This is a genomic window from Sphingomonas yabuuchiae (assembly GCF_014199595.1).
Classification (GTDB): Bacteria; Pseudomonadota; Alphaproteobacteria; order Sphingomonadales; family Sphingomonadaceae; genus Sphingomonas; species Sphingomonas yabuuchiae.
Genome location: NZ_JACHNX010000008.1, coordinates 1 through 190,008, shown reverse-complemented (window position 1 = coordinate 190,008; position 190,008 = coordinate 1). Strand labels below are relative to the sequence as shown.

At 66.6% G+C, this 190,008-nt stretch carries 164 protein-coding genes, 2 tRNA genes and 1 pseudogene; 68 read left to right on the top strand and 99 right to left on the bottom strand.

The features are described from left to right. Together GGQ89_RS11890 and GGQ89_RS11885 are read left to right on the top strand one after the other, a co-directional pair. Positions 1–237: hypothetical protein (locus GGQ89_RS11890; RefSeq protein WP_221238933.1), on the top strand; the 237-nt coding region annotated here is incomplete at its 5' end. 4 nt (positions 238–241) lie between these two features. Then, complete coding sequence (locus tag GGQ89_RS11885) at positions 242–586, top strand: hypothetical protein (protein ID WP_184105934.1); 345 nt, start codon at positions 242–244, stop codon at positions 584–586. A gap of 196 nt (positions 587–782) precedes the next feature. On the opposite strand, the gene GGQ89_RS11880 is transcribed toward GGQ89_RS11885, so the two are convergent. The 3 genes from GGQ89_RS11880 to GGQ89_RS11870 form a co-directional block, all read right to left on the bottom strand. Continuing rightward, the gene (locus GGQ89_RS11880) at positions 783–1,931 is read right to left on the bottom strand and encodes a glutathionylspermidine synthase family protein (protein ID WP_184105933.1); all 1,149 of its coding nucleotides are present in this window, start codon (positions 1,929–1,931) and stop codon (positions 783–785) included. After that, positions 1,928–2,305, bottom strand: coding sequence for a DUF1190 domain-containing protein (locus GGQ89_RS11875; protein WP_184105932.1), 378 nt, complete (start codon positions 2,303–2,305; stop codon positions 1,928–1,930). The genes GGQ89_RS11880 and GGQ89_RS11875 overlap by 4 nt, the downstream gene beginning before the upstream one ends. Before the next feature lie 105 nt (positions 2,306–2,410). Then, the gene (locus GGQ89_RS11870) at positions 2,411–2,779 is read right to left on the bottom strand and encodes a glycine zipper 2TM domain-containing protein (RefSeq protein WP_056437916.1); all 369 of its coding nucleotides are present in this window, start codon (positions 2,777–2,779) and stop codon (positions 2,411–2,413) included. A gap of 102 nt (positions 2,780–2,881) precedes the next feature. Here GGQ89_RS11870 and GGQ89_RS11865 point away from each other — a divergent pair, with 102 nt between their 5' ends. Together GGQ89_RS11865 and GGQ89_RS11860 are read left to right on the top strand one after the other, a co-directional pair. Continuing rightward, entirely contained in the window at positions 2,882–3,301 is a 420-nt protein-coding gene (locus tag GGQ89_RS11865; protein ID WP_184105931.1) for a secondary thiamine-phosphate synthase enzyme YjbQ, read from the top strand. A gap of 125 nt (positions 3,302–3,426) precedes the next feature. Beyond that, positions 3,427–4,008, top strand: a complete 582-nt coding sequence (locus GGQ89_RS11860) for a CC0125/CC1285 family lipoprotein (RefSeq protein WP_052811366.1) — start codon at positions 3,427–3,429, stop codon at positions 4,006–4,008. Positions 4,009–4,069: 61 nt separating this feature from the next. Here the strand turns inward: GGQ89_RS11860 and GGQ89_RS11855 are convergent, their stop codons facing one another. From GGQ89_RS11855 to GGQ89_RS11840, 4 genes are all read right to left on the bottom strand, one after another. Continuing rightward, positions 4,070–4,420 carry a hypothetical protein gene (locus tag GGQ89_RS11855; RefSeq protein WP_184105930.1) on the bottom strand — a complete coding sequence of 117 codons (351 nt, stop codon included), beginning with the start codon at positions 4,418–4,420 and terminating at the stop codon, positions 4,070–4,072. A gap of 211 nt (positions 4,421–4,631) precedes the next feature. Beyond that, entirely contained in the window at positions 4,632–7,376 is a 2,745-nt protein-coding gene (secA, locus tag GGQ89_RS11850) for a preprotein translocase subunit SecA (RefSeq protein ID WP_184105929.1), read from the bottom strand. Between the two features lie 108 nt (positions 7,377–7,484). Further along, positions 7,485–7,745 (bottom strand): hypothetical protein, encoded by a 261-nt coding sequence (locus GGQ89_RS11845; protein ID WP_184105946.1) that lies wholly within the window; start codon positions 7,743–7,745, stop codon positions 7,485–7,487. 196 nt (positions 7,746–7,941) lie between these two features. Further along, entirely contained in the window at positions 7,942–8,781 is an 840-nt protein-coding gene (locus GGQ89_RS11840) for an energy transducer TonB (RefSeq protein ID WP_184105928.1), read from the bottom strand. Positions 8,782–8,863: 82 nt separating this feature from the next. Here GGQ89_RS11840 and argJ point away from each other — a divergent pair, with 82 nt between their 5' ends. Together argJ and GGQ89_RS11830 are read left to right on the top strand one after the other, a co-directional pair. After that, positions 8,864–10,090 carry a bifunctional glutamate N-acetyltransferase/amino-acid acetyltransferase ArgJ gene (gene argJ, locus GGQ89_RS11835; protein WP_184105927.1) on the top strand — a complete coding sequence of 409 codons (1,227 nt, stop codon included), beginning with the start codon at positions 8,864–8,866 and terminating at the stop codon, positions 10,088–10,090. A 5-nt stretch (positions 10,091–10,095) separates the two neighbouring features. Further along, positions 10,096–10,707, top strand: coding sequence for a glutathione S-transferase family protein (locus GGQ89_RS11830; protein ID WP_184105926.1), 612 nt, complete (start codon positions 10,096–10,098; stop codon positions 10,705–10,707). A 206-nt stretch (positions 10,708–10,913) separates the two neighbouring features. On the opposite strand, the gene trxA is transcribed toward GGQ89_RS11830, so the two are convergent. The 9 genes from trxA to GGQ89_RS11785 form a co-directional block, all read right to left on the bottom strand. Then, the gene (gene trxA / locus GGQ89_RS11825) at positions 10,914–11,234 is read right to left on the bottom strand and encodes a thioredoxin (protein ID WP_007404159.1); all 321 of its coding nucleotides are present in this window, start codon (positions 11,232–11,234) and stop codon (positions 10,914–10,916) included. A 52-nt stretch (positions 11,235–11,286) separates the two neighbouring features. Then, a complete protein-coding gene (gene addA, locus GGQ89_RS11820; RefSeq protein WP_184105925.1) occupies positions 11,287–14,745 on the bottom strand; it encodes a double-strand break repair helicase AddA in 3,459 nt (1,152 codons plus the stop codon). 105 nt (positions 14,746–14,850) lie between these two features. Next, a complete protein-coding gene (locus tag GGQ89_RS11815) occupies positions 14,851–17,805 on the bottom strand; it encodes a PD-(D/E)XK nuclease family protein (protein ID WP_184105924.1) in 2,955 nt (984 codons plus the stop codon). Further along, the gene (locus GGQ89_RS11810; protein ID WP_184105923.1) at positions 17,798–18,553 is read right to left on the bottom strand and encodes a nucleotidyltransferase family protein; all 756 of its coding nucleotides are present in this window, start codon (positions 18,551–18,553) and stop codon (positions 17,798–17,800) included. The genes GGQ89_RS11815 and GGQ89_RS11810 overlap by 8 nt, the downstream gene beginning before the upstream one ends. Beyond that, positions 18,550–19,518 carry an aminoglycoside phosphotransferase family protein gene (locus GGQ89_RS11805; protein WP_184105945.1) on the bottom strand — a complete coding sequence of 323 codons (969 nt, stop codon included), beginning with the start codon at positions 19,516–19,518 and terminating at the stop codon, positions 18,550–18,552. Before GGQ89_RS11805 ends, GGQ89_RS11810 begins: the two co-directional genes overlap by 4 nt. Beyond that, entirely contained in the window at positions 19,515–19,961 is a 447-nt protein-coding gene (gene tsaE, locus GGQ89_RS11800; protein ID WP_184105922.1) for a tRNA (adenosine(37)-N6)-threonylcarbamoyltransferase complex ATPase subunit type 1 TsaE, read from the bottom strand. Before tsaE ends, GGQ89_RS11805 begins: the two co-directional genes overlap by 4 nt. Further along, complete coding sequence (locus GGQ89_RS11795) at positions 19,958–22,330, bottom strand: sensor histidine kinase (protein WP_184105921.1); 2,373 nt, start codon at positions 22,328–22,330, stop codon at positions 19,958–19,960. The genes tsaE and GGQ89_RS11795 overlap by 4 nt, the downstream gene beginning before the upstream one ends. Positions 22,331–22,488: 158 nt before the next feature. After that, on the bottom strand, positions 22,489–23,907 hold the full coding sequence (ahcY, locus tag GGQ89_RS11790) for an adenosylhomocysteinase (protein WP_056437950.1): 1,419 nt from the start codon (positions 23,905–23,907) through the stop codon (positions 22,489–22,491). 162 nt (positions 23,908–24,069) lie between these two features. After that, positions 24,070–24,633, bottom strand: a complete 564-nt coding sequence (locus tag GGQ89_RS11785) for a YqgE/AlgH family protein (protein WP_338112289.1) — start codon at positions 24,631–24,633, stop codon at positions 24,070–24,072. Positions 24,634–24,756: 123 nt separating this feature from the next. Here GGQ89_RS11785 and GGQ89_RS11780 point away from each other — a divergent pair, with 123 nt between their 5' ends. From GGQ89_RS11780 to GGQ89_RS11765, 4 genes are all read left to right on the top strand, one after another. After that, positions 24,757–25,236, top strand: coding sequence for a peroxiredoxin (locus tag GGQ89_RS11780; RefSeq protein ID WP_184105920.1), 480 nt, complete (start codon positions 24,757–24,759; stop codon positions 25,234–25,236). 115 nt (positions 25,237–25,351) lie between these two features. After that, complete coding sequence (locus GGQ89_RS11775; protein WP_056437961.1) at positions 25,352–25,570, top strand: hypothetical protein; 219 nt, start codon at positions 25,352–25,354, stop codon at positions 25,568–25,570. A 79-nt stretch (positions 25,571–25,649) separates the two neighbouring features. Then, positions 25,650–27,086 (top strand): AMP nucleosidase, encoded by a 1,437-nt coding sequence (locus GGQ89_RS11770; protein WP_184105919.1) that lies wholly within the window; start codon positions 25,650–25,652, stop codon positions 27,084–27,086. A 73-nt stretch (positions 27,087–27,159) separates the two neighbouring features. Continuing rightward, entirely contained in the window at positions 27,160–27,612 is a 453-nt protein-coding gene (locus GGQ89_RS11765) for a hypothetical protein (RefSeq protein ID WP_184105918.1), read from the top strand. A gap of 212 nt (positions 27,613–27,824) precedes the next feature. Here the strand turns inward: GGQ89_RS11765 and GGQ89_RS11760 are convergent, their stop codons facing one another. The 3 genes from GGQ89_RS11760 to GGQ89_RS11750 all read right to left on the bottom strand — a co-directional run bounded on the left by GGQ89_RS11760 (position 27,825) and on the right by GGQ89_RS11750 (position 31,525). Continuing rightward, positions 27,825–29,663: a M2 family metallopeptidase gene (locus GGQ89_RS11760; RefSeq protein WP_184105917.1), complete on the bottom strand. Its 1,839-nt coding sequence runs from the start codon at positions 29,661–29,663 to the stop codon at positions 27,825–27,827. 76 nt (positions 29,664–29,739) lie between these two features. Then, entirely contained in the window at positions 29,740–30,501 is a 762-nt protein-coding gene (locus GGQ89_RS11755; protein WP_076716638.1) for an alpha/beta fold hydrolase, read from the bottom strand. A 250-nt stretch (positions 30,502–30,751) separates the two neighbouring features. Further along, entirely contained in the window at positions 30,752–31,525 is a 774-nt protein-coding gene (locus tag GGQ89_RS11750) for a helix-turn-helix domain-containing protein (RefSeq protein WP_184105916.1), read from the bottom strand. 199 nt (positions 31,526–31,724) lie between these two features. Here GGQ89_RS11750 and GGQ89_RS11745 point away from each other — a divergent pair, with 199 nt between their 5' ends. Both GGQ89_RS11745 and GGQ89_RS11740 read left to right on the top strand, forming a co-directional pair. After that, the gene (locus tag GGQ89_RS11745) at positions 31,725–32,258 is read left to right on the top strand and encodes a hypothetical protein (RefSeq protein ID WP_156361285.1); all 534 of its coding nucleotides are present in this window, start codon (positions 31,725–31,727) and stop codon (positions 32,256–32,258) included. Between the two features lie 105 nt (positions 32,259–32,363). After that, entirely contained in the window at positions 32,364–33,008 is a 645-nt protein-coding gene (locus tag GGQ89_RS11740) for a YitT family protein (RefSeq protein ID WP_056437974.1), read from the top strand. Positions 33,009–33,155: 147 nt separating this feature from the next. Here GGQ89_RS11740 and GGQ89_RS11735 read toward each other — a convergent pair whose 3' ends face one another. The 8 genes from GGQ89_RS11735 to GGQ89_RS11700 form a co-directional block, all read right to left on the bottom strand. After that, entirely contained in the window at positions 33,156–34,184 is a 1,029-nt protein-coding gene (locus tag GGQ89_RS11735; protein ID WP_184105915.1) for an aspartate-semialdehyde dehydrogenase, read from the bottom strand. A gap of 120 nt (positions 34,185–34,304) precedes the next feature. Beyond that, the gene (gene lysA / locus GGQ89_RS11730) at positions 34,305–35,591 is read right to left on the bottom strand and encodes a diaminopimelate decarboxylase (protein ID WP_184105914.1); all 1,287 of its coding nucleotides are present in this window, start codon (positions 35,589–35,591) and stop codon (positions 34,305–34,307) included. Beyond that, complete coding sequence (locus tag GGQ89_RS11725; RefSeq protein WP_184105913.1) at positions 35,588–35,836, bottom strand: hypothetical protein; 249 nt, start codon at positions 35,834–35,836, stop codon at positions 35,588–35,590. The genes lysA and GGQ89_RS11725 overlap by 4 nt, the downstream gene beginning before the upstream one ends. Beyond that, on the bottom strand, positions 35,833–36,243 hold the full coding sequence (locus tag GGQ89_RS11720; RefSeq protein ID WP_184105912.1) for an SAM-dependent methyltransferase: 411 nt from the start codon (positions 36,241–36,243) through the stop codon (positions 35,833–35,835). The genes GGQ89_RS11725 and GGQ89_RS11720 overlap by 4 nt, the downstream gene beginning before the upstream one ends. Before the next feature lie 14 nt (positions 36,244–36,257). Beyond that, positions 36,258–36,521, bottom strand: a complete 264-nt coding sequence (locus GGQ89_RS11715; protein ID WP_184105911.1) for a hypothetical protein — start codon at positions 36,519–36,521, stop codon at positions 36,258–36,260. A gap of 118 nt (positions 36,522–36,639) precedes the next feature. After that, positions 36,640–36,891 (bottom strand): hypothetical protein, encoded by a 252-nt coding sequence (locus tag GGQ89_RS11710; RefSeq protein WP_184105910.1) that lies wholly within the window; start codon positions 36,889–36,891, stop codon positions 36,640–36,642. A 131-nt stretch (positions 36,892–37,022) separates the two neighbouring features. Next, positions 37,023–37,739: an MgtC/SapB family protein gene (locus tag GGQ89_RS11705; RefSeq protein WP_184105909.1), complete on the bottom strand. Its 717-nt coding sequence runs from the start codon at positions 37,737–37,739 to the stop codon at positions 37,023–37,025. Positions 37,740–37,885: 146 nt separating this feature from the next. Then, positions 37,886–40,153, bottom strand: coding sequence for a S9 family peptidase (locus tag GGQ89_RS11700; protein ID WP_184105908.1), 2,268 nt, complete (start codon positions 40,151–40,153; stop codon positions 37,886–37,888). Between the two features lie 267 nt (positions 40,154–40,420). On the opposite strand from GGQ89_RS11700, the gene GGQ89_RS11695 reads away from it, so the two are divergent. After that, a complete protein-coding gene (locus tag GGQ89_RS11695; RefSeq protein WP_184105907.1) occupies positions 40,421–41,071 on the top strand; it encodes a DUF6975 family protein in 651 nt (216 codons plus the stop codon). A gap of 114 nt (positions 41,072–41,185) precedes the next feature. Further along, the gene (locus GGQ89_RS11690) at positions 41,186–41,731 is read left to right on the top strand and encodes a CHAP domain-containing protein (protein ID WP_082442313.1); all 546 of its coding nucleotides are present in this window, start codon (positions 41,186–41,188) and stop codon (positions 41,729–41,731) included. Between the two features lie 197 nt (positions 41,732–41,928). On the opposite strand, the gene GGQ89_RS11685 is transcribed toward GGQ89_RS11690, so the two are convergent. Beyond that, positions 41,929–43,023, bottom strand: a complete 1,095-nt coding sequence (locus GGQ89_RS11685; protein WP_184105906.1) for an anhydro-N-acetylmuramic acid kinase — start codon at positions 43,021–43,023, stop codon at positions 41,929–41,931. 118 nt (positions 43,024–43,141) lie between these two features. On the opposite strand from GGQ89_RS11685, the gene rimO reads away from it, so the two are divergent. Beyond that, the gene (gene rimO, locus GGQ89_RS11680; protein ID WP_184105905.1) at positions 43,142–44,482 is read left to right on the top strand and encodes a 30S ribosomal protein S12 methylthiotransferase RimO; all 1,341 of its coding nucleotides are present in this window, start codon (positions 43,142–43,144) and stop codon (positions 44,480–44,482) included. On the opposite strand, the gene GGQ89_RS11675 is transcribed toward rimO, so the two are convergent. Further along, positions 44,466–44,855 carry an MAPEG family protein gene (locus GGQ89_RS11675; protein WP_184105904.1) on the bottom strand — a complete coding sequence of 130 codons (390 nt, stop codon included), beginning with the start codon at positions 44,853–44,855 and terminating at the stop codon, positions 44,466–44,468. The genes rimO and GGQ89_RS11675 overlap by 17 nt on opposite strands. Before the next feature lie 140 nt (positions 44,856–44,995). Here GGQ89_RS11675 and GGQ89_RS11670 point away from each other — a divergent pair, with 140 nt between their 5' ends. Together GGQ89_RS11670 and GGQ89_RS11665 are read left to right on the top strand one after the other, a co-directional pair. Further along, positions 44,996–46,396: a serine hydrolase domain-containing protein gene (locus GGQ89_RS11670; protein ID WP_184105903.1), complete on the top strand. Its 1,401-nt coding sequence runs from the start codon at positions 44,996–44,998 to the stop codon at positions 46,394–46,396. After that, entirely contained in the window at positions 46,393–47,772 is a 1,380-nt protein-coding gene (locus GGQ89_RS11665) for a leucyl aminopeptidase family protein (protein WP_184105902.1), read from the top strand. The genes GGQ89_RS11670 and GGQ89_RS11665 overlap by 4 nt, the downstream gene beginning before the upstream one ends. Positions 47,773–47,878: 106 nt before the next feature. Here the strand turns inward: GGQ89_RS11665 and tpiA are convergent, their stop codons facing one another. Next, positions 47,879–48,625 carry a triose-phosphate isomerase gene (gene tpiA, locus GGQ89_RS11660; RefSeq protein ID WP_184105901.1) on the bottom strand — a complete coding sequence of 249 codons (747 nt, stop codon included), beginning with the start codon at positions 48,623–48,625 and terminating at the stop codon, positions 47,879–47,881. Positions 48,626–48,760: 135 nt separating this feature from the next. Between tpiA and GGQ89_RS11655 the strand changes: the two genes are divergently transcribed. After that, a complete protein-coding gene (locus GGQ89_RS11655; protein WP_184105900.1) occupies positions 48,761–50,707 on the top strand; it encodes a peptidylprolyl isomerase in 1,947 nt (648 codons plus the stop codon). Continuing rightward, positions 50,694–52,199, top strand: a complete 1,506-nt coding sequence (gene trpE, locus GGQ89_RS11650) for an anthranilate synthase component I (protein ID WP_184105899.1) — start codon at positions 50,694–50,696, stop codon at positions 52,197–52,199. The genes GGQ89_RS11655 and trpE overlap by 14 nt, the downstream gene beginning before the upstream one ends. Positions 52,200–52,475: 276 nt before the next feature. Here trpE and GGQ89_RS11645 read toward each other — a convergent pair whose 3' ends face one another. Continuing rightward, on the bottom strand, positions 52,476–52,916 hold the full coding sequence (locus tag GGQ89_RS11645; protein WP_076716660.1) for a hypothetical protein: 441 nt from the start codon (positions 52,914–52,916) through the stop codon (positions 52,476–52,478). Positions 52,917–53,124: 208 nt separating this feature from the next. Between GGQ89_RS11645 and GGQ89_RS11640 the strand changes: the two genes are divergently transcribed. From GGQ89_RS11640 to lexA, 6 genes are all read left to right on the top strand, one after another. Then, on the top strand, positions 53,125–53,739 hold the full coding sequence (locus tag GGQ89_RS11640) for an anthranilate synthase component II (RefSeq protein ID WP_056438026.1): 615 nt from the start codon (positions 53,125–53,127) through the stop codon (positions 53,737–53,739). Continuing rightward, positions 53,736–54,731: an anthranilate phosphoribosyltransferase gene (trpD, locus tag GGQ89_RS11635; RefSeq protein ID WP_184105898.1), complete on the top strand. Its 996-nt coding sequence runs from the start codon at positions 53,736–53,738 to the stop codon at positions 54,729–54,731. Before GGQ89_RS11640 ends, trpD begins: the two co-directional genes overlap by 4 nt. Continuing rightward, complete coding sequence (gene trpC, locus GGQ89_RS11630; RefSeq protein ID WP_184105897.1) at positions 54,728–55,504, top strand: indole-3-glycerol phosphate synthase TrpC; 777 nt, start codon at positions 54,728–54,730, stop codon at positions 55,502–55,504. The genes trpD and trpC overlap by 4 nt, the downstream gene beginning before the upstream one ends. Further along, positions 55,501–55,968, top strand: coding sequence for a cyclic pyranopterin monophosphate synthase MoaC (gene moaC, locus GGQ89_RS11625; RefSeq protein WP_184105896.1), 468 nt, complete (start codon positions 55,501–55,503; stop codon positions 55,966–55,968). The genes trpC and moaC overlap by 4 nt, the downstream gene beginning before the upstream one ends. A gap of 65 nt (positions 55,969–56,033) precedes the next feature. Then, entirely contained in the window at positions 56,034–57,209 is a 1,176-nt protein-coding gene (locus GGQ89_RS11620; RefSeq protein WP_380772939.1) for a molybdopterin molybdotransferase MoeA, read from the top strand. A gap of 55 nt (positions 57,210–57,264) precedes the next feature. Beyond that, entirely contained in the window at positions 57,265–57,945 is a 681-nt protein-coding gene (lexA, locus tag GGQ89_RS11615; RefSeq protein WP_184105895.1) for a transcriptional repressor LexA, read from the top strand. A 106-nt stretch (positions 57,946–58,051) separates the two neighbouring features. Here lexA and GGQ89_RS11610 read toward each other — a convergent pair whose 3' ends face one another. Further along, the gene (locus GGQ89_RS11610; RefSeq protein WP_244955783.1) at positions 58,052–60,154 is read right to left on the bottom strand and encodes a ComEC/Rec2 family competence protein; all 2,103 of its coding nucleotides are present in this window, start codon (positions 60,152–60,154) and stop codon (positions 58,052–58,054) included. 96 nt (positions 60,155–60,250) lie between these two features. Here GGQ89_RS11610 and gltX point away from each other — a divergent pair, with 96 nt between their 5' ends. The 3 genes from gltX to GGQ89_RS11595 are packed head-to-tail and all read left to right on the top strand — an operon-like array spanning position 60,251 to position 63,150. Further along, positions 60,251–61,651: a glutamate--tRNA ligase gene (gene gltX, locus GGQ89_RS11605; RefSeq protein WP_184105894.1), complete on the top strand. Its 1,401-nt coding sequence runs from the start codon at positions 60,251–60,253 to the stop codon at positions 61,649–61,651. 2 nt (positions 61,652–61,653) lie between these two features. Further along, entirely contained in the window at positions 61,654–62,937 is a 1,284-nt protein-coding gene (locus GGQ89_RS11600) for a citrate synthase (protein WP_056438047.1), read from the top strand. Between the two features lie 3 nt (positions 62,938–62,940). Then, positions 62,941–63,150, top strand: a complete 210-nt coding sequence (locus tag GGQ89_RS11595) for a hypothetical protein (RefSeq protein WP_056438051.1) — start codon at positions 62,941–62,943, stop codon at positions 63,148–63,150. 380 nt (positions 63,151–63,530) lie between these two features. Here the strand turns inward: GGQ89_RS11595 and GGQ89_RS11590 are convergent, their stop codons facing one another. The 4 genes from GGQ89_RS11590 to GGQ89_RS11575 are packed head-to-tail and all read right to left on the bottom strand — an operon-like array spanning position 63,531 to position 67,482. Next, positions 63,531–64,883 carry a sensor histidine kinase gene (locus tag GGQ89_RS11590; RefSeq protein WP_338112290.1) on the bottom strand — a complete coding sequence of 451 codons (1,353 nt, stop codon included), beginning with the start codon at positions 64,881–64,883 and terminating at the stop codon, positions 63,531–63,533. Beyond that, positions 64,880–65,932, bottom strand: coding sequence for a hypothetical protein (locus GGQ89_RS11585; RefSeq protein WP_184105892.1), 1,053 nt, complete (start codon positions 65,930–65,932; stop codon positions 64,880–64,882). The genes GGQ89_RS11590 and GGQ89_RS11585 overlap by 4 nt, the downstream gene beginning before the upstream one ends. 35 nt (positions 65,933–65,967) lie before the next feature. Next, the gene (locus GGQ89_RS11580; RefSeq protein ID WP_184105891.1) at positions 65,968–67,152 is read right to left on the bottom strand and encodes a hypothetical protein; all 1,185 of its coding nucleotides are present in this window, start codon (positions 67,150–67,152) and stop codon (positions 65,968–65,970) included. Positions 67,153–67,206: 54 nt separating this feature from the next. Next, positions 67,207–67,482, bottom strand: a complete 276-nt coding sequence (locus GGQ89_RS11575) for an Hpt domain-containing protein (RefSeq protein WP_240456369.1) — start codon at positions 67,480–67,482, stop codon at positions 67,207–67,209. Positions 67,483–67,602: 120 nt separating this feature from the next. Here GGQ89_RS11575 and GGQ89_RS11570 point away from each other — a divergent pair, with 120 nt between their 5' ends. Next, positions 67,603–69,939 carry a coiled-coil domain-containing protein gene (locus tag GGQ89_RS11570; RefSeq protein ID WP_240456370.1) on the top strand — a complete coding sequence of 779 codons (2,337 nt, stop codon included), beginning with the start codon at positions 67,603–67,605 and terminating at the stop codon, positions 69,937–69,939. Between the two features lie 74 nt (positions 69,940–70,013). Here the strand turns inward: GGQ89_RS11570 and GGQ89_RS11565 are convergent, their stop codons facing one another. The 31 genes from GGQ89_RS11565 to gap form a co-directional block, all read right to left on the bottom strand. Continuing rightward, positions 70,014–70,382, bottom strand: coding sequence for a VOC family protein (locus GGQ89_RS11565; RefSeq protein WP_184105889.1), 369 nt, complete (start codon positions 70,380–70,382; stop codon positions 70,014–70,016). A 32-nt stretch (positions 70,383–70,414) separates the two neighbouring features. Further along, positions 70,415–71,140 (bottom strand): helix-turn-helix transcriptional regulator, encoded by a 726-nt coding sequence (locus tag GGQ89_RS11560; RefSeq protein WP_184105888.1) that lies wholly within the window; start codon positions 71,138–71,140, stop codon positions 70,415–70,417. Between the two features lies 1 nt (position 71,141). Beyond that, positions 71,142–71,417: a DUF1467 family protein gene (locus GGQ89_RS11555; RefSeq protein ID WP_042483165.1), complete on the bottom strand. Its 276-nt coding sequence runs from the start codon at positions 71,415–71,417 to the stop codon at positions 71,142–71,144. A 4-nt stretch (positions 71,418–71,421) separates the two neighbouring features. Next, positions 71,422–73,056 carry a ribonuclease J gene (locus GGQ89_RS11550; protein ID WP_184105887.1) on the bottom strand — a complete coding sequence of 545 codons (1,635 nt, stop codon included), beginning with the start codon at positions 73,054–73,056 and terminating at the stop codon, positions 71,422–71,424. A 136-nt stretch (positions 73,057–73,192) separates the two neighbouring features. Beyond that, positions 73,193–73,972, bottom strand: coding sequence for a type III pantothenate kinase (locus GGQ89_RS11545; RefSeq protein ID WP_184105886.1), 780 nt, complete (start codon positions 73,970–73,972; stop codon positions 73,193–73,195). A 9-nt stretch (positions 73,973–73,981) separates the two neighbouring features. Continuing rightward, positions 73,982–74,698 (bottom strand): biotin--[acetyl-CoA-carboxylase] ligase, encoded by a 717-nt coding sequence (locus GGQ89_RS11540; protein ID WP_184105885.1) that lies wholly within the window; start codon positions 74,696–74,698, stop codon positions 73,982–73,984. 5 nt (positions 74,699–74,703) lie between these two features. After that, positions 74,704–76,167, bottom strand: a complete 1,464-nt coding sequence (gene nuoN / locus GGQ89_RS11535) for an NADH-quinone oxidoreductase subunit NuoN (RefSeq protein ID WP_184105884.1) — start codon at positions 76,165–76,167, stop codon at positions 74,704–74,706. Next, positions 76,167–77,717, bottom strand: coding sequence for an NADH-quinone oxidoreductase subunit M (locus tag GGQ89_RS11530; protein WP_056438088.1), 1,551 nt, complete (start codon positions 77,715–77,717; stop codon positions 76,167–76,169). Before GGQ89_RS11530 ends, nuoN begins: the two co-directional genes overlap by 1 nt. Before the next feature lie 7 nt (positions 77,718–77,724). Then, a complete protein-coding gene (gene nuoL / locus GGQ89_RS11525) occupies positions 77,725–79,839 on the bottom strand; it encodes an NADH-quinone oxidoreductase subunit L (protein ID WP_184105941.1) in 2,115 nt (704 codons plus the stop codon). Continuing rightward, positions 79,839–80,147 carry an NADH-quinone oxidoreductase subunit NuoK gene (gene nuoK, locus GGQ89_RS11520; protein WP_007404079.1) on the bottom strand — a complete coding sequence of 103 codons (309 nt, stop codon included), beginning with the start codon at positions 80,145–80,147 and terminating at the stop codon, positions 79,839–79,841. The genes nuoL and nuoK overlap by 1 nt, the downstream gene beginning before the upstream one ends. Beyond that, complete coding sequence (locus GGQ89_RS11515; RefSeq protein WP_007404217.1) at positions 80,144–80,755, bottom strand: NADH-quinone oxidoreductase subunit J; 612 nt, start codon at positions 80,753–80,755, stop codon at positions 80,144–80,146. Before GGQ89_RS11515 ends, nuoK begins: the two co-directional genes overlap by 4 nt. 49 nt (positions 80,756–80,804) lie before the next feature. Next, positions 80,805–81,290, bottom strand: a complete 486-nt coding sequence (gene nuoI, locus GGQ89_RS11510; protein ID WP_042483186.1) for an NADH-quinone oxidoreductase subunit NuoI — start codon at positions 81,288–81,290, stop codon at positions 80,805–80,807. Further along, positions 81,287–82,342 (bottom strand): NADH-quinone oxidoreductase subunit NuoH, encoded by a 1,056-nt coding sequence (gene nuoH, locus GGQ89_RS11505; RefSeq protein ID WP_184105883.1) that lies wholly within the window; start codon positions 82,340–82,342, stop codon positions 81,287–81,289. The genes nuoI and nuoH overlap by 4 nt, the downstream gene beginning before the upstream one ends. Continuing rightward, positions 82,339–84,357 carry an NADH-quinone oxidoreductase subunit NuoG gene (gene nuoG / locus GGQ89_RS11500; RefSeq protein WP_184105882.1) on the bottom strand — a complete coding sequence of 673 codons (2,019 nt, stop codon included), beginning with the start codon at positions 84,355–84,357 and terminating at the stop codon, positions 82,339–82,341. Before nuoG ends, nuoH begins: the two co-directional genes overlap by 4 nt. Next, entirely contained in the window at positions 84,357–85,667 is a 1,311-nt protein-coding gene (gene nuoF / locus GGQ89_RS11495) for an NADH-quinone oxidoreductase subunit NuoF (protein ID WP_056438101.1), read from the bottom strand. Before nuoF ends, nuoG begins: the two co-directional genes overlap by 1 nt. Next, positions 85,667–86,341, bottom strand: coding sequence for a complex I 24 kDa subunit family protein (locus GGQ89_RS11490; RefSeq protein WP_056438103.1), 675 nt, complete (start codon positions 86,339–86,341; stop codon positions 85,667–85,669). Before GGQ89_RS11490 ends, nuoF begins: the two co-directional genes overlap by 1 nt. Beyond that, a complete protein-coding gene (locus GGQ89_RS11485; RefSeq protein WP_076716689.1) occupies positions 86,341–87,576 on the bottom strand; it encodes an NADH-quinone oxidoreductase subunit D in 1,236 nt (411 codons plus the stop codon). Before GGQ89_RS11485 ends, GGQ89_RS11490 begins: the two co-directional genes overlap by 1 nt. Continuing rightward, the gene (locus GGQ89_RS11480) at positions 87,573–88,409 is read right to left on the bottom strand and encodes an NADH-quinone oxidoreductase subunit C (protein ID WP_184105881.1); all 837 of its coding nucleotides are present in this window, start codon (positions 88,407–88,409) and stop codon (positions 87,573–87,575) included. The genes GGQ89_RS11485 and GGQ89_RS11480 overlap by 4 nt, the downstream gene beginning before the upstream one ends. Further along, positions 88,406–88,990 (bottom strand): NuoB/complex I 20 kDa subunit family protein, encoded by a 585-nt coding sequence (locus GGQ89_RS11475; RefSeq protein WP_206378809.1) that lies wholly within the window; start codon positions 88,988–88,990, stop codon positions 88,406–88,408. The genes GGQ89_RS11480 and GGQ89_RS11475 overlap by 4 nt, the downstream gene beginning before the upstream one ends. Beyond that, positions 88,981–89,355: an NADH-quinone oxidoreductase subunit A gene (ndhC, locus tag GGQ89_RS11470; RefSeq protein ID WP_056438114.1), complete on the bottom strand. Its 375-nt coding sequence runs from the start codon at positions 89,353–89,355 to the stop codon at positions 88,981–88,983. The genes GGQ89_RS11475 and ndhC overlap by 10 nt, the downstream gene beginning before the upstream one ends. Positions 89,356–89,549: 194 nt before the next feature. Continuing rightward, positions 89,550–90,362 (bottom strand): inositol monophosphatase family protein, encoded by an 813-nt coding sequence (locus GGQ89_RS11465; protein WP_056438117.1) that lies wholly within the window; start codon positions 90,360–90,362, stop codon positions 89,550–89,552. Positions 90,363–90,491: 129 nt separating this feature from the next. After that, the gene (gene efp, locus GGQ89_RS11460) at positions 90,492–91,055 is read right to left on the bottom strand and encodes an elongation factor P (protein ID WP_007403968.1); all 564 of its coding nucleotides are present in this window, start codon (positions 91,053–91,055) and stop codon (positions 90,492–90,494) included. A gap of 74 nt (positions 91,056–91,129) precedes the next feature. Then, complete coding sequence (locus GGQ89_RS11455; protein ID WP_244955782.1) at positions 91,130–91,693, bottom strand: M23 family metallopeptidase; 564 nt, start codon at positions 91,691–91,693, stop codon at positions 91,130–91,132. Positions 91,694–91,737: 44 nt separating this feature from the next. Next, on the bottom strand, positions 91,738–91,878 hold the full coding sequence (locus tag GGQ89_RS11450) for a hypothetical protein (RefSeq protein WP_184105879.1): 141 nt from the start codon (positions 91,876–91,878) through the stop codon (positions 91,738–91,740). Between the two features lie 89 nt (positions 91,879–91,967). Then, the gene (gene thiE, locus GGQ89_RS11445; protein ID WP_184105878.1) at positions 91,968–92,651 is read right to left on the bottom strand and encodes a thiamine phosphate synthase; all 684 of its coding nucleotides are present in this window, start codon (positions 92,649–92,651) and stop codon (positions 91,968–91,970) included. Positions 92,652–92,754: 103 nt separating this feature from the next. Beyond that, on the bottom strand, positions 92,755–93,663 hold the full coding sequence (locus tag GGQ89_RS11440; protein WP_056438469.1) for a class I fructose-bisphosphate aldolase: 909 nt from the start codon (positions 93,661–93,663) through the stop codon (positions 92,755–92,757). A 36-nt stretch (positions 93,664–93,699) separates the two neighbouring features. Then, positions 93,700–94,026: a type II toxin-antitoxin system PemK/MazF family toxin gene (locus GGQ89_RS11435; RefSeq protein ID WP_184105877.1), complete on the bottom strand. Its 327-nt coding sequence runs from the start codon at positions 94,024–94,026 to the stop codon at positions 93,700–93,702. Further along, positions 94,023–94,253: a type II toxin-antitoxin system RelB family antitoxin gene (gene relB / locus GGQ89_RS11430; protein WP_056438126.1), complete on the bottom strand. Its 231-nt coding sequence runs from the start codon at positions 94,251–94,253 to the stop codon at positions 94,023–94,025. The genes GGQ89_RS11435 and relB overlap by 4 nt, the downstream gene beginning before the upstream one ends. A 143-nt stretch (positions 94,254–94,396) precedes the next feature. Continuing rightward, positions 94,397–95,596 (bottom strand): phosphoglycerate kinase, encoded by a 1,200-nt coding sequence (locus tag GGQ89_RS11425; RefSeq protein ID WP_184105876.1) that lies wholly within the window; start codon positions 95,594–95,596, stop codon positions 94,397–94,399. Continuing rightward, complete coding sequence (locus tag GGQ89_RS11420) at positions 95,593–96,069, bottom strand: MOSC domain-containing protein (protein WP_240456371.1); 477 nt, start codon at positions 96,067–96,069, stop codon at positions 95,593–95,595. Before GGQ89_RS11420 ends, GGQ89_RS11425 begins: the two co-directional genes overlap by 4 nt. Beyond that, entirely contained in the window at positions 96,069–97,079 is a 1,011-nt protein-coding gene (gap, locus tag GGQ89_RS11415; protein WP_056438132.1) for a type I glyceraldehyde-3-phosphate dehydrogenase, read from the bottom strand. The genes GGQ89_RS11420 and gap overlap by 1 nt, the downstream gene beginning before the upstream one ends. A 191-nt stretch (positions 97,080–97,270) precedes the next feature. Here gap and GGQ89_RS11410 point away from each other — a divergent pair, with 191 nt between their 5' ends. The 4 genes from GGQ89_RS11410 to GGQ89_RS11395 all read left to right on the top strand — a co-directional run bounded on the left by GGQ89_RS11410 (position 97,271) and on the right by GGQ89_RS11395 (position 98,727). After that, the gene (locus tag GGQ89_RS11410) at positions 97,271–97,468 is read left to right on the top strand and encodes a hypothetical protein (RefSeq protein WP_184105875.1); all 198 of its coding nucleotides are present in this window, start codon (positions 97,271–97,273) and stop codon (positions 97,466–97,468) included. Next, positions 97,468–97,773, top strand: coding sequence for a cell division protein ZapA (locus GGQ89_RS11405; RefSeq protein ID WP_056438138.1), 306 nt, complete (start codon positions 97,468–97,470; stop codon positions 97,771–97,773). The genes GGQ89_RS11410 and GGQ89_RS11405 overlap by 1 nt, the downstream gene beginning before the upstream one ends. 220 nt (positions 97,774–97,993) lie before the next feature. Then, the gene (locus GGQ89_RS11400; RefSeq protein WP_184105874.1) at positions 97,994–98,527 is read left to right on the top strand and encodes a 5-formyltetrahydrofolate cyclo-ligase; all 534 of its coding nucleotides are present in this window, start codon (positions 97,994–97,996) and stop codon (positions 98,525–98,527) included. After that, on the top strand, positions 98,524–98,727 hold the full coding sequence (locus GGQ89_RS11395) for a DUF2842 domain-containing protein (protein WP_076716699.1): 204 nt from the start codon (positions 98,524–98,526) through the stop codon (positions 98,725–98,727). Before GGQ89_RS11400 ends, GGQ89_RS11395 begins: the two co-directional genes overlap by 4 nt. 155 nt (positions 98,728–98,882) lie before the next feature. Here the strand turns inward: GGQ89_RS11395 and GGQ89_RS11390 are convergent. From GGQ89_RS11390 to GGQ89_RS11375, 4 genes are all read right to left on the bottom strand, one after another. Beyond that, positions 98,883–98,959: transfer RNA gene (locus GGQ89_RS11390), tRNA-Asp, on the bottom strand. Positions 98,960–99,041: 82 nt separating this feature from the next. Further along, a tRNA-Asp gene (locus GGQ89_RS11385) sits at positions 99,042–99,118 on the bottom strand. Positions 99,119–99,175: 57 nt separating this feature from the next. After that, positions 99,176–100,321, bottom strand: a complete 1,146-nt coding sequence (locus GGQ89_RS11380; protein ID WP_236697135.1) for an AI-2E family transporter — start codon at positions 100,319–100,321, stop codon at positions 99,176–99,178. Between the two features lie 164 nt (positions 100,322–100,485). After that, positions 100,486–100,662: a hypothetical protein gene (locus tag GGQ89_RS11375; protein ID WP_167334663.1), complete on the bottom strand. Its 177-nt coding sequence runs from the start codon at positions 100,660–100,662 to the stop codon at positions 100,486–100,488. A gap of 129 nt (positions 100,663–100,791) precedes the next feature. Here GGQ89_RS11375 and GGQ89_RS11370 point away from each other — a divergent pair, with 129 nt between their 5' ends. The 5 genes from GGQ89_RS11370 (at position 100,792) to GGQ89_RS11350 (ending at position 105,874) form a co-directional block, all read left to right on the top strand. Next, entirely contained in the window at positions 100,792–101,700 is a 909-nt protein-coding gene (locus GGQ89_RS11370) for an acyl-CoA thioesterase (protein ID WP_184105873.1), read from the top strand. A 149-nt stretch (positions 101,701–101,849) separates the two neighbouring features. Then, a complete protein-coding gene (locus GGQ89_RS11365; protein ID WP_184105872.1) occupies positions 101,850–103,091 on the top strand; it encodes a TetR/AcrR family transcriptional regulator in 1,242 nt (413 codons plus the stop codon). 118 nt (positions 103,092–103,209) lie between these two features. Further along, positions 103,210–103,713 carry an EF-hand domain-containing protein gene (locus GGQ89_RS11360; RefSeq protein WP_240456372.1) on the top strand — a complete coding sequence of 168 codons (504 nt, stop codon included), beginning with the start codon at positions 103,210–103,212 and terminating at the stop codon, positions 103,711–103,713. Between the two features lie 95 nt (positions 103,714–103,808). Beyond that, complete coding sequence (locus GGQ89_RS11355) at positions 103,809–104,528, top strand: response regulator (RefSeq protein WP_056438153.1); 720 nt, start codon at positions 103,809–103,811, stop codon at positions 104,526–104,528. Between the two features lie 50 nt (positions 104,529–104,578). Next, a complete protein-coding gene (locus GGQ89_RS11350; RefSeq protein ID WP_083706781.1) occupies positions 104,579–105,874 on the top strand; it encodes a HAMP domain-containing sensor histidine kinase in 1,296 nt (431 codons plus the stop codon). Between the two features lie 129 nt (positions 105,875–106,003). Here the strand turns inward: GGQ89_RS11350 and GGQ89_RS11345 are convergent, their stop codons facing one another. Together GGQ89_RS11345 and GGQ89_RS11340 are read right to left on the bottom strand one after the other, a co-directional pair. Then, positions 106,004–107,485 carry an MFS transporter gene (locus tag GGQ89_RS11345; protein WP_184105871.1) on the bottom strand — a complete coding sequence of 494 codons (1,482 nt, stop codon included), beginning with the start codon at positions 107,483–107,485 and terminating at the stop codon, positions 106,004–106,006. A gap of 31 nt (positions 107,486–107,516) precedes the next feature. Further along, positions 107,517–108,548, bottom strand: a complete 1,032-nt coding sequence (locus GGQ89_RS11340; RefSeq protein WP_184105870.1) for a LacI family DNA-binding transcriptional regulator — start codon at positions 108,546–108,548, stop codon at positions 107,517–107,519. Positions 108,549–108,753: 205 nt separating this feature from the next. On the opposite strand from GGQ89_RS11340, the gene GGQ89_RS11335 reads away from it, so the two are divergent. From GGQ89_RS11335 to GGQ89_RS11315, 5 genes are read left to right on the top strand one after another with little or no spacing between them, the layout of a single operon-like run. Beyond that, complete coding sequence (locus GGQ89_RS11335) at positions 108,754–111,501, top strand: TonB-dependent receptor (protein ID WP_184105869.1); 2,748 nt, start codon at positions 108,754–108,756, stop codon at positions 111,499–111,501. Between the two features lie 54 nt (positions 111,502–111,555). Next, positions 111,556–113,082 carry a tryptophan halogenase family protein gene (locus GGQ89_RS11330; protein ID WP_184105868.1) on the top strand — a complete coding sequence of 509 codons (1,527 nt, stop codon included), beginning with the start codon at positions 111,556–111,558 and terminating at the stop codon, positions 113,080–113,082. Next, positions 113,079–114,872: an alpha-amylase family glycosyl hydrolase gene (locus GGQ89_RS11325; RefSeq protein ID WP_184105867.1), complete on the top strand. Its 1,794-nt coding sequence runs from the start codon at positions 113,079–113,081 to the stop codon at positions 114,870–114,872. The genes GGQ89_RS11330 and GGQ89_RS11325 overlap by 4 nt, the downstream gene beginning before the upstream one ends. Beyond that, the gene (locus tag GGQ89_RS11320; protein WP_184105866.1) at positions 114,872–116,485 is read left to right on the top strand and encodes an alpha-glucosidase; all 1,614 of its coding nucleotides are present in this window, start codon (positions 114,872–114,874) and stop codon (positions 116,483–116,485) included. The genes GGQ89_RS11325 and GGQ89_RS11320 overlap by 1 nt, the downstream gene beginning before the upstream one ends. Further along, complete coding sequence (locus GGQ89_RS11315) at positions 116,482–118,560, top strand: glycoside hydrolase family 97 protein (RefSeq protein ID WP_184105865.1); 2,079 nt, start codon at positions 116,482–116,484, stop codon at positions 118,558–118,560. Before GGQ89_RS11320 ends, GGQ89_RS11315 begins: the two co-directional genes overlap by 4 nt. Before the next feature lie 140 nt (positions 118,561–118,700). On the opposite strand, the gene GGQ89_RS11310 is transcribed toward GGQ89_RS11315, so the two are convergent. The 12 genes from GGQ89_RS11310 to GGQ89_RS11255 all read right to left on the bottom strand — a co-directional run bounded on the left by GGQ89_RS11310 (position 118,701) and on the right by GGQ89_RS11255 (position 134,989). Continuing rightward, complete coding sequence (locus GGQ89_RS11310) at positions 118,701–120,818, bottom strand: M3 family metallopeptidase (protein ID WP_184105864.1); 2,118 nt, start codon at positions 120,816–120,818, stop codon at positions 118,701–118,703. A 70-nt stretch (positions 120,819–120,888) separates the two neighbouring features. Further along, entirely contained in the window at positions 120,889–121,089 is a 201-nt protein-coding gene (locus GGQ89_RS11305) for a hypothetical protein (protein WP_184105863.1), read from the bottom strand. Beyond that, entirely contained in the window at positions 121,086–121,877 is a 792-nt protein-coding gene (locus tag GGQ89_RS11300) for a Crp/Fnr family transcriptional regulator (protein ID WP_184105862.1), read from the bottom strand. The genes GGQ89_RS11305 and GGQ89_RS11300 overlap by 4 nt, the downstream gene beginning before the upstream one ends. A 78-nt stretch (positions 121,878–121,955) precedes the next feature. Beyond that, a complete protein-coding gene (locus GGQ89_RS11295) occupies positions 121,956–123,041 on the bottom strand; it encodes a DUF475 domain-containing protein (RefSeq protein WP_076718250.1) in 1,086 nt (361 codons plus the stop codon). 163 nt (positions 123,042–123,204) lie between these two features. Continuing rightward, complete coding sequence (locus GGQ89_RS11290; protein ID WP_240456373.1) at positions 123,205–123,966, bottom strand: IclR family transcriptional regulator; 762 nt, start codon at positions 123,964–123,966, stop codon at positions 123,205–123,207. A gap of 146 nt (positions 123,967–124,112) precedes the next feature. After that, positions 124,113–125,816: an N-acetylglucosamine-specific PTS transporter subunit IIBC gene (gene nagE / locus GGQ89_RS11285; protein ID WP_184105860.1), complete on the bottom strand. Its 1,704-nt coding sequence runs from the start codon at positions 125,814–125,816 to the stop codon at positions 124,113–124,115. Beyond that, positions 125,813–128,263 (bottom strand): phosphoenolpyruvate--protein phosphotransferase, encoded by a 2,451-nt coding sequence (gene ptsP / locus GGQ89_RS11280; protein ID WP_184105859.1) that lies wholly within the window; start codon positions 128,261–128,263, stop codon positions 125,813–125,815. Before ptsP ends, nagE begins: the two co-directional genes overlap by 4 nt. 56 nt (positions 128,264–128,319) lie before the next feature. Next, positions 128,320–131,223 (bottom strand): beta-galactosidase GalA, encoded by a 2,904-nt coding sequence (gene galA / locus GGQ89_RS11275; RefSeq protein ID WP_184105858.1) that lies wholly within the window; start codon positions 131,221–131,223, stop codon positions 128,320–128,322. After that, on the bottom strand, positions 131,220–132,359 hold the full coding sequence (gene nagA / locus GGQ89_RS11270) for an N-acetylglucosamine-6-phosphate deacetylase (protein ID WP_184105857.1): 1,140 nt from the start codon (positions 132,357–132,359) through the stop codon (positions 131,220–131,222). Before nagA ends, galA begins: the two co-directional genes overlap by 4 nt. Continuing rightward, complete coding sequence (locus GGQ89_RS11265; protein ID WP_076716720.1) at positions 132,356–133,396, bottom strand: SIS domain-containing protein; 1,041 nt, start codon at positions 133,394–133,396, stop codon at positions 132,356–132,358. The genes nagA and GGQ89_RS11265 overlap by 4 nt, the downstream gene beginning before the upstream one ends. Next, positions 133,389–134,126, bottom strand: a complete 738-nt coding sequence (locus GGQ89_RS11260; protein WP_056438491.1) for a GntR family transcriptional regulator — start codon at positions 134,124–134,126, stop codon at positions 133,389–133,391. Before GGQ89_RS11260 ends, GGQ89_RS11265 begins: the two co-directional genes overlap by 8 nt. A 116-nt stretch (positions 134,127–134,242) precedes the next feature. Next, positions 134,243–134,989 carry a copper homeostasis protein CutC gene (locus tag GGQ89_RS11255; RefSeq protein WP_240456374.1) on the bottom strand — a complete coding sequence of 249 codons (747 nt, stop codon included), beginning with the start codon at positions 134,987–134,989 and terminating at the stop codon, positions 134,243–134,245. Between the two features lie 286 nt (positions 134,990–135,275). On the opposite strand from GGQ89_RS11255, the gene GGQ89_RS11250 reads away from it, so the two are divergent. From GGQ89_RS11250 to GGQ89_RS11170, 17 genes are all read left to right on the top strand, one after another. Continuing rightward, positions 135,276–138,041: a TonB-dependent receptor gene (locus tag GGQ89_RS11250; RefSeq protein WP_240456375.1), complete on the top strand. Its 2,766-nt coding sequence runs from the start codon at positions 135,276–135,278 to the stop codon at positions 138,039–138,041. 335 nt (positions 138,042–138,376) lie between these two features. Beyond that, a complete protein-coding gene (locus tag GGQ89_RS11245; protein ID WP_156361293.1) occupies positions 138,377–139,261 on the top strand; it encodes a UDP-2,3-diacylglucosamine diphosphatase in 885 nt (294 codons plus the stop codon). Between the two features lie 19 nt (positions 139,262–139,280). Next, complete coding sequence (locus tag GGQ89_RS11240; RefSeq protein WP_184105856.1) at positions 139,281–140,309, top strand: glycosyltransferase family 4 protein; 1,029 nt, start codon at positions 139,281–139,283, stop codon at positions 140,307–140,309. Positions 140,310–140,612: 303 nt separating this feature from the next. Continuing rightward, positions 140,613–142,244 (top strand): Na+/H+ antiporter, encoded by a 1,632-nt coding sequence (locus GGQ89_RS11235; protein WP_184105855.1) that lies wholly within the window; start codon positions 140,613–140,615, stop codon positions 142,242–142,244. Positions 142,245–142,326: 82 nt separating this feature from the next. After that, complete coding sequence (locus GGQ89_RS11230) at positions 142,327–143,340, top strand: DUF3667 domain-containing protein (protein WP_184105854.1); 1,014 nt, start codon at positions 142,327–142,329, stop codon at positions 143,338–143,340. Positions 143,341–143,684: 344 nt separating this feature from the next. Then, a complete protein-coding gene (locus GGQ89_RS11225) occupies positions 143,685–146,231 on the top strand; it encodes a beta-mannosidase (RefSeq protein WP_184105937.1) in 2,547 nt (848 codons plus the stop codon). After that, positions 146,228–148,744 carry a glycoside hydrolase family 3 C-terminal domain-containing protein gene (locus GGQ89_RS11220; RefSeq protein WP_184105853.1) on the top strand — a complete coding sequence of 839 codons (2,517 nt, stop codon included), beginning with the start codon at positions 146,228–146,230 and terminating at the stop codon, positions 148,742–148,744. The genes GGQ89_RS11225 and GGQ89_RS11220 overlap by 4 nt, the downstream gene beginning before the upstream one ends. After that, complete coding sequence (locus GGQ89_RS11215) at positions 148,741–150,165, top strand: glycoside hydrolase family 125 protein (RefSeq protein WP_184105852.1); 1,425 nt, start codon at positions 148,741–148,743, stop codon at positions 150,163–150,165. Before GGQ89_RS11220 ends, GGQ89_RS11215 begins: the two co-directional genes overlap by 4 nt. Further along, the gene (locus tag GGQ89_RS11210; RefSeq protein WP_184105851.1) at positions 150,162–152,474 is read left to right on the top strand and encodes a GH92 family glycosyl hydrolase; all 2,313 of its coding nucleotides are present in this window, start codon (positions 150,162–150,164) and stop codon (positions 152,472–152,474) included. Before GGQ89_RS11215 ends, GGQ89_RS11210 begins: the two co-directional genes overlap by 4 nt. Before the next feature lie 23 nt (positions 152,475–152,497). After that, on the top strand, positions 152,498–154,408 hold the full coding sequence (locus GGQ89_RS11205; protein ID WP_184105850.1) for an alpha-L-fucosidase: 1,911 nt from the start codon (positions 152,498–152,500) through the stop codon (positions 154,406–154,408). Between the two features lie 129 nt (positions 154,409–154,537). Continuing rightward, the gene (locus GGQ89_RS11200) at positions 154,538–155,590 is read left to right on the top strand and encodes a patatin-like phospholipase family protein (RefSeq protein ID WP_184105849.1); all 1,053 of its coding nucleotides are present in this window, start codon (positions 154,538–154,540) and stop codon (positions 155,588–155,590) included. A 326-nt stretch (positions 155,591–155,916) separates the two neighbouring features. Continuing rightward, positions 155,917–157,932: an HAD-IIB family hydrolase gene (locus GGQ89_RS11195; protein WP_184105848.1), complete on the top strand. Its 2,016-nt coding sequence runs from the start codon at positions 155,917–155,919 to the stop codon at positions 157,930–157,932. Then, positions 157,929–159,071 carry a glycosyltransferase gene (locus GGQ89_RS20340; RefSeq protein WP_184105847.1) on the top strand — a complete coding sequence of 381 codons (1,143 nt, stop codon included), beginning with the start codon at positions 157,929–157,931 and terminating at the stop codon, positions 159,069–159,071. The genes GGQ89_RS11195 and GGQ89_RS20340 overlap by 4 nt, the downstream gene beginning before the upstream one ends. Next, positions 159,068–159,982, top strand: a complete 915-nt coding sequence (locus GGQ89_RS11185) for a galactosyltransferase-related protein (RefSeq protein WP_184105846.1) — start codon at positions 159,068–159,070, stop codon at positions 159,980–159,982. The genes GGQ89_RS20340 and GGQ89_RS11185 overlap by 4 nt, the downstream gene beginning before the upstream one ends. Continuing rightward, the gene (locus GGQ89_RS11180) at positions 159,979–161,055 is read left to right on the top strand and encodes a glycosyltransferase (protein ID WP_184105845.1); all 1,077 of its coding nucleotides are present in this window, start codon (positions 159,979–159,981) and stop codon (positions 161,053–161,055) included. The genes GGQ89_RS11185 and GGQ89_RS11180 overlap by 4 nt, the downstream gene beginning before the upstream one ends. Further along, positions 161,052–161,963 (top strand): polysaccharide pyruvyl transferase family protein, encoded by a 912-nt coding sequence (locus GGQ89_RS11175; RefSeq protein WP_184105844.1) that lies wholly within the window; start codon positions 161,052–161,054, stop codon positions 161,961–161,963. Before GGQ89_RS11180 ends, GGQ89_RS11175 begins: the two co-directional genes overlap by 4 nt. Then, on the top strand, positions 161,960–162,856 hold the full coding sequence (locus tag GGQ89_RS11170) for a glycosyltransferase family 2 protein (protein WP_184105843.1): 897 nt from the start codon (positions 161,960–161,962) through the stop codon (positions 162,854–162,856). Before GGQ89_RS11175 ends, GGQ89_RS11170 begins: the two co-directional genes overlap by 4 nt. On the opposite strand, the gene GGQ89_RS11165 is transcribed toward GGQ89_RS11170, so the two are convergent. Genes GGQ89_RS11165 through GGQ89_RS11145 form a run of 5 tightly spaced genes read right to left on the bottom strand, consistent with a single transcriptional unit; the run spans position 162,834 to position 168,341 of the window. After that, positions 162,834–165,161 carry a TonB-dependent receptor gene (locus GGQ89_RS11165; protein WP_184105842.1) on the bottom strand — a complete coding sequence of 776 codons (2,328 nt, stop codon included), beginning with the start codon at positions 165,159–165,161 and terminating at the stop codon, positions 162,834–162,836. The genes GGQ89_RS11170 and GGQ89_RS11165 overlap by 23 nt on opposite strands. Before the next feature lie 7 nt (positions 165,162–165,168). Next, positions 165,169–166,104 carry a FecR domain-containing protein gene (locus tag GGQ89_RS11160; RefSeq protein ID WP_184105841.1) on the bottom strand — a complete coding sequence of 312 codons (936 nt, stop codon included), beginning with the start codon at positions 166,102–166,104 and terminating at the stop codon, positions 165,169–165,171. After that, the gene (locus GGQ89_RS11155) at positions 166,101–166,652 is read right to left on the bottom strand and encodes an RNA polymerase sigma factor (protein WP_240456376.1); all 552 of its coding nucleotides are present in this window, start codon (positions 166,650–166,652) and stop codon (positions 166,101–166,103) included. The genes GGQ89_RS11160 and GGQ89_RS11155 overlap by 4 nt, the downstream gene beginning before the upstream one ends. A 14-nt stretch (positions 166,653–166,666) precedes the next feature. After that, on the bottom strand, positions 166,667–167,467 hold the full coding sequence (locus GGQ89_RS11150) for a ChbG/HpnK family deacetylase (RefSeq protein ID WP_184105839.1): 801 nt from the start codon (positions 167,465–167,467) through the stop codon (positions 166,667–166,669). Further along, positions 167,442–168,341: a glycosyltransferase family 2 protein gene (locus GGQ89_RS11145; protein WP_221238931.1), complete on the bottom strand. Its 900-nt coding sequence runs from the start codon at positions 168,339–168,341 to the stop codon at positions 167,442–167,444. The genes GGQ89_RS11150 and GGQ89_RS11145 overlap by 26 nt, the downstream gene beginning before the upstream one ends. Positions 168,342–168,647: 306 nt before the next feature. Here GGQ89_RS11145 and GGQ89_RS11140 point away from each other — a divergent pair, with 306 nt between their 5' ends. From GGQ89_RS11140 to GGQ89_RS11130, 3 genes are all read left to right on the top strand, one after another. After that, the gene (locus tag GGQ89_RS11140) at positions 168,648–170,126 is read left to right on the top strand and encodes an ArnT family glycosyltransferase (RefSeq protein ID WP_184105838.1); all 1,479 of its coding nucleotides are present in this window, start codon (positions 168,648–168,650) and stop codon (positions 170,124–170,126) included. Between the two features lie 74 nt (positions 170,127–170,200). Continuing rightward, complete coding sequence (gene yghU, locus GGQ89_RS11135) at positions 170,201–171,064, top strand: glutathione-dependent disulfide-bond oxidoreductase (RefSeq protein WP_184105837.1); 864 nt, start codon at positions 170,201–170,203, stop codon at positions 171,062–171,064. Positions 171,065–171,300: 236 nt separating this feature from the next. After that, entirely contained in the window at positions 171,301–173,661 is a 2,361-nt protein-coding gene (locus GGQ89_RS11130) for a hypothetical protein (protein ID WP_244955781.1), read from the top strand. A 103-nt stretch (positions 173,662–173,764) separates the two neighbouring features. Here GGQ89_RS11130 and GGQ89_RS11125 read toward each other — a convergent pair whose 3' ends face one another. Beyond that, positions 173,765–174,547, bottom strand: a complete 783-nt coding sequence (locus GGQ89_RS11125) for a glutathione S-transferase N-terminal domain-containing protein (RefSeq protein WP_184105835.1) — start codon at positions 174,545–174,547, stop codon at positions 173,765–173,767. Further along, the gene (locus tag GGQ89_RS11120) at positions 174,544–174,990 is read right to left on the bottom strand and encodes a MarR family winged helix-turn-helix transcriptional regulator (protein WP_184105834.1); all 447 of its coding nucleotides are present in this window, start codon (positions 174,988–174,990) and stop codon (positions 174,544–174,546) included. The genes GGQ89_RS11125 and GGQ89_RS11120 overlap by 4 nt, the downstream gene beginning before the upstream one ends. Before the next feature lie 110 nt (positions 174,991–175,100). Between GGQ89_RS11120 and GGQ89_RS11115 the strand changes: the two genes are divergently transcribed. Continuing rightward, on the top strand, positions 175,101–175,526 hold the full coding sequence (locus GGQ89_RS11115; protein WP_076716757.1) for an organic hydroperoxide resistance protein: 426 nt from the start codon (positions 175,101–175,103) through the stop codon (positions 175,524–175,526). Between the two features lie 65 nt (positions 175,527–175,591). Here GGQ89_RS11115 and GGQ89_RS11110 read toward each other — a convergent pair whose 3' ends face one another. Beyond that, positions 175,592–176,614, bottom strand: coding sequence for a LacI family DNA-binding transcriptional regulator (locus GGQ89_RS11110; protein ID WP_184105833.1), 1,023 nt, complete (start codon positions 176,612–176,614; stop codon positions 175,592–175,594). A 63-nt stretch (positions 176,615–176,677) separates the two neighbouring features. Continuing rightward, complete coding sequence (locus GGQ89_RS11105) at positions 176,678–179,203, bottom strand: TonB-dependent receptor domain-containing protein (protein WP_184105832.1); 2,526 nt, start codon at positions 179,201–179,203, stop codon at positions 176,678–176,680. Positions 179,204–179,397: 194 nt separating this feature from the next. Here GGQ89_RS11105 and GGQ89_RS11100 point away from each other — a divergent pair, with 194 nt between their 5' ends. After that, entirely contained in the window at positions 179,398–180,912 is a 1,515-nt protein-coding gene (locus GGQ89_RS11100) for a tryptophan halogenase family protein (protein WP_184105831.1), read from the top strand. A 105-nt stretch (positions 180,913–181,017) separates the two neighbouring features. On the opposite strand, the gene GGQ89_RS11095 is transcribed toward GGQ89_RS11100, so the two are convergent. After that, complete coding sequence (locus GGQ89_RS11095) at positions 181,018–182,379, bottom strand: FAD/NAD(P)-binding protein (RefSeq protein WP_184105830.1); 1,362 nt, start codon at positions 182,377–182,379, stop codon at positions 181,018–181,020. A gap of 191 nt (positions 182,380–182,570) precedes the next feature. Between GGQ89_RS11095 and GGQ89_RS11090 the strand changes: the two genes are divergently transcribed. Beyond that, a complete protein-coding gene (locus GGQ89_RS11090) occupies positions 182,571–184,823 on the top strand; it encodes a S9 family peptidase (protein ID WP_240456378.1) in 2,253 nt (750 codons plus the stop codon). 7 nt (positions 184,824–184,830) lie between these two features. Here the strand turns inward: GGQ89_RS11090 and GGQ89_RS11085 are convergent, their stop codons facing one another. Further along, positions 184,831–185,340, bottom strand: coding sequence for a hypothetical protein (locus GGQ89_RS11085; RefSeq protein ID WP_184105828.1), 510 nt, complete (start codon positions 185,338–185,340; stop codon positions 184,831–184,833). A gap of 120 nt (positions 185,341–185,460) precedes the next feature. Between GGQ89_RS11085 and GGQ89_RS11080 the strand changes: the two genes are divergently transcribed. Both GGQ89_RS11080 and GGQ89_RS11075 read left to right on the top strand, forming a co-directional pair. Next, positions 185,461–186,828, top strand: a complete 1,368-nt coding sequence (locus GGQ89_RS11080) for an MFS transporter (RefSeq protein ID WP_184105827.1) — start codon at positions 185,461–185,463, stop codon at positions 186,826–186,828. A 28-nt stretch (positions 186,829–186,856) separates the two neighbouring features. Then, a complete protein-coding gene (locus GGQ89_RS11075) occupies positions 186,857–187,984 on the top strand; it encodes a glycoside hydrolase family 68 protein (protein WP_184105826.1) in 1,128 nt (375 codons plus the stop codon). 97 nt (positions 187,985–188,081) lie between these two features. Here the strand turns inward: GGQ89_RS11075 and GGQ89_RS11070 are convergent, their stop codons facing one another. The 3 genes and pseudogenes from GGQ89_RS11070 to GGQ89_RS11060 all read right to left on the bottom strand — a co-directional run. Further along, positions 188,082–189,131, bottom strand: coding sequence for a LacI family DNA-binding transcriptional regulator (locus tag GGQ89_RS11070; RefSeq protein ID WP_184105825.1), 1,050 nt, complete (start codon positions 189,129–189,131; stop codon positions 188,082–188,084). 73 nt (positions 189,132–189,204) lie between these two features. After that, on the bottom strand, positions 189,205–189,660 hold the full coding sequence (locus GGQ89_RS11065; protein ID WP_184105824.1) for a hypothetical protein: 456 nt from the start codon (positions 189,658–189,660) through the stop codon (positions 189,205–189,207). Positions 189,661–189,873: 213 nt separating this feature from the next. After that, positions 189,874–190,008, bottom strand: a pseudogene (locus GGQ89_RS11060) (electron transfer flavoprotein subunit alpha/FixB family protein); the annotation flags it as partial.

Below are 190,008 nucleotides of genomic sequence, written 5' to 3'. Positions count from 1 at the left end.
TCGTCGTGGTCGCTGCAAAGCCCTGGAACATCGTGGGTCGCATATTTCGGCGGCTCGCGATCGGCGAGCAGTGACATGGACACGAACGCCAACCGCATCGGCCACACCAACGCGACCTCCGGGTCCGATGCTGGCGGCAATGACACCTACGGCCCCGTCACGACGCTTTCCAATCTGTCGCCAGGCTCTTCCGGCGGCACATTCTGGTATGCGATCGCCGTCGAGCTGAAGGTCTGATCCCGTGGATAGCCACTGCCCCCATTGCGGAGCCGACCAGCCCGATCGCGTCGAGCGGTTCGGCCTGATCGTCCAGCGCGATCCGGGGGCGGTCTATTGGAAGGGAATCCGGTACCACCGGCCGCCCGGCGAGGTGGAAACGCTTTACCACCTCGTCCGGCGCGGCCGGGCCTCGCACCTTACGCTCGCCATGCTGACCGTAGGAGAGGATGCCGAGACCGACGTGGCCAAGGTGCGGATATGCCGACTGCGCCGCTGGCTGCGCAGCCTGGGCGGAGAGGTGACCATCTCTACTGAGCGCGGCTGGGGCTATGTTCTGGAGCGAGCGCTCGACGCTAATCGCCGGTGATTCGCGGGTCCAGAGCCATTATGACAAATCGCTGCCCGCCGCAGATACCCTACCGTGAACAGACGGGGAAAAGGTCAGAAAGCCCCTCAGAAAACTGCCGTTTCCGCTCGACTGTTAATCGAGCGGCCGTAGGTTCGAATCCTACTCAGGGAGCCACCGGCGCTGTCTTCTCCCAGACAGCGCCAGCCATGACGGATCAGCCGTCGATCACATGCGGCACGAACCGCGCCGTGTTCGAGGTGATCAGCCCGTCCTCGCGGATGCCCATCCCCACCGGCGCACCGTCCACGACCCAGCTGCCCAGCACCGGAAAACATCCCGGCGCCGCCTCCGGCAGACGGTAGAGCGACTGGTAGATATAACCTTCCTCGCCATAGTCTCCCGCCGTCTCCGCCACGATGCTCCCGGCCTTGCGGATCGAGACGTTTGCGCCCTCGCGCGACAATAAAGGCTTGGCCACCGCATCGCCGCCCGGCACCGAGAAGCTCGTGGGCAACAAATTGGGATGGCCGGGGAACAGGTCCCACAGTACCGGCAGGATCGCCTTGTTCGACCAGATCATCTTCCAGATCGGCTCGATCCAGGTCAGGTCGCCGCGCTCCAGATTGTCGAGCAGCGGTCCGGCAAACTCCTCATGGACCAGCCATTCCCACGGATAGAGCTTGAACAGCGCCTCGATCCGCATGTCCGCTTCGTCGACGAAGCAATGCGTGTCGTGGTTCCAGCCGATCCGCTCCATCAGGATGGGGATGGTGGTGATACCGGCTGCCTCGGCCGTATCACGCAGATAGGCGGCGGTGACGGCATCCTCGCCCGCCGGGTCTTCGACATGCGCGACGTGCAGCGTGGCGGGCAGAGCGGGCGCGATCTCGGCCCAGCGGGCGACCAGCGCCTCGTGCAGGCTGTTATACTGGTCGAGGGCGGGGAAACGCTCTTCCTTCCACGCCCATTGCACGACGGCCGCCTCCAACAGCGATGTCGGCGTGTCGCAATTGAACTCGAACAGCTTCGGAGCACCCAAACCGTCATAGCCCAGGTCGAACCGTCCGAAATTCAGCGCGGGCGGCTCGGCCTCCCAGGCTTCGCGGATCGGGTCGTGGAAGACGGGCGGGATGGCGAAACGGTTCAGAAGCGCGGGGTCGCTGACCACGGCCTCCCCTGCCGCCAGGAACAGCCGGTAGAGCTCGCCCGTCGCCCCTTCGATCGTGTCGATCTGGGCGCGGGTGAAACGATAGCAGGCGCTTTCGTCCCAATAAGGCCGCTCGCGCCCCTCATGCCAGATCAGGCCCAGTGCCTCGACCTTGGCCTGCCAGTCGGGTCGCGGCGTCAGCGTCTGGCGGATCATGCGTGGATGCTGCCGAAGCGGCGCGCCGAACTGCCGAAGCCGCCACGGCTGACAGCGGCGGACCGGGTCATTGCGCTACCGGGCGGAGCATAGGCATAGCGGGCACCGGTCGCGGCACGGAAACTGCCGCCGGTCGCGCGTTCCCCGAACCAGGGAATGGCGCGGCCGCGACCCAGAAAATACCAGAAAGCCCCGCCACCACCGCCGACACGATGCTGGCGGCAGCGATCGTCGGGCAGACGCACACCCTGCGCGTCGGTGCAGATCGCCGTGTCGCGATCGGTTGTCCAATTGTCATCGGCTTTGGCGCGATTACAGCCGCTTGCCAGCAGCGCCGCCGCCATCGCGGTCGTCAGTCTCAGATCAAATGCCATATCGGCCCTCCCGCGTGCATCATGATGCAGGAGCGTCGTCCTTGGCCAGAAAAATGAAAGGGCGCCGGTGAACCCTGTCACCGACGCCCTTCCTTTCTGCCAAGCTTAGCGGCAGCGGACCTTGCCGCGATCGATCGAGCGGCCGAGCAGCGCACCGCCGCCTGCACCCAGCAGCGTGCCCAGCGTACCGCCGCCGATCACATTGCCCAGCACGCCACCGCCGACCGCGCCGACCACCAGGCCGGTGGTGCCGTCATTGCGCTTGCAATAGGTGCGGCCATCGCGACCACGATAAATCTGGTCTTCGCGGCTCAGGCGACGCTCGCGATGATTGCCGCGGCGGTAATCGCGCGAGGCATCCCAATCGTCACGGTCACCATGCCAGCGATAGTCACGATCCTGGGCGACGGCGGGCGTCGCGGCGATGGGGGCGGCAACGGTAACGACGGCCAGAGCGGCGAGCAGGGCTTTCATGGCAGGTCTCCTTATCCTCAAGCGGGCACAACGCGCTTGCCGCGAACCTGTTCAATTCTCATCCGGCTGGCACCGACGGGGCGGGTCGGGCATTGAGGAACCATGCGCCAAGCCACCACCATCATCACCGTCGACACTTATGGTCAGGGCCTGACCGAGATCACCCGGCCCGTCACGGCCTGGGTGCGCGAACAGGGCATGGGCGAAGGGCTGCTGACCCTGTTCTGTCGGCACACCTCCGCCTCGCTGATCATCCAGGAAAATGCCGCGCCGGAGGTGAAGACTGACATCCTCGATTATTTCGCGCGAATCGCGCCCGAGGATGCCCGCGCCTATGCCCATGACGATGAGGGGCCGGACGACATGCCCGCGCATCTGCGCAGCATCCTGACGGGTGTTCACCTGTCCGTTCCGCTGATCGGCGGGCGGCTGATGCTGGGGACATGGCAGGGCATCTATCTGTTCGAACATCGTCGCGCACCGCATCGACGGCAAATTGCAATCCATATGGCAGGCGTGTGACGCACTATTCATCGCGGGAGCCAAACCGTTCATCGACCGTTCTGCCGGGATAGGTTAGACCGGCGCCAGCTACAGGGCTGTTGCCGTCCGGCCTGGTCGAGCGGCAAGGAAAGGAAGAAGTGTCCATGCAATTCGGTCGGAAGATCGCGCTCGCGCTGCTCGGCGCCAGCACCTTGATGGTCGCGGGATGTGCGACCGAAACCACCTATCGCCCGGCGACGGGTTCGGGCTTCTACCGCACCGGCTATTCGGACCAGCAGCTGGAACCGGGTCGCTTCATCGTCAGCTTCGCGGGTAACACCGTGACGTCGCGCGACACGGTCGAGCGCTATCTGCTGTACCGCGCGGCCGAACTGACGCTGGCCAATGGCTATGACTATTTCGTGATGGCCGACCGCGACACGCAGCTGCGCTCGCGCACCTATTCGACGCCGGGCGCCTTCGGGCCGGGCTTCGGCGGCTGGGGCGGCGGCTGGTGGGGCCCGTCGTGGCGCTATTATGGCCGCGGCTTCGGCTGGCGCAGCTGGGACCCGTTCTGGGGTGATCCCTTCTTCGGCAACAACATGGATATCAACACCATCGACCGCTACGAAGCGACGGCCGAGGTCGTGATGCGCAAGGGTCCGATCCCGCGCGACAATCTCCGCGCCTTCGACGCCCGTGCGATCGTCTCGACGATCGGGCCGACGGTGGTGATGCCGAAGTAATCCGGCCAAGGTATCGGATCATGGGGCGGTCACCTTTGGGGTGGCCGCCCTTTTTCTTGATTTACGGGCGACCGCCACGCACCCGGCGCGCATTGACCATGCCGCGCAATGCCTCGGTGCGGACCTGCAACTCGCGTTCCTCGGACGGTGACAGTCCGTCCTGCCCGAAGCGCTCCCCCAACGCACTGATCGCGGCATCCTCGCGCTTGAAGGATCGAGCCTCGGCACGCGATATGTCGCCGCTGCGCCGTCCCTCACGGATCGCGTGACGGATGTCGCGTCGGTCGGCCGCGACGCTCGGCTGATTGGGCATGGCGAGGATATCGGAGGGTGGCCCGGCGCTGACGAACTGCGCAGACGCGGCAGTGGGTAGTGAGGCTGTTAAGACGGCCAGCATCGCATAGTGCTTCATGGTTGATCCTCCCTGTCGGCGGAGGATCGCCCTCTGTGACTGAACAAGACCTGTCCATTCCTCCCCTGCAAGGGGAGGTGGCAGTCCGACCTCGCCAGCGTTGACACTCCTCCACCAGCTTCGCTGGTCCCTATCTCCTTGCAGGGGAGGAATATAAAAAGGGCGGCGAACCGAAGCCCGCCGCCCTCTTACGCTACCGATCGAAAAACGATCAGGCCGTCACCGCTCCGTGGCAATGCTTGTACTTCAGGCCCGATCCGCACGGGCACGGCGCGTTGCGGTTCACGCGACCTTCCCACTGCGAAGGATCGGTACCCAGGTCCATGCCCTCAGGCTGCGGGATCTGCATCGGCGGCATCTGCGGCTGGAGCAGCCCGCGCGCAGCTGCGTCCCAATCATTCGTATTGTCCTCGCCGGTGAACGGATCGAAGTGCGAGGTGATGAAGTCCGGCAGCTCGGGCAGTTCCGGCGGCGCCTGGAGCTGGAACTGGGCATAGGCGATGGTGCGCGTCACATCCTCGCGGATATTGTCGAGCATCCGCTGGAACAGCGAAAACGCCTCGTGCTTATATTCGTTGATCGGCGTCTTCTGCGCATAGGCGCGCAGGTGGACGACCTGGCGCAGCGCGTCGAGCGTCGCCAGATGCTCCTTCCAGTGATGGTCCAGATTCTGGAGCAGGATCGATTTCTCGACGCTGGTCCAGGTGTCGGGCTCCAGCTCCTTGGCCTTGGCCTCGACCATCGCATCGGCCTCGGCGGAGACGCGCTCCAGCACGATCTCCGGGTCGATCGCTTCCTCGGTCATCCAGTCGTCGATCGGCGGCTCGAGGTTGAGCAGGTCCTTCAGCTGCTGCTTCATGCCCGCGACATCCCACTGCTCGGGATAGCTGTTGGGCGGGCAGGCGGTGCCGACGATCGCATTGACCGTCTCGGCGCGCATGTCGGCGACGACTTCGCCCACCGTCTCGGCATCCATGATGTCGGCGCGCTGTTCGTAGATGACCTTGCGCTGGTCGTTCATAACGTCATCATATTCGACGACCTGCTTGCGGATGTCGTAGTTGCGCGCCTCGACCTTCTTCTGCGCGGTCTCGATCGCCTTGGACAGCCACTTGCTGCCGATCGCCTCGCCATCCTCGATATTGCTGCGCATCATCTTGGCGAAAAGCGTGTCCGGGCCGAAGATTCGGAGCAGATCGTCGTCCAGGCTGAGGTAGAAGCGCGACAGGCCCGGATCGCCCTGACGGCCCGAACGGCCGCGCAGCTGGTTGTCGATGCGGCGGCTTTCATGGCGTTCGGTGCCCAGCACGAACAGACCGCCCGCCTCCAGCACCTTCTGCTTTTCGGCGACGATCTCGGTGCGGATGCGGGCGGCCGCCTCCTCATATTCCGGCGTGCCCTCGACCAGATCGGGATGCTCGTCGAGCATCCGGAATTCCAAGTTGCCGCCCAGCTGGATGTCGGTGCCGCGACCCGCCATGTTGGTCGCAATGGTGACGGCGCCCAGACGGCCCGCCTGCGCGACGATATGCGCCTCCATCTCGTGATAGCGGGCGTTCAGCACCTTATGCGGCACGGCTTCCTGGTTCAGGAATTCGCTGAGCAGTTCCGACTTCTCGATCGACACGGTGCCGACCAGCACCGGCTGCCCCTTGGCGGCGTGGTCGCGGATCTTCTTGGCGATCGCCAGGAACTTGTCTTGCGTGTTCTTGTAGAACTCGTCCTCCTCGTCGACACGCGCGATCGGCACGTTGGTCGGGATGGTGACGACGTTGATCTTGTAGATGTCGTAGAATTCGCCCGCTTCCGTCGCGGCGGTGCCGGTCATGCCCGAGATCTTCGGGTACATGCGGAAATAATTCTGGAAGGTGATCGAGGCCATGGTCTGGTTCTCGGGCTCGATATTGACGCCCTCCTTCGCCTCGACCGCCTGGTGCAGGCCTTCCGACCAGCGACGCCCGTCCATCATGCGGCCGGTAAATTCGTCGATGATGACGACCTTGCCGTCCTTCACGATGTAATCGGTGTCGCGCTTGAACATCATGTTCGCGCGCAGCGCCTGGTTCAGGTGATGGACGACCTGCGTATTCTCGAAATCATACAGATTCTCGCCCTGGAGCAGCCCGGCCGCCTCCAGCAGGCGCTCGGCGCGCTCGGTGCCGTCCTCAGTCAGGATGATCGACTTCTGCTTCTCGTCCTTCTCGTAATCGTCGGCGGTCAGCTGCTTCACGATCGCATCGACGCCGATATACAGTTCCGACTTGTCGTCGGTCGGGCCGGAGATGATCAGCGGCGTGCGCGCCTCGTCGATCAGGATCGAGTCCACCTCGTCGACGATCGCGTAGTTGAAGGGGCGCTGCACCATCGAGGAGCGCTCATACTTCATATTGTCGCGCAGATAGTCGAAGCCGAACTCGTTGTTCGTGCCATAGGTAATGTCGGCGTCATAGGCCGCGCGGCGCTGCGCATCGTCCAGATTGGGGATGATGGTGCCGGTGGTCAGGCCCAGGAAATTATAAACCCGGCCCATGGTCGCGGCGTCGCGGCTGGCCAGATAGTCGTTGACGGTCACGACGTGCACGCCCTTGCCGGGCAGCGCGTTCAGATAGGTGGCGAGCGTAGCGACCAGCGTCTTGCCCTCGCCGGTGCGCATCTCGGCGATCTCGCCCCGGTGGAGCACGATGCCGCCGATCATCTGCACGTCATAGTGACGCTGGCCCAGCACGCGACGCGCAGCCTCGCGCACCGTGGCGAAGGCTTCGGGCAGCAGGCTGTCGAGCGTGGCGCCGTTATCGAGCTGTTCGCGGAATTTCACCGTCTGCGCGGCGAGCTGGGCGTCGGTCATCGCCTCCATCTCGGGCTCGAACGCGGCGATCTTGGCGACCGTCGGCTTGAGCGACTTGACGTAACGGTCGTTGGACGAACCGAACAGGGACTTGGCGAGGCCGCCGAACATAAGCGATTTCCTGACTGAAATATCGTGAGATGGGCGCAGCGCCGGTCGAAGCGGGGCGCGCGCGACTGCAATGTCAAGGGATGGGGTCGGCCATGGCCGACGCCGGGGCTATTCGCGCCGACGGCCCATGAAGATCGCAGCGATCGGCCGGGGCGTGACCGCCCGGAACATACCGAGAGGTCCGGCGCTATCCACCAGCGCGACGAGCGCCTGCACCGGCCGCGTCGCGGCGCGCGCAACGGCGGCCTGCTTGGCGGCGGCCACGATGCAGCGCTCGGCAACGACCCCCCGTGCCTCCTGCCCACGCGCACTCGCACCCACGCCGGTCAGCGCGGACAAAAGAGCGGAAAGGAGCAGAAGCAGGTTCATGCGAGGCTTGTCTTAGGCACATACGCGCGGCGCGTCCATCCGTTGCATGGCATCGCGCGCCGTACGCGGCATCATCATTTGTCGAGCGGCATCTGCCACCGGACGTTGAACGTTCGGTATATGCCGATCACCGCGAGCACGATGTTGCGAAGCCCGACCCCTGCGCCCCAGATGCGCTCCCGCTCCAGCATGCCCCTTATTCTTCGGATGGAAAGCGATAGCCGAGACGGAGCAGCGCATCGACCTGCGACACGGCGACGGCGGGTGTCGCACCGGGGCCCATCTCCGTCTGTCCGTCACAGGGCGATGGAATGGGCATACCCTTTTCCCAGACACGCAGGTCACGCTTGCAATCGATGAAGCGTCCCTGCGACGTCACGCCATATGTGACGTTCATATCGCTGAGAAAGGTCAGGTCCTTTGGCCAAAGCGCGGGATCGTGAGCCGCCGCGTTTGGGGCATAGTCGATCAGGAAGCGCCCTTCGAAGCGGCGTGTGACGGGCTTCCCGGTCTGGCGGGTAATGGCATCGATCAGGCGACGGGCCATCCCGTCGCACATGGGGCCGCTCCTTGCGACCAGCGGTTGCTGCGATGGCCTTCCGCCCTCGCATTTCAGGACGCGCCCATCGGGTTCGGCGACGAGACGCAGCGTTACCGGCATGGTCGTCGGGTCTTCCGACCCACCGCCACCGGGCAATTGCCATCGTATTCTCAGCGAATAGCGGCTCGGCACCGGCTTGCCCCGGGCGTCCTTGGCTGGAGAGAACAATCCAGCGCCAGTTACCGTAAGCCGACAGGTTTGTATGGCAAGGTTCTGAGATGCCGCCTCGACCACCTTGCATTCGGTCACACGCCCGGCCGCGTCGATCTCAAGATCGACGATGACCCGGCCCTGCTCGCCCGCTCGAAGTGCGGAGGGAGGATAATTGTCAGGACCGAAGAGCGTTCGCATCACCTCGCCGGAAATCTGTGCCTTCGGCTCTTGCTGAGCCGAAGCCGGGAGCGTGATCGCCGCCATCGCCATCGCTACGATCATCCTATGAAATCCCCCGAAACCACGACTGTCACCAGATATCACCCGTTGCAGCGCGCGCGCGCAAGCGGCAAAGCACGGGGCCATGAGCATCGCCACCTCTCCCCTCGCCCAGCCCTTTCCCGCTCTGCCCGCGATCGACGGCGTGACGCTGCGCGTTGCCCGCGCGCAGTATAAAAAGTGGGATCGCTGCGACCTGACCTTCGTGACGCTGCCCGAAGGGACGAGCGTGGCGGGCGTGCTGACCACCAGCAAATGTCCGTCGCCGGAGGTGGAATGGTGCCGCAAGGCGCTGGTGCTGGGCCAGGCCCGTGCGCTGGTGGTGAACGCGGGCAATTCCAATGCCTTTACCGGCCACCGGGGCCGCGCCGCCGTCGAGGCCATCGCCGCACGCACCGCCGCCGCGATGGAGTGCCAACCCTCAGACGTGTTTGTCGCCTCGACCGGGGTGATCGGCGTGCCGCTGCCCATCGACAAGGCGGAGGCAGGCCTCGACGCCGCCTTCACCGCCGAGCCCTGTGGCTGGGAAGACGCCGCCGCGACGATCATGACCACCGACACCTTCGCCAAGGGCGCAACGACGACCGCCGTCGTCGATGGCCGCACGGTGACGCTGGCGGGCATCATCAAGGGCTCCGGCATGATCGCGCCCGACATGGCGACGATGCTGGGCTTCATCTTCACCGACGCGGCCGTCGCGCCCGAGTTCCTGCAACGCGCGCTGAGCGCCGCCAATGGCCGCAGCTTTTCGTGCATCACGGTCGATGGCGACACCTCGACCAGCGACACGGTGCTGGCCTTTGCGACGGGCAAGGCGGGCAATGCGCCGCTGATCGATGACGAGAGCGACGGGGCGGATGCCTTCCGCGCGGCGCTGGCCGATCTATGCCATCAACTCGCACTGCTGGTCGTGCGTGACGGCGAGGGTGCGACCAAGCTGATCGAAATCCGAGTCGAAGGCGCGGAGAGCGACCGTTCGGCGCAACGCATCGCCATGTCGATCGCCAACTCGCCGCTGGTGAAGACCGCGATCGCGGGCGAGGACGCCAATTGGGGCCGCGTCGTCATGGCGGTCGGCAAGGCGGGCGAACCGGCCGAGCGCGACAGGCTGTCGATCCGCTTCGGCGAGACGCTGGTCGCTAAGGACGGCTTGGCGGTCGAGGGCTATGACGAAGCGCCCGTCGCCGCACACCTGAAGGGACAGGAGATCGCGGTCGGCGTCGATCTGGGTCTGGGCGAAGGCGTCGCGACGGTTTGGACCTGCGACCTGACCCATGGCTATATCTCGATCAACGCCGATTACCGGAGCTGAAGCCGATGCTGACCATCTGGGGCCGGATCAACTCGCACAATGTCAAGAAGGTCGTCTGGCTGGCCGAGGAGATGGGGCTGGCCTATGACCGGCGTGATGTCGGTGGCCCGTTCGGCATGGATGAAGGCTACCGTGCGCTCAATCCCAACGCGCTGATCCCGACGATCGAGGATGACGGCTTCGTCCTGTGGGAGTCGAACAGCATCCTGCGCTATCTGGCGGCGACGCGGGGTGGAGAGGCTTTCTATCCCGTCGATCCGCAGGCCCGAGCCTCGATCGAGCGGTGGATGGACTGGGGCTTCACCTGGGCGGATGCGATCCGGCCGATCTTTTTCCAGATGGTGCGCACGGCCCCCGAAGCGCGCGACACCGCGCTGATCGAGCGGAGCGTGGCACGGGCGGCGGGGCTGTCCGCGATCCTCGACGATGTGCTGGCGCGGCAGGAATGGCTGTCGGGTGGCTCGTTCGGGATCGGGGATATTCCGGTCGCGGCCTATGCGAATACGTGGTTCCAGCTGCCGGTCGAGCGGCCTTCGCGGCCCAATCTGGAGCGCTGGTATGCGGCATTGCGGGAACGTGCGCCGTTCCGCGACGTGGTGATGATCCCGCTGAGCTGAGCCAGAGGAAAGCCCCGCCCGCAATTGGGAGGGGTTCGGGTGAGGGAGTGCCGCGAAATACGGTCTCGGTGAGACACCTTTCCCTCCCCTCGATCCCCTCCCGCCTGCGGGAGGGGAGGAGCCAATCCTACGGCGCTTGGCACGCCCCTCCCGCAAGCGGGAGGGGATGGGGGAGGGCAGGAGGTCTCACCGAGACCGTCTAAACCTTACAGCGCGCCTTCCAGCCAGGCCTTGATCCGGCCCTTGGGCTCGGCACCAACCTTGGTCGCGGCGGCGGCACCGCCCTTAAACAGGATCATCGTCGGGATGCCGCGCACGCCGTAACGGCCCGGCGCGTCGGGATTGTCGTCGATGTTCAGCTTGGCGATCGTCACCTGCTCGCCCAGTTCTTCCGACAGCTCTTCCAGCGACGGGCCGATCATCTTGCACGGTCCGCACCATTCGGCCCAGAAATCTACCAGCACCGGCTTGTCGGAGTTCAGGACGTCCGCTTCAAAGCTGGCGTCGGTGATCTGCTTGGTTGCCATAGTCTCAATACTCCTTGGATTGTCATCCATCTAGGACGCGCGCGTCGGTCGCTCAACCACCGAGCGCCAAGCTTTGCTCCCGGTCGCGATAGCCGGGCTTGTGCGCGGCCAGCAGCGCATCGGGCACGGTGATCAGGCGAGGCCCCGCCGTGTAGAGCAGCGCCACTGACACCCGCCGACCCGGAAAGATCACCTCCAGCGCGGCGGCATAACCCGCCATCTGCGCCAGATGGAATGCGGGCACATCGTCGATCCCGCCGGGCGCGCGCCGCCCGGTCTTGTAGTCGATCAGGCGTATCTCGTCGGCATCGATCAGCAGACGGTCGACCCGACCCGACACGACGAGACCATTGGCCAGCGTCGCCGCGATCGGCGCTTCGGCCAGCGAACCCGGCCCGAACAGCGGCGCATAGGCCGGATCGTCGAGGATCGCGAAGACCGCCCCCGTCACGTCCGCGCGCATGGCCGGATCCTCAACCCCTGCCGCCTGGGACAGCCAACGCTCGGCCGCCCCGCGCCGCTTTTCCGGTGCCACCGGCGGCAGACGTTCGAGCAGACAGTGGATCAACCGGCCCCGCTCGGCGGCGGCGCGCATCGCGGGCGTGGGGGGCGGATCGGCGACCATGTCCTCGCCCAGCTGCGACGGTGCGAGCGGGCGCGGCGGCCGCGACTCCTGCGGCGCGGGCGCATGAACCCAGTCGGGCAGCCGCGTCTCGTCCCGCGCCGTCGCCACGACCATGATGCCGGGGCGGGCCGCGACCGGCGGCTGTGGCAGGGTGCCGAGGAACTGGCGTGACTGGCCGTCGCCCGGCTCGACCTCGGGCACGCCCAGCGCGGTCATCGCGCGGGCGCAGGTCGCGTACCAGCTGTGCATCGGCGGCACGCCCGCCGCCCGCTTGCCCAGCGCACCCGCGACCACCAGTTGCTCCTCCGCCCGCGTCGCCGCGACGTAAAAGAGCCGCCAATGCTCGGCCAGTTCGCGCGCGGCGATCTCGGCCGCGACGGCATCCAGCGGCCCGCCCCGTTCCTCGGCGCGCGGCGGGAAGACCGGGATCGGCAATGCCCCCGGCTCTGGCGTCCAGCGCAGGATCGAGCGGGGGCTTGCGGTCGGATCGGCGGTCGCGTCGGCCAGGATGACGAGCGGCGCCTGCAACCCCTTGGAACCATGCGCGGTCATCACCCGCACGGCGTCGAGCGGCGCGGACGGATCGCGCACGATCTCGACATCGCCGCGATCGAACCAGTCGAGGAACCGCTGGAGCGAGGGCGTCGTCGTACTCTCGAAGGTCAGCGCGGCGTTGAGCAGTTCCTCGATCGGATCGCGCGCCTCGGTCCCCAGCCGCCGGATCAGCTTGCGCCGCCCGTCGAGCGGCCCGGACAGCAATTCCTCCAGAAACTGGTAGGGCGTCGACACATCGGCACGTGCCAGCATCTGGCGGAGCGGGGCCAAATCTTCGGTGGGCAAGGTTCGCGTCAGATGCGCCCAGAGCGATCCCCGCGCCCGGTGCCCGGCCGCCATCAACCGATCCTGCGACCAGCCGATCAGCGGCGATACCAGCAGCGACGCCAGCGACAGGTCGTCCTCGGGCTGAAGCGCGAACCGCACCGTCGCCAGCAGATCCTGTACCGCCAGCGGCGCGTTCAGCCGCAGTCGGTCGACACCCGCCACCGGCACTCCCTCGGCATAGAGCCGCGCGACGATCAGCGACGCGAGGTCGCCGCGCCGCTTGACCAGGATCATGATGTCCTGCGGCTCCAGACGGCGTCCCTTGCTCTCCAGCATGACACCGTCGTCCAGCCAGCGACGGACGGCGCGCGCGATATCGGTCGCCACTTTGCGCACCGCATCGTCGATCCAGCCTTCCTCATCCTCGTCGCTACCGCCCGCCACGACCGGCGGCCAGAGCATGACGCGGCCGGGGCCCTTCACCTCGCTGGCATGGCGCTCCACTTCGCCCGCCATGCCCATGCCCGGTTCGCCCAGCGCCTCGATGGCGGCATCGACGAACTCCAGGATCGGCGTGGTCGAACGAAAACTGTGGGTCAGCGACAACTGGTTGAACGGCAGGCCGCGCTCTTCGGGCGGCCATTCGTCGTCGCCCGCCACCTCGTCCGCGCGGCGCGAGAAATGCAGCTCGGCCGCCTGGAAGTTGATCGGGTCGGTGCCCTGGAAACCGAAGATCGCCTGTTTGTGATCGCCTACAGTGAACAGCGTCCGAGTGGACGGCGCATAGAGGCCGCGCCCGACGAAGAACTCGTCGGCCAGCGCGCGCACGATCCGCCACTGATGCGCGTTGGTGTCCTGCGCCTCGTCGATCAGGACATGTTCGGTCACCTGGTCGAGCTTGTAGCGGACCCATTCACCGATACCGGGCCGCTCCAGCAGCTCGACGGTGGTGCGGATCAGGTCGTCGAAATCGACCGCCCCGATGGCGCGCTTCGACAAGGTATAGGCGCGCGCATAGTCACGCCCCACGCTCAGCGCGTCGGCGAGCAGATCGGCATGACGCGCCCGCGCCGCCAGACCCAGCAAATGGCGGCAGGTCTCGCCCAGCTCGCGCGCCATGTCCTCATAATCGGGATCGGCGTCGGTCAGCTTCTTGGACGCCTTGCGCGGTTCGCCCTTGGCGGTGAAGACCGTGCCCATCAATTCTTCGAGCAGCGCCACCCGCCCCGCCCGGTCGCTGCCGATCCAGCGTTCCAGCGTCGTCGCCGCCTTGTCGCCGGTCGCGGTGCCCCAGGCGCGGTTCGCCCCAGTCAGACGGACGACCACGTCCTCGTCGATCTCCTCGACACCCTCGGCAATCGCCTCGTCGATATCCCCCGACGGCAGATCGAGCGCGCGGCGGAGCCAGGGCTGGATACCGGTGGGCAGCGCCTCCAGCGCACCCGGCGCGCGGGCGCAGGCAGCGAGGAAGCCCTCCGCCCCGCCCTCGCCCAGCCGCAGCGAGAGTGCGCCGACCGTCTCGACCGGGCCGACACGGCCCTCGCGCTCGGCGGTTTCCAGCATCCGCGCCAAGGCCTCACGCGCCAGCACGGCTTCCTCGCGCGCTTCCAGCGGTCGGAAGCCCGGCGCAAGCCCGGCCTCGACCGGAAAGGCCGCGAGCAGCCCCTGGCAGAAGCCATGAATAGTCTGGATGCGCAGGCCGCCGCCCGGCGCGTCGAGCACGCGGGCGAACAGGGTCCGCGCCCGGTCGCGCAGGTCCGGCGTCGGCGTTTCGCCCAGCGCCTTCAGGTCGCGGAACAGCTCGGTCTCGGGCATCCGCACCCAGGCGGCGAGGCGGCCGTTGATCCGCTGCGCCATTTCGGCGGCCCCGGCCTTGGTGAAGGTCAGGCACAGAATCGCCTCGGGCGCGACGCCGCGCAGCAGCAGGCGGAACACGCGGGCGGCGAGCACCTGCGTCTTGCCCGTGCCCGCCGAAGCGGACAGCCAGACATGCGCGGCGGGGTCGCTCGCGGCGGCCTGATCGCCTTTCAGCGGGGGGAGGTTGGCCATGGGGCGGGCGCTCATGCGGCCGAATCCCGTGCGCTTCGACTTCGCTCTGCGTGAACGGCCGTTGTAGACAATCCCCACACCCCGTTCAGCCTGAGCGAAGTTGAAGGCCAAGGGAAAACATTACCGATCACGGCCATACCATTCATCCCGCCGCATCAGCTGGTCATATTCCGCATAGGGCGCATATTCGGGCACCAGCTTGGCGGTAAACGGCGCATCGCCCGTCAGCCATTGCCCCGCCGCGTCGGCGAAGTTCGCCGCCGCGATGGATACGAACTCGTCGGTCCGGATGCGTTCGCGCTTGCCATCGGGGTCGACCGGGGTGGCGATATAGCCCAGCCCCTCGCGCCCGCGTCCCAGCGACCAATATTCGAACCCGCCCGCCTTGCCGGACACGCCCTCGAACCCGCCCCGCTCGGCGATCAGACCGAGCAGGCCGAGTTGCAGGCTGAACCCTTCGCGCACCGCCGTCGTGGAGGGCGGCTTGCCGGTCTTGTAGTCGATCACCACCAGCGACCCGTCCGCCGCCTTGTCGATCCGGTCGAACCGGCCGGTCAGCGTCACGCCCGCCAGCTTGGCCTCTCCCTTGCCCTCGGCGCTCAGGACATGGCGGCCCTCACCCGCCTTGGCGGCGACCTCGGCGGCGATCCAGTCGATCGCCTCGATCAGTCGGGGCTGCCACAAGGCGCGCATCATCGGATGGGTCCGCTGGTCGCGCAGCATCGCCAGCGCACGGGGGCGCAGCGCCTCGACATCGCAAGCGTCCTCCTTCCACCACATCTCCAATATGTCGTGGACGGCGGTGCCGCGCCACGCCGCGCTGGGGTCGGCATCCACCGGGTCGAGCGGTGACAGGCGCAGCACCCGGCGCGCGTAGAAGGCGTAAGGGTCGGCCTTGAGCCGGTCGACCTCGGTCACCGAGATCGTGGTGGGCCGGAGCGCAGCGGGGGGCTTGGGCGCGGGCCGGTCGACGGGCGCGTAATCGACCGGTCGGTCGAGTTCGACCGCCCAGCGCGCCAGCGAAGGATGCGCCTCGAACCGCTCGCCCGCCATCGCCTGAAGCCGCAACCAGAAGCGCGAGGCCAGGGTCGGTCCGCTCGCATCGCGGCGCGCGCGGGTCAGGATCGCGCGGGGAGCCCCCATCGCCTGTGCCAGATCATGCGCGGCGATGCCGATCCGCTGCTCCAGCCCGACCAGCCCCAAAAGCGAGCGGATACGCGGCGCCAGCCACGGGTCCGGCGCAGGCCGCCCCGGCCAGACTCCTTCGTTCAGGCCGCCCGCAATCATCAAGTCGGCGGTCTGAAGACGCGCCTCGATCGGCCCATAGATGGCGAGGCGGGGATGCTGGCCTTCACGCGGAATGGCGCGGATCGCGATCTCGTCGAACAGGCTGCGAAGCAGCGCGGGCAACTCGGCGGGATCGACCCGGGCGGGGCCGTGATCGGCCTCCTCCTCATAACCCGCCAGGAACTCCGCTGCCGCGCGCCCGGCGGGGCCGGTCCATAGCGCATCGCCGCACAGGGTCTGCCCGCATTCGCGCAGACAGGCGAGCAGGCTGCGCAACCCCTGCGGCCCGTCGCCAAAGGTCCGTCCGACCGCTTCCAGCATCGGCGCGGCCTTGGCCCAGAAGGCGGAAGCCGTGGGCTTGTCGGCGACATGCGCGGCGATGCCGTCGAGCCCCGGCGCCGGGCGCGGCCCCCTGAGCGCCCGGTCGAGCGCACGGACGCCGTCAAGCCACTCCACCCGCTCCATCTCGCCCCGGATCAGCGGGTGCTTGAGCAGAGCGAGCAGCGGCAATGGCGCGAAATGCTGCGCCGCTGCCTCGGCCAGTTGCAGCAGGAAGGTGCCCGGCAACAGGATCGAAAGCGGCCGCCCCGCCGTATCGTCGATCAGGATGTTCCAGCGCCGACAATGCGCCGCCACGCGCCGCGCCAACGCGCGGTCGGGGGTGACGAGCGCGGCGGTACGACCCGGCTCCTCGACCGCCTCGCGCAGCGCCAGCGCGATGGCCTGTGCCTCTTCGGCGGGGGTGGCGAGCTCGATGGTGGAGACACCCGACAGCCGCCGATCCTCGGCGGGCAGATCGGTCCATTTGCCGGTAAAGTCGGCCGGGGCCATGGCATTGGCGATGGCACGGCCTCGCGCGGCCCCCGCGTCATAGTCCCCGCCGCCGCGCCACACCGTCACCTCGCCGCGCCCGACGCCCATCCGGTCGAGCAGCAGTTTCAGCGAATATTGCGGGTGCGTCTCTATCGAGCGGCGGGTGCGGCCCGTCTCGGGATCGGGCTTATGGGGGCCCAGCGCATCCCATTCCGCGTCGGGCATGGTCAGGTCCAGCCCGGCGAACACTACCGAGCCGCCCGGCATCTCCGACACGCAGCGCAGCAGCCGCGCGACCGCAGGCGCGGTATCGGTGACACCCGCCGCACAGACGAACCCGGCGGGCTGCGCCTGCGCCCAGCGCTTGGCCGTCCGGTCGAGCAGCAGGGTGCGGCGCTTCGCCGCATCGATCCGTCCCATCCGCTCCAGCACCGCAGGCCAGCGGTCGAGCACCACCGAAAAAGTCGCCAGCGCCGACTGCCAATGCTCGGTCAGCTCGGGGCCCAGGTCGAGCGCGGCGAGTTCGGCCGGATCGACCTCCTCGACCAGCATCTGGTCCAGCGTACGGGCTAGATCGCCCGCCAGCCGAACGGCCTCGGCCGCCGTCACCGGCTGGCCCGCGCGTTGCCGCTCCTGCTCGACCAGCCGCGCCAGGATCATCCGGCGCGCCGAGGGTGCGATGGCGGGCGGCGGGGGTGCTTCGGCATCGGCGGGGTCGAGCGCGGAGCCCGCCGCTTCGCCCAGTTCGGGGTCGCCCAGCGCGACCATGCGCGGCAGGATCAGGCCGCCGCCGCTCGCGCGGACGAACGCCTCGGTGACCGCGCGGACGCCGCGATTGGTCGGCAGCAGGATCATGCCCTGCGCCAGCGTCAGCGGATCGCCCCCGCTGCGCCGCATCAGCCCGGCGACCAGCGCATCGGCAAATCCACGATGCGCCGGAATGGTGTGCAGCCTCGGGCGGCGTGGCTCACCCATCCGCGAGGATCAGCTCCGTCTGCGGGATGGCGCGCGGGGTGCCGACATCGAACCACAGCCCCTGATGCACCTGCCCGAAAGCGCGCTCCGCCTCGATCGTGCGGTTCCAGAACAGGTTGGTCGAGAAGGGCCCCTCGGGTGCGTCGGCGATCAGGCGCGGGTGCAGGATCTGGAGCCCGGTATAGGAAAAAGGCGCGACCCGGCCGCGCTGACGCCGCGCGGTGATCCGGCCATCGGCGCCAAGGTAAAAGTCGCCCTGCCCGTCATGATTGTGCGCCCGCGCCAGCGGCACCATCAGGAGGAGCGCGTCCATCGTCGCCTCGTCCCAGCGCGAGGCGAGCAGGCGGATCGCGTCGACCGGTCCGTCGATCCACAGATTGTCGCTGTTGACGACCAGGATCGGATCGTCGCCCAGCAGGGGCCTGGCCTTGACCAGCCCGCCGCCGGTTTCGAGCAATTGCTCGCGCTCGTCCGAAATAATGACTTCGATCCCCGGAAAGCGATCCTTCAGATGCGCTTCCAGCTGGTCGGCGAGATAGTGGACATTGACCACCGCCCGCTCGATCCCCGCCGCGACCAGCCGGTCGAAGACATGGTCGATCAACGGCTTGCCCGCCACCGATACCAGCGGTTTGGGGCGCGTGGCGGTCAGCGGACGCATCCGCTTGCCCAGCCCCGCCGCCATCACCATCGCGGTGCGCGGCACCCGGCCCGAAGGCGTGGGACGAAGCGAGAGTTGCCGAGTCATCGGGACAGTACCTTCGGGTCGCCGCGCAGCTCGGGCGGCACATTGTCATCGAACCAGGCGGCCACCGGCGCCAGCACCGGCTGCGACAGATCGCGTTCCAGATAGGCCCAGACGCGCGGGCACAGCGCAGCATAACGTGGCTTGCCGTCGCGCTTCCAGAGGCGGGTGAAAATGCCGACGATCTTGGCATTCCGCTGGGCACCCAGCACGTGATAGGCGTTCAGGAAGGCTTCGCCTTCGCCGGTCGCGGCCAGATAGCGCTTGAGCATCGCCTCTTCGATCGAGGGCTCGACATCGCGCCGCGCATCTTGGAGCAGCGAGACGAGGTCATAGGCCGGATGCCCGGCCAGCGCGTCCTGGAAGTCGAGCAAGCCGAGCGTCCGCCCGGGCCCGACCAGCATCAGGTTCTCGACATGATAATCGCGCAGCACGGTGACGGGCTTGTCTGTCAGCGCATGGGCGAACACCTGGTCCCAGGCGGCGCGATAACCCTCGCCGTCGACATCCAGGCCGACAGCGGGCGTGTACCATTCGGGCAGGAGCGCCGCCTCCCGGTGAAGGACGGCGGTGTCATAGGGCGCCAGCCCCTCGGGCGCATGGTTGCGCAGCGCGGCCAGCAGGTCGACCGCATCGCTGTAGAGTTGCACCGTCGCATCGGGATCGGACTCGATCGCCTCCCGCATCCGGTCGTCGCCGAAATCCTCGATCAGGACGAGGCCGCGTTCCTCGTCCGCACCCAGGATCGTCGGCGCGGCAAAGCCCTTACCGACCAGCCAGCGGGCGATGGCGATGAAGGGACGCGGGTCCTCATGCGGCGGCGGCGCGTCCATCAGGACGGCGCGGCGCCCCCCCTGCGTCACCCGGAAATAACGGCGGAACGAGGCGTCTCCGGCGAGCGGGGCGATCACCGCCCCCTCCCATCCCAGCGTCGTCAGAAAGGCGGGCGCATCCGCCGGAGGGGTCATATCGGCCATCGGTTTTCCCAGCCCGAGGGGACCTGTGCTGTCAAGATACGTCCGCCGCCCGGATCCATCGCGATGGTCAGCGCCAGCGCCTGCGGCCAGGCGCCCTCGCCTGCCCGGTCGGGCCATTCGACGATCAGTGCGGAGTCCCACAGTGCCTCGTCCAGCCCCAGTTCCTCCATCTGCTCCGGCCCGTCGAGGCGATAGAGATCGACATGCAGGATGGGGATCGCGGTTTCGGGCGGGGCATAGGGCTGGACGATGGCAAAGCTCGGGGACGGGGCCTCACCGGGCAGGCCGAGCGCGGCGAGCAGCCCGCGCGCCAGGCTGGTCTTGCCCGCCCCCAGCGTACCGGTCAGCGTCACCACATCGCCGGGGCGGAGATGCGCTGCCAGCCTACGTCCGAATTCCTCGGTGGCGGCGGCATCGGCCAGCCGGATCGTCATGGATTTTCCTTTTCCGCCACGCGCCGGGGCAGTTCGACGGTGACCAGCGTGCCCTCACCCGGTTCGGACAGCAGGGTGACGGTGCCGCCATGCGCCTCGACGAATTTCTTGGCGAGCGGCAGGCCGAGGCCCAGCGCACGCTCGCCGGTCGCCTTGATGCCCGGCTCGGCAAAACGATCGAAGGCGCGCGCGACGGCTTCCTGGTCCATGCCCTGCCCGTCGTCCGATACCACGATCCGCGCCCGCGCCGAATCACCATCGGCGTGGAGCAGGATGCGTCCGCCCTCCGGCGTCTGTTCGACCGCATGGCGCAGCAGATGCTCGATCGTCTCCTGCAACCGGCGGCGGTCGCCGGTGATCCGGCCGAGCGAGCGATGCACCTCGACCGCGAAGTCGAGCTTGCGGCGTCCCGCGATCGGCCGGATCGTATCGGCCGCCGCCCGCGCGACGCGGGCCAGTTCGACATCCTCGCGTGCGATGCCGCCATCCGCCTGGTCGCGGGTCAGGTCGAGCACATCGTCGACCAGCAGGCCCAGCCGCTCCGTGGATTCGAGGATCGCCTCGACATAGCTCGTCGCCGTCTCCGGCAATGGTCCGGCGAAACCGCCATGCAGCATCTCGGCAAAACCGCTGATCGAGGTCAGCGGCGTGCGCAGCTCATAGCTCATATTAGCGACGAAGGCGGTCTTGACCTTGTCCGCCGCCTCCAGCGCATCGGCGCGATCCCGCAAGGCTTGTTCGGCGCGGCGGCTGTCCGTGATGTCGAGCAGCGTGAACAGCGCATTGCCATCGGGCAGCGGCACGCCCGCAAACTCGAAATGTCGCCCATCGGCGAAGGCGACGCGCCCGCCGCGCTGCTGCCGCTCGATCGTCGCGGAGCGGACCAGATCGACGATCAGCGCCGAGCGTCCCGGCGTCGCCAGCCGCTCCGCCACGCGCTCGGCAAAGGCATCGACACGCGGATGGCTGGTCAGGAAATCCTCCTCCAGACCCCAGAGCGCGCGGAAGCGGTTGTTCCACAGCTGCAACCGACCATCGGCGGCGAAGACGCCCAGCGCCTCGAACAGATTGTCGAAGGTCGCGGTCCGCACACGCAACAGCGTGTCGCGCGCGGAGGCCAGCTGCACCTCCTCGGTCCGATCCTCGAAGATCATCAACAGGCCGCCGTCGGGCAACGGCTGCGCCACGACGCGCAAATGCGTGCCGCCCGGCAGATGCCATTGCTCCTCGATCCCGCCGCTCGCCTGGCGAAACCAGCCGACGCGCTCCGCCTTCCAGCCGGGGAAGTCGCGGACTTCGGGGCTGCGATTGGCCTCGCGCATCCGCTCCAGGATACGGTCGAATTCGGGATGGTCGGCCAGCCACTCGGCGCGCATTGCGAACATGCGGCGGAAGGGCTGGTTGCAGAAGACGAGGCCGCGATCCGGCCCGAAATGCGCGACCGCCGCCGACAGCCGGTCGAGCATCGCGCGCTGCGCCTCGGCAAAGCGCTTGGCGCCCGCGCGCGACTGTTCCAGATCCTCGATATCGACGGCGAAGCCCGCGATGCCGCCGGTCGGCAGCGGCACGTCGAAGATGCGTAGCGCCCGGCGCGCGCCGTCGATGGTGGCGGGCAGGACCTGCTCGTGCGGCCGCCCCTGATCACGCGCCGCCGCCGCGCCCGCCAGCGGACCACCGCGCCCCGACCCCTCGACCAGTTCCAGGCCGCGCCCGACGACATCGGCGGCGTCCCGTCCCTCGACCGCTTCGACATAGGCGGTGTTGACCATGGCGAGGCGCAGATCGGCGCCGCGATACCACATGGGCAGCGGGGCGGCCTCGATCAGCCCGGTCAGCGCCTGGAAGGCGTCGCCGAGGCGCTTTGCCTCGCCGTCGAGCCGGACGATCTCGTCCTGCGTCTCGGTCATGTCGAAGACCCAGATGACGACCTCCCCGGCCGCGCCCTGATGCGCGGGCGCGCGGGCACCGTCGAACAGCAGGGTGCGCACCGATCCCTGCGGCCGGACGATCCGGCGGAAACGGCGTCCGGTCTTCTGCGCGGCGTTCAGATCGGCGGCGAGCAGCGCCTTGTCCTCAGGCGTAAGCCCGGCGTCTTCATAGGCCAGTTCCTCGAGGAAGCGCGCCACATCGGCCAGCCCCAGCCAGTCGGCCAGCCGCCGGGGCATTTCGATCCGCCCGTCGCTGCGGATCACCATCGCCTGGGCAGGGCCGGCGCGCAGCATCGCATCGAGCCGGTCCCGCTCCAGCCGCACCGTCGACGCCTCGGCCCGGGCGCGGACGCCCAGATAGAGCAGCACCATGCCGATCACGATCAGGGCACAGGCGCCTGCACCCAACAGGACCGCCTCGGTATCACCGATCGCAATCATCCGAGAAAGGCCGGGCCGAAACGCTGCATCCGCCCATCTCTAGCCCGATCGGCACGCGATACGCCATAACGAAGACGCAGAGCCGTGGGACGCAGCCAAAGAAAAAGGGCCGCCCTTTCGGACGGCCCTTCTCGTTCGGACAAAGCCAGAAGACGGGATCAGTAGCGGTAATGATCCGGCTTGAACGGACCTTCGACCGGCACGCCGATGTAAGCGGCCTGCTTCTCCGACAGCTTCGACAGCTGGACGCCCAGCTTTTCGAGGTGGAGCGCGGCGACCTTCTCGTCGAGGTGCTTGGGCAGGACGTAGACTTCGTTCTTGTAGTTCTCGCCCTTGGTCCACAGCTCGATCTGGGCGAGCGTCTGGTTGGTGAACGAGGCCGACATCACGAAGGACGGGTGGCCGGTCGCGCAGCCCAGGTTCACCAGGCGACCCTTGGCCAGCACGATGATCTGCTTGCCGTCCGGGAACTCGACCAGGTCGGTACCGGGCTTCACTTCGGTCCACTTGTAGTTCGACAGCGCCGCGATCTGGATCTCGCTGTCGAAGTGGCCGATGTTGCAGACGATCGACATGGGCTTCATCGCCTTCATGTGATCGGCGGTGATGACGTCGGCGTTGCCGGTCGCGGTGACGAAGATGTCGGCGCGCTTCACGGCCTCATCCATGGTCACGACCTCGAAGCCTTCCATCGCCGCCTGCAGCGCGCAGATCGGATCGATCTCGGTCACGAGCACGCGCGCGCCGCCATTGCGCAGCGACTGGGCCGAGCCCTTGCCCACGTCGCCGAAACCGGCGACCGCAGCGACCTTGCCAGCCAGCATGACGTCGGTGGCGCGACGGATCGCGTCGACCAGCGATTCCTTGCAGCCATAGAGGTTGTCGAACTTCGACTTGGTGACCGAGTCGTTGACGTTGATCGCCGGGAAAGGCAGCTCGCCCTTCTTCGCGATCTCGTACAGGCGGTGAACGCCGGTGGTCGTCTCTTCCGACACGCCCTTCAGGTTCTTGACGGTCTGCGTCAGATAGCCAGGCTTCTTGGCGATGAACGCCTTGACCGAACGCTGGAACTCGACCTCTTCCTCATTTTCCGGCTCGCCGAAGGTCTGGCCGGCTTCCAGCTTGGCGCCCCAGAGCGCGAACATGGTCGCGTCGCCGCCATCGTCCAGGATGATGTTGGCGGTCTGACCCTCGACGTCGCCGTCCCAGGTGAAGATGTCGCCGACATAGTCCCAATATTCGGCCAGCGTCTCGCCCTTGACGGCGAAGACGGGCACGCCGCTCGCGGCGATCGCGGCGGCGGCATGGTCCTGGGTCGAGTAGATGTTGCAGGTCGCCCAGCGGACGTCGGCGCCGAGCGCGGTCAGCGTCTCGATCAGCACGGCGGTCTGGATCGTCATGTGCAGCGAGCCGGTGATGCGCGCGCCCTTGAGCGGCTGTTGAGCGCCGAATTCGTCGCGCAGGGCCATCAGGCCGGGCATCTCGGTCTCGGCGATCTTGATCTCGGCGCGGCCGAAATCAGCCAGGCTGATGTCCTTGATGACGTAATCGTTCTTGGTGGCGGCAGTCGTGGACACGACGAAACTCCGTGCAAAATGGGGCCGACCAAGACGTAGCGCGCACGCCGATCGGCACGGCGCCCGCCTTAGCGGTGATCGCCTTAGGGATCAAATATAAAGATATCTTTATATCGTTGAGCGTCTTGCATTCCTCCCCTGCAAGGGGAGGAACAGGATCGTTCAGGCCCTGCCGCCGCCCGTCACCAGCTGGCGCGGATCGACACCGGCCGCGCCGTAAGCCGCCTGCCAGCGGTCCTCGGCGGGCACGTCGAACAGGATGCCCGGCTCGCCACCGACGTTGAACCAGGTGCCGGGTTCGCGCAGCTCCTGCTCCAACTGGCCCGCATCCCATCCGGCATAGCCCAGCGCGACGACCCATTGCTTCGGCCCGTTGCCCTCGGCGATGGCGCGCAGCACGTCGACCGTGCTCGACAGCACCCAGCGGCCGCCGACATCAACGCTGTCCTGCCCCTGCCAGTCATGGCTGTGCAGCACGAAGCCGCGCCGCGGCTCGACAGGTCCGCCATAATGGACCGGCGCGTCGGGGATATCGCCATGCGCGATCTCGAACTGGTCGAGCAACGTATGGAAGCCGATGCCGTCGATCGTCGCGCCCAGCCCGATGCCGAGCGCCCCGCCCTCGTCATGGGCGCATACGGCGATGATGGCATGATCGAAACGGGGATCGCCCATGCCGGGCAGGGCCAGCAGGAATTGGCCGGAAAGATAGGTCAGTTGATGCACGCCACCGACTATAGGCATCGTCGCCCCACCTCGCCATGCTTGAAATCTATAAGGTCTCTGCGCCATGAACGCCGCGTGGCCCGGCATGGTGCCGTGGCAAATCCCCCGCGAAGGATCCGCACGATGACGATCAAGGTCGGAGACCGCCTGCCTAGCATCACGCTGGTCAAGGTGACGCCCGAAGGCCCCGAACAGGTCAACACCACCGATTATTTTGCGGGCAAGCGCGTCGCGCTGTTCGCGGTGCCCGGCGCCTTCACCCCCACCTGCTCGGCGCAGCACCTGCCCGGCTTCATCGCCCAGGCGGATGCCGTGAAGGCCAAGGGCGTGGACGAGATTGCCTGCACCTCGGTCAACGACGTGTTCGTCATGAAGGCCTGGCGCCAGACCAACAATGCCAGCGAGATCACCATGCTGGCCGACGGCAATGCCGATCTGGCCAAGGCGGTCGGCCTGACGCTGGACGGGTCGAAGTTCGGCATGGGCACGCGCAGCCAGCGCTACACGATGCTGGTCAACGACGGCGTGGTCGAACAGCTGTTCGTCGAGGCACCGGGCGAGTTCAAGGTCAGCTCGGCCGAGCATCTCCTCTCGGTCCTCTGATCGGCCCTGCTGATCCGGTCGGTCGCACGGCCGGTCGGATCGGGGGTGGAACAGTGCTGGAGGCTTTGGCGTTTTTTGCCCATCGAAGGATCGGCACAATGAGAGGAGCCTTGCCATGACCACCTATGTCCCACCCGAAAAGCAGGCACAGGCCAAGAGCTTCACCGAAAAGGCGCAGGGCGCCGCCAAGGCGGCCGGCGACAAGGTGAAGGAACACCCCTATGCCGCCGCCGGAATCGCGGCGGGCGTCGCGGCGGCCGTCGCCGGTGCGGCGTTCGGCGCGTCGAAGCTGCGCACGCCCGGTGACGACGAGAATTCGGCACTGGGGGCCTGACCCCATGGCGCGGGTGTGGGCGATCCGATGTCGCCCGCACCCGCTTGCCAGCCCGGTAAACAGGGCTTAGCTCTGGACGATGACTCACGCTGTCCAGATCGTCGAAGAACTCGACCGCCTCTATACCGCCTCCGTCACGCGTCTGAAGGATGCGTTGACCCTCTATCTCCGTGACGGCACCGCGCCCACGCTGGAAGACCGTGCGCATGGTTGTTTCGCCTATCCCGAAATCCGCCTGATCTATCGCGGCGAGGGCGGGCGCCCTGCCCCGATGCGGTCGTTCGGCCGATTGGTGTCGCCCGGCGACTATCGGATCAGCGTCACCAAGCCCGCGCTGTTCAAGGATTATCTGGTCGAGCAACTGACGCTGCTGATCGAGGATTACGACGTCTCGGTCGAGGCGGTGCCCGGTCGCCAGGAAATCCCCTTCCCTTATGTCCTCGACCCCGGCCATGCCCTGAGCCTGGACACGGTATCAGCGGCCGAGTTGGCGCGTTTCTTCCCCGCGACCGAACTCGCGCATATCGGTGACGAGATCGCCGACGGCCTGTGGATGAATGCCGACGGCAACCGGCCGCTGGCGCTGTTCGACGGGTTGCGCACCGACTTCTCGCTTGCGCGCCTGCGCCACTATACCGGCACCCCGCCCGAGCATTGCCAGCGCTTCGTGTTGTTCACCAACTATCACCGCTATGTCGATGAATTCGTTCGCTGGGGCGCGTCGCAGCTGGGCGAGGGTTCGCGCTTCACCGCCCTGTCCGGCGCGGGCGGCGTCGTGATCGAACGGCCGGAGGATGTCGACAAGATCGTCACCGACAGCGCGTGGCGGCGGCACCAGATGCCCGCCTATCATCTGGTCGCCAAGGACGGCACCGGCATCACGCTCGTCAATATCGGCGTCGGCCCGTCCAACGCCAAGACAATCTGCGATCACCTCGCGGTCATGCGGCCCGAGGCTTGGCTGATGATCGGCCATTGCGGCGGCCTTCGTCCCAGCCAGCGGATCGGCGACTATGTGCTGGCGCATGCTTATCTGCGCGACGACCATGTGCTGGACGATGTGCTGCCGCCCGAAATCCCGGTGCCCGCCATCGCCGAGGTGCAGGTCGCACTCGCCAAGGCAGCCGAGATCGTCTCGGGCCAATCGGGTGACGAGCTGAAGCGTCGCCTGCGCACCGGTACGATCGTCACCACCGACGACCGCAACTGGGAGCTGCGCTATTCCAAGTCGGCGTTGCGCTTCTCGCTCAGCCGCGCGGTCGGGATCGACATGGAGTCGGCGACGATCGCGGCGCAGGGTTATCGCTTCCGCGTGCCCTATGGGACACTGCTGTGCGTGTCGGACAAGCCGCTACATGGCGAGCTGAAGCTGCCGGGTCAGGCCAACCGTTTCTACGAACGCGCGATCAGCGAGCATATGCGGATCGGCATCGAGACCTGCGAGCAACTGCGTCGGGAAGGCAACAAGCTGCACAGCCGCAAGCTGCGCGCGTTCAACGAGCCGCCCTTCCGCTGACAAGCAACCGGGGGCGGGTGGAAGCGTTACGGTGACGAACCGAAGCTGCTTTGTTTGAATGGGGGATTTCGTCATGGTCGATACCACGGACCCGAAAACGCCACGCCCGCCCCGCCGCCGCGCCACGCCCAAGGCAGCCGGCACGCCCACGCCGCGCAAGCGTCCGGCGCCCAAGCCCGCCCCTGTCGAGGAGGAACCGGTCGACGCGGCTACCTTGGAGGACGCCGAGGATGCGGTGGCCGAGGCCCCCAAGCCCGTGCCCAAGCCCAAGGCGCCCCCCAAGCCCCGTTCGACCAAGCGCACGGCGCCTCGCAAGGCACCCCCGCGCAAACCGGCTGCCATCAAACCGGCCCCCGCGCCTGCCTTGGGCAAGCACGGGCTGGACCGGGTCGGCGGCAAATGGGGCGTGGCCTCGATCCTGGGCAGTCTGGCGGCAGCGGCCGGACTGACGGCGGCGCTGCTGTCGCTCAAGGGCAGCACGCCCAAACGCGACAAGGGCAAAGACAAGGATAGCGAGAAGGACTGATCCCAGGCAGCCGTTCGGCCTGAGCGGACGCTGGTATAAACGCCCCTCCACCACCGCTTTGCGGCGGTCCCCCTCCCCATCGTAGATGGGGAGGATTTGGAGGAATGCCGTCTCAATTCCTCCCCAAGCTGTGCTTGGGGAGGGGGACCGCTCGCGACAGCGAGTGAAGGTGGGGCAGGCAACGCCAGCGGCGGAACATACCCCCCCCAGCCTCACCAACCCTGCGGCTTGCCCTTGTTCTGCTGGTCCAGCCACGTCTTGAGCGGGGCGAAATATTCGACCAGCGCCTTGCCAGACATCTCGCGGCTGCCGGTGAACACCTGAAGCGCGTCCGGCCACGGCTTGGACTGGCCCATGGCCAGCATCGCGTTCAGCTTCTTGCCGACCTCCTTGTTGCCATAGAAGGAGCAGCGGTGGAGCGGCCCCTTCCACCCGGCCTGCTGGCATGCCGCCTTGTAGAACTGGAACTGAAGCACCCGCGCCAGGAAATAGCGCGCATAGGGCACACCCGCTGGGATATGATATTTGGCACCCGGATCGAATTTCGTCTCGTCGCGCGCGACCGGCGGCACTACGCCCTGATATTTCAGGCGCAGCGCGTCCCAGCCCGCCTGATATTGCCCGGCCGGGATCTGGCCCGAGAATACGCCCCAACGCCACTTGTCGATCAGCAGACCGAAGGGCAGGAATGCCACCTTGTCCATCGCCTGACGCAGCAGCAGGCCGATATCCTTGTCTGCGCTGGGCACGCGGGCCGGATCGAGCAGGCCGATCTTCACCAGATAATCGGGCGTGATCGACAGCGCGACGGTATCACCGATCGCCTCGTGGAAACCGTCATTCGCGCCGTTCTTGTAAAGGAACGGCTGATCCTTGTACGCGCGCTGGTAATAATTATGCCCCAGCTCGTGATGAATGGTCACGAAGTCGTCCGCATTGACCTTCGTGCACATCTTGATCCGGATATCGTCCTTGTTGTCGACATCCCAGGCCGAGGCATGACAGATCACTTCGCGGTCGGCGGGCTTCACGATCTGCGACCGCTGCCAGAAGGTCTGCGGCAGGGGCGCGAAGCCGAGCGAGGAATAGAAGCCCTCGCCCGCCTTCACCATCTTGATCGGGTCATATCCCTTGGCCTTCAGCAGATCGCCGGTGTCGTATCCGACATCGCCCGCCCCCTTCGGCGCGACGAGGTCATAGATATTGCCCCATTCCTGCGCCCACATATTGCCGAGCAGGTCGGCGCGGATCGGGCCGGTCTTGGCCTGCACCGTGTCGCCATATTTCTCGTTCAGCTTCCAGCGGACATAAGTGTGGAGCGCCTTGTACAGCGGCTCCAGCTCGCCCCAGATCCGGTCGGTCACCTGCGCGAACTGTTCGGGCGACATGTCATAGCCCGAGCGCCACAGCGACCCGGCATCGACATAGCCCAGCTCCTTGGCGCCCTGGTTCGCCAGCGCGGTCATCTGGGTGTAATCGGCCCGCATCGGCGCGCCGACATTGTCGTGCCAGCTGACCCACATTTCCTTCAGTTTCGCCGGATCGCGCTCGCTGCCCATCGCGGCCTCGATGTCCGATCCGTTGATCGGCTGGCCGTTCAGCACGCCCTTGCCCTTGCCATAGGAGGAGGACATGCGCGTCGTCAGCATCGACAACTGTGCCGAGGCCCCCGGCGTGGTCGGCGCGGGCAAGGTAATGCCACCGCGCAACAGGTCCAGCTTGCGCTTGGTGTCATAGGACAGGCCCGGCAGCGCCTGATAACGCGCCGCCCCCAGGCCGTAACGGACGGCGAGATCGGTCATCTCCGCGCCCGACGCGGCGGCCAGCGCATCGGTGTCGTCGGTGATATAAGTCGCATTGACCCAGGCGACCTGCTGCGCGCCAACGGATTTTTCGGCCAACGTCTTCTCGGCCTCGGCGACAAAGGCATCCGCCCCGGCGGCGGTCGCGGGCGGCTGGGTTGCCGGCGCGGCGGGCGCTGCAGTCTGGGCGTGAGCGGCACCGGCCAGCACAAAGGCGAGTACGGCGCCGGAAGCGGCGGAACGGATCATGCTATCCCCCTAACATTCTGAAACGCCCTCGAAACGGGGCGGATGGCGCGCAGTTGCGCGGCTTTGGTCGCCGCCGTCAAGCGGTGAGGAACTGCACGATCGCCGCGCCCAGCTCGGGCTTGGTGACCGAGGCCATATGGTTGCCCGGAATCTCGACATAGCGCCCGCGCGGCAAGGCCTCGGCCAGTTCGACCGCGGCGCCATTGTCGAAGTCGTCGACGCCCGCCACGACCAAGGTCGGCAGGTCGAACCCCTCGATCGCCGAGAGCGGCGTGTCCGCGAAGGTCTGGAGGATATGGAGTAGCGCCACCGGATCGCCGCCGGTGGTCTTGAGGAAGGCCTCGGCCATCCATTCGGGGGTGCCGCGCTTATGCTCGCCCAGCCGGGTCAGGATATTGGTGAAATGCGCGACCCGGCGGTCGGTGTGGAGCAGCCCCTCCAGCCCCATGCCCGCAAAGATCGCCTTGCCCGGCTCCGCCCCGGTCGCAAGCATCCGGCTGACCGTCCGCGCGCCCAGCGAATAGCCGCCGAGATCGTAATCGGTCAGCCCCAGATGCTCGACCAGCGCATGGCCGTCGCGGGTCAGCGCGTCCTTCGGATAGGCGGCGGGGTCATGCGGCTTGCCGCTCTCCCCATGCGCGCGCAGGTCGGGCATGATGACCCGGTAGCCCTTGGCCGCGATGGCGGCGGCGTGGCCGTAGCGGATCCAGTTGGTATAGGCGTCGGAGAAATAGCCGTGGATCAGCACCACGGGCCGCCCCTCCCCCATTTCGCGCCAGGCGATCGGCGTTCCGTCGAAACTGTCGAAGAAGCGGGTTTCGGGGGCGGTGTCGGCCAAGGGTTCAGTCTCCGGCGGTTAAGCTGTACGCGAACCTCCTAATACGGATCGGCCGGGATGTGGACCTTTCTTGCCGCCATTGCGCCATAGGCAGCGTCGACGTTCAGCGGTTCCGCGCGCATTCCTCGCGTATAGGCGAAGGGGAACCAGCGGGGCTGGTGGAGGAGTATCGCCCTCTCGATGGCGGGATACCCCTCCGTCAGGCCTTTCGGCCTGTCACCTCCCCTTCCAGGGGAGGAATGGAATGGCCCTAGCCCACATAGATACCGGCAACCCGCCACTCGCCATTCTCCCGCTCCAGCGTGACCGTCTCGACGATCGCCGCCGAACTGCCGAAACGCGTATTGAACCGCACCATCCGATAGCCGGCAGGCGGTGCGGGAACATCGTCCTGGCTGAGCAAAGTCCGCGATACCGTCTGGCCCAGCGGCGCCCGCACCTTCTCCGAGGTGGCGGCCCAGACCTGCTCGGTGTTCAACTTGTGAAAGCTCCTCGTGGTCAGGCGGTAGCTGTCGGCCCAGCGACCCTGGTCGATCAGTTGCAGGAAATGCTGGGCGGCTTCGACCACCGCCGGATCGGTGGCTGTCGTCGTAGCCGTCTGGGGCGGCGTGGACGCCATATGGGTCAGGCCGCCAAGGGCGAGCAGGCTGAGGGCGAGGGTCATGAGTATCGCTCCGATGATGATCCGGGGACGGCGGATGCCGGTCTCCACGCCGACGACCGGCGCCGGGCTTTCATCCATCATCGGCTCGGGCCGGTCCTCCCCGATCCTCTTGTCCCCCACATAATCGGGGATCGGCAGCGATGCGTCGCCCTCCACCTCCAGCAGCATCCGTGCCGCCTCGCGACTGCTCGACACGGCCAGCTTGCGGCGGGCGTCGCGCAGCCGTTCGTTGATGGTGTGGACCGACAGGTTCAGTTCGCGGGCGATCGACTTGGCGTCATGCCCCCGAACGATCAGGCGCAGCGTCTGCTTCTCCCGGTCGGTCAGCGCGCCGATACCCGCTTTGGCCTGCATGGTCATGGTGCCGACTATGCCGGAGCGGGGCCCGCCGACCACCCTCAAAGAATTGTACCTTGACCGCGTCGGCACAAGCCAAAACGGCGCCATGAGTCCCATTCTCACCAGTCCGCGACAAAATGGCGGGAATCCGCGCTTTTTTTGTGATTCCGAGCGAGTCGCACGCATGGACAAAAGGGGTACAAGCCGTTAGCCGCCGCCCATGGCAGCATCCCTATTCCTTCTCCTGGCGGTGATCCTGGCGTTCGCCGGTGGAGGGGGCCCGTGGATGCTGATCGCCACGGTCGCGGCGGCGACGGCGGCGGGGACGCGGCTGCCCGATCTCGACACGCCGCTCCAGCTTCAGCATCGCAGCGCGCTGGTGCACAGCGTCTTGCCCTTCTACGTCGCCACGCTCGATCTGCGGACTTGGCCGGTCGCGGCGGGACTGGGCTTCGGCGTCGGCTTTCATCTCGCGGCCGACCTGTTTCCCGGCACGATGCGCGGCTTTGCCACGATCAAGATACCGCTGATCGGGTCGATCGGGGCCTTCCCTTCCTATATCTGGATCGCGGTCAACGCGGCGGCGAACATGGTCGGCGCGTTCGTTATCCTGGAATGGATCGCCGCCGACCGGGTTGCCGCCTGCGCGCTCGCCGCCACGGGCGTATTGGGGGCCAGCTATCTGTTGCGGACCAAGGGCGGCTTCTATGCACTGGTGGTGATGATCGCGCTAGGCTGGCTCTTCCTGAGCTAAGTCAGGCAATTGGCGTTTCGCCGCGATTGCGATATGGGACAATCCTCTGCCGCCAAGAAGCAGGCCAATCGGGAGTGGATGCCGGACCCTTGATCCGGACCCTCGATGACCGCAGCAACTGCTTCCCCTGCCGAAACCCTGCCGCCCAGCCCGATCGGGCGTCCGCACAGCCTGCTTGAAGACGCCTATGCGATCTTCATCGGCGTGACGCTGCTGATCGTCGGGCTGATGTTCCTGAAGGCGGCGGGACTGGTGACGGGCGGCATCGCGGGCGTCGCGCTGCTGCTGTCCTATCTGCTGCCACTACCGGCTGGCGTGCTGTTCACGCTGGTCAACATCCCCTTCTTCCTGTTCGCGCACAAGGTGATGGGCGCGCGGTTCGCGGTGAAGACGGTGCTGGTCAATATCGGCATCGGCGTCGCCTCGGCGATCACGCGCGTGTCGGTGCATGTCGACGGGGTACACCCGGCCTTTGCCGCGCTGGTCGGCGGCACGGTGATCGGCATGGGCATCTTGTCGCTCGCCCGCCATCAGGCGGGGGTCGGCGGCACCGGCGTCATCACCATCTGGCTCTATCGCAAGCGCGGGTGGAATATGGGCATGACCCAGGTCGCGCTCGATATCGTCATCCTGGCGATGGCGATCCCGGTGGTGTCGGGTGTGCAGATGATGTGGTCGGCGATCAGCGCGGCCGCGATCAGCCTGATCCTGTTCGCCTGGCATCGGCCCGGATTGTATATGGGGCGGTAAACCCTTAATCCTCCCCGGTACGAGGAGGTGGCAGCGCGTGAGCGCTGACGGAGGGGGGGCTTCCTCATAGGACACCCGTGTGGACGCCCCCCTCCACCACCGCTTCGCGGCGGTCCCCCTCCCCGTTACCGGGGAGGAATTTCAGGCTCAGTCGCCCTTCTTCAGGTGGCGGCGGCCGAGCAGTTCGGCGATCTGCACCGCGTTCAGTGCGGCACCTTTCCGCAGATTGTCCGACACGCACCACAGCGACAGGCCGTTATCGACCGTCGAGTCCTCACGCACGCGGCTGATGAAGGTCGCATAGTCGCCGACGCACTCGACGGGCGTCACGTATCCACCGTCTTCGCGCTTGTCGATCAGCATGACGCCGGGCGCCTCGCGCAGGATGTCCTGGGCTTCCTGCGCCGAAATCTCGTCCTCGAACTCGATGTTCAGTGCCTCGGAATGGCCGACGAACACCGGCACACGCACGCAGGTCGCCGTAACCTTGACCTTGGGGTCTAGGATCTTCTTGGTCTCGGCGACCATCTTCCACTCTTCCTTGGTCGAGCCGTCGTCGAGGAAGCTGTCGATGTGCGGGATCACGTTGAAAGCGATCTGCTTGGTGAACTTCTTGGGCTCGGCGGGGTCGCCGACGAAGATGTTGCGGCTCTGCTCGAACAGCTCATCCATGCCCGCCTTGCCCGCGCCCGACACCGACTGATAGGTGGCAACGACGACGCGCTTGATCGTCGCCTTATCATGCAGGGGCTTGAGCGCCACGACCATCTGCGCGGTCGAGCAATTGGGGTTGGCGATGATGTTCTTGGCGGTGTAGCCGTCGATCGCGTCGGGGTTCACCTCCGGCACGATCAGCGGCACGTCCGGGTCCATGCGGTAGAGCGACGAATTGTCGATCACGACGCAACCGGCGGCGGCGAATTTGGGCGCATAGACCTTGGTCGCGTCCGATCCGATGGCGAACAAAGCCATGTCCCAGCCGGTGGGATCGAAATGCTCGATATTCTTGATGGTGAGCATCTTGCCCGTCTCACCATATTCGATCTGGTCGCCCTGGCTGCGCGACGAGGCGACGACCGCCAGCTCGTCGATCGGGAATTCCCGCTCCGCCAGAATGTTGATCATTTCCCGGCCGACATTGCCCGTCGCCCCGGCGACCACCACGCGATAACCCATTATATCCTCCACTCGGAAGCGTGAGCCGGTAGCGTCATTGCGTGGACACGTCCACCAACTTTGCGAAAAGTGCGCGTTTCGCCATGACAAGCGGGGGTTTAACGAAACCCCGCTTACGCCTCAGGCGGCATGGTCGAGCGCGTGCGCATCCAGCCAGTCGGGTACGACCTGCGGCCGGATCGCCGCCGCATCGATCCGCGGGGCGATGACGGCAAAGCGATCGCCCTCGACCATGACTTCCGCCGTCAGTGCCCGGCTGTTGTAGCAGGACGCCATGGAGGCGCCATAGGCCCCGGCGTCGCGCAGGACGGCCAGGTCGCCTTCCTTCACCCGGTTGATCAACCGGCCTGCGGCGAAGCGGTCGCTGCTTTCGCAGACGGGTCCCACGACATGCGCGCGCATCGTCGCACCGTTCGGAGCGACCGCCGCGAATTCATGCCAGGCGTCGTAGAGCGCGGGCCGGGCGAGATCGTTCATGCCCGCATCGACGATGACGAACGGACACTCCTCGCCCGGCTTCACCCAAACTACGCGGGTCAGCAGCACCCCGGCATGGGCGGCGATATAGCGCCCCGGCTCGAACATCAGGGTCACGTCCCAATCCTGCGTCACCTTTGCCACCATCGCACCGTACGCGGTGACATCGCCGTCCGAGCCGCCGTGGTAATCGACGCCAAGTCCGCCGCCGAGATCGACATGGGTGATCGCGTGTCCCCGCGCCCGCAGCGCCGCGACCAGCTCGCCGATCCGGCGATAGGCGGACTCCAACGGCCCCAACTCCATAATCTGGCTGCCGATATGCACCGCAACGCCGCGCAATGTCAGGCCCGGCCGTTTCGACAGCCGGTCGAAGATGCCGATCGCATCCGCAAAGGCCACGCCGAACTTGCTGTCTCTGGTGCCGGTGGTGATCTTGGCATGCGTCCCCGCATTGACATCGGGATTGACCCGCAACATCGCGGTGGCCTCGACACCCATCCGGACGGCGGTCGCCGCCAGCACTTCCCCTTCGCGCTCGCCCTCCAGATTGATGTGGCCGACCCCGGCCCGCAGCGCCTGGGCGAGTTCCTCCGGGGTCTTGCCGACGCCCGAATAGACGATATCCCCGGCCTTCATGCCCGCCGCAAGCGCGGCAGTCAGTTCGCCGCCCGACACGATATCCGCGCCGAACCCCTCGTCGCGCAGGACCGAGAGCACCGCCAGCGAGGAGTTGGCCTTGACCGCGAAGGCGAGCGACTTGCGCGGGATCGGGGCCAACGCTTCACGAAACCGCCGGGCGGCGGCGCGCAGGGCGCTTGCCGAGTAGACATAGGTCGGCGTGCCGACCGCCTGCGCGATCCGGCCGAGCGCAACGCCCTCCGCATGGAGCGCACCACTCCGCACCTTAAAGCCCGTGTCGCGGCTCATGACCGCCGTCCCCGGCGAATGCGCGCGGCATGAATGGCCTCGGCGGTATGATAATGCCCGCGACGTTCGGCCCGGAGCGCCTGGATCATGTGCTTGCCATTCAGCATCAGCACGACCCCGCCCAGCGCCACGAAGAACCAGAACAGCGCGAGCAGCGACTCCGACGGCCCGCTCAGCGTCGCCACCACCGCGCCCAACGTCGTCAGGCCGCCCAACGATCGCCATGCCATGTCCCGCCCGCTCATGCCGCCATCTTCTCGCTGGGATCGCCGATCACGCAGGTCGCGGCGGCGTGCATCTGCGTGCCGCACCGATGACAGACCAGAATATCGGCAGGAAAATCACGCTCGTCAGCCAACGCATCGGCCGTGTCGCCGCGCTCGAACACCAATCCCATCGCGGCATGGCGATGACGCCTGGCCGCAGCCCGCGCCCGGCCGATCATCGCGGGCGAGCCGCCCAGTCCGCGTCCCTCGATCGCGGTGAAGCCCATCGCCCGCGCCTGTTCGGCGACCGCGATCAGGAAGCCGCCCGCGCCGCAATCGGCGTCGACGATCCGCACCGCACGGCGATGCCGCTCACGCAGCGAACCCAGCGCCGCCTCGATGGCGGGCCAGCGGGGGTCGTGGCGATATTTGCTGTCGATCTGCATGGTCGGAGCCTCCCTCACGCCGCACGCGACAGGACGGGGGCGTCGGCCGCCACCGGGTCGAACGACACCAGCGGGGTCAGCGCATCTTGCGCGACCGCGACGCTGGCGTGATAGATTTCGGCTTCCTCGACCGCATAGCGCATAGCCGCGCCACGCGAGATGAAGCGCCCTTCCAGCTGGCCTGCGCTATCCTGCACCAGCCAGTGACCCGCACGGTCCTGGCCGACATAGATGAGCCGCGCCTGGCGGGCGGGGTCGATAGGGAAATCGGTACACATGGATACGGGAAACCTCTGCCGATCGGGCGTTCGATCGCCCGCCCGGATCAGCTACGCCTCGCCCCATAGGGTTTCGAGATGGATTTCCTGCTATCGCATAGCGCGCGCATAGTGTCGGTCATATCCGCCGCCAGCGGGCACTGACCTGCACCTCGTCGAACAGATGCTCGCCCATGATCGCCAACACGCTGCCCAGGCTGGCGAAGAGGAAAGCGGCGGTCGCCAGCGCATAGCCCACCAGCCCGGCACGGCCGCCCTGCCCCGCCATGGCCATCAGATACGCGATCGCCCGCCAGGCGAGGATGCAAAGCCCGACGCCCAGCAATCGCAGCGCCAGTCCGTGCCGCCATGTCCGAACCCATACCGCCATACCGCCTCCTCATTTGGTCGGCGGCTAATCGGGACGCGCATAGCAATACGAGAGCGAATGGCCGGTTTCGCATAGCGCCCGCATAATGTTCGCCCCGCATTCCCGTCAGGGGAGCCATGCGCTTCGAGGGCTCAGTCGTGCGTACTGGCGGCCCAGGTGGCGTGCGCGATGCCGTGGACGGACTGGAAATGGTCGGTGATCCGGTCGAGCTCGCCCGCCTCGACGATGGTGCTGGTCAGGGTGGCGGCGACGGTCACCTGATCCTCGCCCAATTCCTCGATATCGAGTTCGGCCACCGGCAGCCCGGCACGCTCCAGATGTTCGACCAGCATGTCGCCGACCGGCCCGGCCTGTGCCGCACTGGTGGTCAGGCTGACCGAGTAGGTCGCCTCGACATGGCGTCCCTCGACCGGGATTCGGTTGATCGCGTCGACCAGCGGACGTAGCGCGGTATTGGCGATCAGGACCATGACGGTCAGCAGCACCGCTTCGGCCACCATGTCGCTGCCCGCGATCGACCCGACCGCCGCCGAGCACCAGAGGGTCGCCGCGGTGTTCAGCCCGCGAACGTTCATCCCCTCCTTCATGATGACGCCCGCACCCAGGAAGCCGATGCCGGAGACGACATAGGCGATGATGCGGATCGACTCGACATCGCCGCCCAGCCGCTGCCCCAGATCGACGAACGCCGCCGCGCCGATCGCGACCAGGGCGTTGGTGCGCAGGCCGGCCGTACGCTGGCGATACTGCCGTTCGGCGCCGATCACGGTGCCCAGCACGAACGCGGTCAGATAGCTGACCAGCGTGTCGAGGAACGGCCAGAGGTGGAAGGTCTTCAGGAATGCCATGTACAGTCCGTAAATCCTCCCCGTTACGGGGAGGTGGCAGCGCGTCAGCGCTGACGGAGGGGGAGCGCCACACGGGTCAACACTCGCGGTACGCCCCCTCCTCCATGCTGCGCATGGTCCCCCTCCCCGTCCCGGGGAGGATCACTTTACTTCGTCGGCTTGTCCTTCACCGTCCGGTCCAGGAAGTTCAGGATCGTATGCCACAGATGCTCCGACACGCCCGGCCCGCCGACACGGTGGGTCTGGCCGGGATAGAGCATCATCTCGAACGGCGTATCGGTCTTCTGCATCTCGGCGGCGAACGCGGTCGCATTGTCGAGGAAGACGTTGTCGTCCGCCATGCCGTGGATCAGCATCAGCGGATCGCGGATCTTGGCCGCATCGGTAATCGCCTGCGATGTCGCATAGCTTTGGGAATCGGTACGCGGATCGCCCAGATAACGCTCGGTGTAGTGCGTATCGTAAAGCTGCCAGTCGGTGACCGGCGCACCCGACACGGCGGCGGCATAGACGCCCGGCGTCTTCTCCAGCATCTTGATCGACATATAGCCGCCGTAGGACCAGCCATAGGTCGCGATGCGCGCGGGATCGACGAAGGGCAGCGTCTTCAGATAGCTCGCGCCCGCCAGCTGATCGGCGACCTCTACCGTGCCCATCGCGTGATAGATGGCGTCCTCGAACGCCTTGCCGCGATTATACGAGCCGCGATTGTCGATCTGGAAGAAGATCCATCCCTGATCGACCAGATATTGCGGCAGCGCCCCCTGCCAGCCGCGCGTAACCTGCTGGCCGGTGCCGGGGCCGCCATAATGCTGGAAGAAGACAGGGTAGCGCTTGCCCGGCTCCAGCTTGGGCGTGATCATCTCCCAATAGAGCGTCGTGCCGTCATCGGCCTTGATCGTGCCGAACTTCGTCTCGCGGTGGCTGGCGAGATAGGGTGCATAGGGATGCCCGGCCCGGATCGCATTCTCGTTGATCCAGCTCAGCCGCTGGCCCGCCGTGTCGGCCAGATAAACCTGGGTCGGCTGGGTCGGACTGGAGCGCGAGACGATGAAGCGGCTGGCGGACGAGTCCATCGTGGCGCTGTTGGTATAGCCGCGCTCGGTCAGGCGGGTGATGACGTTCGGCTGGGCGATGTCGACCGCATAGAGATGCTGTTCGAGCACATCGTCCTTCAGGCCGGTAAAGTACAGGCGCCCCTTAGCCTCGTTGACGCCGACAAGGTTGGTCACGACCCAGGGCCCCTTGGTCAGCTGCGTCCACTGGCCGTTCGCAAAGCGGTAGAGATGGCCATAGCCATCGCGTTCCGAACGCCAGATCAGGCTGCCGTCCTTCATCGGGCGATAGGCGTCGGACAGGTTCAGCCAGCTGCGATCACCCGAACGCTCGGTGAAGAGGACGGTCGACTTGCCGGTCCTGGGATCGACGCGGAGCATGTCGAGCGTCTTCTGGTCGCGACTCTCGCGCTGAACCAGCATCGCCGAGCCGTCCGGCGTCCAGTCGACGCGGGCCAGATAGATGTCGGGATTGGTGCCGAGATCGACCTTCACCCGGCCCGACCCGTCCGCCTTCATGACGTAGAGATCCACCAGCGCGTTGGGCGTGCCTGCCGCCGGATAGCGCTGTTCATAGACCTTGGTGCCCGCCGCGCCGATCGCGGCACGGACGGCGACCTTGACGGGCGCATCATCGAACCGCTCGACCGCGATATAGCGTTCGTCGGGGCTCCACCAATAGCCGGTGAAGCGGTGCATCTCCTCCTGTGCGACGAATTCGGCCTCACCGAAATGAACCGTGCCGCCGCCGTCCTTTGTCAGCGGCCGTGCCTCGCCACCACCCAAAGGCATGGCCCACAAATTCTGGTCACGCACGAAGCTTACAAAGCCGCCTTTGGGGCTGACGATCGGGTTCAACTCGCCGCCGGGCGTGTTGGTCAGGCGACGGACCTGCCCATCAAGGCCGGCGAGATACAGGTCGCCGTCCAGCGGCACCAGGATCGACTTGCCGTCGGGCGCCCAGTCATAGGCGACGATGCCCTTCGACCCGCCGATGCGTGCGCGTTCGCGCTGCATCTTCTCGGCCTCGGACAGTTCCGCGCCCGAGCCGACCTTCTTGGAGTCGACCAGCATCCGCTCCTCGCCGGTGCGGGTGTCGCGGGCCCAGAGGTCCAGCCGCTCGCGCTCGTCGGCGCGCGGGCGCAGCGAGGTCAGCAGCGTGCCGTCGGGCGACAGGCGCAGGCCGCGCGGCTGCGATCCCGACAGGTCGGGGCTGCCGAAAACGCGCTTCAGGGTCAGCTTGCCCTGCTCGGTCCCCTGCCCGGTCGGCGCATCAGCCGACATGGCCGAGGCCCCCGAACCCATGGCGATCGACGCCCCGACCGACGCCAGCGCCAGACCCAGCACCCATTTGCGCATTCATACCACTCCGAACCTTGTCATTGCCGGGTCCCGGCCCGGCCATGGCGCGCGTTATCGCGAGGGCGCTGCCATCCCGCAAGCGCGATCCGGCACAGGGCACAACGACGCCTGTTTTCCTGAAATGAATCAGCGGCGTAACTCATAACGAAAGCGTTCCAGATTTCGTAAACTCGGCATTAACGAATTTCCGTTAGGGCCGTTGTTCGGGTGCGACGGTCGAATGACGGTTCTGTCGCCTGCGCCCGGCCCATTATCGGAACGGACATGGCGACGAGAACCGCTTTGGAATTTCAGAACGATCGGCGCGGCGACATCCGTGCGATCCTGGCGCGATGGGGCAGCGCCGGGCATCCGCACGTGCAAGCGTTGCTGATGCCGCAGGTTCTGCTGCATGACCTGACCGATGCGGTTCATGCGGTTTGTGCGGTCCATGGCAATCATCCCTGCATGATCGATTACGCCATGGCGCGCGGCATCCAGATCGAAACCCTGCCCTGGTTGATCCAGTCCTCCAACGCCTTTGCCCTTGAGCGCGCCTTTCTCGCCAACCTTACCTCGGCGGCGGGTCCGCTGCCGTCCACCCCCGGCCAGGCCCAGACCGATGCCGCGCTGACCCAGCTTCGCCATACGCTAGAAATGCTCGCCAATTCGGATCGGCGGGGCTGCGCGACCGGCGCCGTTTCGGCGCTGATCCTCGACTGGCGCTCGATCCGGCAGGTGCTCGACCAAGCGGCGCGGCGCTTCGGCCTGTCGCTCGCGCCCGGCCAGATGCCCGAGCCGCTGTGTGACGTGGAGGATGACGAATCGGGCATCGGCCTGGCGCGCGCGCGCGGGTTCGGCGCGACGCAGCTGCTCGTCCAGCATCGCGGCCTGTGGGACCTGCTGGAGGCGCGGGCAAGCGCGCGGCGCGGCTGATGCAGTCCATGGAGGCTTCGACTGGTCGCATCCCCGCCTCCGTCGATCTCCCTAGCGGCATGTTAACCATCTTGAACAGTTGGGTATTCACGCAAATCCGATAGCTTGATCGGCATGAGAGGCATGGTGTCCAAGGCAATCGTATCGCTCTGCGCACTGACGGTCATTCCGGCGGCCGACGCACACTCGCTGCTCGACTATGTCGGGCAATGCGTCCCATTCGCGCGCCAGGCCTCGGGCATCGCGATCTATGGCGACGCCTGGACCTGGTGGTCCAAGGCGGAGGGCAAATATCCCCGCGGCCGCACCCCCCGCGTCGGCGCGGTCGTCGTGTTCGAGAAGACCAGCCGCCTGCCGCTGGGCCATGTCGCGGTGGTCAGCCGCGTGGTCGAGGACCGGGTGCTGATGCTGACCCACGCCAACTGGTCGATCCAGAACGGCCAGCGCGGCCATGCCGAGCAGGACGTGACGCTGTTCGACGTTTCGCCGGGCAATGACTGGAGCGAAGTGAAGGTCTGGTTCCGCGACTCCGAAGGTCTGGGTAGCTCGACCTACCCCATTTACGGCTTCATCTATGGCAAGGGCCATGCCGCGCCCGGCCTGACCAGCGAAAAGCCCGATTATGTCGGCGCGCTGATCGACGCCTATGTCGCACGCTGATTGCCAGGTTCGGGGCTGAGCCACGTCTGCCGCCAGCCCAAATCATGGCCCCAATAAAAGCAAAACTGCGCCGACCAATTCCTCCACTGCAAGGGGAGGTGGCAGTCCAAAAGGACTGACGGAGCGGTGTAACGGCCAGCGGTGACGCCCCTCCACCAGCTTCGCTGGTTCCCCTCCCCTTGCAGGGGCGGAATGGGTCACCCCGCCAAGGGCCGATGGACCACGCCGCCGGTCATCGCCTCCGGCACGCCGGTCGTTCCCGGAAAGCTGATCGCCCGCTCCCGCAGCCGCCGTACCGCCATATAGGCGAACCCTTGCGCCTCCAGCGCGTCGCCGTCCCAACCCAGCGCATCGGTCGGCTCGGGCGTCAGGCCCGTCGCGGCCGCGATCATCGCCAGCATGGTGGCGTTGTGCCGCCCGCCACCCGCGACCAGCAATCGCCGGGGCCTCTCGGGCAGATGATCGAGCGCGCGGGCGACGGTCTGCGCGGTGAAGGCAGTCAGCGTAGCCGCCCCGTCCGCCGCCGACAGGCCCCGCGCGGGCTGGATGGTGAAGTCGTTGCGGTCGAGCGACTTGGGCGGCGCCAGGTCGAACCAGCCATTGTCCATCATCGTGTCGAGGACCGTCGGCTCCACTCGCCCGCTCGCCGCCATCTGGCCGTTCGCGTCGTAACGCTGGCCGGTTTCCGCCTCCATCCAACTGTCGATCAGGCCGTTCGCCGGACCGGTATCGAAGGCGACCAGCGCGCCGTCCGTCCCGATAAAGGTGACGTTGGCGACACCGCCGAGGTTCAGGATCGCGACCGGCTTCTCCAGATCGGCGGCGAGTGCGGCGTGATAGACGGGGATCAACGGCGCACCCTGCCCCCCCGCCGCGACATCGGCCGAGCGGAAATCGGACACGGTGACGATCGCGGTCGCGTCCGCCAGCGCCTGCCCGTCACCGATCTGCCAGGTCCAGCCGCGATCGGGGCGATGCGCGACCGTCTGGCCGTGAAATCCGATCACGTCGACCGCCGCCGCCTCGACGCCCGCATCGCGGAGCAGTTTCTGCACGACCATCGCATGGGTGCGCACGATCAGGTCGCCCGCCGCGACGATGGGCGGACTGGCACGCGGCCGGTCGAAGGTCAGGGCAAGCGCGGTCGCCGCGGCCAGTTCGGCGCGGGCGGTGTCGGAATAGGCTTCGGTACGAAAGGCGATGGGCCGGACCAGCGCCTCGCCATCGGTTTCGATCAGCGCCGCGTCCACGCCGTCCAGCGACGTTCCCGACATCAATCCGATCGCCAGCATCGCGCCCTATCCTCTCGCTTCCACGCCCATCCATGCCGGGATCGCGCGCGCCTGTCGACCGGACTTCGCGCACCATCTGGAAAAGCGTCGCGTTTTGGCCTATGTGCGCGCGTATCCCATGGCAACCAAACTCCCTACTCCGCCGCGTGTCGGCATGGTCTCGCTCGGCTGTCCCAAGAATCTGGTCGACAGCGAACGCATCCTGACCCAGCTCCGCGCCGACGGCTATCAGATGTCGCCCGACTATGCCGGGGCCGATGTCGTGCTGGTCAACACCTGCGGCTTTCTCGACTCCGCCAAGGAGGAAAGCCTGGAGGCGATCGGCGAGGCGATCAAGGAGAACGGCCGCGTCATCGTGACCGGCTGCATGGGCAAGGAAGCCGAGGCGATCCGCACCCGCTTCCCGGACGTGCTCGCGATCACCGGCGCGCATGAATATGAGCAAGTGGTGGAGGCCGTGCACGCCGCCGCGCCGGCGAACCTGTCTCCCTATATCGACCTGATTCCCGATGCGGGCCTGAAGCTGACCCCGCGTCATTACAGCTATCTGAAGATTTCGGAGGGCTGCAACCACCGGTGCAGCTTCTGCATCATCCCCAGCTTGCGCGGCGATCTGGTCAGCCGCCGCCCCGACGCGATCCTGCGCGAGGCGGAAAAGCTGGTCGCGGCGGGCACGCGCGAGCTGCTGGTCATCAGCCAGGACACCTCGGCCTACGGCATCGACATCCGCAAGGAACCCCGGATGTGGAAGGGGCAGGAGATAGTGCCGCACATGACCGACCTCGCCCGCGAACTGGGCAAGATCGCGCCCTGGGTTCGCCTGCACTATGTCTATCCCTATCCGCATGTGGATCAGGTGATCCCGCTGATGGCGGAAGGCCTGGTGCTGCCCTATCTGGACATCCCGTTCCAGCATGCCGCCCCCTCTGTGCTGAAGCGCATGAAGCGTCCCGGCAACGATGCCAAGGTGCTGCAACGCATCCATCAGTGGCGCGACATTTGTCCCGACATCGCGATCCGTTCCACCTTCGTCGTCGGCTTCCCCGGCGAGACGGAGGAGGATTTCGAATATCTGCTCGACTGGCTGGATGAAGCCCAGCTCGACCGCGTCGGTGCCTTCCGCTTCGAGCCGGTCGAGGGTGCCGCCGCCAATGCCCTGCCCGATCACGTCCCCGAGGCGGTGAAGGAAGAGCGTTACGCGCGAATCATGGAAAAGACCGCCGCCATCTCTGCCGCCAAGCTCGCCGCCAAGGTCGGCCGCACCCTGCCCGTCATCATCGACGCGGTGGATGAGGAAGGCGGCGCGACCGGCCGATCCCAGGCCGACGCACCCGAGATCGACGGCGAAGTCTTCCTGCGCGACGCCGGGCATCTGTCGGTCGGCGATATCGTGAAGGTCGAGATCGAGGATGCCGACGAGCACGACCTTTACGGCGTTCCCGTCACAGGAAACGCATAAGCATCATCACCAGGCCGACCATCGACACGAGATAGGCCAGCGACCGCACATAGCGGACGCCGAAGATATAGACCGGCACATAGGCGACCCGCGCGAGGAACCACACCCACGCGCCGGTCGCCGCGATCCCGCCGCTCTGTCCTGTGACCGCCAAGCCTAGCGCCAGTGCGATGAATATCGGCCAGGTCTCACGGAAATTGGCGGACGCCCGTTCGGCCCGCCCTGCATAGCGCCCCAGCGGCGCAGGCGTGCCGTCGCGCGGCCCTGCATTCCAGCCGATGCCCCGGTCCAAAGTCGCCAGCTGCGATTGCAACGCGATGTGGACGAACAACAGGATGATCGACCAACCGAGGATGGTCAGTTCGGTGGTCATTCCGGTTCTCCCCTTATGATACCACCCCGGCCTTCGCCGGGGTGGCGCGGAAATTTATGCCCAGGTCCGTTCAGCCTGAGCGTAGTCGAAGTCCCCCACCCCCGTTGCGCCGCCCCCGCAAACCTGCTTCCTTGGCGGGCATGAGATACCCCATTTTGCTGGCGGCGATTGCGTCCATCGCCCCCGCCCCCCTTATCGCCCAGGCTCTGACCCCGGCGGAAACCCAGAAGATCGATGCCTTGGTGACGAAGACGCTGGCCGATACCGGCGTCCCCTCCGCCTCGATCGCGGTGGTGCGCGGCGGCAGGATCGTCCTCGCCAAGGCCTATGGCAAACAGTTTGAGGGCCAGACCGGCCCCGCCGACCCCAAGCTACCCTATCAGATCGCCTCGGTGTCCAAGCAGTTCACCGCCACCGCCGTCCAGCTGCTGGCCGATGACGGCAAGCTATCGCTCGACGATACGGTGTCCAAATATGTGCCGGGCATCACGGACGGCGACACGATCACCATCCGCCAACTGCTGAGCCACACTTCGGGCCTGCGTGACTATTGGCCGCAGGATTACAGCTTCAAGGCGATGGCGACGCCGACCACGCCGCAAGGCATCGTCGACCGCTGGGCCAAGGCGCCGCTCGACTTCCGGCCCGGCACGCAATGGCAATATTCCAACACCGGCTATGTCGTCGCGGGCATGATTGTCGAGAAGGTGTCGGGCCAGCCTCTCCTTCAATTTCTTCAGACCCGCGTCTTCCAGCCGCTGGGCATCCGTGCGCTGGATCAGGACAAGGCGGTCGGCCCGGGCTTCCCGCAGGGCTATCTGCGCCATGCGCTCGGCCCCGTCCGGGTCGAGACGCCCGCCGCCCCCGGCTGGCTCTATGCGGCGGGCGAGTTGTCCATGTCGCCCCAGGACCTCGCCAAATGGGACGTGGCGCGGATGAACCGCACGCTGCTGCCCGCAAAGGACTGGGCGGAGCAGGAAAATCCCGTCAAGCTGACCGACGGCTCGAACACCAATTACGGGCTGGGCGTGGGCGTCGGCACCGCCGATGGCCGCCGCTTCGTCGAGCATAGCGGCGAAGCGGTCGGCTTCCTGACCGAGAATATCGTCTATCCGGACGACAAGGCCGCCGTGGTCGTCGCGGTTAACGCCTGGTTTGCCGATGCGCAGAGCCGGATCGCCAAGGGCATCTCCGACATCGTGCTGCCCGCGCCCCAGGCCAATGCCGAGGACGCCGCCGCGCTCGATCGGACCAAGCGGGTGTACGCACAGCTTCAGGCGGGCCAACTCGACCGTGCGCTGCTGACCGAGGATGCGGCCTATTATTTCACGCCGACGACGCTGGCCGATTACCGAACGAGCCTGTCGCCCCTGGGTGCGCCGACCAAGATCGAACAGGCGGGTCGCACGCGCCTGCGTGGCGGGTTCGTCAACCGCTCCTATCGCGTCACCTATCCCGGTCGTACGCTTCGGATCAGCACCTATGCCGAGCCCGGCACCAACGGAAAGATCGAACAATTCCTCGTGAGCCCCGCCGAATGATGGACTTCGCCCCCCTGCTCCAGCCCGATCGCGGCCAGCCCGCCCGGACGATCACCCTGCTGACTGCCGAGGGCTTTGCCGACTGGCTCGCGCGCCAGCCCGTCGCCACCCGCACGCTGGCGATGGCGCAGCGCTTCGCCGCCAAGCCCGATACGCATCTGCTCGTGCCGCATGACGGCGAGGTGGCGGTGGTCGCGGGCGTCGCAAAGGCAACCGGGCCTTGGGCGCTGGCCAAGCTGGCCGAGGCCCTGCCCGAAGGCCAGTATCGACTGGACGGCGCGGAGGTCGGCGCGAACGCGCTGGGCTGGCTGCTCGGCCAGTATCGCTTCACCCGTTATCGCAAGGGCGATGACAATGGCCCTCGCGTGCTGCTGACCCGCGATGTCGCGCACCGGGACGAAGTGATCCGCCTCGCCGCCGCGACCGCGCAGGTGCGCGATCTGGTCAACACCGGTGCCGGCGATCTCGGTCCTGCCGAACTGGAGGCGGAGGTCGAAGCACTGGCCCGCACCCATCACGCGCAGATCATGGTGACCAGCGGCGAGACGCTGGCCCGCGACTATCCGATGATCCACGCGGTCGGGCAGGCCGCCACGCGCGAGCGTGCGCCTCGGCTCATCGAACTGCACTGGGGCGATCCCGCCCATCCACGCATCGCGATCGTCGGCAAGGGCGTGTGCTTCGACACGGGCGGGCTGGACATCAAGCCCTCTGCGGGCATGCGGCTGATGAAGAAGGACATGGGCGGTGCCGCGCATGCGCTGGCGCTGGCGAGCCTGGTGATGGCGGCGCGCTTGCCGGTGCGGCTGCACCTGTTGATCCCGGCGGTCGAGAATGCGGTATCGGCGGCGTCCTTCCGCCCCGGCGACGTGCTGAAGACCCGCAAGGGCCTGACGGTCGAGAACACCAACACCGATGCGGAGGGCCGGTTGATACTGGGCGACGCGCTGACCCGCGCGGGGGAAGAGAAGCCCGAACTGATCCTCGACTTCGCCACGCTGACCGGCGCGGCGCGCGTGGCGCTCGGCCCCGACCTGCCCCCGCTGTTCACCGATGACGAGGCGCTGGCAGCCGACCTGCTGACGGCGGCGGCGGGCGAGGACGATCCCGTGTGGCGGATGCCGCTATGGGACGGCTATGACGACATGCTGAAGTCCGACATTGCCGACATGGTCAATGCGCCCGATGGCGGCTTTGCGGGAGCGATCACGGCGGCGCTGTTCCTGCGGCGCTTCGTGCCGAAGGACACAGCCTGGGCGCATCTGGACGTTTTCGCGTGGCGGCCCTCTGGTAAGCCGGGACGACCCAAGGGGGGCGATGCCTATGCTTTGCGGGCAGCGTATGCGATGTTGAAGGGGCGGTATTCGGGGCGTTGAGGTTGTAGCGTGGCCTTCGACTACGCTCAGGCTGAACGGGGGTTGGGGACTATACCTGACAGCCGTTCACGCTGAGCGAAGTCGAAGCGCACGCCACGAACCGCCGTTACAATCCCGCCGCCGCCTCGATGATCGGCACGAACTTGGCGGCGGTCAGGCTCGCTCCGCCGACCAGCGCGCCGTCGACATTCTCGACCGCCAGCAGCACGGCGGCATTCTCCCCCGTCACCGAACCGCCGTACAGGATCCGCACCCCGTCCGCCGCATCGCCGATCAGCATGCGAAGCTTGGCACGCGCAATGGCATGGATGCTGGCGATCTCGTCGACTGTCGGCGTCCGCCCCGTCCCGATCGCCCAGCGCGGTTCATAGGCCAGCGTGAACCAGCTGCCGTCCGCATTGTCGGGCACCGACTTCTCGATCTGCGCCTGCACCACCCGCTCGGCGCGGCCCGCATTGCGTTCCGCCTCGGTCTCGCCGCAGCAGAGGATGACGTTCAGCCCCTGGCGATGCGCCGCCGCCGCCTTGGCCCAGGCATCCTGGCTGGTCTCGCCCTGATCGGCGCGACGTTCCGAATGGCCGACGATGGTGAAGCTCGCCCCCGCTTCCTGGACCATGGCTGCCGAGACGCAGCCGGTATGCGCACCCGAATCGCGCTCATGCACATCCTCCGCCCCGATGGCGAGGCCGGGTACGCGCTCGGCTGCGGGAGCTATCAGGGTGAAGGGCACGGCGACCGCCACATCGACATTCGGCGCCGTCTCGGCAGCCTTTGCGATGGCGTCCAGCTCGGCCAGCGCGGCACGCGAACCGTTCATCTTCCAGTTGCCCGCCACCAATTTGCGCCGTGCCATATGAGGCTCCCCGATTGAGTCGCATGTTATACGTGTTCAACACCGATAGCGGATCGTGGATTTCGCACAAGCTTGATGCCGAGCGACCTCGCCCCTAAAGCGGGACACGTTTTTGTCTTTGCCGATCGGTCGTCCATGCTCAGCTTCTTCCGCCGGATCATCAATTCCAAGGCCGGCGTCGTCGTGACCTTCATCGTGCTGGGCGTCATCGCGATCGCGTTCGCGGCCGGTGACGTCACCAATATCGCGGGCATGGCGGGCGGCCTGAACGGCTCCGACGTCGCCAAGGTCGGCGACGCGAAGGTGACCGCCAACGACCTGCGCACCGCTGCGCAGAACGAGGTCGCCGCCTATCGCCAAGAACAGCCGGGCCTCGACATGGCGCAGTTCATCGCGGCGGGCGGGTTCGAGGGCGTGCTCCAGCGCGAGATCGCCGGCCTGGCGCTCGAACAGTTCGGCAAGCAGCAGGGCATGGTCGTCTCGCGCCGCCTGGTCGACGGCCAGATCGCCTCGATCCCGGCCTTTCGCGGCCCCAATGGCCAGTTCGACCCGGCGCTTTATCAGCAGCTTCTGGCACAGCGGAAGATGACCGATGCGCAGGTCCGCACCGATATCGAGCGTTCGACCTTCGCGCAGCAGCTGACCATCCCCACCGTCGGTGCGACCCAGTTCGCGACGCAGATGGCGCTGCCCTATGCCTCGCTGCTGCTCGAAAAGCGGCAGGGCGAGGTCGGCTATATCCCGACCCGTCTGGTCCCCGCGGGGGCCGCGCCGAGCGACGCCGACGTGCAGACCTTCTACACCCGCAACGTCCAGCGCTACACGCTGCCGGAGCGTCGCGTGGTCCGCTATGCGGTCGTGAACCCCGCCGCCGTCGCCGCCAAGGCGACCCCGAGCGATGCGGAGATCGCGCGCTATTACCAGACCAATCAGTCGCGCTATGCCGCGACCCAGAAGCGGGACGTGACCCAGGTCATCGTCGCCGATCAGGCGGGCGCCAATGCGCTGGCCGCCAAGGCCAAGGGCGGCACCTCGCTGGCCGATGCCGCACGCGCCGCCGGGCTGGAGGCTTCGGTGCAGAAGGGCGCCGACAAGGCGGCCTATGCCACCCAGGCCTCGGCCGCGGTCGCCGATGCCGTGTTCGGCGCGCCGCAGGGCGGCGTGATCGGCCCGGTGCGCGGGACGCTCGGCTTCGTCGTCGCCAAGGTCGATGCGATCACCCAGGTTCCCGGCAAGACGCTGGCCCAGGCGCGCCCCGAGATCGTCACCGAACTGACCAAGCAGAAGCAGGCCGCCGCGCTGGGTGAGATGCGCAACGCGATCGAGGATTCGCTGTCGGGCAACGCCACGTTCGACGAGGTGATCGCCGACCGCAAACTTCAGGCACAGACCACGCCCGCCGTCACCGCACAGGGCGCGGCACCGGATGCCCCGGCCTTCCAGCCGACGCCGGAACTGCGCGCGATGATCACCGCCGCCTTCACTGCCGAGGATGGCGACGCGCCGCAGATCGTTCCGATCGGCCAGGACGGCGGCTTCGCGGTCGTCGGCGTCGGCCAGATCCAGCGCTCCGCCCCGCGTCCGCTGGCGCAGGTGCGTAGCCAAGTGCTGGCCGACCTGACCGCCGACCGCGCGCGCACTGCGGCCCGCACGCTCGCCAATGCCGTGCTCGCCAAGGTGAACAAGGGCATGCCGATGGCTCAGGCGCTGAAGGAAACCGGGCTGGCGGTGCCGCCGGTCCGCCCGATCGCCGCGTCGCGCCGCGATCTGGCCGCCGCGCAGAACACGCCCGCCGCCGCCCCGCTCGCGCTGCTGTTCTCGATGCCGCAGAACAAGGCGCGCACGCTGGCCGCCCCGCAGAACGAGGGCTGGTACATCATCCGCGTGACCAAGATCGAACCGGGCAATGCGACCGGCAACGACGCCGCAATCCGCGCCGCGCGCGGCGATATCGGCCGCCTGATCGGTCGCGAATATGTCTCGCAGTTCGCACGCGCGGTTCGTGACGCCGTCGTCGTCAAGACCGACCCCAAGGCGGTCGCCAAGACCCGCTCGGAGCTGCTGAACAATGGGAGCAACTGAGCGCAGCACCGCTGAACGGCTGGCCGATGGCCAGCCGCAGCTGATCTGGCGTCGGCAGATCGCCGATACCGAGACGCCGGTCGCCGCCGCGCTCAAGCTGATCGAGCCGGGTCGCGGCGACTTCCTGCTGGAATCGGTCGAGGGCGGCGCGACGCGCGGACGGTACAGCTTGATCGGCCTCGCCCCCGATCTCGTCTTCCGCGCCGATGGTCATGCCGCCGCAATCAACCGCCATTGGGCGACGAACCGGGACGCGTTCGAGCCGTGCGACACGCCCACGCTGGCCGCGCTGCGCACCCTGGTCGCCGAATGCCGCGCCGACGTGCCCGAGGGGCTGCCCTCGGCATTGGCCTGTCTGGTCGGGTATTTCGGCTATGAGACGGTCGGGCTGGTCGAGACGCTGCCCCAGCCCGAGGCCGATCCGCTCGGCCTGCCCGATATGATCTTCGTGCGGCCGACGGTGATCCTGGTCTTCGACCGGCTGGCCGATGCGCTCTATCTGGTCGCCCCCGTGTGGCCCGATGCGGCGCGCGATGCCGCGCGGATGATCGCGGACGCGGAGGAGCGGCTGGACGCCACCGCCGCGCGCCTTGCGACCGCCACCCTGCCCGCACCGGTGCGCGCCGAACTGCCCGAACCGGCCTATGAACCGGCGCTGCCTCCCGGTCGCTATAGCGAGATGGTCGCGCGGGCGAAGGATTATATCGTCGCGGGTGATATCTTTCAGGTGGTGCTGGCGCAGCGTTTCTCCGCGCCCTTCACGCTGCCTCCGTTCGAGCTGTATCGCAGCCTGCGGCGGATCAACCCCTCGCCTTTCCTCTATCATCTCGACCTGCCGGGCTTTTCGCTGATCGGATCGAGTCCGGAAATCCTGGTTCGCGTCCGCAATGACGAAGTGACGATCCGGCCGATCGCGGGCACACGCCCTCGCGGGCGTACGCGGGCCGAAGATGCCGCCAATCGTGACAGCCTGCTCGCCGATCCCAAGGAACGCGCCGAGCATCTGATGCTGCTGGACCTGGGCCGCAACGATGTCGGCCGCGCGTCCTCGGCGGGCAGCGTGCGCGTGACCGACAGCTATACGGTCGAGTTCTACAGCCACGTCATGCACATCGTCTCGAACGTCGTCGGGCATCTGGCCGATGACAAGGACGCGCTTGACGCGCTGTTCGCGGGCTTCCCGGCGGGCACGGTCAGCGGCGCCCCCAAGGTTCGCGCCTGCCAGGTCATCGCCGAACTGGAGCCCGAGCGGCGCGGCGCCTATGCGGGCGGCGTCGGCTATTTCTCGCCCGACGGCTCGATGGATTCGTGCATCGTGCTGCGGACGGCGGTGGTTAAGGACGGCACCATCCACGTCCAGGCGGGCGCGGGTATCGTCGCCGACAGCGACCCGGCCTATGAGCAGCGCGAATGCGAGGCCAAGGCGGGCGCGATGCTCGCCGCCGCCCGCGATGCGGTGGCGCGTGCCGGCGAAGGCGGCTTCGGGCAGTAAGTATAGTCAGATCGGCAAAGGCGCTGTTCCCCGGCGAAGGCCGGGGCCCAGTTCCTACTGGGTTGAGAGTGTGCAAGATGCTGCATGGGAGGCCATTCTCCAACCGATAAAGCCTGCCACGAACATCATTGCGACTGGACCCCGACCTTCGCAGGGGAAGAGAATTGGGTCAGGCGATCCCTGCCCTGGATCGGGATGACATCGGGGCGTCCTTAGCCGAACCCCTCCCCTAAAGAGGAGGGGTGGATCAACGTGACGTCATCCTGCCCCCGGACATCACTCCCCGTCAGCCGCAGGCGGCGTCGCCTCGGCCCGGCGCGCACGGCGATCGGCCTGATATTGCTGGTTCCACAGGATGCTGCATCCGCTCTGGCCGCCCGTGCCCACCGGCGAGCAGGTGTCCGGGATACCGCCCGCCACGCGACCGACCTGATCCATCGTCGCGGCGCGGTTGACCCAGCTCTGGTTCTGCGCCGGGATCGGCTTGTCGTCGCGCAGGGCCTTGGGGATACGATAGGGTTCGTCGTCACGGCCGCAGACCACGACTTCCTCCGCCGTGCTCTCGGGACATTTCTGATCACCGGTCAGCGTGACGTTGCGCACCCGCTTGGGCGGCTGGCCGGTGCTGGCCTGCGCCTGGTCCGACGTCGCCGCTTGCTGGGCAAAAGCCGTAGCCGGGGTCAGCAACAAGGCGGCAATCAGGGCAGCTCGAACCATGGTGACGAAAACTCCTTATGGTCTGACAACGTCGGACGCCTTTCATGGCTCCATGCTGAACGAAGCCTGGTAGGGGCCGATTTCCGGCGGAATTGCGGCGCTATGTCGCATGATCCGTCATCGCGCCACCGTCATGACGATGCCCTGCCCCGCGAGACCGATGTGAACGGGACGTTGCACCGCCCGCGCGATCGGCTATGGCGGTGCCATGATCCTGGTCGTCGACAATTACGACAGCTTCACCTGGAACCTCGTCCATTATCTTCAGGAATTGGGCAGCGAGGTAGAGGTGGTCCGCAACGACGCGATCTCGGCGGGCCAAGCGCTCTCGTCGGGGGCGCAAGCCTTTCTCATCTCCCCCGGGCCTTGCACGCCGACCGAGGCGGGCGTCAGCCTGGACCTGGTCGCCGCCGCCGCCGATGCGGGTCGGCCGCTGCTGGGCGTGTGCCTGGGCCATCAGGCGATCGGGCAGCATTTCGGTGGTTTGGTCGAGCGGGGTGGCCTGATGCATGGCAAGACCTCGCCGGTGCTGCATGATGGCACCGGGCTGTTTCGGGGCCTGCCCTCGCCCTTCACCGCGACGCGCTATCACTCGCTGATCGTCAACGATGTGCCCGATAGCCTAGTCGTCAATGCGCGTGCCGAGGATGGCACGGTAATGGGCTTTCGCCACGCGACGCTGCCCATTCACGGCGTCCAGTTCCACCCCGAAAGTATCGCCACCGAATATGGCCATGCGATGCTCGCCAACTTCCTGCGCGAAGCAGGCGTGGCGCATGAACTGCCCGAGCGGCTGCGCCCGCCGGTGGAGAGTGCCGCGTGACGACCGTCGCGCTGCTCCCCGATACCGTCAGTCCTTTGTCGCGAGAGACGGCGGCCGCCGCCTTTGCCGACATATTGGACGGCCGGGCCGAGGATGAGGCGATTGCGGCCTTCCTGATCGGCCTGACCGAGCGGGGCGAAACCTCGATCGAGATCGCCGAGGCCGCGCGCGCCATGCGGCAGCGCGTCATCCCGGTCGAAGCGCCCAAGGGTACGGTCGATGTGTGCGGCACCGGCGGCGACGGACATCATACCCTCAACGTCTCGACCGCCGTGTCGCTGGTCGTCGCTGCACTGGGCGTGCCGGTCGCCAAGCACGGCAACCGCGCCGCTTCGTCCAAGGCGGGCGCGGCCGACACGCTGGAAGTGCTGGGCCTCGACATGGAGCGCGCGGGGGCCGTGGCGCAGTCGAGCCTCAACGATATCGGTATCGCCTTCCTGTTCGCCGCCAACCACCATCCCGCGATGGCGCGGATCACCCCGATCCGGCGCAGGATCGGGCGGCGGACGATCTTCAACCTGATGGGTCCGCTCGCCAATCCGGCGCATGTCGGGCGGCAGCTGATCGGTATCGCGCGTCCCGACTATGCGACCGTTTATGCCGAGGCGCTGGAGCAGCTGGGCGCCGAGGCGGCGCTGGTCGTGTCGGGCGAGGAAGGGCTAGACGAGCTGTCGGGTGCAGGTCCCAGCATCGCGGTCTCGGTCGGCGACATCACCGCCCCCGCAACCATTACCCCGGAGGATGCGGGCCTCCCCCGCCATCCCATCACCGCCATTCGTGGCGGCGACGCGCGGCACAATGCCGAGGCACTTCGCCGTCTTCTCGCCGGAGAGCCGGGCGCGTATCGCGACGCGGTTCTCCTCAACGCCGCCGCCGCGCTGCTGGTCGCCGGGCATAGCAACGACCTGGCGCAAGGCGCGGTCGCCGCCGCCCGCGCCATCGACACCGGCGAGGCCGCGGCGCTTCTCGATCGATGGATTGCTTACCGATGACGATGCTCGACCGCATCCTGGAAACCAAGCGCGCCGATGTCGCCGCACGCAAGGCGACCATGTCGCACGCCGATCTGGACGCCAAGATCGCCACCGTCTCGGCACCGCGCGGGTTCCGTGCCGCGCTGGATGCCAAGACCGGCCATGCGCTGATCGCCGAGGTAAAGAAGGCCAGCCCCTCCAAGGGCCTGATCCGCGCCGATTTCGATCCCCCCGCTCATGCCCGCGCCTATGAAGCGGGCGGCGCGGCCTGTCTGTCGGTGCTGACCGACGAGCGTTGGTTCCAGGGGGCGGACGTGTTCCTGGAACAGGCGCGCGAGGCGGTGTCGATCCCGGTGCTGCGCAAGGACTTCATGGTCGATCCCTGGCAGGTGCACGAATCGCGCGCATTGGGGGCCGACGCCATCCTGATCATCGTCGCGGCCCTGGACGACACCCAGATGCAGGAGATCGAGGCCGCCGCGATCGAATGCGGCATGGACGCGCTGGTCGAGGTGCACGACGCCGCCGAGATGGAACGTGCCGCGCGGTTGAAGTCGCGGCTGATCGGGGTGAACAACCGCGATCTCAGGGACTTCACCGTCGATTTTCAGCGGACCTATGAATTGGTCGCGCATGCCCCCGCGGGCAGCACTTTCGTGGCCGAAAGCGGGCTGACTAGCCGCGAGGATCTGGACGCAATGGCTGCGCACGGCATTCATTGCTTCCTGGTCGGTGAAGCGCTGATGCGCCAGCATGACGTCGAGGCGGCGACCCGCGCGCTGATCGGATGACCGGCCTCACCCATCTCGACGAAGAAGGCTCGGCGCGCATGGTCGATGTCGGGGCCAAGGCGGTCACGGCACGACAGGCGGTGGCACAGGGCCGCATCACCATGACTCGAGACGCCGCCGCCGCGATCCGCGCGGGCAGCGTCCAGAAGGGCGATGTGCTGGCGGTCGCGCGGGTGGCCGGCATCATGGCCGCCAAGAAGACCAGCGACCTCATTCCGCTTTGCCACCCCCTGCCGCTGAGCAAGGTGGAGATCGATCTGGTTCTGGACGAGGACGGCGTGACCGCCACCGCCATCGCTGCCATGGCGGGCCGGACCGGTGTTGAGATGGAGGCGCTGACCGCCGTGTCGGTGACGCTGTTGACCGTGTACGACATGGCCAAGGCCCTCGATAAGCGTATGACGATCAGCGATATTCGCCTGATCGCCAAGACCGGCGGCAAATCGGGCGACTGGCACGCCTGACGCCTCCGATCGCAGGGGAACGGACGCTGCGGAAAAGCGTCCTTGGGCCAAAAGGAGCGACCGTCATTCTTCTTCCCGTCCCCGAAGCCCAGGCCCGATTGCTCGCCCTGGCCAGCGAACGCTCCATCGTCGAACTGCCGTTGCGCCAAGCCGCCGGACGCTGGGCCGCGCGTGACGTGACCGCGCGGCGGACCCAGCCGGGGCACGACCTGTCGGCAATGGACGGCTATGCGATCCGCTTTCAGGATATGCCGGGGCCATGGACCGTCATCGGCGAAAGCGCGGCGGGACGGCCGTTTAGCGGTTCGGTCGAGGCCGGACAGGCGACGCGTATCTTTACCGGCGCGGTGCTTCCGGAAGGCGCCGACACCGTCCTGATCCAGGAGGAAGCGGCGCGCGACGGCGCGGTCCTGACGCTGGCAGGCGAAGGCCCCGCCCATCAGGGCCGCAATGTCCGGCGGCGCGGGCTCGATTTTTCCGAAGGTGCAACGCTGATTGCTGCCGGGCAAAGGCTGACCCCCGCGCGCATCGCGGTGGCGGCGACCGGCGGTCACGCCGTCCTGCCCGTCCGTCCGGCCGTTCGTGTCGCGATCGCCGCGACCGGCGACGAACTCGTCCCGCCCGGCAGCACCGATCCCGCCGCCCTGCCCGAATCGAACGGCGTCATGCTGGCGGCGATGCTGGCCGATCTGCCGGCCGAGATCATCGATCTGGGCATCCTGCCCGATGATCTGGGCAAGCTCCGCGACGCCTTTGCCTCGGTTGAGGCCGACCTGCTGGTGACGACCGGCGGCGCCTCGGTCGGCGACCATGACCTTGTCCAGCCTGCGCTCAAGGCGGCGGGCGGGAGCGTCGATTTCTGGCGTATCGCGCTTCGCCCCGGCAAGCCGATGATGGCGGGACGGCTCGGCGAAACGGTGGTGCTCAGCCTGCCCGGCAATCCCGTTTCGGCCTTCGTCACCGCGACGCTGTTCGTCCGGCCGCTGATCGCGCATCTGGCGGGCGCCGCCGATCCCTTGCCCAAGCCCATCCCCGCCGTGCTGGGCGAGGATCTGCCCGCCAACGGCCCGCGCATCGACTATCTGCGTGCCGCGATGATCGACGGGCGGGTCCATGCGGCGGCCATTCAGGATAGTTCGATGCTGCTGACCCTTGCGCGCTCGACGTGCCTGATCGTCCGTCCGCCCCATGCCCCCGCCACCGCCATGGGCGACTCGGCGGAAATCCTGATGCTCGCTTGACGCAAGCCAAAACGTTCCATATAAGTTCCACGTCTGTTCTGGACGGAGGATCGCGATGCTCACCGCAAAGCAGCATGAGCTTGTCTGCTTCATCAACGACCGTTTGAAGGAAACCGGCGTCTCGCCCTCCTTCGAGGAGATGAAGGAGGCGCTGGACCTCAAGTCCAAGTCGGGCGTCCACCGTCTGATCTCCGCACTGGAGGAACGCCACTTCATCCGTCGCCTGCCCAATCGCGCCCGCGCGCTGGAAGTGTTGCGGATGCCTGACCGGCCGGAAAAGACCGTGGCGGCCGAACCCGCATCCGCCAATGTCCGTGCGCCCGCCCCGCGTCCGGCAGTCGAGCCTGCCAATGACGTGGTCGAAATCCCGCTCCATGGCCGGATCGCCGCCGGTTTGCCGATCGAAGCGTTCGAGGGCAGCTCGATGCTGGCCGTGCCCGCTGCCCTGCTCGGCTCGGGCGAACATTATGCGCTGGAAGTATCCGGCGATTCGATGGTCGAGGCGGGTATTCTCGATGGCGACTATGCGCTGATCCGCCGTACCGATGTGGCGCGCGACGGACAGATCGTGGTCGCGCTGATCGACGATAGCGAGGCGACGCTGAAATATTTCCGACGTGAGGGTTCGATGGTCCGCCTCGATCCCGCCAACCGCGCCTATGACCCGCAGCGCTACGCGCCCGCACAGGTGCGGGTACAGGGCAAGCTGTCGGGCATCCTGCGCCGCTACGAATGAGGGCGGAGCAAAGCCATCTTAGAAAGCCCTGATCCGGCTTTGGATGGCTTTGCTCGCAGTCCCGGTTTGGGGCTGTCGAATACATCGCTCTTGGTCGACACGGGGCCTATCGCCCTCCCCTCTGTCCGGTCATCGACCATGGATAGCGATCACCGGGTTGGCGCACCATCCGCGCCATGGGTGGATCGAGCCGGATGGAAACCCCGCCAGTCCGCTGCAAAACAGCGCTGTCCAATTTCAACCAGCGGGGCTGGCACGCTTCGGGCAGGCGACGGTCGGCGATCATGATATCCACCCGACCGCAAAGCGCCACCAACTGCGTCCATGGCACCGGATAACCACTGCGCGTCGCCGCGATCCGCCACCGCCGCCCGCCCTTCTGCAAAACGGTCACGCACATATCCCGCCCGCAACGCGCCGCCGGTTGATCGGCCAGCGCCAGCGGCTCGGCATCGGTGCCGCTGAGTTCGGACAGGGTGGTCCGCATATAATCCCCCGCCCGGTCACGGAGCAGCGCCATGCCACGCCCCATCGCGATCCCGGCATGTCGACCGTCGCCGGTGACGACGAGGTCTGGTGCCGGTGCTGCCAGCATGACCCATATACCGACCATCAGCGCGGGCGTCCCGAGCCATCGCCACCGGGTCCGCCAAAGCGCGATCCACAATCCCCCCGCGACGGCCAACCCGAACGCCCATCCCGACGCCACGGGCAAGGCGACCACCGATCCCGGCATGGCGGACACCGCATGCGCCAGCTTCAACAATAGGCCCAGGGCCTGTCCGAGCAACCACCAGACAGGACCGCCCAGCCCCATGGGCTCCAGCAACAATGCGATCATCTCCAGCGGCATGGCGATGAAGGTCGTCCAGGGGATCGCGACGATATTGGCCAGTGCGCCGTAAAGCCCCGCCTTATGGAAATGGTAGACGGCGATCGGCATCAACGCTGCCTCGACCACTAGCCCGGTCAGCAGCAACGCGCCCAGATGCCGCAAGGCCGCCCAGCGCCAATCGGGATGCGGCCCCAGCCAGTGGCGAACCGCCGGATGCTCATGAAGCGCGACGATGGCGGTGATTGCCGCAAAGGAGAGCTGGAAACTGGCCCCCACCAATGCCTCGGGCCGGAAGATCAGCACGATCAGCGCCCCTGCCGCGACGAGGCGCAGGGTCATCGCCTCCCGCCCCATGGCCAGCGCCGCCAGCACCAGCATCGCCGCGACACAGGACCGTATCGTCGGAACCTCCGCTCCAGTCAGCCACGTATATCCGACGGCGGCAACGGCTCCGGCTGCTGCTCCGACCAACGGCAGTCGAACCCGCAACGCCAGCCACGGCCAGAGCGCCAGCAGCCTGATCGTCAGCACCATGACGATCCCGACGACCGCCGTGATGTGAAGGCCGCTGACCGACAGGAGATGCGCCAGCCCGGCTCGCCGCATCGCCTCGGCGTCGTCCTGCGCGATCGCGCCGACATCGCCCGTGGCCAGCGCCGCCGCGATGCCACCCGCGCTGCCCGGAAGCTGGCCTGTGATCCGCTGCGACAGGCGCTGGCGCAACCCGGGACCTTGATCGGCCTGATGCAGTATCTGTACCGGCCCGAAGCCGCGCCCCGTGGCGCCGATCCCCTGAAACCAGGCCGCGCGCGCAAAGTCATAGCCTCCGGGCGCGACCGGTCCCGCCGGCGGCATCAGCCGCGCCCGCAACCGCACCCATGCGCCCGGCCCCAATCCCACCGGCGCATCCTCCTGCGGCAATGATATCCGGATGCGCGGCGGCAGGCCTAAAGCGCGACCACGGCCGTCCCGCGCCCGAACCGGTCTCAGCATCAGTCGGACGATCTGCCGTGCCGCTAAGGGCTCGGCCGTCTCCACCTCGGCTACCATGTCCGCCATTACCGGCCATGCCAGAACGGGTGCCTGGACCGACTCGGCACGCGCCCAAGCCAGCAGCATCCCCGCCATCACCAGCATCGCGCCCAGACCGATAGCCCGCATCACCCGTCCGCCATCGGACAGGGTTGCCGCCGCCAGCGCGACGCCCCCGGCGGCCAGCATCGCCGCCGCCCAGGCGCGCGGATCGGGCAGCACGAACCACGCCGCAATCCCCGCCCCCAGCATCACCGGCGTCCATAACGGGATCTGGTTCCGCTCGGCCTCGGCCCATTGCTCGGCCCGGCAAAGGCGCGGCATTTGGCGGCGCGGACGCATGGTGCTAGGGGCTGCGGCGGCTGACTGGGCCATCGAATCTTATGCTGGGAGTATGCGCGGTTGAGCGCAACACATGATATCGCCACCGGATCGACCATGAGCGGAGTCGTGACCCGTTTCGCGCCCTCGCCGACCGGATTTCTTCACATCGGCGGCGCGCGAACCGCGCTGTTCAACTGGTTGTTCGCGCGGGCGAATGGAGGCAAGTTCCTGCTGCGCATCGAGGATACCGATCGCGCCCGCTCGACCCAGCCCGCGATCGACGCGATCCTGGACGGCATGCGCTGGCTGGGCCTGGACTGGGACGGCGACGCCGTGTTCCAGTTCGCCCGTGCCGACCGCCATGCGGAGGTCGCCCGCGAGATGATGGAGCGGGGCCATGCCTATCGCTGCTACATGACGCAGGAAGAGATCGCCGCGCAGCGTGAAGCCGCACAGGCCGCCAAGCAGCCGTTGCGCATCCGCTCGCCCTGGCGCGACGCCGATCCCGCCACCGCGCCGGAGGGTCAGCCCTTCGTCGTCCGTCTGCGCGCCCCGCGCGAGGGGGCCGTGACGATCGAGGACCGCGTGCAGGGCAGCGTCACCGTGCAGAATGCCGAGCTGGACGATCTGGTCCTCCTGCGGTCCGACGGCACGCCGACCTATATGCTGGCGGTCGTGGTCGACGACCATGACATGGGCGTGACCCATGTCATCCGTGGCGACGATCACCTGAACAACGCCTTCCGCCAGTTGCCCATCTACAAGGCGATGGGCTGGGCCGAGCCGATCTATGCGCATATCCCGCTGATCCACGGATCGGACGGCGCCAAGCTGTCCAAGCGCCACGGCGCGGTGGGCATCGAGGCCTATCGCGACGAGATGGGCATCCTGCCCGAAGCGCTCGACAATTATCTGCTCCGCCTGGGCTGGGGCCATGGCGATGCCGAGATCATCGCGCGGGACGAGGCGGTGAAGTGGTTCGACCTCGCCGCCGTCGGCAAGGCGCCGTCGCGCTTCGACCTGAAGAAGCTGGAAAACCTCAACGGCCATTATATCCGCGAAGCCGACGACGCCCGTCTGGCCGAGCTGACCGCCAAGCGGATGGGTGTCGAGGACGTCGCGCTGCTGACCGCGGCCATGCCGTCGCTGAAGCCGCGCGCGGCGAATTTGAACGAATTGGCCGATGGCGCGCGCTTCCTTTTCGCGACCCGTCCGTTGAGCCTGGACGACGCCGCCACCGGCCTGCTCGACGATAAGGCACGGGGCATTCTCTTTTCCGTTCACACCGCGCTTGACGCGGTGCACAACTGGGATACGGAGCTTTTGGAAGACGCGGTACGCAAGGTGGCCGAAACCGAGAGCGTGAAGCTCGGTCAGGTCGCCCAGCCGCTCCGCGCTGCCTTGACCGGACGCAAGACGTCCCCAGGGATCTTCGACGTGCTCGTTTTGCTGGGCCGCGAGGAAAGCCTGGGGCGGATCGCGGACCAGATGACCGCAGATAGGAAGGATCATTGAGTATGAGCGACACCGCGAAATTCGAAATCGGCGGCAAGGGCTTTGACTATCCGGTCATGTCGGGCTCGATCGGCCCGGACGTGGTCGACATCCGCAAGCTCTATGCCCAGACGGGTGCCTTCACCTATGATCCCGGCTTCACCTCGACCGCGTCGTGCCGGTCGGAGCTGACCTATATCGACGGCGACGAAGGCGTTCTGCTGCACCGCGGCTATCCGATCGGCGAACTGGCCGAGAATAGCAGCTTCATGGAGGTCGCCTACCTTCTGCTGAACGGCGAACTGCCCAACCAGGGCGAGTTGTCGGAATTCACCACCACCATCACGCGCCACACCATGGTGCATGAGCAGCTGGCGGCGTTCTTCCGTGGCTTCCGCCGCGATGCGCACCCGATGGCGATCATGTGCGGCGTCGTCGGCGCGCTGTCGGCCTTCTACCACGATTCGACCGACATCCATGACCCGGTGCAGCGCACCATCGCGTCGCACCGCCTGATCGCCAAGATTCCGACGATCGCGGCGATGGCGTACAAGTATAGCGTGGGCCAGCCCTTCCTGTACCCGGACAACTCGCTGTCCTACACCGGCAACTTCCTGCGCATGACCTTCGGCGTTCCGGCCGAGCCGTATGAGGTGAACCCGGCCGTCGAAAAGGCGATGGACCGCATCTTCATCCTGCACGCCGATCACGAGCAGAACGCGTCGACCTCGACCGTTCGTCTGGCCGGTTCGTCGGGTGCGAACCCGTTCGCGTGCATCGCGGCGGGCATCGCCTGCCTCTGGGGTCCGGCGCATGGCGGCGCGAACGAGGCCGCGCTCAACATGCTGCGCGAGATCGGCACGCCCGAGCGCATCCCCGAGTTCATCGCGCGCGCCAAGGACAAGAACGATCCGTTCCGCCTGATGGGCTTCGGTCACCGCGTCTACAAGAACTACGACCCGCGCGCGACCGTGATGCAGAAGACCGTGCGCGAAGTGTTCGACGCGCTGAAGGTCAACGATCCGCTGTTCGAGACGGCGCTCCGCCTCGAAGAGATCGCGCTGAACGACGAATATTTCGTCGAGAAGAAGCTGTTCCCGAACGTCGACTTCTATTCGGGCGTCATCCTGTCGGCGATCGGCTTCCCGACCGAGATGTTCACCGTCCTGTTCGCCCTCGCCCGCACCGTCGGCTGGGTCGCGCAGTGGAACGAGATGATCACCGATCCCGACCAGAAGATCGGCCGCCCGCGTCAGCTGTACACCGGCCCGACGCAGCGTTCGTATGTTCCGGTCGAGCAGCGCTAAGCCATGAACCGGGTCCGGCCGATCCTGATCGCCATCGGCGTCATGCTGGCGCTGACGGGGGGATTATGGATCGGTCAGGGCCTGGGTTACATCCATTGGCCCGAGCAGAGCTTCATGCTCGGCCAGGGCGAATGGGCGGATCGCGGCGCCTTTGTCGCGATCGCCGGACTGGCGCTGATCCTGGTCGCCCGACGGCTGCCCCGGCGGCGCTGAACGGTTCGCCAGGACGGCAAGAGAAAGGGCTCCTTCGGGAGCCCTTTTTGTTGATGGGGCGGCGTCTGTCGGAAGCAACTTCAGCCCCCTGCCTGAAGGGAAGGGGAGAAGGACAGGGTCTGAACGATATCCCGCCGCGCCTCTTCTTTCCCTCGCCCCTGGACAGGGGAGAGGGTTAGCGGAGCTTGCCAGTTTACTGGCTAGCGCAGCTTGGGTGAGGGGTTGAGCGAGCCTCCGGCTCGCGCGCGCTATGCCCGCTCACCCCTCACCCAGCTCCGACTAGGCCTTTGCTATGCAAAGACCAAGTCTGCGCAACCCTCTCCCCTCTGAGAGGGGCGAGGGAGAAATATGTATGGCTGAATGCCGATCCGCCCGAAGACTCAGCCCACCCGGAGGCGAAGGTGAAAGGTCGCGCCCTCACCCGGCACGCTCTCGACCCACAGGTCGCCGCCCATCGCACGCGCCAGACGGCGGGCGATATAGAGACCCAGGCCGTTGCCGCCGGGCTCGCTTGGGTCGACACGCTCGAACTTCTCGAAGATGCGGGTCTGGTCTTCGGGTGCGATGCCCTTGCCGTGATCGGTGACGCTGACCACGGCCCATTCCCCGTCACGCTCGGCCGTGACGACTACTTCTCCGCCGCCCGGGGTGTACCGGATCGCGTTGCCGATCAGGTTGATGAGGATTTGGAGACACCGGCCGAAGTCCCCGATGGCAGGCATCGCCTCGCCCGCGCCAGGTCGACGGATCGTCACGCTCGCGGCATCCGCGCGCACGCCCAGCAAGCCCGAGGCGCGGCGGGCGACGTCCGCCAGGTCGATCGGCATGGCCGCGAGCCGGAAATCGGGCTGTTCGATCGCCTGTAGCTCGACCAGATTGTCGACCAGCCCGATCAGATGCCGCCCGGCATGCGCGATGTCATTGGCATATTCGGCATATTCGGCGGCGATCGGCCCGTCGCTGCGCGCCGCGATGCTGTCGGCATTGGCGACGATCCGTGCGAGCGGCGTGCGCAGGGCGCGGTCGAGCCCGGCCGTAAATGTCTCGGTCAGCGGCGACGCGCCGGGATGCAGCAAGTCATCGTCCGCCCCCTCTCCCGGCTCGTCGATCAGATAGGTCGCGCCGATCAGCCCGGCGATGCCCCCCGTCGCGTCATGACGGATCGCCGCCGACAGCCGGACCGGTGCATCGGTCGGCCGCAACCGGGCCCCTCGCCCGTCGAGCGGCGCGCCCTCGTCCAGCAGCGCCGTGCCGGAGTCGAAAGCGAAAAGAGCTGCCAACGGCCGCCCCAGCATCGCCTGTGCATCAAAGCCATAGCGCATCCCCGCCCCCGGCGACACGAAGGTCAGACGCAGCGCCGCATCGGTTTCCCAGCGGAAGTCCGCGCCCATCGCAGCATGATCGGGCGGGGTCGCGGTCGGCTTCCACGCGTCCCGGTCACGCCAGCCGCTGACGCTCAGGCGGATCTGCCCGGTTTCGGGGCGGGCCTGTACCCACAGGTCGAGATCGCCCTCGTCATCGGCGACCATCACCTGCCGCGACACCGTAATGCCAAGCCGCCGTGCCAGTCGAGCGATCCTAGCGATGGGCGCGACCGCCAGACAGTCGCTGGCGCTTCCCCCCGCACGCATATGAAGCAGTTCGATGGGAGGATCGGCCGACAGAATGTGATCGCCTGCGTCCAGAATGGCACGCGCGACCATCGATTCGCCTGGGCTGTCCATTGCACTCATCGGCGATCGGAGCCTTCCAGCCGCTCGATCGCCTCTCGAAACGGCGCGGGCAGGCTAAGCGATGCGATGGCCCGGCGCGCCTCTTCGGCAGGAACGGCCATGATCGCGTCCAGCGCCTCGGCAAAACCATCGACATCGCGCCGCCCGTCCGCCTCGCACAGAGACAGCCCGATGCGCGCAATCACCGGCCGATCCTGGTCCAACGATCGCAGCGCCAGCCACAGCCGGTCGCCTTCGGGCTCCAGCACGATCTCGCGCACCATGTCATGCTCGATGCCGAGCGCATGGGTCAGCAGGGCAACGAACAAACCCAATTGCCGGTCGGACAGACTTTCGAGCAACAGGTCGGGCAATTCGCCCGGCCGCGCGTCGATCGCCGCAGCCAGCCGCATCGCGGGCAGGCCCGGCCGGTCACCGTCATCGCGCGCCGCCAGGACCCGCTCGACGGCCTGCGCCAGCGCCCGGTCCCAAGCCGGATCGTCACCCTTGCGCAGGGCCGCCGCCACGGTCCAGACCAGCCGGTCGTGCAGCCGTGTCGGCAGGCCCACCGCCTCATCGCCTTCGCGCGAACGCCCCTCGGCCAGCAGCACCGCGCGCGCGGCGGCGGCGACGATCCGGTCGGGGGCCTCGGTCAGGCGGACCAGCAAGCTCGGCGCATCACCCGCCATGCTCTCGATGGGCAGCGCACGGGCCATCAGGCCCTGCCGAACCTGCGCGACCAGTTCGTCGACCAGTGCCGGGTCGGCCAGCGCATCCGCCCGATAGAGCAGCCGCAAGACCTCTTGCTGCTGGGGCTGCCCACCGCCCTCCGGCATGACCCGATCGGCCTGTTGTAGGAGATCGTGCGCGATCGTCTCGACCAGGTGGTGCAGCCGCGCCGTCACCTCGAACCGGACCTGATCGGTCAGGCGCGATTCGGCATCCAGCCGCAGGTCCAGCACCGCACCCCGCCGCCGTCCCGCCGCGCGCGCGCGCGCCGCCGCGACGCGGTCGGACAGCCGCGTGGCGTGCCATGGGGAGGCGTGATGTGGGTCCGGTTCGACCGCCATGGGGCATCGCTAACCCCTTTGATGTTAAAGCGACACTAAACTTGGGCGCGCAATGTCTCGATTGCGGACGTTAAAGTGACGATCGCATAAATACTCGCAAGTGCCAGGCCCCAGGGGACGATGCCGACCAGCGCGGCGGGGAAAAGGACCAGCAGATAGGCGGGCGGGCTGGCCCACCAGCGCCGCCGAAAGCGATACAGCCCCGCCCGCTCCGCCAAAATACCGAGAATGATCAGCATCAAGGCCAGGACCGGCGCGATATCCTCGCCCGACAGACGGAAATCCTGCCACCCGAGCGCCGCCACGGCGAGCCCGGACAGCGCCGCGATGGCCGCCGACCCGGCGCGCGCCGCGCTCTGTTCGTCGCGCAACCCCGCCAGCGTCTCGCCAAGGCCCAGCCCCAACGTTCCGGCGATGGCGATCAGCAAGCCGAAAGCCGGCAGGCCGGAGAGGATCAGAACCAGTCCGAGCAGCCCCAGCCCGGCCCCTGCCCCGCCCGCGACATGCGCAGGGACCGAACGCTCGACCAGGCGCGGCAGCGCGAGGCGTGCGATGGGCGCCAGGATGTAACGATCGAACCAGCTCCGCCGTCCCGAGACCAGCCGCGCGACGACCGCCCGTCCCCGCGCATCCAGCGCCTCGGCATGGTGGACGATGCCATGACCCGCCTTTTCCGCATCGGCGGGCAGCAGGATATGTGTCGCCCGCGCCTGGGCCGCGAGCCGCAGCAGCGTCGATTGCAGGTCGTAATCGCGGGGCAGCGCCGCCACTTCGGCGACCCGGCGCGGATCGAGCCGCGCGACGCCCGCCCAGGCCATCTGGCCGCCGACCCGCTCCAGTCCGGCTTCCGCCTCCGCCTCGGGCAGCACGATCAGCGCGTCCTGTCCGGCATCGCGCAGGACCAGCGCGATCGTATCCTCGGTGGTGATCAGACCATCGGCCAGTACGAGCAGTCGCGACAGGGGGTGGAGCTTCTCCGATGCCTCCACCGCGCTGCGCACCGTGTCGACCACCACCCCGCGCTGCGCGATTCGGGCGATCGCGCCGAGCAGTTCCGGGGTCAGGCGCGCGACGACGATGATGATCTGCGCGGCCCCCGCCGCGATCAGCAGGCGCGCCTGATATTCGATCAGGGTAACACCCGCGAACGGCAGGGTGGCCGTCAGCCGACCGGGGCGGTCGTCGGCGTCGTCAATCGCAAAGAGAAGACCGGAAAGCATCGCGTGCTGTTAGGCGCTAGAGACGCGCCTTGCCAGCCCTGACCCGGTGACGCGTCAAAGGCGCGCGACCTGATCCCCGATCCGGTCGAGCAACTGCGGGTCCGGGCTTTCCAGTTCCGCCGCCTGTGCCGCCAGGGTCATCAGCGGCAAAGCGTTCACGCTGGCCGCGAGACCCTTCAGCCGCAAGGCCGCCTCGCGCCATTCGCCGACGTCCTCGGCCATATGCATGGCCTCCATCGCACGGGTCACGCCTTCGACAAAGGCGCGGCGCAATTCCTGGATCACGGCCGGTTCATCACCCGCCACCGCCGCCAGGGCAGAATCGATCATTCCGTGCTCGTAGGTCATTGCCCTCACTTAAACCCGAACGGGGGTTGCACGGAATAGCGCAATTCGCTTTCTGCCATCAGCAAACGTGATAAACCGGCCCATTGTGACACGGGGGCCCAGATGATCGTCGATATGCGCGCAGAGCGTCAGGACAGGTCGGACATGCCGAACGCAGAGGCGGATATGTACGACTATACCGTCCAGCCCCCGGCCGAAGAAGCCCCGTCCGCCCCGCCCGCCGCCGATCCCCCGTCCTTCGGCATCTGGCTGGACGAAGGCACCGCCCTGGTCGAGCAGGAGGAGCCCTCGCCTGCGCGCTGGCCGCTGATCGTCGTGATCCTGGCCTCGGTCCTGTGGGCGGCGGCCATTCTGTTCTGGGGCATCTCGGCCAGCCCGATGCTCTCACCCACGACACTGGCCCCGCTGGGTACGCTCGCACTGGCCGGACCGATGCTGATCGCGGTCCTGTGGCTGGTCGGCCAACGCAGCAGCCGCGCCGAGCAACGCCGTTTCGCACTCACCGCGCGCGACATGCGCGAGGAAGCGGCGGCGCTGGAGCGCGCGGTCGGTGCGATCGGACAGGCGTTGTCCGCCAACCGCTTCGAGTTGTCGGCCCAGGCGATCGCCCTGTCCGAAATGGCGCAGGCCGCCGAGACGCGCTTCAGGACGATCGCGCGTGACCTGACCGACGATATCCAGATGGTCGAGGCGCATGGCCGCACGCTCGCCGATATCGCCGTGACCAGCCAATCGAGCATGACCCAACTGCTCGAAGCCCTTCCCCGCGCGGCGGAGCAGATCGGCGAGGCATCCGACCGGATGGCGGAGGCGGCGCGCTCGGCGCAAATTCATGCGATGGAGCTGGACGCCCAGTTCGTGGCGCTCGGTCGGCGCGGGCAGGATGCGGACACCATCGCCAGCGGAGCGGCGCTGCGCCTGGCCACCCACATCGAACAGATGGAGGAAACCAGCCGCGTCGCCGGGGTGCATCTGGAAACCGTCACCGGCAACCTCGCCACCACGATCGACGCGCTGCTCGACCGGACGGCGCAGGCCATCGACCAGTCGCGCCTGGGCTTCGCGGCCCAGGGCGAGGAGATGCTGGCGATGATCGCGGCGAACCAGGCGGCGCTCGACGGGGCGGCGCGCGACAGTGCCGATGCGCTGGCCGAACGGCTGACGACGGTGGACGGCGCCGTCGCCCGCCTGACCGCCGAACTGGAGGCACAGCGGATCGCGGGGGAGACGATGATCGACACGCTCGACACCGAACTGGAGCGGGTCGAGACGCGCATCGCGGTCCTTCACACTCAGGGCACCGAAAAGTCGCAGATGCTCGCCGCCTCGATCAGCGCCTTGGGCGGCTCGGCGGATGCGATGACCGGCGCGTTGGAGGCGGGCGAGACCATGGCCAACCGCGTCATCGGCACGACCGAGACGCTGCTGATCGCGCTCGATGCCGCTGCGCGCGAGATCGACGAAACGCTGCCCGAGGCGCTGGGACGGCTCGACCAGCGGATGCATGCCAGCCATGAGGTGGTAGTCGAGACCAAGCCCGAACTGCTCGCCCTGGTCGCCGCGGCCGAGAGCACGCATGAGGCGATCGAGGCGATCGCCGACGTCATCGCCGAGCAGCGCCAGACGCTGGAGACGCTGTCGGGCTCCCTGCTCGAGACCCTGTCGACCGGGCGGGCCAAGGCCGATGCGCTGGGTATGATGGTCGAGGAGACGATCGAACGCTCGCACCAGTTCGCTGACGAGGCCGCACCCAAGCTGGTCGATGCGCTGCTGCGCGTCCGCGAAACCGCTGCGACGGCCGCCGAAAAGGCGCGCGAGACGCTGGCCGACGTCATTCCCCAAGCTGCCAGCGCACTGGAGATCGCCAGTGCCGAGGCGATGCGGCGCGCGACCGGAGATACCGTCGAGCGGCAGGTTCATGCCATCGTCGATGCCACCCAGAACGCGGTCGAGGCCGCCACGCGCGCGACCGAGCGGCTGGCACGGCAGGCCGACATGATCGTCGAGAAGACGACCGTCGTCGAATTGCGGATCGAAGAGGCCCGGACCGAGCGGGAGGAAGCCGATCGCGACAATTTCGCCCGCCGCGCCTCGCTGCTGGTCGAATCGCTCAACTCGGCGTCGATCGACATCGCCAAAATCTATGCCCCCGAGGTCACCGACAGCGCCTGGGCCGCCTATCTGAAGGGCGATCGCGGCGTCTTCACCCGGCGTGCGGTGCGTATCCTCGACTCGCATCAGGCGCGGGGCATCGCCGATTTGTATGACGAGGATCCCAAGTTCCGCGACCATGTGAACCGCTATATCCATGACTTCGAGGCGATGCTGCGCGGCGTGCTGGCGCAGCGTGACGGATCACCGTTGGGCGTCACGCTGCTATCGTCGGATATGGGCAAGCTCTATGTCGCGCTTGCCCAGGCCATCGAGCGGCTGCGTTAACGGAGGTCGAGAAATGGCGGTCGACCCTTACTCCAACCGCCATTCAGTTTGAGCGAAGTCGGGGGCTACGCCCCTCAACCGTTCAGCGCATAGACCCGCAACCGGTGGCCATCGGGATCCAGTGCTACGAAGCTCCGCCCGAACGGACGATCATTGGGCGGCGTCAGCATCGTCACTCCCTTGGCCAGCCAATCCGCATGACACGCATCCACGCCGTTATGGTCCCGCCGGAACCCCAGCTCGATGACACCCGATGCCCCCTCGGCCGGGGGATCGATCACGTCGCGACGCCACAGGCCCAGCGTCGTCCCCGAATCGAGGGCGAACAGGGTAAAGGCGTCACCTGCATCGACCGGGTCGCGCTGCAACACCCCGCGATAAAAGTCGGTGCTGACGTGCATATCGGCGATGTGCAGCAGGATGGTGGTCGTCGGACAGGTCATGGCAAAGCTCCTTCGTTCGAGAGGAGGTCCGCCTATCCGACGGCTGCGTCAGTTTCCGTCAGCAGGAAGCGCTCCTGTGGAATGCCCGCCGCTTCGCGCCATTCGCGCAGCAGGACGGCGCGGCGACGCGGATAACGCTCCAGCAAGGGGCGCGCGGTGACGATGCGATCGATGCGGAAGGTGCGATAATCGCCGCGCAACTCGCACCAGCCGAGCAGCACATCGGCCCGATCGAACAGCGCGATCGCGAACGGCCAGATGGTCCGCTCCGATGCTTCGCCCTGCGCGTCGCGGTAGAGGAGCGACAAACGCCGCTCGCTCCGGATCGCGGCCCGCAAGGGTGCCGGATCGACCTCCCCCTCATAGGCTTCCGAGCGCAGGCCGATGAACAGCGCCGTATCGCGCATCGCCTCGGCCTGTTCGGGTGTCATCGCGCGCATGATCCGCGCCGCAGCACTGCGCGCGGCCTGCCCCATTGCCGGGTCCGCCCGCTCGGCGACCCAGCGAGCCCCCAAGACCAGCGCCTCGACTTCCTCGACAGGGAAACTCATCGGCGGCAGCATGAAGCCGGGCCTCAGGCGATAGCCTACCCCCGCCCCGCCCTCGACATCCGCACCCATCGCCTGAAGCGTCGCGATATCGCGGTACAGCGTACGCAGCGAGATGCCGAGCTGCTCGGCCAGATGCCGCCCCGACACGACGCCGCTCTGGCGGTGGAGCAGATGGAGCAGGTCGAACAAGCGGGACGCACGCGCCATGTCAGACGCCCCGGCTCACCCCGCTCCAGTCGAGCATGTCGGCGGTGATCCAGCCATAGACATAGTTCAGATAGAACAGGACAAACATCACCGTCGCCACGATCGTCGTGCGCAGGAAGAAGCGCCCGATCAGGAAGACATGCGGTGCGCTCTCGGCAGTCCCGGGGATATGCTCGCCCCCCGCCTCGTGCGTGGTCCTGACCCCGAAGGGCAGGACCAGGAACACGGCGAGGAACCAGAACAGGACGTAGATCGCGAGGGCCGACGTCCAGTGCATGGTCTTAGCCCTCGATCAGCAGGACATCGACGATCGGCTTCTTGCCGGTCCAACGTGTTGCGACCTTGCGCACCGACAGGCGGATATCCTCGCGCAGCTTGTCGGTCGCGCGGCGCGGCCCGTCGACCGCCTTGGCCGCAGCCGCCACCGCCTCGGCGATGAAGGCGTCACGCTCGTCCTCGACGGGCACACCCTGGACGCGGATTTGCGGACTGCCGACCAGCCGCCCCTTGGCGACCGCGACGCCGACCGAGATCTGGCCGTTGATCGCCAGCTTGCGCCGCTCGTTCATCGTCGAGCCGTCCGACGGCAGGATGACGTCACCGTCCAGCACCAGTCGACCGACCGGCACGTTGCCGATCTTGGTCGCGTTGCCAGGCAGCAGGCGAACCATGTCGCCGTCCGACTGAACCAACGTCTGCGGCACGCCCTGGGTCGTGGCGAAGCGGGCATGTTCCATCATGTGCCGCATCTCGCCATGCACCGGCATCAGCGTGCGCGGGCGCAGCCACTTGTACATCTGCGCCAGTTCGGGCTGGCCCGGATGACCCGAGACATGGACATGCGCCTGACGCTCAGTGACCATGCGAACGCCCTTGCCCGCCAGGATGTTCTGGATACGGCCAACCGCCGTCTCGTTGCCCGGGATCTGGCGGGCCGAGAAGATGACGGTGTCGCCGGTGTCGAGCCGGATCGTATGACTGCCCTCGGCGATACGCGACAGCGCCGCGCGCGGCTCGCCCTGCCCGCCGGTCGCGACGATCAGCACGCGGTCCTTGGGCAGGCGCATCGCCGTCTCGGGATCGACGACCTCGGGGAAGCCCTTGAAATAGCCGCAGGCGCGGCCGACCTTCAGGATCCGGTCGAGCGAACGGCCGGTGACGCACAGCTTGCGCCCCGTCTCCTTGGCGACCTCACCCAGCGTCACCAGACGCGCGGCGTTGGAGGCGAAGGTAGTGACCACCACGCGTCCCTTGGCCTTGGCCACCGTCTCGGCGATGCCGGGGCGGACGCTGGCTTCCGAGCCCGAGGCTTCGGTGTTGAAGGCGTTGGTGGAGTCGCACACCAGCACGTCGACTCCCATGTCGCCGATCGACGACAGCTGCGCCGGGCTGGCGGGCTTGCCGATGACGGGGGTCTGGTCGAGCTTCCAGTCGCCGGTGTGGAACACGCGGCCGACCGCTGTCTCGATCAGCAGCGCATTGGCTTCGGGGATCGAGTGCGACAAGGGCACGAAGGTGAAGTCGAACGGGCCGACCTCAAACGTCTTGCCGGTTTCCATCACGCGCAGCTTGACGCGGTTCGCGCTGCCCTCTTCCTCCAGCTTGCCACGCACAAGCCCGGCGGTGAAGGCGGTGGCATAGATCGGCACGCCCAAATCTTCGGCCAGATAGGGCAGCGCGCCGATATGGTCCTCATGACCATGGGTCAGCACGATCCCGACCAGATCGTCCAGCCGGTCCTCGATGAAGCTCAGATCGGGCAGGATCACATCGATGCCGGGATAGGCCGGATCGGCAAAGGTGATGCCGCAATCGACCATCACCCACTTACCTTCGGTGCCGTACAGGTTCACGTTCATGCCGATTTCGCCCGATCCACCGAGCGCGCAGAACAGCAATTCTTTCTTGGGAGTCATTCACTTCCTGACAATGGACGCCCACCCCGCTGAAAGCGGGTTCGGGGCGATGGGGGTGCGCCGGTCAGGGCGCGGTCATTTCTTCGCGGACCTCGGCGCCCAGCGGTATCTCGCGGGCTGCCTGGTCCGAAACTCGTCATATGATATGGGCGCGTTCCCACAGGATCGCCAGCCCCTGAATGGTCAGGTCGGGCTCGATATGATCGAAAACATCGGTATGTGGCGACAAAAGCGCCGCCAATCCGCCGGTTGCCAGCACCTTTACCGGCCGCCCGACCTCGGCCTTCAGCCGCGCCACCAGCCCCTCGATCATCGCGACATAGCCCCAGAAGATACCGATATGCATCTGGTCGACCGTATTGCGGCCGATCACGCTGCGGCTTTCCGGTGCCTCGATGGCGATGCGCGGCAGCTTGGCAGCCGCCGTCACCAGCGCGTCGAGCGACAGGTTGATGCCGGGTGCGATGATCCCCCCCTTATACGCTCCCTGATAGTCGCTGATGTCGAAGGTCGTGGCGGTACCAAAGTCGATGGTGATCAGGTCGCCTGGATGAAGCTCATGCGCCGCGATCGTGTTGACCGCACGGTCCGCGCCCAACGAGGCGGGTTCGTCGACGTCGATCGCGATCCCCCATTCCACCGGCGCGCGGCCTGCGATCAGCGGCTCGACCTTGAAATATTTCTGGGCCAGCACCTGAAGATTGTGGAGCGCGCGCGGCACGACGGTAGCGATGATGACACCCGTCACATCCTCGCGCGCATAGCCTTCGAGCGCCAGCAACTGGCTGAGCCATACCGCATATTCGTCGCCGGTGCGGCGCGGATCGGTCGCGATGCGCCAGCGCCCCTTGATCGTCCGCCCTTCGAGCAGCGCAAAGACCACGTTCGTGTTCCCGGCATCGATCGCAAGCAGCATGGGGGTCCTTCAGATCAGGAAGATATCGCCGGCATGGATGACATGGCCGGAGCCGTCCGCCAAGCCGAGCCTGAGCGCGCCGTCGCTCGCCAGGCCGTCAAAGCTTCCGGTCAGCGCCTGTCCGTCCGGCAGTTTGGCGGTCAGTGCGGTGCCGCGCGGATGCGCCCTGGCTTCCCAGCGCCCGATGATCGGTGGCAGCCCCTGTTCACGCCAGACCGCGACCCAGCGGGTCATCGCATCGGCGAGCAGCGCCTGCATCGTCTGGGGCGAGACAGTGACGCCATGATCGCCAAGCGCGGTCGTGGCGCGGTCGGATAGGTCCGGGGCCGACGCCAGGTTGATCCCCATGCCGATGACGACCGCATCACCCGTACGCTCCAACAAGATGCCCGACAATTTGGCGCCGTCGATCAACAGATCATTCGGCCATTTCAGCGCAAGGCGTGCGCCGATATCAGGGAGACAGGATCGAACCGCATCCTCGATCGCCACAGCGGCGACCAGCGCCAGCGTCGCCGCCATCGGATCACCGGGGCGCAGGCGGACCAGCGTCGACCCATAATAATTTCCGGAAGGCGAGGACCATTCCCGCCCCTGGCGTCCGCGCCCCGCCGTCTGGCGGTCGGCGCGGAGCCAGAGGCCGTCCCAATTGCCATCTTCGCCGCCTGCCTCGGCAAGCTGGCGAAGATCGGCATTGGTCGATCCCGTTTCCGGGACCTGCAGCAATCGGCTCAGAACAGCGCCCGAGCGGCTGCCAGCGACCAGGCGCCCAGCAGCGGGATCGCCAGATAGCCGACCGGCGAGACGAGCAGCGCCGACAGCGCGATCAGGCCGTTCTCGACGGGCTGAACGTCGCCATTCGCCCAGGCACCGGCGGGCTCATCGAAGAACATCGTCTTGATGATGCGCAGGTAGTAATAGGCACCGATCACCGAGGCGACGACACCAATCACCGCCAGCGGGAACAGCCCCGCCGCGACCGCCGCATTGAACACAGCGAACTTGGCGTAGAAGCCGAGCAGCGGCGGAATGCCTGCGACCGAGAACATGAAGAAGGCCATGGCCCAGGCCAGCGCCGGACGCGTGCGCGACAGGCCCGACAGGCTGGCGATCGACTCGAGCGGATTGCCGTCCTCGTCGCGCATGCGGATGACGATCAGGAACGCACCCAGCGTCATGATGACGTAGATGGTGAGGTACGTCAGCACCGCCGCGACGCCCTGTGCCGTACCTGCCGCCAGACCGATGAGCGCAAAGCCGACATTGTTGATCGACGAGTAAGCGAGCAGCCGCTTGATATTGGTCTGCCCAATGGCCGCGACTGCGCCGAGGATGATCGACGCCAGCGCCGCGAAGGTCACGATCTGCTGCCACTGCTGCGCGGCCGAGCCCATCGCCTCGACGGCGACACGAACCGCCAGCGCCATCGCCGCGACCTTGGGGGCCGAGGCGAAGAAGGCCGTCACCGGGGTCGGCGCGCCTTCATAGACGTCCGGCGTCCACATGTGGAACGGCACCGCCGACATCTTGAACGCCAGCCCGGCGAACACGAACACCAGACCGAACATCAGGCCCAGCGAACGCGTACCAGCAGCGGCATCGCGACCATAGGCCAGGGCGATCTGGGCAAAGTCGGTCGAACCCGAGAAGCCGTAGACCAGCGAGATACCGTAAAGCAGGATGCCCGAGGCGAGCGCGCCGAGGACGAAATACTTCAAACCCGCTTCGGCCGAACGACCGTCGCGACGCATGAAGCTCGCCAGCACATAAGCCGACAGACTCTGCAGTTCGAGACCGACATAGAGGGTCAGCAGGTCGCCCGCCGACACCATCATGCCCATGCCGACCGAAGAGAGCAGCATGAGGATCGGATATTCGGGACGCAGACCCTCACCCGGCGAGCGGGCGAAAAAGCGCGGCGCCATGATGATCGCCACCGCGGTCGCCAGATAGATCAGGACCTTGGCGAAACCGGCAAAGGCGTCGGCGCGGTACAGACCGCCAAAGGCGAGACCGCCGGTGGTCGACGGACCGGCCAGCGCGACCATCGCGCCGGCCAGCACGAACACCGCCGCGATCGAGATGCCGCGCGTGGCGTTCGTCCCGCCCCAGGCGGCGACGAGCATCAGCGCGATCGCGCCGAGGGTCAGCACCAGCTCGGGCAGGACCATCAAAAGGTTCAACGAATAGCTCATCAGTGCGCCTCCCCGTGCGCAGCTTGGTGCTCAGGGGCATGGGTGGTGGCGAGCGCAGGGTTACCGGCGGTCGGACGGCTGTCCGAACCCGGATTGGCCCGGTCGATCCGCTGCAACAGGACCGTGACGTCCTTGCGCATCGGCGCGAGGAAGCTCTCGGGATAGACACCCATCCACAGCGTCACCGCCGCGATCGGCGCCAGCAGCCACAGCTCACGGCTCGTCAGGTCCGGCATCGCCGCCACTTCATCCGACTTGATCTCGCCATAGGCGACCCGCCGGTAGAGGTAGAGCATATAGGCCGCACCCAGGATGATGCCGGTGGTGCAGAGCAACGCCGTCCAGGTCGACACCTGATAGGTGCCCATCAGCGACAGAAACTCGGCGACGAAGCCGCTGGTGCCCGGCAGACCGATCGACGCCATGGTGAAGAACAGGAACAGCACGGCGTATTTGGGCATGTTGATCGACAGCCCGCCGTAGCGCGCGATCTCTCGGGTATGCAGCCGGTCATAGATGACGCCGACGCACAGGAAGAGCGCGCCCGACACCAGACCGTGACTGAGCATCATGATCATCGCGCCTTCGATGCCCTGCTGGTTGAAGGCATAGAGGCCGATGGTCACGATCGCCATGTGCGCGACCGACGAATAGGCGATCAGCTTCTTCATGTCGGACTGCACCAGCGCGACCAGCGAGGCATAGATCACCGCCACCGCCGAGAGCGCGAAGATCAGCCAGGTCAGCTGCCCGCTTGCCTCCGGGAACATCGGCAGCAGGAAGCGCAGGAAGCCATAGCCGCCCAGCTTCAGCAGCACGCCCGCCAGAATGACCGAGCCCGCCGTCGGCGCCTGGACGTGCGCGTCGGGAAGCCAGGTGTGGACCGGCCACATCGGCATCTTGACCGCAAACGAGGCGAAGAAGGCGATCCACAACCAGGTCTGGACCGAGGCCGGGAAGTCATAGGCGAGAAGCGCCGGGATCGAGGTCGTGCCCGCCGTGCGCGCCATATAGAGCATCGCGACGAACATGAGGAGCGAGCCAAGCAGCGTGTACAGGAAGAACTTGTACGACGCGTAGATGCGGTTCGCCCCGCCCCAGATACCGATGATCAGATACATCGGGATCAGACCGGCTTCGAAGAAGACGTAGAAGAGGAACAGGTCCTGCGCCGCGAAGGTGCCGATCATCAGCACTTCGGTGAACAGGAACAGGCCCATATATTCCGGGACCCGCTTGTCGATCGCGCGCCAGCTGGCGCCGATGCAGATCGGCATCAGGAACACGCTGAGCATGATCAGCAGCAGCGCAAAACCGTCGATGCCGAGCGACCAGCCGAACGGGCCGAAGATGCCGGGGGCATGTTCGACGAACTGCCACTGGGCGCCGCCCACATCGAACTGCGTCCAGAGCACGATGCCCAGGGCGAAGTCGATCAGCGTGGCGGCAAGCGCCAGCATGCGCGCACCGTTTGCGGAGAGGAAAAGGCAGGCGATCGCGGCAATGGCCGGGACCGCCAGCATGACGGAGAGGATCGGGAAGCCCTGCATCACGCGATCAACCCAAAATGGCCCAGGTGACGGCCGCGGTCAGGCCGATCAACATGACGAAGGCATAGCTGTAGAGGTATCCCGTCTGGAAGCGCGCCGCACCCTTGCTGCCGAGCTGGACGAGCCAGGCGACACCATTGGGGCCGAAGCGGTCGATCGTCTTCTCGTCGCCACGGTGCCACAGCAACCGGCCGATCGCGAAGGCGGGGCGCACGAAGAGGAAATGGTAGATCTCGTCGAAATACCATTTGTTGAGGAGGAAGCGGTACAGAATGCGGAACTGGTCCGCGAACTTGGCCGGGAACTCCGGTGCACGGATATAGGTCAGATACGCGGTCAGCAGACCGAGCAGCATCACCACCGTCGCCGACAGCTTCACCCACACCGGCACGCCGTGCATCGCGTGCATCAGATGCTCGTTGAAGGCGATCGCCCCCTTCCAATAGCTCTCGCCCGCTTCCGGCTCGATGAACCAGCCATGGAAGACGAAGCCCGCCGCGATCGCGCCGATCGACAGGACGATCAGCGGGATCAGCATGACCAGCGGGCTCTCATGCGGATGATAGCCCCCCGTGCCTTCCGGCACATCGGTGTGGCCCGCATCGTGCGTATGCGGCTCGTGACCGGCATCTTCCGAATGCGCGTCGTTGTGATGCGCGTCGTGAGCGTGACCATGGGCATGATCGTCATGGCCGTGGCCATGCGCGTCATGGATCGCGTGCTGGATATGCTCCGACCCGGTCCAGCGCGGCTTGCCCCAGAAGGTCAGGAACATCAGGCGCCACGAATAGAAGCTGGTCAGCAGCGCGGCGATGACGCCCGCCCAGAAGGCGAAGCCCGAACCACCCGCATAGGCGACTTCGATGATCGCGTCCTTCGAGTGGAAGCCCGCGAAACCGAACGCCATCGGGTTGCCGAACAGAGCCGGGATGCCGACGCCGGTGATCGCCAGCGTACCCATCATCATCGCCCAGAAGGTGAGCGGGATGTGGCGACGCAAACCGCCATAATAACGCATGTCCTGCTCATGGTGCATCGCATGAATCACCGAGCCCGCACCCAGGAACAGCAGCGCCTTGAAGAAGGCGTGCGTGAACAGGTGGAACATCGCCGCGCCATACGCGCCGACACCGGCCGCGAAGAACATATAGCCGAGCTGCGAACAGGTCGAATAGGCGATGACGCGCTTGATGTCGGTCTGCACCGTGCCGACAGTCGCGGCAAAGAAGCAGGTGCAGGCCCCGATCACGGTGATGACGCCCAGCGCGGTCGGCGACGTTTCGAACATCGGCGACAGGCGGCACACCATGAACACGCCCGCGGTGACCATGGTCGCCGCGTGGATCAGCGCCGAAACCGGGGTCGGGCCTTCCATCGCGTCCGGCAGCCAGGTGTGGAGGCCAAGCTGCGCTGACTTGCCCATCGCGCCGACGAACAGCAGCAAGCAGAGCACGGTCATCGTGTCGAAACGATAGCCCAGGAAGCCGATGGTCGAGCCCGCCATGCCGGGGGCCGCCGCCAGGATCGCCGGGATCGAGACGGTCCCGAAAACCAGGAAGGTGCCGAAGATGCCGAGCATGAAGCCGAGGTCGCCTACGCGGTTGACGACGAACGCCTTGATCGCGGCCGCATTGGCCGAGGGCTTGCGGAACCAGAAGCCGATCAGCAGGTAGGACGCGAGACCCACGCCTTCCCAACCGAAGAACATCTGGACCAGATTGTCCGCCGTCACGAGCATCAGCATCGCGAAGGTAAAGAGGCAGAGATAGGCGAAGAAGCGCGGCTGATCCGGCTCCTCGCTCATATAGCCCCAGCTATAGAGGTGGACGAGCGCCGAGACGCTGGTGATGACCACCAGCATGATCGCGGTCAGCGAGTCGACGCGCAGCGCCCAGTCGACCGACATGGTGCCGCTGGTGATCCAGTGGAGCACCGGCGTGACGGTCGCGACGTTGGCGCCCGACAGATAGCCGATGAAGATCGGCCATGAGAGGGCACAGGAAATGAACAGCGCGCCGGTCGTGACGACCTTGGCGGGCACGTTCCCGATGGCCTTGTTGCCGAACCCCGCAATGGCGGCGGCCAGCAACGGCAGGAAGACGATAGCGAGGATCAACCCGATTACCCCTTCATCCGGTTGACGTCGTCGACCGCGATGGTGCCGCGGCCACGGAAATAGATGACCAGGATCGCCAGACCGATCGCCGATTCACCGGCGGCCACGGTCAGCACGAACATGGCGAAGACCTGACCCACCAGATCCTGAAGCGCGGCCGAAAAGGCGACCAGGTTCAGGTTCACGGCGAGCAGGATGAGCTCGATCGCCATGAGGATGACGATCAGGTTCTTCCGATTGAGGAAGATACCCAGCACCCCCATGGTGAACAGGATCGCTGCAACGACCAGATAATGGACGAGACCGATCGTCACAGTTCCACCCCCTGCCCGATGGGCTGATTGATGTTGCGGATCGCCTCATGCGGCTGACGCGCATTCTGCTTGGCGATGTTCTGCGGACGGACGCCGCCCCGCTTGCGATGCGTGAGCACGATCGCGCCGATCATCGCGACGAGCAGGACCAGGCCCGCACCCTCGAAGATGAACAGATAACGCGTGTACAGCAGGTTGCCGATCGCCTGGATGTTGGACACCTCTGGCGCGATCGGGGCCGCACGGGCCGCCAGTTGCACGCCGCCGACGCTCCATGCCTGGAAGGCGATGATGACCTCGGCCAGCAAGGCGACGGCGAGTGCCAGGCCCAGCGGCAGATAGCGCGCAAAGCCCGCCCGCATCGCCGCGACCTCGATATCGAGCATCATGACGACGAAGAGGAACAAGACTGCGACCGCGCCCACATAGACGATGACGAGCAGCATCGCGATGAACTCGGCCCCGCACAGCACCATGAGGCCCGCGGCGTTGAAGAACGCCAGGATCAGCCACATGACCGAGTGCACCGGATTGCGCGACGCGATCGTGAGCCCTGCGGACACGATCACCACGGTCGCGAAAATATAGAAGGCGATAGCCTGTATCACTGCCTGTCAGGCCCCTTTTCTGTCCGCCCCGAACCGTTGGTCGCGGGCTTTAACGGTACGGCGCATCGGCGGCAAGGTTCGCCGCGATCGCGCTTTCCCAGCGGTCACCGTTATCGAGCAACTTCGACTTGTCGTAGATCAGCTCTTCGCGGGTCTCGGTCGAAAATTCGAAATTCGGACCCTCGACGATCGCATCCACGGGGCAAGCCTCCTGGCACAGCCCGCAATAGATGCACTTGGTCATGTCGATGTCGTAGCGCGTCGTGCGGCGGCTGCCGTCGTCGCGGGGTTCCGCCTCGATCGTGATCGCCTGGGCGGGGCAGATCGCCTCGCACAGCTTGCACGCGATGCACCGCTCCTCGCCGTTGGGATAGCGACGCAGCGCGTGCTCGCCCCGGAAGCGCGGAGAGATGGGGTTCTTCTCGAACGGATAGTTGATCGTCGCCTTCGGCTTGAAGAAGTAGCGAAGGGTCAGCGCATGGCCCTTCACGAACTCCCACAGCGTAAAAGCCTTGACGTACTGAGCGACGCTCATGCCGGAACTCCCACGCGCGCATACATCAGCACGCCAGACACCAAGAATACCCAGAACAGCGACACCGGCAGGAACACCTTCCAGCCCAGCCGCATCAGCTGGTCGTACCGGTAACGCGGTACGGTCGCCTTCACCCAGGAAAACACGAAAAAGAAGAAGCACATCTTCAGCAGCAGCCAGACGATGCCCGGCACGACATAGAGCGGCGCCCAGTCGAAGGGCGGCAGATAGCCACCCCAGAACAGGATCGCGTTCAGTGCGCACATCAGGATGACGTTGGCGTACTCGCCCAGCCAGAACAGCGCGAACGACATCGAGCTGTATTCGGTCTGGTAACCCGCGACGAGCTCCGACTCCGCTTCGGTCAGATCGAACGGCGCGCGCTGCGTCTCGGCCAGTGCCGAGATGAAGAACATCACCGCCATCGGGAAGAGCAGCGGATTGAGGAAGAAGCCGTTGACCGGAATCCCCAAAACGCTCTTCTGCGCCTCGACGATGTCGGTCAGGTTGAAGCTGCCCGACCACATCACGACCGAAATCAGGATGAAGCCGATCGCGACTTCATAGGACACCATCTGCGCGGCGGCACGAAGCGCCGAGTAGAAGGGATATTTCGAGTTCGACGCCCAGCCCGACAGGATCACGCCGTACACGCCGAGCGACGAGGCCGCGAGAACGTACAGCAGGCCGACATTGATGTTCGCGACGACCACGCCCGGCTGGAACGGCACCACCGCCCAGACGATCAGTGCGACCGTGAAGGTGATGATGGGCGCCAGCAGGAACAGCCCGCGATTGGCGGCCGAGGGAACGATGGTTTCCTGAAGGAAGACCTTCAGACCGTCGGCGAAGGACTGGAGCAGACCGAAGGGGCCGACCACGTTCGGACCCCGGCGCAGCGCCATCGCCGCCCAGATCTTGCGGTCGACATAGATGACCATCGCGACGGCCAGCATCAGCGGCAGCGCGATCGCCAGGATCCCGACCAAAGTCGCGATCGCCCAGGCCCAGCCATAAGGAAGGCCGAGCGTCGTGTTGAAAAACGCGGTCACTCCGCTGCCTCCGCATAGGTCTCACCATGGACCAGTTCGGCCGAGCAGCGCTGCATCGTCGGGCTGGCGCGGCAGATCGCGTTGGTGAGGTAGAAGTCCTTGATCGGGTAACCCTCCAGCGTACCGGACGCGGTCGCGTTCAGCGACGGCGCGGCCCAGTCGAAGGTGACGAGGCCGACCTTACCCAGCGCCGGAACCTCTGCGGCCATGGCGGCGCGCAGCTCTTCCAGCGTATCGAACGGCAGGGTCTGGCCCAGCACTTCGGACAGCGCGCGGAAGATCGTCCAGTCGTCGCGCGCGTCGCCCGGTGCGAACACCGCACGGTCGCCGCGCTGCACCCGGCCTTCCAGATTGACCCAGGTCCCCGACTTCTCGGCAAAGGTGGCGCCCGGCAGGATGACATCGGCGTGATGTGCACCCTTGTCGCCATGATGGCCGACGAACACCTTGAAGCTGCTGCCGAACTTAGCGAAGTCCACCTCGTCGGCGCCCAAGAAGAAGGCGAGCTTCGGCGCGGCCGAAACCACGTCCGCGATGCCGCCCTTCTGCGCGTAACCGAGCATCAGGCCGCCCATGCGAGCCGCCGCCATGTGAACGACGTTATAGCCGTTCCATGCCGAACCGTCTTCCAGCGTCCGCACCAGATTGAACTGGTCGACCAGCTTCAGGCTCGCGCCATGCGCGCCCTTCAGCGCCGCACCGCCGACGATCACCATCGGACGCGCGGCCTTGCCGAACAGCTCGGTGACGGCCTCGGGGAGGTTGCCCAGCGCCGACAGATCGGCCCCCAGCCACTCGACCTTGTAGGTCAGATCGGTTTCGGGGCCGATCGCGAAGACCTTGGCACCCTTCTTGATCGCCTTGCGGATACGGGTGTTCACCAGCGGCGCTTCCCAGCGCAGGTTGGTGCCGATCAGCAGGATCGCATCGGCCTTTTCGACGCCCGCGATGGTCGTGTTGAAGTTGACCGCAGCCAGGCTGGACGTGTCGTAATCCATGCCGGTCTGACGGCCTTCGATCAGGCTCGAACCCATCTTGGCCAGCAGCGCCTTGGCAGCGAACATCGTCTCGCAATCGACCAGATCACCGGCGATCGCGGCGACGCTCGAACCGGCGTTCACGTCGCGGATCGCGGCGAAGGCCTCGTCCCAGGTGGCGGGAACCAGCTTGCCGTCGCGGCGGACGAACGGACGGTCGAGACGACGACGGACCAGGCCGTCGATCGCGTGACGCGTCTTGTCGCTCGCCCACTCCTCGTTCACCTCGTCGTTGATGCGCGGCACGCAGCGCAGCACCTGACGACCACGGCTGTCGAGGCGGATATTGGTGCCGACCGCGTCCATCACGTCGATGGCCAGCGTCTTCTTCAGCTCCCAGGGACGCGCCTCGAACGCATAGGGCTTGGACGTCAGCGCGCCCACCGGGCACAGGTCGACGACATTGCCCGAAAGCTCGCTCGACACGGCCTGTTCGAGGTACGAGGTGATCTGCATGTTCTCGCCGCGATAGATCGCGCCGATTTCCTCCACGCCCGCGACCTCTTCGGCGAAGCGGACGCAGCGGGTGCACTGGATGCAGCGGGTCATGACCGTCTTGACGATCGGACCCATGTACTTCTCGGTGACGGCCCGCTTGTTTTCGTCATAGCGGCTATGGCCTTTGCCATAGGCCATGGACTGGTCCTGCAGGTCGCACTCGCCGCCCTGATCGCAGATCGGGCAGTCCAGCGGGTGGTTGATCAGCAGGAATTCCATCACGCCTTCGCGCGCGGCCTTCACCATCGGGGTGGTGGTGAAGATCTCCTGATTGTCCGCCGCCGGAAGCGCGCAGCTCGCCTGCGGCTTGGGGGGCCCAGGCTTCACCTCGACCAGGCACATGCGGCAATTGCCCGCGATGGACAGCCGCTCGTGATAGCAGAAGCGCGGGATTTCCTTGCCCGCAAGCTCGCAGGCCTGCAGCACGGTGGCGCCCTGCGGCACCTCGATCTCGACGCCGTCGACTTTGACCTTAGGCATTATTCGGCAGCTTCCATCATCGGGGCGTTGCCGCCCGTCTCGCCTTTGCGTTCGCGAATGCGGCGTTCCATCTCCGGGCGGAAGTGGCGGATCAGGCCCTGGATCGGCCAGGCCGCCGCGTCGCCGAGCGCGCAGATGGTGTGGCCTTCGACCTGCTTCGTCACCTGGAACAGCGTGTCGATCTCGGCCACATCGGCATCGCCGGTACGCATCCGCTCCATCACGCGCCACATCCAGCCGGTGCCTTCACGGCACGGCGTGCACTGGCCGCAGCTCTCATGCTTGTAGAAATAGGACAGACGGCTGATCGCGCGGACGATGTCGGTCGACTTGTCCATGACGATGACGGCCGCCGTGCCGAGACCCGACCCGACCGCCTTCAGGCCGTCGAAATCCATCGGCGCGTCCATGATCTCGGCGGCAGGCACCAACGGCACCGACGAGCCGCCCGGGATCACCGCGAGCAGATTGTCCCAGCCGCCGCGGATGCCACCGCAATGCTTCTCAATCAACTCGCGGAAGCTGATCGACATGCTTTCCTCGACCACACAGGGGCGATCGACATGGCCGGAAATCTGGAAGAGCTTGGTGCCCTTGTTGTTCTCGCGCCCGAAGGAGGAGAACCACTCGGCCCCGCGACGCAGGATGGTCGGTGCGACCGCGATCGATTCCACGTTGTTGACCGTCGTCGGGCAGCCATAGAGGCCCGCACCCGCCGGGAAAGGCGGCTTCAGGCGCGGCTGGCCCTTCTTGCCCTCCAGGCTCTCGATCATCGCGGTTTCTTCGCCGCAGATATACGCGCCCGCACCACGGTGCACGAACACGTCGAAGTCATAGCCCGAGCCACAGGCATTCTTGCCCAGGAAACCCCGGTTATACGCCTCGGCGACCGCCGCGAACAGCGTCTCCGCCTCACGGATATATTCGCCGCGAATATAGATATAGGCCGCCCGCGCGCGCATCGCGAAGCCCGCGACCAGCGCGCCCTCGATCAGCTTGTGCGGATCGTGGCGGATGATCTCGCGGTCCTTGCACGAACCCGGCTCGGATTCGTCGGCGTTGATGACCAGGAAGCTCGGCCGATCGGGGCGCGGTTCCTTGGGCATGAAGCTCCACTTCATGCCGGTCGGGAAGCCCGCACCGCCGCGCCCGCGCAGACCCGACGCCTTGATGACGTCAATGATCTTGTCCTGGCCCAGTTCGAGCAGCGCCTTGGTATTGTCCCAATCGCCGCGCTTCATCGCCGCGTCGACGTTCCACGGCTGGTAGCCGTAGAGATTGGTGAAAATGCGGTCCTTGTCAGCGAGCATTATGCGCCCCACTCCCCGCGATAGTCGTGATTGTCGCCGACCATGGCGGTCAGCGTGGTCGGACCGCCGATCGGCTCGACCGTGTGGCGACCCGGCTCCTGCGTGCCGGTCTTGGGGCTCTCGCCCCGCGCCAGCGCTTCCAGGATCGTGACCGTACGATCGTAATCCAGATCTTCGTAATTGTCGTCGTTGATCTGGACCATCGGTGCCGAGGCGCAATTGCCCATGCACTCGACCTCGGTCAGCGTGAACATGCCGTCGGGCGTGGTCTTGCCCTTGATCAGACCCTTGTTCTTGCACGCCGCCAGCACGTCGTCCGACCCGCGCAGCATGCACGGCGTCGTGCCGCACACCTGAACGTGATAGCGGCCGACCGGCGCGAGGTTGAACATCGTGTAGAAGGTCGCGACCTCATAGATGCGCATGTACGCAACACCCAGCTGGCGCGCGACGAACTCGATCACCGGCACGGGCAGCCAGCCCTGGGTCTGCGTCTCCGCACCGACCTGGCGCTGGGCCAGATCGAGGAACGGGATCGAGCAGGACTGTTCGCGACCCTTGGGATAGCGCGCGAGGATCTCGTTCGCCTTCTTCTGGTTCTCGTCGGTCCATGCAAAATTGCCCCAGCGGGCGCGGACTTCGGCCTCGTCGGGGATGTTGGGAGCGTCAGCCATTAGCGGTCACATTCACCAAAAACGATGTCCATCGCGCCTAAGATCGCGGTCGTGTCCGCCAGCATGTGCCCCTTGGACATGAATTCCATGGCCTGGAGATGGCTGAACGCGGTCGGGCGGATCTTGCAGCGATAGGGTTTGTTCGATCCGTCGGAGACGAGATACACGCCGAATTCGCCCTTGGGGCTTTCGGTCGCGACATACACCTCCCCGGCGGGGACGTGATACCCTTCGGTATAGAGCTTGAAGTGGTGGATCAGCGCTTCCATCGAGCGCTTCATCTCACCGCGCTTGGGCGGCGTGACCTTGCGATCGGTCGCCATCACCGGACCTTCGGGCATCTGTGCCAGGCACTGCTTCATGATGCGGGCCGACTGGCGCACTTCCTCGACGCGCACCATGAACCGGTCATAGCAGTCGCCGCTCGTGCCCACCGGCACGTCGAAGTCCACCTTGTCATAGGCGTCGTAGGGCTGCGACTTGCGCAGGTCCCACGGAATGCCCGAGCCACGGATCATCGGGCCGGAGAAGCCCCACTTGATCGCGTCCTCGCGGTTCACCACTGCGATGTCGACATTGCGCTGCTTGAAGATGCGGTTGTTCGCCACCAGGCTGATCGCGTCCTCGAACAGGCGCGGCAGACGGGTGTCGAGCCAGTCGGCGATATCGGTCAGCAGCTTGAGCGGGACGTCCTGATGGACGCCGCCGACGCGGAAATAATTCGCGTGCATGCGCGCGCCGGAGGCCCGCTCATAGAAGTTCATGCAGTCTTCGCGGATCTCGAACAGCCACAGGTTCGGCGTCATCGCGCCGACGTCCATGACGTGGCTGCCGATGTTGAGCATGTGGTTCGAGATACGCGTCAGCTCGGCGAAGAAGGTCCGCAGATACTGGGCGCGCAGCGGCACTTCCAGGTCGAGCAGCTTCTCGACCGCCAGCACGAAGCTGTGCTCCATGCACATCGGCGAGCAATAATCGAGCCGATCGAAATAGGGCAGCGCCTGCGAATAGGTCTTGTATTCGATCAGCTTCTCGGTGCCGCGATGCAGCAGGCCGACATGCGGATCGACCCGCTCGACGATCTCGCCGTCCAGCTCCATGACGAGGCGAAGCACCCCGTGCGCCGCCGGATGCTGCGGGCCGAAGTTGATCGTATAGTTCTGGATCGACACGTCGCCCGTGGTCGGGTCAACGGCGTCCGTCTTGTGGAGCAGTTCGTCGACGTAGTCGCTCACTGATTCTGTCCTCCGCCCTTGCCCGGCACGACATCCGGGTCCTGGGGCTTACCTTCGGCCTTGTTGCCCGGATGCGGTTCGCCCGCGCCCGTCTGCTTGGGGCTTTCGGTGGTCTTCGTCTCGGGCGCGTTGGCGGCGACGGTCTTGTCCGGCGCGGCATCGGCCTTCTTCACCGCGTCCGCACTGGCCGGGGTCTGCGCGCCCTTGCCCTGCGGCTGCGAGCCCTTCTCGTCGCCCGGAAGGACATATTCGGCACCTTCCCACGGGCTCTGGAAGTCGAAATTGCGGAAGTCCTGCGCCAGCTTCACCGGCTCATAGACGACACGCTTTTCCTCTTCGGAATACCGCAGCTCGGTATAGCCGGTCAGCGGGAAGTCCTTGCGCAGCGGGTGGCCGCGAAAGCCATAGTCGGTCAGGATGCGACGCAGGTCGCTATTGCCCGAGAACAGCACGCCGTACAGGTCATAGACCTCGCGCTCCAGCCAGCCCGCGACCGGCCACAGTCCCGTCACCGACGGCACCGGCTTGTCCTCGTCGGTCGAGACATGGACGTGCAGGCGGTGGTTGCGGGTCAGCGAGAGCAGGCAATAGACCACCTCGAAACGCTCGTCGCGCTCGGGATAGTCGACGCCCGCTATCTCCATCAGCTGCTGATATTCCAGCCCCTTGGTATCGCGCAGCGCGATCATGGCCGGGACCAGGTTCGCACGATCGACGACCAGAGCGACCTCGCCGACATGCTCGCGCGCGTCGAGCAGCCAGGGGCCGAGCGCGGCGCGGGCCGCATCGATCACGCCGTCATTGGCGGCATAACGGGGAGCAGGCGCCCTCACCGTTCGATGCTCCCGGCGCGGCGGATCTTCCGCTGCAGCTGCATCACGCCGTACAACAGCGCTTCGGCGGTCGGCGGGCAACCAGGGACATAGATGTCCACGGGCACGATCCGGTCACAGCCGCGCACCACCGAATAGCTGTAATGATAGTAGCCGCCGCCATTGGCGCAGCTGCCCATCGAGATGACGTATTTCGGGTTCGACATCTGGTCGTACACACGACGCAGCGCCGGGGCCATCTTGTTGCACAGCGTACCCGCGACGATCATCACGTCCGACTGGCGCGGCGACGCGCGCGGCGCGGCACCGAAGCGCTCCAGATCGTAACGCGGCATGTTCACGTGGATCATCTCCACCGCGCAGCATGCCAGACCGAAGGTCATCCACCAGAGCGAGCCGGTGCGCGCCCATTGGAACAGCTCCTCGGTCGAGGTGACGAGGAAGCCCTTGTCGGTCAGTTCGCCGTTGAGCCCGTCGAAAAAGCCCTGATCGGGCTGAATGACAGCCTGGCCATCATGGGCGAGTCCGCCATGGGCCTGCGGCTTGAACTCAACCGGACCGGAGTGAAGATTTACTCCCAATCCAACGCTCCCTTCTTCCACGCATAGACGAGACCCAGCGCGAGCTCGCCGATGAAGATCATCATCGAAAACCAGGCAGTCCAGCCGAGGCTGAAGACGCTGACCGCCCAGGGATACAGAAACGCCGCTTCCAGATCGAAGATGATGAACAGGATGGCGACGAGGTAGAAACGCACGTCGAACTGGCTGCGCGGGTCTTCGAACGCGGGGAAGCCGCACTCATATTCAGACAGCTTCTGCTCGTTGGGCTTATGGGCACCGGTCAGGCGCGCCACGAGCATCGGCAGAAACACGAAAGCCGTCGACAGAACCAGGGCAACGCCCAGGAACAGGAGGATCGGCAGATATTGCGACAGATCGACCAAGTTTTTCTCTCGCAGATGCGGAACTGGATGCGATGGCTTTAGGCCGATGGGTCGGCCGGAGCAAGCCAGCGAAGGCATGAGAATGAATCGCAAGTGAACGCCGTCACCCGCCGTCATCCTCGAATTTTTACATGGTAATCCAGTGGCTTGAGCGCAAGGGGCAGGCCCCATTGCGCTCAAATCCCACCAAATTCTTAACGCAGCGCGTTGGCCAGCAGCTTGTGCAGCTTGGAATGCAGGCCCTCATTGGCCGCCAGATACTCGCCGCGCTCGAGCGACTTGTCGCTGCCACGGAAGTCGCTGACGAAACCGCCCGCTTCTCGCACCAGCAGCATACCCGCCGCCGCGTCCCAGGGCTTCAGGCCCGACTCCCAGAAACCGTCGTAACGGCCCGCCGCGACCCAGGCGAGATCGAGCGCGGCCGAGCCGAAGCGGCGGATACCGGCAACCTGCGGGGCGATCGCACCGAAAATGCGGCTCCACTGGACAAAATCGCCATGACCCAGGAACGGGATGCCGGTGGCGATCAAGGCCTCCGACAGATCGCGGCGCGACGAGACACGCAGGCGGCCGTCCTGCAACCACGCGCCCCGGCCCTTCTCGGCCCAGAAGCTCTCATCGGTCAGCGGCTGATAGATCAGGCCGGTCGTCACTTCGCGCTTGCCGTTCGCCAGCGGCTCCTCGACCGCGATCGAGATGGCGAAGTGCGGGATGCCGTGCAGGAAGTTCGAGGTGCCGTCGAGCGGGTCGATGATAAAGCGCGGCTTGGACGGATCGCCCTTGATCTCGCCGCCCTCCTCCATGAGGAAGTTCCAGTCGGGACGCGCCTTCTTCAGTTCCTCGAAGACGGTTTCCTCGGCACGCTTGTCGGCCATCGACACGAAGTCGGCGGGCCCCTTGCGGCTGACCTGGAGGTGCTGGACCTCGTTGAAGTCGCGGCGGAGACGCGGGGCGGCCTTGCGCGCGGCGCGTTCCATGATGGTGAGAAGCCCGGAGTGCGAGGCCATGATCGTCCTTTCGATCGCGCCGCTGCTTGCCCAGGGCGCTCCAATTGAAAAGGCCCGCCGCGAACGACGGGCCGGGACGGCGGATGACGGGGTCGCGCTCAGGTCGCGCCAGTCATCCGCCGATCGTGATTAGTCCGCGCGGCGGACGTAGGTCTGTTCGTACACGTCGACGACGATGCGCGTGCCCGACGCGATGTGCGGCGGCACCATCACGCGGACGCCATTGTCGAGAATGGCGGGCTTGTACGAGGACGAGGCGGTCTGCCCCTTCACCACGGCGTCGGCCTCGACGATGGTGGCTTCGATCTGGTCGGGAAGCTGGACCGAGATCGGCTTTTCCTCGTGCAGCTCCATCACGACATCCATGCCGTCCTGCAGGAACGCGGCGGCATCGCCCAGCAGGTCGCGCGGCAGCGTGATCTGCTCATAGCTTTCCTTGTCCATGAAGGTCAGGTCGTCGCCTTCCGCGAACAGGAACTGGAAGTCCTTGGTATCCAGGCGGACGCGCTCGACCGTCTCGGCGGAGCGGAAGCGGACGTTCGTCTTGCGGCCGTCGATGAGGTTCTTCATCTCGACCTGCATATACGCACCGCCCTTGCCGGGCTGGGTGTGCTGAATCTTCACGGCGCGCCAGATGCCGCCTTCATACTCGATGATGTTGCCGGGACGAATGTCCACGCCGCTGATCTTCATGGGTCTTCAACCTGCTGGAAAGAGCGAAGGACACCGGTGCGACAAACGCGACCCGACATCCTGTGTCGGCCGCTTTAACGCGAAGCGGTCTTTCCGGCAAGCAGCGGATAGGGGTCGACCGGCTCGCCCTGATACCAGCGATCCCCGGCGCGCATCCAGCTGACCGCGAAATGCAGATGGGTGTTGCCCGCCCCCGCATTGCCGCTGTCGCCGACATAACCGACGAGCTGGCCCTGACGGACCTGCTGCCCTTCGGCCAGTCCCGGCGCATAGCCCTTCAGATGCGCGTAATAGAGCATCCAGCGGCGATCGGGCGAGCGGATATAAACGGTATGGCCGCCGCGATCGCTGTCGAAGAGCTTTTCGACCGTGCCGGACAGGGCGGCGACGACCGGCGTTCCGCCCGGCGCCATCAGGTCGAGCCCCTGATGCTTGCGCTGGCCACCTTCGCGCGGATCGCCCCAGTCGTGACGCAGCGAGGAAACCGGATAATCGGCGATCGGCATGGCGAGCGATGCCGAACTGCCCGCCGCCGCCTGTCTGGCCGGTGCCGCGACATCCGGCACGACGACTTCGCCGGGCCCGAAGGACAGCATCGACAGGAAACCGCCGACCGCAACCACGATCAGGCCCAGCATCACCCAACCGAAACGCGACAGCGGCCCCCTGCCCCCGCCACGTCTCATCGCGTCGGCACCGATGGCGCGTCGACGGCGGCCTGTCGTGACAGATTGCCGTGCAGTCCGTCCGATGCCGGATGGGTGCCGACCGCCACCAGCGCCATGGCCACGCCGCCGACAAGGGCGATTGCCAGTCTCTTCACGCTCGCTCCTTAACCCGTGGATCGATCACAGGTTAAACGCGGCGCCCCGCGCTTGTTTCCTAAGCGGAACGGATAGACCGGGGAAAGGCTCAGCCCAGCAGCTCGGCAAAGGCCTTAATCGCCGCCGCCTCGTCGCCGTTCCACACCGCGCCCGACACCGCCAGGAAGTCCGCCCCCGCCTTGACCAAAGGCGCGGCGTTGGCGGGGGTGATCCCACCGATCGCGACACAGGGCAGTTCGAACAGGGCCGACCACCAGGACAGGACGACCGGCTCGGGCCGATGCTTGGTTTCCTTGGTGGCGGTGGGGTAGAAGGCGCCGAACGCGACATAGTCCGCGCCCGCCTCGCCCGCTTCCATCGCCAGGTGACGGCTGTCGTGGCAGGTCACGCCGATCTGCACCGTGGGGCCGAGCACATCGCGCGCCTCGCGGGCGTCGCCGTCTTCCTGCCCTAGATGCACACCGTCCGCACCCAGCCGCTTGGCCAGGCTGATGCTGTCATTGACGATGAAGGCGACCTCGCGGTCGGCACAGATACGCTGAAGCGGCTCGGCCAGTTTGGCGGCGGTGTGCTGATCCATGTCCTTGACGCGGAACTGGAAGGCCGCGACCGGCCCGGCATCGAGCGCACGCGCGAGACGGTCGGCGAAACCGCCGGTCACGTCGAGCGGCGAGATCAGGTAAAGCTGGCAGGGCGGGCGCCGCACGTCGCGGGTAAAGGCTGCCGCGAAATTGGGATCGAGCGGGCCGAGGGGATCGTCATCAAGCGTCATGGCCCCTCCCCTAGCGCCTGACGCGGCCTCCGTCACCTATGGCGAGCGGATAAGGAATGGGCGTCCCGGTTCCCCAACCGGAACGCCCAACCCTAGCAAGAACTTATTCTTCGTTCTTGTAGATCGCGATCAGCTTGTCGAGCATCGCCAGCGCCTCGTCACGCGGACGCTGGAAGGTGTTGCGGCCGATGATCGAGCCGTTGCCGCCACCGTCACGAATGTCGCGCGCGTCCTGATAGACGGCATCGGCCCCCTTGGCCGCGCCGCCCGAGAAGACGACGATACGGCGGCCCGCGAAGCTGGACTGCACCACATGGCGCACCCGGTCGGCCTGGTTCGACCAGTCGGTGCCTTCATAGACCTTCTTAGCTTCGGCCTGTTCGATATGGTCGCTGGGCAGCTTCACCTTGATGATGTGGGCACCGAGCAGCGCGGCCATGTGCGCGGCATAGGCGCCGACGTCGAGCGCCAGCTCGCCGTCCTTGGTCAGCTTGCCGCCGCGCGGATAGCTCCAGATGACGGTGGCGAGACCCGCCTCGCGCGCTTCGGCGGACAGGATCGCGATCTGGTCCATCGCGTCGAAAATGCCGTCCGAGCCCGGATAGATGGTAAAGCCGATCGCCGCGCAGCCCAGCCGCACCGCGTCCTGCACGCTGCCCGTCACGGCCTGGGTGATCGAGGTGCCCCAGCTGTTCGAGCTGTTGATCTTCAGGATGGTCGGGATCTGGCCCGCGAAGGTATCGGCCCCGGCCTCCAGCATGCCCAGCGGCGCGGCATAGGCCGACAGCCCGGCGTCGATCGCCAGCTGGAAATGGTAATGCGGGTCATAGGCGGGCGGGTTGACCGCGAAGCTGCGCGCCGGGCCGTGCTCGAACCCCTGGTCGACGGGCAGGATGATCAGCTTGCCGGTGCCGCCCAGCTTGCCCTGCATCAAGATGCGGGCCAGGTTCGCCTTCACCGCGGCGGGCGTGCCTTCATATTTGTCGAGAATGGCCTTCACGGTCGGGGTCATCATGTCTCTCCAGATTGGTGTCGGGCTATAAAGGGATCAGAGCATCAGCCAGCGGCGCAGCGCCTGATCGACCTGCTCCATCCGGGTGGGGGAAGCATGGCCGATGACTTTGACGATATGGTTGCGGGGGATGGACAGAATCTTGTCCACCTGCACTTCGCACTCGACGGTCAGGCCGGTATGCTCGCGCGGGGAAAAGGCGACACGGAACAGCGCCTCGCCACCGACGACCGAGGTCATCGGGCAAACGGTGATGGTGTTGTGCGTCTCGTTATACAAATCCGACTGGACGACCAGAAACGGGCGATGGTCGCCCCCTTCTCCGGTCGTCGCCAGCACGATGGCGGCGTGCGAAATCGTCACGCCGCATCCTCCTTGGCCAGCCTGTTCCAAAAGGCAAAATCCTCGGGCGTGTCGCGCTTCGACGCGCGGGTCGACTGACGGCGCGCCTCGCGGCGATACGCCTCGTCATGCAGGTCGACATAGCGGCGTACGGCCTCGCGGGCGATGTCGCTCTTGCTGCGCCCCTGGGTGCGCGCGACAGCCGCCAGCCGCTCTTCCAATTCGGTATCGAGGCGGACGCCGAGCATTGCCACTTCCTTCGTTTAACGCGTTTAACCTAGCAAGTCCGGCGCGGCGGATCAAGCGGCTGTCTGACCAATTTCGACGCCCATGAAAAAACCCCGCCGCCCGGAAGGCGACGGGGTGATTGTCACGCCGAATGGATCGGCCGTCAGGCGGTCAGCGCGGCGACGCCGGGCAGGTCCTGCCCTTCCATCCATTCCAGGAACGCGCCGCCAGCGGTCGAGACGAAGGTGAACTGCGTGCCCACCCCCGCCTGGTTAAGCGCAGCGACGGTATCGCCGCCACCCGCGACGGAGACGAGGCTGCCGTCCTGGGTCAGCGCTGCCGCGGTCTTGGCGAGCGCGACGGTCGCCATGTCGAAGGGCGGCGTCTCGAATGCGCCGAGCGGACCGTTCCAGACCAGCGTACGACAGTTCTTCAGCACATCGCCCAGCGCCTCGACGGCATTGGGGCCGAGGTCGAGGATCATCTCATCACCGGCGACTTCGTGCACGTTAACGGTGCGCGTCTCGGGGTTCGGCTTGAATTCCTTGGCGACCACGACGTCGTACGGCAGGTGGACCGTGCAGCCCGCCTTGTCGGCGGCGTCGAGGATTTCCTCGGCGGTGCCGGTCAGGTCATGCTCGCACAGCGACTTGCCCACATCGACCCCGCGCGCGGCGAGGAAGGTGTTGGCCATGCCGCCGCCGATGATGAGGTGATCGACCTTGCCGACCAGATGCTTGAGCACGGCGAGCTTGGTCGAGACCTTGGCGCCGCCGACGACGGCCGCGACCGGGTGCTCGGGATTGCCCAGCGCCTTTTCCAGCGCGTCGAGTTCGGCCTCCATCGCGCGACCCGCAAAGGCCGGAAGCTGGCGTGCCAGCCCCTCGGTCGAGACGTGCGCGCGGTGCGCAGCCGAGAAGGCGTCGTTGACGTACAGGTTGCCCAGCTTGGCGATCTGTGCCGCCAGTTCCGGATCGTTCTTTTCCTCGCCCGCATGGAAGCGGGTGTTTTCCAGGATCGCGATATCGCCGGGGTTCAGCGTCGCGACGGCGGCCTCCGCCGCCTCGCCCGCGACATCGTCGATGAAGCGGACCGGACGGCCCAGCACATCGCTATACGGTTGGGTCAGCATCGCCAGCGAGAATTCGGGGTTACGCTGCCCCTTGGGGCGGCCGAAATGGGCAAGGATCAGGACGATCGCGCCCTTGTCGGCCAGTTCGGTCACGGTCGCGATCGTCGCGCGCAGGCGGGTGTCGTCGGTGACGCGGCCATCGGCCATCGGCACGTTCAGATCCTCGCGGACCAGCACGCGCTTGCCCTGGACATCGCCCATATCGTCGAGCGTCTTGAAGGCCTTGGTCATGATTCCTCGATCCTGATGTTATCACCGATACGGATCGTGCCGCCCTCGATCACGCGGGTACATACGCCGCCGCGCCAGTCGGGGGTCAGGGCCGCCTGCAATCCGTCGGCGATTGCGTCCATGCGGTGGCATGGATCGCATTCCATGGTGATTTGGAGAAGGACAGTCCCGATACGCAGTCGGGTGCCCGGAATTTGGGGAAGGTCGAAATCCTCGACCAGCAGGTTCGCACGGCGCTCCTGCCAGGGGATGTCACGGCCGATCTCGGCCAGCGCCGCGTCCCAGTCGGCCCGCTCGATCAGCGTGACCTGCCGACGCCCGCGACCGCCGGGCTTGATCCGCCCGCGCACATCGCCTTCCACGCCGCCTTCCAGGGTGACGATGGCGGTGTCGATCACCTCCATCGGCCCCTTCGGCACGGCATGGCGGGCGATGCCGGCCAGACGCCCGGTCATCGCCCGCCCTTCGCTCATCAGAGGAACTTCGCCATCGCGGTCGCGGTGTCGACCATGCGGTTCGAGAAGCCCCATTCATTGTCGTACCAAGACACGACGCGTACCAGCTTGCCGTCGATCACCGCCGTCTCCAGGCTGTCGACGGTCGAGGACTGCGGCGAGTGCATCAGGTCGATCGAGACGAGCGGCTCGTCGGTGTAGACCAGCACGCCCTTCAGCGCCTCGCTCTCCGACGCGGCCTTCAGGATCGCGTTGACCTCTTCCTTGGTCGTGTCGCGCGCCGGGGTGAAGGTCAGGTCGACCAGGCTGACGTCCGGGGTCGGCACGCGGATGGCCGAGCCGTCCAGCTTGCCCTTCAGCTCGGGCAGAACCTCGCCCACCGCGCGGGCGGCACCCGTGGTGGTCGGGATCATCGACATGGCGGCGGCGCGCGCACGACGCAGGTCGGGGTGGATCTGGTCGAGGATCTTCTGGTCGTTGGTATAGGCGTGGACCGTGGTCATCAGGCCGCGCTCGATGCCGATCGCATCGTTCAGCACCTTGGCGACCGGCGCCAGGCAGTTGGTGGTGCACGAGGCGTTCGACACGATGGTGTGGTCGGCGGTCAGCTTGTCATGGTTGACGCCGTACACGACGGTCAGGTCGACATTCTTGCCCGGCGCCGAGATCAGCACCTTCTTGGCGCCCGCCGCGATATGCTTCTCGCACGATGCCTTGTCGGTGAAGAAGCCGGTGCACTCCAGGACCAGGTCGACGCCCAGTTCCTTGTGCGGCAGGTTCGCCGGATCGCGCTCGGCGGTGACGCGGATGCGCTTGCCGTCGATCACGATGTCGTTGCCCTCGGCCGACACTTCGCCCGGATAGCGGCCATGGATGCTGTCGCGGCTGAACAGCCAGGCGTTGGACTTGGCGTCGGCGAGATCGTTGATCGCGACGAGTTCCAGCGCGTCGCCGCCACGCTCGAGGATCGCGCGCGCCACCAGGCGACCGATGCGGCCGAAACCGTTGATTGCAACCTTGACCGTCATGCCAGCAAGCTCCTGTCTTCTACGGGCCGTGCCATGGACGGCACCGCCCCCGGTTGGATGGAGATCGTTTCGACGATTCCACCGTTCGCGCCACGCCTTTCGGAGCCGCGCGAGTGTCTGTCAACCGCCCGAGCGCCCCCTATCGTCCAATTCCGGGTTGCCGCATGAAACCAGCCTGCTAAGCCGCTTTCATGCCCGAACCTATTGCCGACGACGTCCTTTCCTCCGTCGAGCGGATCGACCGCGCCATCGCCCGCATCGAAGGGGCGATCCGAAACCGCGCCACCAAGGAAGACGCGCTTGCCCGCCGTCACGCCGCGCTGAAGGCGCGCATGGCCGAGGCGGTGACCGCGCTCGACGATGTCATCACCCGGGGGAGCGTCGCCTGATGGCCGAAGTGACGATCCAGGTCGGCGACCGCCCCCACACCGTCTATTGCCAGGACGGCGGCGAAGCACGTGTCCGCATGCTGGGCCAGATGCTCGACCAGCGCTGGTCGGCGGCGCTGCGGGCCTCGGGCGGCCATAATGGCGAACGGGCGCTGCTGTTCGTCTCGCTGATGCTGGCCGATGCGCTGGAAGAGGCCGAGCGGCGTCCGCCCGCCGGCGCGGCGGTCAGCGAGGCCGCGCTCGCCCGCATCGCCGAACGGTTGGAAGGACTGGCCGATGCGCTGGATGAGGAAAGCCGCCCTTGAGTAAAGCAGAGCCCTCGCCTACATGGGTCGGCGGCGGGCTCTGCCCGGTACGAGCCACGATAATCCCTGAGGCTATTCTTCATCCAAGGGGGCTGTCCCTGCCCGGACCCTGGTCCGACGTACATGGTCCCCACCTGACGTATTGGGCGTCAGTGGATATTACGGCAAACGGCCATGGCGGTCCCGCCACCCGCCCTTCCCCCGATCATCGTCGCGCATCATGATGGACAAGCGCGCCCTACGCGCCCGGATGCGGGCGCTGCGCGACGCGCATGGCCCCGGCCTTCTGCCGGTGGCGCGGCCCTTTCTGGACCGCCTGCTCCCCCATCAAATCATCGCAGCCTATCGCCCTCTGGGGGCGGAAGCGGACCCGGCGCTGTGGGTCGAGGCGGCGCTGCATGCCGGGGCGACGATCGCCCTGCCCCATGTCACCGACCGCGCCAGCCCGATCCGCTTCCTGACATGGGCGGACGGCGAGGATCTGAATGTCGGCGCCTTCGGACTGCATCAGCCTGCCCCCGACGCCCCCGAATGCCGCCCGGACATCATCCTGACGCCCCTTGTCGGCTTCGACCGACGCGGAAATCGGCTGGGACAGGGCGCAGGGCATTATGACCGCGCTTTTGCGGCCAACCCTGATGCCTGGCGCGTCGGCATCGCCTGGAGCGTCCAGGAAGTCGAGGAACTGGTGCCCGACAGCTGGGACGTGCCGCTCCACGCCATCGCCACCGAATCGGAATGGATCGTCCCATGACCCCCAGTTGGCGCAAACCCGCCGGTATGCTGCTGATCGTCGCGATCATCATCGTCTGGGCGATGCTGGTCGCCAGCCTGTCCGGCGTGGTCGGACAATGGCATTGGGTGCTGCAGCTGGTTTTCTATGTCGTGGCGGGGATCGTGTGGATCACGCCGATGAAGCCCCTGCTGCGCTGGATGGAGGGCGGACGGCGATAGGACTTCCCCTGGCCTTCGACTGCGCTCAGGCTGAACGGAGGTAGGGAGTATTTGGCATGGGGGATTTGGGGCACGCAATCGGCACCCAGACCAACGCTGACGCGCCTTCGAACCAACAATGTCTGTGCTGAAAACAAAAGCGCCATCCCGAAGGATGGCGCGAGTGACGGGGCTCGAACCCGCGACCTCCGGCGTGACAGGCCGGCGCTCTAACCAACTGAGCTACACCCGCTTGAAAGCCATGTGATGCCAACCGAAACCGGCATCGGCCCCCTGTGGGGATTTCGATTTTTCCAGCCATTCTCCGGAGAGGATGGCGCGAGTGACGGGGCTCGAACCCGCGACCTCCGGCGTGACAGGCCGGCGCTCTAACCAACTGAGCTACACCCGCTGAAAGCGTCGAGGCGCGCCAACTAGGCGAGCGTTCCGGACCTGTCAACGCATCATTTCATTTTTCTTGCGGAACGTCCTCGGGGTCGGTGTCGCGGTCGAGATGGGTGAGGGTTCCATGCTCGAACAGGAAGCCTGCGATGTCGGGCTTTCCGGCCGCCTTCAGGACGGTTTGCAGGATGATGAGCAGCGGCACGGCCAGCAGCGCACCCGTGGTGCCCCAGACCCATCCCCAGAAGCTCAGGGAGACCAGGATCAGCACCGGGCTGATGGTCAGGCGATGCCCGACGATCAGCGGGGTGATCAGGTTCGCCTCGATCAGGTGCATCCCGTACATGATCGCGGGCGGGGCCAGCGCGACCCAGATGTCGCCGAACGTCATCAGGCCACCGACCGCCAGCAGCATCGCGCCGATCACCGGCCCGAAATAGGGGATATAGTTGAGCAGCGCGACGATACCGCCCCACATCAGCGGATAGGGCATGCCGAACAGCGACAGCGCGCCCGCCACCGCCCCGCCCAGCGCGAGGTTGATGATGGTGATGGTGCCCAGATAGGCCGAGACGTCGTCCACGACCTCCTGGATCACCCGTGCGGTCGCCATCGCGCCGTCGAAACTGGTCCGCCCGCGAATCGTCTCGCGCCGCATCCGGGTCCAGCCCGACAGCACGAAGAAGACGACGAGGACGCCGAACAGGAACTGGACGATCAGCCCCGGCGCCGAGGTCGCCGCCAGTTCCAGGATCGAGCTGGGGGGCGAGACGGCCGCGGTCTGCGGCTGGCGGATCGGGGTGGAGGCGACCTGCCGCAGCGCCTTGTTCACATAGCGCTCGAGGCTGGAATAGAGATCGAGCAGCGGCGCCAGATTGTCCTGGATGCGCCCGATCCGGCTGGGCAGCAGACGGAAGAAGTCGGTCGCGGGCACAATGATTGCCGCCAAGGCGATATTGGCGACGATCAGGAACAGGAGGACGCACATCAGCGCGGCCAGCGCCGAGGGTACGCGTCGCCGCTCCAGCCATTCCAGGATCGGGACCAGCGCGATCGCAATGACCAGCGCCGTCGTCAGTGGCAGGAAGAATTCCGCCCCCTCGCGCAGCGCGAAGGGCAAGGCGAGGATGAACCCCGCCCCCGCCGTCAGGGTGAGCCCGGCCAGCAGCCGGTCGCGGCGCATCGCGATCCGCACCGCATCGCGCGGCCCCATGCCCAATGGCGTTCCCAGAATCGAATCACCGGCGGGAAAGGCCTTGTCGGCCAGCTGGTCTTGCGCGTCACTCATGACAGCCACGTTAGCGGCTTTCCGGATGCAGGAAAGCCGCTAACGCCGCGTTGGCATGACGTTTATGTCATGTCGGGAAAGACGCCGCCTTACCAGGCGCGGGGGATGCCGCCGGTCCGCTCGGCCACCGCATTTTCGATCGACTGAAGCTGGGTACGGCTGAGCACCCCGGCCTCCATCAGGTGACGCATCAGCTCCTCGGTCAGCGCCGCCAGAAAGTGCAGCTCGGCACGCTCCGACGTGCCGTCCTCGTTCAAACCGTCCATCGCCTTCTCCCAGCCAGATCGTCGAGGCTATGTGTAGCGAGCACCCCTACGGCATAAAAGCCTTTTCCGGTAAGGCTACAGGACAGGCAAATGTTGACGTTTACGTCAACGTACAGCATCACTCCCGGCATGGATCGCAACCCCCGCCCCCGTTTCTCTCCCGAACAACTGGCCCAGGGCCTGGTCGCGCTGCTGGACGTCGAGGAAATCGACATCGACCTGTATCGCGGCGCACGTCGGCCCGGTGGCGAAGGCCGCGTCTTCGGCGGACAGGTGATCGCCCAGGCTTTGCAGGCGGCGCAGCGATCGACCGAGGCCCCCAAGGTGGCGCACTCGCTCCACGCCTATTTCATGCGGCCGGGCGATGAGCGCTTCCCGATCACCTATCGGGTGGAGCGGGATTTCGAGGGGCGCAGCTTCGCGACGCGCCGCGTGATCGCGATGCAGAAGGGCAAGCCGATCCTGAACCTCGCCTGTTCGTTCCAGACGCCCGAGGACGGGATGCACCATCAGGATGCGATGCCCGACGTCCCCGCCCCCGATACCCTGCCCTCCGAACGCGAATTGCTGAACAGTCTGGGCGAACAGGTGCCCGCCCCCATCCGTGCCTTTCTGGAACGGCCGCGCCCCATCGAATTGCGTACGGTCGATCCCCGCCAGTTGCTCGCCCCCGAACCGCGCGAGCCCGCCCAGGCGATCTGGTTCCGGCTGGTCGCGCCCATCGGTGACGATCCCGCGCTGCATCGGGCGATCCTGGCCTATGCCAGCGACTTTGCGCTGCTCGGCACCTCCACGCTACCGCATGGGATCAACTGGCTGATCCATGACATGCAGACCGCCAGCCTCGACCATGCGCTCTGGCTGCACGAGCCGTTCCGGGCCGACGAATGGCTGCTCTACACGACCGACAGCCCTTGGGCGGGCCACGCCCGCGGGTTCAACCGAGGCCGTATCTTCGCCGCCGATGGCCGTCTGGTCGCCAGCGTCGCACAGGAGGGACTGATCCGGTTGCGCAGCGCCCCCCGTCCAGAAACCTGATCGGGCATACCGCTTTTTGGAGAGCGTCCGCCAATTTCGCCGACTTCCACCGGGAAGGCGATGAAATGACAGTGACGGTTAAGACTTTCGCTTCTAAACACCGGTGATCGCTCGCGCTGCGACCGAGGTACACGGAGGGGATGGAAGGCATGGCGGCGACGTCCGTCGGTGAAGCGCGCAATACCGACCGCTATCTGCAAAAGCGGGACGCCATCCTGGCGGCGGCGGCACAGGTGATCAACGAACAATCGGCCAAGGGTATGACCTTTGCCGATGTCGCGCGGCGGGTCGGGCTGAACACCACCAGCGTCACCTATTATTTCCGTCGCAAGGAAGACCTGGCGGCGGCGGCGTTCGAGCATACGCTGGAGCGGCTGCTGGAGATGCTGGCCGAGGCCGCCGAGGAGCCGACGCCGCAAACCCGCGTCGCGCGCTATCTGTCGATCAACATGGCGCGGCTGGCGCGGATCGAACGCGGCGAGGAAACGCCCTTCGCCGTGCTGTCCGACCTGCGCGCCATGGAGGAGCCGCTGCGTGGCCAGTTGATGGCCGGATGGCAGAAGGTCTTCCGCGCCACCCGCAGCCTGTGGGGCCCCGCGCCCAGCCGTGCGCATACCGACCTGTACGGTGCGCGCGCGCATGTGTTGCTGGAGAATACCTTCTGGCTGCCGATGTGGCTCGACCGTTACGAACCCGACCAATATGGCCGGGTTGAGGAACGGCTGCTCGACGTGCTGACCCATGGCATCGCCGCTCCGGGGTCGCCCTGGAACCCCACTATGCTCGACATGGATGCGCCAGGTGCGCGGGACGGCGAGCCGGGGCGCGAGGCGTTCCTGCTGGCGGCGACGCGGCTCATCAACCAGCTCGGCTATCGCGGCGCCAGCGTACAGCGCATCGCATCCGAACTGAACGTCACCAAGGGCAGCTTCTACCACCATCTCGATGCCAAGGACGATCTGGTCGCCGCCTGTTATCGCCGCAGCTTCGACACGATCACCGCCGCGCAGCAGCTGGCCGACGCCGCCGGGGGCAGCCACTGGCACCGGTTGTCGAGCGCGATCGCGACCCTGCTCGACATTCAGTTCGCCGAGCGCGGACCGCTGCTCCGCACCAGCGCGCTGTCCAGCCTGTCGGGCGAGGTGCGCGCGCAGATGGTCGATCGCTCCAACCGGATCGCGCGGCGCTATGCGGGCACCATCATGGATGGGGTCGGCGAAGGATCGATCCGCGCGGTGGACGCTCTGATCGCCGCGCAGGCGCTGATGGCGATCCAGAACGCCGCCTTCGACATGCGCAAATGGGCCGGAACGATGGAGCGTCCCCACGCCATCGCGCTCTACGCCTCGACCATCCTCTACGGCATGTTCGACGATCGTTTCCTGGGCTGACGCGGACAATTTGCGACAAAAGCGGAGCGAACCCGACATGATCGGGGGACAGCCGGGATGCAAAAGGAGCATCGTTCGGCAGGGACTTTCCCCTCGCCGCCGAGAGGATGCCCAATCCATGCGAAAGACCCTGTTCGGCCTTTCCCCCGCCCTGCTGCTGGGCGCGACGCTGCTCACCGCGACCGCCGCCCAGGCGCAAAGCGATGCCCCGCCGCCGCCCGGCGGAGGCATGCGCGGCGGCCTGATGGGCGTGCAGCCCGACGCCGGCGGCAACATTACCCGCACGGCCGCGCTGGCCGCCGCCGACCAGCGCTTCGCCGCGATGGACGCCAATCACGACGGCACCGTCACGCCCGAAGAGATGCGCGCCTATCGCGACCAGCGCCGTGCCGAACACGCCGCGCGCCACTCTGGTCGCGACCGCCCCGGCCGCCCCGCGCCCCAGCCGATCACCGCCGACGCCTTCCGCGCCCGCGCCGCCGCGATGTTCGACCGTCTCGACGCCAATCATGACGGCAAGGTCGATGCCGCCGAACGCGCCGCCGCACCGCGCTGGGGCGGTCGCCGGGGCGGCGGGATGAATCCCTCCGCCCCGCAGCCGTCCCAGACCGACGCCGACTGAGCCGCCAAGCGGAAGGGACGGGCCATTCTCCCCCTAGTTTCCTTCGTGCCCCGTCCCTTTTGCGGCCCGCGCCCGCCATGCTAGACCCCGAACCCATGTCCGAAACGCCGCATTTGCTGCTCGTCGATGACGAGCGTTCGATCCGCGAGCCGCTGGCCGTCTATCTGACCAAACAGGGTTTTCGCGTCACCCAGGCGGGCGATGCCGCCTCGGCGCGCACGCGGCTGGCCGCCTATGCGATCGACCTCGTCATCCTGGACATCATGATGCCCGGCGAGGACGGCCTGAGCCTGTGCCGCCATATCGCCGCGACCAGCGAGGTGCCCGTCATCCTGCTGACCGCCCGCGCCGAGGAAACCGACCGGATCGTCGGGCTGGAGATGGGCGCGGACGATTATGTCGTGAAGCCCTTTTCGCCGCGCGAACTGGCGACCCGCGCCAAGGTCGTGCTGCGCCGGACCCAGGCGGGCGGCGCGCGCCATCATGCCCCCGACAGCGGCTCCTATGCCTTTGCGGGCTGGGTGCTGAAATCGGGCGAGCGCTCGCTGGTCGACCGCGAAGGCGTGTCGGTGATGCTATCGACCGGCGAGTACAATTTGCTGCTGGCGCTTGTCAGCCGCCCGCGCCAGGTGCTGACCCGCGACCAGCTGCTCGACCTGACCCAGGGGCGCGAGGCCGCGGCCTTCGACCGGGCGATCGACAATCAGGTCAGCCGCCTGCGCCGCAAGATCGAGGCGGACCCCAAGTCGCCCGAGATCATCAAGACCGTCTGGGGCGGCGGCTACACGCTCGCCGCCGAAGTCACCCGCCTGTGAAGCCTGGAGCCGTGAGGCTGCGATTCTGGCCGCGTCGGCTGGCGGCGCAGATGGCCGTTCTGCTCGCCATCGCGCTGTTCGTGGCGCAGGCGATCAACTTCACCCTGCTCCTGCACGAACGCCGTAGCCTGATCCTGGAACAGACCTCGGGCCCCGCCATCGCCCGGCTGAACGACGCGATCGAGCGGGCCGCGAGCGGCAAGCCACTTCCCCCCGATCGCGGGCGGGTCCGGGCCTCGGCGGCCAATCCGATCCGGCCCAACCTGCCGCGCGTGCCCGAAGTGGAGGCCCTCATTCGCGAAGGGCTGGTCGAACTCGGGCATCCGGTTGCGCGGGTCGTGACCGGCGTCCGTCCGTTCCAGCCCGAGGATTTCGACTGGCCGCGCCGTCGTTTCGACCGCCGCCGCCATCCGGCAATGGAGCTGCTGATCGCGGTCGAGCGGACGGGCGGCGGCTGGCTCGTCACGCGGTCCTTCTGGCCGAGCGACGAGATGACCTTGGTCTGGCGCCTGATCGCGCAGACGCTGATTCTGTACGGCATCATCCTGTTGCCGGTGCTGTGGATCGGGCGACGGATTTCACGCCCCTTGCGCGACCTGACCCGTGCGGCCGAGCGGTTCGACCCGCGTGCGCCGGCGGAGACCATTCCCGAACAGGGGCCGCTCGACGTGTCCGGCCTGATCGCCGCTTTCAATGCGCTGCGCCTGCGGATCGCGGCGATGCTGGAGGAAAAGGACCGGATGCTTGGCGCGATCGGGCATGATCTGCGCACACCGCTCGCCGCACTCCGCGTACGCATCGAATCGGTCGAGGACGAGCAGGATCGGCTGCGCATGGCCGACACCGTCGCCGAGATGAACAAGACGCTGGAGGATATCCTTTCGCTCGCCCGCATGGGGCGGCCCAGCGAGGCGGAAACCGATGTCGACCTGAACGCGCTGGTCGATGCGGTGGTCGCCGACTTCCACGATCTGGGGCAGGATGTCAGTTTCGAGGAAGGCGGGCGGCTAAGGCTGAAGCTGCGACCGTCGCTGATGCGGCGCGCAGTGCGCAACCTGATCGAGAATGCGATCAAATATGGCCACGCCGCCGATGTCCGCATCGACGCGAAGGCCGGGCATGTCGCAATTACCGTCGCCGACCAGGGACCCGGCATTGCCGAGGATCAGTTGGAGACGGTGTTCGATCCCTTCACCCGGCTGGAAACCTCACGCAATCGCGAGACCGGCGGCGTCGGCCTGGGTCTAGCGCTCGCCCGCTCGATCGTGCGCGAGGCGGGCGGCGATATTCGGCTCGCCAACCGGCCCGAAGGCGGATTGGCGGCAACGATCACCTTGCCCCGCTAATCCTCCCCGGCTCGGGGGGGGTGGCAGGCCGAAGGCCTGACGGAGGGGGGCTTCCGCAACGGATGTCCTTGGTGGCACGCCCCCTCCACCACCGCTGCGCGGCAGTCCCCCTCCCCGTACCGGGGAGGATCAAGCGTCCCGCGCCACCCTTAGCATCGCCATCGCGGCCAGCGTCATCACCCCGGCGGCGACCGCCATCGCCCAGACGAGGTTGCCGGGGAAAAAATGCCCGACCACCGCCCCCATGATCGAGGACACGATCAGCTGCGGCAACACGATAAAGATGTTGAACAAGCCCATGTAAATACCAAGCTTTTTGGCAGGTAGCGCGGCCGACAGGATGGCATAGGGCATGGTCAGGATCGACGCCCAGGCGATGCCGACCAGCACCATCGACGCCATCAGCCACCATGCATCGCGGATCACCAAAAACGAGGCGAACCCGGCGGCACCGCAAAGCAGCCCCAGGATATGCGTGTTCCGCCGCCCGATCGCCTTGGCGAGTGATGGCAGCGCAAAGGCCCAGAGCGTCGCCACCCCGCTATAGACCGCAAACAGCACACCGACCCAGTTCGCCCCCTCGTTGAACGCGGCACTGTTCGCATCGCTGCTATGGAAGACCCGCTCGGCGACGATCGGCGTCGTGTAAATCCACATGATGAACAGCGCCGACCAGGTGAAGAACTGGACGAGCGCCAGCCGCTTCATGGTCTCCGGCATCGCCGCCAGATCGGCGAGGATCTGGCTGAGCGCATTGCCGCTGCGCCCGCCCCGCACCAGTGCGGCACTGGCGATCTTTGCCAGTCCAAAAGCGATCAGCCCGCCGCCCAGCAGATAGACCGGCTTGTCCAGGCCCAGCCAGCCGACGCCCGCCACGACCAGCGCACCGGCGACGATCCAGAGCGGCGCGGCGCCGATCCGGTCGGTCGGGGCCGCATCGCTTCGCACGGCCTGCCCGTCGTCGTTCTCGGCAAAGGCGGCCAGTTGCTGCGGAGAATATTCGCGAGTGGTCAGGACCGTCCACAGCACCGCGACGAACAGCGCCGCCGCGCCGATGTAAAAGCCATAGCGCACCGACGGCGGCACCTCACCCGGCACCGCCACATTCGCGACATGGAAAACATCGGTCAGCAGCATCGGCGCCAGTGACCCCAGTACCGCCCCGGCGCCGATGAACCCCGTCTGGAACGCATAGCCCGCCGTCCGCTGGTGGCTGGGGAGCATGTCGCCGACAAAGGCGCGGAACGGCTCCATCGAAATGTTGAGCGAAGCGTCGAGCAGCCATAACAGCATCGCCGCCGCCAGCAGCCCGCCTGCATTGGGCATACCCACCAGCGCCAGCGTTGCCAGCACGGCGCCGGCCAGGAAATAGGGCCGCCGCCGCCCGAACCGACCCCAGGTCCGGTCGCTATAGTGACCGATCACCGGCTGGACGAGCAGCCCGGTCAGGGGCGCTGCGATCCACAGGAACGCCAGGTCCTTCTCGGCGGTACCCAGCGACTGGAAGATGCGGCTGACATTGGCGTTTTGCAGGGCAAAGCCGATCTGGATGCCGAAAAAGCCGAACGAGGTGTTCCATAACCCCCAAAAGCCCTGACGCGGCTTCTCCATAACCTCTCCCAAAATCTTGTTATCGTTGTGATTATGGCCTGACGCTGGACCCGCGCACGACCAGGGTGGCGGGCAGCAGATTGGGCGGCGGTGCCGTCCCCCCGATCTCGGCGAGCAGTGCGCGGACCAGCAACCGCCCTGCCGCCGCCGCGTCCTGCACCACGGTGGTCAGCGGCGGGTGCGCGAAGCTCGCCGCCGGAATATCGTCGAACCCGACCAGCGAGACATCGGCGGGCACGCGCAGGCCCGCCTCGGCCAGCACGCGCATGGCGGCCAGCGCGATCAGGTCGCTCGCCGCCATGATGCCGTCGAATGGTTTGCCTCGCGCCAGCAGCTCGCGCGCGGCACGTTCGCCTTCCTCCTCGCTGGAGATCGCACCGACCTGGAACGCGGCGTCGCAGGCCAGCCCTGCTTCGGACAGGGCGTCGCAATAACCCCGATAGCGATCGTGGAATTCGGGATAATGGTCGGTCGCATCGCCCAGGAAGGCGATGCGCTTGCGCCCTTGGGCTATCAGGTGTCGTGTCGCCGCCAGCGCGCCAGCATGATTGTCGCAGCCGATGGTCAGCCCCGGCTGCCCCGGCGCGACCGAGCCCCAGCGCACGAAATGGGTGCCGCGCGCGACCAAAGTCTCCAGCTGTTCGCGATAGGCGGCATAGTCGCCATAACCCAACAGGATCAGCCCGTCGGCGCGGTGGCTGTCTTCGTAATCGGCCTGCCAGTTGCTCGTCGGGTTCTGGAACGAGACGAGCAGATCGTACCCGACCTCGGCACAGCTCTCCATGATCGAGCCCAACATGCCGAGGAAAAAGGGATTGATCAGCGTTCGCCCCGGCGAGGGATCACGGAACAGGAGGAGTGCCAGCGTCCGTGTCTGCCCGCTGCGCAGGTTCGATGCGGCGCGGTCGACCGTATAGTTCAGGGTCTTGGCGATCGCCTCGATCCGGGCACGCGTGGCCGCGCTGACCGAAGGGCTTCCCCGGAGCGCACGACTGACCGTCGGCTGCGATACGCCCGCCATCTGCGCGATGTCGAACGACGTGGGCTTACGCGGACCGGTCAAATCAGTGCTTCCTCCTCTCCCCTTCGCTTACCGGCTTTCATGACGCGGGTTAAGCCGAAGTGCTGTCGTAATAATGCAACAGGCCGAACCGGCCGCATTGAATACGTATGCGGCATTATTCCTTTTCATCGCGCGGCATTTCACAGGAGGGGCAACAACCATACCCGTCCTTTGAACGATGACGGGGTTTCCTGGAGGGGATTTCATGACGGTTCGCCCTGTGGCGCCGGCCGATGCCGCGCGCTCGTTCCTGAAGCTCGGGGTCAGCACGCTGGCCATGATCGTGGCCGCACCGGTCTTCGCGCAAAGCGTCGCGGTCGTGCCCACGCCCGCCACCAATGCCCAGACCGACACCGCCGCCGAGCAGGCGCAGGCGGATTCCGAACCGGGCGATATCGTCGTCACCGGCTTCCGCGCCGCGCTGGAAAACGCCGTCGCGGAAAAGAAGAACCGCGATCTGGTCGTCGAGTCCGTCTCGGCCGAGGATATCGGCAAGCTGCCCGACGCCTCGATCGCCGAGTCCATCGCCCGCCTGCCCGGCGTCACGTCGCAGCGGGTCAACGGGCGCTCCAACGCCATTTCGATCCGCGGCTTCGCCCCCGACTTCTCGACCACGCTGTTGAACGGCCGCGAGCAGACGTCGACCGGCGACAACCGCGCCGTCGAATATGACCAGTATCCGGCCGAAGTCGTCAATCAGGTCCTGATCTACAAGACCGCCAATGCCGGGCTGATCGGCCAGGGCCTGTCGGGCACCGTCGATCTGAAGACCATCCGTCCGCTCGATTACGGCAAGCGCGTGATCTCGGTCGGCGCGCGCGGCACCTATGCCGATATCGGCAAGCTGAATGCGGGTTCGAAGGACTTCGGTTACCGCGCCAGCGCAACCTATGTCGACCAGTTCGCCGACGACACGATCGGCGTCGCTCTGTCGGCCAGCTATCTGAACGAACCGTACCAGATTCAGGAAGGCAATGCCTGGGGCTATGCGCAGACGACGGTCGGCGGCCAGCCGGTCGACGTCATCGGCGGTTCGAAATCCTACGTCACCTCGACCACGCTCAAGCGGCTCGGCCTATCGGGCACGGTACAGTGGCGGATGAGCGACAGTTTCACCAGCACGCTGGACGGCTTCTATTCCGACTTCGACGACGACCAGATCAAGCGCGGTATCGAACTGCCGCTGCAATGGGGTTCGGGCACGTCGCTGACCAATGCGGTGGTCAATAACGGCCTCGTCACCTCGGGCACGTTCAACCGCGTTGAGGGCGTCGTCCGCAACGACTCGTTCCAGCGCAAGGCCAAGCTCTATTCGTTCGGTTACAACGGCAAATATAAGGGCGATGACGGCTGGAGCGCGTTCATCGACCTCAGCTATTCCAAGACCGATCGCGACGAGATCACGCTCGAGACCTATAGCGGCACCGGCTATCGCCAGGGCGTCGGCGCGACCGACACGATCGGTTTCACCACGGGGCGCAACGGCACCGTATTCCAGCCGACGCTCAACTATTCCGACCCCAACCTGATCCAGCTGACCGATCCGCTGGGCTGGGGCGGCTCGACGCGGCAGGCGGGCTATTTCAACGACCGCCAGATCCGCGACGAGATCAAGCAATACCGGGTCGAGATCGAACGCCAGGTCGAGACGCCGATCGTCAGCGCGCTTCGCTTCGGCCTGAATTATACCGATCACGCCAAGTCGCTGGCGCCCAACGAGTCGTTCGTCACCCTGCCGAACGGTGCGACCATCGCCCCGCTGCCCCAGCAATATCGACAGACGCCGACCGACCTGACCTATCTGGGTCTGGGGCCGATGCTCAGCTATGATCCGCGCGCGCTGCTCGCGGGTGGCGTGATCGTGCTGACCCCGAACACCAGCCCCGACGTGCCCGCCAAGGCGTACACCACCACCGAGCATCTGATGACCGCCTATCTCCAGGCGGACCTGAAGGCGCAGCTGGGCGCGGCCGAGCTGACCGGCAATATCGGCGTGCAGGCGGTCGGCACCGAGCAGAAGTCGCGCGGGCTGATCTATAACGGCACCGGCTATACCAACATCGCGCAAGGCGACGATTATTGGGACATCCTGCCCAGCGCCAACCTTTCGCTGCGCCTGCCGACCGACTGGGTGTTCCGCGTCGCCGCCGCGCGCCAGATGATGCGGCCACGCTTCGACGATATGCGCGTCGCCCTGTCCTATGGCTTCGATGCGCAGCAGGGCCTGATCTCGGGCAATGGCGGCAATCCGTATCTGCGCCCGATCCGCTCGAACTCGTTCGACGTGACTGTGGAGAAATATTTCGGCACGCGCGGCTATCTGGCGGCACAAGGCTTCTACAAGGATCTCAAGAGCTTCGTTTACAATCTTGAGCAGCCTTACGACTATACCGGCCTACCCCTGCCTGCCTCGCTGCCCGCGGGCATCCCGACGCAAGGGCGCATCACCCGCCCGATCAACGGCACCGGCGGCAAGATCTACGGCGTCGAGCTGGCGGGCACGCTGCCGCTGGGTCAGCTGGTCGGCTTCCTCGACGGCTTCGGCCTGACCGGCGGCGGGTCCTACACCAAGACCGAGATCACCCCGACGCCCGGTGGCGAGCCCGAGGACATTCCCGGCTATTCCCGCTGGGTGGCGAACGGCACCGCCTTTTTCGAGAAGTGGGGCCTGAACATCCGTGGCTCGGTCCGTTACCGCTCGACCTTCGTAGGTGAGCTGTCGGGCTTCGGTGCCAACCGTGTCCGCCGCCGCGCAATCGACGAGACCATCGTCGACGGCCAGATCGGCTATGACTTCCAAGAGGGCACGTTCAAGGGCCTGTCGATCTTCGTGCAGGGCCAGAACCTGACCGACACCCCGTTCGTCACCACCAATGCCGGTCGCCGTGACGAGGTGATCGACTATCAGAGCTATGGCCGCCGGTTCCTGGCCGGGTTTACCTATCGCTTCTGATGCCCCTACCCCCGCGCCGGTCAAACGGTCGGCGCGGGTTTCGTGAGACGCCGCATGGACGCCGCCCCTTCCGCAGATCATATCGCTCAACGGGTCGTGATCGTCGGCGGCGGCACGGCCGGTTGGATGGCGGCAGCGGCCCTTGCCCGGTTCGCACCAGCGTCCACCCGCATCACCCTGATCGAATCCGACGCGATCGGAACGGTAGGTGTCGGTGAGGCCACCATTCCCGGTATCCGCCTGTTCAACCAGATGCTGGGGCTGGACGAGGCCGAGTTCCTCCGCGCGACGAACGGCAGCTTCAAGCTGGGTATCCGGTTCGAGGGCTGGTCGGGCGAAGGCAGCGGCTATCTTCATGCCTTTGGCAGCATCGGGCGTGGCCTGGGCCTCGTCCCCTTCCATCATTACTGGCTGCGCGGCGGCGGGGCGGCGAACCCGGCCTCGCTCTGGGGCCATATGCCGAGCGCGCAAGCCGCCATGGCGGGCCGTTTCGCCCCCGATCCCGGCCGTCCCGACTTGCCGAGCGGCCTGGCCTGGGCCTATCATTTCGACGCCAGCCTCTATGCCGCGCTGCTTCGCCGTCATGCGGAGGCAGCGGGCGTGGTACGGGTGGAGGGGCGCATCGCCTCGGTCGCGCGCGAGACGGGCGGGCGGGTCGACCATGTCGTGCTCGACGGCGGTCAGGCCCATGCGGGCGACCTATTCATCGACTGCACGGGTTTCCGTGCGCTGCTGATCGGCGAGACGCTGGCCGAGCCGTTCGACGACTGGTCCGAGCTACTCCCCTGCGACCGCGCGCTGGCGGTGGCGGGCGAGCGGACCAGCCCCCTGCCCCCCTATACCCGCGCGATCGCACATGGCGCAGGCTGGCGCTGGCGCATTCCGCTTCAGTACCGCACCGGCAATGGCCTGGTCTATGACAGCCGCCATCTCTCGGACGACGAAGCCGCCGATCGCCTGCTGACCGCGCTGAACGGCAAGGCGATGGGCGAGCCGCGCTGCTTGCGCTTCTCCCCCGGACGGCGGCGGCGCGCCTGGGTTGGGAACTGCGTCGCACTCGGTCTGGCGGCGGGATTTCTGGAACCGCTGGAGTCGACCAGCATCCACCTCATCCAGTCGGGCATCGCGCGGCTGCTCGACTATTGGCCGGGGACGATCCCGCCAGCGATCGAGATCGAAGCCTATAATCGCGAGACGGCGGCCGAGTGGCTGGCGATCCGCGATTTCCTGATCCTGCATTACCACGCCAATACCCGCCCCGAGCCCTTCTGGACCGAGCGGCGGGCGGTGCCCCTGCCCGATAGCCTGGCCGCCCGGATCGCGTTGTTTCGCGCGAACGGTCGGTTCCGTCGGGAGGGCGAGGAACTCTTCGCCGAACCCGCCTGGGTGCAGGTGATGATCGGACAGGGCATCATGCCGGCCGGACATCATGCGCTCGCCGATACGCTGTCGGCGGACGAGCTCGACGATTTTCTCAGCCTCACCCGGCGTCACGCCGCGCAGGTGGCCGCCCGGCTACCGACGCACGACGCCTTCCTCGCCGCGCATTGCGCCGCCCCTGCCCCAAAGGTTTTTGCATGAAGACGCTGCTGCTCGCGCTCCTCGCGACCGCCACGCCGCTCGCCGCACAGGATTACCGCCAGCGCCTGCCGCAGGACGAGGTGATCTATTTCGTCCTGCCCGACCGGTTCGAGAATGGCGACACCGCCAATGATCGCGGCGGGTTGAAGGGCGGGCCGCTGACCACCGGCTTCGATCCGACGCACAAGGGCTTCTACCATGGCGGCGACCTGAAGGGGCTGACCAAGCGGCTCGACTATATTCAGGGGCTGGGCGCGACCGCGATCTGGCTGGGGCCGATCTTCAAGAACAAGGCCGTGCAGGGCGCCAAGGGCCAGGAAAGCGCGGGCTATCACGGCTATTGGATCACTGACTTCACCACGGTCGACCCGCATCTTGGGACAGAGGCGGACCTGCGCGCCTCCATCGCGGCGGCGCATGGCCGGGGGATGAAGGTCTATATGGACATCATCGTCAACCATACGGCGGACGTGATCCAGTATCGCGAATGCGCCGAGGGCTCGCTCTGCCCGTATCGCGACCGTGCGACCTACCCCTATCAGCGGCGCGGCGGCGTGAAGGGCGCGGCGATCAATCCGGGATTTCTGGGTGACGATGTGCAGACGGCGGCGAACTTCGCGAAGCTGACCGACCCGAACTACGCCTACACCCCCTATGTGCCCGCAGCCGAGAAGAACGCCAAGACCCCCGCCTGGCTCAACGACCCCATCTATTATCACAATCGCGGTAATACGAGCTTCGAGGATGAAAGCTCGACCACCGGCGACTTTTCGGGACTGGATGATCTCTACACCGAAAATCCGCGCGTCATTGCGGGCATGATCGACATTTACGGCAGCTGGATCGACCGGTTCGGCATCGACGGCTTTCGCATCGACACCGCCAAGCATGTGAACCCGGAGTTCTGGCGCAGTTTCGTCCCCGCCATGCTGGACCGTGCCAAGGCCAAGGGCATTCCGAACTTCCATATCTTCGGCGAGGTGACGGCGGGGATGGAGCCGGGTGCGCTGGCCCGGTGGACCAAGATCGCCGATTATCCGGCGGTCCTCGACTTCGCCTTCATGAACGCGGTGATCCAGACGGTCGCCGAGAACAAGCCGACGCGCGTGTTGTCCAACCTGTTTGAGGGCGATGTGCTGTACGCCAAGGGCGAGGCGACGGCGGAGATATTGCCGACCTTTCTCGGCAATCACGACCATGGCCGCTTCGCGCGCGACGTGCGGGCCGCGAACCCCGATGCTTCGGACGAGGAAATCCTGAAGCGGGTCGAACTCGGCCATGCCATGCTGCTGACCCTGCGCGGGGTGCCGACCATCTATTCGGGCGACGAACAGGGTTTCGCAGGCGACGGCAACGACCAGGACGCGCGTGAGGACATGTTCGCCAGCAAGGTCGCCAGCTACAATGACAACAGGCTGGTCGGCACGTCCAAGACGACCGCGACCGACAGCTTCGTGCCCAGCCACCCGCTCTATCGCGAGATCGCGACCCTCGCCCGGCTGCGCACCGCCAATCCGGCGCTGACACGGGGGCGGCAGGTGATCCGCGCGCGCGGCGATGCGCCGGGCCTGTTCGCGGTGTCGCGCTTCGATCCCGCCACGGGGCGCGAATATGTGATTGCCTTCAACACCTCGGCCAAGCCTCTTGCTCAGGCCGTGCAGGTTGAAACGGCATCGCAACGTTTCACCACCATGGCCGGCACCTGTGCCCCGACCGCCGCGGCGCCGGGGAGCCTGATGTTGGAATTGCCCGCTTTCGGCTATGCCGTCTGCGCGGCGGAGAGCCGTTGATGACCGAGACTGCCCATAAGCCTGCGCGCCCCTGGTGGAAGGGCGCGGTGATCTATCAAATCTACCCGCGCAGCTTCGCCGACAGCAATGGCGACGGCATCGGCGACCTGCCCGGCATTACCGCGCGGCTGGACCATGTCGCCAGCCTGGGCGTGGATGCGATCTGGCTGTCGCCCTTCTTCACCTCGCCGATGAAGGATTTCGGTTATGACGTGGCGGATTACCGCGATGTCGATCCGATCTTTGGGACGCTCGCTGATTTCGACGCGCTGGTGGAGCGGGCGCACGAACTGGGGCTGAAGGTCGTCATCGATCAGGTGTACAGCCACACCTCCGACGAGCATCCCTGGTTTACCGAAAGCCGGTCGAGCCGCACAAACAAGCGTGCCGACTGGTATGTCTGGGCCGATGCCAAGCCCGATGGTTCGCCGCCTTCCAACTGGCAGTCGGTGTTCGGCGGCCCCGCCTGGACCTGGGACGCCCGGCGTGGGCAATATTATCTCCACAATTTCCTGAAGGAGCAGCCGCAGCTTCACGTCCACCACCCCGAGGTACAGGCTGAATTGCTGGCGACGGCGCGCTTCTGGCTGGACCGGGGGGTGGACGGCTTCCGGCTCGACGCGATCAACTTCATGATGCACGAGCCGACGATGCGCGATAACCCGCCCGCGCCCGACACCGGCAAGACACGCACGCGCCCGTTCGACTTCCAGTTGAAACTCTATAACCAGAGCCACGCCGACATCGTCCCGTTCCTGGAGCGTATCCGCGCCACGCTGGATAAGTATGGCGACCGCTTCACCGTGGCCGAGGTCGGCGGCGACGAGGCCGATCGCGAGATGAAGCTGTTCACCGCCGGGGACCACCGGCTGAATACGGCTTACGGCTTCGACTTCCTCTATGCCGATCGGCTGACCCCGCGCATTGTCGCGGAAGCGGTGGCGAAATGGCCCGCCGAGCCGGGTGTCGGCTGGCCGAGCTGGGCGTTCGAGAATCATGACGCGCCGCGCGCCGTATCGCGCTGGGCGACGCCCGAACACCGCGATGCCTTTGCGCGGATGAAGATGCTGTTGCTGCTGTCGCTTCGCGGCAACGCCTTTGTCTATCAGGGTGAGGAGCTGGGCCTGACCCAGGTCGATGTCCCCTTCGAGCGGCTGGTCGATCCGGAAGCGATCGCCAATTGGCCGCTGACCCTGTCGCGCGACGGCGTGCGCACGCCGATGCCGTGGAGCAGCAATGCCATTAACGGCGGCTTCTCGGACGCCGAGCCATGGCTGCCGGTCGGGCCGGATCATGCCGCGCTCGCGGTCAACCGTCAGGACGGTGACCCGGACTCGCTGCTGAACCTCACTCGTCGCCTCGTCCGCCTTCGGGCCGAAACGCCTGCGCTGGCAGTCGGCGACCTGACGCTGCTCCATGCCGATGATCAGTTGCTCGCCTTTGAGCGGCGTGAGGGCGACCAGCGCCTGCTCTGCCTGTTCAATCTGGGCGACACGCCCGTGGCCCTGCCCCCTGCCCTGCCGCGTGGGCAGCGGGTGCTGGTCCAGATCAATAGCGCCGCCGACGAACGCTTGGGCGCGTTCGGGGCGGCGATCCGGGAGATGACTGCATGAAGACGACCATTGCCATCGGCCTCGGCCTGATCGCCAGTGCGGCACAGGCCCAGAACGGCCCCGCCGATCCGGCGGTCAACGAGACGTTCAAATTCGCCAAGCCTGCGGGCCAGCCCGATGCGGTCGAAACATCGCCCGACGGCAAGATCACGGTGCAGGTCTCCACCGACAATGACGGCCGCGCGGTCTATATGATCGCGCGGAACGGCAAGGCGATCGTCGCACCGTCGCGGCTGGGCATGATGTTCACCGACGCGCCCAAGATCGAACGCGGCCTGAAGATCGAGGCGGTCACCCACGCCAGGTCGGACACCAGCTGGACCCAGCCCTGGGGCGAATGGCGTACCATCCGCGACAATCACCGCGAGATGCGCGTCCGCCTGATGGAGTCGAGCGCGCTCCACCGCCGCTATGACGTGGTGTTCCGGGTGCAGGACGACGGCGTCGGCTTCCGCTACGAATTTCCCGAGCAGCAGGCCTTGCCCAAGGCCAACATCGCCGAGGAGCTGACCGAGTTCAACATCGCGCAAGGCGGCACCGCGTGGTGGAAGCCCGCCTTCCTGTGGAATCGCGAGGAATATCTCTACAACCGCACGCCGATCACGGCGGTCGGCACGGCGGCGACGCCGATCACGATGAAGCTGGACGACGGCACCCATGTCGCCATCCATGAGGCGGCCTTGGTCGACTATGCCAGCATGGGGCTGATGAAGACCGAGGGGAACAGCTTCAAGGCGGTGCTCACCCCCGGCTCGGGCGCGCCCAAGGTGGTGAAGACCGGCGCCTGGACGACGCCGTGGCGGACCTTCCTGATCGCACCGGATGCGGGCGGGCTCTACATGAGCCATCTGATGCTCAACCTGAACGAGCCCAACAGGCTTGGCGACGTGTCCTGGGTCAAGCCCGGCAAGTTCGTCGGCGTCTGGTGGAAGATGATCAAGGGCGAATGGAGCTGGGCGCGCGGGCCTCGCCACGGTGCGACCACCGCGAACGTGAAGACCTATATCGACTTTGCCGCGAAATACGGCATTCCCGGCGTGCTGGTCGAGGGGTGGAATATCGGCTGGGGCGGCGACTGGGCGGGCAATGGCTCGGCGATGCAGTTCGCGACCCCGGCGGAGGATTTCGATGCCGATGCGCTGGCGACATACGCCAAGTCCAAGGGCGTCTCGCTGATCGGCCACCACGAGACCGGCGGCGCGGTCAGCCATTATGAGAGCCAGTTCGACCCGGCGTTCAAATTTGCTGCCGATCATGGCGAGCGGGTGGTCAAGACCGGCTATGTCGCCGATGCCGGGCAGATCGAGCGGGTGAACGCAGACGGCTCGGTGAGCCGCGAATGGCATGAAAGCCAGTGGATGGTGAACCACCATCTCCGCGTGTTGCAGGCCGCCGCCAAATACAAGGTGTCGATCGACAGCCACGAGCCGGTCAAGGACACCGGCCTGCGCCGCACCTATCCCAACTGGCTGGCGCGCGAGGGCTCGCGTGGGATGGAGTATAACGCCTGGCCGGGCAAGAACCCGCCCGAGCATGAGGTCAACTTGGCCTTCACCCGGATGTTGGAAGGCCCGATGGACTTCACGCCGGGCGTGCTCAGCCTGACCGGCAGCGACAACAGCCCGATCCAGTCGACCATCGCCAAGCAGCTGGCGCTCTATGTGGTGCTCTACTCGCCGGTACAGATGGCGGCCGACACGCCGGAGAATTATGCGAAATACCCGCAGGCTTTCCGCTTCATCGCGGATGTGCCGGTGGACTGGGAGGATAGCCGCGTGCTGAACGGCGAGGTCGGCGATTACGTCACCTTCGCGCGGCGGGATCGCAAGAGCCGCGACTGGTATGTCGGGTCAATCACCGACGAGAATGCGCGGGAACTGACCGTGACGCTGGATTTCCTCGATCCGGGCAAGCGTTACGAGGCGCAGGTTTACAAGGATGGCCCCGGCGCGACCTATGCCACCGATGCGCGCCATTCGATCGCGTTCGAGACCAGGCGGGTGAAGAAGGGCGACACGTTGACCCTCTCCCTCGCGCCGGGCGGCGGCCAGGCGATCCGGTTGAAGGCGCTGTAACCCCAATCCTCCCCATCTTCGATGGGGAGGGGGACCGCGCCCGCAGGGCGTGGTGGAGGGGCATGGCCGGTCCGTCTTGCCCCTCCACCATCGCTGGCGCGATGGTCCCCCTCCCCAAGCAAAGCTTGGGGAGGAATGTTTTACTTCGTCGGGAAGCCGCGTTGCTTCAGCAGCGCGTTCACATCCGGGTCGCGGCCCCGGAACGCACGATACGCCTCGGCGCGATCGGACTCGTTCCCCGTCGACAACAGGATCCGCGCGAAACGATCCGCCGTCGCCTTGTCCCATGGGCTGCCCGCTTCCTCGAACGCCGCGAAGGTGTCGGCGTCCATCGTCTCCGACCAGAGATAGCTGTAATAGCCCGCCGAATAGCTGTCCGAGGAGAACAGGTGATTGAACTGCGGCAGGCGGTGCCGCATCAACAGTTCCTTCGGCATGCCGATCTCCTTCAGCGTCGCCGCCTCGAACGCCGCGGGATCGACGATCCCATCGGGGATGGTGTGCAGCTTCATATCGACGATCGCCGAAGACAGATATTCGGTCGTCGCGAAACCCTGGTTGAAGGTCTCCGACGCCTTGATCTTGTCGAGCAGGGCCTGCGGCATGGGCTGGCCGGTCTTATAGTGGCGGGCGTATTTATCCAGCACGTCGCGGGTCAGCAGCCAATGCTCGTTCACCTGGCTGGGATATTCCACGAAGTCGCGCGGAGTCCCCGCCAGTCCCGGATAGGTGACGTTCTGGAGCATCGCGTGGATCGCATGGCCGAATTCGTGGAACAGCGTCTCGGCATCGTCCAGGCTGATGAGGACCGGCTCGCCCTTCGCACCCTTGGCGAAGTTGTTGTTGTTCGACGACAGGACATTCTGCACCGGCGGCAGGTTGCGCTGGCCGCGATAGGTGTTCGCCCAGGCACCCGAGCGCTTGCCCGTCCGCGCGAAATCGTCGCGGTAGAACAGGCCCACTTCCTTGCCGTTGCGGGTCACATGCCAGACGCGCATGTTCGACTCGAACACCGGGACCGTGCCGGTGATCTCCTTGAACTCAAGCCCGTAGAGCCGGTTCGCGGCATAGAGCGAACCTTGGATGATGTTGTTCAGCTCGAAATAGGGTTTCAGCTCGGCCTGATCGAGGTCGTAGCGGCTCTTGCGGACCTTCTCCTGATAGAAGCGATAGTCCCAGGGCTCGATGGTGATCTTCGCCCCGTCCTTATCCGCAATCGCCTGCATGTCGCGGACCTCCTCGGCGACGCGGGCCTTGGCGGCGGGCCAGACGCGCATCATCAGGTCCATCGCGGCGGCCGGGGTCTTGGCCATCGTATCCTGCATCCGCCAGTCGGCATGGGTCTTGAAGCCCAGCAGATGCGCGCGGTTGGCGCGGAGTTTCACGATACGGGCGATGGTCGCCTTGGTGTCGTTGATATCGCCATTGTCGCCGCGCTTGGTGAAGGCGCGCCACACCTGCTCGCGAAGCGCGCGATCGGTGGCGAAGGTCAGCACCGGATCGACCGCCGACCGGGTGTTGACGATCGCCCAACCCTGCTGCCCCCGCTCGGCCGCGGCCGCCTTGGCCACTGCCTTCACGCTATCGGGCAAGCCTGCCAGCCGCGCCTCGTCGGTGACGATGATCGCGGTGCCTTCATCGGCCAGCAACCGCTGCGAAAACTCGCTGAAGTTGATCGCCAGATTCTGATTGAAGGCGGACAGTTCGGCCTTCTGGGCCGGGGTCAGCTTCGCCCCCTGCCGTACGAAGCTGTCATAGGTGCGCGTGACCAGCCGCTTCTGCTGCGCGTCCAAGCCGGACGTGTCCCGCGCCTTGTAGATCGCCTCGATCCGCGCGAACAGCTTAGGGTTGAAGGTGATTTCGTCCGACGCCTTGGACAGCCTGGGCGACCATTCGCGGTCCAGCGCCTGATAAGCGGGCGTGTTCATATTGCCCGTCATCACCCCGAACAGCGTCATCACGCGGTTCAGCGTCTGTCCGGCATTCTGCATCGGCACGAAGGTGTTGGCGAAGCTCGGCTTGGCCGGGTTGTTGGCGATCCGGTCATAGTCGCGTTTGCGCTCGGCCAGCGCGGCCTCGAAGGCCGCCGGGAACAGCTCGGGCTTCACCTTGTCCCAGGGCGGCACCCCGCCATAGGGGCCGGTCCATGGCGCGATCAGGGGGTTGGTGGCAGGTGCCTGTACGGCCTGGGGCGGAGACGCCATGGCGGACGTGCTCAACAGAGCCGCCAGAGCGGCGGCGAGGGACAGATGACGCAATGTGAACTCCCGGTCATGAAACGCGCATCATCACCATAAGCCCGTGTTTCGGTGGGTAAAGTCTTGTGACCTATCCCTCGCCGCCCTGCGCCTCTGCTAGTCGGGCCGCCGCCATCAGCCCTTCGCCGGTGGCACGCGCCGCAGCGGGCGTCATCGCCACCGCCACGCCATTGGGCCCGTCGAGCATGACGACCCCGCATTCGGCGGTTGCCACGCCAGCATCGTCATGGACGCCGTGATAGGGGCTGCCGGACTCGCCGAGCGGGGTCATGCGCCCGGCTTGTCCAGGGTCGGGCCGCCGCCATAGAGATAGCCGGGGTCGAAATCCGCAAGCGCGGCCAGCATGTCGAGGTCGAAGATATGCGCCTCCCCACTGCGAAAGGTCATCAGCCCCCGCTCGCGCAGCGAGCGAAGTACGCGGTTGAGATGCACCGGGGTGATCCCCGCCGCCTCCGCCAGATCGATCTGGGTTACCGGGAAACGGAACACGCCGTCGCGAACCAGGTCGACCATGGCCAGCCGCGCGTGAAGCTCGCAGAACAGATGCGCGACGCGACCATCCGCCTCCAGCCGCCCCAGCCGGAACACCCATTCCCGGTGCATCGCCGCGTCGAGCAGCGTCGAGAACCATAGCAACCGCGTCAGCCGGGGATAACTGGCGACGATCCGTTCCAGCCGATCATGTCCCGCCAATGCGACCCGCACGGGGGTCAGCGTCGCGATGTCATGGTCCAGATGGCGCATCGCAAAGCCGTGTAGATCGACGAAATCGCCGGGAACATGAAAGGCGACGATCTGGCGGTTGCCCTGTCGGTCGTCCATGTACCGGCACATCACGCCTTCCAGCAGCAGGCTGCTGTAGCGAACCCGTTCATCCTGGCGGATGACGATGGTGCGGGCGGGGATGGCGCGAACCTCCTCGACGCTGTCCTCCAGCCTCGCGACATCCTCCGCCGTCATGGTGTCGCGCCCCCGCCCCTTCAGGAATAATTCCGTCAGCAGCGGCCCGTCATCGGCGCGCCTTTGCTCCCGTCGCGTATCGATTGCAGAAATCGACATGACCTGTCCCTCGCCCAGCGTTCGGAAGGGAAATCCCCCGCATGGGCAAAGTGTTCCGCAAGCGACACGATCGCGGCGTCAGTCGCCGATCGGCTTCCCCGCCGCCCGCACCGGATCACCACCATGCGGCAGATCCTGCGGCGCCTTGCGGTTGCTGCGGACCGAGGCCCAGAAGGCCAGACCGATCAGCGTCGCGCCGATCAGGCCCGTGATCGTCTCCGGAATGTGGAACCGCACCGACAGCAGCATGATCGTCGCCAGCGCGACGATGGCATAGAAGGCGCCGTGCTCCAGATAGCGATATTGCGCGAGCGTGCCGTGATCGACCAGCATGATCGTCATCGAACGGACGAACATCGCCCCGATGCCCAGGCCCAGCGCGATGATGAACAGATTGTTCGACAGCGCGAACGCACCGATCACCCCGTCGAACGAGAAGCTGGCATCCAGCACCTCGAGATACAGGAACGCCGCGAAGCCCGACCGCGCGGCCGCGCCCGTCGCCGCATCGCCGTCGCTGCCCAGCAGCACGCCGATGGCATGGACCGCGATATAGGTCAGCAGGCCGAAAATCCCCGAGGTGATGAAGGTCATCGCGTCGTCTGCCGGGATGAACCGCGAAATGGCATAGAGCGCCAGCAGGACGATGCCGGTCGCCAGCCCCGAAATGTCCCGCAGCGCGGCCAATGGGCGTTCGATCACGGGCAGCCAATGCTCCTCCTTCTCGTCGTCGAGGAAGAAGTTCAGGCCGACCATGGCCAGGAAGCTGCCGCCGAAACCGGAAATACCGACATGGGCGGAGGTGATGATCTGCTCATACCGCACCGGATCGCCCGCCGCGAGCTTCACCGCCTCGATCGGCCCCAGATGTGCCGCGATCGCGACGATGGCGAGCGGGAAGACGATGCGCATCCCGAACACGGCGATGATGATGCCCCAAGTCAGGAAGCGGTGGCGCCATTTGTCGTCCATGTCGCGCAGCACGGTCGCGTTGACGACGGCGTTGTCGAAGGACAGCGACACCTCCAGCACGCCGAGCACCAGCACGATCCACAGGATGCCGAGCGTACCGGGGACCGTTCCCGTGCTCTGAAAGCCCAGCCAGGCGGCGATGGCCAGGCAGAGCAATGTGAACAGAAGCGATCCCTTATAATATTTCAACAGCAACTGACGGTCCCCTGTACCTGTCCGATCGATCGCATGGCGTGGCGCTCCGACGATCGGGACTAAAGTCCGGCTTGTCGGATTTGTTCAATCGGTCACCGACCCTATCGCCGCGAAGAGGCGCCGGGACAAGTCGGGATCAGGCCGCCGTCAGGCGCGGGCTTCAGATACGGGCGTCGTTTCCGATCAGCTGTTCGGAAATGCGCGTCGCCGTCGCGCGCAGCACCGCCAGCGCCTGGTCGACATCCACCGTCGCGTCGGTAATGCGGATGAAGGGCACGGTCAGCACGGCGACGGCACGCCCGCCGCGCATGATCGGCACGGCGAGTTCGACCATGCCGGGCAGTTCGGCGCTGTCCGTCTGCACAAAGCCCTGAGAGCGAATTGCATCCGTCGTCGCGATCAGGGCCGCACGACGCTCATCCGACAGGGGCGGGTCGAACAGGCCGTCCCATTCGGCCCGTGTCTCATCCGGCTGGAAGGCATAGAGCAACTGCCCCGACGGGGTTTCATGGATCGGGCGGCGATAGCCGACACGCACCGAGAAGCCGACCGAGGTATTGGCCTCCATTCGCGCGATGACCGAGGATGCCGCGCCGGAGGGAATGGCGAGGTAGCAGGACTGGCCGATACGGTCGGACAGCATCCGCATTTCGGGCAGGGCCTGTTCCATCTGACTGCGCACCGGCGGACGCTTCAGCCCCAGATGGAACAGGCGAGAGGTCATGACATAACCGTCGGGCCCCTGCGAAACATAGCCGCGATGTTCCAGCACCTGGATCATCCGGAACAGCTCGCCTGTCGACCGCCCGAGACGGGTGACGATCGCGCTCATCGTCAAGGGCAGGTCCTCGGCGGCCAGCAGCTCCAAGATATCGAGCCCTTTTTCCAGCGCCGGGGCGCGGTAGAGCCGCTTATCGTCCAAGACTTCTGGCGCTTCGCTGACCAAAAATTCCCTCCGTCCCGGTCACCGTCCAAACGCGACCGTCATCCATTCTCATTAGCCGATACGCGCGCCTATATAGCCTGCGCTTGAGGCGGCAATATGATTAACGTCAGGATGACAGTAATTTAATCAATCAGAATGTGGACGATGTCGGGCGCCACCGTCGCGATCGTCCTGGCCTGGCCCGGTGCCGTTCCGACCTGACGGGCGGGATCGACAAGGACGACGCGCCAACGTCCGGCATGGTGGCTGGCCGAGACGATATTGTCCGCGCCGCCCATGGCTCGCACGAGCGTATCCGACAGACTGGTCTGCGCCTTGGCGGCGACCTCCTGGACCGGTGCGGCCGTGACCGAAGCCGCCGCGCGGGCGGTGGCGGCGATCGGCCCGGACTCGACGGCGGCGCGCATTTCCATCGCCACGGCGTCGGCAATCGGACCCAGCACGACCTGAACGCCGCTGGCCGAGGGACGCAGGATACCGCGTGCGCCGAGCCGCTTGAGCGCGGGCTCGTCGACCTGGGCGGGATCGACCACGATCAGGCGCAGGCGGGTGGTGCAGGCCGCGATCTCGCTGAGGTTCGTGCTGCCACCCATCGCCGCGACGAAGGATGCCCCGCGCCCGCCGGCGATCTCGGTCGCCTCGCCCTCAGCCGCGGCTTCGACCTCACGGCCCGGCGTCTGCAGGTTCCAGCGGCGGATCGCGAAGCGGAACACCGCATAATAGATCAGCGCATAGGCCGCGCCGATCGGCAACAGCATGAGCGGCTTGGTCGCCTTGCCGAAATTGATGACGTAATCGAACAGACCGGCCGAGAAGGTATAGCCCAGCCTTACGCCCAGCGCGTTCATCAACGCTTCCGACAGACCGGTCAGGACCGCGTGGAAGGCATAGAGGACCGGCGCCAGGAACATGAAGCTGAACTCGATCGGCTCGGTCACGCCGGTCAGGAACGACATCAGCGCCAGGCTGAACAGCATGCCTCCGACCGCCTTTTTCCGCTCCGGCAGCGCTTCATGATACATGGCCAGACACGCGGCGGGCAGGCCGAACATCATGACGGGGAAGAAGCCGCTCATGAACGCGCCTGCGGTCGGATCGCCCGCGAAGAAGCGGGTCAGGTCGCCCGTCTTGCCCTGATAATCGCCGACCACGAAATAGGCGACGGTGTTCAGGATGTGATGCAGGCCGGTGACGACCAGCAGGCGATTGAGCACGCCAAAGGCGAACAGCCCCAGCCCGCCCGCCTGGACGATGCCTTGGCTCATGGCGTCGATGCCCGCATTGACCGGCCCGAACGCCATGCCCAGCAGGGCGGCGAGCCCCAGGCCCGCAATGCCCGAAATGATCGGCACGAAGCGACGGCCACCGAAAAAGGCCAGATATTCCGGCATCTTGATGGTGGCGAAGCGGTTGTAGAAATTGCCGCCGATGAGCCCCGCGACGATGCCGACCGGCACGTCGAACCGATGGACCGACTTGGTCCGCCACGCCGCCTCGACGGTCGCGGCGATGTCCTTGGCCAGTCCGGCTCCCGTCCCGGAGGGCGGCACGATCAGGGTTTCGGCACCCTTGATGGTGACCAGGTAGCAGGTGATGCCCGCCAGTGCCGCCGCGCCATTGCCGTCACGGGCAAAGGCGGTGGCGACACCGACCGCGAACAACAGGCCCAGATTGTCGAAGATCGCATTGCCCGCATTCGCCATGAAGGCGATGTTCAGCATGTCGGGCTGGCCCAAGCGCAGCAACAGGCCCGCGACCGGCAGCACCGCGATGGGCAGCATGAGCGCTCGCCCGAGCGATTGGATGGTGGCCATGGGCGAGCTCATGCGCCGATCTCCTGAAGCATAGTCGTGATGTGCGCGCGGACCGCCGCCGCCGAGGGGAGCGCCAGCGCGGCAATCGCGGCGGCGCGGCATTTCACCATGTCGAGCGTGCCGACCAGCGCCTTGATCGCCGCCACCCGCGCCGGGGGCACCGACAATTCGCTGACGCCCAGGCCCAGCAGGATCGGCACCGCCAGGCGATCGGCGGCCAGCGAACCGCAGACGCCGACCGGCGTGTCGTGCCGCGCCGCGCCGTCGCAGGTCGTGCCGATCAGACGCAGCACCGCCGGATGCAGCCCGTCGACCCCCGCCGCCACGGCCGCATTGCCGCGATCCATGGCCAGCGTATATTGGGTCAGATCGTTCGTACCGATTGAGAAAAAGTCCGCCTTACGCGCGAGAATATCGGCAGAAATCGCGGCGGCGGGCGTCTCGATCATGACGCCGACCTCGGCTTTGCGACCGTGGCGCTCGACGACGGCGCGAACCGCCTCCAGTTCGGACAGGCTGGCGATCATCGGCGCCATGATCCGACACGGCTGGCGCACCGCCAAGATCGCAGCCACCTGATCTTCCAGCAACCGCGGATCGGCGAGCGACACGCGGATGCCGCGCAGGCCCAGCGCCGGATTCTCCTCGACGGGCAAGTCCATATAGGGCGCGGGCTTGTCGCCGCCGACATCGAGCAGCCGGACGATCATCGGCCGGTCGCCCAGTGCATCGGCGATCGCCTGGTAATCGCGGGCCTGTTCGTCGCGAGTCGGCGCGGTGGCGCGTTCCAGGAACAGGAATTCGGTGCGCAACAGGCCGCAGCCCTCCGCGCCCTCGGCCACCGCCGCCTCGGCATCGGCGACCGAGCCCAGATTGGCGAACATCTCGATCCGGGTGCCGTCCGCCATGCGGCAGGGCCCCTGCGCGGCGCGCGCCGCCTCCATCTCGGCCTTGCGGCGGGCGATGGTGTCGCGCACCTGACCCTGTGCCTCCGCATCGGGTTCGGGGTCGATCAGGCCGCGATCGGCGTCGAGCACGATGATCCGGCCATCCTCCAGCGCGGCCAGCGGCTCACCAAAGGCGACCGCCATGGGCAGGCCCATGCCCGCCGCCAGGATCGCCGCATGCGAGGTCGGCCCGCCCTTGACCAGCGCGATGCCCGCCACGACGGCGGCGTCGAGTGCCGCAACCTGGCTGGGCAGCAAATCCTCGGCGACCAGGATCGCGCCCTGCGGGACGCTCGGCCCTTCGATGGGTAGGCCCGCCAAGGCTGCAAGCACATGGCGTTCCAGATCGCGCAGATCGTCGGCGCGCTCGGCGATACGGCGGTCGCCGCTCGACAACAGGACCGCGACCTGCTCGGAGATCGCTTCCTGCCACGCCACGCCCGCGCTCATCCCCCGGCCGATCATGGCCAAAGCGGCGTCGGTCAGCGTCGGATCGGCCAGCATCGCGCCATGCGCGGCCATCACCCCGCCGCGTGCGCCACCAGCGGCGGCCGCCCGGGCCAGGCCTTCGCGCACCGTGTCGAGCGCCTCGTTCAAGCGGGTGCGCTCTTCCTCCTCGGTACCCGCCCGCGTCTCGACCGGAATGGCGGCACGGGTCAGCCGGTGGATCGGCCCGACCGCAAGGCCCGGCGCGGCGGGCACACCGCCCAGCCCCGGCCCCTCGCCGCGTACCGGCTCGGGCACATCGACCGGCGTTTCCTCGGGCGTGGCGTCGTTCAGGAAAGCGATGACCTCGGCCAGGGCAGCGGCGGCCTGTGCCCCGCTCGCCTCGATCCGCACGGTCGTGCCATGGCCCAGACCCAGCCCCAGCAGACCGACGGCGCTCAGTGCCGAGGCATGGCGGTCGCCGTGATACAGGGTGACGCGCGCGTCATGCTTGCGGACCGCCTCGACCAGCCGCGCGGCGGGACGGGCGTGCAGGCCGTGCGACAGTGCGACGACCGTTTCCTCGACCAGCATGTCGCCGCCGATGTCGGCATCGACCGTCTCGACGCCCAGCGGCACGACGCGCAGCAGCGGATCACCGACCGCGACCAACCCCTTGGCGATGGGCTCGACGGCATAGCGGGTGGCATCGGCGACGATGATCGGCGTGACGACAGCGGGGGCGTTCTGGACCAGATAGTCGAGGTCGAAGCGGATCAGCGGCTGGCCCGCCAGCACCTTCGCGCCAGCCTGTACCTGCGGCGTCAGCCCCTTGCCGCCCAGCGACACGGTGTCGATACCGATATGGCAGATCAGCTCATAGCCGTCGGTGCTGCGCAGCGTGACCGCATGGCCCGCCTCATGCACCGTCAGCACGGTCGCGTCGCAGGGCGCGCACAGCGCGTCGTTGACCGGATCGATCGCGACACCGTCGCCCAGCATCTTCTCGGCAAAGACCGGGTCCGGCACTTCGGCGAGCGGCGTCACCCAGCCTGCCAGCGGCGCAAAAACGGTCAGGTCACTCATCGCACGTCACTTTCGCCAAACTGCATTCCTTCCCCGTGAGCGTCCCCCGCACGCCTTCAGCGTGGGCGGATCGTCACCCGGCCCAGCAGGCCGCTATCGATATTGCCCATCCCCGCGACGATCAGCGCGACGGTCCGCTTGCCCGCGCCGGACGGCAGGGTCGCCGTCATCGGACCGGGCTTGGGATCGCGCTTCTCCGCGACCAGCTGCCCATCGACCCACAGGCTCGCCATGCCGCCGACCGAAGCCAGCCGCAGTTCGCCGCCCCGTGCCGCGACCGCCCGCCGGGGCGTGACGACCGCGCGATAGACGCGCCAGCCCGCCCCCTCCGCCGGGGTCGGCGTACCCGCCTGGACAAAGGCCCAGCCATTATTGTCGCTGGCGGCGGGTGCGAGGTCGGGCGACGGCCTGGTCGCCAGCAGCGGCGAGCGCCGCCATTCGCGCACGTCCATATCGCCGTTCATCACCGCGACCTGCGCACGCGGCATCACGCCCAGCCGGTCGAGCTTCAGCGTGGCAGGCTTCAACCCGTCCGCCGTCGCGCGAATGGTGATCCGCCCGCGCCCGATATCGGGCCGCACGATCATCTGGGCGAGGCCGTTGAACAGCGAGCGCTGATTGCCCTTTTCAGGCTCATGGCTGTTGGGATCGCCATTGCCGACCCCGATGATCGCACCGCCTTCGATGGTGAAGCGGGTCATCAGATTGGCGGTCGGGACGTGGCGGCCCTTGGCATCCACGGCATCGATGGTGATCGCCTGCGCGTCCTCGGTATCGCCCGCCATCACCGTGCGCGCCGGGGTCAGCCGAAGGGCGACCGGCACACCAACCGTCTCATGCGCGGCACGCGCAACTTCACGGCCGCCGCGATAGGCGATCGCCTCGATCCGGCCCGGCGCATAAGGGATAGTGCACTCATTTCCCATCAGCCGGTCGACCACCGCCTCGCCCACGGTCTTCCCGTTCAGGCGCAGAACGACTCGCTCGCCATTGGACAGGACCATGACCTTGGTCGGCTTGCCTTCGCGCCCCGGCCAGCTCCAGTGCGGTGCGATCGCGACCACCGGCTGGTCGTCGACCCAGGCGGCGCGGTGGATGTCGAAGGCGGTCTTGGGAAAGCCGCACAGATCCATGATGCCGAAGAAGCTCGCGATGCTCGGCCATTCATAGGGCGTCGGCTCGCCATGATAGTCGAAGCCGGTCCACACGAAGCCACCCGCCACGAAGGCGCGCTCGGCGATCTTCTTCCACGCGCTCCGATGCGTGTCGCCCCAGCTTGCCGCCTCGACGTCATAGCTCGACGCGATGTGGCGGGCCGGATCGCTCTCGAACGCGCCGCGCGTCATGAAGGCGCTGGTATCCTCCGAGCTAGTCATCGGCTTGGCCGGGTTCAGCTGGTGATAGCGGTCGTAATCGCCCTGATAATAGTTGAACCCGGTCACATCGACGACCTGCGCGACGTTGACCGGATTGAAGAAGGCGCCGTTCATTGCCGCCGTCACCGGGCGGCTGTCGTCCAGCGCGCGGACCCAGTGCGCCATGCGCTTGACCATCTCGACGCCCGCAGGCGTGCCCTGCATCGGCTCTTCGTTAAAGACCGACCACATGATGACGCTGGGGTGGTTGCGATCGCGCCGGACCAGCCATTCCAGCTGCGCGCGATATTCGGGCGCGGGATTGAACTGCCGGTTCTCGTTCATCACGAGGAAGCCCAGCCGGTCACACCAGTCGAGCAATTCCGGCGTCGGTGCATTGTGGCTGGACCGGATGGCGTTGCAGCCCATCGCCTTCAGCCGGTCGAGCCGCCAGCCGAGCAGCGCATCGGGGATGGCGGTACCGACGCCCGCATGATCCTGATGCAGGCACACGCCCTTCAGCTTGACGGGGCGGTCGTTGAGGAAAAAGCCGTTGGCCGCGTCGAAGCGCAGCGTACGGAATCCGATCGGCACCCGCCGCTCGTCCGCCACTTGTCCATCGCGCACAAGCCGTACGTCGAGCGTGTAGAGGGTCGGCCGCTCGACCGACCAGAGCATGGGGTCGGCGACCGGTAGGTCGAGCGCGGCCTTGCCCTCGTCCAGCGCGGGCACCGTCGTCTGTGCCTGTCCCTGCGCGACCACCCTGCCCTGCGGATCGAGCAGGCGCGCCTCGACCGTGACCGCGCTGTCGGTGTCGACGATGCTGGTCAGTGTCGCCGTGACGGGGACATGCCAGCCGGACTCGCCCTTGCGCGGATCGCCATGAACGCCGTCGGTCGCGATCGAGACCGGCGCATAGTGGCCCAGCCAGACATGGCGATAGAGTCCGGCGCCTTCATACCACCAGCCTTCCATTGCCTCCGCATCGACGCGGACGGCAACGACATTGGCCTCGTCCCCGAACCGCGCGAACGGGGTCAGGTCGATGCGGACCGCGTTATAGCCAGAGAAATTGTGCGAAACGACACTGCCATTGACCCAGATCGTGGCGTTCGTCGCGATGCCGCCGAATTCCAGCTCGATCCGCCGTCCGCGCAAAGCCGGGTCGAGGCGGAAGCTGCGTCGATACCAGCCGATCCCGCGCGGGCGGTAACCTTGCGCGACATTGGCGGTCTTTACGAAGGGCTGGAACGAGGCCCAGTCATGCGGCAGGTCGACCGACTGCCAGTCGCTGTCGTCATAATCGACCGCCGCCGCGCCGCGCCCATTGCCCGCCTTGACCGACAGATAGGTCGCGTTGTGCGTGTCGAGCGGCGCAGGCTCGACATCGCCTTCATGGAACACCCAGCCACGATCCATCAGGACTCGGGCCGCATCCTGCACCGGCAGCGCGGGCGGAAGCTGGTCCACGGGCTCGGGCATGGGCAGCGCGCCCGCGCCGTCCGCCGGGCGGCGACTGGCGGCGAAGGCCGGGACGGGCGCCATGCCGCCCGCCAGCCCCACCACCGCGCTGCCCAGCAGAAGGTCGCGGCGCGCGACCGTCATGCCGCGACCGGCTCCGCCGAGGCGATACGCGTCTCGACCGGCTTGAGCGCGGCGTCGAGCACCACCCAGTCGGCGCGCAGCCCCTGGGCCAGCGCCCCGCGCTCATGGCCGAGGCCAAGGAACGCCGCCGGATGCGTCGCGGCCATCGCCGCCGCCTGATCGACGGTGATGCGCAGCTGCTCGACCGCGTTGGCGACCGCCGACCCCATATCGAGGTCCGAGCCCGCCAGCGTGCCGTCGGTATAGGTGCACTTGCCGCCCGACACGTCGATATGACGGCCGTGGAGCACGAAGTCCTTCTCGACCGCACCAACCGACGACATAGCGTCCGTGACGAGCATCAGCTTGTCGAACGGCCGCGCCTTCATCGCCAGCCGGAGCATCGGCGCGGAGACGTGGAAGCCATCGATGATCAGCCCCGCATAGGGCCGCGGATCGTCGAGCGTCGCGCCCGCCAGACCCGGCACACGCTGCTGCATGGCAGGCATCGCGTTGTACAGATGCGTGACGCCGACGACGCCCGCACCGAACGCCTCGACCGCCTGCTCATAGCTCGCCTCGCTATGGCCCGCGCTGACCAGCACGCCCGCTTCCGCCAGACGACGGATGGTGGCGACCGGCACCCGCTCGGGCGCGATGGTCAGCATGACCTTGCCCTTGCGGGGACGGGTCAGGACGGCGATCATCTCTTCGTCCAGATCGCGGAAGCGCGTCGGATCGTGAATGCCCTTGCGCGCCGGGTTCAGCACCGGGCCCTCGATATGGATGCCGACGATGCCGGGCACCTTCGCCTCGATCGCCTCGTCGATCGCGTCGAGCGCGCGGGCAATCTTATCCGGCGTCTCGCTGACCAGGGTGGGCAGCATCGCGGTGGTGCCATAGACGGCATGCGCCGCCGCCATGGTCGCAATGCCGTCCACGTCGAGACGGTCGTTGAACAGCACGCCGCCGCCGCCATTCACCTGGGTGTCGATATAGCCGGGCACGACCCAGCCGCCGTTCAGGTCGATCGTGTCGGTGGAGCCGTCCACGGCGCCGATCGAGGCGATACGGTCGCCGTCCAAAACGATCTCCGCACCCGGCAGGACGCCGCCCTGGGTCGCGACATGGCCGTTGACGAAACGGAAACGGGTCATAGCGTGCGGGTCACTTTCTGCAGATGCGGCGGCGAGTCGGGGTCCATGCCACGGGCGAGCGCCAGCGCCTCGACCATGCGGTAGAAGCTGGCGAGCATCGCAATCGGCTCCAGCGCGGGATGGCCTGCGACCATCGGCAGCGCACCACCCTGCCCCGCGACGAACGGCTTGGCGCCGCGGCCCTCGAACTGGTCGGCGACCGCCTTCACATCCTCGCCCGCCACGTCGGAGGTGGCGAAGCCCAGCACCGAATAGCCGGGCTCGACGATACGCATCGGACCGTGGCGCACTTCGGCGGCGCTGAACGGCTCGGCCTGGATCGAGCAGGTTTCCTTGAGCTTCAGCGCGGCTTCCTGCGCGACGCCGTAGCCGTAACCGCGACCCAGCACGAACATCTGGCTAACCTCGCGCAGTCCCTCAACCGCCGAGGACCAGTCGAGGCCCAGCGCCTGTTCGACCTGACCGGGCAGATCGCCCAGGGCGGCCTCCAGCGTCTCGTCGCCAGCCCAGGCGGCGGCGAGCTGCGCCAGACCCGCCAGCGCGGTCAGGCAGGACTTGGTGGCGGCAACGGCCTTTTCGGGACCGGCCGACAGCGGCAGGAAGGTGTCCGCGCCGGTCGCCAACGGCGACTCCTCATCGTTCACGAGCGCGACGATATGCGCGCCGCCCGCACGATAGGCCTCGACCGTCGCCAGCAGGTCCGGGCTGCGCCCCGACTGCGAGATGGCGATGACCAGCGCACCCTGTACCTTCATCGGCGTCTCGAAGATCGATGCGACCGAAGGCGCGGCCGACGACACCGGCACGCCGGTCTTGGTCTCCAGAATATATTTGCCATAGGTCGCGGCGTGGTCCGACGACCCACGCGCGATGGTGATGATCACCGGCGGCGGGGCGGCACGCAGCCGCTCAGCCAGCGCCCGGACGGTCGGCGCATTGCGCGCCAGCAGCCGGGCGATCGCCTCCGGCGCCTCCCCCGCTTCCGCTCCCATCAGGGTGCTGGTCCCCGCACTACCGGCGGTCATCACATCAGACATCGGTTAACTCCGCGACGAAATCATAGGCATCGCCGCGATAGAAGGACTGGGTATATTCCACCGCCCGTCCATCGCGTAGAAATCCGCGCCGTTCGATCAACAGGCCCGCATGGCCCGGATCGACATCCAGCATCTTGGCATGATCGGGCCCGAACGGCACCGCACGCAGCCGCTGCAACGCGCGCACCGGCCGGTTGCCGGTCCGCTCCAGCGCCGCATAGAGCGAGCGGTCGACCGCCTCGATCGAGGGCAACGCAAAGCCCGCAATGGTCGACACCTCGATCGCCATCGGCACCTCGTCGGCGAAGCGCACACGCTGGAAACGATAGACCGGTGCCCCCGGCGACAGGCCCAGCGACAGCGCCTCTTCCGGCGTCACCGTTCCCGGCGCACGGCTGACCCACTGGCTGCTCGGCGTGCGGCCGCGCGCGATCATGTCTTCGGAGAAGGAGGACAGCTTGGAGAAGCTCTTCTCCACGCGCCCCGCGACGAAGGTCCCCGCGCCGCGCCTGCGCGTCAGCAGCCCTTCCTCGACCAGTCCGCCGATCGCCTTGCGCACCGTGATCCGCGACACGTCATATTCGATCGCCAGATCGCGCTCGGCGGGGATCGCATCATCCTCGGCCAGGACATTGTTGGTGATCGCATCGCGCAGCAACTGCTGGAGCTGGAGGTATAACGGCGCGGGGTTCCCCTTTCGGAAGGAGCCGACCTGCGCCGAGAATGTCATGGCCGCGCCATCCCCCTTTGCCCGGGCGTCGCTCATGCCACGCCCCGCTTCGTCAACAGGCTTATCGCAGCCGAACCAAGCGAGCAATAGGTATTATATTTGGCATACATTGGCTTTTATCCTTCCCCTATCTTTTGTCGGATCGCGGCGATGCGATCGGCGCTTGTCCGGCGCCTGGGCCCGACCGCAAACCCCATGCCGAGCACCCGCGAATCCCCCCAATCCTCACGCACGCTGGCCGAGGCGTGAACCGCATCGACCCCGGTCCGGGCGATCAGCGCCCCGACATTGTCCGCCGAGACACCCGATCCCGCGATGATCGACAGGCGCCCATTCGCCACTTCGACCATCTTCGCGATGACGTCGGCGCCCTGCTCGGCCGTCGCCGCCCCGCCCGAAGTCAGGATATGGTCATAGCCCAGCTCCGCCGCCTGTCCGACCGCCTCGACGGGGTCCGCCACCAGATCGATCGCCCGGTGTAGCACGATGGCCACCCCCGCCGCCGCCTCGCGCCAGCGCGCCAGCATGTCCAGGTCGAGCCGCTGGTCGTCCTCCATCGCCCCGACCACGACCCCCGCGACGCCCATCGCCACCATGTGACGGATTTCTTTCGTGGCGAGTCCCATATCGGCACGGTCATAACGGAAGTCGCCGTCGCGCGGCCGCACCATCGCGTGCACCGGCACACCGGACTCCACCGCATGCGCCACCAGCGCCGCCGAGGGCGTCAGCCCGCCCAGACCCAGCGCACCGCAAAGCTCGATCCGGTCCGCCCCCGCGGCCACGACCGCCGCCACGCCGTCCGCGTCATCGACGCAGATTTCCAGCAGCGGCGCTTCAGCGCGGACTGGTGACATGACCATCTTGAACTTCCCCCGGCCCATTTGCGCCGCGCACCGGGACCACCGCCGCGCGGGTTTTTCACAGATGAGTCATTTAAGCAGTACGCCGGACAATGCGCCAGCCCAATGGTCTCATGACAAGAACGTCATATTTTTTCCGTTTACGGACCAATGTCAGTTTGGTTACAGGTTGGTAGTTCCGGCATATCGTATAACAAGCCGGCCGGGGAGGACGCCACCAGCCATCCCCAGACAACAATAAGAGCGCGCGCGGTGGAGCGGCGAGTATTTTTTGGGGGATTTCAACATGTTGAGCTTCCGCGGCATGATCCTGACGGCGACCGCACTCGCCGGCATCCAGGGCACCGCTTTTGCGCAGACCGCGACGCCGTCTGCCGATGCACCGACCCAGACCGCACCGGGCAGCGAATCCAGTGACATCGTGGTCACCGGCATCCGCTCCAGCCTGCGCAACGCGATCAACGTCAAGCGCGAGGCCAACGCCGTCGTCGACGTCATCACCGCCGAGGACGTGGGCAAGTTCCCCGACCGCAACGTGGCGGAATCGCTGTCACACATCCCGGGCGTCAGCATCGACCGCCGCTTCGGCGAGGGCGAAAAGGTCGCCATTCTCGGTACCGACCCGGCACTGAACCGCATGCTGCTCGACGGCCATGCACTGGCCTCGGCCGACTGGGGCGGCAACGACAACGACCCGTCCAGCCGTACTTTCAACTATTCGCTGCTGGCCCCCGAACTGGTCGACCGGCTCGAGGTCTACAAGTCGCCGGAACCGCGCATCGAGGAAGGCAGCCTGGGCGGCACGGTCATCGTGCGCACCCGCCGTCCCCTGGACCTGGCACCCAATTCGATCTTCGCTTCGGGCGGCTATACGTACAACGACCGTTCCGAGAAGGGGAATGTCCGCGGTTCGGGTCTGTACAGCTGGCACAACGAAGCCGACAATTTCGGCTTCCTGGTCGCCGCGACCTATGACAAGCAGGCGCTGACCCGCGCGGGTGTCGAATTCTTCGGTTATCAGAGCGGCGCGGACTTCTTCCAGAAGGACGCTAACGGCAATGTCGTGCGCGACGCGTCGGGCCAGGGCGTGCTGCTCAACCCGAACGCCACCGTCACCGGCGGCACCAAGAACGACCTGATCAACGCGGTCGCGCCGTTCGGCATCAACTATGCCTATTTCCAGCAGACCCGCGAGCGCGCCAGCGTGTCGGGCACCGTGCAGTACCGCCCGGCCCCCAACCTGACGCTGACCCTGAACGGCCTGCACATCGACGGCAACTACAACAACTACAGCCAGTCGATGTACACGATCCCGGTCGCCTGGACCGGCAGCGTGCTGCAGACCGCCAATGTCGCCAACGGCGTCGTCAACTCGGCCAGCTTCGCCGCCGCGCCGAACCAGTCGGCGCAGCTCGATACGCTGGTCCGCAAGACCAAGCTGAAGACCGACAACCTGAACTTCTTCGCCGATTGGGAAGGCGATGACGGCGCGAAGATCAACTTCGCGGGCGGCTGGTCGAAGGCGACCGGCGGGCGCAACCCCGAATATCTGTTCAACGTGCAGACCAAACTGCCGTTCAACTATGCCTTCACGCCGACCTCGGCGACGGTGAACTTCACGGGCGACCTGACCAACCCGGCGAATTACTTCACCAACCCGAACAACAATCCCGCCCAGATCGAGGGCCGCCCGGTCGTCGTCAACGGCCAGCAGCTGAACGGCGCGCAGATCGGTGGCCTGGACTATAGCGTCACCACCGACCGCGACATCTTCGGCGGCTATGATGCGACGATCCCGGTCGAGTTCGGTCCGTTCAAGCAGATCCTGATCGGCAGCCGCGTGACCGACCACGTCAACCGCATCGACGGTCGTGGCATCAACACCTACAAGACCAGCTCGCAGACCGCCAACCAGCTGGGCGTCACCACGCTCGTCACGCCGGGCGGCGTCTTCGACGGCAGCGGCGGCATGGGCAATGCGACCCAGTATCTCAACCTGCCCGAGCAGGCGGTGATCGACATCCTCGCCAACTCGATCAACAGCCCGCTGGTCACCAAGGTCGGCGCGTCGACCAAGGTTCGCGAGACGGTCATCGCGTCCTACGTCCAGGCCAATTTCGATGAAGGCGGCCTGCGCGGCAACATCGGCGGTCGTCTGGTCTACACCCGCGACCAGTCCAACTATGCCGTGACGCTGGCCAACACGGTCACCCCGGTGCCGGTGCCGACCACCACCACGACCGACTATCTGAAGTTCCTGCCCAGCGTGAACATCGCCTATTCGATCACGCCGGAATTCCTGGTCCGTGGCTCGGTCGCGCGGGTGATCTCGCGTCCGCGCTATCAGGATCTGGCGGCGGCGACCTCGCTCAACGACATCACGCTCGATGGCGGCGGCGGCAACCCGAACCTGAAGCCGTACGAGTCGACCAACTACGAACTGACGGCGGAATGGTATCCGCGCGCCGGCTCGCTGATCGCGGTCGAACTCTTCCGTCGCGACATCTCGAACTACATCATCAACACGCGTACCAACGCCGTGTTCTTCAACTCGCTGCAGAATCGCCTGACGACGTACAACGTCAACCAGCCGATCAATGGCGGCGCGGCGAAGGTGAACGGTGCGCTGGTGTCGGGCCAGACCGAAATCTGGGGCGGCTTCGGCATCCAGGCGAACTATTCGTACCAGGACAGCTCGACCTCCTCGGTCGACTCGTCGGGTGCGGCACTGAACCTGCCGTATCTGTCGCGCCACACGGTCAACGTGATCCCCTATTTCGAAAGCGGGATCTTCCAGGCGCGCCTGAGCTACAACTACCGCTCGAGCTATTTCCGCACGATCGGCCGCCTGAACTCGCGCGAAATGGTCGCGCCGTACAGCCAGCTGGACTTCTCGGCGGGTGTGAACCTGACCAAGGAGATCACGCTGTCGGTCAACGCGCAGAACCTGCTCGACGAGACCTATTACCAGTATAACGCGACGCGCGATCGTCCGACCGCCTTCTACAAGAACGGCCGGACCTATGCCGCCTCGGTCGCGGTGCGGTTCTAAGCCACTCCTGCATCCCCTCCCGCAGGCGGGAGGGGACCGAGGGGAGGGAAAGGAGTCTCACAGAGACCAACACCCGTGGCCTGCCCTCCCCCATCCCAGTTTCAGGTAAACGATGCCCCGCATCGTTTAGGTCATGCCGGGGGCATGACCGACCTGAAACTCGCTTGCGGGAGGGGCGTGAAAAAAACAGCCCGCCGGTCCCTGAGGATCGGCGGATTTTTCTTGTCCTGACTTACCCCCGTCACGAAACTGCTGCGCGCCTGTCACCGATCTGCGACGCGGGCGTAACAGATGACGCCTATGACATCCGGAACGCCAAGCGTGGGGTTCCGACGATGCCGATGACCAGCATTCCGATCGATGGCTCGCTGCACGAAGACGCCGCCATCCTCGACTTCATCCCCCGCGCGCCGGTGACGCCGGAGCCCGAGGGCCATGAACGCCGCCGTTACCGCACCATCTGGATCTCGGACGTGCATCTCGGCACGCGCGGCTGCAATGCCGAGATGCTGATCGACTTTCTGGACCATGTCGACAGCGAGACCATGTATCTGGTCGGCGACATGATCGACGGCTGGCGGCTGAAGAAGAAATTCTACTGGCCCGCCGCGCACAACGACGTGGTCTGGCGCCTGCTCAAGCGTGCCAAGCGCGGCACCCGCGTCGTCTATATCCCGGGCAATCACGACGAGATCTTCCGCCAGTTTACCGGCATGGATTTCGGCGGCATCGCCATCTGTCGCAAGGCGATCCACGAGACGGCGGACGGCCGCCGCCTGCTGGTCCTGCACGGTGACGAGTTCGACGCGATCACGCTGGCGCATCGCTGGCTCGCCCATGTCGGCGACTTCGCCTATACCGCGCTGATGGAGGTCAATCGCTGGGTGAACATCGTCCGGCGGTGGATGAAGCGTCCCTATTGGTCGCTGTCCAAGCACGCCAAGGCCAAGGTGAAGAACGCCGTCGCCTTCATCTCGCATTTCGAGGAAGTCGTCGCCCATGCGGCGGGCGCACGCGGCGTCGACGGGGTGGTGTGCGGCCATATCCACACCGCCGAAATCCGCGACATCAACGGCGTCACCTATTATAATGACGGCGACTGGGTGGAGGGCTGCACCGCGCTGGTCGAGCATTTCGACGGCACGATGGAAATCCTGCACTGGGGCGACGAGATGGAGGCGCGACGGAGCAAGCCGACCGTCGCCGCCATCGCCGCCTGATCGGGAAGGACAAGGCCGGATGCGGATCGCGATCGTCACCGACGCCTGGTCACCTCAGGTCAACGGCGTGGTCCGCACTCTGCAATCGGTGACAGGCGAGCTGCGCGCGATGGGCCATGAGGTCCGCGTGGTTTCCCCCGACCTCTTCGCCTCGATCCCCTGCCCCACTTACCCCGAAATCCGTCTGGCGCTACCCGCCCCCGGTGCGGTCGGGCGGGCGCTGAGCGGGTTTGACCCCGACGCCGTGCACATCGCGACGGAAGGGCCGCTGGGGCTGCTCGCGCGGCGCTGGTGCCTGTCGCGCGGCCTGCCCTTCACTACCGCCTATCATACGCAATTCCCCGAATATGTGGCGGCACGGGTCAAGGCGGTCAGCCCGGAATTCGTCTGGCGTTACGTTCGCTGGTTCCACGCGCCGTCGACCGCGATCCTGGCCTCGACGCCCAGCGTGGCCGCGACGCTGGCCGCGCATGGCCTGCCGCAGTACCGGCATTGGGGACGCGGCGTCGACACCGCGCTCTTTCGGGCCGAGGGGCCGCATGACGAAATGGTCGCGGGGCTGCCCGGCCCGGTGCAGCTCTATGCGGGCCGGGTCGCGGTCGAGAAGAACATCGCGGCGTTTCTCGAGACACGGACGCCGGGCACCAAGGTCGTGGTCGGCGACGGCCCGGCCCGCGCGGCACTGGCCGAGCAATATCCCGATGTCCGGTTCCTGGGCGCCAAGTTCGGCGAAGATCTGGCCGCCATCTACCGTGCGGCGGACGTCTTCGTCTTCCCCAGCCGGACCGATACGTTCGGGCTGGTGATGATCGAGGCGCTGGCGTGCGGAACGCCCGTCGCCGCCCTGCCGGTGCAGGGGCCGCTCGACGTTCTCAGCCCCGAGACCGGGGTGATGGACGAGGCGCTGGACCGGGCCATCGCGGGAGCCCTGACGCTCGATCGCGGAGCGTGCGCGGCTTATGGGCAGGGCTTTTCGTGGCGGGCCAGCGCCGAGCAATTCCTGGGGGCCCTCGCCCCCATAGACCGCGAGTTGAGAGCGGCCGCCTGAACTATTCCTCCCCTGGAAGGGGAGGTGGCAGAGCGCAGCCCTGACGGAAGGGTGTCACGCTATCGAGAGGGGGACACCCCTCCGACGCGCTTCGCGCGCCACCTCCCCTTGCAAGGGAGGAAATAAGACAGCATGGATCAGCCGATAAAACCCGTTTAACGGGTTGAACGCCCCTTGCCGCGCATGTCATGGTTAACCCTCGCGCGATTCGTGTCGGCCTTGCCCCTCGCCTTTCGCTGATATGCCGGTCGTGCCGCCTTGTCGCCATGGCCACTCCAACCGCTGCACCCGAAAGGTCCCCGATTGGACATCGTCACGCTTAGCCTGTTCCTGCTCCTCGCCGTCGTGTTGAGCGGAGTTGTTTCCCGCCTGCTGCCCTCGGCGCTTCCACGGCCACTCGTCCAGATCGCGCTCGGTGCGGTCATCGGCGGGATTGCGCAGATCCGCGTCGAACTCGACCCCGAAATCTTCTTCCTGCTCTTCGTGCCGCCTCTGCTGTTCCTCGACGGCTGGCGCATTCCGAAGGACGAGCTGTTCCGCGACGCGGGCGCGATTTTGGGGCTGGCGCTGGGGCTGGTGTTCCTGACGGTGCTGGGCATGGGGTTGTTCATCCACTGGATGATCCCCGCCATGCCCTATGCGGTCGCCTTTGCACTGGCCGCCGTGGTATCGCCGACCGACCCGATCGCAGTGTCGGCCATCGCGCAGAAGGTGCCGATCCCCAAGCGCATGATGCACATCTTGGAGGGGGAGTCGTTGCTCAACGACGCCTCGGGCCTGGTCTGCCTGCGCTTCGCGGTCGCCGCCGCGCTGACCGGGGCCTTTTCGCTCACCCATGCAGGGCTGACCTTCGCATGGATGGCGGTGTCGGGCGTAGGGCTGGGCGTCGCCATCGCCTGGGGCACGATCACCGCCAAGAGCCTGTTCGCGCGGCGTTTCGGCGACGACAGCGGGTCGAACATCCTGGTCAGCCTGCTGATCCCCTTCGCCGCCTATCTCGTCGCCGAACATGTCGAAAGCTCGGGCGTGCTGGCGGCGGCGGCGGCGGGCATCGCCATGTCCTTCACCAACGTCTCGTCGGGCGTGAAGGCCGCCACCCGCATCCGGCGGCAGGCGGTGTGGGACATGCTGCAATTCACACTGAACGGCATCATCTTCGTGCTGCTGGGCGAGCAATTGCCGCAGGTGTTCGCGGGCGCGCGCGACACGGTGATGCTGACCGGGCACGACAGTCTGTGGTGGCTGGGCCTGTATGTGCTGGCGATCGTCGCGGGGCTGGCGGCGCTTCGTTTCGCCTGGACCTGGGTCGCGCTGCGCCTGACCCTGTTTCGCGAGCGGCATCTGCCCAACCGCACCAGCCCGCCGCGCCGGGTCATCACCGCCATGTCGGTGGCGGGCGCACGCGGTGCGATCACGCTGGCGGGTGCCCTGACCCTGCCGCTGACGCTGGGCGACGGTACGCCCTTCCCCGCGCGCGATCTGGTGATCTTCCTGGCATGCGGCGTCATCCTGTCCTCGCTGGTCATCGCCAGCCTGACCCTGCCGCTGCTGCTGCGTGGCCTTGCCCTGCCGGTCCAGGACGGCATGAGCGAATTGGACCATACCCGCGTCGCCGCCGCCAAGGCCGCCATCGCCGAGCTGGAGCGGCTCCAGCATGAAATGGCCGAGGGTCGCGACGATGCCGACCAATATGTCGAGATCGCCTCGCGCCTGATGGACGGCTATCGCAGCCGGATCGACACGCTGGAGGGCGATGTCGATCCCGATGCCAAGCGGCTGGAGGATGTCGAGAGGCGGATGCGGCTGGCCGCGATCCGGGCCGAGCGGCGGGTCGTGTTCGACTTGCTCAACGCGCGTGCCATCGGGTCGGAGACCGCGCAGCGACTGGGGCGCGAGCTCGACCTGGTCGATACCCGCCTGTCGGCGCAAAGCTGACCGCCGCGACGATCCTTGGCCTTGCGTCGAGCGGCGAATTATCGTGTCTCGTCAATGGGGTTTGCATCGATAAGGGGATAAGATGCAGGGGGACAAGATGGTGGGAGACGAGGCGAAGGCCTGTCTGAATTGCGGCACGGCGCTGGTCGGCCATTATTGTCACGCTTGCGGCCAGTCGTCGCACATCCACCGCACGCTGGGCGCATGGTGGCATGATTTCAGCCATGGCGTCCTGCATATCGAGGGACAGGTGTGGCGGACGATGGCGATGCTCGTCACCAGACCCGGCGAACTGACCCGCCGCTATATCGCGGGCGAGCGACGGCGTTTCCTGTCCCCGCTGGCGCTGTATCTGTTCAGCGTCTTCCTGCTCTATATCGCCTATTCGGCCCTTGGGGGCTTTGCGACATTCCATGCACCCGGCACGCAGGAGGCCGCGACTGAGTTGCGCGCCGAAGTCGCCAAGGTCGACCAGCGGATTGCGGTGATCGACCGCGATCGCGCCGCGGCCGTCGCCGCCAAACGTGATACCGCCCTGCTCGACAAGGAACGGGCGGAGCTGGTCGACCAAAAGCAAGGCATGGACTTCACCGCCAGTGCCATGACGCTGGGTGCTGGAGACGAAGCCCATTCCAGCTCCGGTGAACATCAGGAGCAGGTCATCACCGGCTGGAAATCGCTGGATGCCAAGATCGTCCATGCCATTCGCGATCCCGAATTCCTCCTCTTCAAGATGGAGGCGAACGGCTATAAATTTTCCTGGGCGTTGATCCTGTTGTCGATGCCGTTCATGCGGCTGTTCTTCCTGTGGAAGCGCGGGCTGGCGATGTTCGACCATGCGGTGTTCGTCACCTATTCGCTCAGCTTCGTCAGCCTGCTGATGGTCGTGATGATCCTGTGGACGAAGCTGGCGCATCTGCCCGGCCTGGCGCTGCTGATGCTCGCCTTTCCCGTGCATCTGTTCCTTCAGATTCGCGGGGCCTATCGCCTGGGCCTGGTGTCGGGCCTGCTGATGACGCTGGTCGTCTCGGTCATGGCGGCGGCCGTTTTGCTGATCTGGATCATCGGGCTGCTCGCGCTAGGCATGGCGCATTGAGCCGCCAATCCATTGCAGGTGCAATGGGATAGAAGATCGTACCCGAAAATGGGTGGACGCCCCCCGTTCACCTCGCCATGATACCAAAACATACCATGAGAATACCGGCGCACGACAAGCCGGTGATGACGGGGGTGACGGATGGCGAGAAAGAGCCTGGCGCGATCGGGGACCTGCCCCGCCGTCGTCGCGCGTCCGCGCCGTGCGCCCCTTTCTGGTCCAAGCCATAGTCCTGCATCCTGTACGCGGTCAGCCCGACCCGGCGCAGCGATGCCGCTTTCGGGGAAATCGCTGTGAAACATCGTCTCGGTCTGATCCTGGCCGCGCTCGCCCTGCCCCTGCCGATGGCGGCTCCTGCGTTGGCCGCGCCCAAGACGGTGGCGACGCTCGACCGGTGGCAGGTGCGGATCGACCCGAAGGACGCCGCCGCCGCCGGCGCGCACCCACAGGCGGCGAACTGGCTGGCCGCGACCGTGCCCGGCAGCGTGCAGCAAGATCTGATCGCAGCGAACATCGTGCCCGATCCCTATAAGGGCGCAAACGAGGCCCCGATCCAGTGGGCGGGCCTGACCGGTTGGCAGTATCGAACCAATCTGGACGTGACGCCCGCCATGCTGGCCCGCGATCACCTAGACCTGGTGTTCGATGGGCTCGACACCTTCGCGACCGTCACGGTCAACGGGCAGCGCCTGCTGTCCGCCGACAACGCGCATCGCCGCTGGCGGGCCGATGCCAAGCCGCTGCTGAAGGCGGGCGCGAACGAGATCGTCGTCACCTTCGCCTCGCCGATCAAGACGCTCCAGCCGATGGTGCTGGCCGAGAAGCATCCGCTGCCCGGCGAGTATGACTCGCCCTATGGCGACGAGCCGAAGGGTGTTCAGACCTCACCCTATATCCGCAAGCCGAAATACCAATATGGCTGGGACTGGGCACCGCGCATCGTCAATGTCGGCATCTGGCGCCCCGCCCGCCTGGAAGCATGGGATACCGCGCGCATCGACAATCTGCGCATCGAGCAGGAGGCGCTGACCGATGCCGAGGCGCGTATCCTCGCCCGAGCCTCGGTCGTCGCCGACCGCGCGCAGACGGCGCGGATGGACGTGACCGTCACCGGCCCCGATGGCAAGCGCATCAAGGTCCGCCGCGATGTCGCTCTCCAGTCGGGCGAAAATGAGGTGGTCGTCCCCGTCGCGATCACCAAACCGCAGCGCTGGCAGCCGGTCGGCTTCGGTACCCATCCGCTCTACACCGTCAATGCCGCGCTGGCCGGGGCGGATGCGGTCGAGAAGCGCACCGGCCTGCGCACCGTCGAGCTGGTCCGGAAGGACGGCAGCTTCGGGCTGAAGATCAACGGCAATGTGATCTTCGCCAAGGGCACCAACGTCATTCCCTTCGACGCCTTCCCGTCGCGCGTCGCCGCCGCCACCGAGCGCCAGATGCTGGAAAAAGCGGTTGCGGCGAACATGAACATCGTCCGCATCTGGGGCGGCGGCTATTATCCCGAGCACAGCTTCTACGACGCCGCCGACGAGCTGGGCCTGATGGTCTGGCAGGACTTCATGTTCGGCGGCGCGGTGACGCCCCCCGACGCCAAGTTCCGCGAGAATGTCCGTATCGAGGCCGAGGAGCAGGTCGCACGCCTGCAATCCCATCCCTCGCTGGTCATCTGGGCGGGCAATAACGAAGTGCTGTCGGGCTGGGAAAATTGGTCGGATCGCAAGGCGTTCAAGAAGGCGGTCGGCCCGGACGAGCAGGAGCGGATCGGCACCGGCATGGCGGTGCTGTTCGATCGCGTGCTGCGCGAAGCGGTGGTCAAGAACGCGCCCGGCATCCCCTATTGGCCGGGATCGCCCTCGACCGATTATGAGGGGCCGACCGACACCGACAAGGACGGCGACCGCCATTTCTGGGATGTCTGGTCGGGCTCCAAGCCGATCGAGCGCTATACCGACAGCTGCCCACGCTTCATGTCGGAATATGGCTTCCAGGCCTTTCCCGACCTGTCGACCATCGCGACCTTCGCCGCGCCCGAGGACTTCCGCATCGACAGCCCGGTGATGAAGGCGCACCAGAAGTTTCTGGCGGGCGAAGGCAATGAGCGCGTCACCTTCTACCTGAAGCAGAATCTGCGCGATCCGCGTGACTTCGCCGATCTGATCTATCTGTCCCAGGCGATGCAGGCCCGCGCCATCGGCCTGGCCGCGCGTCACCACCGCGCCTGCCGCCCAGTGACTTTGGGTTCGCTCTATTGGCAGCTCAACGACAGCTGGCCCGCGATCAGCTGGTCGAGCATCGACTGGACCGGGCATGACAAGATGCTCCAGCACGAGGTCCGCCGCTTCTTCGCACCCCAGACCATCGTTGCGGAGACCAAGCCCGGTGCGACGCGGATCGCCTTGGTGTCCGACGCCACGACGCCAAAGCCGCTCGGCTGGCGCGTCACCGGCTATGGCATGGACGGCCGCAAGCTGGGCTCGCAAAGCGGCAGCGTGACCATGGCCGCCGCTTCCGCCAGCGATGTCGCAACGATCCCCGACGCGACGCTGTTCGCGGGTGCCGCGCCGGAAAGCAGCTACGGCGTCGCCGAATTGTTCGACGGCGACAAGGTCGTCGCCCGCCAGATCATCGAGCGAAAGGTGCCGCGCGACATGCTCTACCCCGCGCCGGGCATCATCGCGCGCTGGGCGGGCAAGCAACTGACGCTGACCGCGCGCAACCTCGCGCGGCAGGTGCAGGTCAATTTCGGCACCACCGCCGCCGAACCGTCCGACGACGGTTTCGACCTGTTGCCTGGCGAGAGCATTACGCTCACCATTCAAAGCGACGCGGACGCCGCCACCCTGGCGCGCGAGCTCAAAATCTACACCCTCGGTCCGAAGGACGCCCAGTGATCCCGTTCCTCCTCCTCGCCGCCGCCGGTCAGGCCGCCACCCCCGCCCTTCCCCCGGAGGCGCAGAAGCTGACCGTCGCGCAAAAGGCGGCGCAGCTGGTCAACGAAGCACCCGCCGAGCCCGCGCTGAACCTGCCCGCCTATGACTGGTGGAGCGAGGGGCTGCACGGCATCGCGCGCAACGGGCCGTCGACCGTGTTCCCGCAGGCGATGGGCATGGCCGCGACCTGGGACCCCGCGCTGATCCAGAAGGTCGGCGATGTCGTCGCGGTCGAGGCGCGCGCCAAGTTCAATTCGCAGCCGCTGAACGCCGATCGCGGGCTGTACCAGGGGCTGACCATCTGGTCGCCCAACATCAACATCTTCCGCGATCCGCGCTGGGGCCGGGGCCAGGAAACCTATGGCGAGGACCCCTTCCTCACCAGCCGCATCGGCATCGCCTTCGTGCGCGGCCTGCAAGGCCCGGACCTGAAGCATCCCAAGGTCATCGCGACCGTCAAGCATATGGCGGTCCATTCCGGCCCCGAGGGCGGGCGCGACAGCTTCGACGTGATGGTGTCGCCGCGCGATCTGGAGGCGACCTACCTCCCCGCCTTCCGCGCAACCGTGACCGAGGGCAAGGCGCTGTCGCTGATGTGCGCCTATAACGCGATCCACGGCACGCCGGTCTGTGCCAACCCGATGCTGCTGACCCAGCGACTGCGCACCGACTGGGGCTTTAACGGCCTCGTCGTGTCGGATTGTGATTCGGTCGGCAATATCTGGATGTTCCACCATGCTCAGCCCGACGCGCCTGCCGCTGCGGCGGCGGCTTTGCGGGCGGGTACCGACCTGAACTGCGGCAAGGCCTATCTCTCGCTGCCCCAGGCGGTGGAGCGCGGCCTGATTACCGAAGGTGAGATCGACACCGCGCTGGCCCGCGCGCTGGCGGTGCGGCGGATGCTGACCGTGGATTCGCCCTGGAACCGGATCAAGGCGAGCGAAGTCGGCACCACCGCCCACCGCGCGCTGGCGCTGGAGACGGCGCGCAAGGGCATCATCCTGCTCGACAATCCGAACGACATGCTGCCGCTCAAGGGCAAGACGCTTGCGGTGTTCGGCGCGGATGCCGATGATCTGGGCGTGCTGGAGGGCAATTATCACGGCACCGCCATTAACCCCGTCACCCCGCTCGACGGCATCCGTGCCAGGTTCGGCCGCAATGTCCGCTATGCGCAAGGCTCGGTTCTGGCCGAAGGCGCGTTCGTCGGCGTGCCCGAAACCGCGCTGTCCGCGAACGGCAGGCCCGGCCTGACGGTCGAGACCATGGGCGCGAACGGCCAGTGGTCGGTCGCGGGCCAGGATCGCCGCATCGACTTCAACTATACCAAGACCGCGCCCTTCCAGCGCCGCTGGACCGGCACGCTGACCCCGCCGGGGCCGGGCCAGTACCGCTTGCGCCTCGACGGCCCCGCCTGCTGGCACGCTTGCCCCGCGCATGACGCGGTGAAGCTTTATGTCGACGACCGGCTGGTCGTGGACGATGTGATCGGCGGCAAGGCGCTGGAAACGACGATCGACGGTTCCGCGCCGCGTCGTATCCGGGTCGAGATCGACCATAAGGGCGGCGATGAGGGCCTGCGCCTGCAATGGCTGCCGCCTGCCGAAGCGCTGACCGCCGAGGCGTTGAAGGTCGCCGGGACCGCCGACGTGCTGATCGCCGTCGTCGGCCTGTCACCCGATCTGGAGGGCGAGGCGCTGGGCGTCTCGGTGCCCGGTTTCGCAGGCGGCGACCGGACCGAGGTCGTGCTGCCCGAGCCGCAACGCAAGCTGCTCGCCGCGCTCCAGGCGACCGGCAAGCCGGTGGTCGCGGTCGTCATGTCGGGCTCGGCGGTGTCGCTGGGCGACTTCAAGCCCGCCGCGACGCTGGCGGCCTTCTATCCGGGCACCGAGGGCGGCACCGCGCTGGCCGAGATCCTCAGCGGTGACGTGAACCCCTCGGGCCGCCTGCCCGTCACCATCTATCAGTCGACCGCCGACCTGCCCGCCTTTGCCGATTACGGCATGAAGGAGCGCACCTATCGCTACTTCACCGGCAAGCCCGCCTGGGGCTTCGGCCATGGCCTGAGCTACACCAAGTTCGACTATGGCCAGCCGACCGTCACCGCCAGCGTCGCGGTCGGCCAGCCGGTCGATGTCGCGGTGCAACTGCGCAATATCGGCCAGCGCGCCGGTGAGGAAGTGACCCAGGCCTATCTGGTCCCGCCCGCCACGGACGAGAAGCTGGTGCTGACCGACCCCGTGCTGCAACGCCAGCTGGTCGGCTTCACCCGCGTTGCACTCAAGCCCGGTCAGGCGGGCACGGCGCGCTTCACCATCGATCCGCGCCTCATGAGCCAGGTCTGGCGCGACGGCACCCGCCGCATCCTGCCGGGCACCTACAAGCTCTATATCGGCGGCGGCCAGCCGGGTGACGGCGCTGGCCAGTGGACGCAGTTCACCGTGACCGGCACCGCGCAGGACCTGCCCAAATGACCCCGAACCGTCGTGAACTGATCGCCGGGGGCGCGGCGCTCGCCGCCGCCCCGGCCTTCGCCGCCGCGCCCGCCTTCCCCAGCAAGCGCCCGGCCGTCGCCGACCGCCGCTTCGTGTCGAAGGCGGTCGAGGCGGAGATCACCCGCATCTCGAGGCTGATCGCCGATCCCGAACTCCGCTGGATGTTCGGCAACTGCTATCCCAACACGCTTGACACCACGGTGCTGTCGCTGGGCGAGGTGGGCGGCAAGCCCGATGCCTTCGTCATCACCGGCGATATTCCCTGCCTGTGGCTGCGGGACTCGGCGGCGCAGTTGCGACCCTATCTGCATCTGGTGAAGCGCGATCCGGCGCTGGGGCGGTTGTTCCGCGGGCTAATCGGGCGGCAGGTGCGTTCGATCCTGATCGACCCTTACGCCAATGCCTTCATGCAGGACCCGACCGCCAAGACGAACCTCAGCTGGGCGTTAAAGGACGATACCGACATGAAGCCCGGCGTCGCCGAGCGGAAATGGGAGATCGACTCGCTCTGCTACGCGATCCGGCTGGCGCATGATTATTGGCGCGAGACGGGCGACACGACGCCGTTCGACGCCGAGTGGAAAGCCTCGGCGCGCCTGATCGTGAAGACCTTTCGGGAACAGCAGCGGAAGGAAGGCTCCGGCCCCTATCGCTTCCGCCGCTCCGCGCCCGAGCCGACCGAGACGCTGTATCGCGGCTATGGCCTGCCGACGCGTCCCAACGGCATGATCCATTCGGGCTTCCGCCCCTCGGACGATGCCTGTCTCTACTGCCAGTTCGTCCCCGCCAACCTGTTCGCGATGACGACGCTTCGCGAACTGGCGGCGCTCGCGAACGCGGTCGGCGAGCCCGCGCTGGCACAGGACGCCACCACGCTGGCCGCCGAGGTCGAGGCTGCATTGAGGCAGTTCGGCACGATGACCCTGCCGAGCGGCGAGCGCGTCTGGGCCTATGAGGTCGATGGCTATGGCAATGCCGTCTTCATGGACGACGCCAATGTGCCCTCGCTGTCGGGCATGGCCTATCTCCGCTGCGTCGATGCAGCCGATCCGCTGTGGCAGCGGACGGTCGCGGCGTGCTGGAGCAAGGCCAATCCCTGGTATTTCGAGGGCAAGGCGCTGACCGGTATCGGCGGTCCGCATACCGGGCCGGGCCAGGTCTGGCCGATGTCGATCATCACCCGCGCGCTGACTTCGAGCGACCCTGCGCTGCTGCGGTCGAGCCTCGCGATGATCCGTGGGTCGCATGGCGGTACGGGCTTCATTCACGAAGGGGTCGATATCGACGATCCCGCCAAGTTCACACGCGACTGGTTCGCCTGGGCCAATGGCCTGTTCGGCGAGCTGATCGTCCATGTCGCGGCCACCCGGCCGGAAGTATTGCGGGAGACGTTCGCATGATTTTGACCCGCCGCTCACTCCTCGCCGGGACCGCGATCGCCAGCCTGCCGATCGGTGGCGTCAGCGCCGCCGTACCGATGCCGGTCGCCCGTCCCAATCTGTTTGTCGGGACCGGCGGTGACGGCCATACCTATCCGGGTGCGGTGATGCCCTTCGGCATGGTGCAGTTGAGCCCCGATACCGATGTCGAGCGCTGGGATACCTGTTCGGGTTATCATCACGGCGACGGCTCGATCATGGGGTTCAGCCATACCCATCTGTCGGGCACCGGCATCGGCGACATGCTGGACGTGCTGGTCGTGCCGACGCGCGGCGAGCTGAAGCTGGTCGCGGGGCCGCTCGCCAACCCCGATGAAGGATATCGCCAGCGCTATTCGGACGAGCAGGCCGAACCCGGCTATTACCGGGTGAAGCTCGAGTCCGGCGTACTTGCCGAGCTTACCGTGACTGAGCGGACGGGCTGGCACCGCTATACCTATCCCAAGGGGCCGGGCCATGTGCTGGTCGACCTGTCGCATCTCGTCCTCGACAAGAGCGACGCCAAGCCGCTCATTACCGACGCCGAACTGACCATCGAGCCGGACGGCACGATCACCGGCACCCGTCGCGTGTTCCGCTGGGCCAAGGGCCGCCGCATCTTCTTTGCGATGCAGCTGTCGAAGAAGCCTTCGCGCATCCAGCTTTACGGCGACGGCGACACGCCTGCGAACGGCACCGCCGTCAAGGGCAACCGCCTGAAGGCCGCCCTGTTCTTCGACGAGCTGGGCGATGCGCCGCTGCTGATCCGCTGCGGCATCTCGGCGGTCGATGTCGCGGGTGCCAAGGCGAACCTTGCCGCCGAAGCGAAGCACTGGGACTTCGACCGCGTTCGCCGCGCCGCCATGTCCCGCTGGGCCGAAACGATGGGCGGCGTCCGCGTCGAGGGCGGCACCCCCGACCAGCAGACGATCATGGCCTCGGCCAATTACCACACGCTGATCGCGCCGACGCTCTTCTCGGACGTCGATGGGCGCTACGTCGGGCTGGACGGACAGGTGCACAAGGCCCCCGCCGGGCAGTTCGCCTACAGCACCTTTTCCACCTGGGACACGTACCGGGCGCTCCACCCCTGGCTGATCCTGACCCAGCCGGCCCAGGCCAAGAAGCTGGTCGACGACATCATCCGCCAGACCCAGCAAAGCGCCTATGGCCCGCCGGTCTGGACGCTGCAGGGCAAGGAGACGGGGATCATGATCGGCTGGCACGGCACGCCGATCATGGCCGAGGCGATGGTGAAGGGCATTCCCGCCGACTATGCCGCCGCCTGGCCCGGCATCGCCAAGCGCAGCTTCGACTTCACCGCGCCCGACATGGACAATAGCAAGGGCCGCGACCTGTATGACGCGAAGGGCTATGTGCCCGCGGACAAGTGGTTCGAGAGCGTCAGCCGGACCCAGGAATATGCCTATGACGACTGGGCCGCGTCGCACATCGCGCGTCGCGTCGGCAAGACCGCCGAGGCCGACCGGCTGCGCAAGCGCTCGGGCAACTGGCGCAACGTCATCGACCCCTCGATCAATTTCGCCCGTCCCCGCTTCAGCGACGGCAGCTGGTGGAAGGATTACGACCCCGTCCAGCTCGGCCACATGCCCAAGCCGTGGTGGCGCGATTATACCGAGGCGAATGGCTGGCAGGCGACCTTCCTCAACCAGCATGACGTTTATGGGTTGATCCGCCACATGGGCGGCGACGCGAAGTTCGAGACGAAGCTGGACGAGCTGTTCAGTGCGCCCTCGACCCTGCCCAAGAACGCGCCGCCGGACATTTCGGGTCTGGTCGGCCAATATGCGCATGGCAACGAGCCGGACCAGCATGCGGCCTATCTCTATGCCTATGTCGGTGCGCCGTGGAAAACCCAAGCCATGGTCCGCCGCCTGCTGACCGAGATGTACAAGAACGCGCCCGACGGCATCATCGGCAATGACGATTGCGGCCAGATGAGCGCGTGGTTCCTCTTCTCCGCGCTCGGCTTCTATCCGGTCGATCCGGTCAGCGGCGCGTACGTCTTCGGCGGACCGCTGTTCGACCGGGCGCAACTGACGGTCGGCGGCGACAAGACGCTGGTCGTCGAGGCGAAGGGGAACGGCCCGGACACGCCCTATATCCAGTCGGTGACCTGGAACGGCCGCCCCTGGACGAAGAGCTGGATCGACCATGTCACCCTGTCCAAGGGCGGCACCCTGTCCTTCACCATGGGCGCCAAGCCGAACCCCGCCTTTGGCCGCGATCCCAAGGATCGCCCGCCGTCCTTCGACCACCTGCCCGCCTGATCCCTCCCGGAGCCGAATTGACGATGACCGATTTCTCCCGCCGCGCCGTCCTTGCCTCCGGGCTGGTCGCCTCCGCCGCGCCCGCCTTCGCGCAAAAGGGGGCGGCTGCGCCCGCTCCTTACGGCGCGGTCCCCTCGGCGCGGCAGTGGCGCTGGCACCAGCGCGAGCAATATGCCTTCATCCACTTCGCGATGAACACCTTCACCGACAAGGAATGGGGTTATGGCGACGAAGACCCCAAGATGTTCAACCCGAGCGACTTCAGCGCGGACCAGATCGTCGGGGCGGCCAAGGCGGGAAACCTGAAGGGCATCATCCTGACGGCAAAGCATCATGACGGCTTCTGCCTCTGGCCGACCAAGCTGACTGAGCATTGCATCCGCAACGCCCCGTACAAGAACGGCCAGGGCGATATCGTCCGCGAGATGTCCGACGCCTGCAAGCGCGCGGGGCTGGCCTTCGGCATCTATCTCTCGCCCTGGGATCGCAACCATCCCGAATATGGGCGGCCAGCCTATGTGGACTATTTCCGCAAGCAGGTGGTCGAACTCTGCACCGGTTATGGCGAGCTGTTCGAGTTCTGGTTCGACGGGGCCAATGGCGGCGACGGCTATTATGGCGGCGCACGCGAGACGCGGCAGATCGACGCGCCCAAATATTATAACTGGCCCTCGATCATCGCGCTGGTCCATCAGCATCAGCCCATGGCCTGCACCTTCGACCCGTTGGGAGCCGATATTCGCTGGGTCGGCAATGAGGACGGTATCGCGGGCGATCCCTGCTGGCCGACCATGCCGAACCATCCCTATGTCCAGTCGGAGGGCAATTCGGGCGTGCGCGGCGGGGCTCTCTGGTGGCCTGCCGAGACCAACACCTCGATCCGGCCCGGCTGGTTCTATCATGCGGACGAGGACTCGAAGGTCCGCTCGCCGGAAAACCTGGTCGGCTATTTCGACACTTCGGTGGCGCGCGGCACCAACATGAACCTGAACCTGCCGCCCGACCGGCGCGGGCGTATTCCCGATCAGGACGTGAAGATCCTGAAGAGCTTCGGCGACGCGATCCGCGCCAGCTTCGCGACCGACCTGGCGCAGGGCGCGGTGGCCAGCGCCAGCCATGTGCGCGGCAAGGGGTATGAGGCCGCCAAGGTGCTCGACGGCCAGCGCGACACCTATTGGTCCGCGCCGGACGGCGTGACCACGCCCAGCCTGACGCTGGACCTGCCGCCGGGTCGTCGTTTCGACCTGATCCGCATCCGCGAATATCTGCCGCTTGGGCTGCGCGTCACGCGCTTCGCGGTCGATGCGGAGGTGAGCGGCCGGTGGCAGCAACTGGCCGAGCATGAGTGCATCAGCGCGCAGCGGATCATCCGCCTGCCCCAGCCCATTACCGCACGCCGGGTCCGCCTGCGCATCGTCGACGCCCCCGTCTGCCCGGCGATCAGCGAGGTTTCGCTGTTCCAGAGCGTCGCGCCGGTCCCCGTCCCCGCCATCGTGTCGAGCGACCCGACCGTGCTGGCGACGACCGACTGGAATATCGTCTCCGCCACCGCGCCGGGTGCCGAAAAGCTGCTCGACAACGACGCCAAGACCATCTGGGTGCAGCCCGCCCCGACACCGGGCAAGCCCGCCAGCGTCACGGTCGATATGGGCCAGGTGCGCGATGTCGCGGGCTTCAGCCTGACGCCTTCGCGCCAGGTCATGATCGACGCCGCTCCGCCGCGCGGTTACGTCGCGGAGACGAGCGTCGACGGCAAGAGCTGGGCCCCGGCAGGCTCGGGCGAGTTCTCGAACATCGCCTATGCGCTTTCCACCCAGCGCCTGTCCTTCAGCAGCGTCCGGCCGGTCCGCTATCTGCGGCTGACCTTCGCCGAAATGTCCAAGCCCGCCGCCAAGCTGGCGATCGCGGGGATCGGCGGCTTTACCAAGCGGTAGGACCATTCTCCTCCCCGCAAGGGGAGGAACGGAGTTATCGGTCCCACACCCCCATAAAAATCCACCGAAACGGGATGGCATTTGCCTTTTGTGCGTTGCAACATGACGCGACGCAGAAGGAGGTATGCCATGACCGACCGTCTCGAACCCCATGCCCCGTCGCGCCCCCGCGTCGCCCTCGCGCTGCAAGGCGGCGGCGCGCATGGCGCCTATGGCTGGGGCGTAGTGGAGCGCCTGCTGGACGAGGATATCGAGATCGTCGGGGTCAGCGGCGCCAGCGCCGGGGCGATCAACGGCGCGGCGGTCGTTGCGGGCTATGCGACCGAGGGCGCGGCCGGGGCGAAGGCGGCGCTGGAGCGGCTATGGGGCCATGTCGCCGATGCCTCCCCGCTCGCCCCGCTCGATGTCGGCGCAATGGGCGGTCCGTTCTTCGAGCCGCTACTGCGCCGGTCGCTGGACATCGCCAAGCTCTCCAGCCGCTATGTCGCGCCCTTCCTGCCCGGCGTGCGCGACATGCGCGCGCTGCGACAGGCGGTCGCGGAAAGCATCGACCTGGACTTGCTAGCCCGCCAGACGCGCCTGCCCTTCTATGTCGCGGCGACGCATATCGCGAGCGGGTCGGCGCGGCTGTTCACCGGCGAGGATGTGACGCTCGACGCGCTGATGGCCTCGGCCTGTCTGCCCGAACTGTTCGCGGCGGTGGAAATCGAGGGCGAGCAATATTGGGACGGCGGCTTCACGGCCAACCCCGCGCTGGAGCCGCTGCTGACCGAGGCGATCGGCGCGACCGATATGATGATCGTCCAGATCACGCCCTTCACCGTCGAGGATGTCGGCGGCTCGGTCGGTGAGGTGATGCGCCGGGTCAGCGATATCAGCTTCAACGCCTGCCTGCGCCGCGATCTGCGCGCCCTGTCGGAGATACAGGATGTCGCCCGTGCCGAAACCTCGCGTGATCCGCGAATGCGGGCGATCGCGCGGGTCAATCTGCACCTGCTGTCGCCGCCGCCCCAACTGGCGGGGCCATCGGGGACGAGCAAGGTCGACACGCGCTGGTCGGTGCTCCAGGATTTGCGCGAGATGGGTCGTGCGCAGGCCGGAGAGTGGCTGGCCGCCCATTGCGAAACGCTCGGCCGCGCGTCGTCCTTCAAGGGGCTGCCCGAGGACATGATGCGGCCCTGAACCGCTTTTTCCGGTCATTTCGGATTTTTGGGTGGTCCGGGCGGAACACTGATCCCAGGCACCTGTTGTCATGGGCTCGAGTGGCCAAAGCGGAGACAAGAGGACGGAAGCCCATCGTTTCCGAAGTGGGTGCCGGGCGGAATGGACGACGGCCTTAGCGTATCCAACGGGCAGCCGCCCCTCAGCCAATTTCACCGATATTGATATTGATCAAGAATTGGGCGGCGAAAATGACGCCCATGTCAATCGAATGCAATCTTTCCGCTATCCGACTGGGAGCCAATCAATATTTATAACGTTGTCGCTCCATAACGAAAGGGGCGAGATTGTTCATCCTGCATCTGGCACTTGGTGGGTGCCTGAAATCGCCACCTGTCCATTATGGCATCACCGCCGATACGGGCGGTCATATTGCCTATATTCTGGACGCAGCCGCCGCCCAGGCGAAGAATGTTGATACACATCAAGTTTCCATCGTCACCCGGCTCTTCGAGGAACCGGGACTGCCGCTCGATCACGCCCGTGCGACCGAATGGCTTTCGCCCAAGCTGACCATCGACCGGATCGCCACCGCCAATCGACGCTATCTGGAGAAGGATGCGCTCGCCGACGATCTGGCCGCCTTCACCGAAGCCTTCTGCGCGCACCTCGCCCGATTGCCGCGCTTGCCCGACGTCATCCATGCGCACTTTTCCGACGCCGCCGCCGTCGCGGCCGAGGCACGGCGGCGCTTTGCCATCCCCTTCGTCTATACCCCGCACGCACTGGGCATCGACAAGCGCCGCCATCACGGTCCGTCGCCCGCGCTGGATGGCCGTATCGCCGCCGAGCGGACGGCCATCGCCAGTGCTGACGCCCTGATCGTCTCGACCGAGGACGAGGCCGAGCGGCAGGTCCATGCCTATGGCATTCCAGCCGGCGGACGGATCCACCGCATCGCGCCCGGCGTGCCGAACCATGAGGACGGCCGACCCGGTCGCCCGACGCTCGCCGACCGGCTGGACGAATGGCTCGACGAACCTACCAAGCCCATCCTGCTCGCCATCGCGCGCCCTGTCGCCAAGAAGAATCTGGGCGCGCTCGCCCGCGCCTATGCCGCCTCGCCTGCCTTACGCGAGGCCGCGAATCTGGTCATCCTGGCGGGCCAGCATGACGGCCCCGGATCGACCGAGGAGCGCGCCGTGCTGGCCGAGTTGCTGGCGCTCGCCGACAGGCCCGACCTTCGCGGTTGCTTCGCCCTGCCGCCACGGCATGACGGGCATGACGTCGCCGCCCTTTATGAGCGCGCAGCGGCGGGCGGCGTGTTCGTTAATGCCGCCCTTCACGAACCCTTCGGCCTGACCTTGATCGAAGCGGCGGCGGCGGGCGTGCCCGTGGTCGCGACCCGGCATGGCGGCCCCAGCGAGATCGTCGCCGCCCTGGGCCACGGCCTGCTGGTCGAGCCGCGCGACGAAGACGCCATTGCCGCCGCCTGCCTTACCATCCTGTCCGACCCCGACACCCATGCGCGGATGAGCGCGAATGGCCGATCGGGCTCCACCCTCTATACCTGGGACCGCTACGCCATGGAATCCACCGCGCTCTATGCCCATCTACCGCGCACCCCCGGCCTGCTCGCCAGCGATATCGATCATACGCTGACCGGATGTCGGGTCGGCGCGCATGACTTTGCGGCATGGCGTCAGGCGAGCGACCTGCCTTTCGTCGTCGCGACGGGCCGTTCCTTCGCGATGGCCCGCATTATCCTGTCGCAATGGGGCATTCCCGAGCCGGACGCCTTCATCACCGATGTCGGGACGCGCATCATGCTGAAGGGCCAGCGCGGATGGCAGGAATGCCCCGTCTTCGCCGCGCGTCTGGACGAAGGGTGGGACCGCAAGGCGGTGGTCGCCGCGCTCAAACCCTTGCGCCTGCGCCCCCAGCCGCGCGACACGGCAGGGCCGCACAAGGTCAGCTATTTCGGCACTGCCGAGGATGCCGCGCGCGTCCGTGAGACGCTGGCCGAACAGGGACTTTCCGCCAAGACGGTCTTCTCGCACGGACGGCTGATCGACGTGCTGGCACCGCTGGGCGGCAAGGCGGCGGCGGTCGCCGCCTATGCCAAGCGGCTCGACCTGCCGATGGGTGCGTGCATCGCGGCTGGCGACAGCGGCAACGATGTCGACATGCTCGACGCCTGCGGCCATGCGATCGTCGTGGGTAATGCCGGGCATGAACTGGCCGACCTGCCCGAGCGTGACGGCCTGCTGCGTGTCACCGCCCATCATGCCAATGGCGTGATGGAGGGGCTGGAGCGGCTGGGCCTGACCACGCCGATGCCGACCCAGGCGACGGCGGCGTGACGCGCCCCTTCGGCTATTTCGTCCACCATCAGGGGCGCGGCCATGCCGAACGCTGCGCCGCGATCCTGAACGCCCTGCCGCCCGAGCGCCCCGTCACCATCTTCTGTGCGCGCGACGATATTTTCCCACCCTTGCCGCCGCAGGTGGAGATCGTCACCATCCCCTCGCTCTTCGAGCCGACCGGGCTGGAGGCGGGAACGATGGACATGGTGCCGACGCCCGAGACGCTGCATTGCGCGCCGCTCGGCTGGCCCGGCATCCGCCATGCCATGGCGGTGATCGCCAACTGGTTCGACCACGCCGACCCCGCCCTGATGATCTGCGACGTCTCCGCCGAGATCGCGCAACTGGCGCGCATCTGTTCGGTCCCGCATGTAAAGATTCTCCAGCATGGCGACCGTAGCGATGCCGGGCACCGCGCCGCCTATGACGGTGCCGCCGGATTGCTCGCCGCGTTCGACGAGGCGCTGGCCCAGCCCGAATGGGACGCCGCCATGCGCGCCAAGACCTGCTTCGTCGGCGGACTGGGCGTCGACACCCGCATCCCGGAGCGCGAGCTGGCACGCCAGCGGATCGGCGTCGGCGCGGACGAGGAAATGATCCTGGTCCTGTCGGGCGGCGGCGGCGGCGGTTTCGCCCAGGCCCCGCTCGGTGTCGGCGCGCGCAGCCGCCCCGGCGCCCGCTGGATCACCATCGGCCCGGTCGCGCGCGATTGGCATGCGACCGAGCCCGCCAATATCGAGCATCGCGGCTGGGTCGACAATCCGGCCGACCATGTCGCCGCCGCCGACCTCGTCATCGCCTCGACCGGCAACACCACCTGCCAGCAGATACTGGCCGCCGCCCGCCCCTGGCTCGCCATCCCCGAATGGCGCTATTTCGACGAGCAGCATCGCAAGGCGGAGGCGCTGGCCGCCGCCGGGGTCGCGTGCGTCTGTCCGCATTTGCCTTCCTCGGCCCAGGCCTGGACCACCGCGCTGGCCGAGACCCGCAGCCAGCACCGCCCCGCCATACAGCGCGCGATGATCGCCGACGCGCCCGCGCAGACCGCCGCCGACTGGCTGGAGACGCTGTCCGCACGGCTTTGGCCGATCGACCTCACCCATTCCCTTCCCCAATCCACCGGAGCCTCTTCATGATCTCGGTCGTCACGCTCGCCGGGGGCCGCCCCGAACATCTGCGCAACGTCGTGATCGGCCTGACCCGCCAGACGATGCTCCCCGCCGAGCTGATCGTCGCGGTCATTCAGGACACGCCCTATGACCTGCCGGAAGCCCCCTTCCCGATCCGCCAGATGATGGTGTCCGGCCCGCGCCTGCCGCTGGCGACCGCACGCAATGCCGCGGCCGAGGCGGCGGTCGGCGACAAGCTGGTCTTCCTCGACATGGATTGCATCCCGACCCCCGAATTGCTGGCCGATTATGATCGCTATCTGGATCAGGAAGACGGGCTGCTGATGGGCGAGGTCATGTACCTGCCCGGCGGCGCGACGGCGGGCGAATGGCGATATCAGGATTTCGCCGAGGTCGCGGTGCGCCACTCCGACCGGCGCGGACCGCCGCCGGAGGGGATCGAGCGGTGCGAGGATTATCGCTGCTTCTGGTCGCTGAACTTCGCGATGCGTCGTGACACCTTCCTCGGCACCGGCGGGTTCGACGAGCGCTATGCGGGCTATGGCGGCGAGGACACCGATTTCGGCAAGGTGGTGGACAAGGCGGGCGTGCCGATCGCCTGGATCAAGGGCGGGCTCGCCTATCATCAATACCACCCGCACCACATGCCGCCGGTCCACCATATCGACAGCGTGGTGCGCAATGCCGAATTGTTCGAGGCGAAATGGGGCTATCGCACCATGGGCCACTGGCTGCACGCCTTTCGCCTGATGGGCCTGATCGACGATACGCCCGGCCGCCCGATCCAAATCCTGCGCCGCCCCAATAAGGACGACCTCGCGCTGACCGGGCAGCAGAGCCACCAGCCCTATGCCAACACCGCCAGCGTCATCCGCCTGCTGGAGGAGCGCGCCGCCGGCGCCTGCGTCGCGGCATGAGGATCGCACTGCTCGCCCATGTCCGCCAGCCCATCCGCCAGCCTTTCCTGGGCGGCATGGAGGCGCATGGCTGGTATCTGGCCGAGGGGCTGGCGGCACGCGGGCATGAGGTGGTGCTGTTCGCCAGCGGCGACAGCGACCCGCGCTTCACCCTCGATCCGGTCCTGCCGGTCCATTACGAAGCCGTCTTCCCCTGGGCCGAGCATCGCGGCAAGCCCGAGCTGATCGCGCATGTCGATGCGGGCTATGCCGCCGCCTGCGACCGGATCGCACGCGGTGGGTTTGATGTGGTGCACAATAACAGCCTGCACCGTTTCCCGCTGGAGCAACGCCGGACCGCGCAAGTGCCGACCGCCACCTCGTTGCATGTGCCGCCCTATGACGCGCTCCATCATTTCGTGACGATCAGCCCCAGCCCGACCCATAGGCTGACCGTCACCTCCGCCCGCCAGTTGCAGGCCTGGTGGCCGAACGGCGCGCCGCCCGAAGCCTCGGTGCTGCACAATGCTATCGACCCCGACGCCTGGCCCTTTGCCGAGCAGGGCAATGGCGAGGCGGTGTGGTGCGGGCGGATCACCCCCAACAAGGGCACGCACCTCGCCATCCATGCCGCGCGGGAAGCGGGCGTCGCGCTGACCCTGTTCGGCGCGGTCGAGGACCCGGACTATTTCGCCGCCGAGGTCGAACCGTTGCTGGGCCATGGCATCCGTTATGGCGGGCATCTGGACGGCGCAGCGCTGGCGCAGGAACTGGGGCGGGCCTCGGTATTCCTGTTCACCCCCTGCTGGGACGAACCATTCGGACTGGTGGCCATCGAGGCAATGGCGTGCGGCCTGCCGGTCGCCGCGTTCGATGCAGGTGCGGCGCGCGAAGTCGTCGGCGAGGCCGGGTGCGTCGCCCCTGCGGGGGATGTCACCGCGCTGGCCGACGCGCTGACCCGCGCCATGGCCGTTCCGCGCAGCACCGCCCGCCGCCGGGTGGAGACGCATTTCGCCCGCGACCTCTGGCTGGACCGCTGCGAAGCGCTTTACGCCAGCGTCCGTACCGCCTTACCGAGCGCCATCGCGGCGTGAGCGAGGATGTGATCGCAGGCCAGCGAAAGGCGCTGCTCGACCTCTATCGTCGTCACGTCACGTCGGGGGAGCCCTATGCGCTGGTCGATTTTCCCGACCATCCCAATGTAGGCGATAGCGCGATCTGGCTCGGGGAGATCGCGTTGCTCCATGCGGTCGGCGCGGGCGATCCGGCCTATATCTGCCGCTGGGACGATTTCGACGAAGCGGCCTTCCGCGCCGCCTGTCCGACCGGGCCGATCCTGATCCATGGCGGCGGCAATCTGGGCGACATCTGGCCGCATCATCAGCATTTCCGCGAACATCTGATCGAACGCTTTTCCGACCGCCGGATCGTCCAGCTGCCCCAGTCGATCCACTTCCGCGACGAAGCCCATCGCAACCGCTTCGCCGCACTGGTCGACAGCCACCCGGATTTCCACCTCTATGTCCGCGACACGGCGAGCCTCGACCTGGCCCGCCGGCATTTCACCTGCCCCAGTATGCTCGCCCCAGACTCCGCCTTCGGCCTGGGCAGCGTCGAGCGACCGGCCTTGGCAGATTGCCAAGTGCTGATGCTGCTGCGCTCCGACGCCGAACGTGCCGCGCGCGACGACGCGCCTTTGCTGGCCCTTGCGGATACGGTAGCCCTGGACTGGCTCGACGAACCGCCGGTCGCGGCGTCGGCTCCGACCGAGCGGGCACGGGAGCGCGTAGAACGCGGGCTGACGCTGCTCGCTCGCGGCGAGCGGATCGTCACCGACCGGCTGCACGGCCATATCCTGGCCCTGCTGCTCGGTATCCGTCACGTCGTGCTGGACAATGACTATGGCAAGGTCGGCGCCTATATCGCGGCCTGGACGGCGGAAAGTCCGCTCGTCCGGCAGGCGCGGTCCGCGCAGGAGGCGGCGGAGTTGATCGCGGGATGATCGATATCAGCCTGCTGATCTGCACCCGCAATCGCAGCCGCAGCCTGGCTGCCACGCTGGCCTCGATCGATGCCGCCGCCCGGCATCCGGGCAGCGGCGCGATCGAACTGATCCTGGTCGACAATGGCTCGACCGATGCCACGGCGGCGGTGATCCGGCACTGGGCGATCGACCGGCCCTTTACGGTGCGGCTGTTATCGGAGCCGGTGCCGGGCCTGGCCCGCGCCCGCAACCGGGCACTTCGGGCGGCACGGGGGCGGATCGTCGCGATGACCGACGATGACTGCGTACTGCATCGCGATTACTTCGCACATATGGCCCGGGCCTTTGCCGGGCAGCCCGCCCCCGTCATCATCGGCGGGCGTATCCTGCGTGGCGATCCCGCTGACCTGATGCTGACCGTCAAGCTGGAGGATCATCCGATGATCGCCGAGCCGGACAGCTTTCCCGGCGGGTTCGTCATGGGCGCCAATCTGGCCTTCACCGCCGATGTCGGCCGCCTGGTCGGGCCGTTCGACGAACGCTTCGGAGCGGGCGCGCCGTTCCGTGCCGCCGAGGATACCGATTTCCTGCTGCGAGCCCAGGCGCTGGGCATAGCGATCCGCTACGACCCCGACTTCGTCGTCGACCATTATCACGGCCGCCGCCGCGAGGACGAAGCCGTCGCGCTGCTGGCGGGATACGGCTTTGGCGACGGAGCGCTCTACGCCAAGCATGTTCTGACCGACCGCCGGGTTCGCCGCTGGATGGTGCAGGACGTCCACAACCTGCGCGATCGCTTTGCCGGGCCGGTGCCCACGATCCGGCATTTCCACGCCTTTCGCCTGCGCCATGTGCTGGCGGGCCTGGCCGCCTATGCCCGTGTCGCGGTTAGAAATCCGCGCTCAGCCTGACCCCCACGGTGCGCGGCCGCAACGGTGTCGAGACATTGCGCCGCCCGAGCAGAAACGGATTGCCATAGGCAAAGCGATTGCCTCGCTCGTCGAGCAGATTGTCGAACGTCAGCGCCAGCGCATAGCCGCCCCGCCGGGCTGTCAGACCCAGATTGGCGACGCCATAGCCCCCCTGCCGGACGTCGAACATGTCGCCGACACCCAGCACCGAGGGGCCGACAAAGGCCACCTCCCCCCGCGTCGACAGGATCGTGTCGCGCCCCAGGGCCAAATCGCGGACTAGCCCCAGCCGCGCCGAGACGCTGGGCGTCTCCGGCAAGCGGCGATTGTTGGCGCGACTGAGCAAAGCGGTCGAGCCTGTCGCCTCATTGTCGGTCACGAACACCGCCCCGGTCAGGTGCCAGTCACGCTGCGGCACCCACTCGACCCAGCCCTCCAGCGCATCGACGCGCGCGTCGCCGATATTGCTCGTCACCGGCTGCCCGGCGCGGTTGAGCAGGTCGGCCTGGATCGCCTTCCAACGGGCATGGGACAGGCTGACCGACGCCGACAGCCCCGTCGCCCCGCGCCGGACATGGCGCAGCCCCGCCTCGACCATCTGGATCGAGTCGGACTCGAAGTTCGCGACCCGCCCGACGCCCGCCGCGACCGCCAGACCACCGGTGCGAAAGCCCGATTGATACCGGCCGAACGCGGTCCAGTCACCACCCAGCGCCCAGGCGAAACCAAAGGTCGGATCGACGCGCGTGGTCGACCGGCCGCGCACGAAATTCTTGGATCGCGGCGTGATCGACGGTTCGCCATCGACCCGCGCGGCGGTCACGCGCCCGCCCAGCGTCAGCGACAGGCGGCCGGTGACGGGATGCGTCGCCTCGCCGAACACGGCACCGCTGCGGGTGACGTTGGTCACGCCGATCACCGGTCTGACCCCTTGGCGGATGGTCAGCGAGCGCCCCATCACCGACTGATCCGACACCAGATTGACACCGACTACCCAGGATCCACCACCGGCCAGGCGTCGTGACACACGGCTTTCGTGCGAGAACAGCGTCTTGTCGCCGTTCAGCTGATAGGTTTCGTGCGGCACCACCGGGCTGGCATCGAACCGTTCGAAGGATGAGCCGCCGACGATGCCGGTGGCGGAGACGAATTGCAGGCCGCTCGCCCAGCTTTTGGACAGGAGCAGCCGCCCGAACCGCATGTCGCTCCAGGATGGCTGGGCGATCGCCGAGCGGCTGGCCAGCACATCCTCGCTCAACACATATTGCGCGTCGCGCGACACGATGGACTGGGTACCGCCGCCCAGTTCGGCGCGCCAGCCGTCTCCGACCTTCCAGGTCAGCGTGCCGCGCAAACCGCTGGTCACGACCCGGTTGATGTTGCGCGCCTTGGTCCGCAGATTGTCGATATAGCCGCCATCGACCGCATGATAGCCGACCAGCCGGATGCCCAGTGTATCGGGCAGCAGCACCTTGTTGGCGACCGCCGCCATATCGTTGCTCGGCGCCCCGCCCCCGGTCAGTGCGCCGCCCCATTCGATCCGCCCACCATCGCGGGTTAGCGACACGGGGTTTGAGGTCAGGCGGATGATCCCGCCGATCGCGCCCGAGCCGTGCAGCGCCCCTTGCGGTCCTTCGGCAATCTCGACCTCGCCGATGTCGTAGAGTTTCAACCCCGGATCGGGCCCGGCAAAGGCGATCTGCACCTCGTCGAGATAGAGGCTGGCGGTGGACTCGGTCGCGCCGTTGAAGCTGCTGTCGGCGATGCCGCGGATGAACAGCTTGTTGCGCCCCGGTCCCAGCGCGGTGGTCTGCAGGATCGGCGTCTGCCCCGCGACACTGCTAAGGTCGATCGATCCGTTGGGCAGCGCGACGCCGCGCCCGATCACCGATACGCTCCCCGGATAACGGGCCAGTTCGGTGCCCTGTTTGCTGGCGGTCACGATGATATCGCCCGTTCGGCCAGCGGGCGGCGGGATGGCGGGCGGAGGGCGGCTGATGGATGGGCGACGCGGCGATCCGACGATACGGAAGCTGACGGAGTCGATCGCGATGGCGCGGTAGCCGGTCCCGCGCAGCAAATGCGCCAGGGCTCTGGCGGGCGGCGCGCCGGTGGTCAGGGCGCGGGTGCGAACGTCACGCAGGCGGGGATCGGTGGCAACAACGGTGATGCCGCCCTGTCGCGCCAGTTCGCGCAGCGCGAAATCCAGCCTTGCGGGGGCGAGCACGATCCGGCGGGACGCCGCTACATGGGTGGTTTGCGCCCGACCGGCGACGGGCAAGGCAAGGGCGATCGCGACCAACAAGCCGCGTTCAATAAACCCCGTCCGACGCCCGCAAAATCCAGTCCCCACCGCTCTGGCGCCACTCCGCTCCGATCAGCTTCGCAAGACGTGGAACGTCCCGGCTGGCGTCCCCCGTCACCCGGACCAGCCCGGTGACGCTGCGTTTCGCCAACGGCCCCTCCACCGCGATCCGCATGCCATAGGCGGATTGCAATCGTGCAGCAATCGTGTCGACCGTATCGCCGTCGAGGTCCAGCAGGCCGCGACGCCAGCCGCCGACCATCGCCGGATCGACCTGCACGCGGCGCAGGCTGCCCCGCGCCTCGTCCAGCCGTGCCCCCTGCCCGGCGGTCAGTTGCATCGTCTGGCCACGGGGGGCGAGCGCGACCGCCCCTTCCGCGACCGTCACGTCCAGCCGAGCCCCCTCACGCCGGACGTTGAACACCGTCCCCACGTCGCGGATGGCAACGTCGCCCGAGCGGAGTTCGAAAGGAGCGGAGGCGTCGTGCCGCACGCGGAAGAGTGCCTGCCCGCTTTCCAGCGTCGCGACCCGCGTGTCGTTGCGGTCGAGCCGAAGCCGCGATCCCCCCGCCAGCTCGACCTGCGTGCCGTCGTTTAGGGCAATGGCCCGCGTCTCGCCAGGCCGGGTCTGTTCGACCCGGATATCGGGGCGCGCCTGCATCAGCACCGGCCCCGCGATCAGCGCGACGGCCGCCGCGACGCCGCCCATCAGCCACCAACGACCCCACCCCCTGTTGTCGTTGGCGGCTACCGGCGTTTCCACGATGACGGGTTCCGGCTCGGCCATCGGATCGGCCAGCAGGGCATCGGCCATCGCCACCGCGTCATAGGCGCGCGCATTGGCCGGGCTGTCTTCCAGCCAGGTCGCAAAGGCGTCCCATTCGGCCGCGCTCATGTCGCGCTGCCGGACGTGCCAGTCGATCGCCTGTTCCTCCCGCGTCACTCGTCCCCGCTCCTTCCACTGTCAGGACGACGCCGACACGTCCGATCCGCACCCTCGGCATCACGATTTTCTTGCAAAAATTGATAGGCCCGGCGCAGCAGCTTTTCGACGGCGCTGACGGTGATGCCCATCTGCTCCGCAATGTCGCGTTGCGGCCGTTCCTCGAAGCGGAACAGGGTGAAGGCCTCGCGCATCCGGTCGGGCATCCGCGCGATCATCGCATGCGCCTGGGCCAGTTCGCTGCGGCCCGAGGCGATCCGTTCGGGATCGGCATATTCGGCGGATTGCGGCTGCACCTCTTCCCACGCGCCGTCCCGCACGCCGCGCCGGGCGGCGGCGATACGGCGGTCGGTCGCCAAATTGGTCGCCATGCGACAGAGAAAGGGAATGGGCTGGTCGATCAACGTGGCGTCGAGCCCGGAAACGCGCAGCCAGAGGTCCTGAAGCGCATCTTCCGCTTCGTCGGGCGAGCCGAGCCGGGCGGCCAGCAGGCGGCGCAGCAGCGGGCGCGCCTCCATGAACCGGCCTTCCAGACCATGATTACCCAAAGACCGCCCTCGTATCAGGCGGCGAAGGCCAGCCCGCGTTGCGCCGCCATGTCAGACACCGAAACGGCGCGCAAGACATCGGCTTCGTCGCGCCGCGCCGCCGCGATCACGTCACCCGCCCGCTTGCCCGCACCGGGATGGCACATCACCAGATGCTCCGCCCCGCCATGATCCAAGAAACGCGGCAACGCCTCGGCAAAGCGGCCGTCAAAGCCATAATGCCCGGCAAAACCCCGGTTGCAGTGCAGCCCCGCCGCCTCCGCCGCACGGGTCAGGCCGCGCGAGTGATAGGCGCTGCCGATCGCCTTGCCACGCCATGGCCGCCCGAGCAGTCCGACCAGCCGGTCCTCGCAAGTACGCACCCAGGCTCCGGGCGCACGCCGCCGCGTGATCGCCAGCACGATCGGGCGGACACCGGGCAGCGCGTGCGAATGCTGGTGCCCGTCGACAAAGGCGGGCGGACGGCCAATCGCCGCCTCGAACCGGTCGAACTGCGCCTCGACCTCGCGGGTGATCTCGGCCGGGTCGAGTTGTCCGCGCGACGCCAACCGCGTCAATGGATCGATTCCCGGCATCACCCCGTCCTGGGTAAAGCCATTGGGGTGGATCGGCGCTTCCTCGGTCAGGGTCAGGTGCAGGCCGATCTGCGCCGTTTGCGGCACGGACCGCAGCATCACGCTGTCCTCCATCCAGTTCGGACGAAGGGTCATGCAGCTTGTCGCGTTCAGTTTGCCCGAGCGCAGCAGCTCGGCGATGACCAGACTGTCTTCGGTGGAAAAGGCGAAATCGTCAGCGCAGAGAATAAGCCGGTTCACCCACGACCCCCGCCAGTTGCTGATAGGCCCGCTCGCGCATGCGCTCAGTCGTGAGCCGCCGCGCGCGCAGTCGCTTCGCGAGGAAATCGTAGAAGAACCAGTCCCCCGCGAACGGCGCGGCGATGCTGTAGACCAGCCGCTCGGTCAGCGTCCAGCGGATCGACTCCCGGTCGCGCTCGCGGTCGGAGGGCACACACCAGAAGCCATCGGCATAGGCCATGGTGCCGTGGCGCATGACGCGGTGGATGACCTCATGATCCTCCAGCACGAAATTCCAGCGGCGCGCATCGAACCCGCCCGCGGCCTTCAGCGCCTCGGTCCGGAAGGCCTGGCCCGCGCCGCCCGCATGGCACTGGCGCGGCAGGAACCGTGCGGCCAGCCGGATCGCGGTGGACTCGCGACGACGCTCCGCCTCACCGTCCTTCGGCGCGACGAAATAGGCCCCGGCGACCACGCAGCCGGGCTTTTCCAGCAGGGCTTGCGCCTGCGCCAGATAATCGGCCGGATAATAGGTGTCGGCATCGCAGGTCGCGACGAAGCGCGTGTACACATATTCGAGGCCCAGGTGCAGCGCATTGATCTTGCCCGGCAAACCCTGGTGGAGCAGGATATGGTCCAGCCCCAGCCGCTCGCAGGTATCGGTCGCCACACGCGCGCTGGCGTCGAGCGAGCCATTGTCGACCAGCACCAGCCGGAACCGCACCGTCTGCGCCGCCAGGCTTTCCAGCGTGGAGGCGAGATCGCGCTCCTCGTTGAAAAAGGGCACGACCACGGTCCAGCATGGCGCGACATAGGCGCCCGTCCGTTCCGTCTTCCCCGCCTGGGCCCAAGCCGTGGCATTCCGCCAGGCCGCGCCTTCCGCATCGAGCAGCATTACCCCACCCCGCCCTTAAAACGACCAAACCACCTGGTTGCCGAAGCCCCCACCCGGCAGCGGCCGGAGCCACAACCAGAGGTGTTCATGGCTAAGACGAAGCAGTCCCCGCCGAACCGGACATGGTGGCTGAAAATATTTTCACTCGACCGGGAACCATGTCGATTTTCTTTGCGAAAGCCCCGGTGTCGATGACATGGGCGGCGGCGCACCGGGCCGGGTCCACAGGACTTTGCTCCGCCCGTCGCCCATCCTCCAACAGGGTTCGTGATGACGGAATTGACGCCTGCCCGCCCCGCTTCTTCGATGCCGCGTGGTTTTCGGCTGTTCCTGAACCGGCCGATCGGTGCCGCGCTGGTCCTGCTGGCCTTTGCGGTGCTGACCAGGATACGCGACTTCGGCAATCCGGTCGCCCATGTCGACGAGCAATATTATCTGCTGGTCGGCGACCGCATCCTGCACGGCGCGCGGCTCTACATCGATCTGTGGGACCGCAAGCCGCCGGGTCTGTTCCTGCTATTCTCCGGCTTTCGCCTGCTGCCCGGTGACGGGTTCCTGGCCTATCAGCTGATCGGAACGCTCTGTACCGCCGCGACCGGATGGCTGATCTGGCTGGCCGTACGGCGCATGGGCCTCGGCTTTCCGGCGGGACTGGCGGCGGGCGCAGCCTATATCCTGTGGTTGCCGCTGCTCAGCGGCGGAAGCGGCCAGTCGCCGGTCTTCTACAATCTGGCGATGACCGCCGCCGCCGTGCTGACGCTGGAACTGCCACGTCTCGCCGAGCGGCGGGCGGTCGGCGCGATCGTCATCAGCGGCGCCGTCGCCTGTCTGCTGGCGGGGATCGCGATCCAGATCAAATATACCCCGCTGGTGGAGGGCGCGTTCTTCGGCCTGGCGCATCTCTGGTATCTCTGGCGGGCGCGGGCGAATGTCGTGGTCGTGATGTCGGCGGCGCTGGCCTGGATGCTACTCGGGCTGCTGCCGACGGGGCTGGTCGTGCTGTCTTTCTGGCTGGGCGATGCAGCGGCATTCGACGCCTTTTGGTTCGCCAATTTCACCTCGATCACGCTGCGGCGCGGCTATCCGGCGGCCAAGATCATCGGGCGGCTCGCGGGGATCGGCGGGCAACTGCTGCCGCTGATCGCCTGTGCGGTCTATAGCTGGCGCAAGGGGCCGAAGCATCCGGCGCTGACGCTGACCCGCATCTGGCTGGGCTTCGCGCTTATTGCCTTTGCGATGATCGGGGCGTTTTTCGATCATTATGCCCTGCCGCTGGTCGCACCACTGGCGCTTGCCGCTGCCCCGGCCTTCGCGCTCAGCCGAAAGGCGGTGGTTGCGGTGTTCACGATCGGAGCCGGGCTGTTCGTCTTCCACTCCGCCACCAACGACCCAAGTGAGGGCGACGGCATCCGCCGCATGGCGCGGGTGATGGCGGCGGTGGACGGGCGCGAATGCCCTTATGTGTTTGCGGGGGACTCCAGCCTTTACCATTTGTCGGGCGGCTGCATTCCGACCGCCTACGCTTTCCCCTCCTCGCTGGCCTATGAGGCGGAGCGCGGCGCGATCGGGATCGACGAAAGCGCCGAGGTCGCCCGTATCCTCGCCCAGCGTCCGCCCGCCATCGTGACGCTCGACGATCCCTTCTCGCCCTGGAATGCCGCGACGCAGGCACAGGTCTCCGGCGCTCTGGCACGCGACTATCGGCTGGTCATGGCGATCCCGCGCGAGGAGCGGCATGAGCTGCTATACGTCCGCCGCGACCTGCCCATTCCGCCAGCGAAATAAAAGGCACGGTCGCGGTTGTTTTCGCCATCGCCCCCGCCCATCTCCCGCACCGGACAAAGCTGGAGCTACGAGCCATGAGCGACGACGCCTATACCCCGCCCGCCATCTGGACCTGGGACAAGGAAAGCGGGGGACGCTTCGCCGCCATCAATCGCCCCGTCGCAGGGGCGACGCATGACAAGGACCTGCCGGTCGGCGCGCATCCGCTCCAGCTCTATTCGATGGGCACCCCCAACGGCGTCAAAGTCACGATCCTGCTGGAGGAATTGCTCGCGGCCGGTCATGCGGGGGCGGAGTATGACGCCTGGCTGATCAGCATCGCCGATGGCGATCAGTTCGGCAGCGGCTTCGTCGCGGTCAATCCCAATTCCAAGATCCCCGCACTGGTCGACCGGCGTGGGTCCGAGCCGCTCGCCATCTTCGAATCCGGCGCGATTATGGTCCATCTGGCCGAAAGCTTCGGCGCGTTCCTGCCGACCGATCCGACCGCCAGGGCGCGTGTCCTGTCCTGGCTGTTCTGGCAGATGGGCAGCGCGCCGTTCCTGGGCGGCGGCTTCGGCCATTTCTATGCCTATGCGCCGGTGAAGATCGAATATGCCATCGACCGCTATGCAATGGAGGCCAAGCGCCAGCTCGACGTGCTGAACCGCCAGCTGGAGCATAACGCCTTTGTCGCAGGCGACGAATACAGCATCGCCGACATGGCGATTTGGCCCTGGTACGGGCAGCTGGTGCTGGGCCGCCTCTATGACGCTGCCGAATTCCTTCAGGTGCAGGACTATACCCATGTCGTGCGCTGGGCGCGCGAGATCGACGCCCGTCCTGCCGTGAAGCGCGGGCGCATGGTCAACCGCACCTTCGGCGAGCCGTCCGAGCAGTTGCGCGAACGACATGACGCCAGCGATTTCGAGACGAAGACCGCCGACAAGCTCGGCTGAACATTCCGTCCTCCCCTGCAAGGGGAGGTGGCAGCCCGAAGGGCTGGCGGAGGGGTGTCACCAGCAGCGGTTACACCCCTCCACCAGCTTCGCTGGTCCCCCTCCCCTTGCAGGGGAGGAATGTGAAAACACAGATGACGCCCGCATGTCATCTGCCGCGAATGGCTTGATCCCTGCCGCCGTCTGCGCCTTAAGTCGCCGCCATGCTCCCTCGCCTTCCCCTCTCACGCCCGCTGATGGCGCTGGCGCTCGCGGCGGCCGCTTTGGTCGAAAGCCCGCTCTGCGCCGCCGATCCGGCCCCGTTCGACCTGCCGGGGCCAGCGTTGCGCATTTCCGTCACGCGCGGCGACCGCACTTTGCCCATCGCCGAGGTGCCCAATCTCGCCACCGGCGACCGGCTGACGATCGAGGCGGACCTGCCGCGCGACCAGCGGGCGCATTACATCCTCTTCTCCGCCTTTCTGAGCGGCGCGACCAATCCGCCGCCCAAGGACTGGGTGAAGTCGGCCGAGACCTGGAAACCCAAGGACAAGGATCGCCGCCTGACCCTGACCGTGCCCAAGGGCGCACGGCAGATGGCGCTGTTCCTGGTGCCGGAAACGGGCGGCGCATCGGGCACCATCGTCGATGCGGTGCGCGACCGGCCGGGCGAGTTCGTCCGTGCGGTGCAGGATTTGAACCAGGCCTCGCTCGACCGTTCGCGGCTGAACGCCTTTGTCGCGGCGATCCGCGCACAGGAAAACAGCCACCCCGAGTTCCTGCGCACTCTCGCGCCCGCCCTGTCGAACAGCCTGGCGATCAAGCTGAACCCCGACTGCCTGGCCAAGGTGATCGAGTTGCAGGCGGCCTGTCTGCTCGAAAACCAGGAAAATCTGGTTCTGGCCGACATCCATAGCAGTTCGATGACCGACACGCTGATCGGCGCGCCGACCGATCTGGCCTTGCAGGTCAGCTATACGCGCGAGGCCGGGCTGGGCTATTACAGTCCCTATATCGCCGTGGTCCGCGACATTGCGCGGGTGTTCGGCGCGTTCGGCAATCCGCAATTCGGCTATCTGCCGACGCTGGCCACGCGGGACGGGGACCGGATGGCGCTGCTGCTCAACGCAGCCCCCTCCTTCGCCAAGCCCAAATCGGTGCTGGTCGCCGCGATGCCCGCCATCGACGCGGTCAGCCCGCCGCGCCTGCGCGTCACCGGCGACGTGCCGCTCTGCGGGGCGCGGCCGGGCCTGGTCCTACCGGTCGAGGGCGCGCCGCTGATCTATTCGACGGCGTTCGCGCGCAACATGATGGTGTCGATCACCACCGCCGACGGCAAGCGGATCGACCTGCCCGTCCGCGCGCGGGCCGATCGCGGGGGTTATGTCCTGAGCGATCCGCTGCCTGCGGGGGCCTTGTCGGGCAAGGCGTCCGCCAAGCTGCACGGCGCCTGGGGTTTCGACAGCTTCGAGGGCCCCAGCTTCACGCTGCAATTCCCGGGCAGCGGAGACTGGCGCGCGGACGATAGCGGCCAGAGCCTGGTCGTCGGCCGCGACAACAGCGTCGCGCTGACCGGCCCCGCCGCCGCCTGCGTGACCGGCGTAACGATGCGCAGCGGCTCGGGGGCGCAGCAGTCGGTGCCCTTCACCTTGCGCGGGGCGGACGGGATCAACGTCACCCTGCCGCTGAAATCGGCGCGGGCGGGTGGCGTGACGCTGGAGGTGCAGCAGATCGGCGACGCCGCCCCGCGCACGGTCGCCTTGCGCGCGTTCTCGCCCGCCAGCCGGATCGACACGGTGACGCTGGCCAAGGGAGACCGGTTCGCGACGCTGACCGGACAGCGGCTGGACGAGATTGCCGGGGTCGAGATTGGCGATGTCCGCCTCTCACCCGATAGCGTGACCCGCGAAGGCGATACAGACCGGCTGGTCGTCACCGCCGCCGATGGCCGCTTGCCGTCGGGCACCAGCGCGAAGATCAGGCTGACCGATGGACGCACCCTGTCGGTGCCGATCACCGCCGCGCCGCCGCGCCCCGCCGCGACGCTGATCGCGCGCAGCCTGACGCCCAAGGCGGCGGCGGGCGCGGTTACGTTGGCGACCAGGGACGAGGCGATCCTGCCCGACAATAGCCGCCTGACCTTCTCGGTCCGCGCGGCCGAGGGCCTGCGACTGGCCCCGACCGACGCGATCGAGGTCGGCACCGCCGATGGCAGCGCGTCGGTGATGCTGGACGGCGGGCGCGACGTCCGGCTGTCTTCGCCCGATATCGCGGTGGCGACGCTCGATCCGGCGCGGCTGGGTCCGGCGGCGGCGGGGGGCTTGCGCTATCGGATCGTGCGCGGTGGCATCAAGGGCGACTGGAGCCCGCTGGCCACGCTGGTCCGGCTGCCCGGGATCGATGCGATCACCTGTGGCGCCGATGGGTGCCAGATGGCCGGGCGCGACCTGTTCCTGATCGACCGGGTGGCGGCGAGTGCCGACATGGCCGGGGCGATCAGCGTGCCTCCGGGGTTTACGGCGTCGCGACTGGCGGGGCCTCAGGTGCAGAATGGGTTACTGTACGTGACGCTGCGGGATGCGCCGGGGGTGGTGTTTACCTTGGCGCAGAAGTCATAGGGTTTCCCTTGGCCTTCGACTTCACTCAGGCTGAACGGAGGTTGGGGTTTTGGGGCCTTGTACCGAAAGCCGTTCACGCTGAGCGAAGCCGAAGCGCACGCCCCTAACCCGGCCACGAAAACCGGATATTATCCTCGCGTAACCCCTCCAACACCACCGGCACTCCACCTGAGCGGATCATCCATTCCAACCGGTGATCGCGATATTCGCGCCGTCGCCCGCCGCTGCGGTAATGATCGGCCGCCTGCGCCATATGCGCCGCCGCCGCATCGAACTCGGCAAAGGTTTCTGCAATCGCGGGCCGCGCCGAAACCCGCTCATGCCACAGCGCCAGCGGCGATCCCGCCACCGGTCCGAGCCCATAATGGACCGAGCGGTTGACCATCGGCGCCACCGCCGCATCGGCCCGCCCGAACGTCTCGCCGCCGAACCACGGCGCATCGCCCAATCGCTTCGTCAGCCACGCCTGAAGCACCCGCGTGTCGGTCGCCGCGACATGGCGCATATCGTCCGCCAGCGCCCCCTCGGCCCGGCGAAACCACAGGATCTCGCCATAGCCCCAGTTCACCGCCTCATATTGGCTGTCGGCAATCTCTTCGATCTCGCGCTGGCGGGCGCGGACGAGCGGGTCGCGCGGCATCAGCGGCGTTTCGGGCCAGCGTTCGTCGAGATAGTCGAGAATGATCGTGGAATCGAAGATCGGTTGCCCGCCCTCGACGATCAGCACCGGCACTTCGGTCCGGGGATTGGCGGCGGCGAAGGCGGTATCCTGCCGCCCCGTTCCGAAATCATCCGGCAGCATGCGGGTAAAGGCGATGCCCTTTTCGCGGAGCGCGATCTTCACCTTCTGCCCGTAGGAGGACAGCGGATGATCGTAGAGGATCACGCCGCCGCGCCGTCCCGCCGTTCGAGCGCCAGACGCAGGGCGTGCACCTCGGCCTTCAGGGCCTTGAGGTCATCAACCTCCATCCCCGACCGGGCGATCAGCTCCTCACCCAGGCAGCCGCACCGATCGCGCATCTCGCGCCCGGCGGGGGTCAGGCTGACCCGCACCTGCCGCTCGTCCTGCGGATCGCGTTCGCGCACCAGCAGCCCGGCGACCTCCAGCCGCTTGACCAGCGGCGTGACCGTGCTGGACTCCAGCGACAGGCGATGCGCGATCGCACCGATCGTGCGCCCATCCTCCTCCCACAGGACATGCAGCGCCAGATATTGCGGATAGGTCAGGCCGAGCTGGTCGAGCATCGGCTTGTAGCTGCGCTGGATCGCCATGTTGGCGGCATAGACCGTAAAACACAGCTGTTCGTCGAGCGGCCATGGGGCCGACATTTGCCATCTCCCTTTAGGGTGAAATGTATATCACGATAAAAGAAGCGCTGGACAAGTCCGTTCCGCCACCCCATATATGTATCGCGATAAGGAATATCGGAGACACCATCATGACGATCGACGTGAAGTACCAGACCCAGGCGCGTGCCACGGGTGGCCGTGACGGCCAGGCGAGCACCCCGGACGGCACGCTCGACGTCAAGCTGTCGACGCCCAAGGAACTGGGCGGCGCCGGCGGCGACGGCACCAACCCGGAGCAGCTATTCGCGGCGGGCTATTCGGCCTGCTTCATCGGCGCGCTCAAGGTGGCGGGCCAGCAGCTGAAGGTGAAGATTCCCGATGACGTCGCCGTGTCGGCCAAGGTCGGCATCGGTCCGCGCGCGGCGGGCGGGTTCGGCATCACCGCCGACCTGACCGTCGAACTGCCGGGCATCGATCGCGCCGAGGCCGAGAAGCTGGTCGAGGCCGCGCATCAAATCTGCCCCTATTCGAACGCCACGCGCGGCAATGTGGATGTCGGCCTGACGCTGGCCTGACATCCTCCGTACTCCCTGAACCTTCCCGGCGCGGTCTGATCTCCCTGAAGACCGCGCCGTTTTTGTCAGGCGGAGTCGCGCACGATCAGGCGTGGCGGCATCTCCAGCCCCGGCGCAGCGGTTCCGTCCAGCCGCGTGAACAGCGCCTCGACCATCGCCTTGGCCCCCGCCTCCAGATCCTGTCGGATCGTGGTCAGCCGGGGGATGGCGCGCTCGGCCAGCGGCAGGTCGTCAAAGCCCGTGACCGCGACATCGCCCGGCACCGATCGCCCCCCGGCGACCAGGGCCGCCATCGTCGCCAGCGCGATCATGTCCGACGCGGCGACGATGCCGTCGATCCCCTGCCCTTCCCGCGTCATCCGTGCCAGATTGTCCTCGATCTGGTCGGGCATCAGTTCGGGCGCGAGCGCCACGTCCAATTGCTGCGGCGGCTTCAGTCCGGCATCGGCCATCGCGTCGCACAGCCCCGCATGGCGCTGCGCCAGTTCCAGCGTGCGAACCTCTCCCATGAAGGCGATATGGCGACGCCCCGTCGCGATCAGATGCTCGCCCGCCAGCCGCCCGCCCAGCCGATTGTCGACGCCGACCGCGCAGTGACGCTGGCCGGGCATGGTGCTGCCCCAGACGACGAGCGGCCGATAGGTTTCGGCCACCGCCTCGATCACCGAAAGCTGGTCCGACTGACCGATCAGCAGCACGCCGTCGACCATCCCCGAACGGGTGATCCGTGACAGCCAGTCATCGTCATCGGGTATGATCCGCGACAGCATCACGTCATGATCGCGCGACGCCAGTTCGTCGGCGAGATGACCGAGCAGCGTCATGAAGAAGGGATCGGACAATCGCTGCCGCCGCTCATGGCCCAGCGGAATGGCGACGCCGATCACGCCGGTGCGCTGCGCGCGCAGGCGGCGGGCCATCTGGTTGATCTGGAAATTATGTTCGGCGGCCAGCGCCTCGATCCTCGCCCGCGTTTCGGCATTGACCACGCTCTTGCCCGCCAGCGCGCGGCTGACGGTGCCGGGCGACACGCCCGCCAGCCGGGCAATGTCCTTCAGGGTGCGGGCGGGTGGGGACGCATCGGTCATGGCCAGCCTCCTGAAACAAAAATGAGGCGGATGCCAAGTGGCACCCGCCCCAAGGGGATTGGATCAGAAGCGGTAGCGGACCGAGGCCGTCACCGTGCGCCCGTAAAGCGCGGTGTTGTTGAACACCCCTTGCGTCGAGGACAGGACCGGGAAGATGCCGCCGCCGCCACGGAAGCCGAGCTTGTCGAAAATGTTGTTGGCGTTGAGGCCCAGTTCCAGCTTGTCCATCGGCCGCACGGTGATGAAGGCGTTGAAGAAGGTGGACCCCTTGATCGTGTAGAGGTTGAAGTCGTCCGACTTGGTGCTGGTCTGGCCGTTCATGCTGACGCCGAACGCGACCGGACCGGCGTCATAGGACGGCGACACCACGAACAGGAAGTCGGGCAGACCGCCGGGCTTCTTCCCGACCAGGCCGGGCGTCGCGCTGCTGGTGATCTTCGAATTCGCATAGGTCGCGTCGACCGCCAGGTGGAAGTCGCTATAGGTGACGCGGCTGGTAAACTCGATACCGTAGGAGCGATAGCCGTTCGAGATGTTCGGATTGTTGTTCGGCGCCGGGTTGTTGATCCGGGTGAAATCGTAGTTGTTTTCGGTCAGGGTCGAGTGGAAGCCGGTGACTTCGACCGAGTAGGAGGCTCCGAACAGGCCGCCGCGCTGCTTCACGCCGATTTCCTGCTGGTTGAGGAAGTTGACCGAGGTCGCCTGCCCCTGCGCATTCAGCGAGCCGTCCGCGTTGAAGTTGCCCGACAGGACACGACGGTCGGCGTTGAAGCGGCCGCCGCGGCTGGCGCGGGCAAAGACGCTGGTCTTGCTGTCGAAGGCATAGAGCGCGCCGACCGACCAGCTGACATAGCCATCGGTATAGTTGATCTTCTCCACGTTCGGGCTGAGCACCAGCGACGGGATCAGCGCCGAGCCCAGCGCGTCCGCCACGCGGGTCGTCGGGCCCGCGACACCGCCCTGCGCGGTGCCCTCGCCATGCACGCTATCATAGCGGATCGAGGCGTCGAGGTTCAGCCCGCCGACCTCGTAACCGGCCTGCAGGAAGGGCGCGACATCGGTATAGGTCAGGTCGACCCGGCGGGCGCAGCAGCTGCCCCAATTGTCGTTGAACCCGGCCTGGCCCGCGGCGGTCAGCTGCGTGCCGGTGGTCGAGAACAGGTCGAGCGGCGCGGCATTCTCACCGTTCAGCTCGCTATACTGGCGGTTCACGTGCCAGTCCTGGACGATGTTCTGCCGCATCACGAACAGACCGGCGGTCAGCCGCGCCTTGCCCGGTCCGACGTCAAACTTGCCGTTCAGCGTCAGGTTGTTGGCGAAATTGTCCATGTTCTTCATGAACACGTTGATGTTGGGGTTGTTGTTCACATAGGCGCCCGTGAACAACTGGCCCGTATTCGGCCCCGCCGCATAGCGGATCGAGCCCACCGTCTGGCCGTTCACCGTCGACCCGATCAGGCCACCGGTGCCCGTCCGCGTCTGGACGTTGATGAACTGGGTCGTGAAGTTGCCGCTGATCCACTGATAACGGATCGTGTCGTCCAGCGAGATATTGTCGGTGATGTCGTAATGCACCTGACCGCTGATGCCGGTGACGCGCGGATGGATGCCCTGCACCTCGGCCGACTTCACGCCGCCATTATCATAGTCCAGATACTGGAAGTTGCGGTTGTAGATCGTATAGGCTGATCCCGAACGCCCGTCGAAATTGGGCAGCGGCGTGAAGCCCGTCACCCGGTCGCCGTCCAGCGTGGCCAGCGTCGGCGTGGTGGTGTTGGTCGGGGCCTGCTCGTCCAGCCGCTTGAAGTACAGGCGGATGAAGCCGCGATTGTCGGGCAGATCCTTGGTGATGTTCGCCTTGATCTGATAGCCGCGCAGAATGTTGAAATTCTCGTTGGTGTAGCCGCCGCCGTTGCGCGCATAACCGCCGACATGGAAACGCGTCGTCTCGTCGATCGGCCCGCCATAGTCGAAATCGACGCGGTGCTCGCGGAAGCCCAGGCCGTTGGAATAGGCGATCTGGCCGCCTTCCACGTCACCGGTCTTGCTGATGAAGTTGATGACGGCACCCGGTGCCTGGCTGGCGAAGGTCGAGGCCGAACCGCCGCGCACCGCCTCGACCGTCTTGATGTTTTGGTCGAAGCGCAGCCAATAGTCGTTGTTGCCGAAGTTGATGTCGCCGAACAGCACGTCGGGCAGACCGTCTTCCTGCAGCGAGACATATTCCGAACCGCCGGTCGACACCGGAATGCCGCGCACGCCGATATTGGCGTTGCCGCCTGGGCCCGCCGTGTCGCTGGGCTGAAGGCCGGGAATGTTGCGCAGGATTTCGGCGGTCGAACGCGGGGTGAAGTTCTGAATCGCCTCCTGGCTGACCTGCGACACCGAGATCGAGCTGCGGAAACGCGAGCGCTCGCCGCTGGTCGCGGTGACGACGATGTCTTCGCTGGACGCGCCGGCATCGGGGGTGGCCCCCTCCTGGGTCGCCGGGGTCGGGGCCTGGGCCGTCTGCGCAAGGGTCGGTGCACTCACCAACGCCATCGCCAAGGCCGCCATCGATCCGCAAGACCGCAGAACGCTCGTCGTCATAACCCTCTCCTGATTCGCCCCGCTGTCCGGGCTGTCGTGCATTTTGGATAACACACGCGCAATCGTTTGCAACGGATCATTGCAAACCATTGCAAAGAAATTTACCTATCTGTGATCGAGAAAGCACAGCGGCGCCTGTCCGATCGACCGGCTAAGAGTGCGAAGGGCCGCGAGTGCCCGAAGGAGAGATGGCGATGACGACCCCTTCCCCCGATGCGATCCGATCGGTGGTGATCGTCGGCGGCGGCACGGCAGGCTGGATGACGGCGGCGGCACTGGCCCATGCTAGCCCACGCGGCCTGTCGATCACGCTCGTGGAGTCGGACGCCATCGGCACGGTCGGCGTCGGCGAGGCGACCATTCCGCCGATCCGCCTGTTCAACCAGACGCTGGGCATCGACGAAGCCGAATTCCTGCGCGAGACCAAGGGCAGCTTCAAGCTGGGCATCGAATTCGTCGGCTGGGGACGCGCGGGCCATCGCTATTTCCACCCCTTCGGCACGCACGGCAAATCCTTCGATCTGGTGGCGGTGCATCAGCATTGGCTGGCGGCGGGCGGGCCGGGCAGCGGCATCGCCTTCGACGACCTGTCCATGGCCTGGGGCGCGGGCCAGCGCGGACGCTTCGCCGCGCCGATGGCCGATCCGCGCAGCGTCGCCTCGACCTTCGACTATGCCTATCATTTCGATGCCGGGCTCTATGCGCAGTTCCTGCGCCGCTACGCGGAGGCGCGCGGGGTGGTACGGGTCGAAGGGAAGATTGCGGGCCATGCGCTGGAGGAGGTGCGCGGTCATGTCGCCTCGGTCACGCTCGACGATGGCCGGGCGCTGACGGGCGATCTGTTCGTCGATTGCTCGGGCTTTCGGGGGCTGCTGATCGAAGAGGCGCTGGGCACCGGCTATGAGGACTGGACGCATTGGCTGCCCTGCGACCGCGCGGTGGCGGTGCCGTGCGAAACCGGCGGCGACGGGCTGACACCCTATACCCGCTCGACCGCGCGTGAGGCCGGATGGCAATGGCGCATCCCGCTCCAGCATCGGACGGGCAACGGTTATGTCTATTGCAGCCGCCATATTTCGGACGACCAGGCCGCCGCGACGCTGATGGCGAACCTCGATGGTGCGGCGCTGGGCGATCCGCGTTTCCTGCGCTTCACCACCGGGCGGCGCAAGCGGATGTGGAACCGCAACGTCGTCGCCATCGGCCTGTCGAGCGGCTTCATGGAGCCGCTCGAGTCAACCAGCATCCATCTGATCCAGGCGGGCATCGCCAAGCTGCTCGCATACTTCCCCACGCAAGCCTTCGCCCCTGCGGCGATCGAGGAATATAACCGCGTCGCGATCACCGAATATGAGCGCATCCGGGACTTCCTGATCCTGCACTATAAGCTGACCGAGCGGACCGATTCCCCGCTGTGGCGCGAATGCGCGGCCATGCCGATCCCCGACACGCTGGCGATGAAGATCGCGCATTTCCGCGAGAGCGGAAGGCTGGTCGCGCGCGACATGGACCTGTTCGGCCCGGCGAGCTGGGCAGCGGTGCATATCGGGCAGTTCAGCATGCCCGAGGGGCTGGACCCACTACTGGCCTATGGCGATCCCGCGCAGAGCCGAGGTTTCGTGGCGAAACTGGCGGGTGCGATCGGGCAGATGGCGGAGTCCATGCCGAGCCATGCGCAATGGCTGACGAAGATCGGGGCGACTATCTAAGCCGCATCCACCCTCACCCTTCCCACCCGCTAACGCGGGCGGGCCCCTTCCCTCTCCCATCGGGAGAGGGAGGGAGGCGCGAAGCGCCGGAAGGGTGAGGGTCGGTTACAGCCCCTCGCCGCCGACCCATTGCGCATGTGCCAGCCGTCGCGCCAGTTCCCAGTTCTGCTGGCGCAGGTCCGGCACCGCCACGACCTCCCACAGCCCGCCGCGCGTCATCGGGCCGATGCAGTAGAGCCGCTCGGCCGCACCGCCGTCCGCCGCTACGACATGGCTCTGCGCATCGACCTCCAAGCCGATACGAAGCGCGTCGGGGCGGATCATCCCGGACCCCAGCAACTGCCGGATCAGCGGCTCGCGTGATCGCAGCAGATCGCCCTGCGGCCCGGTACAGTTGACGATCCGCGCTACCCGCAGCGCCTCCACACCCTCCGTCCCGCGCGGACGCCAGTGCACGATCGCGCCCTCGCCATCGGGCTCGACCCGCACCAGCTTGCCGCCTGCGACCGACAAGCGCCCCGCTTCGATCAACGCCTCCACCCGATCGGCGACCGATGGCGCCAGGCGATGGCGATGCACGTCCCAATAGGGCCGCAAATGCCGCAGGAAGCGCCCCCGCGTCGCACCATCCGCCGCGCCCCACATCATCTGGGTGACGGGCCGCAATGCGTCGACCGCCCCGCGCCAGCCCTGCTCCTCCGCCGCGCAACGCACATGCCGCACCAGCGCGGACAGGCTGGCGGCGGGACGTTCGCGCAGAGGAGCGACCGGCGGCGTCTCGGCATGGCGGCGCGGGGCCAGTCCGCGACGCGACATGGCGACGGTCCGCCCGCCGAACCCGCTGGCGTCCAGCAGCAACGCCGCATCGATCGCGGTCAGCCCGCTGCCGACCAGCAGCACCCGGTCATCCGCGCCCAACCCCTCGGCAATATCGCCCGCCCAAGGATCTTCGCGATAGCATCCATCCGCCAGTACCGCCGGATCGATCCCCGGCGGCGTGTGCGGCGGCAGGTTGCCCAGCGCCAGCACCACCGCATCGGCCGTCAGCCCAGCACCCTCCGCCATTTCGAGGCGATAGCCCTGCCCGGCCTGCTCCAGCGCCACCACTTCGCCGCTCGCCAGGGTCAGCCGTGCCGGGTCCGCCGCGATCGTCTCCATCAACAGGTCGCGTAGATAGTCGCCATAGACGCGGCGGGGCACGAAAGTCTTGGCATCCCCCGTCCCGCGCGCGACCAGCCAGCGGACGAAATGATCGGGATCGTCGCGTAGCGCGCTCATATTGCCCGCGCGCACGTTCAGCAGATGTTCGGCATGCGCCGCGCTATAGGCGACGCCGCGCGCCAGCTGATTGGCGCGCCGCTCGATCAGCGTCGCGCGCGGACCGCCATGGCGCACCAGATTGATGGCCAGCAACGTGCCCGCAAAGCCGCCGCCGATGATCGCGACATGCTCGATTCCTGCATCCATCAACCGACCCGTCCCTTCGTGATCGCCACCGCCGATGCCCTAATCCCATCGCGGCCGATCTTCACGCAGATTTCAGTATACGATTTTGGAAGCAGCCGTTAGGCTCCGATGCTTCTGATCAAGCAGTGGGTGGGTCGATGCGGTCGTGCTGGCGGATGTCCGGATTTTTGGTTTCGCTATCGTCGGTCGCTTTGGCGGCCCCGATTTTGGCCCAGACGCCCGTGCCCGTGCCGCCGTCCGACGCCTCGTCCACGACGCCGGCCGCCGCGCCCTCCGGTGCCTTGTCGGTCGAGGGGATTTTCGGTCCGGGGGCGGTGCGCACCCAGTCCGTTCGCGCCAGCCGCTGGGGCAAGGACGGTGAGAGCTACCTCGCGCTCGAGGACGCGCCCAAGGGCGGACAGGATATCGTCCGCTATGCGATCGCCGATGGACAGCGACAGGTCGTCGTCGCGGCCGCCGATCTGATCCCGCAGGGGGCAAGCGCGCCGTTGGGCATCGACAGCTATGAATGGTCGCCCGACCAGCGCTGGCTGCTGATCCAGACCAATGGCAAGCGCTTCCGCCGGACCAATGCGCTGTCGGATTACTGGCTGTACGACACGACCGCCAAGCGGCTGCACAAGATCGGTGGCGATGCCGCGCCCTCGACCCTGCTCTACGCGACCGTCTCGCCGGACAGCCGCAGCATCGCCTATGTCCGGGGCAACAATATTTATGTCGAACCGATCGAGGGCGGCGCAGCCACCGCGTTGACCAGAGACGGCGACGACTATGTCGTCAATGGCCTGGCCGACTGGGTGTATGAGGAAGAATTTTCGGTCCACCGCGCGTTCGAGTGGAGCCCGGACTCGCGCCGCATCGCCTTTCTGCGGTTCGATACGAAGGGCGTCGGCACCTTCGATATGGTGAAGAACACCGGCGGCCAATATGCGCAGGTGATCCCGCTGCAATATCCCAAGGCGGGGACGACCAACTCGGCGGTCACGACCGGCGTGATCGATGTGGCCGACGGCGCCACCCGCTGGTTCAAGCTGACGGGCGACCCGCGCCGGAATTACGTGCCGCAGATCAGCTGGGCGGGCGGTTCGGACGCGTTGTTCATCCAGCAATCCAACCGCCTCCAGAATAGGTTCAACGTCCTGCTCGGCGATCCCGCGACCGGCGCGGTCAAGCCGATCATGGTCGAGAAGGACGCCGCCTGGGTCGAGGCGAACGTCGCCCCCGAATGGCTGAACGGCGGGCGCAGCTTCACCTGGCTGTCCGAGCGCGACGGCTGGCGCCACCTCTACACCATCGACCGCGCGAGCGGCCGCGCGACGCTGCGCACACCGGGCAAGTTCGATGTGGTCGAATTGCTGAACGTCGATGAAAAGACGGGCTATGCCTGGTTCATCGCCTCACCCGACAATCCGACCCAGCGTTACCTCTATCGCACTACCCTGTCGGGCGCGCCCAAGGTCGAGCGGCTGACGCCTGCGAACCAGCCCGGCACGCACAGCTACGACATCGCGCCGGGCGAGCATTGGGCGCTGCACACCGTTTCGCGCTTCGACGCGCCGCCGGTGACGGACATGCTCGACATGACCCGCCAGCAGCCGCTTCGCACCCTGGCCGCCAATGCGCCGCTGGCCCAGGTCATCCGCAAGACCGGCCTGCCCGCCACCGAGTTCTTCCGCGTCGATATCGGCGGCGGCACGCAGCTCGACGGCTGGCTGATCAAGCCGCCGGGCTTCGATCCGACCAAGCGCTATCCGATCCTCTATTTCGTCTATGGCGAGCCCTGGGGCCAGACGGTCGCGGACCGCTGGGCCGGGGCGCAGGGGCTGTGGCACCGGATGCTGGCGCAAAAGGGCTATCTGGTCGCCAGCCTCGACCCGCGCGGCACCGCGACCCCGCGAGGGCATGACTGGCGCAAGAGCATCTATCGCCAGGTCGGCATCCTCGCCTCCGCCGATTATGCGGCGGGGGTGCGCAAGATGCTGAGCACGCGGCCCTATATCGATCCCGCCCGGATCGGCATCTGGGGCTGGAGCGGCGGCGGCGCGATGACCCAGAACGCGCTGTTCCGCTATCCGGACCTCTACAAGACCGGCATCGCGGTGGCGGGGCCGACCGACATGAAGCTCTACGACACCATCTATCAGGAGCGTTACATGGGCCTGCCGCAGGATAATGCGGAAGGGTACAGGAACGGCTCGCCGATCAATTTCGCCGACCGGCTGAAGGGCAATCTGCTGCTGATCCACGGCACGCTGGACGACAATGTTCATTACCAGAACCAGGATCAGCTGGTGGATCGCCTGATCCACTTCAACAAGTCGTTCACGATGATGGCCTATCCCGACCGCAGCCACGGCATCTATGAGGGCGAGAATACCAGCATCCACCTCTATTCGTTGATGACCCGCTATCTGGAGACCAACCTGCCGCCCGGTGGGCGGTGAGCGGGGGTCAGGAGACCCAAGAGGGTGTCGGCTTTCCGTCTCGACGCCATCCTTTGGCGGTCCTCACATAGCGATAGAGCATGCCACTGCCACACATGCCGGAGCATTCGGTAGTGACCTTAACCGTCGCGGACCGACCATCGGCGGCGATCAGTGGCACGCCGATCGTGGCGATGACGGCCGGCGGGCGCTGCGGCCCTGGCGTCGGCACATGTTCGGCCGCTCGCGATCGCGCATCGTCATCGGCCGCCGCATATCCGGCTGGCAGCTTATGCGCCAAATGCGGACACATCTTCATCAGCCCATCCTGCGCCGGATTGGTTTCGATGAAATAGATGCCGCGATCGGAGGAAGGCGGCATATCCGCAACCACCACCCGACCGAGTTCGCAAATCACCTGCGACGGGGCGGCACCATGGCCCGCCGATGCGATCGTCAGCGCCAATATCCCCAAAGACATCAAACTCTTCCTCCCTCTTGAAACACAATCCGGCAAAGCATCAAGCATGGCAAGCAATCGTCGCGAACCCACTATGCAATCGTTTGTTGCAATCTATGATCCACCACGGCATGATGGCCCCGACGCGGCAAGCCAGCGATAGACTACAGGCCCACCCCCGCGTGCGAGAGGACCCGCATGACCCCGTCCACCCCCACTGCCGGAACCGGAGTGCCGCTGAAGCCCCGCCTCTCGCTGACCCGGATTCTGGAGATGAATCTGGGCTTCCTGGGGCTGCAATTCAGCTTCGGGCTGCAGCAGGGCAACATGGCGCCGATCTACAGCTATCTGGGCGCATCCGAGGCGCAGATTCCGCTGTTGCAGATGGCCGGGCCGATGACGGGCTTGCTGATCCAGCCGCTGATTGGGGCGATGAGCGATCGGACCGACAGCCGCTGGGGGCGGCGGACGCCCTATTTCCTGATCGGCGCGGTGCTGTGCGCCTTCGGCCTGTTCTTCATGCCGCTCAGCTCGTCGCTGCTGATGGCGGTGTCGCTGCTCTGGATCCTGGATGCGGGCAACAACATCACCATGGAGCCGTACCGTGCCTATGTCTCCGACCGGCTGGACGGGACGCAGCATAATATCGGCTTCCTGACGCAGAGCGCCTTTACCGGGCTGGCGCAGATGCTCGCCTTCCTCACGCCCTCGATCCTGGTCTGGGCGGGGATGAACCCGGATTGGGTGGACGGGCACAACATTCCCTATACGGCGCGCGTGGTCTTCATGATCGGCGCGGTCCTGTCCTTCGTCACCATCGTCTGGTCGATCAAGCGGGTGCCCGAGCTGCCGCTGGCGCCCGAGGAGCGGGCGCGCATCGCCGCTGCGCCCAAGGGCATCGGGGCGACGCTTAAGGAAATCGGCGAGGCGATCCGCGACATGCCGCTGCCGATGCGCAAGCTGGCGCTGATGAGCCTGTTCCAATGGTATGCCATGATGGCCTATTGGAATTACGTGATCTACGCGATCGGCCGCTCGGTCTATGGCACGGCGGACGCGACGTCCTCCGGTTTCCATGCCGCGGTGCTGACCAATGGAGAGGTGGCCGCCTTCTATAACGGCGTCGCCTTCGTCGCGGCCTTTGCGATGGTGCCGCTCGCCAGGCGGATCGGCGCCGCGCCGCTCCATGCCGCCTGTCTCGTCATCACCGGCATCGGCATGATGGTGATGCCGCACATGACCAGCAAGGCGATGCTGTTCCTGCCCGCCATCGGCATCGGCCTGGGCTGGGCGAGCATGATGGGCAATCCCTATGTCATCCTGGCGGGCTCTATCCCGCCCGAGCGGACGGGTGTCTATATGGGCATCTTCAACATGATGATCGTCATCCCGATGCTGATCTTCGGCGTGACGCTGCCGCTCTTCTATCAAAGCTGGCTGGGCGGCGATCCGCGCAACGTGCTGACGCTGTGCGGCGTGCTGATGCTGCTGGCCGCTGTCTCCGTCTACACGGTGCGCGCCCGCAATGCTCAGGGGCTGCCGCTCGGCGCCGCCCCGCAAGCCTGATCCCCGTTTCGATCTTCCCTGAGGTATCATGACCGACACCCACGCTCCTACCCACTGGTCGGCTGACGCACTGGACGGCATCCCGGCACAGGCCGATGCGCGCCTGCCGGTCTTCACCGCCGCCGATGTCGTGCCGATCCTGTCCGACCATGATTTCTGGGACATGTGGCAGATCGCCTATGCCGATGGCCGCACCGCCTTTTTCGGCGGGCGCAGCTGGTGGTTCTTCCTGGCGACGCCGCGTTTGTCGGACCCCGAGATGCGCCATGACGAAGCACGCATCCGCCTGACCAGCTATGGCGCGGACGGCTGGCGCGATCATGGCGTGACCTTTGCCGACGGCTTCACGCCGGGCAGCCGCGAATGGTCGGGCTCTGCGGTGCTGGGCGAGGACGACACGACGCTGACCATGTATTTCACCGCCTCGGGACGGCGCGGCCAACCCCGCACCTTCGAACAGCGGCTGTTCGAGACGGAAGGGCGCTTCATCATCGAGGGCGATAACGCCCGCACCGAAGGCTGGAGCGAGCCAGTGGAGAGCGTCGCAGCGGACGGCCATCATTACATCGTCGCCAACCAGGCCGAGCCGGAAAATGGCGGCATAAAGGGCTTTCGCGACCCCGGCTATTTCCGCGATCCGGCGGACGGCGCGGAGTATCTGTTGTTCGTCGGCTCGGCAGGCTGGGTGAAGCAGGATATCGACGGCGTGGTCGGCGTCGCCAGGCGTGAGGGCGAGCGCTGGACCATCCAGCCACCGCTGATCGAATCGCTCGGCGTCAATGCCGAGCTGGAGCGGCCGCACATCATCGTCCGCAATGGCCTATATTACTGCTTCTGGTCGACCCAGGCGAAGCGCTTCGCCCCCGGCCTCGGCGCGCCGACCGGGCTCTATGCGATGGTCGCGGACAGCGTTGCGGGGCCTTGGCGGCCGGTCAACGGCACCGGGTTGGTTGCGGGCAATCCGGTGGAAGAGCCGACCCAGGCCTATTGCTGGTGGGTCACGGGCGAAGGCGATGTCACCAGCTTCGTCGATTATTGGGGCATGGAAGGCCGCGACGCGAGCGAGGACGTCGCGCTTCGTCGGGAGCGGTTCGGCGGGACGGCCGCCCCCTGGTTCAAACTGGCGTTCGATGGCGACCGGGTGACGATCGCGTAAGCTATTTGGCAGACCGCAGGCCTGACGGAGGGGTGTCACCAGTTGCGAGGGTCCTTGCCCTCACAACCGCCCCTCCCCTTTCAGCCAAGGAAAGTCCTCAGGCCGTTTCGCGCAACACCAGTTCGGGGTCGAGCACCACCGACCCCGCCTCGCCCCCGCCGATCCGGGCGAACAGCGCGTCGACCATCGCCTTGGCGCCTGCCGCAATGTCCTGGCGAATGGTGGTGATGCGCGGCACCGCCTGGGCGGCGAGCGGCAGGTCGTCATAGCCGATGACGGGCAGCGTCTCGGGCACCGCGATCGCGCGGTCGGCGAGGACCCGAACGGCGGTCATTGCGATCATGTCCGACGCCGCCACGATCCCATCGATTGCAACGGTTCCCCCGCCCTGCTCCAGCAGCGCGTCGATATGCGCGGCGATTTCCTGCTCCATCACCTCGGAGGCGAGATGGGTGGAAAGCTGAACCGGACCGCCATCCAGCCCGGCCTCGGCCATGGCGCGCGCCAGGCCGTCATGGCGCTGGCGGATTTCCGGAGCACTGATATCGCCCAGAAAGGCGATACGACGCGCGCCCCGTTGGATCAGCCGCTGACCTGCCAGATAGCCGCCCTTGGCATTGTCGGTGCCGACCGCGGCATGGACCTGATCCGGCAGGTTGACGCCCCAGGCGACGAGCGGACGATAGCGGCTGGCGACGCGCTCGATCGCGTCATACTGGTTCGACTGGCCGATCAGCAGCACGCCGTCGACCATGCCGCTATCGACCACACGGTCCAGCCAGTCGGGTGCGTCCGGGATGACGCGCGACAGCATCACGTCATAGCCGTTCTCCGTCAGCGCATCGGCCAGATGGCCCAACATGGTCATGAAGAACGGGTCGGACAGATGCTGGCGCCGGTCATGGCCCAGCGGAACGACGATGCCGATCACGCCGGTGCGGCGGGTCCGCAGGCGGCTGGCCATCTGATTGGGGCGAAAGCCGTGCAGGTCGGCGAGCGCCTGGATCCGCGTCCGCGTCTCGGCATTGACCAGCGACTTGCCCGCCAGCGCGCGCGAGACGGTGCCGGGCGACACACCCGCCATTTCCGCCAGATCCGCGATCGTCCGCACGCGGCGACCGCCCCCTCCCGTGATATTGTCTGTCATATGCGAATGGTAGCCAAAGCTTCGTGGCGCTAACAAGCAGGCAACGGAATTTGCAGGCTTTTCCTCACATAGATCAGCGATATTCGCCACTCACGTCGAATTTCAGGCCATGTAGCGCTACCACATGCTTGCCCCGACATTGCGGTGCGCCGACGATCCGCATCCAGCGTGAGCCGCCCGGCGCCTGGATTTGCGCATCGATGGTAAAGCCACGTCGATGCCGGATGGCATAGGCGCGTAGCCGCTCGACCGCCGACAGGGACTCGGATCGGTAAAGGGGCAAGACGCCAAGCCGCTCCAGGGGGCGATCCGGTTGCCAGTCGAAGAGACGGAAGACACCCGCCGACCAGTTCAGGCTTTGGGACTCCAGATCGCAGGACCAGCGCCCGATGCCATGCGCGGTCAGCCACGCATCATCGGTCCCCGCCGGTGTAAGGTCAGGCGAATCCAGACACCCCAGGTCGAAACGCAGTCCGCGTTCGAACAAGGGCCAGCTATGGTTCAGCGCGAGGGGCTCGGCTGGTTTCATAAGGCACTCCACGAAAGCGCGGAGATGCTATGCCGAGAATCTTAATCCAGATTTAAATCTCTCATCATTCCTGCTTTTGCAAGGAAAGCGCAGGCCGTCAGGTCTGACGGAGGGGTGTCACCCTCGCGATAGCGGGACACCCCTCCACCATGCTGCGCATGGCCCCCCTCCCCTTGCAGGGCGGGAATGTTGGTTCGCGCGGAGGAGAAGGTTTTACACCTTCTCGGTCAGCTCGGGCACCACGGTGAAGAGATCGCCGACCAGGCCGATATCGGCGACCTGGAAGATCGGCGCATCCTCGTCCTTGTTGATCGCGACGATGATCTTGGAGTCCTTCATCCCCGCCAG

Excerpts from the sequence above, each read along its gene's own strand:
- GGQ89_RS11880 (WP_184105933.1), bottom strand. The coding sequence starts at position 1,931 with ATGATCCGCCAGACGCTGACGCCGCGACCCGACTGGCAGGCCAAGGTC.
- GGQ89_RS11875 (WP_184105932.1), bottom strand. The coding sequence starts at position 2,305 with ATGGCATTTGATCTGAGACTGACGACCGCGATGGCGGCGGCGCTGCTG.
- GGQ89_RS11870 (WP_056437916.1), bottom strand. The coding sequence starts at position 2,779 with ATGAAAGCCCTGCTCGCCGCTCTGGCCGTCGTTACCGTTGCCGCCCCC.
- GGQ89_RS11865 (WP_184105931.1), top strand. The coding sequence starts at position 2,882 with ATGCGCCAAGCCACCACCATCATCACCGTCGACACTTATGGTCAGGGC.
- GGQ89_RS11860 (WP_052811366.1), top strand. The coding sequence starts at position 3,427 with ATGCAATTCGGTCGGAAGATCGCGCTCGCGCTGCTCGGCGCCAGCACC.
- GGQ89_RS11855 (WP_184105930.1), bottom strand. The coding sequence starts at position 4,420 with ATGAAGCACTATGCGATGCTGGCCGTCTTAACAGCCTCACTACCCACT.
- secA (WP_184105929.1), bottom strand. The coding sequence starts at position 7,376 with ATGTTCGGCGGCCTCGCCAAGTCCCTGTTCGGTTCGTCCAACGACCGT.
- GGQ89_RS11845 (WP_184105946.1), bottom strand. The coding sequence starts at position 7,745 with ATGAACCTGCTTCTGCTCCTTTCCGCTCTTTTGTCCGCGCTGACCGGC.
- GGQ89_RS11840 (WP_184105928.1), bottom strand. The coding sequence starts at position 8,781 with ATGATCGTAGCGATGGCGATGGCGGCGATCACGCTCCCGGCTTCGGCT.
- argJ (WP_184105927.1), top strand. The coding sequence starts at position 8,864 with ATGAGCATCGCCACCTCTCCCCTCGCCCAGCCCTTTCCCGCTCTGCCC.
- GGQ89_RS11830 (WP_184105926.1), top strand. The coding sequence starts at position 10,096 with ATGCTGACCATCTGGGGCCGGATCAACTCGCACAATGTCAAGAAGGTC.
- trxA (WP_007404159.1), bottom strand. The coding sequence starts at position 11,234 with ATGGCAACCAAGCAGATCACCGACGCCAGCTTTGAAGCGGACGTCCTG.
- addA (WP_184105925.1), bottom strand. The coding sequence starts at position 14,745 with ATGAGCGCCCGCCCCATGGCCAACCTCCCCCCGCTGAAAGGCGATCAG.
- GGQ89_RS11815 (WP_184105924.1), bottom strand. The coding sequence starts at position 17,805 with ATGGGTGAGCCACGCCGCCCGAGGCTGCACACCATTCCGGCGCATCGT.
- GGQ89_RS11810 (WP_184105923.1), bottom strand. The coding sequence starts at position 18,553 with ATGACTCGGCAACTCTCGCTTCGTCCCACGCCTTCGGGCCGGGTGCCG.
- GGQ89_RS11805 (WP_184105945.1), bottom strand. The coding sequence starts at position 19,518 with ATGACCCCTCCGGCGGATGCGCCCGCCTTTCTGACGACGCTGGGATGG.
- tsaE (WP_184105922.1), bottom strand. The coding sequence starts at position 19,961 with ATGACGATCCGGCTGGCCGATGCCGCCGCCACCGAGGAATTCGGACGT.
- GGQ89_RS11795 (WP_184105921.1), bottom strand. The coding sequence starts at position 22,330 with ATGATTGCGATCGGTGATACCGAGGCGGTCCTGTTGGGTGCAGGCGCC.
- GGQ89_RS11780 (WP_184105920.1), top strand. The coding sequence starts at position 24,757 with ATGACGATCAAGGTCGGAGACCGCCTGCCTAGCATCACGCTGGTCAAG.
- GGQ89_RS11775 (WP_056437961.1), top strand. The coding sequence starts at position 25,352 with ATGACCACCTATGTCCCACCCGAAAAGCAGGCACAGGCCAAGAGCTTC.
- GGQ89_RS11770 (WP_184105919.1), top strand. The coding sequence starts at position 25,650 with ATGACTCACGCTGTCCAGATCGTCGAAGAACTCGACCGCCTCTATACC.
- GGQ89_RS11765 (WP_184105918.1), top strand. The coding sequence starts at position 27,160 with ATGGTCGATACCACGGACCCGAAAACGCCACGCCCGCCCCGCCGCCGC.
- GGQ89_RS11760 (WP_184105917.1), bottom strand. The coding sequence starts at position 29,663 with ATGATCCGTTCCGCCGCTTCCGGCGCCGTACTCGCCTTTGTGCTGGCC.
- GGQ89_RS11750 (WP_184105916.1), bottom strand. The coding sequence starts at position 31,525 with ATGACCATGCAGGCCAAAGCGGGTATCGGCGCGCTGACCGACCGGGAG.
- GGQ89_RS11745 (WP_156361285.1), top strand. The coding sequence starts at position 31,725 with ATGGCAGCATCCCTATTCCTTCTCCTGGCGGTGATCCTGGCGTTCGCC.
- GGQ89_RS11740 (WP_056437974.1), top strand. The coding sequence starts at position 32,364 with ATGACCGCAGCAACTGCTTCCCCTGCCGAAACCCTGCCGCCCAGCCCG.
- GGQ89_RS11735 (WP_184105915.1), bottom strand. The coding sequence starts at position 34,184 with ATGGGTTATCGCGTGGTGGTCGCCGGGGCGACGGGCAATGTCGGCCGG.
- lysA (WP_184105914.1), bottom strand. The coding sequence starts at position 35,591 with ATGAGCCGCGACACGGGCTTTAAGGTGCGGAGTGGTGCGCTCCATGCG.
- GGQ89_RS11725 (WP_184105913.1), bottom strand. The coding sequence starts at position 35,836 with ATGAGCGGGCGGGACATGGCATGGCGATCGTTGGGCGGCCTGACGACG.
- GGQ89_RS11720 (WP_184105912.1), bottom strand. The coding sequence starts at position 36,243 with ATGCAGATCGACAGCAAATATCGCCACGACCCCCGCTGGCCCGCCATC.
- GGQ89_RS11715 (WP_184105911.1), bottom strand. The coding sequence starts at position 36,521 with ATGTGTACCGATTTCCCTATCGACCCCGCCCGCCAGGCGCGGCTCATC.
- GGQ89_RS11710 (WP_184105910.1), bottom strand. The coding sequence starts at position 36,891 with ATGGCGGTATGGGTTCGGACATGGCGGCACGGACTGGCGCTGCGATTG.
- GGQ89_RS11705 (WP_184105909.1), bottom strand. The coding sequence starts at position 37,739 with ATGGCATTCCTGAAGACCTTCCACCTCTGGCCGTTCCTCGACACGCTG.
- GGQ89_RS11700 (WP_184105908.1), bottom strand. The coding sequence starts at position 40,153 with ATGCGCAAATGGGTGCTGGGTCTGGCGCTGGCGTCGGTCGGGGCGTCG.
- GGQ89_RS11695 (WP_184105907.1), top strand. The coding sequence starts at position 40,421 with ATGGCGACGAGAACCGCTTTGGAATTTCAGAACGATCGGCGCGGCGAC.
- GGQ89_RS11690 (WP_082442313.1), top strand. The coding sequence starts at position 41,186 with ATGAGAGGCATGGTGTCCAAGGCAATCGTATCGCTCTGCGCACTGACG.
- GGQ89_RS11685 (WP_184105906.1), bottom strand. The coding sequence starts at position 43,023 with ATGCTGGCGATCGGATTGATGTCGGGAACGTCGCTGGACGGCGTGGAC.
- rimO (WP_184105905.1), top strand. The coding sequence starts at position 43,142 with ATGGCAACCAAACTCCCTACTCCGCCGCGTGTCGGCATGGTCTCGCTC.
- GGQ89_RS11675 (WP_184105904.1), bottom strand. The coding sequence starts at position 44,855 with ATGACCACCGAACTGACCATCCTCGGTTGGTCGATCATCCTGTTGTTC.
- GGQ89_RS11670 (WP_184105903.1), top strand. The coding sequence starts at position 44,996 with ATGAGATACCCCATTTTGCTGGCGGCGATTGCGTCCATCGCCCCCGCC.
- GGQ89_RS11665 (WP_184105902.1), top strand. The coding sequence starts at position 46,393 with ATGATGGACTTCGCCCCCCTGCTCCAGCCCGATCGCGGCCAGCCCGCC.
- tpiA (WP_184105901.1), bottom strand. The coding sequence starts at position 48,625 with ATGGCACGGCGCAAATTGGTGGCGGGCAACTGGAAGATGAACGGTTCG.
- GGQ89_RS11655 (WP_184105900.1), top strand. The coding sequence starts at position 48,761 with ATGCTCAGCTTCTTCCGCCGGATCATCAATTCCAAGGCCGGCGTCGTC.
- trpE (WP_184105899.1), top strand. The coding sequence starts at position 50,694 with ATGGGAGCAACTGAGCGCAGCACCGCTGAACGGCTGGCCGATGGCCAG.
- GGQ89_RS11645 (WP_076716660.1), bottom strand. The coding sequence starts at position 52,916 with ATGGTTCGAGCTGCCCTGATTGCCGCCTTGTTGCTGACCCCGGCTACG.
- GGQ89_RS11640 (WP_056438026.1), top strand. The coding sequence starts at position 53,125 with ATGATCCTGGTCGTCGACAATTACGACAGCTTCACCTGGAACCTCGTC.
- trpC (WP_184105897.1), top strand. The coding sequence starts at position 54,728 with ATGACGATGCTCGACCGCATCCTGGAAACCAAGCGCGCCGATGTCGCC.
- moaC (WP_184105896.1), top strand. The coding sequence starts at position 55,501 with ATGACCGGCCTCACCCATCTCGACGAAGAAGGCTCGGCGCGCATGGTC.
- lexA (WP_184105895.1), top strand. The coding sequence starts at position 57,265 with ATGCTCACCGCAAAGCAGCATGAGCTTGTCTGCTTCATCAACGACCGT.
- GGQ89_RS11610 (WP_244955783.1), bottom strand. The coding sequence starts at position 60,154 with ATGCGTCCGCGCCGCCAAATGCCGCGCCTTTGCCGGGCCGAGCAATGG.
- gltX (WP_184105894.1), top strand. The coding sequence starts at position 60,251 with ATGAGCGGAGTCGTGACCCGTTTCGCGCCCTCGCCGACCGGATTTCTT.
- GGQ89_RS11600 (WP_056438047.1), top strand. The coding sequence starts at position 61,654 with ATGAGCGACACCGCGAAATTCGAAATCGGCGGCAAGGGCTTTGACTAT.
- GGQ89_RS11595 (WP_056438051.1), top strand. The coding sequence starts at position 62,941 with ATGAACCGGGTCCGGCCGATCCTGATCGCCATCGGCGTCATGCTGGCG.
- GGQ89_RS11590 (WP_338112290.1), bottom strand. The coding sequence starts at position 64,883 with ATGAGTGCAATGGACAGCCCAGGCGAATCGATGGTCGCGCGTGCCATT.
- GGQ89_RS11585 (WP_184105892.1), bottom strand. The coding sequence starts at position 65,932 with ATGGCGGTCGAACCGGACCCACATCACGCCTCCCCATGGCACGCCACG.
- GGQ89_RS11580 (WP_184105891.1), bottom strand. The coding sequence starts at position 67,152 with ATGCTTTCCGGTCTTCTCTTTGCGATTGACGACGCCGACGACCGCCCC.
- GGQ89_RS11575 (WP_240456369.1), bottom strand. The coding sequence starts at position 67,482 with ATGATCGATTCTGCCCTGGCGGCGGTGGCGGGTGATGAACCGGCCGTG.
- GGQ89_RS11570 (WP_240456370.1), top strand. The coding sequence starts at position 67,603 with ATGATCGTCGATATGCGCGCAGAGCGTCAGGACAGGTCGGACATGCCG.
- GGQ89_RS11565 (WP_184105889.1), bottom strand. The coding sequence starts at position 70,382 with ATGACCTGTCCGACGACCACCATCCTGCTGCACATCGCCGATATGCAC.
- GGQ89_RS11560 (WP_184105888.1), bottom strand. The coding sequence starts at position 71,140 with ATGGCGCGTGCGTCCCGCTTGTTCGACCTGCTCCATCTGCTCCACCGC.
- GGQ89_RS11555 (WP_042483165.1), bottom strand. The coding sequence starts at position 71,417 with ATGCACTGGACGTCGGCCCTCGCGATCTACGTCCTGTTCTGGTTCCTC.
- GGQ89_RS11550 (WP_184105887.1), bottom strand. The coding sequence starts at position 73,056 with ATGACTCCCAAGAAAGAATTGCTGTTCTGCGCGCTCGGTGGATCGGGC.
- GGQ89_RS11545 (WP_184105886.1), bottom strand. The coding sequence starts at position 73,972 with ATGCTGCTTGCGATCGATGCCGGGAACACGAACGTGGTCTTTGCGCTG.
- nuoN (WP_184105884.1), bottom strand. The coding sequence starts at position 76,167 with ATGAGCTATTCGTTGAACCTTTTGATGGTCCTGCCCGAGCTGGTGCTG.
- GGQ89_RS11530 (WP_056438088.1), bottom strand. The coding sequence starts at position 77,717 with ATGCAGGGCTTCCCGATCCTCTCCGTCATGCTGGCGGTCCCGGCCATT.
- nuoI (WP_042483186.1), bottom strand. The coding sequence starts at position 81,290 with ATGAGCGTCGCTCAGTACGTCAAGGCTTTTACGCTGTGGGAGTTCGTG.
- nuoG (WP_184105882.1), bottom strand. The coding sequence starts at position 84,357 with ATGCCTAAGGTCAAAGTCGACGGCGTCGAGATCGAGGTGCCGCAGGGC.
- nuoF (WP_056438101.1), bottom strand. The coding sequence starts at position 85,667 with ATGCTCGCTGACAAGGACCGCATTTTCACCAATCTCTACGGCTACCAG.
- GGQ89_RS11490 (WP_056438103.1), bottom strand. The coding sequence starts at position 86,341 with ATGGCTGACGCTCCCAACATCCCCGACGAGGCCGAAGTCCGCGCCCGC.
- GGQ89_RS11465 (WP_056438117.1), bottom strand. The coding sequence starts at position 90,362 with ATGGCCTCGCACTCCGGGCTTCTCACCATCATGGAACGCGCCGCGCGC.
- efp (WP_007403968.1), bottom strand. The coding sequence starts at position 91,055 with ATGAAGATCAGCGGCGTGGACATTCGTCCCGGCAACATCATCGAGTAT.
- GGQ89_RS11455 (WP_244955782.1), bottom strand. The coding sequence starts at position 91,693 with ATGCTGGGCCTGATCGTGGTTGCGGTCGGCGGTTTCCTGTCGATGCTG.
- thiE (WP_184105878.1), bottom strand. The coding sequence starts at position 92,651 with ATGACGCTTGATGACGATCCCCTCGGCCCGCTCGATCCCAATTTCGCG.
- GGQ89_RS11440 (WP_056438469.1), bottom strand. The coding sequence starts at position 93,663 with ATGACCCCGACCGTGAAGGCCATTCTCGACAAATATGAAGGCACGCCC.
- relB (WP_056438126.1), bottom strand. The coding sequence starts at position 94,253 with ATGCTCGGCGTCCGCCTCGATACCGAATTGGAAGAGCGGCTGGCGGCT.
- GGQ89_RS11425 (WP_184105876.1), bottom strand. The coding sequence starts at position 95,596 with ATGACCAAGGCCTTCAAGACGCTCGACGATATGGGCGATGTCCAGGGC.
- GGQ89_RS11420 (WP_240456371.1), bottom strand. The coding sequence starts at position 96,069 with ATGAGCGAAGGGCGGGCGATGACCGGGCGTCTGGCCGGCATCGCCCGC.
- gap (WP_056438132.1), bottom strand. The coding sequence starts at position 97,079 with ATGACGGTCAAGGTTGCAATCAACGGTTTCGGCCGCATCGGTCGCCTG.
- GGQ89_RS11410 (WP_184105875.1), top strand. The coding sequence starts at position 97,271 with ATGCCCGAACCTATTGCCGACGACGTCCTTTCCTCCGTCGAGCGGATC.
- GGQ89_RS11405 (WP_056438138.1), top strand. The coding sequence starts at position 97,468 with ATGGCCGAAGTGACGATCCAGGTCGGCGACCGCCCCCACACCGTCTAT.
- GGQ89_RS11400 (WP_184105874.1), top strand. The coding sequence starts at position 97,994 with ATGATGGACAAGCGCGCCCTACGCGCCCGGATGCGGGCGCTGCGCGAC.
- GGQ89_RS11395 (WP_076716699.1), top strand. The coding sequence starts at position 98,524 with ATGACCCCCAGTTGGCGCAAACCCGCCGGTATGCTGCTGATCGTCGCG.
- GGQ89_RS11380 (WP_236697135.1), bottom strand. The coding sequence starts at position 100,321 with ATGGGGCCGCGCGATGCGGTGCGGATCGCGATGCGCCGCGACCGGCTG.
- GGQ89_RS11375 (WP_167334663.1), bottom strand. The coding sequence starts at position 100,662 with ATGGACGGTTTGAACGAGGACGGCACGTCGGAGCGTGCCGAGCTGCAC.
- GGQ89_RS11370 (WP_184105873.1), top strand. The coding sequence starts at position 100,792 with ATGGATCGCAACCCCCGCCCCCGTTTCTCTCCCGAACAACTGGCCCAG.
- GGQ89_RS11365 (WP_184105872.1), top strand. The coding sequence starts at position 101,850 with ATGGCGGCGACGTCCGTCGGTGAAGCGCGCAATACCGACCGCTATCTG.
- GGQ89_RS11360 (WP_240456372.1), top strand. The coding sequence starts at position 103,210 with ATGCGAAAGACCCTGTTCGGCCTTTCCCCCGCCCTGCTGCTGGGCGCG.
- GGQ89_RS11355 (WP_056438153.1), top strand. The coding sequence starts at position 103,809 with ATGTCCGAAACGCCGCATTTGCTGCTCGTCGATGACGAGCGTTCGATC.
- GGQ89_RS11350 (WP_083706781.1), top strand. The coding sequence starts at position 104,579 with ATGGCCGTTCTGCTCGCCATCGCGCTGTTCGTGGCGCAGGCGATCAAC.
- GGQ89_RS11345 (WP_184105871.1), bottom strand. The coding sequence starts at position 107,485 with ATGGAGAAGCCGCGTCAGGGCTTTTGGGGGTTATGGAACACCTCGTTC.
- GGQ89_RS11335 (WP_184105869.1), top strand. The coding sequence starts at position 108,754 with ATGACGGTTCGCCCTGTGGCGCCGGCCGATGCCGCGCGCTCGTTCCTG.
- GGQ89_RS11330 (WP_184105868.1), top strand. The coding sequence starts at position 111,556 with ATGGACGCCGCCCCTTCCGCAGATCATATCGCTCAACGGGTCGTGATC.
- GGQ89_RS11325 (WP_184105867.1), top strand. The coding sequence starts at position 113,079 with ATGAAGACGCTGCTGCTCGCGCTCCTCGCGACCGCCACGCCGCTCGCC.
- GGQ89_RS11320 (WP_184105866.1), top strand. The coding sequence starts at position 114,872 with ATGACCGAGACTGCCCATAAGCCTGCGCGCCCCTGGTGGAAGGGCGCG.
- GGQ89_RS11315 (WP_184105865.1), top strand. The coding sequence starts at position 116,482 with ATGAAGACGACCATTGCCATCGGCCTCGGCCTGATCGCCAGTGCGGCA.
- GGQ89_RS11305 (WP_184105863.1), bottom strand. The coding sequence starts at position 121,089 with ATGACCCCGCTCGGCGAGTCCGGCAGCCCCTATCACGGCGTCCATGAC.
- GGQ89_RS11300 (WP_184105862.1), bottom strand. The coding sequence starts at position 121,877 with ATGTCGATTTCTGCAATCGATACGCGACGGGAGCAAAGGCGCGCCGAT.
- nagE (WP_184105860.1), bottom strand. The coding sequence starts at position 125,816 with ATGAGCTCGCCCATGGCCACCATCCAATCGCTCGGGCGAGCGCTCATG.
- ptsP (WP_184105859.1), bottom strand. The coding sequence starts at position 128,263 with ATGAGTGACCTGACCGTTTTTGCGCCGCTGGCAGGCTGGGTGACGCCG.
- galA (WP_184105858.1), bottom strand. The coding sequence starts at position 131,223 with ATGACGGTCGCGCGCCGCGACCTTCTGCTGGGCAGCGCGGTGGTGGGG.
- nagA (WP_184105857.1), bottom strand. The coding sequence starts at position 132,359 with ATGACCCGTTTCCGTTTCGTCAACGGCCATGTCGCGACCCAGGGCGGC.
- GGQ89_RS11265 (WP_076716720.1), bottom strand. The coding sequence starts at position 133,396 with ATGTCTGATGTGATGACCGCCGGTAGTGCGGGGACCAGCACCCTGATG.
- GGQ89_RS11260 (WP_056438491.1), bottom strand. The coding sequence starts at position 134,126 with ATGACATTCTCGGCGCAGGTCGGCTCCTTCCGAAAGGGGAACCCCGCG.
- GGQ89_RS11255 (WP_240456374.1), bottom strand. The coding sequence starts at position 134,989 with ATGGTCATGTCACCAGTCCGCGCTGAAGCGCCGCTGCTGGAAATCTGC.
- GGQ89_RS11250 (WP_240456375.1), top strand. The coding sequence starts at position 135,276 with ATGTTGAGCTTCCGCGGCATGATCCTGACGGCGACCGCACTCGCCGGC.
- GGQ89_RS11245 (WP_156361293.1), top strand. The coding sequence starts at position 138,377 with ATGCCGATGACCAGCATTCCGATCGATGGCTCGCTGCACGAAGACGCC.
- GGQ89_RS11240 (WP_184105856.1), top strand. The coding sequence starts at position 139,281 with ATGCGGATCGCGATCGTCACCGACGCCTGGTCACCTCAGGTCAACGGC.
- GGQ89_RS11230 (WP_184105854.1), top strand. The coding sequence starts at position 142,327 with ATGCAGGGGGACAAGATGGTGGGAGACGAGGCGAAGGCCTGTCTGAAT.
- GGQ89_RS11225 (WP_184105937.1), top strand. The coding sequence starts at position 143,685 with ATGGCGGCTCCTGCGTTGGCCGCGCCCAAGACGGTGGCGACGCTCGAC.
- GGQ89_RS11215 (WP_184105852.1), top strand. The coding sequence starts at position 148,741 with ATGACCCCGAACCGTCGTGAACTGATCGCCGGGGGCGCGGCGCTCGCC.
- GGQ89_RS11210 (WP_184105851.1), top strand. The coding sequence starts at position 150,162 with ATGATTTTGACCCGCCGCTCACTCCTCGCCGGGACCGCGATCGCCAGC.
- GGQ89_RS11205 (WP_184105850.1), top strand. The coding sequence starts at position 152,498 with ATGACCGATTTCTCCCGCCGCGCCGTCCTTGCCTCCGGGCTGGTCGCC.
- GGQ89_RS11200 (WP_184105849.1), top strand. The coding sequence starts at position 154,538 with ATGACCGACCGTCTCGAACCCCATGCCCCGTCGCGCCCCCGCGTCGCC.
- GGQ89_RS11185 (WP_184105846.1), top strand. The coding sequence starts at position 159,068 with ATGATCTCGGTCGTCACGCTCGCCGGGGGCCGCCCCGAACATCTGCGC.
- GGQ89_RS11180 (WP_184105845.1), top strand. The coding sequence starts at position 159,979 with ATGAGGATCGCACTGCTCGCCCATGTCCGCCAGCCCATCCGCCAGCCT.
- GGQ89_RS11170 (WP_184105843.1), top strand. The coding sequence starts at position 161,960 with ATGATCGATATCAGCCTGCTGATCTGCACCCGCAATCGCAGCCGCAGC.
- GGQ89_RS11145 (WP_221238931.1), bottom strand. The coding sequence starts at position 168,341 with ATGCTGCTCGATGCGGAAGGCGCGGCCTGGCGGAATGCCACGGCTTGG.
- GGQ89_RS11140 (WP_184105838.1), top strand. The coding sequence starts at position 168,648 with ATGCCGCGTGGTTTTCGGCTGTTCCTGAACCGGCCGATCGGTGCCGCG.
- yghU (WP_184105837.1), top strand. The coding sequence starts at position 170,201 with ATGAGCGACGACGCCTATACCCCGCCCGCCATCTGGACCTGGGACAAG.
- GGQ89_RS11130 (WP_244955781.1), top strand. The coding sequence starts at position 171,301 with ATGGCGCTGGCGCTCGCGGCGGCCGCTTTGGTCGAAAGCCCGCTCTGC.
- GGQ89_RS11120 (WP_184105834.1), bottom strand. The coding sequence starts at position 174,990 with ATGTCGGCCCCATGGCCGCTCGACGAACAGCTGTGTTTTACGGTCTAT.
- GGQ89_RS11115 (WP_076716757.1), top strand. The coding sequence starts at position 175,101 with ATGACGATCGACGTGAAGTACCAGACCCAGGCGCGTGCCACGGGTGGC.
- GGQ89_RS11110 (WP_184105833.1), bottom strand. The coding sequence starts at position 176,614 with ATGACCGATGCGTCCCCACCCGCCCGCACCCTGAAGGACATTGCCCGG.
- GGQ89_RS11105 (WP_184105832.1), bottom strand. The coding sequence starts at position 179,203 with ATGACGACGAGCGTTCTGCGGTCTTGCGGATCGATGGCGGCCTTGGCG.
- GGQ89_RS11100 (WP_184105831.1), top strand. The coding sequence starts at position 179,398 with ATGACGACCCCTTCCCCCGATGCGATCCGATCGGTGGTGATCGTCGGC.
- GGQ89_RS11095 (WP_184105830.1), bottom strand. The coding sequence starts at position 182,379 with ATGGATGCAGGAATCGAGCATGTCGCGATCATCGGCGGCGGCTTTGCG.
- GGQ89_RS11080 (WP_184105827.1), top strand. The coding sequence starts at position 185,461 with ATGACCCCGTCCACCCCCACTGCCGGAACCGGAGTGCCGCTGAAGCCC.
- GGQ89_RS11075 (WP_184105826.1), top strand. The coding sequence starts at position 186,857 with ATGACCGACACCCACGCTCCTACCCACTGGTCGGCTGACGCACTGGAC.
- GGQ89_RS11070 (WP_184105825.1), bottom strand. The coding sequence starts at position 189,131 with ATGACAGACAATATCACGGGAGGGGGCGGTCGCCGCGTGCGGACGATC.
- GGQ89_RS11065 (WP_184105824.1), bottom strand. The coding sequence starts at position 189,660 with ATGAAACCAGCCGAGCCCCTCGCGCTGAACCATAGCTGGCCCTTGTTC.